Annotated in this window: 204 protein-coding genes, 4 tRNA genes, 1 other RNA gene, 4 pseudogenes and 1 riboswitch (2 of these 214 only partly in view); of the genes and pseudogenes, 106 read left to right on the top strand and 107 right to left on the bottom strand. The window is 73.4% G+C overall.

Translation table 11 applies throughout. From position 1 onward, the window contains the following. Both OG335_RS26530 and npdG read right to left on the bottom strand, forming a co-directional pair. A protein-coding gene (locus OG335_RS26530) for a hypothetical protein (RefSeq protein ID WP_405013628.1) crosses the window boundary here: on the bottom strand, positions 1-15 show its beginning. 177 nt of this gene lie to the left of the window's left edge; the window shows 15 of its 192 coding nt (coding positions 1-15); it begins with the start codon at positions 13-15; its stop codon lies off the left edge, out of view. An 86-nt stretch (positions 16-101) separates the two neighbouring features. Continuing rightward, positions 102-812 carry an NADPH-dependent F420 reductase gene (gene npdG / locus OG335_RS26525; protein ID WP_405013627.1) on the bottom strand — a complete coding sequence of 237 codons (711 nt, stop codon included), beginning with the start codon at positions 810-812 and terminating at the stop codon, positions 102-104. A gap of 47 nt (positions 813-859) precedes the next feature. Between npdG and OG335_RS26520 the strand changes: the two genes are divergently transcribed. Both OG335_RS26520 and OG335_RS26515 read left to right on the top strand, forming a co-directional pair. After that, positions 860-1,447, top strand: a complete 588-nt coding sequence (locus OG335_RS26520; RefSeq protein ID WP_405013626.1) for a hypothetical protein — start codon at positions 860-862, stop codon at positions 1,445-1,447. Positions 1,448-1,511: 64 nt separating this feature from the next. Beyond that, positions 1,512-2,864: an MFS transporter gene (locus OG335_RS26515; protein WP_405013625.1), complete on the top strand. Its 1,353-nt coding sequence runs from the start codon at positions 1,512-1,514 to the stop codon at positions 2,862-2,864. 62 nt (positions 2,865-2,926) lie between these two features. Here OG335_RS26515 and OG335_RS26510 read toward each other — a convergent pair whose 3' ends face one another. Then, positions 2,927-3,163, bottom strand: coding sequence for a hypothetical protein (locus tag OG335_RS26510; RefSeq protein WP_405013624.1), 237 nt, complete (start codon positions 3,161-3,163; stop codon positions 2,927-2,929). Between the two features lie 104 nt (positions 3,164-3,267). Between OG335_RS26510 and map the strand changes: the two genes are divergently transcribed. Further along, positions 3,268-4,113 (top strand): type I methionyl aminopeptidase, encoded by an 846-nt coding sequence (map, locus tag OG335_RS26505; RefSeq protein WP_405013623.1) that lies wholly within the window; start codon positions 3,268-3,270, stop codon positions 4,111-4,113. Between the two features lie 43 nt (positions 4,114-4,156). Here map and OG335_RS26500 read toward each other — a convergent pair whose 3' ends face one another. Next, positions 4,157-4,855 (bottom strand): bifunctional DNA primase/polymerase, encoded by a 699-nt coding sequence (locus OG335_RS26500; protein WP_405013622.1) that lies wholly within the window; start codon positions 4,853-4,855, stop codon positions 4,157-4,159. Positions 4,856-5,250: 395 nt separating this feature from the next. Between OG335_RS26500 and OG335_RS26495 the strand changes: the two genes are divergently transcribed. Beyond that, a complete protein-coding gene (locus OG335_RS26495; RefSeq protein ID WP_405013621.1) occupies positions 5,251-5,463 on the top strand; it encodes a hypothetical protein in 213 nt (70 codons plus the stop codon). An 87-nt stretch (positions 5,464-5,550) separates the two neighbouring features. Here the strand turns inward: OG335_RS26495 and OG335_RS26490 are convergent, their stop codons facing one another. After that, positions 5,551-6,189 carry a PadR family transcriptional regulator gene (locus OG335_RS26490; protein WP_405013620.1) on the bottom strand — a complete coding sequence of 213 codons (639 nt, stop codon included), beginning with the start codon at positions 6,187-6,189 and terminating at the stop codon, positions 5,551-5,553. Positions 6,190-6,450: 261 nt separating this feature from the next. On the opposite strand from OG335_RS26490, the gene OG335_RS26485 reads away from it, so the two are divergent. Both OG335_RS26485 and OG335_RS26480 read left to right on the top strand, forming a co-directional pair. Further along, positions 6,451-6,849 carry an ACT domain-containing protein gene (locus tag OG335_RS26485; RefSeq protein ID WP_405013619.1) on the top strand — a complete coding sequence of 133 codons (399 nt, stop codon included), beginning with the start codon at positions 6,451-6,453 and terminating at the stop codon, positions 6,847-6,849. Positions 6,850-7,042: 193 nt separating this feature from the next. Continuing rightward, positions 7,043-8,074 carry a serine hydrolase domain-containing protein gene (locus OG335_RS26480; protein ID WP_405013618.1) on the top strand — a complete coding sequence of 344 codons (1,032 nt, stop codon included), beginning with the start codon at positions 7,043-7,045 and terminating at the stop codon, positions 8,072-8,074. Positions 8,075-8,126: 52 nt separating this feature from the next. On the opposite strand, the gene OG335_RS26475 is transcribed toward OG335_RS26480, so the two are convergent. Then, entirely contained in the window at positions 8,127-9,068 is a 942-nt protein-coding gene (locus OG335_RS26475) for an esterase/lipase family protein (RefSeq protein WP_405013617.1), read from the bottom strand. 115 nt (positions 9,069-9,183) lie between these two features. Between OG335_RS26475 and OG335_RS26470 the strand changes: the two genes are divergently transcribed. Then, the gene (locus OG335_RS26470) at positions 9,184-10,449 is read left to right on the top strand and encodes a PucR family transcriptional regulator (RefSeq protein WP_405013616.1); all 1,266 of its coding nucleotides are present in this window, start codon (positions 9,184-9,186) and stop codon (positions 10,447-10,449) included. A gap of 43 nt (positions 10,450-10,492) precedes the next feature. Here the strand turns inward: OG335_RS26470 and OG335_RS26465 are convergent, their stop codons facing one another. From OG335_RS26465 to OG335_RS26455, 3 genes are all read right to left on the bottom strand, one after another. Continuing rightward, a complete protein-coding gene (locus OG335_RS26465; RefSeq protein WP_405013615.1) occupies positions 10,493-11,446 on the bottom strand; it encodes a rhomboid family intramembrane serine protease in 954 nt (317 codons plus the stop codon). A gap of 166 nt (positions 11,447-11,612) precedes the next feature. Continuing rightward, a complete protein-coding gene (locus OG335_RS26460) occupies positions 11,613-13,535 on the bottom strand; it encodes an AMP-dependent synthetase/ligase (protein WP_405013614.1) in 1,923 nt (640 codons plus the stop codon). 29 nt (positions 13,536-13,564) lie between these two features. Next, complete coding sequence (locus OG335_RS26455) at positions 13,565-14,920, bottom strand: acetyl-CoA C-acetyltransferase (RefSeq protein ID WP_405013613.1); 1,356 nt, start codon at positions 14,918-14,920, stop codon at positions 13,565-13,567. Between the two features lie 91 nt (positions 14,921-15,011). Between OG335_RS26455 and OG335_RS26450 the strand changes: the two genes are divergently transcribed. Together OG335_RS26450 and OG335_RS26445 are read left to right on the top strand one after the other, a co-directional pair. Continuing rightward, complete coding sequence (locus OG335_RS26450) at positions 15,012-16,388, top strand: 3-oxoacyl-ACP reductase (protein ID WP_405013612.1); 1,377 nt, start codon at positions 15,012-15,014, stop codon at positions 16,386-16,388. 53 nt (positions 16,389-16,441) lie between these two features. After that, positions 16,442-17,332, top strand: a complete 891-nt coding sequence (locus OG335_RS26445; protein ID WP_405013611.1) for a MaoC family dehydratase — start codon at positions 16,442-16,444, stop codon at positions 17,330-17,332. Here OG335_RS26445 and OG335_RS26440 read toward each other — a convergent pair. Then, entirely contained in the window at positions 17,319-18,005 is a 687-nt protein-coding gene (locus OG335_RS26440; protein WP_405013610.1) for a TetR/AcrR family transcriptional regulator, read from the bottom strand. The two genes, OG335_RS26445 and OG335_RS26440, sit on opposite strands and share 14 nt — an antisense overlap. A gap of 71 nt (positions 18,006-18,076) precedes the next feature. On the opposite strand from OG335_RS26440, the gene OG335_RS26435 reads away from it, so the two are divergent. Then, the gene (locus tag OG335_RS26435; RefSeq protein WP_405013609.1) at positions 18,077-18,553 is read left to right on the top strand and encodes an SCP2 sterol-binding domain-containing protein; all 477 of its coding nucleotides are present in this window, start codon (positions 18,077-18,079) and stop codon (positions 18,551-18,553) included. A 51-nt stretch (positions 18,554-18,604) separates the two neighbouring features. Further along, a complete protein-coding gene (locus OG335_RS26430; RefSeq protein ID WP_405013608.1) occupies positions 18,605-19,816 on the top strand; it encodes an acyl-CoA dehydrogenase family protein in 1,212 nt (403 codons plus the stop codon). A 28-nt stretch (positions 19,817-19,844) separates the two neighbouring features. Here OG335_RS26430 and OG335_RS26425 read toward each other — a convergent pair whose 3' ends face one another. Next, on the bottom strand, positions 19,845-20,699 hold the full coding sequence (locus tag OG335_RS26425; RefSeq protein ID WP_405013607.1) for an HD domain-containing protein: 855 nt from the start codon (positions 20,697-20,699) through the stop codon (positions 19,845-19,847). Positions 20,700-20,770: 71 nt separating this feature from the next. Between OG335_RS26425 and OG335_RS26420 the strand changes: the two genes are divergently transcribed. Continuing rightward, positions 20,771-21,820 (top strand): GlxA family transcriptional regulator, encoded by a 1,050-nt coding sequence (locus OG335_RS26420; RefSeq protein WP_405013606.1) that lies wholly within the window; start codon positions 20,771-20,773, stop codon positions 21,818-21,820. Positions 21,821-22,136: 316 nt separating this feature from the next. Then, on the top strand, positions 22,137-23,495 hold the full coding sequence (locus OG335_RS26415) for a cation:proton antiporter (protein WP_405013605.1): 1,359 nt from the start codon (positions 22,137-22,139) through the stop codon (positions 23,493-23,495). Positions 23,496-23,648: 153 nt separating this feature from the next. Here OG335_RS26415 and glgA read toward each other — a convergent pair whose 3' ends face one another. Together glgA and OG335_RS26405 are read right to left on the bottom strand one after the other, a co-directional pair. Continuing rightward, positions 23,649-24,839 (bottom strand): glycogen synthase, encoded by a 1,191-nt coding sequence (gene glgA / locus OG335_RS26410; RefSeq protein ID WP_405013604.1) that lies wholly within the window; start codon positions 24,837-24,839, stop codon positions 23,649-23,651. A gap of 73 nt (positions 24,840-24,912) precedes the next feature. Continuing rightward, a complete protein-coding gene (locus tag OG335_RS26405; protein WP_405013603.1) occupies positions 24,913-25,089 on the bottom strand; it encodes a hypothetical protein in 177 nt (58 codons plus the stop codon). Between the two features lie 278 nt (positions 25,090-25,367). Here OG335_RS26405 and OG335_RS26400 point away from each other — a divergent pair, with 278 nt between their 5' ends. After that, the gene (locus OG335_RS26400; RefSeq protein ID WP_405013602.1) at positions 25,368-26,711 is read left to right on the top strand and encodes a helix-turn-helix domain-containing protein; all 1,344 of its coding nucleotides are present in this window, start codon (positions 25,368-25,370) and stop codon (positions 26,709-26,711) included. Between the two features lie 173 nt (positions 26,712-26,884). On the opposite strand, the gene glgB is transcribed toward OG335_RS26400, so the two are convergent. The 12 genes from glgB to OG335_RS26340 all read right to left on the bottom strand — a co-directional run bounded on the left by glgB (position 26,885) and on the right by OG335_RS26340 (position 41,488). Beyond that, the gene (glgB, locus tag OG335_RS26395; protein WP_405015530.1) at positions 26,885-29,140 is read right to left on the bottom strand and encodes a 1,4-alpha-glucan branching protein GlgB; all 2,256 of its coding nucleotides are present in this window, start codon (positions 29,138-29,140) and stop codon (positions 26,885-26,887) included. 75 nt (positions 29,141-29,215) lie between these two features. Further along, positions 29,216-30,685 (bottom strand): maltokinase N-terminal cap-like domain-containing protein, encoded by a 1,470-nt coding sequence (locus tag OG335_RS26390; protein WP_405013601.1) that lies wholly within the window; start codon positions 30,683-30,685, stop codon positions 29,216-29,218. Continuing rightward, positions 30,682-32,745, bottom strand: coding sequence for an alpha-1,4-glucan--maltose-1-phosphate maltosyltransferase (locus OG335_RS26385; RefSeq protein WP_405013600.1), 2,064 nt, complete (start codon positions 32,743-32,745; stop codon positions 30,682-30,684). The genes OG335_RS26390 and OG335_RS26385 overlap by 4 nt, the downstream gene beginning before the upstream one ends. An 80-nt stretch (positions 32,746-32,825) precedes the next feature. Further along, positions 32,826-33,410: a DJ-1/PfpI family protein gene (locus OG335_RS26380; RefSeq protein WP_405013599.1), complete on the bottom strand. Its 585-nt coding sequence runs from the start codon at positions 33,408-33,410 to the stop codon at positions 32,826-32,828. Positions 33,411-33,432: 22 nt separating this feature from the next. Further along, complete coding sequence (locus tag OG335_RS26375; RefSeq protein ID WP_405013598.1) at positions 33,433-35,106, bottom strand: thiamine pyrophosphate-binding protein; 1,674 nt, start codon at positions 35,104-35,106, stop codon at positions 33,433-33,435. An 86-nt stretch (positions 35,107-35,192) separates the two neighbouring features. Then, a complete protein-coding gene (locus OG335_RS26370) occupies positions 35,193-36,029 on the bottom strand; it encodes a type 1 glutamine amidotransferase domain-containing protein (RefSeq protein ID WP_405013597.1) in 837 nt (278 codons plus the stop codon). A gap of 81 nt (positions 36,030-36,110) precedes the next feature. Continuing rightward, complete coding sequence (locus OG335_RS26365; RefSeq protein ID WP_405013596.1) at positions 36,111-36,803, bottom strand: EthD family reductase; 693 nt, start codon at positions 36,801-36,803, stop codon at positions 36,111-36,113. Between the two features lie 58 nt (positions 36,804-36,861). Next, the gene (locus OG335_RS26360) at positions 36,862-37,170 is read right to left on the bottom strand and encodes a muconolactone Delta-isomerase (RefSeq protein ID WP_405013595.1); all 309 of its coding nucleotides are present in this window, start codon (positions 37,168-37,170) and stop codon (positions 36,862-36,864) included. A gap of 68 nt (positions 37,171-37,238) precedes the next feature. Next, positions 37,239-38,696 (bottom strand): ankyrin repeat domain-containing protein, encoded by a 1,458-nt coding sequence (locus OG335_RS26355; RefSeq protein WP_405013594.1) that lies wholly within the window; start codon positions 38,694-38,696, stop codon positions 37,239-37,241. A 45-nt stretch (positions 38,697-38,741) separates the two neighbouring features. Continuing rightward, positions 38,742-39,416, bottom strand: a complete 675-nt coding sequence (locus OG335_RS26350; RefSeq protein WP_405013593.1) for an NAD(P)H-binding protein — start codon at positions 39,414-39,416, stop codon at positions 38,742-38,744. A gap of 85 nt (positions 39,417-39,501) precedes the next feature. After that, positions 39,502-39,864, bottom strand: coding sequence for a nuclear transport factor 2 family protein (locus tag OG335_RS26345; protein WP_405013592.1), 363 nt, complete (start codon positions 39,862-39,864; stop codon positions 39,502-39,504). Between the two features lie 151 nt (positions 39,865-40,015). After that, positions 40,016-41,488: an MFS transporter gene (locus tag OG335_RS26340; protein ID WP_405013591.1), complete on the bottom strand. Its 1,473-nt coding sequence runs from the start codon at positions 41,486-41,488 to the stop codon at positions 40,016-40,018. 228 nt (positions 41,489-41,716) lie between these two features. Here OG335_RS26340 and OG335_RS26335 point away from each other — a divergent pair, with 228 nt between their 5' ends. The 5 genes from OG335_RS26335 (at position 41,717) to OG335_RS26315 (ending at position 45,396) form a co-directional block, all read left to right on the top strand. After that, the gene (locus tag OG335_RS26335; RefSeq protein WP_405013590.1) at positions 41,717-42,157 is read left to right on the top strand and encodes a VOC family protein; all 441 of its coding nucleotides are present in this window, start codon (positions 41,717-41,719) and stop codon (positions 42,155-42,157) included. 37 nt (positions 42,158-42,194) lie between these two features. After that, positions 42,195-42,878, top strand: coding sequence for an SDR family NAD(P)-dependent oxidoreductase (locus tag OG335_RS26330; RefSeq protein WP_405013589.1), 684 nt, complete (start codon positions 42,195-42,197; stop codon positions 42,876-42,878). Beyond that, a complete protein-coding gene (locus tag OG335_RS26325; RefSeq protein WP_405013588.1) occupies positions 42,872-43,579 on the top strand; it encodes a TMEM175 family protein in 708 nt (235 codons plus the stop codon). Before OG335_RS26330 ends, OG335_RS26325 begins: the two co-directional genes overlap by 7 nt. A gap of 164 nt (positions 43,580-43,743) precedes the next feature. Further along, the gene (locus OG335_RS26320; RefSeq protein WP_405013587.1) at positions 43,744-44,697 is read left to right on the top strand and encodes an NADP-dependent oxidoreductase; all 954 of its coding nucleotides are present in this window, start codon (positions 43,744-43,746) and stop codon (positions 44,695-44,697) included. A 63-nt stretch (positions 44,698-44,760) separates the two neighbouring features. Then, positions 44,761-45,396 carry a nuclear transport factor 2 family protein gene (locus tag OG335_RS26315; protein WP_405013586.1) on the top strand — a complete coding sequence of 212 codons (636 nt, stop codon included), beginning with the start codon at positions 44,761-44,763 and terminating at the stop codon, positions 45,394-45,396. A gap of 208 nt (positions 45,397-45,604) precedes the next feature. On the opposite strand, the gene OG335_RS26310 is transcribed toward OG335_RS26315, so the two are convergent. From OG335_RS26310 to OG335_RS26260, 11 genes and pseudogenes are all read right to left on the bottom strand, one after another. Then, positions 45,605-47,248, bottom strand: a complete 1,644-nt coding sequence (locus OG335_RS26310) for an alpha-amylase family glycosyl hydrolase (protein ID WP_405013585.1) — start codon at positions 47,246-47,248, stop codon at positions 45,605-45,607. A 123-nt stretch (positions 47,249-47,371) separates the two neighbouring features. Further along, the gene (gnd, locus tag OG335_RS26305; protein WP_405013584.1) at positions 47,372-48,247 is read right to left on the bottom strand and encodes a phosphogluconate dehydrogenase (NAD(+)-dependent, decarboxylating); all 876 of its coding nucleotides are present in this window, start codon (positions 48,245-48,247) and stop codon (positions 47,372-47,374) included. Continuing rightward, positions 48,133-49,282, bottom strand: a pseudogene (opcA, locus tag OG335_RS26300) (glucose-6-phosphate dehydrogenase assembly protein OpcA). Before opcA ends, gnd begins: the two are co-directional and overlap by 115 nt. Then, positions 49,279-50,814, bottom strand: coding sequence for a glucose-6-phosphate dehydrogenase (gene zwf / locus OG335_RS26295; RefSeq protein ID WP_405013583.1), 1,536 nt, complete (start codon positions 50,812-50,814; stop codon positions 49,279-49,281). Before zwf ends, opcA begins: the two are co-directional and overlap by 4 nt. Beyond that, complete coding sequence (gene tal / locus OG335_RS26290; RefSeq protein WP_405013582.1) at positions 50,804-51,976, bottom strand: transaldolase; 1,173 nt, start codon at positions 51,974-51,976, stop codon at positions 50,804-50,806. Before tal ends, zwf begins: the two co-directional genes overlap by 11 nt. Positions 51,977-52,011: 35 nt before the next feature. Beyond that, positions 52,012-54,120 carry a transketolase gene (gene tkt, locus OG335_RS26285; RefSeq protein WP_405013581.1) on the bottom strand — a complete coding sequence of 703 codons (2,109 nt, stop codon included), beginning with the start codon at positions 54,118-54,120 and terminating at the stop codon, positions 52,012-52,014. Further along, complete coding sequence (locus tag OG335_RS26280) at positions 54,117-55,193, bottom strand: hypothetical protein (RefSeq protein ID WP_405013580.1); 1,077 nt, start codon at positions 55,191-55,193, stop codon at positions 54,117-54,119. Before OG335_RS26280 ends, tkt begins: the two co-directional genes overlap by 4 nt. A gap of 110 nt (positions 55,194-55,303) precedes the next feature. After that, positions 55,304-57,463: an AGE family epimerase/isomerase gene (locus tag OG335_RS26275; RefSeq protein ID WP_405013579.1), complete on the bottom strand. Its 2,160-nt coding sequence runs from the start codon at positions 57,461-57,463 to the stop codon at positions 55,304-55,306. After that, a complete protein-coding gene (gene glgX / locus OG335_RS26270; protein WP_405013578.1) occupies positions 57,460-59,610 on the bottom strand; it encodes a glycogen debranching protein GlgX in 2,151 nt (716 codons plus the stop codon). Before glgX ends, OG335_RS26275 begins: the two co-directional genes overlap by 4 nt. Positions 59,611-59,734: 124 nt before the next feature. After that, complete coding sequence (locus OG335_RS26265) at positions 59,735-60,427, bottom strand: SDR family oxidoreductase (protein WP_405013577.1); 693 nt, start codon at positions 60,425-60,427, stop codon at positions 59,735-59,737. Between the two features lie 83 nt (positions 60,428-60,510). After that, positions 60,511-61,845, bottom strand: a complete 1,335-nt coding sequence (locus OG335_RS26260; protein ID WP_405013576.1) for a sugar phosphate nucleotidyltransferase — start codon at positions 61,843-61,845, stop codon at positions 60,511-60,513. A 378-nt stretch (positions 61,846-62,223) separates the two neighbouring features. Between OG335_RS26260 and OG335_RS26255 the strand changes: the two genes are divergently transcribed. The 4 genes from OG335_RS26255 (at position 62,224) to OG335_RS26240 (ending at position 65,546) form a co-directional block, all read left to right on the top strand. Further along, complete coding sequence (locus tag OG335_RS26255; RefSeq protein WP_405013575.1) at positions 62,224-62,676, top strand: hypothetical protein; 453 nt, start codon at positions 62,224-62,226, stop codon at positions 62,674-62,676. Between the two features lie 485 nt (positions 62,677-63,161). Further along, on the top strand, positions 63,162-63,773 hold the full coding sequence (locus tag OG335_RS26250) for an excisionase family DNA-binding protein (RefSeq protein WP_405013574.1): 612 nt from the start codon (positions 63,162-63,164) through the stop codon (positions 63,771-63,773). Further along, positions 63,770-64,339, top strand: a complete 570-nt coding sequence (locus OG335_RS26245; protein WP_405013573.1) for a Fic/DOC family protein — start codon at positions 63,770-63,772, stop codon at positions 64,337-64,339. The genes OG335_RS26250 and OG335_RS26245 overlap by 4 nt, the downstream gene beginning before the upstream one ends. Before the next feature lie 562 nt (positions 64,340-64,901). Next, positions 64,902-65,546 (top strand): hypothetical protein, encoded by a 645-nt coding sequence (locus OG335_RS26240; RefSeq protein WP_405013572.1) that lies wholly within the window; start codon positions 64,902-64,904, stop codon positions 65,544-65,546. Here the strand turns inward: OG335_RS26240 and OG335_RS26235 are convergent. The 6 genes from OG335_RS26235 to OG335_RS26210 form a co-directional block, all read right to left on the bottom strand. Next, positions 65,464-66,294 carry an IS5 family transposase gene (locus OG335_RS26235; protein WP_405013571.1) on the bottom strand — a complete coding sequence of 277 codons (831 nt, stop codon included), beginning with the start codon at positions 66,292-66,294 and terminating at the stop codon, positions 65,464-65,466. The genes OG335_RS26240 and OG335_RS26235 overlap by 83 nt on opposite strands. 270 nt (positions 66,295-66,564) lie before the next feature. Beyond that, a complete protein-coding gene (locus tag OG335_RS26230; protein ID WP_405013570.1) occupies positions 66,565-67,818 on the bottom strand; it encodes a tyrosine-type recombinase/integrase in 1,254 nt (417 codons plus the stop codon). A gap of 173 nt (positions 67,819-67,991) precedes the next feature. Continuing rightward, entirely contained in the window at positions 67,992-68,270 is a 279-nt protein-coding gene (locus OG335_RS26225; protein ID WP_405013569.1) for a helix-turn-helix domain-containing protein, read from the bottom strand. Between the two features lie 321 nt (positions 68,271-68,591). Continuing rightward, on the bottom strand, positions 68,592-70,055 hold the full coding sequence (gene tuf / locus OG335_RS26220) for an elongation factor Tu (RefSeq protein WP_405013568.1): 1,464 nt from the start codon (positions 70,053-70,055) through the stop codon (positions 68,592-68,594). A gap of 864 nt (positions 70,056-70,919) precedes the next feature. Then, entirely contained in the window at positions 70,920-72,086 is a 1,167-nt protein-coding gene (locus tag OG335_RS26215) for a caspase family protein (RefSeq protein ID WP_405013567.1), read from the bottom strand. Continuing rightward, on the bottom strand, positions 72,083-73,306 hold the full coding sequence (locus OG335_RS26210) for a hypothetical protein (RefSeq protein WP_405013566.1): 1,224 nt from the start codon (positions 73,304-73,306) through the stop codon (positions 72,083-72,085). Before OG335_RS26210 ends, OG335_RS26215 begins: the two co-directional genes overlap by 4 nt. 529 nt (positions 73,307-73,835) lie before the next feature. Between OG335_RS26210 and OG335_RS26205 the strand changes: the two genes are divergently transcribed. Beyond that, positions 73,836-74,762 (top strand): DUF5655 domain-containing protein, encoded by a 927-nt coding sequence (locus OG335_RS26205; protein ID WP_405013565.1) that lies wholly within the window; start codon positions 73,836-73,838, stop codon positions 74,760-74,762. A gap of 91 nt (positions 74,763-74,853) precedes the next feature. On the opposite strand, the gene OG335_RS26200 is transcribed toward OG335_RS26205, so the two are convergent. After that, on the bottom strand, positions 74,854-75,600 hold the full coding sequence (locus OG335_RS26200; RefSeq protein WP_405013564.1) for a DNA-methyltransferase: 747 nt from the start codon (positions 75,598-75,600) through the stop codon (positions 74,854-74,856). 584 nt (positions 75,601-76,184) lie between these two features. Here OG335_RS26200 and OG335_RS26195 point away from each other — a divergent pair. The 16 genes and pseudogenes from OG335_RS26195 (at position 76,185) to OG335_RS26120 (ending at position 91,593) form a co-directional block, all read left to right on the top strand. Then, on the top strand, positions 76,185-77,324 hold the full coding sequence (locus OG335_RS26195; protein WP_405013563.1) for a C40 family peptidase: 1,140 nt from the start codon (positions 76,185-76,187) through the stop codon (positions 77,322-77,324). 95 nt (positions 77,325-77,419) lie between these two features. After that, complete coding sequence (locus OG335_RS26190; RefSeq protein WP_153463742.1) at positions 77,420-77,728, top strand: DUF6112 family protein; 309 nt, start codon at positions 77,420-77,422, stop codon at positions 77,726-77,728. Then, the gene (locus OG335_RS26185; protein ID WP_405013562.1) at positions 77,728-78,435 is read left to right on the top strand and encodes a hypothetical protein; all 708 of its coding nucleotides are present in this window, start codon (positions 77,728-77,730) and stop codon (positions 78,433-78,435) included. The genes OG335_RS26190 and OG335_RS26185 overlap by 1 nt, the downstream gene beginning before the upstream one ends. A gap of 27 nt (positions 78,436-78,462) precedes the next feature. Then, entirely contained in the window at positions 78,463-79,896 is a 1,434-nt protein-coding gene (locus tag OG335_RS26180) for an ATP-binding protein (protein ID WP_405013561.1), read from the top strand. A 141-nt stretch (positions 79,897-80,037) separates the two neighbouring features. Continuing rightward, positions 80,038-81,495, top strand: coding sequence for an SCO6880 family protein (locus OG335_RS26175; protein ID WP_405013560.1), 1,458 nt, complete (start codon positions 80,038-80,040; stop codon positions 81,493-81,495). 35 nt (positions 81,496-81,530) lie between these two features. Next, the gene (locus OG335_RS26170) at positions 81,531-81,983 is read left to right on the top strand and encodes a DUF6238 family protein (protein ID WP_405013559.1); all 453 of its coding nucleotides are present in this window, start codon (positions 81,531-81,533) and stop codon (positions 81,981-81,983) included. A gap of 33 nt (positions 81,984-82,016) precedes the next feature. Then, positions 82,017-83,516 (top strand): ATP-binding protein, encoded by a 1,500-nt coding sequence (locus OG335_RS26165; protein WP_405013558.1) that lies wholly within the window; start codon positions 82,017-82,019, stop codon positions 83,514-83,516. A gap of 159 nt (positions 83,517-83,675) precedes the next feature. Continuing rightward, on the top strand, positions 83,676-84,452 hold the full coding sequence (locus OG335_RS26160; protein ID WP_405013557.1) for a hypothetical protein: 777 nt from the start codon (positions 83,676-83,678) through the stop codon (positions 84,450-84,452). Between the two features lie 27 nt (positions 84,453-84,479). Then, entirely contained in the window at positions 84,480-84,977 is a 498-nt protein-coding gene (locus OG335_RS26155; RefSeq protein WP_405013556.1) for a hypothetical protein, read from the top strand. A 25-nt stretch (positions 84,978-85,002) separates the two neighbouring features. Then, complete coding sequence (locus tag OG335_RS26150; RefSeq protein WP_405013555.1) at positions 85,003-85,437, top strand: hypothetical protein; 435 nt, start codon at positions 85,003-85,005, stop codon at positions 85,435-85,437. Between the two features lie 102 nt (positions 85,438-85,539). Beyond that, positions 85,540-87,327 (top strand): type IV secretory system conjugative DNA transfer family protein, encoded by a 1,788-nt coding sequence (locus tag OG335_RS26145; RefSeq protein ID WP_405013554.1) that lies wholly within the window; start codon positions 85,540-85,542, stop codon positions 87,325-87,327. Continuing rightward, the gene (locus tag OG335_RS26140; RefSeq protein ID WP_405013553.1) at positions 87,324-88,247 is read left to right on the top strand and encodes a hypothetical protein; all 924 of its coding nucleotides are present in this window, start codon (positions 87,324-87,326) and stop codon (positions 88,245-88,247) included. Before OG335_RS26145 ends, OG335_RS26140 begins: the two co-directional genes overlap by 4 nt. A 36-nt stretch (positions 88,248-88,283) precedes the next feature. Next, positions 88,284-88,502, top strand: coding sequence for a hypothetical protein (locus tag OG335_RS26135; RefSeq protein ID WP_405013552.1), 219 nt, complete (start codon positions 88,284-88,286; stop codon positions 88,500-88,502). Continuing rightward, a pseudogene (locus OG335_RS26130) lies at positions 88,499-88,579 on the top strand (hypothetical protein); the annotation flags it as partial. The gene OG335_RS26135 and the pseudogene OG335_RS26130, both read left to right, overlap by 4 nt. 115 nt (positions 88,580-88,694) lie before the next feature. Next, a complete protein-coding gene (locus OG335_RS26125; protein WP_405013551.1) occupies positions 88,695-89,324 on the top strand; it encodes a DnaB-like helicase N-terminal domain-containing protein in 630 nt (209 codons plus the stop codon). A gap of 1,039 nt (positions 89,325-90,363) precedes the next feature. Beyond that, on the top strand, positions 90,364-91,593 hold the full coding sequence (locus tag OG335_RS26120; protein ID WP_405013550.1) for a hypothetical protein: 1,230 nt from the start codon (positions 90,364-90,366) through the stop codon (positions 91,591-91,593). Positions 91,594-91,863: 270 nt separating this feature from the next. Here OG335_RS26120 and OG335_RS26115 read toward each other — a convergent pair whose 3' ends face one another. Next, positions 91,864-92,139 (bottom strand): hypothetical protein, encoded by a 276-nt coding sequence (locus tag OG335_RS26115; RefSeq protein WP_405013549.1) that lies wholly within the window; start codon positions 92,137-92,139, stop codon positions 91,864-91,866. Between the two features lie 587 nt (positions 92,140-92,726). Here OG335_RS26115 and OG335_RS26110 point away from each other — a divergent pair. Next, a complete protein-coding gene (locus OG335_RS26110; RefSeq protein ID WP_405013548.1) occupies positions 92,727-93,518 on the top strand; it encodes an IS5 family transposase in 792 nt (263 codons plus the stop codon). Here OG335_RS26110 and OG335_RS26105 read toward each other — a convergent pair. Continuing rightward, positions 93,475-94,020 carry a hypothetical protein gene (locus tag OG335_RS26105; RefSeq protein ID WP_405013547.1) on the bottom strand — a complete coding sequence of 182 codons (546 nt, stop codon included), beginning with the start codon at positions 94,018-94,020 and terminating at the stop codon, positions 93,475-93,477. The genes OG335_RS26110 and OG335_RS26105 overlap by 44 nt on opposite strands. Before the next feature lie 88 nt (positions 94,021-94,108). Next, complete coding sequence (locus OG335_RS26100; RefSeq protein WP_405013546.1) at positions 94,109-94,333, bottom strand: multiprotein-bridging factor 1 family protein; 225 nt, start codon at positions 94,331-94,333, stop codon at positions 94,109-94,111. A 373-nt stretch (positions 94,334-94,706) separates the two neighbouring features. On the opposite strand from OG335_RS26100, the gene OG335_RS26095 reads away from it, so the two are divergent. From OG335_RS26095 to OG335_RS26040, 12 genes are all read left to right on the top strand, one after another. Beyond that, positions 94,707-95,618, top strand: a complete 912-nt coding sequence (locus OG335_RS26095; RefSeq protein WP_405013545.1) for an SAM-dependent methyltransferase — start codon at positions 94,707-94,709, stop codon at positions 95,616-95,618. Positions 95,619-96,046: 428 nt separating this feature from the next. Next, positions 96,047-97,120, top strand: coding sequence for a hypothetical protein (locus OG335_RS26090; RefSeq protein WP_405013544.1), 1,074 nt, complete (start codon positions 96,047-96,049; stop codon positions 97,118-97,120). Positions 97,121-97,191: 71 nt separating this feature from the next. Further along, entirely contained in the window at positions 97,192-98,694 is a 1,503-nt protein-coding gene (locus OG335_RS26085) for an amino acid permease (protein ID WP_405013543.1), read from the top strand. Then, positions 98,694-100,091 carry a glutamine synthetase family protein gene (locus OG335_RS26080; RefSeq protein ID WP_405013542.1) on the top strand — a complete coding sequence of 466 codons (1,398 nt, stop codon included), beginning with the start codon at positions 98,694-98,696 and terminating at the stop codon, positions 100,089-100,091. The genes OG335_RS26085 and OG335_RS26080 overlap by 1 nt, the downstream gene beginning before the upstream one ends. 530 nt (positions 100,092-100,621) lie before the next feature. Next, positions 100,622-101,062, top strand: coding sequence for an NUDIX domain-containing protein (locus tag OG335_RS26075; protein WP_405013541.1), 441 nt, complete (start codon positions 100,622-100,624; stop codon positions 101,060-101,062). A 26-nt stretch (positions 101,063-101,088) separates the two neighbouring features. Continuing rightward, the gene (locus OG335_RS26070) at positions 101,089-101,634 is read left to right on the top strand and encodes an AAA family ATPase (RefSeq protein ID WP_405015529.1); all 546 of its coding nucleotides are present in this window, start codon (positions 101,089-101,091) and stop codon (positions 101,632-101,634) included. Positions 101,635-101,691: 57 nt separating this feature from the next. Continuing rightward, on the top strand, positions 101,692-102,180 hold the full coding sequence (locus tag OG335_RS26065; RefSeq protein WP_405013540.1) for an NUDIX domain-containing protein: 489 nt from the start codon (positions 101,692-101,694) through the stop codon (positions 102,178-102,180). Positions 102,181-102,583: 403 nt separating this feature from the next. Further along, complete coding sequence (locus tag OG335_RS26060; protein ID WP_405013539.1) at positions 102,584-103,063, top strand: NUDIX domain-containing protein; 480 nt, start codon at positions 102,584-102,586, stop codon at positions 103,061-103,063. Between the two features lie 2 nt (positions 103,064-103,065). Beyond that, positions 103,066-103,605, top strand: a complete 540-nt coding sequence (locus tag OG335_RS26055) for an NUDIX domain-containing protein (protein WP_405013538.1) — start codon at positions 103,066-103,068, stop codon at positions 103,603-103,605. Between the two features lie 2 nt (positions 103,606-103,607). Next, positions 103,608-104,102, top strand: a complete 495-nt coding sequence (locus tag OG335_RS26050; RefSeq protein ID WP_405013537.1) for an NUDIX domain-containing protein — start codon at positions 103,608-103,610, stop codon at positions 104,100-104,102. A gap of 34 nt (positions 104,103-104,136) precedes the next feature. Then, the gene (locus tag OG335_RS26045) at positions 104,137-106,059 is read left to right on the top strand and encodes an ABC transporter ATP-binding protein (protein ID WP_405013536.1); all 1,923 of its coding nucleotides are present in this window, start codon (positions 104,137-104,139) and stop codon (positions 106,057-106,059) included. 243 nt (positions 106,060-106,302) lie between these two features. Next, positions 106,303-106,944, top strand: a complete 642-nt coding sequence (locus OG335_RS26040) for a hypothetical protein (protein ID WP_405013535.1) — start codon at positions 106,303-106,305, stop codon at positions 106,942-106,944. 54 nt (positions 106,945-106,998) lie between these two features. On the opposite strand, the gene OG335_RS26035 is transcribed toward OG335_RS26040, so the two are convergent. The 4 genes from OG335_RS26035 to OG335_RS26020 form a co-directional block, all read right to left on the bottom strand. Next, on the bottom strand, positions 106,999-107,295 hold the full coding sequence (locus tag OG335_RS26035; protein ID WP_405013534.1) for a hypothetical protein: 297 nt from the start codon (positions 107,293-107,295) through the stop codon (positions 106,999-107,001). A 452-nt stretch (positions 107,296-107,747) separates the two neighbouring features. Continuing rightward, positions 107,748-108,150, bottom strand: an RNA gene (gene rnpB / locus OG335_RS26030) — RNase P RNA component class A. Between the two features lie 13 nt (positions 108,151-108,163). Further along, positions 108,164-109,690, bottom strand: a complete 1,527-nt coding sequence (locus OG335_RS26025) for an MFS transporter (protein WP_405013533.1) — start codon at positions 109,688-109,690, stop codon at positions 108,164-108,166. Between the two features lie 9 nt (positions 109,691-109,699). After that, positions 109,700-111,148, bottom strand: a complete 1,449-nt coding sequence (locus tag OG335_RS26020) for an RNB domain-containing ribonuclease (RefSeq protein WP_405013532.1) — start codon at positions 111,146-111,148, stop codon at positions 109,700-109,702. Between the two features lie 80 nt (positions 111,149-111,228). Here OG335_RS26020 and OG335_RS26015 point away from each other — a divergent pair, with 80 nt between their 5' ends. Next, the gene (locus OG335_RS26015; RefSeq protein ID WP_405013531.1) at positions 111,229-111,681 is read left to right on the top strand and encodes a DUF3995 domain-containing protein; all 453 of its coding nucleotides are present in this window, start codon (positions 111,229-111,231) and stop codon (positions 111,679-111,681) included. A 72-nt stretch (positions 111,682-111,753) separates the two neighbouring features. Continuing rightward, complete coding sequence (yaaA, locus tag OG335_RS26010; RefSeq protein WP_405013530.1) at positions 111,754-112,551, top strand: peroxide stress protein YaaA; 798 nt, start codon at positions 111,754-111,756, stop codon at positions 112,549-112,551. 15 nt (positions 112,552-112,566) lie between these two features. Here the strand turns inward: yaaA and OG335_RS26005 are convergent, their stop codons facing one another. The 3 genes from OG335_RS26005 to OG335_RS25995 are packed head-to-tail and all read right to left on the bottom strand — an operon-like array spanning position 112,567 to position 115,335. Continuing rightward, positions 112,567-113,718: a bifunctional RNase H/acid phosphatase gene (locus OG335_RS26005; protein WP_405013529.1), complete on the bottom strand. Its 1,152-nt coding sequence runs from the start codon at positions 113,716-113,718 to the stop codon at positions 112,567-112,569. A gap of 3 nt (positions 113,719-113,721) precedes the next feature. Beyond that, positions 113,722-114,465 (bottom strand): zinc ribbon domain-containing protein, encoded by a 744-nt coding sequence (locus tag OG335_RS26000; protein ID WP_405013528.1) that lies wholly within the window; start codon positions 114,463-114,465, stop codon positions 113,722-113,724. A gap of 33 nt (positions 114,466-114,498) precedes the next feature. Continuing rightward, positions 114,499-115,335 (bottom strand): Nif3-like dinuclear metal center hexameric protein, encoded by an 837-nt coding sequence (locus OG335_RS25995; protein WP_405013527.1) that lies wholly within the window; start codon positions 115,333-115,335, stop codon positions 114,499-114,501. A 431-nt stretch (positions 115,336-115,766) separates the two neighbouring features. Here OG335_RS25995 and OG335_RS25990 point away from each other — a divergent pair, with 431 nt between their 5' ends. The 3 genes from OG335_RS25990 to OG335_RS25980 all read left to right on the top strand — a co-directional run bounded on the left by OG335_RS25990 (position 115,767) and on the right by OG335_RS25980 (position 119,013). Beyond that, positions 115,767-116,675, top strand: a complete 909-nt coding sequence (locus tag OG335_RS25990) for a hypothetical protein (RefSeq protein WP_405013526.1) — start codon at positions 115,767-115,769, stop codon at positions 116,673-116,675. Between the two features lie 48 nt (positions 116,676-116,723). Then, on the top strand, positions 116,724-118,706 hold the full coding sequence (locus OG335_RS25985; protein ID WP_405013525.1) for an alpha/beta hydrolase family protein: 1,983 nt from the start codon (positions 116,724-116,726) through the stop codon (positions 118,704-118,706). A gap of 151 nt (positions 118,707-118,857) precedes the next feature. Further along, positions 118,858-119,013, top strand: a complete 156-nt coding sequence (locus tag OG335_RS25980) for a hypothetical protein (RefSeq protein ID WP_405013524.1) — start codon at positions 118,858-118,860, stop codon at positions 119,011-119,013. A 53-nt stretch (positions 119,014-119,066) separates the two neighbouring features. Here the strand turns inward: OG335_RS25980 and OG335_RS25975 are convergent, their stop codons facing one another. Then, positions 119,067-120,152 (bottom strand): alcohol dehydrogenase catalytic domain-containing protein, encoded by a 1,086-nt coding sequence (locus OG335_RS25975; RefSeq protein WP_405013523.1) that lies wholly within the window; start codon positions 120,150-120,152, stop codon positions 119,067-119,069. 225 nt (positions 120,153-120,377) lie between these two features. Here OG335_RS25975 and OG335_RS25970 point away from each other — a divergent pair, with 225 nt between their 5' ends. The 4 genes from OG335_RS25970 to OG335_RS25955 all read left to right on the top strand — a co-directional run bounded on the left by OG335_RS25970 (position 120,378) and on the right by OG335_RS25955 (position 124,590). After that, positions 120,378-121,049: a class I SAM-dependent methyltransferase gene (locus OG335_RS25970; protein ID WP_405013522.1), complete on the top strand. Its 672-nt coding sequence runs from the start codon at positions 120,378-120,380 to the stop codon at positions 121,047-121,049. Positions 121,050-121,245: 196 nt separating this feature from the next. Further along, positions 121,246-122,535, top strand: a complete 1,290-nt coding sequence (locus OG335_RS25965; protein WP_405013521.1) for a hypothetical protein — start codon at positions 121,246-121,248, stop codon at positions 122,533-122,535. A gap of 7 nt (positions 122,536-122,542) precedes the next feature. Beyond that, on the top strand, positions 122,543-123,499 hold the full coding sequence (locus OG335_RS25960) for an N-acetylmuramoyl-L-alanine amidase (protein WP_405013520.1): 957 nt from the start codon (positions 122,543-122,545) through the stop codon (positions 123,497-123,499). 248 nt (positions 123,500-123,747) lie between these two features. Next, positions 123,748-124,590 carry a hypothetical protein gene (locus OG335_RS25955; protein ID WP_405013519.1) on the top strand — a complete coding sequence of 281 codons (843 nt, stop codon included), beginning with the start codon at positions 123,748-123,750 and terminating at the stop codon, positions 124,588-124,590. Positions 124,591-124,690: 100 nt separating this feature from the next. Here OG335_RS25955 and OG335_RS25950 read toward each other — a convergent pair whose 3' ends face one another. The 3 genes from OG335_RS25950 to OG335_RS25940 are packed head-to-tail and all read right to left on the bottom strand — an operon-like array spanning position 124,691 to position 127,846. Then, complete coding sequence (locus tag OG335_RS25950; protein ID WP_405013518.1) at positions 124,691-125,749, bottom strand: prenyltransferase; 1,059 nt, start codon at positions 125,747-125,749, stop codon at positions 124,691-124,693. Beyond that, on the bottom strand, positions 125,746-126,480 hold the full coding sequence (locus OG335_RS25945; RefSeq protein ID WP_405013517.1) for a class I SAM-dependent methyltransferase: 735 nt from the start codon (positions 126,478-126,480) through the stop codon (positions 125,746-125,748). The genes OG335_RS25950 and OG335_RS25945 overlap by 4 nt, the downstream gene beginning before the upstream one ends. Positions 126,481-126,529: 49 nt before the next feature. After that, positions 126,530-127,846: a glycosyltransferase family 4 protein gene (locus OG335_RS25940; protein ID WP_405013516.1), complete on the bottom strand. Its 1,317-nt coding sequence runs from the start codon at positions 127,844-127,846 to the stop codon at positions 126,530-126,532. A gap of 324 nt (positions 127,847-128,170) precedes the next feature. Here OG335_RS25940 and OG335_RS25935 point away from each other — a divergent pair, with 324 nt between their 5' ends. The 6 genes from OG335_RS25935 (at position 128,171) to OG335_RS25910 (ending at position 134,621) form a co-directional block, all read left to right on the top strand. Then, the gene (locus OG335_RS25935; RefSeq protein WP_405013515.1) at positions 128,171-128,650 is read left to right on the top strand and encodes a TetR family transcriptional regulator; all 480 of its coding nucleotides are present in this window, start codon (positions 128,171-128,173) and stop codon (positions 128,648-128,650) included. A 147-nt stretch (positions 128,651-128,797) separates the two neighbouring features. Continuing rightward, a riboswitch (cobalamin riboswitch) is annotated at positions 128,798-128,871 on the top strand. A gap of 105 nt (positions 128,872-128,976) precedes the next feature. Next, a complete protein-coding gene (locus tag OG335_RS25930) occupies positions 128,977-130,332 on the top strand; it encodes a prenyltransferase/squalene oxidase repeat-containing protein (protein ID WP_405013514.1) in 1,356 nt (451 codons plus the stop codon). Further along, positions 130,329-130,961, top strand: coding sequence for an SCO2322 family protein (locus tag OG335_RS25925; protein ID WP_405013513.1), 633 nt, complete (start codon positions 130,329-130,331; stop codon positions 130,959-130,961). The genes OG335_RS25930 and OG335_RS25925 overlap by 4 nt, the downstream gene beginning before the upstream one ends. Before the next feature lie 53 nt (positions 130,962-131,014). Continuing rightward, the gene (locus tag OG335_RS25920; protein ID WP_405013512.1) at positions 131,015-132,121 is read left to right on the top strand and encodes an energy-coupling factor transporter transmembrane protein EcfT; all 1,107 of its coding nucleotides are present in this window, start codon (positions 131,015-131,017) and stop codon (positions 132,119-132,121) included. Continuing rightward, positions 132,118-133,770, top strand: a complete 1,653-nt coding sequence (locus OG335_RS25915) for an ABC transporter ATP-binding protein (protein ID WP_405013511.1) — start codon at positions 132,118-132,120, stop codon at positions 133,768-133,770. Before OG335_RS25920 ends, OG335_RS25915 begins: the two co-directional genes overlap by 4 nt. Further along, a complete protein-coding gene (locus OG335_RS25910) occupies positions 133,767-134,621 on the top strand; it encodes an ECF transporter S component (RefSeq protein WP_405013510.1) in 855 nt (284 codons plus the stop codon). The genes OG335_RS25915 and OG335_RS25910 overlap by 4 nt, the downstream gene beginning before the upstream one ends. 48 nt (positions 134,622-134,669) lie before the next feature. On the opposite strand, the gene OG335_RS25905 is transcribed toward OG335_RS25910, so the two are convergent. Then, complete coding sequence (locus OG335_RS25905) at positions 134,670-135,002, bottom strand: antibiotic biosynthesis monooxygenase family protein (protein ID WP_405013509.1); 333 nt, start codon at positions 135,000-135,002, stop codon at positions 134,670-134,672. A gap of 34 nt (positions 135,003-135,036) precedes the next feature. Beyond that, on the bottom strand, positions 135,037-135,999 hold the full coding sequence (locus OG335_RS25900; RefSeq protein WP_405013508.1) for a TetR/AcrR family transcriptional regulator C-terminal domain-containing protein: 963 nt from the start codon (positions 135,997-135,999) through the stop codon (positions 135,037-135,039). 190 nt (positions 136,000-136,189) lie between these two features. On the opposite strand from OG335_RS25900, the gene OG335_RS25895 reads away from it, so the two are divergent. The 3 genes from OG335_RS25895 (at position 136,190) to OG335_RS25885 (ending at position 139,591) form a co-directional block, all read left to right on the top strand. Then, entirely contained in the window at positions 136,190-137,392 is a 1,203-nt protein-coding gene (locus OG335_RS25895; protein WP_405013507.1) for an FAD-dependent monooxygenase, read from the top strand. A 140-nt stretch (positions 137,393-137,532) separates the two neighbouring features. Continuing rightward, positions 137,533-138,441, top strand: a complete 909-nt coding sequence (locus OG335_RS25890) for a GNAT family N-acetyltransferase (protein ID WP_405013506.1) — start codon at positions 137,533-137,535, stop codon at positions 138,439-138,441. 244 nt (positions 138,442-138,685) lie between these two features. Then, the gene (locus OG335_RS25885; RefSeq protein ID WP_405013505.1) at positions 138,686-139,591 is read left to right on the top strand and encodes a hypothetical protein; all 906 of its coding nucleotides are present in this window, start codon (positions 138,686-138,688) and stop codon (positions 139,589-139,591) included. Positions 139,592-139,638: 47 nt separating this feature from the next. Here the strand turns inward: OG335_RS25885 and OG335_RS25880 are convergent, their stop codons facing one another. Together OG335_RS25880 and OG335_RS25875 are read right to left on the bottom strand one after the other, a co-directional pair. Further along, positions 139,639-140,361, bottom strand: coding sequence for an ABC transporter permease (locus OG335_RS25880; protein ID WP_405015528.1), 723 nt, complete (start codon positions 140,359-140,361; stop codon positions 139,639-139,641). 63 nt (positions 140,362-140,424) lie between these two features. Beyond that, positions 140,425-142,065 carry a dolichyl-phosphate-mannose--protein mannosyltransferase gene (locus OG335_RS25875; RefSeq protein WP_405013504.1) on the bottom strand — a complete coding sequence of 547 codons (1,641 nt, stop codon included), beginning with the start codon at positions 142,063-142,065 and terminating at the stop codon, positions 140,425-140,427. Positions 142,066-142,258: 193 nt separating this feature from the next. On the opposite strand from OG335_RS25875, the gene OG335_RS25870 reads away from it, so the two are divergent. After that, positions 142,259-143,323 carry a MerR family transcriptional regulator gene (locus tag OG335_RS25870; RefSeq protein WP_405013503.1) on the top strand — a complete coding sequence of 355 codons (1,065 nt, stop codon included), beginning with the start codon at positions 142,259-142,261 and terminating at the stop codon, positions 143,321-143,323. 9 nt (positions 143,324-143,332) lie between these two features. On the opposite strand, the gene OG335_RS25865 is transcribed toward OG335_RS25870, so the two are convergent. Next, the gene (locus OG335_RS25865; RefSeq protein WP_405013502.1) at positions 143,333-144,718 is read right to left on the bottom strand and encodes an FAD-binding oxidoreductase; all 1,386 of its coding nucleotides are present in this window, start codon (positions 144,716-144,718) and stop codon (positions 143,333-143,335) included. 89 nt (positions 144,719-144,807) lie between these two features. Further along, on the bottom strand, positions 144,808-146,112 hold the full coding sequence (locus tag OG335_RS25860; protein WP_405013501.1) for an MFS transporter: 1,305 nt from the start codon (positions 146,110-146,112) through the stop codon (positions 144,808-144,810). A gap of 140 nt (positions 146,113-146,252) precedes the next feature. Here OG335_RS25860 and OG335_RS25855 point away from each other — a divergent pair, with 140 nt between their 5' ends. Continuing rightward, the gene (locus OG335_RS25855; RefSeq protein WP_405013500.1) at positions 146,253-146,813 is read left to right on the top strand and encodes a MarR family winged helix-turn-helix transcriptional regulator; all 561 of its coding nucleotides are present in this window, start codon (positions 146,253-146,255) and stop codon (positions 146,811-146,813) included. 95 nt (positions 146,814-146,908) lie between these two features. On the opposite strand, the gene OG335_RS25850 is transcribed toward OG335_RS25855, so the two are convergent. The 3 genes from OG335_RS25850 to OG335_RS25840 form a co-directional block, all read right to left on the bottom strand. Further along, entirely contained in the window at positions 146,909-148,705 is a 1,797-nt protein-coding gene (locus tag OG335_RS25850; protein WP_405013499.1) for a glycosyl hydrolase family 18 protein, read from the bottom strand. A 276-nt stretch (positions 148,706-148,981) separates the two neighbouring features. Beyond that, complete coding sequence (locus tag OG335_RS25845) at positions 148,982-149,497, bottom strand: hypothetical protein (RefSeq protein ID WP_405013498.1); 516 nt, start codon at positions 149,495-149,497, stop codon at positions 148,982-148,984. Positions 149,498-149,782: 285 nt separating this feature from the next. Beyond that, a complete protein-coding gene (locus OG335_RS25840; protein WP_405013497.1) occupies positions 149,783-150,346 on the bottom strand; it encodes a DoxX family protein in 564 nt (187 codons plus the stop codon). Between the two features lie 103 nt (positions 150,347-150,449). On the opposite strand from OG335_RS25840, the gene OG335_RS25835 reads away from it, so the two are divergent. Both OG335_RS25835 and OG335_RS25830 read left to right on the top strand, forming a co-directional pair. After that, positions 150,450-150,761 carry a barstar family protein gene (locus OG335_RS25835; RefSeq protein WP_405013496.1) on the top strand — a complete coding sequence of 104 codons (312 nt, stop codon included), beginning with the start codon at positions 150,450-150,452 and terminating at the stop codon, positions 150,759-150,761. Between the two features lie 149 nt (positions 150,762-150,910). Then, positions 150,911-151,597: a DUF4232 domain-containing protein gene (locus tag OG335_RS25830; RefSeq protein WP_405013495.1), complete on the top strand. Its 687-nt coding sequence runs from the start codon at positions 150,911-150,913 to the stop codon at positions 151,595-151,597. A 73-nt stretch (positions 151,598-151,670) separates the two neighbouring features. On the opposite strand, the gene OG335_RS25825 is transcribed toward OG335_RS25830, so the two are convergent. Together OG335_RS25825 and OG335_RS25820 are read right to left on the bottom strand one after the other, a co-directional pair. Continuing rightward, complete coding sequence (locus OG335_RS25825; protein ID WP_405013494.1) at positions 151,671-152,933, bottom strand: alanine racemase; 1,263 nt, start codon at positions 152,931-152,933, stop codon at positions 151,671-151,673. A gap of 67 nt (positions 152,934-153,000) precedes the next feature. Continuing rightward, a complete protein-coding gene (locus tag OG335_RS25820) occupies positions 153,001-153,435 on the bottom strand; it encodes an Lrp/AsnC family transcriptional regulator (RefSeq protein ID WP_405013493.1) in 435 nt (144 codons plus the stop codon). A gap of 180 nt (positions 153,436-153,615) precedes the next feature. Here OG335_RS25820 and OG335_RS25815 point away from each other — a divergent pair, with 180 nt between their 5' ends. Together OG335_RS25815 and kynU are read left to right on the top strand one after the other, a co-directional pair. Further along, positions 153,616-154,446: a tryptophan 2,3-dioxygenase gene (locus OG335_RS25815; RefSeq protein ID WP_405013492.1), complete on the top strand. Its 831-nt coding sequence runs from the start codon at positions 153,616-153,618 to the stop codon at positions 154,444-154,446. Continuing rightward, a complete protein-coding gene (gene kynU / locus OG335_RS25810; RefSeq protein ID WP_405013491.1) occupies positions 154,443-155,669 on the top strand; it encodes a kynureninase in 1,227 nt (408 codons plus the stop codon). The genes OG335_RS25815 and kynU overlap by 4 nt, the downstream gene beginning before the upstream one ends. Positions 155,670-155,734: 65 nt before the next feature. Here the strand turns inward: kynU and OG335_RS25805 are convergent, their stop codons facing one another. Genes OG335_RS25805 through OG335_RS25790 form a run of 4 tightly spaced genes read right to left on the bottom strand, consistent with a single transcriptional unit; the run spans position 155,735 to position 162,044 of the window. Then, the gene (locus tag OG335_RS25805) at positions 155,735-158,809 is read right to left on the bottom strand and encodes a TIR-like protein FxsC (protein WP_405013490.1); all 3,075 of its coding nucleotides are present in this window, start codon (positions 158,807-158,809) and stop codon (positions 155,735-155,737) included. Further along, positions 158,799-159,806: an AAA family ATPase gene (locus OG335_RS25800; RefSeq protein WP_405013489.1), complete on the bottom strand. Its 1,008-nt coding sequence runs from the start codon at positions 159,804-159,806 to the stop codon at positions 158,799-158,801. The genes OG335_RS25805 and OG335_RS25800 overlap by 11 nt, the downstream gene beginning before the upstream one ends. Before the next feature lie 18 nt (positions 159,807-159,824). Beyond that, positions 159,825-161,681, bottom strand: a complete 1,857-nt coding sequence (locus tag OG335_RS25795; RefSeq protein WP_405015527.1) for a trypsin-like peptidase domain-containing protein — start codon at positions 161,679-161,681, stop codon at positions 159,825-159,827. A gap of 12 nt (positions 161,682-161,693) precedes the next feature. Continuing rightward, the gene (locus OG335_RS25790; protein WP_405013488.1) at positions 161,694-162,044 is read right to left on the bottom strand and encodes a CU044_2847 family protein; all 351 of its coding nucleotides are present in this window, start codon (positions 162,042-162,044) and stop codon (positions 161,694-161,696) included. A gap of 368 nt (positions 162,045-162,412) precedes the next feature. On the opposite strand from OG335_RS25790, the gene OG335_RS25785 reads away from it, so the two are divergent. Continuing rightward, entirely contained in the window at positions 162,413-162,916 is a 504-nt protein-coding gene (locus tag OG335_RS25785; protein WP_405013487.1) for a DUF2269 family protein, read from the top strand. On the opposite strand, the gene OG335_RS25780 is transcribed toward OG335_RS25785, so the two are convergent. From OG335_RS25780 to OG335_RS25750, 7 genes are all read right to left on the bottom strand, one after another. Next, positions 162,885-163,136, bottom strand: a complete 252-nt coding sequence (locus OG335_RS25780) for a DUF2277 domain-containing protein (protein WP_405013486.1) — start codon at positions 163,134-163,136, stop codon at positions 162,885-162,887. The two genes, OG335_RS25785 and OG335_RS25780, sit on opposite strands and share 32 nt — an antisense overlap. A gap of 122 nt (positions 163,137-163,258) precedes the next feature. Beyond that, the gene (locus tag OG335_RS25775) at positions 163,259-164,122 is read right to left on the bottom strand and encodes a DMT family transporter (RefSeq protein ID WP_405013485.1); all 864 of its coding nucleotides are present in this window, start codon (positions 164,120-164,122) and stop codon (positions 163,259-163,261) included. A gap of 77 nt (positions 164,123-164,199) precedes the next feature. Then, positions 164,200-165,087 (bottom strand): amidohydrolase family protein, encoded by an 888-nt coding sequence (locus OG335_RS25770; protein WP_405013484.1) that lies wholly within the window; start codon positions 165,085-165,087, stop codon positions 164,200-164,202. Further along, the gene (locus OG335_RS25765) at positions 165,084-166,712 is read right to left on the bottom strand and encodes an acyl-CoA dehydrogenase family protein (protein ID WP_405013483.1); all 1,629 of its coding nucleotides are present in this window, start codon (positions 166,710-166,712) and stop codon (positions 165,084-165,086) included. Before OG335_RS25765 ends, OG335_RS25770 begins: the two co-directional genes overlap by 4 nt. Further along, positions 166,696-167,340 (bottom strand): TetR/AcrR family transcriptional regulator, encoded by a 645-nt coding sequence (locus OG335_RS25760; RefSeq protein WP_405013482.1) that lies wholly within the window; start codon positions 167,338-167,340, stop codon positions 166,696-166,698. The genes OG335_RS25765 and OG335_RS25760 overlap by 17 nt, the downstream gene beginning before the upstream one ends. A 203-nt stretch (positions 167,341-167,543) precedes the next feature. Next, the gene (locus OG335_RS25755; protein ID WP_405013481.1) at positions 167,544-169,904 is read right to left on the bottom strand and encodes a LamG-like jellyroll fold domain-containing protein; all 2,361 of its coding nucleotides are present in this window, start codon (positions 169,902-169,904) and stop codon (positions 167,544-167,546) included. A 562-nt stretch (positions 169,905-170,466) separates the two neighbouring features. After that, positions 170,467-171,084 (bottom strand): TetR family transcriptional regulator, encoded by a 618-nt coding sequence (locus OG335_RS25750; protein WP_405013480.1) that lies wholly within the window; start codon positions 171,082-171,084, stop codon positions 170,467-170,469. A 147-nt stretch (positions 171,085-171,231) separates the two neighbouring features. On the opposite strand from OG335_RS25750, the gene OG335_RS25745 reads away from it, so the two are divergent. Further along, the gene (locus OG335_RS25745; RefSeq protein ID WP_405013479.1) at positions 171,232-171,387 is read left to right on the top strand and encodes a hypothetical protein; all 156 of its coding nucleotides are present in this window, start codon (positions 171,232-171,234) and stop codon (positions 171,385-171,387) included. A 155-nt stretch (positions 171,388-171,542) separates the two neighbouring features. Continuing rightward, positions 171,543-171,809 (top strand): DUF4190 domain-containing protein, encoded by a 267-nt coding sequence (locus OG335_RS25740; protein ID WP_405013478.1) that lies wholly within the window; start codon positions 171,543-171,545, stop codon positions 171,807-171,809. Positions 171,810-172,008: 199 nt separating this feature from the next. Here the strand turns inward: OG335_RS25740 and gcl are convergent, their stop codons facing one another. Continuing rightward, positions 172,009-173,790, bottom strand: coding sequence for a glyoxylate carboligase (gcl, locus tag OG335_RS25735; protein WP_405013477.1), 1,782 nt, complete (start codon positions 173,788-173,790; stop codon positions 172,009-172,011). Between the two features lie 175 nt (positions 173,791-173,965). Here gcl and OG335_RS25730 point away from each other — a divergent pair, with 175 nt between their 5' ends. After that, complete coding sequence (locus OG335_RS25730) at positions 173,966-174,805, top strand: PP2C family protein-serine/threonine phosphatase (protein WP_405013476.1); 840 nt, start codon at positions 173,966-173,968, stop codon at positions 174,803-174,805. Positions 174,806-174,931: 126 nt separating this feature from the next. After that, positions 174,932-175,627 carry a type 1 glutamine amidotransferase domain-containing protein gene (locus tag OG335_RS25725; protein ID WP_405013475.1) on the top strand — a complete coding sequence of 232 codons (696 nt, stop codon included), beginning with the start codon at positions 174,932-174,934 and terminating at the stop codon, positions 175,625-175,627. A 148-nt stretch (positions 175,628-175,775) separates the two neighbouring features. On the opposite strand, the gene OG335_RS25720 is transcribed toward OG335_RS25725, so the two are convergent. After that, the gene (locus OG335_RS25720) at positions 175,776-177,095 is read right to left on the bottom strand and encodes an aldehyde dehydrogenase family protein (RefSeq protein ID WP_405013474.1); all 1,320 of its coding nucleotides are present in this window, start codon (positions 177,093-177,095) and stop codon (positions 175,776-175,778) included. A gap of 78 nt (positions 177,096-177,173) precedes the next feature. On the opposite strand from OG335_RS25720, the gene OG335_RS25715 reads away from it, so the two are divergent. Further along, on the top strand, positions 177,174-177,599 hold the full coding sequence (locus OG335_RS25715) for a MarR family winged helix-turn-helix transcriptional regulator (RefSeq protein WP_405013473.1): 426 nt from the start codon (positions 177,174-177,176) through the stop codon (positions 177,597-177,599). A 75-nt stretch (positions 177,600-177,674) separates the two neighbouring features. Here OG335_RS25715 and OG335_RS25710 read toward each other — a convergent pair whose 3' ends face one another. The 3 genes from OG335_RS25710 to OG335_RS25700 form a co-directional block, all read right to left on the bottom strand. After that, positions 177,675-178,202, bottom strand: a complete 528-nt coding sequence (locus tag OG335_RS25710; protein WP_405013472.1) for a hypothetical protein — start codon at positions 178,200-178,202, stop codon at positions 177,675-177,677. 85 nt (positions 178,203-178,287) lie between these two features. After that, positions 178,288-179,073, bottom strand: a complete 786-nt coding sequence (locus OG335_RS25705) for an N-acetylmuramoyl-L-alanine amidase (RefSeq protein ID WP_405013471.1) — start codon at positions 179,071-179,073, stop codon at positions 178,288-178,290. A 515-nt stretch (positions 179,074-179,588) separates the two neighbouring features. Beyond that, positions 179,589-179,660 (bottom strand) — tRNA-Val (locus OG335_RS25700). A gap of 131 nt (positions 179,661-179,791) precedes the next feature. On the opposite strand from OG335_RS25700, the gene OG335_RS25695 reads away from it, so the two are divergent. The 3 genes from OG335_RS25695 (at position 179,792) to OG335_RS25685 (ending at position 181,929) form a co-directional block, all read left to right on the top strand. Further along, a complete protein-coding gene (locus tag OG335_RS25695; RefSeq protein ID WP_405013470.1) occupies positions 179,792-181,087 on the top strand; it encodes a hypothetical protein in 1,296 nt (431 codons plus the stop codon). 76 nt (positions 181,088-181,163) lie between these two features. After that, positions 181,164-181,682, top strand: coding sequence for a DUF4442 domain-containing protein (locus OG335_RS25690; protein ID WP_405013469.1), 519 nt, complete (start codon positions 181,164-181,166; stop codon positions 181,680-181,682). 25 nt (positions 181,683-181,707) lie between these two features. Continuing rightward, positions 181,708-181,929, top strand: a complete 222-nt coding sequence (locus OG335_RS25685) for a zinc ribbon domain-containing protein (RefSeq protein ID WP_405013468.1) — start codon at positions 181,708-181,710, stop codon at positions 181,927-181,929. Positions 181,930-181,959: 30 nt separating this feature from the next. Here OG335_RS25685 and OG335_RS25680 read toward each other — a convergent pair whose 3' ends face one another. From OG335_RS25680 to OG335_RS25670, 3 genes and pseudogenes are all read right to left on the bottom strand, one after another. Continuing rightward, positions 181,960-182,811, bottom strand: a complete 852-nt coding sequence (locus OG335_RS25680) for an HAD family hydrolase (protein ID WP_405013467.1) — start codon at positions 182,809-182,811, stop codon at positions 181,960-181,962. Next, positions 182,811-185,329 (bottom strand): annotated as a pseudogene (locus tag OG335_RS25675) (phosphoribosyltransferase). Before OG335_RS25675 ends, OG335_RS25680 begins: the two are co-directional and overlap by 1 nt. A gap of 144 nt (positions 185,330-185,473) precedes the next feature. Continuing rightward, entirely contained in the window at positions 185,474-186,640 is a 1,167-nt protein-coding gene (locus tag OG335_RS25670; RefSeq protein WP_405013466.1) for an HpcH/HpaI aldolase/citrate lyase family protein, read from the bottom strand. A gap of 319 nt (positions 186,641-186,959) precedes the next feature. Here OG335_RS25670 and OG335_RS25665 point away from each other — a divergent pair, with 319 nt between their 5' ends. Continuing rightward, positions 186,960-187,964 (top strand): TerD family protein, encoded by a 1,005-nt coding sequence (locus OG335_RS25665; protein ID WP_405013465.1) that lies wholly within the window; start codon positions 186,960-186,962, stop codon positions 187,962-187,964. Between the two features lie 55 nt (positions 187,965-188,019). Here the strand turns inward: OG335_RS25665 and OG335_RS25660 are convergent, their stop codons facing one another. Further along, positions 188,020-188,760: a Tellurium resistance gene (locus OG335_RS25660; RefSeq protein ID WP_405013464.1), complete on the bottom strand. Its 741-nt coding sequence runs from the start codon at positions 188,758-188,760 to the stop codon at positions 188,020-188,022. 316 nt (positions 188,761-189,076) lie between these two features. Here OG335_RS25660 and OG335_RS25655 point away from each other — a divergent pair, with 316 nt between their 5' ends. Then, a complete protein-coding gene (locus OG335_RS25655; protein ID WP_405013463.1) occupies positions 189,077-190,144 on the top strand; it encodes a DUF2637 domain-containing protein in 1,068 nt (355 codons plus the stop codon). A gap of 67 nt (positions 190,145-190,211) precedes the next feature. Here the strand turns inward: OG335_RS25655 and OG335_RS25650 are convergent, their stop codons facing one another. From OG335_RS25650 to OG335_RS25630, 5 genes are all read right to left on the bottom strand, one after another. Next, the gene (locus OG335_RS25650) at positions 190,212-191,291 is read right to left on the bottom strand and encodes a DUF475 domain-containing protein (protein ID WP_405013462.1); all 1,080 of its coding nucleotides are present in this window, start codon (positions 191,289-191,291) and stop codon (positions 190,212-190,214) included. A 40-nt stretch (positions 191,292-191,331) separates the two neighbouring features. Next, positions 191,332-191,907, bottom strand: coding sequence for a TerD family protein (locus tag OG335_RS25645; protein WP_405013461.1), 576 nt, complete (start codon positions 191,905-191,907; stop codon positions 191,332-191,334). Positions 191,908-192,150: 243 nt separating this feature from the next. After that, entirely contained in the window at positions 192,151-192,726 is a 576-nt protein-coding gene (locus OG335_RS25640) for a TerD family protein (RefSeq protein WP_405013460.1), read from the bottom strand. A gap of 130 nt (positions 192,727-192,856) precedes the next feature. Further along, positions 192,857-193,315, bottom strand: coding sequence for a peroxiredoxin (locus tag OG335_RS25635; RefSeq protein ID WP_405013459.1), 459 nt, complete (start codon positions 193,313-193,315; stop codon positions 192,857-192,859). Between the two features lie 235 nt (positions 193,316-193,550). Further along, positions 193,551-193,988, bottom strand: coding sequence for a DUF3052 domain-containing protein (locus OG335_RS25630; protein WP_405013458.1), 438 nt, complete (start codon positions 193,986-193,988; stop codon positions 193,551-193,553). A gap of 522 nt (positions 193,989-194,510) precedes the next feature. On the opposite strand from OG335_RS25630, the gene aceE reads away from it, so the two are divergent. After that, the gene (aceE, locus tag OG335_RS25625) at positions 194,511-197,261 is read left to right on the top strand and encodes a pyruvate dehydrogenase (acetyl-transferring), homodimeric type (protein WP_405013457.1); all 2,751 of its coding nucleotides are present in this window, start codon (positions 194,511-194,513) and stop codon (positions 197,259-197,261) included. 77 nt (positions 197,262-197,338) lie between these two features. Here the strand turns inward: aceE and OG335_RS25620 are convergent, their stop codons facing one another. Both OG335_RS25620 and OG335_RS25615 read right to left on the bottom strand, forming a co-directional pair. Continuing rightward, complete coding sequence (locus OG335_RS25620) at positions 197,339-199,039, bottom strand: serine/threonine-protein kinase (RefSeq protein ID WP_405013456.1); 1,701 nt, start codon at positions 199,037-199,039, stop codon at positions 197,339-197,341. A gap of 256 nt (positions 199,040-199,295) precedes the next feature. Further along, positions 199,296-200,909: an MFS transporter gene (locus tag OG335_RS25615; protein ID WP_405013455.1), complete on the bottom strand. Its 1,614-nt coding sequence runs from the start codon at positions 200,907-200,909 to the stop codon at positions 199,296-199,298. Positions 200,910-201,116: 207 nt separating this feature from the next. Between OG335_RS25615 and OG335_RS25610 the strand changes: the two genes are divergently transcribed. The 3 genes from OG335_RS25610 to OG335_RS25600 all read left to right on the top strand — a co-directional run bounded on the left by OG335_RS25610 (position 201,117) and on the right by OG335_RS25600 (position 203,530). Next, the gene (locus tag OG335_RS25610; RefSeq protein ID WP_405013454.1) at positions 201,117-201,809 is read left to right on the top strand and encodes a TetR/AcrR family transcriptional regulator; all 693 of its coding nucleotides are present in this window, start codon (positions 201,117-201,119) and stop codon (positions 201,807-201,809) included. 36 nt (positions 201,810-201,845) lie between these two features. Beyond that, positions 201,846-202,196: an MmcQ/YjbR family DNA-binding protein gene (locus OG335_RS25605; protein ID WP_405013453.1), complete on the top strand. Its 351-nt coding sequence runs from the start codon at positions 201,846-201,848 to the stop codon at positions 202,194-202,196. 152 nt (positions 202,197-202,348) lie between these two features. Further along, positions 202,349-203,530, top strand: coding sequence for an alpha/beta hydrolase (locus tag OG335_RS25600; RefSeq protein WP_405013452.1), 1,182 nt, complete (start codon positions 202,349-202,351; stop codon positions 203,528-203,530). 10 nt (positions 203,531-203,540) lie between these two features. On the opposite strand, the gene OG335_RS25595 is transcribed toward OG335_RS25600, so the two are convergent. Continuing rightward, positions 203,541-204,545, bottom strand: a complete 1,005-nt coding sequence (locus OG335_RS25595; RefSeq protein WP_405013451.1) for an aldo/keto reductase — start codon at positions 204,543-204,545, stop codon at positions 203,541-203,543. A gap of 107 nt (positions 204,546-204,652) precedes the next feature. Continuing rightward, positions 204,653-205,045, bottom strand: a pseudogene (locus OG335_RS25590) (MerR family transcriptional regulator); the annotation flags it as partial. Positions 205,046-205,201: 156 nt separating this feature from the next. On the opposite strand from OG335_RS25590, the gene OG335_RS25585 reads away from it, so the two are divergent. Continuing rightward, a complete protein-coding gene (locus OG335_RS25585; RefSeq protein ID WP_405013450.1) occupies positions 205,202-206,035 on the top strand; it encodes a serine hydrolase domain-containing protein in 834 nt (277 codons plus the stop codon). Between the two features lie 21 nt (positions 206,036-206,056). On the opposite strand, the gene OG335_RS25580 is transcribed toward OG335_RS25585, so the two are convergent. Then, positions 206,057-206,833 (bottom strand): pirin family protein, encoded by a 777-nt coding sequence (locus tag OG335_RS25580; RefSeq protein ID WP_405013449.1) that lies wholly within the window; start codon positions 206,831-206,833, stop codon positions 206,057-206,059. Positions 206,834-207,072: 239 nt separating this feature from the next. On the opposite strand from OG335_RS25580, the gene OG335_RS25575 reads away from it, so the two are divergent. The 6 genes from OG335_RS25575 (at position 207,073) to OG335_RS25550 (ending at position 212,708) form a co-directional block, all read left to right on the top strand. Beyond that, a complete protein-coding gene (locus tag OG335_RS25575) occupies positions 207,073-208,269 on the top strand; it encodes a PucR family transcriptional regulator (RefSeq protein ID WP_405015526.1) in 1,197 nt (398 codons plus the stop codon). Positions 208,270-208,359: 90 nt separating this feature from the next. Continuing rightward, the gene (locus tag OG335_RS25570; protein ID WP_405013448.1) at positions 208,360-209,301 is read left to right on the top strand and encodes an ACP S-malonyltransferase; all 942 of its coding nucleotides are present in this window, start codon (positions 208,360-208,362) and stop codon (positions 209,299-209,301) included. Then, complete coding sequence (locus OG335_RS25565; RefSeq protein WP_405013447.1) at positions 209,298-210,329, top strand: beta-ketoacyl-ACP synthase III; 1,032 nt, start codon at positions 209,298-209,300, stop codon at positions 210,327-210,329. Before OG335_RS25570 ends, OG335_RS25565 begins: the two co-directional genes overlap by 4 nt. A 74-nt stretch (positions 210,330-210,403) precedes the next feature. Then, entirely contained in the window at positions 210,404-210,646 is a 243-nt protein-coding gene (locus OG335_RS25560; protein ID WP_405013446.1) for an acyl carrier protein, read from the top strand. Positions 210,647-210,763: 117 nt separating this feature from the next. After that, entirely contained in the window at positions 210,764-212,032 is a 1,269-nt protein-coding gene (fabF, locus tag OG335_RS25555) for a beta-ketoacyl-ACP synthase II (RefSeq protein ID WP_405013445.1), read from the top strand. Positions 212,033-212,141: 109 nt separating this feature from the next. Beyond that, positions 212,142-212,708 (top strand): exonuclease domain-containing protein, encoded by a 567-nt coding sequence (locus OG335_RS25550; protein ID WP_405013444.1) that lies wholly within the window; start codon positions 212,142-212,144, stop codon positions 212,706-212,708. Positions 212,709-212,714: 6 nt separating this feature from the next. On the opposite strand, the gene OG335_RS25545 is transcribed toward OG335_RS25550, so the two are convergent. Next, complete coding sequence (locus OG335_RS25545; RefSeq protein WP_405013443.1) at positions 212,715-213,209, bottom strand: DUF3145 domain-containing protein; 495 nt, start codon at positions 213,207-213,209, stop codon at positions 212,715-212,717. Positions 213,210-213,551: 342 nt separating this feature from the next. Next, positions 213,552-214,571, bottom strand: coding sequence for an NADP-dependent oxidoreductase (locus tag OG335_RS25540; protein WP_405013442.1), 1,020 nt, complete (start codon positions 214,569-214,571; stop codon positions 213,552-213,554). Positions 214,572-214,686: 115 nt separating this feature from the next. On the opposite strand from OG335_RS25540, the gene OG335_RS25535 reads away from it, so the two are divergent. Together OG335_RS25535 and OG335_RS25530 are read left to right on the top strand one after the other, a co-directional pair. Next, a complete protein-coding gene (locus tag OG335_RS25535) occupies positions 214,687-215,136 on the top strand; it encodes a MarR family winged helix-turn-helix transcriptional regulator (RefSeq protein WP_405013441.1) in 450 nt (149 codons plus the stop codon). Positions 215,137-215,305: 169 nt separating this feature from the next. Further along, entirely contained in the window at positions 215,306-216,802 is a 1,497-nt protein-coding gene (locus OG335_RS25530) for an LCP family protein (protein WP_405013440.1), read from the top strand. On the opposite strand, the gene OG335_RS25525 is transcribed toward OG335_RS25530, so the two are convergent. From OG335_RS25525 to OG335_RS25515, 3 genes are all read right to left on the bottom strand, one after another. Then, the gene (locus tag OG335_RS25525; protein ID WP_405013439.1) at positions 216,789-217,697 is read right to left on the bottom strand and encodes a 1-aminocyclopropane-1-carboxylate deaminase/D-cysteine desulfhydrase; all 909 of its coding nucleotides are present in this window, start codon (positions 217,695-217,697) and stop codon (positions 216,789-216,791) included. The two genes, OG335_RS25530 and OG335_RS25525, sit on opposite strands and share 14 nt — an antisense overlap. Before the next feature lie 22 nt (positions 217,698-217,719). Then, entirely contained in the window at positions 217,720-218,421 is a 702-nt protein-coding gene (locus OG335_RS25520) for a class F sortase (protein ID WP_405013438.1), read from the bottom strand. 139 nt (positions 218,422-218,560) lie between these two features. After that, positions 218,561-219,043 carry a hypothetical protein gene (locus tag OG335_RS25515; RefSeq protein WP_405013437.1) on the bottom strand — a complete coding sequence of 161 codons (483 nt, stop codon included), beginning with the start codon at positions 219,041-219,043 and terminating at the stop codon, positions 218,561-218,563. 301 nt (positions 219,044-219,344) lie between these two features. Between OG335_RS25515 and OG335_RS25510 the strand changes: the two genes are divergently transcribed. Then, positions 219,345-220,136, top strand: a complete 792-nt coding sequence (locus tag OG335_RS25510) for a polysaccharide deacetylase family protein (protein ID WP_405013436.1) — start codon at positions 219,345-219,347, stop codon at positions 220,134-220,136. A 97-nt stretch (positions 220,137-220,233) separates the two neighbouring features. Beyond that, a complete protein-coding gene (locus OG335_RS25505) occupies positions 220,234-221,559 on the top strand; it encodes a diaminopimelate decarboxylase (RefSeq protein ID WP_405013435.1) in 1,326 nt (441 codons plus the stop codon). A gap of 289 nt (positions 221,560-221,848) precedes the next feature. On the opposite strand, the gene OG335_RS25500 is transcribed toward OG335_RS25505, so the two are convergent. Next, positions 221,849-221,922 (bottom strand) — tRNA-Ile (locus tag OG335_RS25500). Positions 221,923-222,190: 268 nt separating this feature from the next. Here OG335_RS25500 and OG335_RS25495 point away from each other — a divergent pair. After that, positions 222,191-222,931, top strand: a complete 741-nt coding sequence (locus tag OG335_RS25495; protein WP_405013434.1) for a trypsin-like serine peptidase — start codon at positions 222,191-222,193, stop codon at positions 222,929-222,931. Between the two features lie 93 nt (positions 222,932-223,024). Here OG335_RS25495 and OG335_RS25490 read toward each other — a convergent pair. Together OG335_RS25490 and OG335_RS25485 are read right to left on the bottom strand one after the other, a co-directional pair. Beyond that, positions 223,025-223,097: transfer RNA gene (locus OG335_RS25490), tRNA-Asn, on the bottom strand. A 37-nt stretch (positions 223,098-223,134) separates the two neighbouring features. Next, positions 223,135-223,207: transfer RNA gene (locus OG335_RS25485), tRNA-Asn, on the bottom strand. A 288-nt stretch (positions 223,208-223,495) separates the two neighbouring features. Here OG335_RS25485 and OG335_RS25480 point away from each other — a divergent pair. Beyond that, the gene (locus OG335_RS25480; protein WP_405013433.1) at positions 223,496-223,789 is read left to right on the top strand and encodes a hypothetical protein; all 294 of its coding nucleotides are present in this window, start codon (positions 223,496-223,498) and stop codon (positions 223,787-223,789) included. A gap of 81 nt (positions 223,790-223,870) precedes the next feature. Beyond that, the gene (locus tag OG335_RS25475; protein ID WP_405013432.1) at positions 223,871-225,307 is read left to right on the top strand and encodes an FGGY family carbohydrate kinase; all 1,437 of its coding nucleotides are present in this window, start codon (positions 223,871-223,873) and stop codon (positions 225,305-225,307) included. A gap of 5 nt (positions 225,308-225,312) precedes the next feature. On the opposite strand, the gene OG335_RS25470 is transcribed toward OG335_RS25475, so the two are convergent. Beyond that, positions 225,313-225,703, bottom strand: partial view of an RNA polymerase sigma factor gene (locus OG335_RS25470; protein WP_405015525.1) — the 3' portion only. 818 nt of this gene lie beyond the right edge of the window; 391 of the gene's 1,209 nt are visible here — the last part of the coding sequence; the start codon falls outside the window, past its right edge — the gene reads right to left on this strand; the stop codon is at positions 225,313-225,315.

Genomic DNA, 225,703 nt, shown 5'->3' with positions numbered 1-225,703 from the left:
GGCGTTGCGGGGCATGGTGGAACTCCTAGGGCCGGCTGCGGTCGCCACCCATTGTCACCGACCGGCCCCCGTGCCCGGGTACGGGGGCCGGTCGCGGGCCGTCAGACGTCGGTGACGCGGAGCCCGGCGTGCGCCTTGTAGCGGCGGTTGACCGAGATCAGGTTGGCGACCAGCGACTCCACCTGGTGGGCGTTGCGGAGCCGTCCGGCGAAGATGCCGCGCATGCCGGGGATCCGCCCGGCGAGGGCCTGCACGGCGTCGGTGGCGGCCCGGTCGTCGCCGAGCACCATCACGTCGGTGTCGATCTCCTCGACCGCCGTGTCCTGCAGCAGCACCGCCGACAGGTGGTGGAAGGCCGCGGTGACGCGGGAGTCGGGCAGCAGGGCGGCGGCCTGCTGGGCGGCGCTGCCCTCCTCGGGCTTCAGGGCGTACGCCCCCTGCTTGTCGAAGCCCAGCGGGTTCACGCAGTCCACGACGATCTTGCCGGCGAGCTCCTCGCGCAGGGCGGCGAGGGTGTCGGCGTGGCCCTCCCAGGGCACCGCGACGATCACGATGTCGCTCTCCCGGGCGCAGGCCGCGTTGTCGGCGCCGCGCACGCCGAGGCCCAGCTGCTCCGCCGCGGCCTCCGCGCGCTCGGCGGTGCGGGAGCCGATCACCACCTGCTGGCCGGCCCTGGCCAGCCGGTAGGCCAGGCCGCGGCCCTGGTCGCCGGTGCCGCCGAGCACGCCGACGACGAGCGCGGACACGTCGAGCGGGGCGGGGGGCGCGGTGGCCGCAGTGGCGGCCGGATTCACCGATTCGGGTTGCGTCATGCCGAAGATCCTCCCAAAGGCGGGGCCGCTGCTCCATTCTGTCCCGCATGGACGCGGTGAGACTTTCCGCACTGAGCGCGTCACTGGCCGGCACCGGCCTGCTGGACGTCACCCGGGCCTTCGGCGGCGCACTGCGCCGCTCGGTCACCCGGCGCTCCGCCACGGGCCTGCTGCTCGTCGGCACCGAGGCGTACGAGCCCTGGCACCTGGCCGCCCACCTGGACGAGGAGTCGATCGCCTGCGGGGTGGGCGCGCTCGCCCCGCTGCTGGTCAGGCACCGGGTGCCGCCCGGTGCGCCCGCCCACCTCGCGTCCGGGCTGCACCGGCTGCACGAGGCCCGGCGCGGCGAGACGGTGCTGGTGGTGGCGCCCGACTCGGCCGGCGAGGGCCTCCTGGAACGGGTGCACGACGCCCGGCGCGGCGGGGCGACGGTGCTCGCGCTCGACTCCGGCGACCCGGAGCTCGGCTCGCTCGCGCACGAGCGGCTGGCGGTGCCGGTGGCGGGCGAGGGCCCGTTCGACCTGGTGCAACACCTGGTCGGCGCGGCGGCCACGGCACCGCCGTCCGGGGGGATGCGCAGCCGGCTGGCCCGGCTCGCGGGGCAGCTCACGGCACCCCCGGTGCTGCACTGGTGAGCGGTGGGGCCGCGCCGTAAATTCGCTTGCCCGGCCCCGGCCGGGCGACCGATGATGGCCCGTCGTGACCTCCGAACCACCGCAAACCCGGTCGGACCAACCGCCCGGCCTTCTCCGCGGCCTGCTGCCCGACACCACCCCCTGGCGGGCCTCCCGCGAGTTCCGCCTGCTGTGGGCGTCGGGGTGCGTGAGCAGCCTGGGCAGCTTCCTGACGTACGTGGCCGTGCCGCTGCAGGTGAAGGACCTCACCGGCTCCTCGTTCGCGGTCGGCCTGGTCGGGGCGTTCGAACTGGTGCCGCTGATCGTCTTCGGGCTGTGGGGCGGCGCCCTCGCCGACGCGCTCGACCGCCGCCGGCTGGTGCTGTTCTCCGAGGGCGCGCTCGGGCTGCTCACCGGCCTGCTGCTGATCAACGCCCTGCTGCCGCACCCGGTGCTGTGGCCGGTCTACGCGGTGGCCGCGCTGGTCGCCGCCGTCGACGGCCTGCAGCGGCCCGCCCTGGACTCGCTGACCCCGCGGATCGTGCCGCACGAGCAGCTGACCGCCGCGTTCGCCCTGAACTCCCTCTACCGCAACGTCGGCTCGGTGGCCGGCCCGGCCCTGGCCGGGGTGATCGTGGCGCTCGCCGGGGTGCAGACCGCGTACGCCCTGGACGTCGTGAGCTTCGCGGCCTCGCTGCTGCTGCTCGCCCGGATCCGGGCGGTGCCGCCGCCGACCGGCGCGGAACGGCCGTCGGTGCGCGCGATCGCCACCGGCCTGCGCTACGCCTGGAGCCGCAAGGACCTGCTCGGCACCTACGCGATCGACGTCTGCGCGATGCTGTTCGCCTTCCCGGTGGCGGTGTTCCCCTTCCTCGCGGCGGACCTGCACGCCGGGTGGGCGCTCGGCCTGCTGTACGGCGCGCCCGCGGCCGGTGCGCTGCTCGTCTCCGCCACCGGCGGCTGGACCTCCCGCATCCACCGGCACGGCCGGATGCTGGTCGCCGCGGCCCTCGGCTGGGGCGCCGCGGTGACCGTCGCCGGCCTGGTGGGCGACATCTGGCTCGTCCTGGCGTGCCTGGCGGCGGCCGGCGCCGCCGACCAGATCAGCGGGACCGCCCGGGCCACCCTGTGGAACCAGTCGATCCCGGACGAGCTGCGCGGCCGCCTGGCCGGCGTCGAGTTGCTCAGCTACTCGGTGGGCCCGCAGCTGGGTCAGGTGCGGGCCGGCGGCACGGCCGCCCTGATCGGGGTGCGCGGCTCGGTGTGGGCGGGCGGCGCGGCCTGCGTGCTCGGGGTGGCGGCGCTGGCCGTGGCCCTGCCCGCCCTGCTCGCCTACGACGCCCGGACGGACCCGCACACCGCGGCCGTCCGGGAGGCCGCGGAGCGCGCCGCGCGGCTCCGGGCCGCCGACGGCGCGGGTCAGCCGGCGGCCGCCTGACGCCGGGTCGGTCGCCTGACGCCGGGTCGGCGGGGCCGACCAGGGCCGACGGGTCGACCGGGTCAGCCCCGGCCGCCCTCCGCGGGCGGGTTGCCGTCCTGCCAGCGCGGGTCGTTCTGCCACTCGCGGTTGCGCTCGGCGGCGGTGTCCAGTGCGGCGGCGGCCTCGCCCGGTGTGGCGTACGGGCCCAGACGGTCCTTGGCCGGACACTCGGGGCCCTCCTCGACCTTGGCGTGCTTGATGCAGTAGAACCACTCGCCGGGCTTGCCGGTGGGCTTGCGCCCGAATCCCAGTGCCATGGGGTGCTCCCGTCGTTCGTCGGTCGTCCTGGAAAGATCCTTTCCCGACACCCGGACCGTACACACGACCGGACGGCCGGGCGGCGGCGACTAGAATCGCGGCCATGGCTCTCGTACCCGGCACGCAGTCCCCCACCCGCAAGGTCCCCGCGCACATCGCGCGTCCGGAGTACGTGGGCCGGCCCGCGCCGACGCCGTACACCGGCCCCGAGGTGCAGACCGCGGAGACCGTGGAGAAGATGCGGATCGCCGGGCGGATCGCCGCGCAGGCGATGGAGGAGGCGGCGAAGCTGATCGCCCCGGGCGTCACCACCGACGAGCTCGACGCCGTCGCGCACGCCTACATGTGCGACCACGGCGCGTACCCGTCGGACCTCGGCTACCGGGGCTTCCCCAAGTCGATCTGCACCTCCGTCAACGAGGTGATCTGCCACGGCATCCCGGACTCGACGGTCCTTCAGGACGGCGACATCGTCAACATCGACGCCACCGCGTACATCCACGGCGTGCACGGCGACCTCAACGCCACCTACCTGTGCGGCGACGTCGACGAGGAGTCGAAGCTGCTGGTGGAGCGCACCCGTGAGGCGCTCGCCCGGTCGATCAAGGCGGTCAAGCCGGGCCGCCGGGTCAACGTCATCGGCCGGGTCATCGAGTCGTACGCCAAGCGGTTCGGCTACGGCGTCGTCCGCGACTTCACCGGCCACGGCATCAACACGTCGTTCCACTCCGGGCTGATCATCCCGCACTACGACAACGAGCACGCCACCGAGGTCATCAAGCCCGGCATGACGTTCACCATCGAGCCGATGCTGACCCTGGGCGGCTACGACTACGACATCTGGGAGGACGGCTGGACGGTCGTCACCAAGGACCGGAAGCGGACCGCCCAGTTCGAGCACACCCTCGTCGTCACCGCGGACGGCGCGGAGATCCTCACGCTGCCGTGACCGCACCCCGCCCCGCCCTCGGGCGGGGCGGGGCACGCGGGTCCTAGCCGATCAGCCACTGCTCCTCGGCGACCGCGCCGACCTCGGTGCAGGCGTCGGTGAGCACGTCCAGCACGCGCAGCGGGTCGGGCAGCGGGTGCTCGGGGCCGCGCAGCCAGCACACCTCGGAGCCGTCCGGCAGCGCGGCCGGGGGCAGCAGCGTGTACGAGCCGCGGCAGTGCCAGCGCAGGCCGGGGTGTTCGGACATGGTGTCCGGGGTGGAGTCGAGGGCGCTCGTCCACCACTCGTCCTCGTCGACGGGCGTGCCGCGGGTGGCGGTGAAGAAGAGGTAGCGGTCCTCGCCGACCGCGGCGACCGGGCCGGTCACGCCGAGCCCGTCGAGCCGCTCCAGGGCGAGGCGTCCGGCCGCGGCCGGCACGTCCAGCACGTCGTGCGCGCGGCCGGTCGCCGTGACGAAGTTCGCCTGCGGGTCGCGCGCGAGCCAGCGTTCGAGCTGCTCCGCGTCGGTGGTGGCCTGGGTCTGCCAGGCGAAGGAGACGGGGTGCCGGGCCGGCGCCGGACAGCCGACCCGGTCGCAGGAGCACCGGTGGCCCGCGGGATGCGCCGCGGGCGCGAGCGGGAATCCGGCGCGCACGGCGCCCAGCAGCAGATCCAGCCTCGCAGCCGCTCCCCCACCCGTGACCGTGCGGTCCTGCCGCGGCTCACGCCGCCACCAGGTGGTCCACCTGCTGCTGGCTTCCATCGGGCCCCTTCCGCTCTGCCGTGACCTGACGTGCCTGGTGCGGCACGCCGATCGGCCTGACATCCGACGCAACACCCGGCGCCGCCCGCTGCTTCCCGGTGCGCCGTCCGTCACGTCCGCCGTGGGCCGGAACCGGGATCGCCGGCCGACCGACGCCCCGGGCACAGCACGGAGTTCGCGGCCGGCGACTCGCGGCCGGACGCACCGGCGTGCGCCGTGACCGGCCCGGACGGACCCGCGGACCCGGGTCGACCCGAGGGCGTACAGAGCAGGATAAGGGTGCGGACGACCCCGGAATGACCGGGGCCGGTGCCACGCCGGTCACAACGGCTCCACACCGCCTCTGCCGGATGCGCACGCCCGGCCGCGGCCGGCCGCCGCGTACGCTGGTGGGCGTGAAGAGCGCGGAGACCGAATTCCTCGGCGGCCCCCTGGACGGCAGGGTGCTGCCCGTCATGCTGGGGGTCTTCCACAGCGTGCCCAAGGTGTACCGCGTGCCGGTGCCCGGCTACCACGACACTCCCCCGGTGACCCTGGTCTACCGTCGCACCAAGGTGCCCGGCAGCAGGGGCTGGCGCTGGTGCTACGCGTACGACGAGCAGGCGTGACGCGGCCCCGCCGACCCTGATCGGGGTCGGCGGGGCCCGCTCCCGCCGCGGGGCCCGCTCCTGCCGGGAGCCGCCCGACGGGGACCGTCAGACCTGCTCGTCGGCGAGGATCAGGTAGAGCTTGCGCTTCGCCTCGTTGAGGACGGCGAGGCCCTTGGCGCGCTGCTCGGCGGTGCCGGTCGTCACGACCTGCCGGATCGCGTGGTCGACCGCGGCCATCGCCGCGCCCGCCTCCTGGACGGCCTCCCAGTCGACGCCGCGACCGGCGTCCTCCCACGGGGACTCCGCACCCGCGTCGGCCTCGGCGCGACCGGCGTCCGTCAGCTCGAACAGCTTCTTGCCCGAGGACTCCTGAGCCACGATCAGCCCCTCCTCCTCCAGCATCTGGAGGTTCGGGTAGACCGAGCCCGGGCTGGGCCGCCAGGCACCGCCCGTCCGCTCACCGATCTCGGTGATCATCTCGTAGCCGTGCATCGGCCGCTCCTTGAGCAGCGCGAGCAGCGAGGCACGGACGTCACCGCGCCGCGCCCGGCCGCCGCGGCGACCGCCGCCCGGCCCCCAGCCGCCGCCCGGTCCGCGGCCGCCGTGGCCGGGGAACCCCGGTCCGCCGAAGCCGCGCCCGAACGGGCCCGGACCGCCGGGGCCCGGCGGCACTCCCGGCAGGCCGGGCGGCCCGAAGGCGAAACGCCCCTCGAAGCCGTCCCCGGGCATCCCGCCGCCGGACATCCCGCCACCGGGCCGACGCTCTCCCCTGAATCGCATTCCCTGGCGCATCTGCGCACCACCTCTCGTCTGTGACACCTCTTTCCGAAGCATCTCGATATCTCGACGATATATCGGTGACTGTCGCTCGTCAACGCCTTCCGACTGCCGCACGGCCGACCGCGCCCCGCGGGCCACGGACCCGGCCACGGCCACGCGGCGCCGGGCGCCCGGCGCCGCGCGCTGATCCGCCGCGAACGGTCGGACACGCCCTACGGTGGACGCATGGCCGCCGAACGAGACCTCAGCGCACTGCTCGGCGGGCTGCGGCCCGTGCTCAACCCGGGCCGGTACGTGTACTGCACGCTGCCCACCCGGGTACCGCCCGGGCTGCGCCCGGTGGTGACCGTCGCGGAGGCCGAGGGCGTCACCGTGGTGGTGCAGCAGCCGGAGGCGGACGAGCTCGGGCTGCGCTACGAGTACGTCGCGGCCTGGATCACGCTGCGGATCCACTCGGCGCTGGAGGCCGTCGGCCTCACCGCGGCCGTGGCGACCGAACTCGCCGACCACGGCATCAGCTGCAACGTCGCCGCGGGCTTCCACCACGACCACCTGTTCGTGCCGGCCGGCGACGCCGAACGGGCCGTCCGGGTGCTGGAGGAACTGTCGGCCCGGCAGGGCTGAGCGGCACGCCCCCGCCGGCCGGTCCGACCGCCGGTCCGACCGCCGACCCGTCCCTTCGGGGGCGGGCCGAGGCGCTCCGGACCGGTCCGGCGGCCCGGAGGCGCTCTGGCCGCGCGACCCGGGCGCGGGCGACAATCCGGGAGTACCGCACCGTTCGACCGGCTCCACTCCACCGGTTTACGGAGGGACGCACGTGACCACCACCACGCCCTGGGCCCCCGCGGCAGCCGCCGCACTGGCCGACGCCCTCGACCACGCCGTACGGGAGCGCGGGGTGCCCGGCGGGGTGCTCGTGCTCGGCGACACCCGCGCCGGGCCCGCCGCGGACCGGTCGGTCGCCGCCCGCGGCGCCGTCGCCCCCGAGTGCGGGCCCGCCGCGCCGGACGAGCACACCCGGTACGACCTCGCCTCGCTCACCAAGATCACCGCCACCTGGGCGCTGACCGGCCGGGCGATCGCCGCGGGGCTGCTCGACCTCGACACCCCGCTCGGCGAGCGGTTCCCGGAGCTGCCCGTCCCCGGCGCCCTGCTCACCGTGCGCGGCCTGCTGTCGCACAGTGCGGGCCTCCAGCCGGAGACCCGGCTCGACCGGTACCTCCACCTCGACCGGCCGCTCGCCGAACTCCTCTGCGCGGAGCGGCTCGTCGCCACCCCGGGCAGTGAACACCGCTACATCAACCGGGGGTTCGTGCTGCTCGGGCTCCTGCTGGAGGCCGCGCACAGGCAGCCGCTGGACCGTCTCGCGGACGAGATGTGGCGCGAAACCGGCATGTACGAGACGGAGTTCGGCCCGGTGCAGCGCTCACCCACGGTGGCCCCGACCGAGCAGCGGCTGCGCGGAGCGCCCCGCACCTGGGGCATTCCGCACGACCCGAACGCCGCCCTGCTGAACGGTGTCGCCGGCCACGCCGGGGTCTTCTCCACCGCGGCCGACCTCGCCGTCTTCGCCGAGCACCTGCTGACCGGCGACGACCCCTGGCTCGCGGCCAGCCTGCACCCGCAGATCGCCTCCGACCCGGGCCGCAGCCGCGGCCTGGCCTGGCTCGTCACCGACACCGGCGTCGCCTACCACCACGGCTACACGGGCACCAGCCTCTTCCTCTCCCCGGCCACCGGGCGGTACGTCGTGCTGCTCACCAACGCGGTCTACCACGGCTTCAGCAGCAGCCGGCTCACCCCGCTGCGCGACCTCGCGCTCGCCGAGCTCGCCGGCCCCCGGACGTGACCGTGCGGGGCACCCGGTGCGCCGGGTGCCCCGCACGGTCGTGCCCGCGCCGTCAGCCGCAGCCCACCCAGGTGGCGTGGGCCGGGTCGAGGGCGTTCACGACGTGGTGCAGCGCGGTCGGATCGACCGCGATCAGCACGTGTTCGGCCAGGTCGACCAGGCAGCTGTCCTGCACGGTGATGTTGTCGACCCCCTGACCGGCGAGGCGCTGCGTGCGGTACGGCGTCACCACCTCGTCGAGCACGGTGGAGATGACGGTGTAGCGCACCCCGGGCACGGTGTCCGGCACCGAGGCCAGCTTCCGGTTGAACGCCGAGTCGACCACCTGGTCCCGGCAGGCCGGGCAGGCGTCGTAGATCAGGTCGGCGACGCCGGGCAGGTACGGGGCGAGGTTGGCGATGCCGGAGAGCGTGGTGCCGTGGTTGGACGGCGCGAGGCCGATCAGCTTGTCCACCTTGGCGGCGCCGCCGAGGAACTTCACGTAGTAGTTCGGGAGCATGCCGCCCTGCGAGTGGCCGACGATGTCGACCTTCGCCGCGCCGGTGTACGTCCGCACCAGGTCGACGAAGCGGCCGAGTTGTGCGGCCGACTCCGCGGCCGGGCCGAGTCCTCCGATCGGCAGCAGCAGGCCGCTGCCGGAGGAGGTGATGCCGGGCACCGTGCCGTAGTCGAGGGCGAAGACGCAGTAGCCCAGGCTCTTCAGCAGCGGGGAGAGCACCAGCCAGTTCTCGTACCGGTTGGCGAAGGTGCCGTGCACCAGGACGACCGGGTTGGGGTGCGCGGCGCCCGGCCGGCAGTTCCAGTCGTTGGCGCCGGGCGGGGAGGCCACGGTGTCACCGTCGGGTGGGGCCGAGGCGGTGGCCGTGCTCGCCGCCGCGAGGGCGGTGGGGGTTCCGCCGGTCAGTACGGCGGCTGCCAGCAGCGCCGCGCCGAGGGCGCCGACGAGCTTGCGTCGCAGGGGTTTTGCGGCAGAGCGGAGAAGTGGGGTTCTCAACTGTTGCCTCCACACCAGAAGTTTGTTACCAACAGGTAACCGGGAGTGCCTCCATGATGGGGCCGCCGCCACGGACCGACCCTTGGGCGTATCCCAGACCTGGACGGTGTTTTCTGTGAGCAGTCACAACGCCCCTGCGCTGCAGGTGGACTGGCAGGTGCCGCTGATCGGCGGGCTCCCCGCCGACCGGCACCTGCTGGACGGCCTGCCCGAACTCGTCGGCACCGTCCTCGCCCAGCTCCTCGAACGGCTGCCCACCTACCGGCAGTTGCCGCGCGAACAGCTCACCGGCGAGCTCACCCGCACCATCGGGCACCGGATCCGCGCGCTCGCCCACGCCGTCCGCACCGGCGACGTCCCCGCCGCCGAGGAGTTCACGGCCGTCCGCGAGCACGCCGCCCGCCGCGCCGAGGAGGGGCTGCCGCTGGAGGCCGTCCTCCTCGCCCACCACCTCGGCCTGGAGGTCTGCTGGGAACGCATGACCCGGAACGCAGGCCCCGGCGACACCGCGGCGCTGCTCGTGCTGCACCGGCTGCTGCTGGACCAGCTCCGGCAGGTCACCGCGGCCGCCGGCGCCGGGTACTTCGAGGAGCGGCGGACCATGGTCGACGAACGGAACGCCGCCCGGCACGCGCTGCTCACCGCCCTGCTCGACGGCGCCCCCGCCGAGGAGGCCGCCGCCCGGGCCGGAGTACGGCTCCCGCCCGCCTACGCCGTCCTCGGGCTCGCCGTCGCCGACCACCCCGACGAACGTGCCGACGGCGTCGACCGCACGGTGGCGGGCCGGCGCAAGCTGCGCCGGCTGCGCGCCGAACTCGACCACCACACCCGGCAGTCGTCACTCACCGTGCTCTCCGCCGGCGGCGGGCTCGTCCTCGTGCCGCTCGACTGCCGTCCCGACGACGTGCCCGCCGACCGGTGGCGGCACCTGGCCGACCTCCTCGCCCGCACCGCCCGGGCCACCGGCGCGCCCGTGCTCGCCGGCGCCGCCGCCTGCGAGCCGTACGCGGTGGCCGCCGCGGCCACGCTCGCGTACGAGGTGCTGGAGGTCGCGCAGGCCTTCGGCCGCCCGCCCGGGCTGTACCGGCTCGACGACGTGCTGCTGGAGTACCAGCTCACCAGACCGAGCCACGCCCGGCCCCGGCTCGCCTCACTGATCGAACCCCTGCAGGACGCGGGCGACCTGCTCACCACCCTGCGCACCCACCTGGCAGGCGGCCTGAACCGCCGCCACACCGCGAGCGCACTCCATCTGCACCCGAACACGGTCGACTACCGGCTGCGCCGGATCGCCGCCCTCACCGGACTCGACCCGGCCCGCCCCGCCGACCTGCTCCGCATCACCGCGGCGATCGCCGCGCACGACGCCGAACACGCCTGAACTCCGCGACCTCCGAGCGGACCCGGCGCCCGGCGGCGGCGGGTCAGCTCCAGGGTGTGTTCATCAGGATGTCCGAGGTCTTCAGGGCGACGCCGGCCACCAGGACGGCCGCCACCGCCAGCGTGCCCGCCGCCTGGATCCCGCCCCGGAGGCGGGCCGGGCGGGCCGGCGCGAAGGCGAGCACGGCACCCACCGCCGCCCCGGCGAGGAGGCCGCCGAGATGGCCCTGCCAGGAGGTGAAGCTCGCCGAGACCACCAGCCAGAGCAGCGAACCGCCCAGCAGACGACCGCTGTCGAGCGGATCGTGGCGGATCCGGCGCGCCATGACCACGTAGCCGGCGACCAGCCCGAAGACCGCCCCGGAAGCACCGATCGCCGGCAACTCCGGGGCCAGCACGTACTGGAACACCGACCCGCCGAGCGCGGAGACGAGGTACAGGCCCAGGAAGCGCAGTCGGCCGAGCCAGCCCTCCAGGAAGCGGCCGAGCAGCCACAGCCCGTACATGTTCACCAGGATGTGGGCGACCCCGAACACGCCCTCCGTCGGCGGGAGGTGGAGGAACGCCGAGGTGATCAGCCGGTACCACTCGCCGTGCGCGATGCCGACGGCGTGGTAGCCCGTCGGGAGGTACGGCGTCTCCACCGTGTAGAAGCCGCCGTCCGGGCCCACCACGCCCTGCCCCAGCGCGGAGAAGCGGTCGACGATCCCGGGGCGGGCCGTCTCGGCCAGGTAGAGCAGGACGTCGAGCACGATCAGCGCCCACGTCAGGACGGGACGCGTCACCGTGCGCCCGCCGAACCGGGTGACGGTCGGCCGGACCGCCCGGGCCGCGCCCTTCACGCACTCCACGCACTGGTAGCCGACGGACGCCTCGTGACGGCAGTCCGGGCAGGCGTACCGGTCGCACCGGCCGCACCGGATGTACGACTCGCGGTCGGTGTGCCGGAAGCAGACGGCGGCCGGCGGGGCCGTCTCGACGGTCGGCGTGCTGTCCATGGGCGGGCGTCTCCGGGGGCGGGCGGCGGGGCGCCGCGGGGTGCGGCGGGCCCACAACCTAGCGGAGCCCCCGGGGCCGGTGATCACCGGGCCGGGGCCGTGACCCGCGAGCCGGCAACGGCCGCGCGGGGTCACGCCCGTGGGCCCGCCCGTGGGCCCGGCCCGCTCAGCCGTACAGCCGGTCGACGTCCGCCGCGTACGCGAGCGCCACCGCCTGCCGCTTGACCTTCAACGACGGTGTGAGCAGGCCGCGTTCCTCGGTGAAGTCGCCCTCGACGATCCGCACCCGGCGGATCGACTCGGCCCTCGACACCGAGGAGTTGACCGCCCGGACGGCCGCCGCGACCTCCGCCGCCACGGCGTGGTGCACCGGCAGCGCACTGCCGACCGCCACGGCGCCGCCGCCCGCGGACCCCGCCTCCCGTGTGCCGCGCGGCAGATGGGCGAGGTACTCCCCGACGGCCTCGGGGTCCAGGGTCACCAGGGCGGCGACGTACGCGCGGCCGTCGCCGAGCACCAGGCACTGGCTGACCAGCGGGTGCGCGCGCAGCCGGTCCTCCAGCGGGGCCGGCGCGACGTTCTTGCCGCCGCTGGTCACGAGGATCTCCTTCTTGCGGCCCGTGACGGTGAGGTAGCCGTCGGCGTCGAGGCTGCCGAGGTCGCCGGTGGCGAACCAGCCGTCCGTCACCGCGGGCCGCTCCGCACCGGTGTACCCGTCGAAGAGCTGCATGCCGCTCAGCAGCACCTCGCCGTCGTCGGCGATCCGCACGGCCGATCCCGGCACCGGCGGTCCGACCGTGCCGGGCTTCGGCCGCAGCGGCGGGTTGACCGTCGACGGGCCGGAGGTCTCGGTGAGGCCGTAGCCCTCGTAGACCAGCACCCCGGCTCCGGCGAAGAAGAGCAGCAGTTCCGGCGCGAGCGAGGAGCCACCGCTGATCGCGTACCGGACCCGGCCGCCCATCGCCTGCCGCACCCTGCGGTAGACCAGCGCGTCGTACAGCCGGTGCTGCAGCCGCAGGCCGAGCGGGGGGCGCGGGCCCTCGCCCGCCAGGGCGGCGAGTTCGGCCCGGGCGTGGCGCACCGCGACGTCCGCGGCCCGGTCGTAGACCCGGGCGGCGTGCCGGGCCTGCGCCTCCGTCCGGCCCAGGTGGTGGATCTTCTCGAAGAGGTAGGGCACGCCGACGAGGAAGGTCGCGCCGAACGAGGCGAGGTCGGGCCGGAGTTCGGCCGGCTTGAGGGACGGGCTGTGGCCGATGCGGATCCGCGCGTGCACGCAGGCCACCTGGATCATCCGGCCGAGCACGTGCGAGAGCGGCAGGAACAGCAGCGTCGACGGCGGCTCGTCCGACACCGCCTCGAAGACCGGCTGCAGCAGCGCCTGGCAGTTCGCGGCCTCGTCGAGCAGGTTGCCGTGGGTGAGCCGGCAGCCCTTGGGCCGGCCGGTGGTGCCCGAGGTGTAGATCAGGGTGGCCTCGCTCCGCGGGGTCAGCGCGGCGCGCCGCGCCGCGACCGCCTCGTCGGCCACCGCGGCGCCGCGGGCGGCGAGTTCGCCGACGGCGTCCTCGTCGATCCGCCACAGCGGGATGCCGCCGCCGATGCGGCGCAGCCCGGCCGCCAGGACCTCCGCGCAGTCGGCGTCCTCGGCGACGACCGCGGCGGCGCCCGAGTCGCGGACGATCCACTCGGCCTGCTCGGCGGAGGACGTGGGGTAGACCGGCACGACGGCGGCCCCGGCGGCCCAGGCGGCGAAGTCGAGCAGCGTCCACTCGTAGCGGGTGCGGCACATGAGGACGATCCGGTCGCCCGGGCCGATGCCCGAGGCGACCAGGCCCTTCGCCACGGCGGCGACCTCGGCGGCGAAGACGGCGGCGGTGAGGTCGTCCCGTCGGCCGTCCGCGGTGCGCCGGGTGACCACGACCGCGTCGGGTGCCTCGGCGGCGTTGCGGAAGGGGAGGTCGGCGAGGCTGCCGGTCGTGGCGGGCGGCACGAGGTACGGGGTGCGGGCCTCGACGACCCGGGAGCCGCTGCGGCGCACCTCGACGGGTGCCAGGTCGTGCAGGTGGGCCGCGCGGGCGATCGGAAGGGGCATGGGCCGGTTCTCCCTGGGGGTCGGGGGGCTCAGCGTTCGAGGAGGGCGGTGATGCCCTGGCCTCCGGCGGCGCAGACGGAGATCAGGCCGCGGACGGGTCCGCCGGTCCTGCCGGGTGCGCCGGTCCTACCGGTCCGAGAGGCCGTCGGGGGGCTGTCGGGGGTGGTGGCGAGCTCGTGGAGGAGTGCGGCGAGGGTGGCGGTGATGCGGCCGCCGGTGGCGGCGAAGGGGTGGCCTGCCGCGAGGGAGGAGCCGTTGACGTTCAGCCGGTCGCGGTCGACGGTGCCGAGCGGGCCGGGGAGTCCGAGCCGGGTGGTGCAGAACTCCGGGTCCTCCCAGGCCTTCAGGGTGGCCAGCACCTGGGAGGCGAAGGCCTCGTGGATCTCGAAGCGGTCGATGTCGGCGAGGTGCAGGCCGTTGCGGGCGAGCAGCCGGGGCACCGCGAAGACGGGGGCCGTGAGCAGGCCGTCCTCGCCGCCGGTGAAGTCGACGGCGGCGACCTCGGTGTCGGCCAGGTAGGCGAGGGGTTCGATGCCGCGGGCGGCGGCCCACTCCTCGCTCGCGAGGAGGACGAGGGCGGCGCCGTCGCTGAGGGGGGTGGAGTTGCCGGCGGTCATGGTGGCGTCCGGGGTGTCGGTGCCGAAGACCGGGGTGAGGCGGGCGAGGCGTTCGGGGGTGGAGTCCGGGCGGAGGTTCTGGTCGCGGGCGAGGCCGCGGTACGGCGTGACGAGGCAGTCGAAGAAGCCGCGTTCGTAGGCGGCGTGCAGGCGCTGGTGACTGGTGGCGGTGAGAGCGTCCTGTTCGGCGCGGCCGATGTCCCACTGCCGGGCGGTGCGGGCGGCGTGCTCGCCCATGGAGAGGCCGGTGCGGGGTTCGGCGTTGACGGGGATGTCGGGCACGACCTGGCGCGGGCGCAGGCCGCGCAGCAGGTTGGCGGCCTTCCGGGCGGCGGTGGGGGCGTGCCGGGCGCGCAGCAGGACGCGGCGCAGGTCGTCGTTGAGGCCGATCGGGGCGTCGCTGACGGTGTCGACGCCGCCGGCGACGGCGCACTCGGTCTGCCCGAGGGCGATCCGCTGGGCGGCGAGGGCGACGGCCTCCAGGCCGGTGCCGCAGGCCTGTTGGAGGTCGTAGGCGGGGGTGCGGCGGTCGAGGCGGCTGCCGAGCACGGTCTCGCGGGCGAGGTTGTGGTCGCGGGCGTGCTTGAGGACGGCGCCGGCGGCGAACTCGCCGAGCAGGACGCCGTCGAGATGGTGCCGGTCGACGAGTCCGTCGAGGGCGGCCGCGAGCATCTCCTGATTGGAGGCTCTGGCGTAGGGGCCGCCGGCGCGGGCGAAGGGGATGCGGTTGCCGCCGAGGATCGCGACGCGGCGGACGGTTCGGGCCATCGCTGACTCCAGGGGCCTGAGGGGTGGCGCTCGACAGTCGCCAGGGTATTTACTCTTCAGTAAACTTACTAGGTAGTAAGGAGAGGTTTTCATGCCGGACCTTCTCAGCCGGGCGGTCTCCGGCCGGGCCGCGCGGGCGGTCCTGCGCCGCGCGGGCGTCCCCACCCCCGCGACGCTGCCGCGCCACCGGCCGGACGGGCCCGCCGTCCCCGGGCCCGTCCTGCTCGGCGGCACCCGGCAGGGCCGCCTCGTACCCGCCGTGGCCGCCGTCCTGGCCGCCGCCGGCACCGAGACCGCCGACGGCGCCGTGCCGGAGGCGGCCGCCCGCCGCCGCCCGGCCGCCCTGGTCCTCGACGCCACCGGCCTGACCGGCACCGCGGACCTCGCCGAGGTGTACGCCTTCGCCCACCCCCTCGTCCGCGAACTGGCGCCCGGCGGACGGGTCGTGGTGCTCGGTGACGTCCCCGCCGAGGCCGCGGCGGGGACCGGCGGCGTCGGCGCGGCGGTCGCCGCGCAGGCCCTGGAGGGCTTCACCCGCTCGCTCGGCAAGGAGCTGCGCGGCGGCGCCACCTGCCAGCTGCTCCGGGTCGCCGCCGGCGGCGAGGTCGCCCTCGCGTCACCGCTGCGCTTCCTGCTCTCCCCGCGCTCCGCGTACGTCTCCGGGCAGGTCGTCCGGGTCGCACCGGCCGCCGTCACCGCGCCCGCCGACTGGGCCTCGCCCCTGCACGGCGGCGTGGCCGCCGTCACCGGGGCCGCCCGGGGCATCGGCGCGGCCGTCGCCGCCGTGCTGGCCCGGGACGGCGCGCACGTCGTCTGCCTCGACCTGCCCTCCCGGCAGGCCGCGCTGGAGCGCACCGCGGAGCGCGTCGGCGGCACCGCGGTGACCGCCGACATCACCGCCCCGGAGGCCCCCGCGGAGATCTGCGGGCGGCTGCGGACCGCGTTCGGCGGCGTCGACGTCTTCGTGCACAACGCGGGTGTCACCCGCGACCGCACGCTGGCCCGGATGACCCGGCAGGAGTGGGACACCGTGCTCGACGTCAACCTCGGCGCCGTGCAGCGGATCACCGACGCGCTGCTCGACGCCGGCCCCGGCGGCGCACCGGTGCTGCGCGACGGCGGCGCCCTGGTCTGCACCTCCTCCATCGGCGGCATCGCGGGCAACCGCGGACAGACCAACTACGGTGCCGCGAAGGCCGGTCTGATCGGCCTGGTGCAGGCGCTCGCGCCGGTGGCGGCCGCGCGCGGCGTCCGGGTCAACGCGGTGGCCCCCGGGTTCATCGAGACGGAGATGACCGCCCGGATGCCCCTGATGGTGCGCGAGGCCGGACGCCGGATGAACAGCCTCGGCCAGGGCGGCCTGCCGGTCGACGTCGCCGAGGCCGTGGCCTGGCTCGCCGCGCCCGCCACGGCCGGGGTGACCGGCCAGACCCTGCGGGTCTGCGGGCAGTCCCTGCTCGGCGCCTGACCCCCGCCCGCACCGACCGCCGCCCCGCGGCCCGACCGTCCCGGAGGGGAACCATGCCGGACCTGCACTTCGACCGCCCTCCGGGCGTGCTGCCCGCCTACCTGAGGGCCGCGGCCCGCGGCCGTACGGGCGCTCCCGGCCGCCCGCTGCCCGGCCGCCGCGCCGTCCTGCCGGAGGTGTCTGCCGATCCGGCGCGGCTGGCCCGGTACGCCGAGGTCTGCGGCACGCGGCCGGACGGCTTCCTGCCGCCCGCCTACCCGCACCTGCTGGCCTTCCCCGCGGCGCTCGCGCTGATGACCGCGGCGGACTTCCCGCTGCCGCTGCTCGGTCTGGTGCACACGGCCAACTCCCTCACCCTGCACCGCCCGATCGGCGCCGGGGAGCGGCTCGCCCTGGAGGTGCGCACCGACCGGCTGCGCCCCCACCCGCGCGGCACCGCCTTCGACGTCGCCGCGGTGGCCCGTACCGCCGGCGGCGGCGAGGAGGTGTGGGCGTCCCGCTCCACCTACCTGCACCGGCACGGCGACGGGAGGGCCGCACCGGGAGCGCCGGGAGCGCCGGGCGGCTCCCCCGGGCCCGCCGTCCCCGGGCCCGCCGCCCTCCCGGACGGGTCCGGGCCGTGGCAGGTGCCGGCCGCCACCGGGCGGCGGTACGCGGCGGTGAGCGGCGACCGCAACCCGATCCACCTCCACCCGTGGGCGGCCCGGCCGTTCGGCTTCCGGCGGGCCGTCGCGCACGGCATGTGGACGAAGGCCCGGGTGCTCGCCGCCCTCGGCCCCGGCCTGCCGGGCTCCGCGGAGGTCGTGGTGGCGTTCCGTACGCCGCTGCTGCTGCCCGGGACGGTGCGGCTGGCCGTCGGCGGGTGCGGGGGGCGGAGGGAGTTCGCGCTGACCTCCGCGGACGGCACCCGCACCCACCTGGCCGGGAGCGTCACGCCCCGGTGAGGCCGCCGTCGTCGGCACCGCGCACCGCGAAGCCCTCGCCCTTGGCGCGGCGCTCCAGGCCGACCCACATGAGGTTCATCAGCCGCCGGGCGGTGGCCTCGGGGCGCTCCCCCGGCACCGTCAGTGCCCAGTCGGCGAGGGCGTCGGCGGCGCCGACCAGGGCGTGGGCGATGGCGGACGCCTCGCGGCGCAGCGCGGCGTAGCCGGGGCCGGCCCCGCGGCCGTCGGCCTCCAGCGACTGCCGGACGAGCTCGGTCACGGTGTCGACGATCTCGCCGCGGGCGCGGGCGAGCTGCTCCGCGACCGGGCCGCTCAGCGAACGCGCCTGCTGGTAGAGGACGATCCAGCTGGCCCGGTGGTCGGCGACGAACGAGAAGAACGCCGTCAGGCCCTCGGCCAGCCGCTCGCCCGGCTGCTCCGCGGGCGCCTGCGCGGCGGCGCCGATGGTGTCGATCAGCCGGTCCGCCTCGCGGGCGATGCAGGCGCCGAAGGTCTCCTCCTTGGAGCCCAGGTAGAGGTAGAGCAGGGGTTTCGACACCTGGGCGCGTTCGGCGATCTCGTCCATGGAGGTCGCGTGGAAGCCACGCGAGGAGAAGACCTGCACCGCGGCGTCGAGCATCTGCTGCTCGCGCACCTTGCGGGGCAGGCGCTTGCGACTGGGTTCCGGTTCCACCTTGCGAGGATATCTGACCCGCCCGTAACCTTACTCTCAAGTAAACTTACTCAATAGTAAGAAGGCGGCCCGTGACGCTCCCCACCTCGCTCACCCAGCAGGACGTCGACACCCTCGACTTCACCGCGATCTCCCCGCAGGAGTTCGCCCTCCTCGTCCGCAACACCCCCCGCCGGGCGCTCGCCGACATCGCCGGGGGCCCGTCCCGCGGACGCCTCCTGGACGAGGTCTTCAGCCGCATGGAGAGCCGCTTCAAGCCCGACACCGCCGGCCGCCTCGAAGCCCTCGTCCGGTGGCGGATCACCGACCCCGGGCAGCCCGACGCCGTCTACGAGACCGCCATCGCCGACGGCGCCTGCACCCTCACCACCGGCGAGGGCACCCGCGAACCCCGGCTCGGACTCACCCTCGCCACCGCCGAGTTCCTCCGGCTGGCCTCCGGCAACGCCTCCGGCGTCACCCTCTTCATGACCCGCAGGCTCAAGGTCGACGGCGACCTCGGCCTGGCCGCCGGCCTCACCCGCTACTTCGACATCCCCAAGGCCTGAACCCGGCCGCCGCCCGCCTCCCGCCCGCCCCCACCCCGCCCGGAGAGCAGCATGAGCTTCAGCCTCGACCTGACCGACGACCAGACCGAACTCCGCTCCTGGGTCGCGGGGTTCGCCAGGGACGTGATCCGCCCGGCCGCCGCCGAGTGGGACGAGCGCGAGGAGACCCCCTGGCCGATCATCAAGGAGGCCGCCCGGATCGGCCTCTACGGCTTCGAGTCCCTCGCCGAGATGTGGGCCGACCCGACCGGCCTCTCCCTCGCCGTCGCCAACGAGGAACTCTTCTGGGGCGACGCCGGCATCGGCATGTCCGTCTTCGGCACCACCCTCGCCGTCGCCGGGATCTTCGCCGGCGGCACCCCCGACCAGGTCGTCGAGTGGATCCCCCAGTGCTACGGCGACGAGAACGACCCCCGGCTCGCGGCGTTCTGCGTCTCCGAGCCCGGCGCCGGCTCCGACGTCGCCTCGCTGCGCACGAGGGCCCGCTACGACGAGGCCGCCGGCGAGTGGGTGATCAGCGGCCAGAAGGCGTGGATCACCAACGGCGGCATCGCGAACGTGCACGTGGTCGTCGCCTCGGTCGACCCCGGGCTCGGCTCCCGCGGACAGGCGGCGTTCATCGTGCCGCCGGGCGCCCGGGGCCTGGCCGGCGGACCCAAGATCAGGAAGCTCGGCCTGCGCGCCTCGCACACCGCCGACGTCTTCCTCGACGAGGTCCGGGTGCCCGCCGACTTCGTGCTCGGCGGCAAGGCGAAGCTCGACGAACGCCTCGCCCGCGTCCGCGAGGGCCGCGCCGGCAAGGCCCAGGCGGCGATGGCCACGTTCGAGCTGAGCCGCCCCACCGTCGGCGCGCAGGCCCTCGGCATCGCCCGCGCCGCCTACGAGTACGCGCTCGAGTACGCCGGGCAGCGACGGCAGTTCGGCCGCCCCGTCCTGCAGAACCAGGCGATCGCCTTCGCCCTCGCCGACCTGCGCACCGAGATCGACTGCGCCCGCCTGCTGATCTGGCGGGCCGCCTGGATGGGCCGCAACGACCGGCCGTTCACCGCGGGCGAGGGCTCGATGTCGAAGCTCAAGGCGGGCGAGGTGGCCGTCGCGGCCACCGAGAAGGCCGTGCAGATCCTCGGCGGCGCCGGCTACAGCCGCGAGCACCCGGTGGAGCGCTGGTACCGCGACTCGAAGATCTACACCATCTTCGAGGGCACCAGCGAGATCCAGCGCCTCGTGATATCCCGCGCGATCTCCGGCCTGCCGATCTCCTGACGCCGCACCGACAGGGCTGCGGCGCGGCTCAGTTGCCCCAGCGGGCCGCCTCGGTCTGCACCTCCAGCGCCGTCCGGTGGGGCGGCTCGGAGCGCTCGCGCAGCAGCTCGCCGGCGATGGAGTAGCGCGGCGCCTTGCCCGGCCGGCGCTGCGCCTGCCCCACGATCGCGTCGACCAGCGAGGTCGCCATGGACAGCCGCGGGTAGGCGGCGTGGAGCGCGGCCCCGGTGGCGTCCGGGATGAAATCGGCGCCGTGGCCGAAGTCGAGGCCCACGCCGAGCCGGACGAACGCGCACAGGGTGCCGCTGCGCTCGGCGATGCCGGGCGAGGAGTGCAGGGCGATCGCCTGCCACACCGCGTCGACCTGCGGCGCTGCGAAACCCTGCCCGGTGAGGAACTCCGCGGCGGCGTCGGCGCCGTCCACCTCGAAGCGCTGCTCCCCGTCGCCGCGCACGGTCAGACCGATGTCGTGCAGCGCGCAGGCCAGGAAGAGCAGTTCGGGGTCGTAGTCGCGGCCCGCCTCGGCGCCCCGGTGGTCGGCCAGCAGGCGGGCGAAGACCGCGCTGCGGATGCTGTGGTGCGCGACGGCCGGCGTCTCCTCGCGGAGCACGAGGTCGAGCGCGGCCCGGGCGGCCGGGGTCGCGGGCAGCGCGGGCAGGCCGGCCGCGGTGGTCGCGGAGGTGCCGGAGGTGCCGGAGGTGCCGGAGGTGCCGGTGCGGGTGCCGGAGGTGCCGGAGGTGCCGGAGGTGCCGGAGGTGCCGGTGCGGGTGCCGGAGGTGCCGGAGGTGCCGGTGCGGGTGCCGGAGGTGCCGGAGGTGCCGGAGGTGCCGGAGGTGCCGGTGCGGGTGCCGGCGGTCGCGGAGGTGTCGGTGTCGGTGTTCATGGACTCCATGCTCGTCCGCACCCGGCCGGGTCTACAGTGGCGGCAATGCCACCGTGCGAGAGGATCCAGCCATGATCGCGCACGGCCCCTCCGGACCCCCGCACCAGGTGGCCGTGCTCGTGCTGGACGGCTTCCTGCCGCTGGACCTCGGCATCCCGGCCCAGGTCTTCGCCCGACGGGCCGGCCTGCCCTACCGCCTGACGCTGTGCGCGCCCGTACCGGGCCAGGTCCCGTCCGCCTCCGGGTTCGCCGTCACCGTCGAATCCGGCCTGGACGCCCTCGACCGGGCCGACACCGTCGTCGTGCCCGGCTTCGTCGACCCGCTGCGCCCGTTCGGGCCCGCCGTCGTCGAGGCGCTTCGCGCCGCCCACGCCCGGGGCGCCCGCATGGTGTCGATCTGCACCGGCGCCTTCGCGCTGGCCGCCGCGGGCGTGCTCGACGGCCTGAGCGCCACGACCCACTGGCAGTACGCCCGCGAACTCGCCGCCCACCCCGGCGTCACCGTGGTGCCCGAGGTGCTCTACGTCGACGAGGGCAGCGTGCTGACCTCCGCCGGCGTCGCCGCCGGCATCGACCTGTGCCTGCACCTCGTACGCCGCGACCTCGGCGCCCGCACGGCCAACTCGCTCGCCCGCGGTCTCGTCGCCGCACCCCACCGCGAGGGCGGGCAGGCGCAGTTCGTGCGGCAGCCGCTGCCGGTGGGGCCCGGTGACAGTTCGCTGGCCGGCACCCGGGCCTGGGCGCTGGAGCACCTGTGCGAGCCGCTGACCGTCGCCGGCCTCGCGGCGCACGCCCACATGTCGACCCGCACCTTCGCCCGGCGGTTCACCGCCGAGACCGGTGTCACCCCGCTCGCCTGGCTGCTGACGGCCCGCCTGGACCACGCCCGCGAGCTCCTCGAACACAGCGACCTCGGCATCGACCGGATCGCCGAGCGCAGCGGCCTCGGGAGCCCGTCCAACCTGCGCCTGCACTTCCGCCGCGCACTGGGCACCTCCCCCGGTGCGTACCGCAGGGCCTTCGGCGCACCGCCCGCCGACCGTCCCGCCCCGGACGGCCCGGCCCGGGACCGTGCCGCATCCGGCGCCACCGGCGCAGGCCGGCCGGACCGCACCGGCTGAACGCCCGGCCGGAGACGGCCACGCGCACGGCGTCGGGGCCCGGCCGCCCGTCGGGCGGTTCCGGCCCCGGCGGCGTCGGTTCACCTGTCGGAGAGTCAGAGTCCCGTCGCTGCGGGCGATGTCACGGGGCGCCGGACGGGCTCCGGGCTGCGGCTGTCATCGAAATCGCCAATCGACTGTGCGACTTTCAATCTGTCAATACGATTGTCAATTATTGCCGTTTGACTGACCCACTCATGACAAGGAGCCCCCTCGTGCCCCTCCCCGTCCCACTCCGCTCCGGCCCCCACCGACCCCCCGGGGAGGCGGGTGCACCGTGACGCTGTCACTCGACACGACCACCCGCCTGCTCGTCGGGCTCGGACTCGTCCTCGCACTGAGCCGGGGCGCCGGCCGGGTGGCCGGCCGGCTCGGCCAGCCCCCCGTCCTCGCGGAGATCGCCGTCGGCATCGCCCTGGGCCCCTCGCTCCTGGGCCGGCTCGCCCCGGCACTGCACGCGCAGCTCTTCGGGCCCGGTACGGCAGCCGTGTTCGACGGGCTCGCCCAGATCGCCGTCGCCCTCTACGCCTTCGAGATCGGCTCGCACCTCACGGAGACTCCCACCGGGGAGCGGAGGGGCCGCTCGCCCGTCCTGCTCGCCCTCGTCTCGCTGACGGTGCCGGCCGCCGCCGGGCTGGCGCTCGCGCCCCGGCTCCACGGCCGGGAGGAGACGGCCGGCCCGGCCGCGTTCACCGTGTTCCTGGTCTGCGCACTCGGCGTGACGGCCGTCCCGGTGCTCGCCCGCATCCTTCAGGACAGGGCGATGGAGCACACCCCGGTGGGGCGCCTGAGCCTGGCCGCCGCGGCGCTCGGGGACGGTGCCTGCTGGTGCCTGTTCGCCGTGGCCCTGTGGCTGTCGGGCGGCATCGACACCGTCCGCCTGGCCCTCGGCCTCGCCGGTGTGGCCGCCGCGGCGGCCGTCGCCCGGTGGCGGTCCGGCCACCGTGACCGTCCCGTACGGCCGCGCCGCGAGCGGTCGACCGTCGAGACGCTCGGCGCGGTCTGCCTGGCCGCTGCGGTGTCGTCCGCCCTCGGGCTGCACGCGCTCTTCGGCGGACTGGTGCTCGGCCTCGCGTGGCCGGCCGCGCCCGCGCGCGACGCCGCCCCCGGCCGGGCGGGCGGCGGCTCCGGCGCCGGCACCGCGGCACTGTCCGGGGCCCTGCTGCCCTGCTTCTTCCTGGGCGCCGGCCAGCAGGTCGACCTGGGGCCGAGGCTGGCGACCGGCGGCTTCCTCGGCCTGGTCCTGCTGCTGCTCGTGGTCTCGCTGGCCGCGAAGGCCCTGGCCTGCGCCGTGACCGGCCGCTGGTACGGGCTGGGGATGCGCGACTCCGTACGGCTGGGCGTGCTGATGAACACGAAGGGGCTCACCGAGATCGTGGTGCTCACCGCGGGCCACCGGGCCGGGCTCGTCGGGCAGACGCTGTTCGAGGCCCTGCTGGTGGTCGCCCTGGTCTCGACGATGGCCGCCGGGCCGGTGCTCGCGGTCCTCGACGCACGGGACGCACGGGACGCGCGTCGCACCCACGACGACCGGCGGCCCGGTCCGTACCGGCAACCGCAACCGCAGCCGCAGCCGCAGCCCCGGAACGGCGAGGCCGCCGCCGCGGAACCCGCGACGGCGGCAGGCGCCGGGTGACGCCCCCTCCGGCCCGCGGATCCCGGCGGGTGCGCCGGCCGGGATCCGCGGGCCGGGAAGGGCCGTGGGGCGGTCCGGTGGTGCTGGGCAGGTCGGGGGTGTCACCGCCCAGCACCGTCGGACCGCCCCACGGCCTCCGGCCGCGCCGCGGTGTCAGACCACCGCCGACCGGCCCCGGTAGACCTCCAGGGTGCGCCGGGCCGCGAGGTCCCAGGAGAAGTCCTGCACGGCACGCTCCCGGCCGGCCAGACCGTACTTCTCGGCGAGGTCCGGGTCGTCGAGCAGCAGGTTGACCGCCATCGCGAGCTCCAGCGCCAGCTGCTCCGGGTCGGCCGGCTCGCCCGTGCCGTCCGGCCGCTGCTCGTACGGGACGAGCAGGCCGGTACGGCCGTGTTCGACGACCTCCGGGATCCCGCCGACGGCGGTGGCCACCACCGCGGTGCCGCAGGCCATCGCCTCCAGGTTGACGATGCCCATCGGCTCGTACATCGACGGGCAGACGAAGGCCGTCGCATGCGTCAGGAGCTGGCGCAGCAGGGCCGGTTCGACCATGGCGTCGATCCGGTGGACGCCTTGCCGGGTCTTGCCGAGTTCGTCCACCAGCCCGGCGACCTCGGCCGCGATCTCCGGGGTGTCTGGCTGTCCGCAGCAGAGCACCAGCTGCGCGTGCGGCCGCAGTTGGAAGGCGGCCCGCAGGAGGTGCGGGAGTCCCTTCTGCCGGGTGACGCGTCCGACGAAGAGCACGATCGGGCGATCGGGGTCGATGCCGAGTTCCTCCAGGGCCCGCGTGCCGTGGTCGGGGCGGTACACGTCGGTGTCGATCCCGTTGTGGATCACGTGGATCCGGTCGGGCGAGACCTCCGGGTAGGCCGTGAGGATGTCGGCGCGCATCGCGGCGGAGACCGCGATCAGGGCGTCGGCGGACAGTGCGGGCGTCCGCTCCATCCAGTTGGAGAGGGCGTAGCCGCCGCCCAGTTGCTCGGCCTTCCAGGGCCTCAGCGGTTCGAGGCTGTGCATCGTCATGACATGGGGGATTCCGTGCAGCCGTGCGGCGAGGTCCCCCGCCATGTTGGTGTACCAGGTGTGGCTGTGGACCAGGTCGCTGCCGGCGCAGTCCGCCGCGATCCGCAGCCCGGCGCCGAGGAACCGCAGGGCGGTGTTGGCGTCTTCCAGGTCGTGCGGGGTGTCGTAGGCGGATGTGCCGGGTTCGGACCTGTCCTGGCCGAAGCACCGTACGCGGACGTCGGCGTGGCGTCGGAGGGCGCGGGTGAGCTCCGCGGCGTGGACGCCCGCTCCCCCGTAGACCTCGGGCGGGTACTCCCTGGTCAGGAGGTCGACTCGCATCTGGATCCCTTCCTCGGGGCGCGGCCGGCGGAACCGCCGGCCGTTCACGGCGCGGTTCGTCCGGGCCGGCTCGTCAGCAGCAGCCGCCCTGGCCGGGGAGGTTGGTGGAGGTCGGGGAGGCGCTGGCGGCGGCCGGGACCGGTCCGGTGACCGTCCCGCCGGCCGCGGCGGAGGCCCCGACCGGGGCGAGGAGGAAGACCAGACCGGCGGAGGTGAGCGTGGCGGCAGCAATGGCGGTGAGCTTGCGCACGGGTGTGCTCCTTGGGTTCCGTGGGGACGGGGTGGTGTTTGACACGATGAGTCAAACGCACTTAACAAGGCTTGTCAATCAGAGTCATTCGAGGGGATGCTGGCTACAGAGTGAATGCAGTGAGTGCCTGCGGGTATGCGACTCTCTGGGGGAGAATCCCAAGAGGTCAGAGCCTGGTCGGCCTACTTGGCCAGCGCCCGCGACTGATGTAAAAAAGATAGTAAAGTGCACACGACTGAGGATCGGCCCGACGCCGGACTCCCCTCAACCGGAGAACCATGGAGCGATCACAGAGCGAGACCAGCGGGATCGGACAGCGGCTCCGCAAACTGCGGCTGGAGAAGGGACTCAACCAACAGGACCTCGCCTCCGCCGACATCTCCGTCAGCTACGTCTCGCTGATCGAGACCGGGAAGCGGGCTCCCTCCGAGGCCGTGCTGAAATTCCTGGCGGAACGGGTCGGGTGCTCGGTCGAGTACCTGCGCACCGGCCGCGACGACGCGCGGGTCAAGGAGCTCGAACTCAAGATCGCCTTCGGTGACATGGCCCTGCGCAACGGCGCCAACGGGGAGGCGCTGCAGTCCTACAGCGAAGCCCTGGCGTCCGCGCCGTTCCTGGGCGAGGCGATGATCCGACGGGCACGGACCGGGCAGGCCATGGCCTTCGAGAAGCTGGGTCGGCTCGAAGCCGCGATCCAGCTGCTCACCTCGCTCTTCGAGGACCCCGGCACCGTCGTCGGCTCCGCCGAGTGGGCCCAGCTCGCGGTGGCCCTGTGCCGGTGCCACCGCGAGTCGGCGAACCACCTGCTGAGCGTCGAGATCGGCGAGAAGGCCATGCGCGAACTCGACACCCTCGGCATGGAGGTGACCGACGACCACATGCAGCTCGGCGCCACCCTGATCGACTGCTACCGCGTCAGGGGCGACCTCGCGCAGGCGCACGTCGTGGCCTCGCGCCTGATGCCGCTGGCCGAGGAGACCGGCTCCCGGGTCGCCCGCGGATCGGTCTACTGGAACGCCGCCCTGGTGGCCAAGTCGCAGGGCCGCACCAGCGAGGCCCTCGCCCTGACCGAGCGTGCGCTGATCATGATGGCGGAGACGGACAACGTCCGTCACCAGTCCCTGCTCAAGACCGTCTACGGCACGCTCATGCTGGAGTCGGTCAACCCCGACCTGGAGCGCGCCCGGACGCTCCTGGCCGAGGCGCAGCAGGGCCTGCTGGAGGTCGGCACCTCCTCGGAACAGGCGTTCTGCGAGACGAGCCTGGCCCAGGTGTCGGTGCGCGACGGGCAGTTCGAGGCGGCGGTGGCGCACGCCAGCCGCGCCCTCGGGCTGTTCCGCAACGAGCCGCGCTGGGAGTCCGCCAAGGCCCGTACGGTGCTCGCCCAGGCGCAGTTCCGGTCCGGCGACCGCGCGACGGGCGAGGCCACCCTGAACGCCGTCGAACGCCAGCTGACGCAGATCCCGGTCACCCGCAGTACGGCCGAGGTCTGGCGGTACATCGGTGACGTGTGGAAGGAGAACGGGCACCCCTCGGAGGCGATGGAGGCCTACCAGCGGGCGCTCACCGAGGTCGGGCTGCGCGGCCTGCCGGCCGGCAGCACGGCCGTCACCCGCAGCTGACCCCGGCAACCGCGAACGGCGGGTGCCAGCCCCTTCGAGGGGCCGGCACCCGCCGTTCGCGGTTGCCGCCGTCGGTGCGGTCCGTGGTCCGTGTGGTCCGCCGCCGGTGCGGCGTCAGCCGTTCGCGCCGCACCCGCCGTACCTGCCGGGGACGCGGCGCGTACGCCGTGCGGTCAGGCCGTGCCCGGCTCCTCCGGGACGAGCCAGACGGTGGCCAGCGGCGGCAGGACGAGCTCGGCGCTGGCGTCCTGGCCGTTCCACGGCACGGGCTCGGTGCGGACGGTACCCGTGCCGCCCGCGCCGCTGCCGCCGTACGCCTCGGCGTCGGTGTCGAGCAGGATCCGCCAGGCCCCCGCGCGGGGCAGGCCCAGGCGGTAGCCGGGCCGGGGCATCGGGGAGAAGTTGCTGACGCTCACCAGTGGCCGGCCGGCGGCGTCGAGCCGGGTGAAGGCGAGCACGTTGTCGTCGGCGGCGTCGGCCTGCAGCCAGCGGAAGCCGTCGGGGGTGGTGTCCTGCTCCCAGAGGGCGGGGGTGGCGCGGTAGGTGTGGTTGAGGTCGGCGACCAGCTGCCGCACGCCGCGGTGCCCGGGGGCTGCGGGCCAGCCGTCGGCGAGCACCCACCACTGCGGCCCGCTCTCGTGGTCCCACTCGGTTCCCTGGGCGAACTCCTGCCCCATGAAGAGGAGTTGCTTGCCGGGGTGGGCCCAGACGTAGCCGAGGTAGGCGCGGTGGTTGGCGCGCTGCTGCCACCAGTCGCCGGGCATCTTGGAGACGAGCGACCGCTTGCCGTGCACGACCTCGTCGTGCGAGATCGGCAGGACGTAGTTCTCGGAGTACGCGTAGACCATCGAGAACGTCATGTCGTGGTGGTGGTAACGGCGGTGCACCGTCTCGCGCGCCATGTACGCCAGGGAGTCGTGCATCCAGCCCATGTTCCACTTCAGGCCGAAGCCGAGGCCCCCGGTGTCGGTGGGGCGGGTGACGCCGGGCCAGGCGGTGGACTCCTCGGCGATCGTGATCACGCCGGGGCAGCGCCGGTAGACCGTCGCGTTCATCTCCTGGAGGAACCGCACGGCGTCGTCGTTCTCGTTCCCGCCCTGCGCGTTGGGCGTCCAGGCCCCGGGAGGCCGGGAGTAGTCGAGGTAGAGCATGGAGGCGACGGCGTCGACGCGCAGGCCGTCGACGTGGAACTCCTCGCACCAGTAGACGGCGTTGGCGACGAGGAAGTTGCGGACCTCGGTGCGGCCGTAGTCGAACTCCAGGGTGCCCCAGTCGGGGTGTTCGGCGCGCAGCGGGTCGGCGGGCTCGTAGAGGGGTTCGCCGTCGAAGCGGGCGAGGGCGAAGTCGTCCTTGGGGAAGTGGGCGGGGACCCAGTCGACGATGACGCCGATGCCTGCGGTGTGGAGGGTGTCGACGAGGTGCCGGAAGTCGTCGGGGGTGCCGAGGCGGGCGGTGGGGGCGTAGAAGCCGCTGACCTGGTAGCCCCAGGAGCCGCCGAAGGGGTGTTCCATGACGGGCATGAACTCGACGTGGGTGAAGCCGAGGCCGTCGAGATAGCCGGGCAGCACGTCGGCGATCTCGCGGTAGGTGGTCAGGTCGGGGCGCCAGGAGGCGAGGTGGAGTTCGTAGACGGACATCGGGGCGCGGTGGTGGACGGTGCGGGCCCGCTCGGCCATCCACGCGCTGTCGTTCCAGGTGAAGTCCGAGGTGTGGACGACGGAGGCGGTGCCGGGCGGGCACTGCGCGGCGCGGGCGAGCGGGTCGGCCTTCTGCCGCACCCCGCCGTCCCGGCCGCGGATCTCGTACTTGTAGAGCGCGCCCTCCGCCAGGCCCGGCACGAACAGCTCCCACACGCCCGAGGAACCCAGGGAGCGCATCGGGTGCCCGGTGCCGTCCCAGTGGTTGAAGTCGCCGGCCAGCCGCACCCCCACCGCGTTCGGCGCCCACACCGCGAACGCCGTCCCCGCCACCCCGTCGACCGTGCGGACATGACTGCCCAGCGCCCGCCACAACTGCTCGTGCCGGCCCTCCGCGATCAGGTGCAGATCCAGCTCACCCAGCGTCGGCCCCATCCGGTACCCGTCGTCCTCGACCCGCTCGACTCCGTCGTACGTCACGACGAGCCGGCGGTCGGGCACGGCGGGGCCCGGCAGGACGCCGGTGTACAGGCCGTCGCCCGCCGAGTCGAGTTCCACCCAGGAGTCGGCGGTGCGCACCACGACCCGCTCCGCCGTCGGCCGGAGCACCCGCACCACCACGCCGTCGGCCACCTGGTGCACGCCCAGCACGGCGTGCGGATCGTGGTGCGTGCCGGAGAGCAGGCGCTCCGTCTCCTCCGGGTCCGGGGCGGCCCGCGGGACGCGCAACGGCGGGATGCTGACGCGGCGCGCGGCGGTGGGTGCGGTCCGGCTCGGGGTCACGGGGATCAGGTCCTCTACTCTCGCTTCGGCGGGACGAACGGCGGGACGAACGGCGGAACGAACGGGTGGGCCGGCGGCGACCGGTCAGCGGCCGAAGACCAGCCGCTGCACGGCGGCCATCGGGATCGGCAGCCAGGCCGGGCGGTGCTCGGCCTCGTAGACGGCCTCGTACACCGCCTTGTCGGCCTCGAAGGCCCGCAACGCCACCGGATGGCAGTTCGGGTCGGCGCCGCCGGCGGCCGCGTAGCCCGCGGTGAACGCCCGGCGGTTGCGGATCGCCCAGGCGTACGCCCGGCGGTCGAGGCGCAGCCGGGCCGCGTCCGGGAGCGGCCCGCCCTCCCGCAGCACCTGGTCCAGCGCCTGGTGGGCCGCGTAGTCGAAGGAGCGCAGCATGCCGGCGACGTCGCGGAGCACCGGCTGCGGCAGGCCGCGTTCGGCGACCGGCGCGGCGGGCTCGCCCTCGAAGTCGATGACCTTCCAGCCGTCGTCGGTCGACAGCACCTGGCCGAGGTGGAGGTCGCCGTGGAGCCGCTGGCCGGTGCCCGGCCGCCCCTGCAGGGCGACCTTGGCGTAGTCGTCGTAGAGGCTGCCGATCCGGCCGGCGTACGGCTCCATCTCGGGCACCCGGCGGACGGCCCGGGCGAGGCGGCGGTCCATGTCGCCGGTGAGGCGGAGGACCGCGTGGGTGTCCAGGGTCGTCCGGGGGAAGGCCTCGCCGAGGGCGGCGTGCAGGCGGGCCACCGTCTCGCCGAGCGCGTGGGCGTCGGCGGTGAACCCGCCGATCGCGGGCACCGGGCAGGATTCGGTGAGGCAGGAGACGGCCTGTCGCACCGCCAGCTCCCAGCCGGTGCCGTCGGAGGGCACGAACTCCGCCAGGACACCGAGGACGGTGGCGGTCGCCGGGTCGCCGCCGGTGTGGAGCCAGCCCGCGAGCCGTGCGGTGCTGGGGCAGCCGACCGAGGTCAGGCCGCGCAGCGCCTCGGTCTCCGGGTGCGGGCCGGGCTGCGGGGCGCGGAAGAACTTGAGGATCAGGTGGTCGCCGTAGACGACGGAGGTGTTGCTCTGCTCGACGCCGAGGACGCGCGGGGCGAGTCCGCCCGGCAGGGGCACCGCTCCGGTCGGGGTGAAGGTCATCGTGGACGGTCCGGTGCCGACGGCGGCGTCGGCCAGCAGCCGGGCCATCAGTTCGGGGTCGTCGGTGGCCTCGTAGAGCCACCAGCCGTCCCAGCGGCCGTCGACGGCGCGGCCGATCACCGCGTGCCGGAGCTCCTCGGGCACGGTGCGGCGCAGGCCCAGCAGGAGCTGGTACCGGTGGGTGGCGCCGGAGCCGTGCCGGGCGTCGAGGAGCGCGTGCACGAGTACCGCGGTGTCGCCCTCCGCCACGGAGGCGGTCACCGGTACGAGGTCCTCCAGGCAGCCGCTCTCGTGGGTGAACCAGCGGCGGGTGACGAGCCAGGGCAGCAGGGCGGTGAGCATCGGGCGCAGCAGGACGTCGCCGCGGAGTGCGCCGCTGCGTCCGCCGTCGAGGCAGGATTCGCAGATCGCCGTGGTCATCGGTCCTGCTCCTGCCGGACGGTGAGGAGGTGGGCGGGGCCGGTGGCGGGGTCGAGGCGGACGTAGTTGTGGCGGGTCCAGTGGTAGGTGGCGCCGGTGAGTTCGTCGTGGACCTGGAGGGGGAGGTCGGTGTCGAGGGTGACGGTGGCTTCCTGGGCGTGGTGGGGGTCGAGGTTGACGACGGTGATGACGTGGTCCTCGATGCCGTCCTCGGTGGCGGCGCGCTTGGAGTAGGCGATGACGTGGTCGTTGTCGGTGGGGTGGAAGCGCAGGTCGCGCAGTTGCTGGAGGGCGGGGTGGCGGCGGCGGAGCCGGTTGAGCGCGGTGAGCAGGGGGGCGAGGGTGTCCTGGCGGGTCCAGTCGCGGGGGCGGAGCTCGAACTTCTCGGAGCGGGCGTACTCCTCGGAGCCGGGGTGGGTGGCCTGGTTCTCGTAGTGCTCGTAGCCGGCGTAGATGCCGTAGGAGGGGGAGAGGGTGGCGGCGAGGACGGCGCGGGCGGCGAACGCGGCGGGGCCGCCGTCCTGGAGGTAGCCGTGGAGGATGTCGGGGGTGTTGGCGAAGAAGTTGGGGCGCATCCAGGCGGCGGTGTCGCCGGCGAGGTCGGTGAGGTATTCGGTGAGTTCCTGCTTGGTGGTGCGCCAGGTGAAGTAGGTGTACGACTGGTGGAAGCCGATCTTTCCGAGGGTGTGCATCATCGCGGGGCGGGTGAAGGCCTCGGCGAGGAAGATCACGTCGGGGTCGGTGCGGGCGATGTCGGCGAGGACCTTCTCCCAGAACACCACGGGCTTGGTGTGGGGATTGTCGACGCGGAAGATCCGCACGCCGTGGGCCATCCAGAAGCGCAGGATGCGGAGGGTCTCCTTGACCAGGCCGTCGAAGTCCTGGTCGAAGTTGATCGGGTGGATGTCCTGGTACTTCTTGGGGGGGTTCTCGGCGTAGGCGATGGTGCCGTCGGGGCGGTGGGTGAACCATTCGGGGTGCTTGTTGACCCAGGGGTGGTCGGGGGAGCACTGGAGGGCGAAGTCGAGGGCGATCTCCAGGCCCAGGGCGCCGGCCTCGGTGACGAAGTGGTCGAAGTCCTCGATGGTGCCCAGGTCGGGGTGGACGGTGTCGTGGCCGCCCTCGGGCGAGCCGATCGCCCAGGGGGAGCCGACGTCGTGGGGGCCGGCGGTGAGGGTGTTGTCGGGGCCCTTGCGCCAGGCGCGTCCGATCGGGTGGACGGGGGGGAGGTAGACGACGTCGAAGCCCATCGCGGCGACCGCCGGCAGCCGTTCCGCGGCGGTGCGCAGGGTGCCGGAGACCGGCGGCTGTACCCCGGACGGGTCGACGACCGCGCCCTCCGACCGCGGGAAGAACTCGTACCAGGCCCCGTACAGCGCCCGCTTGCGGTCCACCTGCAACGGCATCGGCCGCGACGCACTCACCGACTCCCGCAACGGATAGCGGCTCAGGACGGCCGCGATCTCGGGGCGGTGGGCGGCGGCGAGGCGGTCGCCGCCGGGGGTGCCGGGCCGGCGCAGGTCGGCGGCCGCGGTGAGCAGTGCGGTGCGGCCGGCGCCGCGGGGGACGCCCGCGGCGGCCTGCTCCAGCAGCTGCGCGCCCTCCTCCAGGGTGACGTCGACGTCCTGGCCGGCCGGCACCTTGATCCCGGCGCGGCGGAGCCAGGTGGTGACGGGGTCGCCCCAGCTCTCGACGGTGTACGTCCAGCGGCCGGGGGTCGGCGCGGCGACGTGGGCGCCCCACCGGTCGGTGCCGGGGGCGAGCTCGCGCATCGGCGTCCAGGGCCCCTTGCGGCCGCGCGGGCCGCGCAGCACCACGTTGGCGCCGACCGCGCCGTGGCCCTCGCGGAAGACGGTGGCGGTCACCGCGAACCGCTCGCCCTCGACGGCCTTGGCCGGGCGGCGGCCGCCGTCGACGGACGGCTGCACGTCGAGCACCGGTATCCGTCCGACGGCGTCGGGGCCCGGCCCGGGTCTCTCCTGACGGCTCGTCACCCGGCGGCCGAGACTGTTCACGGGAGCACTCCTCCGGGTGATCCGGACGGCGGTGGTGCTGCTCATGGCCCGGTTCTCCTCTCGTGGTCGATGGTGGCGGGCCGCCCCCGCTCCCGGGCGGGAGCGGGGGCGGAAAGGGGTGGCGATCAGGCGTTCCGGGGTGCGCGCAGGGCGAGTTGGTCGATGATGGTGCGGGCGAAGAGGTGGCAGTGGTTGCCGGTGCGGGCGGTGACGAGGTCGTCGTCGACGACGACGTCCTCGTCGATGTAGACGCCGCCCATGTTGCGGAGGTCGCCGAGCAGGTTGTTGTGGACGACCGCCCGGCGGCCGCGGACGACCGACGGGATCGGCGCGGCGAGCCACATGCCGTGGCAGATGATGCCCTTGATGATGGCCGGGTCGGCGAACGCCCGGCGCAGGAACAGCGCGGCCGGCGGGAGCTTGTCGACGTCGTCGGTGTAGCGCAGCCGGTCGGCGACGATGCCGGAGGGCACGATGACCGCGCCGTACTCCTTGAGGTCGTACTCCCCCATGTCCTCGAACGACTCGTCGACCTCGAACGGCATCCGGTACTCGTGCCCTCGGAAGACGATCCGGTCGTTGCCCCACAGCCGGGTGAGGAAGTGCACCTCGCCGCCCTCCTCGGCGAAGCGGCGCTGGTAGTAGAGGATCTCGGGTTCGTAGAAGTCGCTCTCCATGAGGACCGCTATCTTCTGTCCCTCGATGCGCACGGTGGTCTCCTCCTCCCTGCGGTCAGCTGTCGCGTCCGATGACGAGGTCGATGAGGAACGGGCCCGGGTGGGCGAGCGCCTCGCTGATGGCGGGTGCCACCTGGTCGGCCTTCTCGACGCGGACCGCGCGCACCCCGAGCGACTCGGAGAGGGCGGCGAAGTCGATGGCGGGCCGGGACAGGTCGAAGATGTCGGGGAAGTCGTGGTGCTCGATGTCCTGGCTGCGCCAGTACTGCTCGATGTTGTCGTCGAGCAGCTTGTAGCGGCCGTTGTTGCAGATCACGAACTTGGCGGCGATGTTGTAGCGGGCCGCGGTCCACAGGCCCTGCACGGTGTACATGCTGCCGCCGTCGCCGGTCAGGCCGACGACGGTGGCCTCGGGGTGGGCCAGCTTGGCGCCGATCGCGCCGGGGATGCCGACGCCGAGCGAGCCGCCGCGGGTCTGGTGCCAGTGGCCGGGCCGGTTCGGCGGGTTGTGGCGGAAGATGCCGGGCGAGGAGGTGAGCGCCTCGTCGAAGAGGATGGCGTCCTCGGGCAGCTGCCGGGCCAGTTCGTGGCCGAAGACCGCGGCGGAGAGCGGCAGGGAGTCGGCGTCCGCCAGGTCGTGGACGACGGCCTGGGCGCGGGCGGCGGCCTTCTCGCCGGCCCAGCGGTCGATCCGGCGGGCGGCGTCGGCGCGGTCGCCGGGAGTGAGGCGGCGTTCGAGGGCGCCGGCGAGGAGACCGAGGGAGCGCCGCGGGTCGGCGACGAGACCGAGGTCGACGGGGAAGTTCTTGGCGATCGCCGCGGTGTCGAGGTCGATGTGCACGACGGGGGTGCCGGGGGCGAACACGCCGTCGAGGGCGGGGTACACCTCGGGCAGCGCGTAGGTGCCGCAGATGAGGACGGCGTCGGCGGCGGCGGTCACACGGCTGCTGGTCGCGCCGAACATGTGGCCCAGCTGGCCGCGGTAGCAGGGGTGGTCGGCGGGCAGGTTGACCTCGGCCCAGTCGGCGCCCCACACCTCGGCGCCCCACACCTCGGCCAGTTCGGCGAGTGCGTCCTGGGCGCCGGAGAAGTGGATGCCGTCACCGGCGACGATCAGCGGCCTGCGGGCGCCGGCGAGGAGCTCGGCGGCCCGCTCGACCGCGTCCGGGTCGGGGCTGCTCGCCGTGTCGGGGAAGGAGGTCGGCACGACGGCCTCGCTGGTCTCCGCGTCCATCACGTCGGCGGGCAGCACCACCATGACCGGCCCGTACGGCGGCGTGGCGGCGACCTTGAGGGCGCGGCGCAGCACGCGCAGCGTCGACTCGGGGTGGACGACGCGGGTCGCCCACTTGGTGACCGGTTCGGCCATGGCCACGAGGTCGGCCGCCATCTGGGCGTCCATGCCGTCGTAGGCGAGGCCGGACTCGCCGACCACGACGACCAGCGGTGCGTGGCCGCGCATGGCCTGGTAGAGCATGCCGATGCCGTTGCCGAGGCCGACACCGGAGTGCAGCTGGAGCACGGCCGGCCGGCGGGTCGCGCGGGCGTAGCCGTCGGCGATGCCGACGACGACGGCCTCCTGGAGCGACAGCACGTACTCGATCTCGGGGAAGCCGCGCAGCTCGTCCAGGAAGCCCTGCTCGACGGTGCCGGGGTTGCCGAACATGTGGGTGATTCCGTCGGCTCTGAACTGTTCGAGCATCGCCACCCGGGCGGGCCTGCTGGCCATGGCGTCCTTACCTCTCGGTCGTGGGGTCGGGGCGTGGGGTCGGGGCGCGGCCCGGGTACGGGGACCCGGGCCGCGGACTGCACGGGTCAGGCCTTGAAGCCCCACTGGCGGAGACCCTGCTCCAGCACCTCGACGACCTTCTGGCCGGTCAGGTAGGAGTCGGGCGTGGAACGGCCGGTGATGAACGGGTAGTCGACGATCACCGAGGTCTCCTTGCCGAAGTTGCCGTGGAAGGCGCCCTCGGGGGCGGTGGCGTCGCGCAGGATGTACTCCAGCGGGTACGGCGGCGGGCCGATCACGAAGTCGGTCCCCATGAAGCCGGTGCCGTCCTTGTAGTCGTACTCGATGCAGTGGCCCGTGACGTGCTTGTTGCGCAGGATGCTGACCCGGTGCTCCTGCTCGCGGGCGAAGGCCAGCGCGGCGACGCCGTAGCACTCGGCGGCGATCGGCAGGTCGAGGTTGTAGAACGCGAGGATCAGGTCGTGCACCCGCCAGTTGTTGGCGAGGTCGACGATCGGGCCGCTGCCGCCGACGATGAGGAGCGCGTCGTAGCGGTCCGCGATCTGCGTCTGCACGTGCTCGCGGCGGTGGTTGTAGCCCTCCCAGGCGCGCAGGAAGTCGTTGCGGCTGCGGTAGGGCCGGTCGGGCAGCCAGGTGGAGAGGTCGAGCGGGCTGTCGAGGCGGTCCGAGGTGTCGAACGCGCGGACCTTCTCGGCCATCTCGGTGCTCGTCACCGAGCGGCCCAGCGGCGGGTCGATGTACTCGGGGTCGTAGCTCGGCGGCAGGGCCACCGCGCGCTTGCCGGTCGGGGTCGCGAAGGTGACCTCGTAGCCGGCCTTGTCGAAGGTCTCCAGCGGGCCGACGAGTTCCTCGCCCCAGTAGCCGTACTCGGACAGGACGATGAGGATGCGCTTCTTCGCCATCGGGGATGGCCTCCATCGGTAGAAGGGGTGCGGCGGGCCGGTGCGGGGCACCGCCGCGGTGATCGCCGGTGCGACCTGGCGTCAGGCGGCCTCGGTGCCGATGACCCAGTGCTCGCGGACCGCCATGCGGTGCAGGTAGCGGGGCTCGACGAACTGCTTGAGGTCTTCCTCGGCGCGGGCGAACTCCGGGGAGTCGACGGCGGCCTGCAGGGCCGCCTCGTCCTCGAACCAGAGCTGGTAGGCGGCGTCGAGGATGGTCTCGCCGACGGCGTACGCGCCGTCGCGGACGTGCCCCTGCTGGTAGCGGACCAGGCCGGGGATGTCGAGGGCGAGCTTGGCGTGGGCGCCGAGGCTGCGGCTGCGGAACTCCTCGACGGTGGTGCCGTTGGCGCGCTTGGCCAGCAGCACGAGCTTCACCGGGTGCGGGTGGAGCGGGCCGGGGCCGGCGAGCAGCGTGTGGGCGTCGGTGTCGAGCACGACGGTGCGCCAGAACGCGGCCCAGTTCGGCTCGTCGAGGCGGGCGCCCTGGAGGAACTCGGGCGACTGCAGCGAGGCGAGCTGCTCCTCGTCGTTGTTGAGCCAGATCTCGGCTATGCCGCTCCACAGCGGGTCGGCGGGCTCGGGGCCGAGCGGGATCCGGGTGTCGACGCAGTACCGCCGGATCTCCTTGATCTTGGCGGCGTAGTTCGGCGCGTGGACGTCGAGCCAGTAGCGCTGGAACTCTTCCTCGGTCATCCCCGGCCGGGGGTGAGCGAAGATCAGCTGGTGGATCACGGGGGGCTCCTTTGCGGGGTGTGGCCGGCCCCGGGGGTGCCCGGCGCCTGCGGCGGGGTCAGACCTGGTAGCGCTTCTTGACGTCCTCGGCGAAGCCGAGGTAGTCGCGCAGCGGCCAGACCTCCTCGAACTCCAGGTACTCGCGCATCGGCAGCCGGCCGAGGGCGGTGCGGTCGAGCTCCTCCGCGTCGGGCGAGTCGATGATCGCGATGACGCGCTTCTGTGCGGCGACCTTCCAGATGCCGACGCAGAAGCCGGAGTCCATCGTCTCCTTGGCGTGCTCGGCCTCCTCCTGCTCGACCTCCCAGAGCTCGTCGAGCGAGATGCGGCCCTCGTGGTTCCAGCGCATCTGAACGTAGAACAGCATGTGGTCTCCTCCGGTGGAGTGGGTGCGGTGGGCGGGCGGCCGGACGACCGCCCGCCGGACCGGACGGCTCAGGCCGCCGGCGCCGCCTCGGCCCGCAGCAGGGCGGTCAGCGGGTGGTCGCCGCCGAACACCTCGGCGGCCAGGTCGTACGGGGTCTTGCCGTCGTGGCCGCGCAGGTCGGTGCGGGCGCCGGCCTGGACGAGGATCCGCGCGCACTCCTCGTAGCCGTGCCAGAGCGCGTCGTGCAGCGGCGTGTAGCCGTTGGTGGCGCCCTGGAAGTCGAGGTCGACGCCGCCGTGGGCGACCAGGTCGGCGGTGATGCCGGCGTGGCCGTTGTAGACGGCCTTGTGCAGCGGGACGGCGCCGAAGCACGGCTCGACCGCGTTGACGTCGGCACCGGCGGCCAGCAGCAGCCGGGCGATCTCGTCGTGGCCGTCGCGGGTGGCGACGTGCAGCGGGGTGTGGCCGTCGTTGAAGCCGTTGAGGCGCGGGGCGCGGGCGTCGACCTCCGCACCGGCGGCCAGCAGGGCGCGGACCTCGCCGGCGTCGTCGGCGACGACGGCGGCCATGAGCCGCTGCTCGGCGACGTCCTCCGCGTCGTGCTTGCGGCGCTCGTCGAGCAGCTGCTCGGCCTGCAGCAGCAGGTCCTTGCCGCGGGTGTTGACGTTGAGCTCGTAGGCGAAGTGCTCGCGCAGCGAGAACCCGTAGTGGGTGTGCAGCTCCAGGCCGGCGCCCTGGTCGAGCAGGTACGCCACCAGGTCGGGGAACTTGAACCACAGCGCGTCCATGAGCGCGGTGTGGCCGGTGGTGGGCGCCACCGCGTCGACGAACGCACCCGCCTCGACGAGGGCCCGGGCGACCGGCACGCTGCCGCTCTGGCAGGCCTTGTGCAGGGCGGTCGCACCGGCGCGGGCGTCGGCGGTCCGCGGGTCGGCGCCGGCGTCGAGCAGCACCCGGACGACCGCCTCGTCGCCGCGGCCGGCGGCGATCATCAGCGGGGTCAGGCCGGTCGCGGGGTCGGTCAGGTTGACGTCGGCCCGCTCGACCTCGACGAGCCGGCGGACGGCCCCGGCGTCGCCGCTCCCGGCGGCGGCGACGAGCCGCGGCTGCCGGTCGGCGGTGAACGCCGCGATCTCGGTGTTGGGGTCGAAGTAGACCTTCCAGCGGACGATCTTGCCGGAGTCGTCGACGACGAAGCGGTGCGCGTCCTCGATCCGGAACTCCTGGCGGGTGCGGGTGTGCGCGGCCCGGGTGTACACCACGGCGAAGGCGGTGTCGCCCTCCGCGCGGAGGTCCCGGACCTCGTAGTCGAGCACCTCGGTGGTGTCGGCGCGGACGCCGAAGGCCGCGGCGACGGCGGTCGGGCCGAGGTGCCGGCCGAGGTACGGGACGACCTGGTTCCACTCGTCCGCGGGGAGTTCGAAGTCGATGTCCTCGGAGAAGGTGGCGAGGACGGTGTCCATGTCCCCCCGGCCGAGGGCGGCGAACCACCCGGCGACGACCTCGTGGGTGCGATTGCTGTCCATCGGGCACAGCTCCAATCAGACGGGTCGGTGAAGGTCCGGGCCTGGTCAGCGCGCGGTCGACAGGTCCGGTGCGAGGCCCTGGAAGAGCTCGGCCCAGCCGGTCCGCGCGGCGCCGGGCGCGTTGTACATCTCGAAGGTCACGGCCAGGGCGGACGGGCTGTACAGGGCCTGCACGCAGGCGTCCGCGACGTCCTGACGGCTGATCTGGCCGTCGCCGAGGTCGCCCTGCTCCAGCCGGACGGCCCCGCCGCGCGGGCCGCCGGTGAGCCAGCTGGGCCGGACGACCGTGTAGGGCAGGCCGGAGGCGCGGATCGCGTCCTCGCCGGCCAGACGCCAGTCGAGCATGCGGCCCTGGGCGTTGATGGGGTGGCCCTTGCGGGTCACGTAGATCTGGCTGACCAGCACGATGTGGGGCTTCTCCCCGCCGGCGGTGGCGGCGTCCAGGACGTTGCGCACGCCCTGGTACATCGTCGCCTCGGGGCTGTCCGGACCGCGGTCGGCGGTGCCCGGCTCGACGCTGATCACCACGGCGGAGCACCCGGCGAGGGGCGCGGCCAGCGAGGCGCGGTCCCGGATGTCCGCCCGGAAGGACTCCGCGGCGCCGGCGGCGCGGGCCCGACGGCTCACGACCCGTACCCGCTCGCCCTGTTCGAGCAGACCCGCCACCACCAGGCGGCCGACCCGGCCGGCTCCGCCGACCACCGCTACCGGATTCTCCACAGCCTTCTCCTCCGAGGTGTCGCCGGGCCCCGGGCTCCGGCGGTGCTGTTGCGACGACAGGCGCGGCCGTGCCGCGCCGGGGATTTCAGACGAACCGGCCCGTGACGGCGGCGATCTCTCCGCCACGGACGAGGTAGGTGTAGGTGATGTCCTCGACGAGCCCCTGCGGGGTGCGGAAGTCGTAGCGGACGGTCAGGGCGGCCCCGCCGTCGGCCGGACGGACGGGCCCGGCCTCGATCTCGCGGTACCGGCCCGCGGGCCGGACGACCCAGCGGACGAAGAACGCGCGGAGCACCTCGTCGCGCCCCGTGTGGACGGCCCCCGCCATGTCGATCCGCACCTGCGGCGCGAGGGCCGCGCGCAGGGCGGGCACGTCGCCCCGGTTGGCCGCGGCGATGAATCCGCGGACCGCCCGGAGGGCCTCCGGGGCCTCCGTCGGCTCTGCCATGTCCCCTCCGGACTCCCCCGAGGCGGGACCGCTTGCCTCGGACACAACTCAACCATCGGTGTCATTTTTTGTCAATTACTTAGTCAAGTACGCCCTCCGGGGGCCGCCCGCCACGGCGTGGGGACCGGGGCGGGCGGGCACCGGAAGGGGGTCACTGCCGGGCGGCGACCGGGTCGGCCGCGGGCACCGCCGGCGCGGCCGGGGAAGCCGCGGCGGCCCCCTTCGGCTGCCGGAGGCCCTGGAAGCCGATCAGCAGGCCGGTCAGCGACATCAGGCCGGCGACCAGGAAGGCCCAGCGGTAGCCCGAGACGCCGTCGCCGCTGCCACCGGTGGCGGTCAGCACTGCGGCCAGCACGGCCACGCCGACGCCCGCACCGACCTGGTAGGAGGCGGTGATGAGACCCGCGGCGACACCCTGGCGCTCGTCGGCCACGCCGCTGACACCGGCGATGTTGACGGTCGGGTAGACGAGACCGTTGCCGATGCCGTGCAGGATGATGCCCGGGAGCATCACGGCGGCGTAGCCGCTGTTCGTCCCGACGCCCAGGTAGAGCAGCACGCCCACGCCCTGGATCAGCATGCCGACCGTGACGACCGCCCGGACGCCCCAGCGGCCGACCAGCGGACCGGCCGCGAACTTCGCGACGGCGACGATGACCACGCCGAGCGGCAGGAAGGCGAAGGCCGTCTTCAGGGCGCCCCAGTGCAGGGCCTCCTGGAGGTAGAGCGTGGCGACGAACTGCCAGCCGATGGTGGAGCCCGCCCAGACCACGCTGATCAGGTTGGCGCTGCTCAGCGACCGCGAGTGGAAGATCGACAGCGGCACCAGCGGCGAGCGGTGGCGCGACTCCACGGCGACGAAGGCCGCCAGCAGCACCACGGCACCGACCAGGACGGCGATGGTGCCGGGCGAGCCCCAGCCCCAGGCCGGACCCTGGACGAGCCCGTACACGAGGGCCATGACGCCCAGCGTCACGGTCAGCGCGCCCGCGAAGTCGAAGCCCTGGCGCGGGCCGGCGGCCCGCGGCGCGTCCGCCTTGATCAGCGGGCTGGCGGCCAGGACGGCGATCGCGATGACACCCGGCGCGAAGAACACCAGGCGCCAGTCGATCTCGGTCAGGACGCCGGAGAGCACCAGGCCGAAGCTGTAGCCGCCGGCCCCGGTCATGGCGAACACGCCGAGCGCGCGGTTGCGCTCGGCGCCCTCGCGGAAGGTGGTGGTGATCAGCGACATCGCCGCCGGGGCGGTGAAGCCGGCCGCGACGCCCTTCAGCACGCGGGTGGCCACCAGCAGGCCGCCGTCGGTGAGCACGCCGCCGAGGAGGCTGGCGGCGATGAACAGCACGGTCGCGGCGATGAAGGTGCGGCGGCGGCCCCACACGTCGGCGACCCGGCCGCCGAGCAGCAGGAACCCGCCGTAGCCCACGGTGTAGCCCGACACGAGCCACTGGAGCGAGCCGTCGGAGAGGCCGAGGCCGGTCTTGATGCTGGGCAGCGAGACGCCCAGCAGCGAGATGTCGAGTGCGTCGAGGAACACGGCGCCGCACAGGATCAGCAGCGACAGCTGCTTCCTGCGGGCCGTCAGTTCCCCCGCACCGGTCGGTGCACGGTCGATGGTCGTCATGGCGAGTCTGACTCCTCTGGTCTCTGGTGCGGAACGGGCGACATGCCGTCCGGAAGCGCTGCACTCAACGGCACGGATGTCGGCAGAGGGTGCAGTCACCAGAAAACTGCCTGGGTCAATTATTGTCAATCGCACAGTCAATCGCCTAGGCTCATCGGCACTGTCGGCGGCACTGCGAGCAACTGTCGCGTGCTGCCGTGACGCACTCACCCGCATCACGGAGGACGTATGGCCACCGTCGTGGCGAAGCAGGTCGCCGACCACCTCGCAGGGCTCTCCACCTGCCTGGTCGTCGCCGACATCGACCGGGCGATCGCCTGGTACGGCGACACCCTCGGGCTCGAACTCGTGAACCGCCTCGACATGCCGGAGCGCGGCGAACGCGTCGCGTTCCTCGGCCACGGCGCGCTCCGGCTCGAACTCGCCGAGCGCGCCGGCTCCGCCGCCCTGCGGCGCGCCGACCCGCCCGAGCACGGCTTCGTGCAGGGCCCCAGCCACCTGGCCTGGTACGTCGACGACCTGGACGCCGTCCTGGCGGCGCTCGAACCACTCGGCGTGCCCGTCACGATCGGCCCGGTCGACGTCGCCCCGCTCGGCATCCGGGTCGCCTTCGTCCGCGACCCGGAGGGCCACCTCATCGAGTTCGTCCAGGCCGGCAGCCACCCCTGACCGGCCGCCACCCCCTCTCACGATCGGAGGAACACCGGTGCCGCACACCGCTCTCGTCACCGGCGGAAACCGGGGCATCGGGCTGGCGATCTGCCGCCGGCTCGGCCGCTCCGGCCTCGACGTCGTCCTCGGCGCCCGCGACACCGAACGCGGCCGCCGGGCGGCCGCCTCCCTCGGCCCCGCGGCCGTCCGGGTGGAGCAGCTCGACGTCGCCGACCCGGACAGCGTCGAAGCCTGCGCGAAGCGGCTCGCCGCCGAAGGCGTCCAGGTCGACGTCCTCGTCAACAACGCCGGGATCTACCCGACCACACCGTTCTTCGACCTGTCCGAGGAGACCATGGCGGACTCCCTCCAGGTCAACCTGCTCGGCGCGTACCGCACCTCCCGCGCCTTCGTGCCCGGCATGGTGGACCGCGGCTACGGACGGGTCGTCAACATCTCCTCCACCGGCGGCCGGATGTCCGGCGGCGGCCCCGGCCCCGCCGCGTACGGCATCGCCAAGGCCGCCCTCAACGCCCTGACCCTGGTGGTCGCGCACTCCGTGCCGTTCCACGTCAAGGTCAACGCCGTGTGCCCCGGCTGGGTCCGCACCGACATGGGCGGCAGCGGCGCACCGCTCACACCCGACCAGGGCGCCGACACCGCCGTCTGGCTCGCCACCCTGCCCGACGACGGCCCCACCGCCGGGTTCTTCCAGGACCGGAGGCCGATCACGTGGTGACCGCGACCGAGGAGACCCGCGCACCCGAGGCGGAGGCGGACGACGCCATCGGGATGCCGGAGATGTCCACCGCCCGCCTGGAGGCCTTCAGCGACGGCGTGTTCGCGATCGCCATCACGCTGCTGATCCTGGAGATCCACGCCCCCTCCGAACAGGCCATGCACGCCGGCCTCGGCTCGGCCCTGCTCCACCTGTGGCCGTCCTACCTGGCCTACTCGATCACCTTCCTGCTGATCGGGATGATCTGGCTCAACCACCACCTGATGTTCCACTACATCATCAGGACCAACCGCACCCTGATGATCCTCAACCTCATGCTGCTGCTGTCCGTGTCGTTCCTGCCGTTCCCCACCGCGGTCCTCGCCGACGCGGTCAACGCGGGAGCCGGCGAGAAGACCGCGGCAGCCTTCTACGGCATCGTGCTGATCCTCGGCGGCGTCTTCTTCAACGCCATCTGGATCTACGCCTCGAAGGACCACCGGCACCTGGGCGCGCACATCTCGCCCGGCCAGGCCCGGCGCATCCGCGCCCGCTTCGGCGTGGGGCCGTTCCTCTACCTGACCGCGGTCCTGCTCTCCTCGGTCAGCGCCAAGATCAGCATCGGCTTCTACGTCGTCCTGCTGCTGTCGTACTTCATCGACGTCAGCCCCAAGTCCGGCCGCACGGAAGCCTCCGAGCCCGCCGGGGCCGAAGCGGGCTGACGGGGCCGAGGCCACCGCGCCACGCACCGCCCGCCGTTCCGCGCCGCCCACCGCCACGCCCCCGCACCCGCACCGCACGCACCGCACCGGATCCCCGGCCGTACGGCCGCGCGCGCACGCCGCGGCCACCACGAACAAGGCCACCACGAACAAGGAGTACCGACATGTCCGAAACCATGCGCGCGATCCGCCAGCACAGCTTCGGAGGCCCGGAGGTGCTGCAGATCGAGGAGGTGCCCCGCCCGGAGCCGCTCTGGACGGAGGTCCTCGTCCGGGTGCACGCGGCGGGCGTCAACCCCGTCGACTGCAAGACCCGGTCCGGCGGCGGCATCTCCCCCACCCAGGGCCCGCTGCCCATCACCATCGGCTGGGACGTCTCCGGCGTGGTCGAGGCCATCGGTTCGGGCGTCACCCGGTTCACCCCCGGTGACGAGGTCTACGGCATGGTCAACTTCCCGCGCATCGGCGCCGGGTACGCGGAGTACATCACCGTCGACTCCCGCCAGCTCACGTTCAAGCCGGACCGCCTCACCCACGAGGAGGCCGCCGGCGTGCCGCTGGTCGCCCTCACCGCCTGGCAGAGCCTGGTGAGCGTCGGCCGCACCGGCCCCGGCACCCGCGTGCTCGTGCACGGCGCCGCCGGCGGCCTCGGCCACCTCGCCGTGCAGATCGCCCGCGCCCGCGGCGCCTGGGTCTGCGGCACCGTCGGCCCGCACCAGGTCGACCTGGTGAAGGGCCTCGGCATCGACGAGGCCTACGACTACACCGCGGTCCGCTTCGAGGACCTCGCCCACGACATCGACGTGGTCGTCGACACCGTCGCCGGCGACAACGGCCTGCGGTCGCTGAAGACCATGCGCGCGGGCGGCGTCCTCGTGTCGCTGCCCGTGCCGCCGGACGACGAGACCGTCGCCGAGGCCGCCCGCCTCGGGCTGCGCGCCGTCTCCCTGACGGTCGAGACCGACCGCTCCGACCTGGAGCACATCACCGCCCTGATCGAGGCCGGTGCGCTGCGTCCCATCATCGGCACCGTGCTGCCGCTGGAGCGCGCCGACAAGGCCCACGAGCTGATCGAGACCGGCCAGGCCCAGGGCAAGGTCGTCCTCAAGGTCCGCTGACCCGCACCGGACCCTGCTCCCCGCTCCCCCTCGGAGCACCGCTCCCACCAGGAATGAGGATCCATGCCCATCATCCGGGTCAGTCTCATCGAAGGCTTCGCCAGCATGGCGGAGAAGGCCCAGATCACCACCGAGATGACCGACGCGCTCGTCACGGTCATGGGCGAGGTGGCCAGGCCGTTCGTCTACGTCACCGTCGACGACATGAAGCCGGGGGCCACCTCCGTCGGCGGCAACCTGCTGACGGAGGAGATGATGCGCGGCGGCATCGTCAGCTCCGAGCAGGAGCTGGCCGTGAAGCTCACCCCCAGGCGGGTCCGCGCCGCCTACGAGGCGCTCGACGGGGGCGACCGCGCCGAGATCGCCCAGTACTGGGCCGAGGACCTCACCTGGTCCGTCCCCGGCGACAACCCGCTGACCGGCCAGTACAAGGGCCTCGACGCGTTCCTGGAGTACGTGAGGACCCGCAGCGAGCTGTCGGGCGGCACGTTCCGCTCCGAGGCCGAGCAGATCATGATCGACGGGCACCTCTCCGTCTACCTCTGCCGCAACTCCGCCCTGCGGGCCGGCGATGACTGCTCCTGCGCGCTCGTGGTCGACGCCATCCAGCTCCTGCACTGGGAGGACGGCAAGGTCGTCTCCGGCCAGGAGGCGTTCTTCGGCGACGGCGCCACCGGCAGCAACACCTTCTGGCGCTGACGCTCCGCCTGCTCCCCCACCCGCGCGGGTGCGGCCTCCGTCCGGGCCGCACCCGCGTCGCCGTACGCGGCCCCCGCACCGCCGTACGGCGTCCGCGCCGCCGCCCCGGCCCCGCACCCCGGCGCCGTCCGGGCCGGCGGCCGCACCACGTGAGGGGCCGGGAACCCCGTCGGGTTCCCGGCCCCTCACGCGCGGCCGCGCAGAGCGGTCAGAGCGACAGCCACACCGCCGTGTCACCCGGCAGCAGGGGCCCGTCGAGCGGACCGGACGCCAGCAGCACCGCCGCGTGCTCCGGCAGCGGCACGGGATCCGCACCGGTGTTGACCACGACCGCGGTCCGGCGGCCCCGGCGGAAGGCCAGCACCTCCTCGGCGGCCGGCAGCCACACCAGGTCGCCCTCCCCCAGGTCGTCGCACCCGCGACGGACGGCCAGCGCGGTGCGGTACAGCGTCAGCACGGAGGCCGGATCGGCGAGTTGCGCCGCGGCGCTGCGGTCCTTCCACGCCGCGGGCTGGGGCAGCCACGGCTCCCCGGCGGCGCCGTCCGGCGAGAAGCCGAACGGCGCGGTGTGCCCCGACCACGGCAGCGGCACCCGGCAGCCGTCACGGACCGGGCCGCACCCGCCGGACCAGAACCGGTTCGGGTCCTGGAGCACGTCCGCCGGCAGGTCCTCGACCTCCTCCAGGCCGAGTTCCTCTCCCTGGTAGACGTACGCGCCGCCCGGCAGGCCCAGGGTCAGCAGCGCGGCGGCCCGGGCCCGGCGGGTGCCGAGCTCCGGGTCGGAGGGCGTGCCGTACAGCCGCTTCGCGTCGTCGAGCGAGGTCTCCGCGCGGCCGTACCGGGTGACGTGGCGGATCACGTCGTGGTTGGAGAGCACCCAGGTGGGCGGGGCGTCGACCGGGGCGAGCACCCGCAGGGTCTGCTCGACGACCTCCCGCAGCCGGGGCGCCTCCCACGGGCAGTCCAGCAGGCCGAAGTTGAAGGCGGTGTGCAGGAGCCCGGGCGCCAGGTAGCGGGCCAGCCGGTCCGGCGAGGAGACCCAGGCCTCCGCGACGAACGTCCGCTCCCCCGGGTACGAGTCGGCGATGCGGCGCCACTCCCGGTAGATCTCCAGGGTGGCGTCGCGGTCGAAGTACGGGTGGTGCTCGTCGGCGGCCGCGCCGAGCAGGCCGGTCGCGCCGACCTCGATGTCCGGGTAGGCCGGGTCCTTGGTGAGGCCGTGCGCCACGTCGATCCGGAAGCCGTCCACGCCGCGGTCCAGCCAGAACCGCAGCACCGACGCGAACTCCTCCCGCACCTCGGACACGTCCCAGTTGAGGTCGGGCTGGGCGGCGGCGAAGAGGTGCAGGTACCACTCGCCGTCCGCGACCCTCGTCCAGGCCGGCCCGCCGAAGACGCTCGGCCAGTTGTTCGGGGGCAGTTCGCCGGCCGCGCCGCGGCCCGGCCGGAAGTGGTACCGGCCGCGGGCCGCCGACCCCGGACCCGCGGCGAGCGCCTCGCGGAACCACGGGTGCTGGTCGGAGGTGTGGTTGGGCACCAGGTCGACGAGCACCCGCAGACCGTGCGCGTGCGCCTCGGCGAGGAAGGCGTCGGCCTCGTCGAGCGTGCCGAAGACCGGGTCGATCGCCCGGTAGTCGGCCACGTCGTAGCCCGCGTCGACCTGCGGCGACACGTACCACGGGGTGATCCACAGGGCGTCCACGCCCAGGTCGGCCAGATGGCCGAGGCGGGCGCGCAGCCCGGCGAGGTCGCCCGTCCCGTCGCCGCTGCCGTCGGCGAAACTGCGGATGTAGACCTGGTAGATGACGGCGTCGCGCCACCATGCGGGCGGCTGCGGGGTGTTGCTGTCCATGCGTGCTCCGCTTCCGTTTCGGGGAGGACGCCGGGCTGCCGCTCCTCCGGGCAGCCCGGCGGTGGGCGATCGGGGTGGCGATCGGGTGGTGCCGTACGGGGGGCTGCGCCCGCCTTCTGTGGGTTACTTCGACTCGACCGCGTGGCCGCCGAACTGGTTGCGCAGTGCGGCGATCATCTTCATCTGGGGGGAGTCGTCCTGGCGGGAGGCGAAGCGGGCGAAGAGGGAGGCGGTGATGGCGGGGAGGGGGACGGCGTGGTCGATGGCGGCTTCGACGGTCCAGCGGCCTTCGCCGGAGTCGGCGGCCCAGCCCTTGAGCTTTGCGAGGTGTTCGTCGTCGTCGAGGGCGCGGACGGCGAGGTCGAGGAGCCAGGAGCGGATGACGGTGCCTTCCTGCCAGGAGCGGAAGACCTCGCGGACGTCGGTGACCTCGGGGGCGGCTTCGAGGAGTTCCCAGCCTTCGGCGAAGGCCTGCATCATGGCGTACTCGATGCCGTTGTGGACCATCTTGGCGAAGTGGCCGGCGCCGACCTTGCCGGCGTGGACGGCGCCGGAGTCGCCTTCGGGCTTGAGGGCGTCGAAGACGGGCTGGACGGTGGCGACGTGGGCGGCGTCGCCGCCGTACATGAGGGCGTAGCCGTTCTCCAGGCCCCAGACGCCGCCGGAGACGCCGCAGTCGACGAAGCCGATGCCCTGGGCGGCGAGGGTTTCGGCGTGCTTGACGTCGTCGGTCCAGCGGGAGTTGCCGCCGTCGACGACGACGTCGCCGGGGGCGAGGAGGTCGGCGAGTTCGTCGACGGTGTCCTGGGTCGGGCCTCCGGCGGGGACCATCACCCAGACGACGCGGGGGCTCTGGAGCTTGCCGACGAGCTCCTGGAGGCTGTTCACGTCCGCGAGGTCGGGGTTGCGGTCGTAGCCGATGACGGTGTGGCCGGCGCGGCGGATGCGCTCGCGCATGTTGCCGCCCATCTTGCCGAGACCGATGAGGCCGAGCTCCATGGTGTGGCTCCTTTGCGGTCGGTGGGTGCGGCACGGGTCGTGGCCCCCGCCGCGGGTGCGGCGGGGGCCGCCGGCTGCCGACGGGCCGGCACCGGCTCAGACGGACTGCCGGTCGAGGGTCGTGCGGAGGGTCGCGCCGTAGGCGTCGTCCGGGTCGAGGCGGCGGAGCTCCTCGGCGAGCAGGTCGGCGGTCTCCCGGCGCCTGAGGGCGGCCGTACGGTCGGGCGCGCCGGGCATCGACAGGGTCGCGGTACGGCCGTCGGGCCGGGCGAGGACGATGTCGCCGTCCTCGGTGCCGAGGCGGACGGCGGTGATGCCGGGGCCGGCGGTGACGACGCGTTCCACGGGGACGTCGAGGCGGTGGTGCAGCCACAGGCCGAGCAGTTCGACGCTCGGGCTGTCGGGTTCGCCCTCGACGCTGGCGCGGGTGACCTTGGCGGGGCGCTGGTCCAGGGCGGCGGCCAGCATGGAGCGCCAGCCGGTGATCCTGGTCCAGGCGAGGTCGGTGTCGCCGGGGGTGTAGGTCGCGGCCCGCCGGGCGAGCTGGCCGACCGGGGACTCCGCGGTCACCGCGTCGGTGATGCGGCGCTGCGCGAGCGCGCCCAGCGGGTCGTCCGCGACGTCCTGCGGGGCGGCCTCGGGCCACCAGACGACCACCGGGGCGTCCGGCAGCAGGAACGGCAGCACCGCCGACTCGACGTGCCGCACCAGCGCACCGTGGACGCGGAGCACGATCGTCTCGCCCGAACCGTCCTCCTGCCCGACGCGGATCTCGGCGTCCAGCCGCGCCCGCAGTTCGGCCTCCGCCGCGGCCGGCCGGGCCCGCTCGGTGCGCCGGATCACCACGAGGGTGCGGGAGGGGTGTTCGCGGGAGGCGTCGTTGGCGGCCTTGAGGGCGTCGTAGGCGCTGCCCTCGTCGGTGACGATGACGAGGGTGAGGACCATCCCGGCGGCGCCCGCGCCGGCGGCGCGGCGGGCCTCCATGAGGGCGCCGTTGATCTTGCTGGACGTGGTGTCCGTGAGGTCGATCTTCATGGCCGGCGCCAGCTCCTGCCGTCTCGTGCGAGCATCTCGTCGGCCTCCGCGGGGCCCCAGGTGCCCGAGGGGTACTGCGCGGGCTTGCCGTGGGTGTCCCAGTACTTCTCGACCGGGTCGAGGATCTGCCAGGACAGCTCGACCTCCTGGTGGCGCGGGAAGAGGTTCGCGTCGCCGAGGAGCACGTCGAGGATGAGGCGCTCGTAGGCCTCGGGGCTGGACTCGGTGAAGGACTCGCCGTAGGCGAAGTCCATCGTGACGTCCCGGACCTCCAGGGCGGTGCCGGGCACCTTGGAGCCGAAGCGGACGGTGACGCCCTCGTCCGGCTGGACCCGGATGACCAGGGCGTTCTGGCCGAGTTCCTCGGTGGCGTAGGAGTCGAAGGGCAGGTAGGGGGCGCGCTGGAAGACCACGGCGATCTCGGTGACGCGCCGGCCCAGGCGCTTGCCGGTGCGCAGGTAGAACGGCACTCCGGCCCAGCGGCGGTTGTTGATCTCCAGCTTGATCGCGGCGTAGGTGTCGGTCGTGGAGGAGGGGTTGATGCCGTCCTCGTCGAGGTAGCCGACGACCTCCTCGCCGCCCTGCCAGCCGCCCGCGTACTGGCCGCGCACGGTGTGCGCGCCGAGGTCGGCGGGGAGGCGGACGGCGGAGAGGACCTTGAGCTTCTCGGCGACCAGGGCCTTGGGGTGGAAGGAGGCCGGTTCCTCGATGGCGGTCAGGGCCATCAGCTGCAGGAGGTGGTTCTGGATGACGTCGCGGGCCGAGCCGATGCCGTCGTAGTAGCCGGCGCGGCCGCCGATGCCGATGTCCTCGGCCATGGTGATCTGCACGTGGTCGACGTAGGAGCGGTTCCAGATCGGTTCGAACATCTGGTTGGCGAACCGCAGGGCCAGGATGTTCTGGACGGTCTCCTTGCCCAGGTAGTGGTCGATCCGGAAGACCTCGTCGCGGGGGAAGACCTCGTGGACGATCCGGTTCAGCTCCTGCGCGCTCTCCAGGTCGTGGCCGAACGGCTTCTCGATCACCGCGCGCCGCCACGATCCCTTGGGAGGGTCGGTGAGGCCGTGCTTCTTGAGCTGCTGGACGACGGTGGGGAAGAACTTGGGCGGTACCGACAGGTAGAAGGCGAAGTTGCCGCCGGTGCCCTGGGCCCGGTCGAGTTCCTCGATGGTCTTGCGGAGGGTGTCGAAGGCCTCGTCGTCGCCGAAGTCGCCCTGGACGAAGCGCATGCCCTTGGCGAGCTGCTGCCAGACCTCCTCGCGGAAGGGGGTGCGGGCGTGTTCCTCGACCGCTTTCCGCACCACCTGCGCGAAGTCCTCGTCCTCCCATTCGCGGCGGGCGAAGCCGACGAGCGAGAAGCCCGGCGGCAGGAGGCCGCGGTTGGCGAGGTCGTAGATGGCGGGCATCAGTTTCTTGCGCGAGAGGTCACCGGTCACGCCGAAGATCACCAGGCCGGACGGCCCGGCGATCCTCGGCAGCCGGCGGTCGGCCGGATCGCGCAGCGGGTTCACGGGGTCCGCGTCAGCCGGCATCGGACGCTCCCGACGGGGCGGAGGAGAGAGCCGCCGAGACGGTCTCCAGGAGTTCCTTCCAGGAGATCTCGAACTTCTCGACGCCCTCGTCCTCCAGGACCTGGACGACGTCGTCGTAGTCGACGCCGGCGGCGGCGACGGCGTCCATGACGGCCTGCGCGTCGGCGTAGTTGACGGTGACGGTGTCGCCGGTGACGGTGCCGTGGTCGTCGGTGGCGTCGAGGGTGGCCTCGGGCATGGTGTTGACGGTGCCGGGGGCGACGAGCTCGGTCACGTACAGGGTGTCGGGGAGGTTCGGGTCCTTGACGCCGGTCGACGCCCAGAGCGGGCGCTGGGCGTTGGCGCCGGCGGACTCCAGCGCCTTCCAGCGCTCCGAGCCACCGCGACTCCCGTCGGCGGAGCCACTGTGCTTCCCGTCGGCGGAGCCGAACACCTCCTCGTACGCCTGGTAGGCGAGGCGGGCGTTGGCGATCGCGGCCTTCGACCGCAGGTGCCCGGCGCCGGCCTTCTCCAGGCGCTTGTCGATCTCGGTGTCCACGCGGGAGACGAAGAAGGAGGCGACGGACTCGATCCGGGAGAGGTCGTGGCCGGCGGCCTTCGCCTTCTCCAGGCCGGTGAGGTAGGCGTCGATGACGGCGCGGTAGCGGTCCAGGGAGAAGATCAGCGTGACGTTGACGCTGATGCCCCTGGCGACGACCTCGGTGATGGCGGGCAGGCCGGCCCTGGTGGCGGGGATCTTGATGAGGACGTTGGGGCGGTCGACGAGCCACCACAGCTGCTTGGCCTCGGCGATCGTGGCGGCGGTCTCGTGGGCGAGGCGGGGGTCGACCTCGATCGAGACGCGGCCGTCGCGGCCGTTGGAGGCGTCGTAGACGGAGCGCAGGACGTCGGCGGCGTCGCGGACGTCGGAGGTGGTGATCATGCGGACGGCCTCGTCCACGGTGACCTTGCGGACGGCGAGGTCGTCGAGCTGGCCGTCGTAGGCGGTGCTGCCGCCGCCGATGGCCTTCTGGAAGATGGTCGGGTTGGTGGTGACACCGACGACGTGCTTCTCCTGGACGAGTTCGGCCAGGTTGCCGCTGTCGAGCCGGTCGCGGCTGAGGTCGTCCAGCCAGATCGCCACGCCTTCGTCGCTGAGGCGCTTGAGTTGATCGGTCGTCATCGAGCCTTCCGCCTTCGGTGGTCGGGGTGTTGGGGTCAGTGGGCGTCGCCGGTGCCGGGCTGCTGCCCGGCGAGCGCGTCGCGGGCCGCCGCCGTCACGTGCTGGGCGGTGAAGCCGAACCGGGTGAAGAGCTCTCCGGCTTCGGCACAGGCGCCGAAGTGGTCGAGGCTGATGATCCGGCCGGCGTCGCCGACCAGTTCGCGCCAGCCCTGGGCGATGCCGGCCTCGACGGAGACCCGGGCCCGGACGTTCGGCGGCAGCACGCTGTCGCGGTACGCCTGGTCCTGCTCGTTGAACCACTCGATCGAGGGCATCGACACCACGCGGGTCGGGATGCCGTCGGCCTCCAGGGCCGTACGCGCCTGGACGGCGAGCTGCACCTCGGAACCGGTACCGATCAGGATCACCTTCGGCGAGGAACCCGACGCCTCGGCGAGCACGTAGCCGCCCCTGGCCGCGCCCTCCGCGGAGTGGAACTCCTCCCGGTCCCACGTCGGCACGCCCTGACGGGTCAGCGCCAGACCCACCGGCCCGGGGTGACTGGTGTGCCGCTCCACGATCGTCCGCCACACCACCGCGGTCTCGTTCGCGTCACCCGGACGCACCACCGACAGACCCGGGATCGCCCGCAGCGCCGCCAGGTGCTCCACCGGCTGGTGCGTGGGGCCGTCCTCGCCCAGACCGATCGAGTCGTGCGTCCACACGTAGGTGACGGGCAGCTTCATCAGGGCGGCCAGACGCACCGCGGGGCGCATGTAGTCGGAGAACACCAGGAAGGTGCCGCCGTAGATGCGGGTGCCGCCGTGCAGGGCGATACCGTTCATGATCGAACCCATGGCGTGCTCGCGGATCCCGAAGTGGATCGTCCGCCCGTACGGCGACGCCGACTTCAGCGGATTGCCCTCGGGAAGGAACGAGGACTCCTCGTCGATCGTGGTGAGGTTCGACTCCGCGAGGTCGGCGGAGCCGCCCCACAGCTCGGGGATGAGCCCACCGATCGCCTTCAGCGTGTCACCCGAGGCCTTGCGGGTCGCCACGTCCTTGCCCGCCGGGAAGACCGGCAGAGCCTTCTCCCAGCCGTCGGGGAGCTCCCCGATCCGGATCCGGTCGAACTCCGCCGCGCGCTCCGGGTTCGCCGCACGCCAGGCGTGGAAGCCCTGCTCCCACACACCGCGGGCGGCCTTGCCGCGCTGCACGACCTCACGGGCGTGCTCGACGACCTGCTCGGACACCTCGAAGGACTTCTCCGGCGAGAAACCCAGGACCTTCTTCGTCGCCGCGATCTCCGCGTCGCCCAGCGCCGAGCCGTGCGCCTTCGCGGTGTCCTGCGCGTTCGGCGCCGGCCAGGCGATGATGGTCCGCATCGCGATGATCGACGGACGCGCGGTCTCGGCCTTCGCCGCGGCGAGCGCGGTGGCCAGCGCGTGCACGTCCACGTCGCCGTCCGCCTTGGGCGTGATCCGCTGCACGTGCCAGCCGTACGCCTCGTACCGGGCCAGGACGTCCTCGGAGAACGCCGTCTCCGTGTCACCCTCGATCGAGATGTGGTTGTCGTCGTACAGCGCGACGAGGTTGCCCAGCTTCTGGTGCCCGGCCAGCGAGGACGCCTCCGCGGAGACACCCTCCTCCAGGTCGCCGTCCGAGACGATCGCCCAGATCGTGTGGTCGAACGGCGAGGTGCCCGCCGCCGCCTCCGGATCGAACAGGCCGCGCTCGTAGCGGGCGGCCATCGCCATGCCCACCGCGTTCGCGATGCCCTGACCCAGCGGACCCGTCGTCGTCTCGACACCCGCGGTGTGCCCGTGCTCCGGATGCCCCGGCGTACGGCTGCCCGCGACCCGGAACGCCTTCAGGTCGTCCAGCGACAGACCGTAACCCGACAGGTAGAGCTGCGTGTACAGCGTCAGAGAGGTGTGTCCGGGGGACAGCACGAAGCGGTCGCGTCCCACCCAGGCGGGGTCCGTCGGGTCATGACGCAGGAAACGCTGGAAGATCACGTACGCAGCGGGGGCCAGCGACATCGCCGTGCCGGGATGACCGTTGCCCACCTTCTGCACAGCGTCCATCGCCAGGACCCGGGCCGTGTCGACGGTCCGCTGGTCCAGGTCGGTCCATTCGAAAGCGTTCGTCGGCGTGCTGTTCATCGTGCGGCGCTCTCCTCTGCGGACCGGGTCGGGCCCGGCCGTCCGGTGGTGGGGGCCCGCCGCTCCGGTGCGGGTGCGGTCCTCAGCCTCTGCAGGAGGCGGCCGGCCCGTGCGGCGGTGACCCGCGTGACGTGGTGGTGCCACCAGCCGTGGGCCGGTCCGGCGTGGTGGCCGGGGCGGTAGTCCTCGTGGAGCCGTTCGCAGCCGTGGCCGGTGCGGTGGCGGAGTGCGGCGAGGGTGACCATGTCCGGCAGGCGGCCGGCCGGCAGGTTGGTGACCCAGTAGGAGCGGGGCCCCGGGCTGCCGAGGGGCCACTCCAGGAGCAGGTGCCGCAGGCCGGAGGCCCAGGAGCCGCGCCGGTGTCCGCGGTGGCCCGGCCGGGCCGCGCAGAGCGGGGCCACGAGGAACCGGGTGTGTCCGGGGCGGGCGTCGGGGCCGTCCTGCCAGGGCAGGACGGCCCGTTCGGTGTGGCCGCCGAGGCTGACCGAGACGTCCGCCGCCGGGCGGTGGTGGGTGCCGGGGTGGTGTGCGGCCCCGCGGCCGTGGCACCCGGCGGGGCGGTCGGGCCGGGGCCCGACGGGCAGCGGGGTGGTGGCGTCCGCCCGGAGGAGGTAGCCGAGGCCGCGTTCCTCCAGGCCGCCGAGGAGCGGTTCGATCCGCTGCCCGCTCCGCCCGTCGCCGAGGACGGGCGCGACCGGCAGTCCCCATCCGTCGAGCACCTCGTCGACGGATTCGAGCGCGTAGCGCCAGGCCGGGCGGTGGTGCGTGCGGTCCGCCGGGTGGGCCGGGCCGTGCGGTCCCGGGCCCGGGTCCCCGCCGGGCAGGAGGAGCCGCCAGTTCACGGGGAGGGTGTCCTGCGGGTGCACCAGGGCGGTGGCGAGGGCGAGCCGGCGGCTGCCGGGCCGTCCGGCGCCGCCGCCGGGGAGGGGCACCTCGTCGAGGGACCAGGCCGTGGGCGGCGCCACCGTGCACAGTTCGGCGGCGAGCAGCCGACGGGCGTCGTCGGCTGGGTCGCCGGCGTCCCGCCCGGGCCGCCGCCTGCCGGCGGGCGGTTCGCCGGGGTGGGGAAGCATGGGCGCGCTCGTTCCTTCGGGGGCCGGGACGGACCGGGTGCGGCCCGTCCCGGCCGGGGTGCGGCCCTCCCGCGGGCGGGGGCTTCGCGGGAGGGCCGCCGGTCGGTCGGTCAGTGGCCGCCGCAGGACTCCTCGGAGGCGAGGACGAAGGCGTCCGTCGCCACGAGGGCCTGGGCGATCTCGGGCTTGGCGCAGCCGACGATGACGAACTCGACGTCCAGGCCGATCTTGGTGCGCTGGAAGAGCAGTTCGTTGATGGCGGGCCGGGTGATCTGCGTGACGTTGCAGAGGTGGAACTCCACCCGGGTCGGCTCGGCCGACAGCACCTCGTTGAGGGAGCGGCGGAACTTGTCCAGTTCGTCGCGGTCGATCACGCCGTCGCAGTAGACGTGCGCGGTCTTGCCGTCGAAGTCGCTGGAGACCTTCAACCGCATGTCGCTGGGCTCGAGTTCGACACGGACGCGCAGCGGTCCGTCGCTCTCCGGCAGGCGCACGGTGAGCGCCTTCGCGTCGAACTCGGTGTACGGCCGGTCGTCGATCCAGACCTGGGCGATCTCGACGGTGCCGGCGGGCAGCAGGTCGGGGGCCACCCGCAGCAGGCCGTCGGGGAACGCGCCGGGCTGGGGCCGGAAGTGCAGGGTGATCGGCGAGGAGGTGAGCAGGAGGCCGGTGTAGGTGGCCGCCAGGTAGCAGAGCTCCAGCGCGTGGTAGCCGGCCATCGAGTGGCTGCCCTTGAGGCGTTCGGTGCCCAGCAGGTACGGGACGCCGTTGGCCAGCACGTTGAAGTAGACGCCGCCGTCGTCGTAGTCGAGGAAGAAGGCGTTGTAGAACGACGCGGCCTCGCGGGCCAGCCGCTTGTGCTCGGGGTCGTTGGAGACGCCGGCGAGGATGAGGTAGGCGAGGATCGACTGCTCCTGCTGCCACCAGGCCTTGCGGTCGTGCCAGACCAGGCGGTGGGCGCCGCTGGCCGGGTCGGGCTGCCGCTCGACCACGTCGTACCAGCCGCCGCGCTGCTGGTCGCTGCCGACGGGCGGCATGGTCTCGGCGATGCGCTCGGCGAGGGCCGCGTACTCCGGCTTGTCGCGGAGGGCTCGGATGCGGGTGAGGTTCCAGGCGATCTTGAGGTTGTGGCCGACCACGGCGCGGTCCTGCTGCCAGCCCCAGGTGCGGTCGGGGCTCCAGTCCTCGTGGAACCGCTCCTGGACGAACGGGCTGTTCGGCTCGTCCGGGAAGTAGCGGGTGATGGTGTCGGCGGTCTCCTCCAGCAGGGCGGCGAAGTCCTCCCGGCCGGTGGCGAGGTAGGCGTTGATGAGGTAAGCGGGGGCGTGGTCGCCGACCGAGTTCCAGTTCTTCCGGGAGCGGTTGCGCGCCAGCGCGTCGGCCCGGGGGTCCATGGTGATCGGGTCGAGGTGGGAGAAGAACCCGCCGCGCTCGTCGTCCTTGAAGTGGCGGTGGAACAGTTCGACCGTGCGGTCGATGTCGGAGAGGATCCGCGGGTCGCCGGTGATGCGGTAGGTCTGGGTGGGGCCGGCGAGGGCGTAGATCTGCTCGTACATCGGGATCGCGTCGAAGTCGTCGCCGAACTCCGAGGCGAAGACCTTGCGCTGGCCGATGCTGGTGATGTCGATGCCGTGGTACCAGTAGACGATGCCTTCGAGGTCGTCGGAGACCCGCATGTGCTCGCGCAGGTACTCGGTGCCGGCCTCGGCGGCCTGCAGGAAGCGCTCCTCGCCGGTGAGCATGAAGGCGGTGGCGAGGCCGTAGACCAGGCGGGAGATGGTGTCGGTCTCCTGCCGGATGTCCTGGCCGGCGAACTCCGGTGTGTGGGTGCCGCTGAGGGTCAGCTTGGTGCGGAAGTTGCGCCAGTCGTACACGCCGTCGGGGAAGTGCCCGCGGAGGTAGAAGTCGGCTATCTCCGCGGCCTGCTGGACCCACCAGCCGGGCTTCTCGAAGACGTACGCGCCGCGCCGCTCCTCGGGGAAGGTGATCTGCCGGGCCTCGATGCGCTCGCCGCCCTCCCACTGGTGGAAGAGGCCGTGCACGAAGACGTAGCGGCCCTCGGCGAGCATGTCGCGGGTGGCTCCGCTGGTGTCCCGGCGGTCGTCGCCGAGGTTGCGGACGATCTCCGAGCCGAGGAAGCCGTCCATGTGGATGGTGAACTCGCGCCCGTCCGACGTCCGCAGGCCGAAGCGGTCGTTGACCGGTTCGTAGGCGGTGATGTAGCCGGCGACGGTGTCGGAGTAGGTGCGTCGGGCGGTGGGTGCGCTCATCGAGAGATGCCTCCGTCGTGGGGCAGCGCCGTCAGGACGACGACGCTGCGGCCGTGGGCATGGAACGTGTGACCGTGGACGGGGTGCTCGGCGCCGGGGCGCAGGATGTCCTCGCCCTCGCCGAGCGCGGTGTTGAGGATCCGGTGCCAGCGGTGGCCCGCGATGTGCGGCAGGTCGAAGTCCAGGCCCAGGTGGTACATGTTGAGGATCACGTGCAGGTCGGGTGCGCCGTCGAAGCCGGCGAGCGTGAAGGAGAGGACGCGGGCGTCGGTGTCCTCCCAGCCGGGCTGCTCCAGCTTGGTACCGTGCCAGGTGACGTCCGGCAGGTTCCGTTCGTTGCGGCGGCCGGAGAAGAAGCGCGTGTCGCGCAGCGCGGGGTGGCGCTTGCGGAGAGCGATCATCTCGCGGAAGAAGGACCGGACCTCGGTCTCCTTGTCGGCCTGCTCCCAGTTGAGCCACGAGGTCTCGTTGGACTGGCAGTAGGCGTTGTTGTTGCCGTGCTGGGTGTTGCGGAACTCGTCGCCCGCCAGCATCATCGGCACACCGCGGCTGATCAGCAGGATGGCGGCGAGGTTCTTGATCTGACGGATCCTCAGCCGTTCGACGTCCTCGGCGTCGGTGGGGCCTTCGACGCCGCAGTTCCAGCTGAAGTTCTCGTGGGTGCCGTCGGCGCCCGCCTCGCCGTTGGCGTGGTTGTGCTTGTGGTTGTAGCTCACGAGGTCGTTCAGCGTGAACCCGTCGTGGCAGGTGATGAAGTTGATGCTGTTGGTGGGCAGTTCGCCGTCCTTGGCGAAGAGGTCCCGGGAGCCGCCGATCCGGGTGGCGACGGTGCCGACGAGGCCGGCGTCGCCGCGGACGAAGCGCCGCACGTCGTCGCGGTACGGGCCGTTCCACTGCGACCAGCGCTTCCCGGGGAACCGGCCGACCTGGTAGAGGCCGCCGCCGTCCCACGGCTCGGCGATGATCTTGGATTCGGAGAGCACCCCGGAGAGCTCGATCCCCCACAGCACCGGCGGGACGTCCATCTCGTAGCCCTCGGAGCCGCGGGAGAGTTCGGAGGCCAGGTCGAAGCGGAAGCCGTCGACGTGGTGCTCCGTCACCCAGTACTCCAGGCACTCGATGATGAACTTCGCCACCGCGGGGTGGTTGGCGTTGATCGCGTTGCCGCAGCCGGTGAAGTCCATGTAGTGCCGGCGGTCCTGCGGCCAGAGGTGGTAGTAGACCTCGTTGGCCTGGCCGCGGAAGCTGATCGTCGGGCCGTGCTCGTTGCCCTCGCTGGTGTGGTTGAAGACCACGTCGAGGATGACCTCGATGCCGGCCTTGTGCAGGGCCTTCACCATGTCGCGGAACTCGGTGATGTGCGTGCACTGGCACGCGTCCGAGCAGTACGCGGTGTGCGGGGCGAAGAAGCCGAACGGGTCGTAGCCCCAGTAGTTGTGCAGGGGCGCTCCGCTGGGGCCGGTCCGCAGCAACTGCCGCTCGTCGAAGTCGAAGACCGGGAGCAGCTCGACGGCGGTGACGCCGAGCTCCTTCAGGTAGGGGATCTTCTCGATGACGCCGGAGAAGGTTCCCGGGTGGGTCACGTCGGCGGTCGGCGAGGAGGTGAGGCCGCCCACGTGCACCTCGTAGATGACGGTCTCCGCCAGGGGGGTGCGCAGCGGCTCGTCGCCCTCCCAGTCGTAGGAGTTGAGGTCGACGACCATGCTGCGCATGGAGTAGGCGCAGTTGTCCTCCTGCCCGATGGCGCGGACCCTGTCCCAGAGCGTGTTGACGTTCGCCCGGGCGTAGGGGTCGAGCAGCACCTTGCGGGGGTTGAACCGGGTGCCGGACTCCTTGGTGTGGTGGGGGCCGTCGACGCGGTAGGCGTAGACCTGGCCGGGGCCCACCCCGGCGACGTGGCAGTGCCAGAAGTGGTAGCTGCGGTGGCTCTGCTTGTCGAGGCGGACGACGTGGCTGGGCGCCAGGTCGTCGCAGTGGTCGAACAGCAGCAGCTCGACCCGGGTGGCGTGTTCGGAGAAGAGGGAGAAGTTCACCCCGGTGGCGTCGGGGGTCGCGCCGAGCGGCTGGGACCGTCCGGGCGTGACCAGCGGGCCGGCGTCCGCGGCCCGGAGGTGCGGGCCCTTCTCCGCTGTGCGGGCTTCAGTCATGTCTGGATCATTTCTGTGCTCGTGCTGCGGCCAGGGGAGAGTGCGAGGGGGAGAGGGCGGGCCTCTCGGCGGCGGTCCGGTCGTTCCGGGTCGCCGCCGTGGGGTCCGGGGGGTGCGGCCGGGGTCAGGCCACCAGCGCCCGGTCATGTTCGAGGCTTCCGAACGCCGACTCCCAGGACGCCGAGGCCGGTCCCGGTTCGTTGAAGATCTCGAAGGTGACGCCGCGCGCCTCGGGGCAGCGGAGGGCGTGGACGCACGCGTCGGCGACGTCCGGCCGGGAGACCTGACCGAAGCCGCGGTCGCCCTGCTCCAGCCGTACGCGGTGTCCGGCCGATCTGTCGTCGAGCAGCCAGCCGGGACGGACGACCGTGTAGGGCAGTCCGGACTCGCGGAGCAGGTCCTCGCCGGCTCTTCTCCAGTCGAGCAGCCGGCCGTACGCGTTGAGCGGGTGGCCCTGGTGCGTCACGTGGAGCTGGCTGATCAGCACGACGTGCGGGCGCTCGCCACCGGCGGTGGCGGCTTCCAGCGTGTTCGCGACGCCGAGGAACATCGTGGCCTCGGGCCGGTCGGGCCCTTCGTCGTCGGTGCCGGGTTCGACGCAGAACACCACCGTCGACGCGCCGGCGAGCGGCCGGCCGAGCGAGGCCGGGTCACGGACGTCGCCGGGCGCGTACGTCGCGCCGGGCGGGAGGTTGCGGCGGGCGTGCTGGGCGCTGCGGCCGACGGCGCGCACCCGCTCGCCCTGCTCCAGGAGCCGCCGCACGATCAGCCGTCCGGTGCGGCCGGCGCCGCCTACCACCACTGCCAGGTTCTCCATCGGGTTCCTCCTCGGTGCCTCGACGTGCTGGGGGGGGTGTTGCGTGGTTGGTGGTGCGGGGCCGTCCGGACGGGTTGAGGCCGTCAGACCCACTGCAGGATGTCGTCGGAACAGGTCAGGGCGGTGCCGGAGGGCAGGTTGGCGATCGGTGGCACCCGCAGCCTGGGGTAGACGCTGACGCCGGAGAGCCGGGTGCCCGCCCACAGGTGCGCGCCGTCGCCGACGGCCGAGAAGCCGTCGAGGCGCACCGGCCGTCTTCGGTCGGAGTGGATCTCCACCATGGGGCCGATGTAGGAGTCGCTGATCTCGGCGTACGGGCCGACCACGGAGGAGTCGCCGAGGGACGCGCCGGTGAGCCGGGCGCCCTCGTGGAGCTCGGCGCCGTCGCCGATGTCGGCGTACTCGAGCCGGACGCCGCTGCCGACCGACACGTGCCGGCCGATCCGGACGCCGTCCCCGATGACCACGCTGCCGTCGGCGATCTTGGCGGCGAGGGTGGTGCCGGTGCGGTCGTCCCGGGTCTGCAGGCTCGACTCGTGGATCCAGTAGCGCGGCTCGTCGCTGAACGGGTCGGCCATGAGCTCGTTCATCTGCGGGTAGTCCCCGGAGAGGACGCCCTTGAGGGTGACCAGGTAGTCCTCGACGTTGCCGAGGTCGCCCAGCCGCGAGATGTGATGGGACGCCACGGGCAGGCCGTGGCCGACGAGGTAGGGCAGCAGGTCCTTGCCCCAGTCGAGCCGCTGGTGGGCCAGGCGCATCAGCTGCGGGTCGCGGGCGGCCTGCCGGAGGCGGCCGCAGTCGACGAGGTACATGCCGGCGTTGGTGGGGACGAGCCCGCAGCCGCCGTCCAGCACGTCGGGGAAGAGCGCGTCGAGCTCGTCGCGGCCGGGCTTCTCGACGAAACCGGTGACCAGGTCCTCCTCGTCGGTGCGCATGACGCCGTACTTGCCGGCGACCTCGGCGGGCGTGCGGGCCACCGCCGCGACGGTGACCACGGCGTCGTGGCTCGTGTGGGTGGCCTCCAGCTCGGCGAGCGAGAAGTCGAAGATGGAGTCGACCGGCAGCACGAGGGCCCGCCCGGTGAGGTTCCACTGCTCCAGGTTGTGGAGGGTGGCGGACCCGGAGCCGACGTTGTAGCGGTCGAAGCTGGACCGCGAGTAGCGGACCTCGATGCCGTAGCGCTCGCCGTGGCCGAGCAGCAGCTTGATCTGGCTGCGGTTCTCCAGCCCCTGCGCCACGACGTAGAACTTCCTGATGCCCTGTCGTCGGCAGGCGTCGACCACCCACTCGACGAGTCGGCGGCCGGCGAACGGGATCAGCGCTTTGCTCCTGATGTAGTCGGCGGACTCCAGGGTGATGGGCTTCGCCCGCTCACCGCGTCCTCCGGCCAGGATGATCCCGACCGTCTCTCCGTCCACGTCCACCGTCCTGACCCCCATACGTCGACGCTCTACCACCCAAGATACAACACGCCATGTCAAATCTTGTCAACCATTGAGTCAAGTCGGTCGCCGCCGACGCCCCTCCCTCACGGCGGGAAGGGGTCGACCGTGATGGCATGGGCGGGTCACGGGAAATGGCAGACGGCATTCCGGTCCCGGAAATCAGCCCGATCCACGGCCCGGTCCCGGGAAATATCGAGCGCCCGCGGAACGGGGGGGACAAACCGAACGTATAGGGCCGGACACCCGGAGCGACTTCTCCTGGTGCTGGCGGTACGGCATGATTGGGAACCTCGCCGATCAATGACCGGGTGACAGACGCGGCGTTGCGGAGAAATGGGGATGCAGGGGGACATGGCAACGAGGGTCCGGCGCGCTGCCTTCTTCGATCTCCAGAACACCTCCGGCCCGCAGGCCGACATCGCCCGCGGGGCGATGGCGAGACACCGGGCGGCCGGTGACATCCTCGTCCTGGTCCTCCCCTTTCGCGGCGAACCTGCCGCCACCACGCTTTTCGGCCACGAGGCCGATCTGGTGCTCCACGTGGAGCAGAGCCGCCCGTTAACGGCGGGGGCGTCGGCCACCGTGGACGCCGCGGCCAAATCCGAAGTCATTGTCGAAGCCATGACACGATTGCACCTGGACGCCGTCACCTGTTTCGGCTATGGAGACCATTGCGGCGGCAAGGGCCTGCTCTGCGTGGTCGGGAATCCCCGGGTCGTCGGATATGACGCGGAACTCCTGGAACTGGCCCGCCTCAAGGGATGGCCGATGCTCGACGAACCCGCACTCGACGGAATTGCCTGAGCCACCCGGACGCGGCCGCCCCCGGCCCGGAGCACCGGGAGGGGCGGCGGACGAGTCGGCCTGTACCCCTGCTTTGGGTCAACCCCGGCGACGGTCACCCCGACCACCCCGACCAGGCACTTTGCAGCGAGGCGGAGGGGACCGTCCGGCCGCTGGAACTTCTCGGTGACATTCGGCCGAGAGGCTTCCGGCCTGACGGAGGCGTACATCCACCCGAAGGACGTGGAGCCCTCGCGCATCGCCGGCCCTACTCGGATTCACTCCGACCACAGGTCTCGGAAGCGGCAGGATGTCACGGCGGCCGGGCGCACCCCCCGAGGGCAAGCGCGGCCGCGCGCTTCCTGCGCGCCTCCACCGGACCCTCCTCGTCCGACTGAGGGGGAAGGTGCGGACTGCTCCCTCCGGCGTCCGAAGGGGGACGGCTCACCACTCCACAGAGTTGCACATATTGCACATGGTTCACTTGTTTCATATGGTTGCGGGTGATGGCAGCCACTCAGAGCTGGGGACGCACCATGCCCGTGACCCACCAGGAACAGAAACCGGCCAAGCAGAAGAAGCAGCTGCGCAAGCGCACCGTCGAGGAGGCCGTGCCATGTCTGCGTGACGCCCTCACCAGCAGTGCCGAGACGTTCCACATCACCGTCGCCGAAGCGGGCAAGGTCACCATGGAGGTGCCGCGCGAAGCCTTGGCGATCCTCATGGAGACCATGGCGCTCATTACCTCCGGCCGTGCGGTCAAGGTAGTCGCCATGAGTGCGGAGCTGTCCACCATCCAGGCGGCGAAGACCCTCGGCGTCTCCCGGCCGCACCTGGTCAAGCTGCTCGACAAGGGCCTGATCGAGTTCCGCATGGTCGGCACCCACCGCCGCGTGGACGTCGCATCCCTGGAGGACTACCGGCGACGCGAACAGAACGAGCAGGCCCGACGTCGCCGAGCGGCGGTCGCCTCCGCCATCGGCTCCACCGAGGCCGAGGGGCTGCGCGTCAGCGCAGACACCACCGCCGACCTCGACGCCTACACACACGGAGAACTCGACTCCGCAACCTTGCGCGCCCGCACCCTCGCCCGCTACACCCGCAAGGCTGCTGAGTGACCGACCCCTACAGCGAGCCCAACGGCGTCCTCCGAAACAGTCTCGGCATCACCGACGCAACCGAGCTCTCCGAGGCCGAAGCGGACATCGCCGCCGTGGAACTCGTCATCCTGGACGCCGAGCCGCTGCCTGGCAGCTACGACCTGGCACACCTGCAAGCGTTCCACCGACAGATCTTCGGCAGCGTGTACCCGTGGGCCGGAGAGCTGCGCACCGTCGAGATCTCCAAGGGCACATCGTTCTGCCCGTCGATCCACATCGCCTCCTTCGCGGAGGACGTGTTCCGTAAGCTCGCCGACCACGACCACCTACAAGGTTTGGACCGCCCGGAGTTCATCCGAGCCCTGGCCGACCTGTACGGCGACGTGAACGCCATCCACCCCTTCCGGGAAGGCAACGGCCGCACCCAGCGCGCCTTCCTCGCCCAACTCGCCCGCAAAGCCGGATACGACATCTCCTGGCAGGACATGAACCAGGAGGAGAACATCGCCGCATCGGTGGCCAGCTTCAACGCGAACAACGACCTGCTGGAGAAGATGCTCGACGCCTTGGTGCGCCCTGCCTGACTGGCGTCCGCAGGCGGGGCAGTCTCGGGCTCGGACCGTCAGGGCGACGCGGTCCGAGTACAAGCATCCGGTCGCTGATGGAACACAAGCCGTACCCTGCCTTCGCCCCATGGGCCCTGCCCCGCTCCGCGTCAGACCTGCTCGACCATCCCAAATCAAGATCATCCCCAGGGATTCTTCAGGGATTCTCCGCCCCGTCCGAGGGATATCCGAGGGACTCCTCACCGCCTGACACGGTAAGCCCCTGAAAGCACGGAAAGGGCCTTCGACGCAGGTCGGAGGCCCTTCCCCGGGCAAAGCCCCAGCTGGGGGCGGACGAGTCGGCCTGTACGCCGGGTTCAGGCCCTTCCAGTGTCGATCATGTCTTGACCTGCGTGTTTGCATGATCTTTTCGGCTCTTTGCGCCCCCGGGGACTTCTCGGGGACTTTCAGAGCGTGGTGGTGAACCATGCTGTAGCTCGATGAGCTGCGGTTTTCCGGTTGGTTGGGTGTGGTGGTGGCCGGGGCGGGGCAGGCAGCGGACGGTTGGTTCTGTCTGTCCGGGAGGTGCATGGTGCCGTCGGTGATCGCTTTGCTGGAGTGCCGTGAAGCGCGGGCGCGCGAAGAGCTCGAGTCCTGGCTGGAGGCGATGCGGGAGGCCGAGGAGCACGCTGTCGCGGCCCGGCAGCGTGTGGACCGTGCGCGCATCGCCCGTGAAGAGGTGTTGCGCGCGCTGGCCGAGGAGGGGGAAGGCGCCACCCGGCGCGCGGAGAGCGGGCTGGGAGCGGCATCCGCGCAGAGCGGGGAGGACGACCTGCCGTCAGGATCGGTAGCGGGGCCGGTCGGGACGGTGACGGCGGTGCCGGTGACCGTGCCGCAGGCGGTGCCCGCCGGGGCGGGTGGGGGTACTGACCGTGATCCGCGGCCGCCGGCCTGGCGGGCCGGTCTGGGCGAGGAGGTGCTGTCGGGGGTCTACCGGCAGGTCTTCGCCGTGGCTGCGGCAGCGTCGGGGCAGGTGACCGTGCAGGAGCTGACGCGGGCGCTGGGCCGGGACGCGACACGGATGAACGAGGTGGAGAAGGTGCGGCACCGGGCCTATGCGCTGGAGGCGCGGGGCTGGCTGCTGCGTGAGCGCGGCGGAGTGTTCAGGGCTGTGGCGGGTCCAGCCGGTGGGCCCGCCGCTCCGGCCAGTGCAGCCGCTGCCGCGCCAGCCGCCGGGTCAGCGTGACCAGGCCGGCCCACCACACCATCTGCTCGTGGTGATCGGAGCGCCGCTCATGGTCCCGGTTCAGCCGGCGGGCCCGTGACAGCCACCCCAGGGTGCGCTCCACAATCCACCGGCGCGCGAGCACCACGAACCCCCTCTGCCCGTCGCTCCGCCGCACGACCTCGACCTTCACCCCGTGCCGGGCGAAGGCCTGCGCGAGGGCCTGGCCCTGGTAGGCGCTGTCGGCCCATACCAGCTTCAACAGCCGGCCCGGCGCGGCCATGAACCGCGCCAGCAACTCCGGGGCGGCCATCGAGTCGTGCACGTTGGCGGGCGTGACGGTGACTTCCAGCAGCAGGCCGAGTGTGTCGGTCAGGATGTGGCGCTTGCGGCCGTCGCGTGATTTCGCGCCGTCGTAGCCGCGGCTGTCGCCGGTGACGGTGTCCGCGCCGTCCACCGACTGCGCATCGATGATCGCGGCGCTCGGCTCGGCGGGCCGTCCCTGCCGCTGTCGTTCGATGCGACGCAGCCGCTGGTACAGCTCGCGTACGTAGCCGTGCCGGCACCACCGCCGGAAGAAGTCGTATACCGCCCGCCACCAGGGGAAATCGGCGGGGACAGCGCGCCATTTCGCCCCGTTGTCGACGACGTACCGGACCGCGTCGACCATTTCCCGGTGGCAGAACGCCTCCGGGCGCCCACCGCGGCCCTCCAGCCAGGCCGGGACCGGCATCGACGCACGGATCCGGGCCCACTCCGCGTCGGTCATATCGGTGGGATAGCGCTCAGCACGCCGCCCGGCAGCGATCGCCCCGTACAGGTGTACGTAGCAGTCACACGGAAGAGGGGCCGGAATAGACCACGTGGCATCGGAAGTGGTCAACTGGATACGCAGCGGGTCTCCTTGGACGACTTTGGTCTCGACAACCACGTCTCTACCGAGGGACCCGCTCTTTCATGCCTACCTCGGCACCAGCACCTGCGTGCGAGGCATCACCCACCCGGGTAGCCGAACGCCAGTCGCTTCACCACCACGCTCTCAGTCGACGGCGGCGAACCATGCCTCGATGGCGGAGAGTCCGCGAGCTCCAGCCTGGGGCATGAAGTGAGTGTAGGTGCGCAGGGTGAAGGCCGGGTCGGAGTGTCCGAGCCAGTTCGCCAGGGAGACGATCGACTCACCCGCCTCGAGCATTACCGAGGCGTACGTATGCCTCAGCACATGGAAGCCGTGTTCCCGGCTCGGCTCCCAGACCCGGGTTGCCTTCTCCCCGGGGTTCGGCTTCGCGAGGGGCAGGATCACCCCTGCCTCGGCGAGCGCCGGCTTCCAGGTCTTCGTGTTCCAGGTGGTGCGGTTGATCGCCCCGTGTCGCGTCGTGGTGACCAGCAGCGGGACGGTCACCGTGCGACGCTTCTCCCGGGGGAGGTCCGGCTCCTCCGGGTCCAGCCACGGCAGGGTCACGAGGACGGGCTTCAGCCGCTCTTGATGCATCTGCAACCGCATGGCAAGAGCAGCTGTCAGCGGCACGTCGCGCTCCTTGCCGCCCTTCGGCGGGCCGAAGTACAGCTGTGAGCGGTGCCGCAGGATCTGCCGTTCGATGTGCACCGAGTCGCCCCGGACGTCCTCCGGACTGAACGCGAACGCCTCACCCTGACGCAGACCACAGCCGACACCGAGGTCGAGCGCGACCTGGTAGCGCTCGGAGAGCCCCCGACGCACAGCATCCACACGCGGCTGGTCCCATGATCGCGCCTTCCGCTCCGGCTTCTTCGGCGGCTTGATACTGCTGTTGCCCTTGCAGGGGTTACGAAAGAGTCGCTTGTCCTCCACCGCTGCCTGCATGATCGCCTTGAGATAGATCCAGGCGATGTGTGCCGTGCCGGCTCCGACCGTGCGCTGCACATCGGCGGACCACTTTCGGAGTTCGGCGGCGCCGATGTCCCGCAGCTCGGTCTCGCCGAGGTGCGGCAGCAGGTGTCCCCAGATCCGGTAGCGCATGCTCTCCAACGTCTGCGCCGGGTGGACCTGTGACGGCCACCAGTGCTTCTCGACGTACTCGCGGAAGGTGATCTCACCGTCGCGAACGTCTACGAACTCGCCTCGACGCGAGTCGGTTTGAGCTTCGGCGAGCCATGCCTTGGCATCCGCGACCGTGTCGAATGAGCGGTCCTGGACGCCTGGGATCCCCTTCACCCGGTAGCGGGTGCGCTTCCCCCAGAGTTCGGTGCGCTCACGCTTGCCCGTCTCCTTGTTGGGCCGCTTCTTCAGCCACCTGTCTTCTATGTACCCCGCCACTCGAGACCTCCTCTGTTCCGCTTTGCTGACGTGCCCAGCGCACCTCCGTGTCGCGCGCACCACACAGACGACTTCCGCGTGCACGAAATTCCGCATGCAGACGACTTCTTCAACCACTTGTTCCTACGGGCCCGAGCGCTTCCCCAGCCGACCTCCCCCGGAGGCCGTCATCATCAAGCTGCTCGGCGCGGAGAGCGCGACTGCGACGGCTTGTTCAGCGGGTTGAGAGCCGGGTTCGAACGCGAATCGGCTTCTTGCTGCTCTGCCAGCCATGCGTCGAGCAGGTCTCGGCGGTACATGACCCGACCCCCCGGGCCCATGCGGAAGCTGGGCGGGCCCTGCCTCCGATGACGCCAGATGTAGAGGGTGTTCACCGAGATGCCGAGATACGTCGCCGCGTTCTGCACGTTCAGGAACGCTGTCTCGACGGCGGGCTGGGCCTGATTGCGCATCACGAGTCTCCTGGCGAGGGTGCCGCCACAACGGCGGGGGGGTGGCCTCCCGCCGACCGTGTGGGCGTACCTGAAGAACCCTGCCGGCGGACGACCAGGATCCGGACGATCGCCGGTTTGGTCAGGCCGCCATCCAGTGATACGAGTCGCCGTCCCGGGGCACCCGGGAAGTTCGAGCCCAGGTGTCGACAAGGGGTGAATCGAGGGCCACGGACGGCGGGTGGCACGAGGTGGCCCTGCTCCAAGCGCCCCGGACGACGAACGCCGGCTAGTCGCTCGGCCCGCTCGCGTATGCGGCCTGGACGGGGTGAGCCACGACCATCATTTGATGATCTTGGTGATCTGACCTGCGCCGACGGTGCGGCCACCCTCACGGATGGCGAACTTCAGGCCTTCCTCCATGGCGATCGGCTGGATCAGCGCGACGGTCATGGCGGTGTTGTCGCCCGGCATGACCATCTCGGTGCCCTCAGGGAAGGTCACGACGCCGGTCACGTCAGTGGTACGGAAGTAGAACTGCGGACGGTAGTTGTTGAAGATGGGGGTGTGCCGGCCGCCCTCGTCCTTCGACAGGATGTAAGCCTGGGCCTCGAAGTCGGTGTGCGGCGTGACCGAACCCGGCTTGATGATGACCTGACCGCGCTCGACGTCCTCGCGCTTGATGCCGCGCAGGAGCAGACCGACGTTCTCGCCCGCCTGGCCCTCGTCGAGCAGCTTGCGGAACATCTCGATGCCGGTGACCGTAGTGGTGGTCTTGGTCTCCTTGATGCCGATGATGTCGACAGTCTCGTTGACCTTGAGGGCGCCGCGTTCGATACGACCGGTGACGACGGTGCCACGACCGGTGATCGTGAAGACGTCCTCGATCGGCATCAGGAACGGCTGATCCTCGGCGCGAGTCGGGGTGGGGACGCTGTCGTCGACGGCGTGCATGAGGCCGAGGAGCTTCTCGCCCCACTCCTTGTCGCCCTCGAGCGCCTTGAGCGCCGAGACGCGCACGACCGGCAGGTCGTCGCCCGGGAACTCGTACTCGGAGAGGAGCTCACGGACCTCGAGCTCGACGAGCTCCAGGATCTCCTCGTCGTCCACCATGTCGGCCTTGTTCAGGGCGACGACGATGTAGGGAACGCCGACCTGGCGGGCCAGGAGGACGTGCTCCTTGGTCTGCGGCATCGGGCCGTCGGTGGCGGCGACGACGAGGATGGCGCCGTCCATCTGGGCAGCACCGGTGATCATGTTCTTGATGTAGTCAGCGTGACCCGGGCAGTCGACGTGGGCGTAGTGACGCGCCTCGGTCTGGTACTCGACGTGCGCGATCGAGATGGTGATACCGCGCTGCCGCTCCTCCGGCGCCTTGTCGATCTGGTCGAACGGCGTGAAGGGGTTGATGTCCGGGTACGCGTCGTGCAGCACCTTGGTGATCGCCGCGGTCAGCGTGGTCTTACCGTGGTCGATGTGACCAATGGTGCCGATGTTGACGTGGGGCTTCGTCCGCTCGAACCTGGGCCTGGCTCCACTGGTCGGCTCGGGTGACGGGCGGGTTCTTTGACCGCCCGGTGTGGCAGGAGTGAGCAACGTCCGCATGGGCTCGGCGTGGGCCGGAGAAGTGCCCGCTGCGCTGGTCGGAAATCGCTCCGGGTTGTTCGGGTCAGTGCCCCAGAAGGTGCTCAGCAGGGACCCGCTGGTCGCGTTGAGGTAGAGGGCGAGGAAGTGCCGTTTGGAGACAATGGCGTTGTCCTCGTCCGACAGTAGTTGCAGTCCGTCGCTGAGCATGCGAAGTCCCATGGTCAGTGAGGGAAGTCCATGATGTACGGCGGACAGCAGTGCTGCGCGGACTGCGGACGGTTCCGGGCGCTGTTGAAGCAGTGCCCACGCGAGGATGGTCTGGGCATCTGGCGATGACGGGAGAGCGGCAACAAGCGCCTCGGAGCGGTCGAGTGCCTGCCCGTCTCCCATACGAAGCAGGTAGTAACCAAGGGCAATGTCGAGGAGCGGCTGCTCGGACTCTCCGGGCCGGCCGCCTGCTGTCCGGAGCGCCTCGGCCGCGACCGTTCTGGCAGCGGGCAGGTCGCCGTTGTGAAGGAACGACAACAGCGTGTGCCCAAGACCCAACGGAAGAGTGAGGTCTCCCGGATCCGGCCCGAGCTGCAGCCAGGTGCCCTCCGGGACGACCACGCAATAGGGCGCCCGGTCAGGGCCTCCCACCTGAAGTATCTGCGCAGCCGGCGGCAGGATTCTCGCGAGGCCCGGGTCCCTTGTGAAGACGTCAACTGTCGGACGGAACACCTCCGAGGACTGTTCCCACCGCCACGCTGCGACCCAGTCGCCGGAGCCTGCAATCTGGGCGGCGGGGCGGGGCATCGGCAGGTCCTCCTGGCAGGTGGACGTCAAGAGGACGGGAGGGCACCCGTCGTCTGCCAGGAAGCACGCCGACAGCCGACTTCCGGACGCCAGCCGCCCACGCGCATGGTAGGTCCCCGACGCGGGCAGCACCACCTCTGTCGTCTGATTGACGCGCACCACGGCCAGTGCGACGAGGCGCAGCTCGGAGTCGACGACCTCGACCCCGCCGACCACCGTTCCCGACGGAACGCCGGCATGACGATACTCAAGCCCGATTGTGAGCGGCCTCGTTGCATCCACGGCTAGCTAGACCGTTCTCACCGGGTAGTCCCATTCGAAGTACGGCGTGTCGAAATTATCGGAGAATTGATCCGAAATGTACGGGCTATCCGCCGGGAAGGTCATTCTGACGACATGGACGCCCGCCTGGGTCCGGTCCAGCCAGTCGGACGGCTGAGGTGGGCGTACTTTCGGGGGGCGGATGGTGGAGTGGGACAGATCCCAGTGCGCGCTCGAGAGTGCCTCTCTGGGGAGGCAGCCGAGGCGGAAGGGGATTTCCGGGGGGCCGTCAAGGGTGCGCAGGACACTCGACCCTGTTTGCTCACCGTCGGGCGTGAAAGCGGGGACGAGATCTCCATTTCTTGCATTCCATGCCAGTACGTCGCGGAACTTAGGCACCATATAGTCGGTCAGTAGCTGCCAGCCCGCCGTGTTCTTGTGCGCGCCCAGTCCGTCGAGGGTTTGGATCAGAAATCGGGTGAACGGTGTGGGTTGGTTCGGTTGAGCGTGGACTTTCTGTCCCGGTGCCGCCGAGAAAATGATGGGGGCATCCCTTGTCAGACCCAGGTTGCTCCTCAGGTCGAAGCCGAGCAGGGCTCGGCTACTGCTCTCCGCGTATTTCTCCAGGTCGGCCGGGAGGTTGCGGCAGGAGTCCACAAAGAAGCATTGGGTGCGCGCTTGACATCTTCGCATTTCGAGGAACGTCCTGCGGAAGTTCACCACTGATTTGAACAGTGCGGCTGGGTCTTTCCCAAGATCTTCCATCAAGATCTCCTGTTGCTGGCCTCCGCGCTCCCAGCCATGTCCGCAAAAGAAGAAGATAGCAATGTTCTCGGAATGTGTATTGCAGTGGTCGAACCAGCGCCGACAGGCAGCTTCGGCCGAATCGAAGGTTGCGGGATCGATCATCTGCGGACCGTTGGCCGTTTGAAGGCTTACGGGGTGTTCGGAGGAAATGAGGACCTCGAGCGTGCCCAGCGGCGGGTCCGAGGAATGCCGAGTCGAATCCAGCAGCCATTGGGCGAATGCTGCGGCCGACAGAGGCGCGGACGTCAAGGGCTCGACGCCTCGCAGCAAGCGCCTCACAGTGCCGTCGCCGCCCAGAGGATTGACACAGTACGGATACGATCCCACACCGATAACAAATGCGTGCACGTGCGGGTCGGATCCGTTGCCGACGGAGATGTGAGTCACGCCGGAGCCTCCTTGACCCTCTTGACCAGGCGCGAATGAAAGTTCGGCTGGCGGAAGTAAGCGGAATGGGCCCATGCCGCATTTGTCGGGTAATCGTAGTCCTCTGCGCCCTCGAAGATCGGAGACGCGCGATAGGCGAGCACGTCGCTGCGGTCCACCACATTGATCCACCGGCCGACGTTGGGAAGCCTCGGCACCTTCTGATTTTCTTCCGTGGGCAGCTCGGCGGCGCGAACAGATTCAAAGAGCCACAATTCCGCGAAAAGTCCAACCTGGGATCCGACCGTGACCAGAAGGTCGACATTCAAGTCTTTCCGAAAGTTACTGAGAATGTCGTATACGATATTCCCACCCATGCTGTGGGCCACGACGACGAGCGGCTCCCCGGGGCGAGTCTCGGAAATTCCTTCGCAAATCCCGCCGGCGACAACCTCGACGATCCCCTTTGGATCGTTCAGATATGTGAAGACATCCCCTAGGAGCAGCGATATCGGCTTCCCGGCAAGGCGTCGAGCACCGTTCGCCGTGCGTGTTACAGGTACACCGACCAGGGCATGCTTGATCCGATCCGTCGCCCCGGAAAGGATTGCAGAGGCGCGATCCAGGGCGGCCCTGACGCTCAGGGACTCCACAGAAGCCTCGGTCCGGCCCCGCCGGGAGTTCCGCAGGAGGAGGTCCATAAAATCGTCGTCATCAACGGAATTAGCGAGCCACGGGTACCTCTGCTCCTCACACAGGCCCGGGGCAAGAAATTCCTGCTCCGTGCAGTATTCCTCGAGGAGCTCGGCAAGGTCTGCCAGCTCGCCTACCTCGCCGGCATCGAGAGCATGAAGATCGACTGACGCGAACAGCAGGTCAATGGCGTCGCGCATACTGGCCCTGGCTGTGCTCATGACCACTTGCGAGGGCTCTATCGGGTCGCTCCCCGACTTGGCGGCTGTGGCGGCAAGATCCGAGAGGTCGCCCGCCGAAACATCCATTGATTCACCCGCCCCGATGGGAAGGCAGGCGTGATTCCAATGTAGATCTGCCCCGTGACTAAAGCCCCACGGTGGACTGATGATCGGAATTTTTTCGGCGGCGGGGCCGTGGAACGCAGACAGTAGATATTTCTTGAATAACTTGTCGCGAAGATTTGCCTCGTCGCCGAGGTCACTTTCTTTGCGATTTCCAATCCCGTGAACAAACACCATTGCCATGATTTGCGCCTCGGTTCGCATCAGGCGGCGGGTGTACTGAAATCAAGTCTAGATCTACCTTCCACCCTCAGCGACCTTGGGGCGACCGCTGGCAACTGCGGAGATCTGTCGTTCATGAGATCGGTCAGCAGTCCGTAATCGGCATGGCGACGGCAGGGCAAGGGACTGGCGCGGAAGGTGGTCGAGCAGCATCACCTGCGTCTCGCAAACTTGCTAGGAAGTAAGGGTCGATCGTATTGCGGCATCGATCCGTGGCGTTTTTGCTCAGATTTTGCACGTCTGCAGGGCGGTGACAGACGGTGATTCCTGCAGGGCATGCCGGTCCTCGGGCGGGAGCAGGGCGAGGGCGCTGGCGGGCGAGCCTTTCCGAACAGGCGAGGCCTGAGGTTGCCGCCGATTCGAGGCCGATGAGAAGACCACGACCGGCTCCAGCCTGCGAGGCGAGCGATCGGCAGCGACAGCAGCAGGGCGGGCCGATACTCCTACCGAGGGAATATCCCGTCCAGCTCGTTGATTCGTCTCCCCGTACTGGCGCGATGACGGGGGACAAGTGACCGACCTCAAGGTGTTCCGGCTCGGCCTGGATGGCCAGGACGTTGAGCTGCGGGGCTCGACGATGTCGCTTGAGGTCGAGCTGCAACGGAGAGTCGAGTCCAGCATGGAAGCGATGCTGGGCATCCGCTTCGTGGCATCGGAGTACCCGACGGGGCCGTGGCATCGGGGTCGGATCGACTCCCTCGGGCTCGACGAGAACGGCACTCCGGTAGTGATCGAGTACAAAAAGGGCAGCGACCACGGGGTGGTGACGCAGGCGGTCTCGTACCTGTCCTGGCTCAAGAGCAGCCGCCACGAGTTCAAGGCTCTCGTGCAGGAGAAGCTGGGCGCCGAGGCGGCGGAGAGCATCGACTGGCGGAACCCGCGGGTGGTCTGCATCGCCGCCGACTTCTTCCGGCACGACCGGACCGCGATCTACCTCATGGGTCAGCGCATCGACCTGGTGCGGTACCGGATCTTCGACGACGGGCTGCTCAGCCTGCTCCTGGTGGAGTCGGCCCCGGGCGTCGCCGTGGCCGCCGGGCCACGGGCGGCGGTCGAGCGCGCTGGCGATGCCCTGGAGGCGGCGCCGAGCTCGGCGGAGGCGATCGTGGCTGAGCCGCCGGCACCGCTGCGGGCGCTCTATGAGGAGTTGTGCGGGGCTCTGACCAAGTCGGGCGATGTCGAGGTGGAGGCGAAGCTCCATTACGTCGCGTTCCGGCGGATGAGGAACCTGGCGTGTGCGCTGTTCCGCCCGGCCAGCCAAACGATCGTGGTCTATCTGCGGGTGGACCCGGAGAGCGTCGCGCTGGAGGAGGGCTTCACGCGCGATGTGCGGGGGATCGGGCATCTGGGGACTGGTGACCTGGAGGTGCGGATCAGATCGGTGGCCGACTTGGAGCGGGCGGCGCCGCTGATCCAGCGGGCGTTCGACGCGGCCTGACCAACGGCGAAGGGCGACTGCTGCATCGGCAACTCGATGCGGCAGCCGCCCTTTCGCGTCTGCTCTCTGCCGGCCCCGGCTGCCCCGGTTCTCACGCCTCGGGCCCGGCCAGGACGAAGTCGTCCTGGGTTAGTTCGGCTCGCAGCCGCTGTTCGGCGACGTCGGCATAGTGGCTGGAGAGTTCGACGCCGACGAACTTCCTGCCCTCCTTGAGGGCGGCGACGCCGGTCGAGCCGGAGCCGGTGAACGGGTCGAGGACGGTGCCGCCTTCGGGGCAGATCTGGACGAGCTGCTGCATGATCTCCACGGGCTTCTGGGTGATGTGGACCCGGTCCTTGCGGGGCTGCGAGGCGATGAAGTGTCCGGGGAGGTAGATCTCCCTGTTCTTGTTGAGGCTGCCCTTGACGCCCCAGGTGATGAACTCGGCGGACTGCTTGAAGCCGCCCTTGCGCGGGCGGCTGGCGGGCTTGATCCACGGGATCGTGCCGCACCAGGTCCAGCCGGCCATCTGGAGGGCGTCCGACGTGGTGGGCTCCTGCCTCCAGTCGGAGAAGACCATCGCGACGGAGTGCTCCTTCGAGGCTCGATATCCCTCGGTCAGCAGGGCGGTCAGCCAGGCGCGGTAGGAGCGCTGGTCGCGGTTCTCGCCGGGGAAGGTCTGCAGGTCGTGCGCGGAGCCGCTGGTCACGTACTTGGCGCGGGCGTCGCGGGCGGTGCGCTCGGAACTGGTACGTCCGCCGGAGTTGTACGGCGGGTCGGTGATCAAGGCGTCGACGCTCTCGTCGGCCAGGGTCTTCAGCACGGTGAGGGCGTCGCCTCGGTGCAGGGTGTAGCTCATGCGCGGGGCCTCTTTCAGGGCGTGACGGGACTGGGCCCACTCCGAGCAACGCCGATGCGGCAGCCGCTCGGAGTGGGGATGCGCCGGAGGTTAGCCGCGATGTCCGGCCGCACCTAATGAGGCAACCGGCCGGTTCCGGGGCCTGTTTCGGGGTCGTTTGGTGCGGCCGGAATCCGCGTCTAATGTCTGGCCTGTCACCGGGACGGAGCCCAACTCCACCCCCGCTGACCTGTGCCGATTCATGTTGCGCCGTCCAATTGCGGTGCACTGTCGGCGCATTCGAACCCCGACTCCGCGATCCGAGGAGAACCTCCGTGCACCGCCTGAGATTACGAGCGCGGCTGGCTGCCGCGCACGACCCGAGACCGGCGTCCGGGAGCTACCAACTCCCCTGACCCGGGCCCGCCTTCATGAGGCGGATTCACAACGGCGCGGTGCCGGCGGCTTTGCACGAGAAGTCGGCACCGCGCTTCCTACGACTCGCGAGGAGCCGCTGCGATGCAGCATGCGCTGATACACCCGCCGCCGTTCCCGACCCTTCGTCCGGTCAAGGCCGTTCACGCCGTTGACTGTTGGTGGCGGCGATGAAGAAGACTGCCGGGGCCGTTGTCGGCCTCGCCGCCGCCGGCCCGCTGATGCTGGCTGTTCCGGTACTCGTCGCGGCAGCCGGATCCGCCGCCGCAGCCACGTCCTGCTCCAACGGCGGTACACAGGCTGTGGATACATCGGCGGTGGCCGCTCAGGTGAAGGCGATTCTGGACGGCGGCGACAAGAGCACCGTTGCGGTGCCGGGGCTGGACAACCCGGCCGAGCAGGTGCCCAACGCCAAGACGATCCAGGCCACCGGCGTCGCGATGCACATCCCGGTCCGGGGGCAGATCGTGGCGCTGGCGACCTCTCTACAGGAGAGCGGCCTGCGAAACCTCACCTACGGGGACCGCGACAGTCTGGGCCTGTTCCAGCAGCGGCCCTCCCAGGGCTGGGGCACCGCGGAGCAGATCCTGGATCCGGTGCACGCGAACACCGAGTTCTACTCGGCACTCCAGCAGGTCTCGGGCTGGGAGTCGATGACCGTCACCCAGGCCGCTCAGGCGGTGCAGCGGTCGGGCTATCCGGACGCCTACGCCAAGTGGGAACCGCTGGCCACCGCGCTGCAGAAGGCGATCGAGCCGCTGCTCGCCAAGACCGGCGCCACGCCGAGTCCCAGCCCTGCCGCCGGAGGCAGCCCCCCTCCGGCACCGACCGGCGGCTGCACGGGCGGTGGGGACGGCTCCGGCTTCGGGACCATCCCTCCGGGCACTCTGCCGGCCGGGTACACGATCCCGGCCGATGCCCCGCCCCAGGTGCAGACCGCGATCCGTTGGGCGTTGGGGCAGCTCGGCACGCCGTACCAGTGGGGCGGCAGTTGTACCGACCCGCACGGGCCGGACCCGATGGGTCGGTGCGACTGCTCTGCGCTGATGCAGGCGTCCTACCGCGCTGCAGGGGTCACGCTCGGGCGGACGACCTACGAACAGGTCACCGGGGGCCAGCCTGTCTCCCTCGATTCCCTCAAGCCGGGTGACCTGCTGTTCACCGAGGGGTCGGCCCAAGCCCCGGATCACGTGGGCATGTTCATCGGCTCGGGCCTTGTGGTTCAGGCCCCGCACACCGGCGACGTGGTCAAGATCTCGACCCTCGCCGACTGGAAGCCGCAGGTTCTCGCGGCCCGCCGAGTCGTCTGACCGGCGCTTTCTCCCCTCCCCCCTTCCCGCTCCGCCGCACCGCCTCCTTCCCCGATCCGGGCTGGCGCGTGCACTGAATCGAACTGGAGTTCGTAATGTTTCTCGCCGACAAGGCCATCCAGCTCGCCTACGACCCGGGCATCCAGCCGAACGAGGGCGGTCTGCCCGGCCTCGCGGTCCTCAAGCAGGTGATGGGCTCGATCAACTTGTTCGGGATCATCGCCGTGGTCGGCGCGCTCGCCGTGAGCGCCGGTGTGTGGGCGTGGGGCCACCACTCGGGCGGTCACCAGGCCGAGGCCAACGGCAAGAAGGGCGTCTTGGTCTCCGCCGGCGCGGCGCTGCTGCTCGGCGCCGCAAATGGCGTGGTCGCGTTCTTCTCGACGCTCGGCGGTCAGGTCCACTGATGCGCGAGCGTTCCTTTGCCGCTGACCGCAGTGGCAACCCCGGCGGCGCATCTCGCGTGCGCCGCCGGGCTCTGCTCGGCACGGCCGTCCTGGCCGTGCTCGTCGCCCTCGCCGGCCTGTTCGCCTACCTCACCCGCGACGGCAGGGCGCCCGCCAAGGGCCCTTCTGCCCCGCAGAGTTCGGCCCCCTCTCCTTCTGCCCTGCCTTCCGCGACCGCGGCTTCGGCCGCACCCGGTGGTCGCGCTGCCCTGCCCGCTCCGCCCGCCACGCAGGATCCGATCGCCTTCGGCAAGGCGGCGGCCTCGGCGCTGTGGTCGTACGACACCCGCTCCGACGCCCAGCCCGAGCTGCTGGCCGCGCTGCACACGTGGATGTCGCCGGAAGCCAAGTACGCGGACACCGCCTCCGTGGATGCCCTGGTGCCCTCGCCCGTGCTCTGGGGCCGGATGGCCGACAACGGCCAGTTCGCGACCGCGAGCGTGGACCAGGCGCACTTCCCGGCCTCCTTCACCCAGGCTCTGCAGGGCGACCCGGGGGCGATCAAGCAGGCGTACGTCTACGCCGTCACCGTCTCCGGGCAGCAGTCGATCGGCTGGAACGGCTCGCCCGCCGGCGGCGCCGAGGCCCGCTCGACGACTCTCGCGGTGCAGTGCCGCCCGTCCCAGAACTGCACGCTCGCCGGCGTCTTCCCCTCCGTCTCCCCCTGACCACCGCCCCCGAAAGGAGGTGCCCCCATGGGTGTCTGCGACCTTCCCCTGATGAGCCAGGTCTGCGACGCGGCCAACTTCGTCTCCGATCCCGGCAAGTCGATCACCGACGGCATCGGCGCGTGGATCGCCAAGTCCGCCGGTGAGCTCGCCGCGAGTGCGGCCGACCTGGCCGCCAAGGCCGTCAACGCGACCACCAGCATCGACCTCAACGCTCCCTGGTTCCGTGACAACTACGCGCTGCTGCTGCCCATCGGACTGTCGATCATCGTCGGCACGTTCTGCATCCAGCTGATGTTCGCCGCCTGGCGCCGGGACGAACGCGCCCTCGCCCAGGCCGCGATCGGCACCATGACCGGCGTCCTGTTCTCCTTCTGCGCGATCTCCTTCACCAGCGTGGCTATCACCGTCGTGGATGCGTTGAGCGACGGCCTGTTCCAAGCCGCCAACACCTCCGTGGAAGACGCGATCCGCCGTGTCGTCAAGGTGAACGAACTCGGCGCGATGTACGGACTCGGCTGGGGCGTACCGTCGATGGTGGCCCTGGGATGCGCGATCGGCGCCTTCCTCTACTGGTGCACGATGGTGGCCCGCAAGGTCGGCGTCCTGATCCTGGTCGCCCTCGCGGTCTTCGCCGGCAGCGGCGGCGGCTGGGAGGTCGCCAAGCGCTGGCGCCGTGGCTGGATCGAGGCCACCGCCACCCTGGTCGTGTCGAAGCTGCTGATGACCGTGGTGTTCCTGATCGGCGTCTCCGCGATGGGCAAGAGCGATGCCAAGGACGGCATGTCGGCCCTCTCGGACGCGATGGCCGGCATCGTCGTGATGGTCCTCGTCCTCCTCTGCCCGTACGCCACCTACAAGTTCGTTCACTGGGCGACGGACAACGGCGGGCACGACGACCTGCACCGCACCGGCGTCGCCGGGGTGGCGGTCGCCGCAGGAGCGGCCAAGACCGCGGCGAGCATGGCGATGCAGGTGGGCACCGGAACGCCCGCACCTCAGGGCCCCGCCAAGGTTCCGGGCATGGGCCAGGACGGTGTCGCCTCCGGGATCGACCCCTCCGGGCGGTTCAGCAAGGAAGGCATCGACGCCGGACCGCCGAGCACGCCGAGCACCTTCCGCTTCGGCGAGAACCCGAGCGCTGGCGGTGACCGAGGTCGCGCCCTCATCCAGCGTCCGGGAATCCCCGCACTCATCACCCGGGCACCCGCAGCTGGTGACGGCGGCGGCTCGGAGTCGGGTGATTCCACGGCATCAGGGGGCGCTGCCGGCCAGAGCACCGCACCGTCGGCCCAGGGCTCACCGGTCAGCCGACCGTCGGGCACCACCGGTCACGTTCCAGGCTCCTCGGGCTCCGCGCCGAGCAGCCCCCCGGCTCCGCCAACTGGTGGACCCTCCCCGCAGGGATCACCTTCCCCGCAGCGCTGGGTCTTCCCCCAGCAGCCACCTGCCGGGTCCTGACCGCTCACCTCCTCGGGGCGGGCTGCTGACCGCCAGGCCACAGCCCGCCCCTCCTCCCCCGAACAGGAGTTCCGCCATGGCTTCCAGAAGAGCGCCGCGACCGCCGCCTCCATCCGCCCGCTCGCACCCCCTGGATCCCTGATGTCTGACACCTCCCTGGCCACCGTGAAGTTCCCGCACCGCTCCAAGCGCGGCATCCTGCTGGGTCTGACCGCCGCCCAGCTGATCGTCGCCTCCCTCACCGGCCTTCTCCTGCTCGCCATCGTCCTCACCCGTGGCGTGGTCGGCGCGCTCGAGCTCATCCCGTTGTGGGCCGCCGTCGCGCTGTTCGTCCTCGTTCGCCACCGTGGTCGCTCGCTCGCCGACTGGGCGCCGATTGTCACCCGCTACGCGCTGCGGCGAATGCGCGGACAGCTGGTCTGGCTCGCCCGGCCCTCCCGGCGGCCGGTGCGCGAGGGTCTGCTGCACTTGCCCGGCACCGCCGCGAGCCTTCGGGTGGTGACCGCCCCCGACCGCCGGTACGGCGCGGTCCACGACCCGCGCGCCGGGACGCTGACCGCGGTCGTCAAGGTCAGCAGCCGCGCCTACGCGCTGCTCGACCCCGCCACGCAGAACACCAACGTCGGCGTGTGGGGACGGGCCCTGGCGGCGCTGGCCCGTACCGGGCACATCGCCCGCATCCAGGTGATCGAGCGCACGATGCCGGCCTCGGGCGATGCGCTTCGGCGGTACTGGGAGAAGACCGGCAACCCGGATGCGCCGGTCGCCGGTGAGATCTACAGCGAGCTGGTCAAGAACGCCGGCCCGGCCGCTGCCCCGCACGAGGCGTACGTGGCCATCTCTCTGGACTTCAAGGCAGCGCGGCGGCTGATCAACCAGGCCGGCGGTGGCCTCGCTGGGGGCTTCTCGGTCCTGGCCCAGCTGACCGCCACCTTTGACCAGGCCGCCCGCACCGCAGGGCTCAACCCGGTCGGCTGGCTGTCCGCCACCGAGATCGCCGCCGTGGTGCGCACCGCGTACGACCCCAAGGCTCTGACCGGGCTGGAGCGCTGGTCGGCCTCTGGCCGCCCGGAGGCCGACCCCGCTGCCGCCGGCCCCGTGGTCGTGGTCGAGCGCGCCGGGCACATCGCCACCGACTCCGCCGTGCACTCCACCTACTGGGTGGAGAACTGGCCCCGCACGGAGACCAGCCCTGGGTTCCTGCACCAGCTGCTGTTCAGCGGCGGGGTCCAGCGCACCCTGTCCCTGGCATATGAGCCCAAGGGTCTGGACGCGGCGATGCGCGACGTGCAGCGCAAGAAGGCCAGCATCATCGCGGACTCGGCCGAGCGCGCCCGCCGCGGCCAGGTCGACAGCGAGGCCGACTCGGTCGAGTACCAGGACGTCAAGCAGCGCGAGCGCCAGCTCATCGCCGGCCACGCCGACGTCGCCCTGACCGGCCTGCTGACGGTGAGCGCCGACACCGAGGACGAACTGCGCTCGGCCTGCGCCGTCGTAGAGACCGCCGCCGTCGCCGCCCAGCTCGACCTGCGCCCGCTCACCTGGCAGCAGGCCGAGGCGTTCACCGCCGCTGCCCTGCCCCTCGCGCTCGCCGCCTGAACCACCACCCTCATCTCCCTGGAAAGAGCACCGCCATGCCCCGCACCACCACTCCCCTCGCGGAGGACTTCCTTCCCTTCGCGACCGCGGCGGTCGACTTCCACCGCACGCTCAACATCCCCGCCGGCCCCCTGGTCACCTCACGCACCGAGCTGGACAGCCTGCACGCCCACCTCGTCTCCCTCCACGCCCTGCTCGACGCCCACGCCGGCCGCACCGGAGCACTCGTGCCGATCGAGGGCGAGCAGCTGCGGGCCGCCCGCACCCGGATCTGGCAGGCGGCCGACCACGTGCACGCCGCCTACCACTGCGCTCCCCGGCCCGGCAGCGGCGAGGTGCCCGACCGCGAGGCGTCCCAGGCCGGGCTGCCCGAAGGCGCGCCCGAGCTGACGATCTGCCAGCGCCACCAGCGCACCGCGCACCGCGTTCGGCGCCAGACCACCCCGGCCGACCTGCACGCCCCCTTCACCGGCCTCGTCCGCCGCTGACCCTCTCCCCCCGCCCCATCGGAGCCCACCGCCATGCCCAAGACCCGCGCCAGCGCCAGCCCCCTGTTCGTCCCCCGCAAGTCCTCCCGCGCCGAACTTCGCTCCGCCCGCCGCGACTTCGACCGGGCGCGCCGCCAGGCCCGTCTCGCCGAGGCTCCGCCGGAACGCGAGGAGGAGGGGCTCGATCCGGAGCTCCGGGCGACCTACCCGCCAGCAGGTCGACCGGGTCCGGCCTCCGCCCGGGGCGGGAAGGTGCGCCTGCCCGCCCACCGCATGACCACCGCTGTGGCGAGCGGCGCCTATCCCTTCCTCGCGGAGGGTGGCCTGGGCTCGGAGGGGATCTTCATCGGCCGGGACGTCCACTCGGAAGGCTCGTTCTGCTACGACCCGTTCAGCCTCTACAACAGCGGCAAGGTCGAGTGCTTCACGAACCCGAACGCCGTGCTGGCCGGGATCATCGGCATGGGCAAGTCCGCTCTCGCCAAGTCGATAGCGACCCGTGCCATCGCCCACAACTACCGCGTGTACGTGCCGTCCGACCCGAAGGGCGAGTGGACGGCGGTCGCCCAGGCCCTCGGCGGGCAGACCATCGCGCTCGGTCCTGGCCTGAAGGGCAGGCTCAACCCGCTCGACGCCCCCGCACGGCCGGACGGCGTGAGCGAGCAGGACTGGGCGGGCGAGGTCCGCAAGCGCCGCCTCATGCTGCTGGCCGGCCTCGCCCGCACGGTGCTGGGGCGCGACCTGCTGCCGATGGAGCACACCGCCCTCGACCTCTCGCTGGACCTGGTCGTCGCCGACGCCCAAGCGCGCGGCACGGTACCGCTGCTCGGCGAAATCGCGCACACCCTCGGCTCGCCCGAGCGCCTCGATGCCGCGCTCGGCGAGCAGGGCGGGCGGATGGGCCCAGCCGCCGAGGACCTCGCCCACGCGCTACGGCGTCTGGTACACGGCGACCTGTCCGGGATGTTCGACGCCCCGAGCACGTTCACCTTCGACCCAAGCGTCCCGATGCTGACGATCGATCTCTCGCGTTTGGGCGGCAGCGGCGACGACACCGCGCTCGTTCTCGCGATGACCTGCGCCAGCGCCTGGATGGAGTCCGCTCTCGCCGACCCGCATGGCGGCCGGAGGTGGGTGATCTACGACGAGGCGTGGCGGGTGATGCGCCATGTCGGCCTGCTGGAGCGGATGCAGAGCCAGTGGAAGCTGTCGCGCGGGCTGGGAATCGCCAACCTGATGGTGATCCACCGGCTGTCCGATCTGCTGTCCGCCGGCGACGCGGGCTCGCGCGGCCGGGTCCTAGCCGAGGGCCTGCTCGCCGACTGCAGCACGCGCATCATCTACCGCCAGGAGAGCGACCAGCTCGCCACCGCCGCCTCCCTGCTGGGACTGACCGGCGTCGAGACCCAGGCGGTGGCCGCACTCACCCGAGGACGCGGCCTGTGGAAGGTCGCCGGGCGGAGCTTCATCACCCAGCACATCCTCCACCCGGCCGAGAAGTCGCTCTTCGACACCGACGCCCGAATGGCCTGAAAAGCCGATGAGTTCGCGAATCCCGAGGCTCTGCGGCGCCAACGTCCCGGACCGGATGACCCATCCCAGCCCCCCGAGGTCCCCTGTTGAACCGCACCGGCAGATCCCGCCCCAGTCCCGCGCTCTACCCCAATCCCCCGCCCCTCGAATGGACCTGCCATGCGCGACCCTGAGCTCGACCACGCCCGCTTCCAACCGGATATCGCCATCGGCCGCGACCCCGAACTGGGGATCTGCGCTGCCAATCCGCGCCAACTCGCTGGCGCTGACTGGACGCTGGAACGCCTCGGATTCGAGCGTGTCCCCGGTAGCAAGGTCATGTACGCCCTGACCGACCAGCACCGCGACGGCCAGGTCCGCGCTACCACCGCTGTGGACATGCTCCGAACTGCCGGCTACACCGTGCGGGCCGATGACGGCTTCGACCCGGAGCCGGCCTCCACCCGCTGGCTGGTGAACGGGCGCTCCGAGCCGGACGTCGCGTTCGCCGAGCACTCGATGCTCGGCGTCATCGCTGCCACCGCCGACACCGTCAACGCTGTTGAGCGCGGCGGAGCGATCCTCGAAGCGCACGGCTGGAGCTTCTGCCACGAGCTGGACGTCTACACCCTGCCCGCCGCCACCGAGCGCGGTGAGGCGTTCGGCAAGCTCGCCCGCGCCACGGCGGCGATGCAGCGGGCGGGTGACCTTCAGGTAGCCGTCCAGCCGCAGCTCGCTGAGGCCGCCACTCGCCGCCAGCTGGCGCCGGAAGCAGCGCTGCGGCGCGAGAGCGGCCAGGGCTTCACCACCCACCGATTCCCGCTCAACGCTGCGGCCCTCGCAGCGAGTCCGGCCCGAAACGGGGTGCCGGGCAGGGCGCCGATCGCCGAGCCCATTACCCCCGCACCCCCCGCGCGTCCCGTGGACCCGCGCATTGCCTTCGCCCGCAAGCACTGACCCCAACTCCCCCAAGGAACAGTCCCCATGGCCGTGAAGAAGATCTGGAAGATCACCCACTCCTGCGGGCACGAGACCGAGCGCGACCTTTCCAGTCGCCCGGCCGACCGGCGCGCCGGCTACGCCGAGTGGCTCGCCAAGCAGGAGTGCACCGACTGCTGGCGCGCCTCAAAGGAGGGCGACGAGCAGGACAAGGCCGCCTGGCTGGCGGCTAAGCGTGCCGAGGAACAGGCCGAATCGGACGCCTGGTCCGAGCAGTACCGCATGCCGCCGCTGGAGGGCACCGACCGCGCCGTCGCCTGGGGCGTGCGGTGCCGGCACCAGATCCTGTCCGCCGCCTACACCGCACTCGTACTCGAGGGCGAGATGACCGAGGCCGAGTGGGAGGGGATCGAGGACCCTGCCCGCACCATCACCCGCGCCGGCTGGTGGATCGACCAGCGCGCCTCCGAGCCCGCAGACCTGACCGAGCTGCTGGAGGCAGCGACGGAGCAGGACCGGCCCGTGGAGAACCCCCACTTCTGACCGAAACCATCTCAAGGAGCATCCGATGGGAAACCTCGCAGACGACCGCGGCACCGATGTCGAGATCTACCGCAGTGCCGACGGCCAGATCCGGGCCGACGCCCGCACCGACGCCCCAGGGCTCATCGACCGCACCCTTCGCCCGTTCGGCTTCACCGCCCCACTCGACGCCGGCAACCCCGCCTCCTACGGCCTCCAGCCGAATCAGCCCCGCGCCGACCAACCTCTCGCCGCGTCCGGTGCAGCCGGCCTTCTGAACGACTCCCTGCACCAGGTCGCCATCGAGCAGCAGTTGGTCGTCGGCTACATCTGCAGCGACACCATCGTCCGGCCCGACGGGCAGCGGCTCGCCGCCGCACGGCAGACCTCCCCGGCCGCCGCACAGTCCAACGCCACTTCCCAACCGCCCACCGCCGCTGCCGCACCGGCCCTCACGGCGCCCCAGCAGCGCAAGCGCTGAAACGTTCCCTCTCCCTCGACCAGCAAAGGAGCTGGCCCGTGATCCGCAGCAGAGCCGAGCGCGCCCCGCCCCTCCGCCCGCTCGCCAACCCCTGGAACTCCCATGCCCGCTCCGCGCACCAGCGCGCCGTCAACCACCACCGGCACCGACGCGCTCCTCTACCTCCTCTTCGGCCTCCTCGGCGCCGCCCTCGCCTTCGGCTCCTTCGCCTGGCTGACCGGCAACCTCACCAACTCCCTCGTCGGCATCGGTCCCTGGACTGCGTTCAAGCCGGTCGACGCCCTCCTGCACCCGCACGTCCTGTGGCCGCACCTCGCGCCGACCACCCTGCAGATCGGGGCGAGGATCATCCCGGGCCTGCTCACTGCCCTCCTCGCCGGAATCGCGCTCGGCGTGGTGCTGCGATGGCGCGGCGGAGCGCGGAACGGGCTTGCCAGCAAGGCCGATCTCGCTCCACTGCTGGACAAGGAGATCACCGCCAAGGCGAAGAGCCTGCGGCCGAGCCTGTCCGGCCGGAAGCCCAAGGAGATCGCGCCGGCCGACCGGGGCATCCTCGTCGGCACCCTCTCGCCCGGCCGGGCGGAAGTCCGCGGCTCCTGGGAGGACGTGTTCGTCGCGATCATGGCCCCGCGCAGTGGCAAGACGTCCGGCCTGGCGATCCCCGCCATCCTCTCCGCCCCCGGGCCCGTGCTGCTGACCAGTAACAAGGCGGCCAACGACGCGTTCACCGCAACGGTCGGCCCGCGCGCGAAGGTCGGCACCATCTGGACGCTCGACCCGCAGCAGATCGCGCACCACCCGCGCGAGATGTGGTGGGACATCCTGGCCGACGCCCGCGATCTCGCCGGCGCCAAGCGCCTGGCCGGGCACTTCGCCGCGGCCAGCGTGGACGAGTCCAACGGCAGCGACTTCTGGAGCACCGCCGCGAGCAACACCCTCGGCGCGCTCTTCCTGGCCGCAGCCGCCTTCCGGCGACCGATCACCGACGTCCTCGCCTGGCTTGCCTCCCCGGCGGACCGCACCCCGGTGGACCTGCTGACCGACGCGGGCCACCACGCGGTCGCCGCCCAGCTCCAGGGCACGGTGTCCGGCGCGACGGAAACCCGTGACGGCATCTACGAGACCGCGCGGCAGTACGCGAGCTGCCTGCTGGATCCGGAGATCGCCGCCTGGGTCACCCCCACGCCTGGCCTGCCCGAGTTCAAGCCCGCCGACTTCGCGACCTCCCGCGACACCCTGTACCTGCTCAGCAAGGACGGCGGCGGCAACGCCGGGGCGATCATCGCGGCTGCGGCCGACGCGGTGATGCGCGCGGCGGTCATCGTCGCCGAGCGCTCCGGCGGTCGGCTCGACCCGCCCGCGCTGTGCGTCCTGGACGAGGCCGCCAACGTCTGCCGGATCAGCGATCTCCCGGACCTGTACTCGCACCTGGGCAGCCGGGGCGTGATCCCGATGACGATCCTGCAGTCCTACCGGCAGGGACAGAAGTGCTGGGGCGTGGCCGGCATGGACTCGCTGTGGAGTGCCGCCACCGTCAAGATCATCGGCAGTGGCATCGACGACAGCGACTTCGCGGACAAGCTGTCGCGCCTGATCGGCGACCACGACGTGCAGACCACCTCCGTCTCCACCAGCGACGGCGGCAAGTCCACGTCCGTGTCGATGCGCACCGAGCGGATTCTGCCCCCGGACGCCATCCGCGCCCTCCCCAAGGGCCAGGCGCTCCTGTTCGCGACCGGCCTGCGGGCCGCGATGCTCGAGCTTCGGCCCTGGTTCAAGGAGCCTTCCGCGAAGGAGATCGGCCCGGCTTCGGTCCTGGCCACGCGGGCGATCACCGAGCGGGCCATCGCCAAGACCGCCGGCCGCGACGACTTCGGGCTCGCGTCGTGAGCGCCCCGCGGCTGCGCTCGCTGTCGCTAGGCGCGGGGGTCCAGTCGACCTGTCTTCTGCTCCTGGCCGCCGAGGGCCATCTCCCCGGCCTGGACGTGGCGATCTTCGCCGACACGGGCTGGGAGCCCCGCTCCGTCTACGCCCACCTTGACCGGATCGAGTGGGAGATCGCGAAGCCCGCCGGCATCCCGATCCTGCGGGTGTCCTCCGGCAACATCCGCGACGACGCCCTCGACCCCTCCAAGCGGTTCGCTTCGATGCCGCTGCACATCCTCAACCCCCAAGGCACCGAAGGGCTTTCACGTAGGCAGTGCACGGGCCAGTACAAGATCCGGCCGATCAAGGAGCAGGTCCGCCGGCTGCTCGGCCACCCGCACCCGCAGCGCGTTCCCGCCGGGGTCTTCGTCGAGCAGTGGATCGGCATCAGCACGGACGAGGTCCACCGGGCCAAGGACGCCGACGTCGCCTACATGAGGAACCGCTTCCCGCTGATCGAGCTGGGTTTCTCCCGCTCGGACTGCGTGCGGTTGCTGCGCTCGCGGGGCTTTGGTTCGACCCCGAAGAGTGCGTGTCTTGGTTGTCCGTACCACGGCAACTCCCAGTGGCGGCAGCTGCGCGACGGCTCGCCCGAGGAGTGGCAGGACGTCGTGGAGTTCGACGCGGCGATCCGCAAGGGCAACGCGCGGGCGACCGCGCAGGGCACCCCGCTGCTCGGCCAGGCGTATCTGCACCGCTCCCGCCGCCCGCTCGACCAGGCGCCGATCGACCGGGTCACCGCCCACGAGTGGTCCGGGCGCCAGGGCGACATCTTCGACGCCATCGCGGACGCCGAGCTGGAGGCCGGCGACCCGGACGGCTGCTCGCCCTGGGCCTGCCGCTCCGGCTCCCCGGTGGCTGACGGATTCGACCTCATCGCCTGAACTCCCCTCCCCTACACCACTTTTCCGGAGTACCCGATGTCCTCGAAGAACCCCACATCGCCCGTTCCCCGCTCGGAGCGCCTGGCCGGATCGCCGGTCGTCCGTCGGGGCGGCCAGTGGTGGCTGGTCACCGGCAGCGGAGCGATCCTGTCCACCGACCCGGTCTTCACCGGCGAGCTGGACCGCTTCGCCGCCGCGATGGCCGCCGCCGACCAGGCCGTCGCCGAGCTGCGCGCCGCCCGGAGCGAGCGGTGAAGCCGCTGCTGCGGGCTGAGCAGTCGGTGCTCGGCGCCGTCCTGCTCGACCCCGGTCAACTCGCCTCGCTGGCCTGGCTCGAACCGGGCCACTTCTACCGGCCCGCCCACCGGGCGCTGTTCGACGCGATGCGAGCTGCACCGCGCCGGCCAGCCCGTACTGGACGCCAAGGGCAACGTCCCGCTGGAGTGGGTGACCGACACCGTGGCCAAGGCGGGCCGCAACATCCGTGGCCTGAGCCCGAGTTACGCGCACACGCTGATCGCGGCCTGCCCCCGCCCCGGGCACGCCGCGATGTACGGACGGATGGTGCTGGAGGGCGCGATCCACCGCACGGTGACCGAGCACGCCGTACGCCTGCACAAGGCCGCCCGCGCCGACGCCCTCCAGGGAGAGGTCGACGGCGCGCTCCACCAGGCCGACGTCCTGGCCGGCGTGCTCGCCGACCTCGCCCGCCGCTGGGGAACGGAGCCCCGCCCCGTCGCACCCGCCGGTTCGCGGATGGCCGAGGCCGTACCCGTTCCAGCTGCCACAGAGCAGGCGCTCCAGGACGAGCAGTTCCTGCTCTCCATACTGGTGAACCAGCCTGCGGCGATGAGCGAGGTCGTCGGCTGGCTGCGGCCCGGCGACTTCGCCGAGTCCGGCCACGGCCAGCTCTACCGCTGCCTGGGCGCTGCACCATCGCGGCGAACCGGTCGACCAGCTCACCGTGCTCTGGGAGGCCCAACGGCGCGGCCTGCTGGCGGAGGGCACGCTCACCGACGAGCAGGTGCACGGCATCTGCGAGGGTCTCGGCGTCGGCTCGGCCGAGTTCCTCGGTGAGCAGATCATGCGTTCCTCGCTGACGCGAACGGCCGCCGCCTCCGCCAGCGCGATCAGGGTCCTGGTCGAGGACGAGGCGCTGGCGCCCGGTCGGGTCATCGGTCACGCCCTGCATGCCCTGGGCCCGCTCGACGAGGTCAGGTCCCGCTGGCGGACCGCGGCCGACGATCCCCCTGCCGCTCCCGTGCCGACTGCGGCAGATCCTGCGCCCTCGGTGCGAATCGACGCGGCCCTGGCCCGAAGCCGGCTGCAGCGCCCAGTCCACCCGGGCTCCGCCACGCCATCAGCGCGTGCACGGCCGACCAGCCGCTCCCCCTCCCGCAGCCAGTCCTGACCAGCAATAGGCACCGCCCCTATGCCCTCTCAGATCGGTGTCATTTCCTCAGGCTGTCCAGCAGGCTGCAACGCGGCCCGGGGCGTGACGAACCTGCATCGGTAACCATCCGTTCCACCCACTCACCCACCTTCACTGCCCGCTCGATACGGCTGACGATGTCCTTCAATGTCAAGGTTCACCTCCCCAGTAGCTCTCGCTGGAGTGCGACGATCTTCACCCTCGCCGAGGTGGACCGACTGATGAGGAGATGGGAGCGGATCGGAGAAGCGGTAGCAGGCCGGTGCTTCCGGTAGTCTTACGGGCTGATCGTTCGAGTTGAGCAACCGATCGCGTTGATGACCGCCGGTCTGCCGACCGGCGCGGTCCAGCCGTCGCCAGCATCGTCAACTATATGGCGAGTTGACACTTCGGCTGATCAGTGCAGACCCCCCACCGACTGAGACTGTGCCAGGCGGTCTGAGACCCTACAGTTCCTGTTGACGTGCAGCGCAGGTTGCGCGGACACGCCGTTGCACTTTGCGTGATCTCGGCCGTGTCGCCGCGGTCACGATAAGTAGGTTGCACGCGAACGTTCCAAGCGTCGTCGCCGCCAAGCGCCTGCGGGACTACGGACGGGTTGATCAGCCCATAATTGGAGTCAGTGCCGAGCGACCCGGCGCATCGTACCCGCCCCGGGTGCACTCACCGCGATCGGAGAACATCGTGAAGAACAGCGCGTGGTGGCGAGTGGTCGACAACGAGAGTGGTACCCAGTCCATCGTCAGCACGCCCTCCGAGGCGGTCGCGTTCGTCAACAGCCGGTTCGACACCGATGACAACGACGAGCCGTTCAGCATCACCAAGGTCGGCCCTCTCCTTCCGAAGCCGCTCGGGGTCATCACCGCATGGGCGGCCAAGAAGGACGACGAGCGAACCGACGGGCGTACTGCGCCGATCATCATCAGGCCGGTTGTGACGGATAACGCCATCGAGTGCGCTGATGTCGTGCTCTGGGGCGACGTGTATGTCTCGTGGGACCACGACATGTACACCCTCGAGGGGCCGGACGGCTCCGAGTACAGCGAGGCTGACAGCGCAGCCGAGTTGAGCGAGATCCTCGACGAGTACGCCGGCGACTACGAGTACGTGCCTGAAGGGTCTGACAGTCACACACGGCCGAACCCGCGAGAGTTGATCCGCTACGGCGCCCAGGAGTGTGCCGACCGGTGCGGGCACCTTGACGACGACGCGCTGCTGTGGCTCGCCGCCACCCGGATCACGCTCGCCCTGTGGCGCAACACACCCGTCGAGAACTGGCATGCCGGGAAGAGTCCGCTGCACGACGGCACGATGATGCGGATCAACGCGGCAACCACCCGGATCGTGCGCTCGATGCTGTCGTTCGACCATGTCGACTGGATCGCTGTCGGTCTCGCGATCGTCAACCCGTCTCGGGTTCTACCGACCGGGCAGTCCGTGCTCGAGCTCGGGCTGGCCTGCCACAACCCTGATGACCCGGCGCACGAGGTTGATCCGCGAGAAGAGCTCGCGGAGATGGCACAGGGCGCGATCGATTGGGGTCGAACGTACCGCCTTCGCGAGAATGAGTTCGGCCTGCGAACCCTGATCGAATTCTTCTGCGCCTTCGACAACGGCTGGTTCGGAGCACCGAGTTGGGGGCGCATCGTTGATCGGTTCCTTACGGCTGTCGACGACCGGGAGAATGCGCACTGGCGCATGCACCGGGACGAGCCTTGGTTCGACGAGTGGTTCACCAACCGCCCGGCCGACATTGCGGACACCACGGAATTTCGTCGGCTGCTCCATGCCGGACCCGACCTGCTGTCCGAGGAGGCCGCTGAATGGTGCGTGGAAGGTGCCATCGGCTACGTCTGCCAGGACGACCACGCGAACGGCTGCCCACGATGCGGTATCCCGCTGGCAACGGAGTGAGCTGCCCCGAGTTTCATGGAGTCCGTGATCGTGTGTTCAGGCGGACAGCAGGACGGCTTCCTGATGTTCCCCCGCTGACCTGGACAGCTTGATACTGGGACGGATGGTCCCGGAGGAAGCAGCCCAGGTAGTGAGCAAGCAGAGCAACAGGAGCAAGTGAGTGTCGCCCACTGCAATCGACAGCACGTTTGTGGTTATCACCGCGTCAGGGTAACCAGCGCGCGCCCAGGCGTCAGCTGGAATCAGAGGATGGACCAGTGCGCCTCTGGTTCAGATCTGCTGAGGTCTGATCTCGATCCGTCGGCCTTCCTTTATGTACTCGGCGTACTGAGTCAGCTCCGGGTCCGTCAGGTTGCCGCCGAGCCTCTGCCAGCCTGCTTGGAGAGCGGCCTTGACCTCATCCAGCGGCTTGCCCGCATGCGATGAAACGAGGCCGTCCAGCAGCCCCTGGTAGTCCGCGGCGAGTTTGCAGATGCCGTCGTTGGCCGCTTGCTTCACAGCGCGCTCAAGTGCACCGGCATCGAAATTGAACTTGAAGTCTGACACTGTGGACTCCGTTCACTGGAATGGTGATGTGCCGCTCCGAGTAACGGTAACCCCAGGGGCTGACATTCACGGCCGATGCGTCGGCGGCAGGGAGCACGGGCCGGACTTTCCCGGTCGGTTTCCTCCGCGTGAGCGGAGCGGCACGGGCAGACCCGGGTCCTCGTCGGGGCCACCAGCGCCGCGACGACCGCTTTCCTCCTGCTGCCCTGCGTCAACCCGACCCACCACCCGGCGCTGGCCGCTCTCGCTGTCGCCACCGCCGGCCTGAGCACGCCGCCGCTGGAGGCTTCCCTGATGATTGAGCGTGTTCAAGCGTCAGTGGCTGTTGTCGTTCCGATCTTGAGGGGTGCCGGTCGAACGGGAGTCTCGATCGGGTGAGTGCGGCGGTCGCCGCGCATGAAAGCAGGGCCTCTTGGTAGCTCGAAGGGTGTCTACGCCAAAGAGCGGTCCAGGAGGCCCTGTTGTCGCAGTTCTACGCCATCGCGGGAGCGGGGTCCACTTCGGTCACTCTCGCGTGTGACTGCCTGGCACACCGGTTCGGGAACGCCGCCGACCACGGGGTGCGTGCGCGCCGCTACCCGACGGACATGTCGGATGCGGAGTGGGCGGTGGTGCGGCCGCTGCTGCCGGTGCCGGGCTGGTTGCGGGGCCGGGGCGGGCAACCGGAGGCGTATTGCCACCGCGCGATACTGGACGCGATCCGCTACCTGGTCGACAACGGAACGAAGTGGCGGGCCATGCCGACCGACTTCCCGCCGTGGGACCGGGTCTACGCCTTCTTCCGCCGCTGGCGCGACCACGGTCTGGTCCGCGAGTTCCACGACCGGCTCCGCCGCAAGGTCCGCGAGCAGGCCGGGCGGGACCCGGAGCCGAGCGCGGGCGTGATCGACTCCCAGTCGGTCAAGGCGGACGCCGTCGTCGGTGCCGACAGCCGCGGCTTCGACGGCGGCAAGCTGATCAACGGCCGCAAGCGGCACGCCGTGGTCGACACCCTCGGCCTGCTGCTGGGGGTGATGGTCACCGCCGCCGACATCGGCGACCGCGCCGCCGCGCAGGTTCTGCTCGCCCAGGTCGCCGCCGCGCACCACCGGCTGGCGCTGGTCTGGGCCGACGGCGGCTACACCGGCAGCCTCGTCGAGTACGGCCTGGCCGTTCTCGCCCTGGTCCTCGCCATCGTCAAGCGCAGTGACGACATGCGCGGCTTCGTCGTGCTGCCCAAACGCTGGATCGTGGAGCGGTTCTTCGCCCACCTGATGCGAAGCCGCCGCCTCGTGCGGGACTTCGAACGGTCCACCGGCAGCGCGGAGGCGATGGTCTACTGGTCGGCGACGATGCTCATGACCCGGCGCCTGGCCCGGCCACGGCCTTCGCGAGCGTGAACCGGCCCGGCGCCGGCTCGGCCAGCCACCCGCGCGCCACCAGCCGCTTCGCCTTCGACCGCAACGCCTCGATCTTCGCGGGCACCGGGTCCAGACCGAAGCAGCCGGCCATCTCCTGGCACGTCAGCGGGCCCTGGCCGAGCCGGCCCCGGTCCGCGAGCACCTGCACGATGCGCTGGTAGTCCGCCGACAGTGCCGACCGGGCCAGCCCCGCACGCCACACCGGCACCACCGACTTCGGCTTCGCCGCCTCCGAAGACGCAGGCAGCGCGGGCGGTTCACCGCGATCCGACGGCTCCTCGGCGGCGTCCGGGCCGGCGGTGTCTCCTTCGCCCGGGGACAGCACCTCGCCGACGCGGGAGCGGGCGATGATCCACTCGTTCCACTCCCGCTCGGCCACGACCAGCTCGGCCTGGATACGGTCCACCTCCTCCCGCAGCGCGTCCACACGACGGCGAGCGGTCAGCTCACGCTGTTCCAGCAGCCCCACGACCGACGGCATCCCCGACCTCCACCAGAGCGACGACACGACACGTGTCACCACTCCCCGAGACCGCCGGCCCCATTCCTGAACAGCAGAAACGCAGCCCTCAAGCCCGGAAAGACAACAGCCACTGATCGCAGGCCGCAATGAACTCCTGCGATGGGAACCGCTCGCTCGCCTCGACCCGGCGGACCAGATCGGCACTGCTATGGACCGCGGTGCCCAACTTGGCCTGACTCCACCCTCTGGCGGTCCGCAGTTCGCGCAGCGTTGCCCCGAGTCTGGCCAGCGCCGAGCCAGCCGGGACAAGCTCTCGTGCCTTGGCGGCCATCACACCCCCGCTGCTTTCCTACTCACCCACGACCCGAGGCGACGACGAGTCGTCACATTCTGTTCCACTCACTGCCATTTGTGTAGGCGATCTGGCGTCAGCTGGTCATGTGGACGGACGACACGTTCCCGCAGCTCGGATGCGGACACCCATCATGTCCGCATCCAGCTACTCGTACACCGGTAATCGGCCAGCCAATCTGGAATCGCTACCCGTCCGGCGCTGGCGTACGAAGACGTTCCGAATGTGCCCCGACCGGGCCCGCGTGCCCGAACTCCCGACCGCCCGCTCGATACGGCGTCCCCCTCCGTATCGAGCGGGCACCACCTAGCACTGCGCGATGCGCGCTTGAACCTTGACCGACTGAGGAGACATGACCAGGACCCAGGACCACCGCCCGGAGTCGGACAGCGCGCCGCTCGGTGTCGGCACCTTTCCGACCGAGCTGATCTCTACAGCCGTCGGCGGCGATCTCGTGTCCTACTCCTCTGGTGCGCCGTCCGGTGATCTGCAGACCGACCGGCCGCACCCGGCCCGACTGTACGACTACTACCTCAACGGCAAGGACAACTTCGCGGCCGATCGGGTAGCGGCTGAGGCGCTGCTGAAGGTGGCACCCATGCTGCCGACCACGGCTCGCGAGAACCGGCGCTTCCTGGAGCGCGCGGTCCGGTACCTCGCACGGCTGGGGATCCGCCAGTTCCTGGACATTGGCACCGGGATCCCCACCAGCCCCAACACCCACGAGATTGCCCAGGCCGAGGCCCCGGCCTCCCGTGTCGTCTACGTCGACAACGACCCGATGGTGCTGGCCCACGCACGCGCCCTGCTCACCAGCCAGCCGAAGGGGCGAACCGCGTTTCTCAAGGCCGATCTCCGCAACCCACAGCAGATTCTCGCTGGTGCCTGCGCCGTACTGGACTTTGAACGGCCCATCGCTCTGATGCTGATCGCGGTCCTGCACTTCATCGAGGATTCGGACGATCCGCGCGCCCTGGTCACGGAGCTAGTGGAGGCCCTGCCGCGCGGCAGTTGCGTGATGCTGTCCCACGTCACCGGCGACTTCGACCCTGGCGCTTGGGAGAACGTCGTGGCCCTCTACCGCAAGGCTGGCATCCCAGCCCAGACCCGGTCCCGATCCGAGATCGAGGCCATCACCGCCGGCCTGCAGATCACGCCGCCGGGGCTGCAAGTGGTCTCCCGGTGGCGGCCGGACGGCCCGATCGACCCGGCGCTGACCGACGCCGAGGTCTCCTGTTATGGCGTCCTCGGCCGCAAGTCCTGATCGGAGGGCTACCCAGCTGGCCGACCGGCAGTTCATCCTCCATTCCTGCCACCTCAGCAAGGATCTGATGGCATCTCAGGTAGAAAGCGCAGCCGTGGGCGGCATGGTCGCTTGCTCGCTGGTCGCGCTCCTTGTGGCGACCTACTCACAGTGGGTCGCGACGGTGGCACGCCGCAGGGTCTCCGAACTAGAGAAGGCGTTGGCCGCGGCGACCGCGCTGCCGCCCGCAGCCAGCGCCGAGTTGGCTGAGTACCTGGTGGCGCTGGCAGCCGGAGCGGAGCCGGGCTCGCTTCAGCACCTGGCGCTGCAGTCGGCTACGGCCCTGGCTGCGGAGCGCAGGCGGGTAGACGAGTTGGTCACGGATCTTGTGTCAGCCGTGATGGCAGCCGCCCGTGGTGAGGTGCCGGCGTGGAGTGCCGAGTGCGGGAGTGGGCGAACCGCTGACGGTCGTGCCGCCTGCGGTGTCCAAGCCGGCCCGCAGAGGCGTCCGGCGGCTGGAGGTGGGCGAGATGCGCGCCGGTGAGGCAGCAGGTACCGCGCGGGTGGTATTCCATCCCGCTGGTCTCGACGAGGAGCTGCGGCCGGTCGTGGAGGACGTGCAGGCCGGGCGGTGGATGGCCATGCGGGATCTGCTGGCTCAGAGCGGGTCGGCGGTTGGGCTGCGCACGGCGCGAACGCAGGTGCTGGCTGCGGTGGCGGCGGGTTCGGATGTGGTCGCGACGTGGTGCCGAGAAGAGCCGCAGAGCCTCGACGCCGTGGTGATGCGGGCGCGGGTGGCAGTGGAGCGTGCGCTGCGGGCCAGCCGTCAGCACGGCGCGTGGGCCGGCGTGCTGGCTGCCGAGGCGCGCGAGGTGTGCTGGTCTGCGGCGCGGGCGTCGCCCGCGGACTCGGTGCCGTGGGTGTGCCTGATCGCTCTCGCCCAGCTAGACCAGCCTCTCGCGGTTCGTGAGCACCGGGCCGGGCCCCCGTACGGCAGTTTCCTTCCACCGGGCCCGTGGGGGCTGCTGGCCGAGGCGTACCAGCGTGACCCGGTCGGCCGGGAGGCGCATGTGCGGATGCTGCAGTTCTGGCTTTCGCGGCCTCGGCCGTTGGAGGCCGTCTGGCACTTCGTCCAGTGGGCGGAGAGTTGGGCGCCGGTCGGATCGCCGCTGCTGGTGCTGCCGCTCCACGCGCACGTTGAGCACTACCGGCTGCTGCAGGCCGCCCGCCGACTGCGCACGGGGCACAAGGGCCAGTGGCGGCTGGACGAGTCGGTTGTCCGGCGCACTGATCGGGCCTGGTCGCACTGGTTCGAGGCCGAGGCGTTGGAACCTCGGTCAGCGGTCGATCTGAATGTTCTGGCGCATGCGCTGTGGGCCGGTGGCCGTCGGGCAGAGGCGGCGCGGGTATTCGAGGCAATCGGCCCGTACGCGGGTCGCATGCCGTGGGCGCACGTCGCCGCTGATCCGGGGCGCGCGGAGCTGGAGTTCGTGCAGGCGCGCGCGCAGTGTCGCAAGGCGTGAGCGCCGAAGCCGGTCGGTGTAGAGCGCCGGTGGGCTGTTTCCATTTCTCTTTCGATTGTGGAGGTCGTTCGATGTCGCACGCGCACAGCTCTGCTGTTCCTCGTGACGAGCAGTTACTGCGTCAGCTGGGTTACGAGCCTCAACTGGTTCGCCGGATGGGTCCGTTCGGAAATTTTGCCGTGTCCTTCTCGGTGATCAGCGTGCTGTCCGGGTGCATGACGCTGTACGGGTTCGGGCTGGTGACCGGCGGCCCAGCGGTGATGATGTGGGGCTGGGTCGGCGTCGGGGCGATGGTGATGCTGGTCGGCGCGGCGCTCGCGGAGGTCACCTCGGCTTATCCGACCAGCGGCGCGCTGTACTTCATGGCGGACCGCCTGGGCGGGCGCGGCTGGGGCTGGTACACGGGCTGGCTGAACCTGCTCGGTCTGCTGGGAGGGATCGCGGGGATCGACTACGGCGCGGCCACGTTCACCGGGGCCCTGCTGAACATGCAGTTCGGCTTCACCCCGACACCGGGCTCCCTGATGGTGATCTACACGGTGATCCTGCTGATGCACGCGGTGCTGAACCTGGCCGGGGTGCGGCTGGTCAGCGTCCTGAACAGCATCTCGGTGTGGTGGCATGTCGGCGGAGTGCTGGTGATCGTCGGCGCGCTGGTCCTGGTGCCGAGCCACCACCAGTCGGTGGGCTTCGTCTTCGGGCACTGGTCCAACGGGACCGGCTGGTCGAGCCCGCTGTACGTCGTGATGATCGGCCTGCTGCTGGCGCAGTACACCTTCTCCGGCTACGACGCTTCCGCGCACCTGTCGGAGGAGACGACCCGGGCAGCGCTGTCAGCGCCGCGTGGGATCGTGCGCTCGATCTGGACCTCGTGGATCGCCGGCTTCGTGCTGCTCTTCGGTCTCACCTTCGCGATCAAGGACTACGCGGGAACGGTAGGGACCTCAACTGGTGTGCCTCCGGCGCAGATCTTCCTCGACGCCCTCGGGACGGGCGGGGCGAAGGTGCTGCTGCTCGTGGTGATCGTCGCCCAGCTGTTCTGCGGCAACGCGGAGACGGCGGCTGCCTCGCGCATGGTGTTCGCGTTCTCCCGTGACGGCGCGCTGCCGGGCAGCGGCTGGTGGCGGCGCACGTCCCCGCGGACCGGAACGCCCGTGGCGGCGGTGTGGCTGTCGGTCGTGGTGGCGTTCCTGCTGGCGCTGCCGGCGCTGTGGTCGGTCACCGCGTACAACGCGGTGGTCGCGATCAACGTACTGGGCATCACCCCGGCGTACGCGCTGCCGATCTTCCTGCGGCTGCGCGCCGGGCGCCGCTTCACGCCCGGCCCGTGGAATCTGGGCCGCTGGAGCCGCCCGATCGGGGTCGTAGCGGTGGCGTGGGTAGCCCTGGTGACCGTGCTGTTCTGCCTGCCGCAGTCCAGCCCCATCACCTCCGACACATTCAACTACGCGCCGATCGCCCTGGCGTGCGCGCTGGTGCTGGCCACCGTGTGGCGATGGATCGCCGGGCGCTCCTACGCCCCGCCCGCTGTCAGCAGCGCCCGGATGGCCGAGCTGGCCGAGGAGGTCGTGTGATGACCCGCCAGGACACGGTCCCTCGCGCCACGCCGCGCGGCCGGCTCGCGCTGGAGGACCTGCGCACCGCGGTCGCCGACGGCCGAGTCCAGACGGTGCTGCTCGCGGTGGTCGACGCCCAGGGCCGCGCCAAGGGCAAGGCGTACGACGCACAGTTCTTCCTGGACCGGCTCGTCGACGGCGACGGGGCAGGCGAGATGTGCGCGTACGTCTTCGCCACTGACATCGAGATGACGCCGCTGACGGGCTTCGAGCTGACCGGCTGGCAGGCCGGCTACGGGGACGTGCGCCTGGCCCCGGACCTGGGCTCGGTGCGGCTGCTGCCGTGGCTGCCGCGCACCGCGATGGTCTTCGCCGACGCGATCGGCGCGGACGAACAGCCGGTGCCCATCGCCCCGACCGCGATACTGCGACGCCAGATCGAGGCGCTGGCCAGCCGGGGCCTGACGGTAAAGGCTGGTCTGGAGACGGAGTTCGTGCTCTACCAGGGCACCCTCGCCCAGGCCGCCGCCACCGCCTTCCGAGGCCTTCGCCCGGTTACGGCCGACAACCGCGACTACGCGCTCGACCACCCGCGCGAGCTGGTGCGCTACACCGCCAAGCTCACCGCGGCCCTGGCCGGGGCCGGGCACCCGGTGGAGGCGGTCAAGACCGAAGGCGCCCCAGGACAGGTCGAGGTGACGTTCCCATACGGGGAGCCGGTGGCCGCGTGCGAGCAGCATGTGCTGCTCAAGCACGCCGCTCGGGCGGTCGGTGAACGCATGCGCCTGCTGCCGACATTCATGGCCGCGCCCGCCGACCGCGTCGCCTCAGGCCTGCACCTGCACGTCTCCCTCTGGCAGGGCGAGGAGGCGGTGCTCGCCGACCGCGAGCGGCCCGGCGAGCTGTCCGAGCTGGGCCGGCAGGTGGTGGCGGGGCTGCTGGAGGGCCTGCCCGAGCTGTCACCCCTGTACGCGCCGAACGTCAACTCCTACAAGCGCTACCGTCCTCACTCCTTCGCGCCCACCTGGTTCACGTGGGGTTGGGACAACCGCTCCTGCGCGGTGCGGGTAGTGGGCCATGGCAGCGGGCTTCACCTGGAGATCCGGCTGCCAGGGGCGGACGCCAACCCCTACCTCGCGCTGGCCGCCGTGCTGGCCGCGGCCCGGCGCGGAATCGAGGGCGGCCTCAAGCCTCCTGCGGCGACCACCGGTGACGGCTACCGCGACCACGCCGATGCTGCGGTGCCGACCACCCTGCGCGAGGCTCTGCGCCTGTTCGAGGCGAGCACCCTGGCCGGCGACCTGCTCGGGCCGGAGGTGGTCGCCCACTACGCGAGCCTGGCCCAGGCCGAACTGCGGGTCCACGACGCACGGGTGACCGATGTCGAGCTGGCCTGCGGCTTCGCCCAGACCTGACCCACCGGACGGGCCCCGGGAACGACCTGCGCCGATGCCCGGGGCGCCGCCCTCCACCCGGACCACCCTCACCCGCTCCTCACTCCCTTCGCCGAACGGAACGGAGGCAGCGAGGCAACCCGACCTGCTCCCGCCGAATCGGCGGCCTCCACACTTGCCGACGCGCCGGAGCATCCGCGCCGCCTTCGGCGTGACCGCCATCGTGTTGAACTCTGCCGCGACCGGCCCGACGAGGGTCGGAAGCACACCCCGTGGCCCTGGGCGCGGCCGGATTGTCAGTGGCTCGTGGCACACTGCCCCGTTCAATCAACCGCCTTATCAGTACGACGAGTTGGCGGTATTCACTGGATCGTGTGGTATCCGCCGCGACACGCCGAGGCAGCCTCGCTGGGCTGCCTATGGTGGGGCATCTACCGACGCACTCACGTACGACGAACGATCACCAGTCTGATCGCGGCTTTGTCATGGCCTGACATGTGCGGGCCGCCGTCGCAGCCCTGCGCGTCGCTGTTTCGAAAGGAAGGAGTCCGATGGCCCACACGCTGGTTGTAGGAGTGCACCTGGTCCTGGTCGAGGAGGGCCGGGTGCTGCTCGGGCGGCGCGCCAACACCCCCTTCGCCGACGGCAGCTGGCACGTTCCCGCAGGTCACCTCGAAGCGGGAGAGTCCGTCCTGGCCGGCATGGCCCGCGAGGCCAAGGAGGAACTCGGCATCACCATCCGCGAGGAGGACCTCGGCATGGTGCACACCCTTCACCACCTCGACGCCGACGACGGTGCAGGGCGCCTCCAGCTCTTCTTCTCACCGCGCTCATACACCGGGAAGATCACCAACCGCGAGCCGAACAAGTGCACTGCTCTTCGGTGGTGGCCGCTGGACGAGCTTCCGGAACCGATCGTCGGCTACACCGCCGACGCGCTCTCGCAGATCACCGCCGGGCACCTGCTGTCCGTCGTTGGCTGGCCGGCATGAGCACCGCGAGCCCTCCGGCTGCCCGGATGCCCGTGGGAAGCGAGGAGACCAGGCTCGTTGTCCTCCGAGGAAACTCGGCGTCCGGAAAGTCGTCAGTGGCGGCGGGGATCCGGGACCGCTTCGGCCGGGGACTGGCCCTGGTCGGGCAGGACAATCTGCGTCGGATCGTGCTGCGCGAGCGCGACCGGCCCGGCGGCGCGAACATCGGCCTGATCGACACGGTGGCCCGCTACGCGCTGGAAGCCGGCTACCACGTCGTCATCGAGGGCATCCTGTACGCCGACCACTACGGCGGCATGCTCGCGAACCTGGTGAACGACAACCGCGGCGTCTCCTGCTGCTACTACCTCGACATCCCGATCGACGAGACGCTCACCCGGCACGCCTCGAAGGCCGATCCCGCATACCAGGCAGCTGTCACCGAGCGCGAGCTGCGCGACTGGTACCGCGAGCACGACGTCCTGCCCGGCGGCATCGAGACCGTCATCGGCAGCGACAGCACCCTCCATGACACGGTCGATCGCATCATGCGAGAGACCGCCCTCTCGGAGTTTCCCCCGCGCGACGCCTGAGGCCGCCGTCGCATCGCGCCCAAGGACCGCCACCCCACCCACGACAAGGAGCACCTGATGCACGAGACGAGCAGGCTGTCAGTCTGCGTCATCGCCCACGATCTGAAAACCGACCAGATCGCCACTGTCCACTACGCCCAGCGCAGTTGGACCCCGGGCCCCGCGTGGACGATCCCCGGTGGGAAAGTCGACCCCGGCGAGGCGATCCCCGACGCCGCCGCCCGGGAGCTGCGCGAGGAGAGCGGACTCATCGTCCGGCCGTCCGACCTGCGCCTGGTACACACGATCCAGGCCAAGGAAGGCTGGGACGGGCTCGGCGGGTTCGTGCTCTTCGTCTTCGCCACCAGTGAGTTCACGGGCGAGCTGACCAACGTCGAGCCGCACAAGCACCTGGACGTGCGCTGGCACCCCGCAGCCGCCGTCCTGCCCAGCCCGATGTTCCCGACCTCCAAGGCCGCAGTAGAGGCGTATCTGGTCGGCGAGCCCGCGTTCTCCACCCATGGATTCGACCCGGCCTCCGGACAGCGGGAGCTCGTCGGGACATGACCGGCACGGCGGCACCGGTGGCTTCCCCTTGCCGTCGCGCCCGAGCGCCGTGCGGCAAGGGGCGGGGCGACTTCACCGGTCGCCACCACCGGTTTCCCCCGGCCCACCCAACACCGGCCGGTCCGCCATCCGCGCCGAACCGCGACGGCGCTGGCACCGCCTTGCCGCGTTCTACCGCCCCGACGGGAGAACTCCTGGCCGCCTACGGGGAGAACCTCAGACCGTTGACACCACCATCGAGTGACTCCCGGCCCGACGCGCCGACGGCCACGCACGCCCCTGCCAGGATCATCGCTCCGGGCCAGCCCGGCGTCACGCCGAAGTGACCACCCCCTCTTCGCCGTTCAAGGAGGTTGCAGCCCGACCGACTCACCCGACCCACCAACCCGCAGAGGAACAACCCATGTCCGAACGTGCCCGGTTCGCCGCCGCAGCAGCCGCCTACATCGCCCAACCCGACGGCCGTGTCCTCCTCGTCCACCACGCCAGAGCGGACCGATGGGTCCTGCCCGGAGGAAAAGCGGAGCACAACGAACCCCCGCTGACGACCTGCCGGCGCGAGGCCGAGGAGGAAATCGGCGTACCCGTCCGAGTCGGCCAGCTCCTGACCTTCAACTGGTTGACGCCCGCCGCAGCCCTGTGGCCGGAGGCCGCCCACATCGACTACGCCTACCCCTGCCACATGCTCACCTTCCACGCCACCATCGACCCGGCCGACGTGGAACGCATCAAGCTGCCCGCCCGAGAACTCCTGGCCTACCGTTGGTGGGACGTTGACGAGGCCGCCGCATCCGGCGTGATGGAGCAGTACAACGCCCGGAACCTGCTCGCCGCGACCCAAGTCCACCGTGGCGAACGCCCCGCCGCGTACCTGGAAGCATGACCATGGCCGACTCAACGAAGGCAGCCGGGTGGCTCCCACCCGAGGAGTACGTCCGGACCATCGCCAACGCCACGATGTACGGGTGCCTGTACTTCACCGACACCCGGGGCCGACCGCTCGGGCTGCGGTCCACCATCGACCCGGACCCGTGGCAGTGGCCCGGCGGGAACACCGACAAGGGCGAGACCCCGTGGGAGACGGCGGTACGGGAATGCAAGGAGGAGACCGGGATCGCGTTCAGGGGTGAGTGCCGACTGATCGGCATGAACTTCGCGCCGGCCGGCGGTGGCTGGCCTCTGTGCAGGGTCGGCTTCGTCTTCGACGGCGGCACCCTCACTGACGCCCAGCTCGACGCGATCGTGCTGGACCCGGCCGAGCACACCGAGTGGCGCGTCCTCACCATCGACCAGTGGCGGACGGTCATGGACCCGCTCACCTTCGACCGCCTGGCGGACACCGACGCTTCCCGCCGGACAAGCACCACCATGTACGCGGAGCACGAACCCGTCCAGTGTGTACGACCGAAGAGCCTGGAGCCTTGATCATGACGCTCGCGGACCTCTCGGAGGACGACTGGCTGGCCGGCATGGTCCGCGCCTACGTCGGAGCAAGCGTCATGGTGACTGATCCGGCTGGCCGGGTTCTGCTCCTCAAACCGCCGTACCGCGACACCTGGGGCTGGCCCGGCGGAATGATCGACCACGGCGAGACCCCGGCCGCGTGCGCCGCGCGTGAACTCCGTGAGGAGACCGGCCTCGTGCTGGAGGTCCACCCGCTGGTCATCGAGTGGCGCGACCCGATCCCCGCACAGAACGGCCACGCCCACCCGGCGGTGCACTTCATGTTCGATGCGGGCACCATCCCCGCCGACATTCCGATCCGGCCACAGCCGGACGAGGTGGCGGACTACGGGTTCTTCCACCCAGACCAGGCCGCCGCCCTCCTCCACAAGCACGGCGTGCAGCGCCTCATCCGTGGTCTCCAGGCCCGTACGGAGGGTGCCACCCTCCTGCTCCACACCCCCGGCTATCTCGGATAGCGCCCCTCACGCCCCCCCGGACTGGACGGTGACCGTGACCGACACCACCACCCCCGACACCCCGACCGACACCACACCGAGCGAGGAGCTGAAGTTCCAGCACCCCGGCGGCGATGTCCCCGAGATCGCCGAGTCCATGACCGCCCGGAACATGGCCCGTCGGCTACCCAGCCTGATGCGCCGCACCCTTGGTCTCGCCTGGCGAGTGGACCGCGGCGCCATCACCGCCCTGCTGATCTGCCAGGCCATCTCCGGACTGCTGGGCGCCTTCGGACTGCTGGCCACCACCGGAACGATCAAGGCCCTGATCGCCTCCGGCCACATCATCGACCGCCTCCACCAGGCGATTCCTTCCATCGCCGTCATCGCCGGGGCGGCCGGCCTCCGGTCCCTGCTCGGGATCACCGTCACCGCCCTCTCCTCCCGGATCTCCCCGAAGATCGCGCGCGAGGCCGAGCTGATGATGCTCGACGCGGCCACTGCCGCCGAGCTGACCGCCTACGACCGCCCCGGCTACAACGACCGGTTCAGCGCGGCCGATCGCGGGGTGGAGGTCTCCCGCGATCTCATCGGTGAAACCCAGAACATGATCGCCTCCGGCGCCTCCCTCATCGCTGCCGCCGGGGTCCTGGCCGTCCTCCACCCCGTGCTGCTGCCGCTCCTGGTACTCGCGGCCCTCCCGCAGGGCATCGCCTCGGTGCGTTCCGCTCGGATCGGCTACCTCACGATGGTGAAAACCCACCAGGACCGGCGCGTGCTGAGCCTGCTGCGCTGGTACCTGGTCGACAAGGAACCCGCCGACCAGATCCGCTCAAGCACCATGGCGCCGTTCCTGCTGGAGAAGTACCGAACGGTCGGCGACCGCGTCACCGCCGCCACCAACAACGCCGCCTGGCGAAGCGCCAAGGTGTACGTGCTCGGAGCCATCGCGACCGGCGTGGCGACCGCACTGGTGTGGGGCGCCGTGGTCCTGCTGCTCGCCACCGGCCACATGTCGCTGGCGTCGGCGGGCACCGCGTTCTTCGCGCTCGGAGCCGCCGGCTCGGGGCTGCGCGGCATCGTCGGTTACGGCGCCGACCTATACCGCACCGGGCTCTACCTGGACGACTGGTCGACATTCCTGGACGAGGCCGGCGGCCACCGGATCGACCGCGGCGACCAGGTCCCCGGCAGCCCGCTGTCCGTCCGGGCAGAGAACCTCACCTACACCTACCCCTCCTCCGACACCCCGTCCCTGGAGAAGGTCACCCTGGAAGTCCGGCGCGGTGAGGTGCTCGCCCTGGTCGGCGAGAACGGCAGCGGCAAGACCACCCTGTCCAAGATCCTCGCCGGGCTCTACCTCCCCACCGAGGGCGCGGTCACCTGGGACGGCACCGACACCCGCGACCTGGACCCGGCGGCCCTATGGAAGGAAACAGCGGTCGTGCCTCAGAGTTACGCGCGCTTCCCCCTGTCCGCCCGCGAGAACATCACCCTCGGCCAACCGCACAGCGGCGACCAGGCCGTCCGCGCCGCCGCCCTCGCCTCCGGGGCCGTCGATGTCCTGGACGACCTGCGCGCCGGCCTGGACACCCTCCTCGCACGGGAGATGTGGGGCGGACAGGAACTCTCCGGCGGCCAGTGGCAGAGGATCGCCATCGCTCGGGCCTTCTACCGGCGTGCGGGCCTGCTTGTCCTGGACGAGCCGACCTCCGCGCTCGATCCCCGTGCCGAGCACCAGATCTTCTCCGGCTTGCGCGCTCTCGCCCGTGACCGCGCCGTGGTACTGGTCAGCCACCGCCTCGCCAACGTCGCCATGGCCGACCGCATCGTGGTCCTCGACCACGGCCGCATCATCCAGCAGGGCACCTTCACCGAACTCGTCGCCGACACGGCCGGCCTCTTCCACGAGCTGTGGCAGCTGCAGAACGACCGCGGGATTCCCAACCAGCGCGGTCTAGGAAACGCAGTTTCGTGAGCACTGTCGACGGATCATGACCACTGGCCGAGCAATAGCGGTCGATCATGAGCTGGCCCCTCCCCTGCGACGGGCGGTTCTGGTGGGACGACGACGGGGGTGTGGAGCGAGCAGCCGTACCGTCCCGTAGGGTGCGGCACTTGCATGCTTGAACACAAATGGCTCAACGTCGGCAGCCTTCCGCAGGCCTGAAAGTTGACTGGGGTATGACGTCCTCATGTCGTAAGCCCCAGGAGGCTATTGATGGCCGAGAGCTCCGCTACCGATTGGATTGTCGCCGTAAGTACGGCCCTTGCGCTCATCGTGAGCATCGTGGTGGCCGTCTACGCCTACGGGCAATACAGACTTGCAAAGAAAGTCCGCAGAGAGCAGAGCGAGCCGCACATCATTGTCGATATCGTGCCGCGAAGCGAACACTCACAGATGCTGTGGGTCGTCATCGAGAACATCGGGAAAACAGTTGCCAGAGACGTGAGAGTCGATGTGCACCCGCCCTTGAGGGGCACTCTCGGATGCGAGCACGACCTTGCACTGTCGGAGGCCCTGGCGCACCCCATCCCCTCCTTGCCGCCTGGCAAGAGAATCGCGTTTAACTTGGGAATCTCACACAAGCTCCTTGATGAGAATTCAAAACTACCAGTCCGCTACACATTCACAGTCACCGGAGATAGCAGAATTTTCGGCGAGCTGGATCCGGAGATCAATGTGGTGGATCTTAGTGCCTTGCGCCAGGTAGCCATGAATCGCGAGACGACAGTTGGCCAGTTGACAGAGATTGCTGAGCATCTCAAAGAGATTCTCGTAAGTAACCAGGCCGCACAGGGCGCACTAACCACGATTGCCGGACACTTGAACCAGGCCGCAGAGCAGGAGACGGACGAGTGACCGCAGCGAGTGGCCCAGTGGATACTGTCGCAGAGCCCGCCTGACAGGGGACGGTCAGGCCAGCCATTCCTCATAGAGCACGCCGCCGGGAATCAGATCGGCCTGCCGGAGAATTGCCGTGACTTCCCGTACTCCGTGGATGTAGCCCTCGATGAAAGGCTCATCGCCTGGGACACGAGGCCCATCTGGGATTCTCTCCGCCCAGCCTGTCAGGAACTTCGCGACGGCCAGCTGGCTCCGGTACCACTCGGCCCTGTCATCCCTCAGTGCAGAAGCCGATCTCTCCTCATCCCAGCCCGCGAGCTCGGCCTTGTCGAAGTCCAGCAGCAGCTGCTCGTCGGTGAAACGCACAGGGGCTCCCGCGGGGGCAATCGATCGTCATCGGACGTAGCAAGCCTCAGCCACCGGCACGCACCCCGCCACCCGAACCCGCCGAGAGTCGGGCACCGTTGACCTGGCATGGACGACGACAGCGACCTTCGCCTCTACACGCCGCCCAGGTCGCGGAACTCTGGGGCGTCTCGAAGAGCTGGCTGCAGAAGGCCGCCGCGCGAATGGTGACGCCATAGAGTCGATCAGCACACGTGATGCCTGTTGGGCAGCCACTCCGGACGGTGCCGCATCAGGCCTGTTCAGCCGCTCTCAAACAAGATCATCTCCGGGGACTTTTCGGGGACTTTCACGCTTGTCCGGGGGACTTTCCGGGGACTTTTCGCCGCCTAAACAGGTAAGGGGCTGAAAGATCGGAAAGGGCCTCCGACGCAGGTCAGAGGCCCTTCCGGGGGCAAAGCCCCTGGTACGGCGGATGGAGTCGGCCTGTACGCCGGGTTCTGTCTCCCGGGGTGCTTGCGCGGCCCGGGGAGGCGGCCATCCATCTAGGGCTGCCGTTGCCGACAGCCTCGTGCGGTCTACCCGCGGACTCGGGCGAGCAGCCCTCGAACATCCGCGCACGGTGCCCCGGAGGGCACCGATCCTGACCTTGCTCCGAGTGGGGTTTACCGAGCCGGCCGGGTCACCCCGGTCGCTGGTGGTCTCTTACACCACCGTTTCACCCTTACCTGCGGCCGGAGCCGCAGGCGGTCTGTTTTCTGTGGCACTGTCCCGCGGGTCACCCCGGGTGGGCGTTACCCACCACCCTGCTCTGTGGAGCCCGGACGTTCCTCGGCGGGCCTGTTGAGGACCCGTCGCGACCGCCCGGCCGGCTCGTCCGCCGTAGTGGTCATCGTAGCCGCTCGGCGGCACCGCCCGGCACACCCTCCCGGGCCGGGTCGAGGCGGGCGGCGACCTCGGCCGCCCCGGCCACGGCCCGGGCGGTCGTGGTGACGAACCCGAGGACGAGGATCGCGAGGCCCAGCCCGGTGAGGATCCACCAGCCGGTGCGGCTGGCCCCGGCGAAGCCCGTGGCCATCGGCCCGACGACGGCCTCCACCACCACCGTGCCGAGGACGGCGACGCCGAGCGACTGCCCGACCTGACGGCTGGTCGAGGCGACGGCCGCGGCGACGCCCGCCTGCGCGCGCGGCATGCCGGAGACCGCGGAGTTGGTGATGGGCGCGTTGACGAGGCCGAAGCCGAGGCCGAAGAGGGCGTACGCGGAGATCAACAGCCAGGGCGGGGAGTCGGCGGCGAGACGGGTGAGCAGGAGGCCGCTCGCGGCGAGGGCCGAACCCGCGCAGACCAGCGGCAGCCGCGGCCCGCGGCGGCCGACGATCCGTCCGGAGACGGGGGCGGCGACGAGCATCGTCACGGCCATCGGGAGGGTCCACAGGCCGGCCTCGACGGCGCTGTAACCGCGGACGTTCTGCAGGTAGAGCGCGTTGAGGAAGAGGAACCCGCCGAGTGCGGCGAACGCGCAGACCGCGGTGACGGTGGCGCCGGTGAACGGCACGCTGGCGAAGAAGCGCGGGTCGATGAGCGGTTCGCGCACGCGCAGCTCCCACAGCGGCAGCGCGACCAGGGCGGCGAGGGCGACGGCGGCCAGGGTGAGGATGAGCGGGGAGGTCCAGCCGTTGCCGGGGCCCTCGATGATCGCGGCGGTGCCGCAGCCGAGCAGGAGCACCATGAGCAGCTGGCCGACGGGGTCGAGGCGGCGCGGTCGGGGCGAGCGCGACTCGGGGACGTACCGCACGGTGAGCGCGAAGGCGGCGAGGCCGATCGGCACGTTGATGAGGAAGATGGCGGGCCAGCCCGCCGTGTCGACGAGGAAGCCGCCGAGCAGCGGGCCGAGCGCCATGGAGAGGCCGACGACGCCGCCCCAGACGCCGATGGCCTGGGCGCGCTCGCGGGGGTCGGTGAAGGTGTTGGTGATGATCGACATCGCCACCGGGTTGAGCATGGAGCCGCCGACCGCCTGCACCGCACGGAAGGCGATCAGCCAGCCGAGGCCGGGGGCGACGCTGCACAGCAGCGAGCCGAGCACGAAGACCAGCAGGCCGGTGAGGAAGACCCGGCGGCGTCCGATCCGGTCGGCGACCGAGCCGGAGAGCATGAGGAGGGCGGCGAGGACGAGCGTGTAGGCGTCGATGATCCACTGCAGGCCGGAGGCGGGGGCGTGCAGGTCCTGCTGGATGGCGGGCAGCGCGGTGTTCACGACGGTGGCGTCGAGGCCGACGATGAAGAGGCTGAGGCAGCAGATCGCGAGCACCAGCAGGCGGCGCCGGCGGTCGGGCCGGGAGGCGTCGTCGGCCGTCCGGCGGTCCTCGGGTCCGGCGCCGGACCGCGGGGGCAGGGAGGGGCTGAGGGTCATGTCGGCGGCTCACACGGGTTCGAAGCGGACGGTGCGGGTGGCGGGGTCGGCGGTGGTGAGCCGCACCCGGATGCGCTCGCCGAGCGGCAGGCGGACGCCGTCGCCGTCGCAGCGGGCGACGACCGCGGGTTCGGCGAGCTGCACGGTGCCGTGCCCGGGGCGTTTCTCGTCGACGTCGATGACCACGGCGTCGAAGGCTTCGCCCTCACGGCCGCGCAGCACCTCGGCCTCGACCAGGTCGACGCACGACCGCTCGACCTCGTGGGCCAGCCGTTCACCGCGCGCCATGACGGCCGGCACCGCGAGGAGGTCCTCGCGCACCCAGGCCGGCACCTCGGCGCCGCCCGCCACCGCCAGGCAGATCTCCTGGGCGTACCGGTCGGCGAGGCGCCGCAGCGGGGCCGTGCAGTGCGCGTACGGGGCGGCGAGGGCCGCATGGCCGGGATCGGCGGGCGGCGGGGTGCCCTGGACGGTGTCGAACGCGTGGTAGCCGGCGCCGCGCAGCAGCCCGGTGCACTCGTCGAGGAAGGCGGCGTTGCGGGTGACGGCCGGGTCGAGGGAGCGGATGAGTTCGGCGTACGGCGTGCCCGCGGGCCAGTCGACGCCGAGCGCGCGGGCGACGCGGCGCAGCCGGGCATGGGCGGCCTCGGGTGCCGCGGGCAGGGTGCGGAGCAGGCCGATGCCGGCGTCGAGCATGAGCTCGGCGGCGGCCATGCCGGTGAGGAGGGAGATCTGGGCGTTCCAGCCCTCCGTGGGGCGGGGTGCGCGGTAGGCGAGGCGGTAGCCGCCGTCGACGGGTTCGACCTCCTGCTCGGGCACGGGCAGGCTGATGCCACCGCGGGCGGCCTCCTGCTGTTCGCGGAGGCGGCCGATCTCGGCGAGGAGCACGAGCTGCGCGTCGGCGGTGCCGGCGTCGAGGGCGCCCTGGGCGGCGGCGTAGTCGAGGCGGCGGCGCGAGCGGACGCGGGCCCGCCGGACGTCGGCGAGCAGCACGGCGCCGTCGGCGTCGAGGTCGATCTGCCAGAGGACGGCGGGGCGCTCCTCGCCGGGCAGCAGGCTGGCGGCGTCCTCGGAGAGCCGGGCCGGGTGCAGGGGCACCCGGGTGTCGGGGAAGTAGAGCGTCTGCACGCGGCGGTGGGCCTCGGCGGCGACGGCGCCGCCCGGGGCGACGAAGGCGGCGACGTCGGCGATCGCGTAGTGGACGCGGTAGCCGCCGTCGCGGCGGGCCAGGTGCATCGCCTGGTCGAGGTCGAGGGAGTCCGGCGGGTCGAGGGTGAAGAGGTCGAGGTCGGTGGCGTCCTGGTCGGGCAGCCGGGGGACGGCTGCGGCGCGCTCGGCCTCGGCCAGGACGTCGGCGGGCCAGTCGGTGCGGATCTCCAGGCGGCTGCGGAGGTCGGCGAGCTCGGTGGTGATCCGGGCGGTGTCGGCGGTACGGACGCACAGGTTTCGGCGCGGCATGGTCGCAGCGTACGGGGCAGGACGTCCGGGGGCCCGCCGGGCGGTCCCGTACGGTGGCGGGAACGGGAGGGGTGCTGACGATGCGTACGGTGACGGGTCCGGTGCGGGTGGCGGGGGCGGTGACGGCGGGGGCGCTGGCGGTGGTCGGCGGCCTGCACGGGGTGTGGGCGCGCGGGTCGTGGCCGCTCGCGGACCGGGCGGAGCTCGCGGACGCGGTGGTCGGGGTGGCGCCGGAGGAGGCGCCGACGGCGGCGATGTGCGGGGCGGTGGCCGGGCTGCTGGGGGCGGCCGCGTACCTGGTGGGGGCGCGGTCCGGGGTGCTGCCGGCGGTCGGGCCGGAGCGGTTGCGCCGGGCGGGTGCCGGCACGGTCGCCGGGGTGCTGCTGGCCCGCGGGGTGCTGGGGCCGGTGGTGTTCGGTGGCGGGCTGGTGCCGCGGACCGAGCGGTTCCGGCGGCTGGAACTGCGCTGCTACGCGCCGCTGTGTGTGGCGCTCGGCACAGGGGCGGCGGTGGTGGCCCGCGGGGGCCGCTGACGGTGCGTCACGACGTGGGCGCGCCAGTACAGTGGCGGGGTCGTCTGCTGCAGAGTGTCGAGGAGTGCCGCCGTGCTGGTCCTGTTGCCGCCCTCGGAGGGGAAGGCGCCGTCCGTCGCGGGCACCCCGGTGGCGCTGGGGACGCTGTCGCTGCCGGGCCTGACCGCGGCCCGCCGGACGGTGCTGGACGCGCTGGTCGGCCTGTGCCGGGGTGACGGGGAGCGGGCCGCCGAGGTGCTCGGGCTGTCGAAGGGCCTGCGCGGCGAGGTCGACCGCAACGCGGACCTGCCGGAGGCGGGCGCGCTGCCGGCCGGCGAGGTGTACACCGGGGTGCTGTTCGACAACCTGGGCCTGGCCAAGCTCGACGCGGAGGCGTACGCGCGGGCGGAGCGCTCGCTGCTGGTGTTCTCCGGGCTGTGGGGGGCGGTGCGGATCGGCGACCGCATCCCGCCGTACCGCTGCTCGATGGGGGTGAAGCTGCCCGGGCCGGGGGCGCTCGGCGCGTACTGGCGGGCGGCGACGGACGCGGTGCTCCCCGAGGTGGCCGAGGGGCTGGTGCTGGACCTGCGCAGTGCGGCGTACGCGGCGGCGTGGAAGCCGGCCGGCGAGGTGGCGGCGCGCACGGCCACGGTGCGGGTGCTGCACGAGCGCGTCGTGGACGGCGTGGTGAGGCGATCGGTGGTGAGCCACTTCAACAAGGCGACGAAGGGCCGGCTGGTCCGCGACCTGCTGAACGCGGGCGCCGAACCGGCCGGGCCGGGCGAGCTGGTCGACGCGCTGGCCGCGCTGGGCCACCGGGTGGAGGTGGCGGCGCGGGGCACGGCCCGGCGGCCGTGGCAGCTGGACGTGGTGGTGGCGGAGGTCCACTGACCCGGCGGCGCCGGGTCAGCGCAGGTGCGAGGTGTCGTTGAGGAGCCGCAGCGAGGCGTTGCCGTCGCTGTAGTACTGCACGGCGCAGACCGACGCCGCGGACAGCTCCATGCGGTAGACCGCGTCCGGCGGGGCGCCGAGCGCGAGGCGCACCAGCGTCTTGATCGGGCTGACGTGCGAGACGACCAGCACCGTCCGGCCCGCGTACCGGGCGATGATCCGGTCGCGGGCGACGGCGGTGCGCTGCGCGAGGGTGGCGAGGCTCTCGGTGCTGCCGGTCGGCCGGGCCTTCGCGGAGGCGAGCCACGCGTCGAGGTCCTCCGGGTACCGCTCCTTCGCCTCGGCGAAGGTGAGGCCCTCCCAGGCGCCGAAGTCGAGCTCGCGCAGCCCGTCCTCGATCCGCACCTCCAGGCCGAGCCGGCGGGCGGTGGCCTCGGCGGTCTCCCGGGTGCGCCGCATGGGCGAGCTGACGACGGCCTGCACGGTGCCGCGGGCGACGAGCGCCTCGGCGGCGCGTTCGGCCTGCCAGCGGCCGCGCTCGGAGAGCTCGGGGTCGCTGCCGCTGCTGCCGGAGAACCTCTTCTGCGGGGTGAGGGCCGTCTCGCCGTGCCGCAGCAGCACGAACGTGGTCGGTGAGCCGAGGTCGGCGGGCGCGGCCCAGCCGGCCCGCGGGGCGGCGGGCGCGGGCAGCGCCTCCTCGGCGGGCTGCGCGGCGGCCGCGGCCGGCCGGGCCTTCGGCTCCCAGGCGCGGCCGGCCCGGCCCGCGTCCATGGCCTCGTTGGCGAGCCGGTCGGCGTCCTTGTTCCGCTCGCGCGGGATCCAGGTGTACGTGACCCGGCTGCGCGGGAAGACGACGCGGGCCTCGGCGGCCAGCGGCTGCATGTCGGGGTGCTTGATCTTCCAGCGGCCGGACATCTGCTCGACGACGAGCTTGGAGTCCATCCGGACGTCGACGGAGGCGTCCGGGTCGAGGCCGTGGGCGGCGCGCAGGCCCGCGATGAGTCCGCGGTACTCGGCGACGTTGTTGGTGGCGTGCCCGATGAACTCGGCCGCCTCCGCGATGATCTGTCCGGTGTCGGCGTCCCGGACGACGGCGCCGTAGCCGGCCGGCCCCGGGTTGCCCCGGGACCCGCCGTCCGCCTCGACGACGAACCTGCGCCCGGCCACGGGTCAGGCGCCCGACTCGGCGGTGCGCACCAGGATCCGGCCGCAGTTGTCGCAGCGGACGACGGCGTCGCGGGGCTCGGCCTTGATGGCGTTCAGGTCGGAGACGGCGAACTCGACACGGCAGCCCTCGCAGCGGCGCTGCTGCAGGCGGGCCGCGCCCACGCCGCCCTGCTGCTGGCGCAGCCGGACGTAGAGCTTCAGCAGGTCGGCGGGGATGACCACGGCGACGGCCTCGCGGTCGCGCTGCACCTTGGCGGCGTCGGTGTCGATCTCCGCGTACGCGGCGTCGCGGCGCGCCTCGGCCTCCTGGAGCACGACCGTGGAGTGCTCCAGACGGGCCGTCAGCTCGGTGACCCGGCTCTCCGACGACTCCAGGCGCTCCATGACCTCCAGGACGACGTCCTCCAGGTCGGCCTGGCGCTTGGCGAGCGAGCCGGTCTCGTGCTGCAGGTTCTCCAGGTCGCGCGGGGAGGTGACGGCACCGGAGTCCATCCGCTGCTGGTTGCGGGCGGCCCGGGCGCGGACCTGCTCGACGTCCTGCTCGGCCTTGGTCTGCTCGCGGGTGGTGTCCGAGAGCTGGGTCTGCGCGGCGATGACGAGGTCCTTGAGCGCCGCGTGGTCGGCGGCGGCCTTGTCGATCTCGGCGAGCTCGGGCAGGGTGCGGCGCCGGTGGGCCAGCTGGTCCAGGCGGGAGTCGATGGCCTGCAGGTCGAGCAGGCGGATCTGGTCGGCGGGCGCGGCGTTCAAGCGGGGAGCTCCTGTGGGGAAATCGATCGGCGGTCAGGCGGTGTACGGCATGGGGGCGTGCCCCGTCCACGGGTCGGTGACGAGCGTGGAGACGCGGGTCTCCAGCTGCCATCCGCGGGTGCCGGCGGCCTCGGTCAGGGCCCGGGCGGCGAGGTCCAGCCAGGGCCACTCGGTGGCCCAGTGCGCGGCGTCGACCAGCGCGGGCGGCGCGGCCTCGGAGGCCTCGGAGGCCGGGTGGTGGCGCAGGTCGGCGGTGACGTACGCGTCGACGCCGGCGTCCCGGGCCGCCGCGAGGAAGGAGTCGCCGGAGCCGCCGCAGACCGCGACCCGGGAGACGAGGGCCGCCGGGTCGCCGGCGATGCGCACCCCGGCGGCGGTGGCGGGCAGGCCGGCGGCGACCTGCGCCGCGAAGGCGGTGAGCGTCATCGGCTCGTCGAGGACGCCGATCCGGCCGCTGCCGCGGCGGCCCGCGGGGTCGGTCGGGTCGGCGACGAGCGGGCCGGTGACCTTCAGGCCGACCGCCTCGGCGAGGGCGTCGGAGACGCCCGGGTCGGCGTGGTCGGCGTTGGTGTGCGCGACGTGCAGGGCGATCCCGGCCCGGACGAGCGTGTGCACCACCCGGCCCTTGGCGGTGGTCGCCGCGACGCTCGTGGTGCCGCGCAGGTAGAGGGGGTGGTGGGTGACCACCAGGTCGGCGCCCCAGGCGACGGCCTCGTCGACGACGGCCTGCGTCGGGTCGACGGCGAACAGCACGCGCCGGACCTCGGCCGCCGGGTCTCCGCACACCAGACCGACGGCGTCCCAGGACTCCGCCCACTGCGGCGGGTAGAGCTCGTCGAGCACGGCAACGGCGTCGGAGAGATTCGGCACCTGTCGAGACTACCGCGCCCGGCGGGCGCCCCGGTCCGCACCGGCCCGCACAGCTGCGCGTCAACCCGCGGGCCGGGCCGCCGCGACGGCCGCCCGCCGGCCCGCCGGGGAGCGCGGTCCCGGCGGTCGCGCGGCGGCCCTGCTCACATCCCGGGGGCCGCGCACGGCCGGAACGCGATGTGGATCACCCGTACGAGTGAAGTGACCCCGTCCGCGTTGAGTCACCTCCAGCCCCGCAAGTAACTTCAGCTCCGCGAACGAGAGTTGCCCTGACCTGGGGGGCCGGGGGAAACCGGGCCACGGCCCGGCCGGGCGCCGGGGCCTGCGGGTGCCCCGGCCACCGGGGGCACTCGCGTCCGTCCGGGACGACCGGTCCGTCGGTGGCCGAGCAGTGGGCACCGACGGTGCCGACACGAAGGGGTGTGAAGCGGATGGGGGCGGGCACACCGCTGCGTTCGGCCTCCGTGGCGGGGCCGGTCGACGAAGGACCGGGGGCCGACGGCACGGCCCCCGGGGCCGGACGGGCCGACGGTGCGCGGGGGCGGGGAGGCGAGGACGGCCCGGCGGCCGGCCCCGACGGCCCCCGGCGCACCGCCCGGCCGCCCGCACCCGCCCGCCGCGGTCCGCGCACGACGGGCCGGACCGCACCCGGGCCGGGCCGCGACGGCAGGGACGACCTGCACCACGCACGGCCGGCCGGCCCCTTCGAGGGGAGGGGGCCGGCCGGGGAGCACGACCGGGCGGCCGCCCGGCTCGCCCGCCTGGGCCTCACCGCCCCACCCGGCCCCGACCCCGTCGCGGGCCTCCCGCTGGACCGCTGGGTCCGCACCCGGCTCGGCCGGCACGGCGACCCGGGCGTGCCCTGGGCCGAGGCCCGGCCGCTCGCCCGCGCCCTCGTCGACCTGCTCGACCGGGTGCACGGCGCCGGGCTCGCCCTGCGCGACCTGCACCCCGGCCGGGTGGTCGTCCGCCCCGACGGACGACCGCTGCTCCTGCACCCCGAGCCGTACCCGGCGCCGCCGGCCGGCACCACCACCCTGCGCCGCACCGCCTACGCCGACGACCGGCACGCCCTCGGCGGCCTCCTCTTCCTGCTCGCCACCGGCCACCGGCCCCACCTCGCCGAGGAGTTCCCCCAGGCCCGGCCGGAGGCACCGGACCCGCGGCCCCCCGCCGAACGGCTCCGCCGCTGGCTCGCCCTGGCCGCCCTCGACGGCCGGACGGCCCGCCGCCTGGCCCCGTCCGTCCTCGGCCTGCGTGCCGACGCCCCCGCCGACCGCTGGACGCTCCCCCGCGTCCGGGCCGCACTGGACGGCCCCGACGCGGCGTCCGGAGGCTGACCCGCCGAACCGCCCTCGCCCCCGCACGGACCAGGAGCCGCCGCACCGATGAGCACCGTCACCCGGAGTACCGACCGGGCGCTGCGCCGGTTCGGCTTCACGTTCGCCGCCGACGGCTCGCACGCCGCCTGCCTCGCCGCGGGCCCGGACGGCGGGTGGTACGCCGAGAGCTGGCGGCTCCCCGCCGACGGCGGCCCCGCCGAGGCCACCTCCCTGCCGCTGCCCGGCGGACGCACCGAGAGCCTGCACACGCAGCTCGTCGCCCTGCCCGACGGCCGGGTGCTGGCCTGCCGGCACGACGGCGAGCAGCACGGCCTCGCCCTGCTCTCGACCGCGCCCGGCGACGGACGCGAACAGCACCTCGCCCGGCTCCGGCTGCCCGGCCTGCGGCTGCTGCCGCAACCCGGCGGCGGCGCCGTCGCCCTCGGCAGCGACAGCCGGCCGGTCACCACCGTGTGGCGGGTCACCACCGACGGCACGCCGCCCGCGCCGGTCGCCGAACTCCCCGGGCTCCACGGCGGCGGCGTGTGGCTCGACCGCACCGGCCGCCTGCTCGCCCTCGACCGGGTGGCCGACGGCGTCGTCCGCACCGTCGTCCTCGACCTGGAGAGCGGCGCGGTCACCCCGCTGCTGGAGATCGCCGAACGCAGCAACGACCGGCTGGTGCTCTTCGACCCCGACACCGGCCTCGGCGTCGTCCGCAGCGACGCGCCGGGCACCGACCGGCTGGGCTGGGCCACCCTCGGCAGCGGCGACCCGGTGCGCTTCCCCGACTGCCTGCACGCGGGCGGACTGCTGCCGCGGCCCGTCGCCCTCGCCGCAGGCGATCCGGCCGGACCGCGCGTCGTGCTCCAGCTCGACCACGGGGCGGGCTCCGCGCTCGCCCTCTGGCAGCCCGCCACCGCACGGCTGCAGCGGCTGGCGGTGCCGCCCGGACTCCTCGGCGGCGTCGGGCACTGGGCGGCGGGCGGCCTGCGCATCCCCTACTCCGCGCCCGACCACCCCGCCGCCCTCGCCACCCTGGACGTCGACGCCCTCGCCGCGGCAGGTGCCGCGCCCGCCACCGGAGCCGTACCGCTGCCGCTGCAGCTCGCCCCGCTCACCGCCGGCGCCGCCCCCGGGCCCGCCGCCGGACCGGCCACGGGCGCCGTGCCGGGCTGGCGGCTCGACGGCTCCGCCGTGCCGGCCGGCGGCGGCCCCTGGCAGGGCGCCCGGCTGCTGCACCTCGGCGGCGCGGCGGGCCCGGTCGAGGCCGTCGTGTACGGCGGCGACGCGTGGCTGACCGCCCCTCACCTGGTGCTCGCCCTGCACGGCGGCCCCGCCGACGCCTGGCAGCTGGAGTTCGACCCGGCCCTGCAGCGGATCGCCCGCCAGGGCGCGGCCGTCGTCGCGCCGAACCAGCGCGGGTCGACCGGCTACGGCGCCGCGCACGCCGCCGCCGTCCACGGTGCCTGGGGCGGACCCGACCTGGAGGACGTCCTGCACCTGCTCGAAGGGCTGGCCGGCCGGCGGGCCGCGCTGGGCCTGGAGCCGCCCGCGGTGTTCGGCACCAGCTACGGCGCGTTCCTCGCCCTGCTCGCCACGGCGCACGCCCCGGCCGGGCACCTCGCCCGGTGCGCCGCGGTGGCGCCGTTCCTCTCCGGCGCCCGCCTCCTCGCCGAGGCCGGCGCGCCCGTCCGGGCGATGACCGCGCGGCTCGGCGGCGACACGCCGGTGCACGACGCGCGCGGCCCCCGGGACGTCCTGCGGCTCGCCGGCCGGCTCACCGCACCGCTGCTCGTCGTGCACGGCGACCGCGACGAGGTGGTGCCGGTCGGGCAGTCCCGCGAGCTCCGCCACGAGCTGCTGCGCCTCGGCCGGCAGGAGGGCACGGACTTCCGGTACGTCGAGGCGGCGGGCGGCGGCCACGAGCTGCTCGCCGAGCCGGGCTCCGCCGTCCTGCACGAGCTGCTGGCCGCGTTCCTGTGCGCCGGCGGGCCCGCCTGGCCGCGGCCGGTCGCGGGAACGGAGTCCGCCGTGCACGGTGGGTGACCGGCCCGGTAGGCTCCTCGGCGAATTCGGCCGCCCGGGCAGGCGCGTCCGGGGCCGACCGGCCCGGCCACCGGCGCCCCCGGCCCGGCCGACGCCGCACCCGCAGCACCGCACCGCACCGCATCGCACCGCACGGAGACCACGAGACCCGATGTCCGAAACCCTCACCGACACCACCGAGCACGACCGCACCGCGCACGGTGCCGACGAGGCCGCGGCGGCGGACGCCGTCCACGGCCGCCACCGCGGTTCGACCGCGCCCGACGACCGGCCCGACGCCGACCCGCACGGGCGGCACCGCCGCTGACCGGCCGACCGGTCCGGACGCCGGACGCCCTCGGCCCGGCGTCCGGCGGGTTCTCAGTCCAGCGTCACGACGGCGCGCAGCGCCTCGCCGCTGCGCATCAGCGCGACCGCCTCGTTCACGTCCGCGAGCGGCACCCGGTGGGTGACCAGTCCCGCGAGGTCGAGGCGGCCCGCGCGCCACAGCTCGACGACCCGGGCCGCGGTCCGGGCGACGTCACCGCCGCCGTAGAGCGAGGGCAGCACGCGCTTCTCGCCGAAGAACAGCTCGCCCAGGCTGAAGGAGACCAGGTCGTCGCGGGCCCCGGCGCCGACCACCACCACGGCGCCGCCGCGCCGGGCCGCGTCGTACGCCGCCCGCACGGTCTCCGAGCGGCCCACCGCCTCCACCACGTAGTCGTAGCCGCCGAGGGCGAGGCCCTTCGCGGCGGCCCTCAGCTGCTGCGGTTCGACGGCGTCGGTCGCGCCCAGCGCCAGCGCCCGCTCACGCCGCGACGCCACCGGGTCGACGACGGTGATCCGGGCCGCGCCGCTCACCCGGGCGGCCTGCACCGCGGCGACGCCCACCCCTCCCGCGCCGATCACGGCCACCGACGACCCGGGCTCGACGCGGGCGGTGTTGACCACCGCGCCGAAGCCCGTCGTCACCCCGCAGCCGACCAGGGCGGCCAGCTCGAACGGCAGGTCGTCGGGCACACGGAGCAGGGCGTCGGCCGCGACGACCGCCTCCTCGGCGAAGCTCCCGGTGCTGTAGAAGCCGTACGCGGCCGTGCCGCCGCCCGGACCGAACCGGAAGGCGGGCACCCCGAGCCGCTTCAGGCTCGCGACGCACAGGTGGGTCTCGCCGAGCAGGCAGTGCGGGCAGGCGCCGCAGGGCGGCATCCAGCAGAGCACCACCCGGTCGCCGGGGGCGAGGCCGGTCACGCCCGGGCCCGTCTCGACGACCTCGCCCGCCCCCTCGTGGCCGGGCACGAACGGCGCCGGCTGCGGCAGCACCCCGCTCATCGCGGACAGGTCGGAGTGGCAGAGCCCGGCCGCGCGCAGCCGGACCCGCACCGTGCCGGGGCCGACGGCGACCGTCTCCACGTCGTCGCGGACCTCCAGCCGGTCCTGTCCGGTCTCGTGCAGGATCGCTGCGCGCATGGGTGCTCCCGTCCCTGTGGTGGCGTGGCCGTTGCCGGCGCCCCGAGCGTACGGGCGGGCGCCGCGCCGGTCGTGGTGGCGTGCGCCACTCCCCCGCCGCCGCGTCACCTCCCGGCCGCCCGCCGACCGCCGCGCCCGCGCTGCCGGGCCGGGGGCCGGACCGGCGCGCTACCGTCCGGTAGGGTCCGGTCCACCGTTCCGTCCGGCGCAGCAGGGAGCAGCAGCATGACCGACCTCCACCACGCGGCCCCCGTGTCCGCCGCGGCCCGCCCGGAGCCCGCGGTGCTGGCGGCCTTCGAGGCGGCGACCGGCTTCATGCCGGTGGACGAGGGCCTCGCGCTGTACGCGGCCGCCGTCGACGCGGCCACCCGCACCGGGCTGCCGCTGCTGGAGATCGGCACGTACTGCGGCCGCTCCGCGATCCTGCTCGCGGACGCCGCGCGGCGGTCCGGCACGGTGGCGCTCACCGTGGACCACCACCGCGGCTCGGAGGAGCAGCAGCCGGGCTGGGAGTACCACGACCCCGGCCTGGTCGACCCCGAGGTCGGCCGGATGGACACCCTGCCGGTCTTCCGGCGGACGCTCTTCCACGCCGGCCTGGAGGATCACGTGGTGGCGCTGGTGGGCCGCTCGCCGCAGATCGCGGCGGTGTGGGCCGGCCGGCTGGCGCTCGTGTTCGTCGACGGCGGCCACACCGACGAGCACGCCACCGGCGACTACGAGGGCTGGGTGCCGCACCTCGCGCCGGAGGGCCTGCTGGTCGTGCACGACGTGTTCCCGGACCCGGCGGACGGCGGCCAGGCCCCGTACCGGGTCTACCTGCGGGCCCTCGCCGAGGGCTTCGAGGAGGTCTCGGTGACGGGCTCGCTGCGGGTGCTGCGGCGCACCGCCGGCTGACCGCTCCCCCGTGCCGGGCCGGCCGGTGGCCGCCGGGCACGATCGCGCGCCCCCGACCGTCCTCACGACACGGCGGCACCACCCGGGTGCCGTGCCGCGCCGGGGCAACGGTCTGTACGGTGTCCGACAGCAGTCGAACGGCTGGGCACGGCGCGGGTGGGCAGGACGCGACAACGCAGCGGGGCGAGGGCAGGGAATGACGGATCAGGACAACACGCCGCCGGCGGTCTGGGACCCGGCCGCGCGCGGCGGTGCGGGCGGCTGGGTGCGGCGGCGTCCGGGCCCGCCCGAGGGCGGGCCGCCGGGGCAGCCGCCCCGGCCCGGACCTCCCGGGCACGACGCCCAGGAGACCGCCGTGCTGCCCTCCGTGCCGTCCGGCCCGGCGGGCGGCGGGGGCGCGTTCCCCGGCGCCCGGCCGTACGTGAGTGCCGGGCCGCCGCCCGCCGCGGGCTTCCCGTCGCCGCCTCCGCAGGCGCCGCAGGCCTTCCCGTCGCCGCCGCCGGGGTTCCCGCCGCCGCACGGCGCGCCGCCCGCCCCGCAGGGCTTCCCGTCGGCCGCGCCGCAGCAGCCCGGCCGGCCGTTCGACGGCCCGTTCGGGCAGGCGCAGCAGCACCCGCAGCAGCAGCCCGCGCAGCAGCCGCCGTTCGGGCAGGCCCCGCAGCCGCCGTTCGACGGGCCCGCCCCGGGCGGCGCCGCGCCGTACGGGCCGCCCGGCGCGGCGTACGCCGGTTACGACCCGGTCGCGGCGCCGCCGTACGGCACGCAGCCGGGCTACGAGGACCTGGACGCCGAGGAACCGCCGCGGCGGCGCAGCCCGCTGCTGATCGCCGCGGGCGTGCTGCTCGTGCTGGTGCTCGGCGGGGGCGTCGTGTGGGCGGTGCAGGGTTCCGGCCCGGACGGGAAGGGCTCCGCCTCGCCCACCGCGGCCTCCGCGGCGTCCTCCAGGGCCCCGCAGGCCGCCCCGAGCGCCCCGGCCGCGTCGTCGCCCGCCGGGAGCGCCTCGGCGAGCACGGGTGCGGGGGCCGGCGCCGAGGCGCAGGCCAAGGCGCTCGACGCCCTGCTGGCCCGTGGCGAGGACGCCAAGGCGCCGATCGGCAGTGCGGTCGCGAAGGTGTCCAGCTGCCCTGCGAAGGCCGAGATCGAGAGCGCCGCACAGGTGTTCGACGATGGCGCCGCGCAGCGCGACAAGCTGGTCGCCGACCTCGCGGCGCTGGGCCTCGCCGACCTGCCGGGCGGGGCCGAGGCCGCGCGGACGCTGAAATCGGCCTGGCAGGTGTCCGGTGACATCGACCGGGCGTACGCGGCCTGGGCGCGCACCGTCGCGAGCCAGGGCTGCACGGGCAGCACCGCCCCCAACTCCGCCGACCGCAAACGAGCCAACGACCTCAACCCGCAGGCCACCCGGTCCAAGAAGGACTTCGTGGCGCAGTGGAACGCCATCGCGACGACCTACGGTCTGACCGAGCGCACCTGGGACAGGATCTGAACCACCCGTGACCGGCACCGCCCCCCACCCCGAATTCCCCGGGCGCCCCCGCCGCGCCCGCCGTCTCGGCACCGCCGTGCTCCTCTGCACCGTGCCCGCGCTCTGTGCGGGCGGCTGGTTCGGCTGGCACGCGCTGGCCGACGGCTCCGCCGCGGCGGCGTCGCCCTCCCCCGCCGGGGCCGCCGCGCCGCCGGACACCTCGCAGGCGGCCGCCGCACCGCCCGACGGGTCCGCGAGCCCGGAGGCCGCGTCGCCCTCCGCGGCGCCGCCGTCCCCGGCGGGCCGGGGTCCGCTGGCCGGCCGCACGGTGCTGCTGGACCCCGGGCACAACCCGGGCAACGCCCGGCACACCCACGACATCGGCCGGCAGGTGGACATCGGCAACGCCCGCAAGGAGTGCGACACCACCGGCACGTCGACCGACGCCGGCTACGGCGAGGCCGCGTACACCCTCGACGTCGTGCACCGCGCGCGGGAGATCCTGCAGCAGCGCGGGGCGAAGGTGGTGCTGACGCAGGACGCGGACCGGCCGTTCGGGCCGTGCATCGACGAGCGGGCCCGGATCGGCAACGAGGCGAAGGCCGACGCCGCCGTCTCCGTGCACGCGGACGGTGCTCCGGCGGCCCGGCACGGCTTCCACGTGATCATGCCCGGCAAGGTGACCGCCGGGCCGGCCGACACCTCCGGCATCGTCGAGGACTCGCACCGGCTGGGCGTGCTGCTGCGCGACCGCTTCCAGCAGGCCACCGGCCAGGCGTACTCCGACTACATCGGCAAGCAGGCCCTCGACACCCGCACCGACCTGGGCGGCCTCAACCTCTCCCGGGTGCCGAAGGTGTTCATCGAGTGCGGCAACATGCGCAACACGGCCGACGCGCAGCAGATGACGGATCCGCAGTGGCGCCAGAAGGCGGCGGAGGGCATCGCCGAGGCCCTCACCGCCTACCTGACGGCCGGCTCCTGACGGCGGGTTCCGTACGGACGGGGCGCTCGCGCGCTGACCTGGAGTCACGGCGATTTCGCAACGAATTCGGCGGTTTCCCCGGGGCGCTGTGCACGGTGTACGGCCCGGGGCCTAGGCTCTTGGCCGTCCGGTGTCACACCGGACGGCCCGAAAACCCCATCCACGCAGTCCACGACACACCAACGAGGGGAACGTTAGTGAATCTGCGCGCTCTCACGCGGGGAGACGCCGCCGTCGCAGGTGCGGCCGTGCTGCTCTTCATCGCATCCTTCCTGCCCTACCTGTCCGCGGAGTTCTGCATCGCGAACCGCTGCTCCTCGGACACCCAGAACGCCTGGAAGGCCGCGCTCTTCCCGATCCTTCCGTCGGCGTTCCTGCTCGGCATCATCGCGGCCGCGCTGATCCTGCTGCACCGCCTGCAGGGCCAGGCCTCGGCCACCCGCCAGGTGCTCGGCCTGCGCCTCGACCAGTGGGGCACCGCCCTGTCGGTCGCCACGGTGTGGACGGCGCTGTGGGCGCTCGGCGGCGCCGGCGACAACGTCGACCACGGCTTCGGCGCGTGGCTGGGCCTGCTGGCCGCGCTGGTGCTGGCCGGTGCGGCCGCGGCGGGGCCGCTGGTGCCCGCGCTGCAGGCGCCGCTGCTGGTCGACAAGCCGGCCGCCCCGGCCGCGCAGGGCTACCCGGGATTCCCGCAGGGTGCGGGCCAGCCGTTGCAGACCGGCCAGCCCGGTCAGCCCGGTCACTACGGCTACCCGCAGGGCGGCCAGCCCGGTGTGCCGCAGGCGCAGGGCCCGGCGTTCGGCGCCGACCCGCAGGCCGGCGGCTACGGCTACCCGGCCGCCGCGCAGGCCCAGCCGCAGCCGCAGCCGGTGCAGGAGGCGCCCGCCGCGCCGTTCCAGCCGTTCTGGTTCGCCGTGCCGGCCGTCCGGCAGCTGGTGAACAAGGACAACCCGGCGGCCCCGCCGGTCGGCGAGCTGGTGCCGGGCACCTGGTACCTGGCGGTCGAGCAGCGCGGCGGCGCCCTGGTGGCGCAGCTGCAGGACGGCTCGCACGGCCTGCTGGGCGACACCTCCGGCATCCAGCGGGGCTGACGCCCGCCCGTCGTGACGAAGGGGCGGTTCCCGGTCTCGTACCGGGAACCGCCCCTTCGTCATGACGCCGTGACCGCCGTGACCGCCGTGACCGCCGTGCTCAGCAGCAGTCGTTGACGACCAGGCCGGCCGGCAGGTCGTCACCGCCGAAGACCGCGACGGTGGCGTAGTCGCCGCCGAGCGCGGCGACGGCGAGCAGCAGGGCGCCGGCCGTCCAGGTGGTGCGCTCCTCGGGCCAGACGGCGTCGTCCTCGAAGACGTAGCCGGTCCAGTAGGAGCCGTCGGTGTGCCGCAGGTGCTGGATCCAGCGGAGGATGTCGACCGCGCGGTCGGACTGCCCCGCCGCCCAGAGGGCGAGGGCGAGTTCGGCGCTCTCGCCGCCGGTGACCCAGGGGCGGTCGCTGACGCAGCGGACGCCGAGACCGGGCACGACGAAGCGGTCCCAGTCGCGGGTGATCCGGCGCTCGGCGGCCTCGCCGCGCAGGGCGGTGCCGAGGATCGGGTAGTACCAGTCCATCGAGTAGCGGTCCTTGTCGAGGAACCGCTCGGGGTGGTGGGCGATGGCGTGCCGCAGCCGGCCGGCGGCGAGCTCCCAGTCGGGCTGGGGCTCCTCCAGGTGCTCGGCGATGGCGAGGCCGCAGCGCAGCGCGTGCAGGATGCTGGACGAGCCGGTGAGCAGCGCCTCCTGGGGGGCGGTGCCGTCCTCGTCCTGGCGCCAGGCGATGGGCCCGTCGGGCAGTCGCAGGCCGACGGTGAAGTCGAGCCCGCGGCGGACGGTCGGCCAGATCCATTCGAGGAAGGCGTCGTCGCCGGTGGCGAGGTGGTGGTGCCAGGCCCCGACGGCGGCGTACGCGCAGAAGTTGGTCTCCTTCGACGGGTTGGTCACCTCGCCGTCGGTGTAGGCGGCGTACCAGGAGCCGTCGGGGTTCTGGTGGTCGACGAGCCAGCGGTAGGCGGCCTCCGCCTCGGTGTGCCGGCCGGCGGTGTCGAGGGCCATCGCGGCCTCGGTGTGGTCCCAGGGGTCGAGGTGCCCTCCGCGGAACCACGGGATGCCGCCGTCGGGCCGCTGGTCGGCGAGGATCGAGCGGACGGTCGCGGCGGCCTGCTCGGCGTCGAGGACGCCGTCGAGGAGCAGCACGTCCGGGACGGCCGCCGTCACGCGCCGGCCCGGTGCGGCTTGGAGGCGTACACCACGAAGCTCTTGCCGATGACCGGGTTGAGGGCCTTCTCGGCGGCCTTGGTGAGGGTGCTGATCACCGGGGTGCCGACGATGTCCCAGACCAGCAGCCGGTGGTAGGCCTTGACCGGCAGTGCCTTGTCGTTGTTGACGCCGACCGCGCACTTGATCCACCAGTACGGGGAGTGCAGCGCGTGCGCGTGGTGGGTGCCGTACGGCTCCAGGCCCGCGCCGCGGACCTTCTCGACGAGTTCGTCGCCGCGGTAGATGCGGATGTGGCCGCCCTCGACCTCGTGGTACTCGTCGGAGAGCGCCCAGCAGATCTTCTCGGGCAGGTAGCGCGGCACGGTGACGGCGAGCAGGCCGCCGGGCCTGAGCACCCGCACCATCTCGGCGAGCACGCCCTTGTCGTCGGGGATGTGCTCCATCACCTCGGAGATGATGATGCGGTCGAAGGTGTCGTCGTCGAAGGGCAGGTTGAGCGCGTCGCCCTCCACGGCGGTGGCGGTGGCGCCCGTCGGGGCCTCGCCGGCCTCCTCCATCGCCGCGAACCACCGGCGGACCTCGGCGATCTCGTCGCCGTTCTGGTCCAGGGCGACGACGTTCGCACCGCGCCGGTAGGCCTCGAAGGCGTGCCGGCCCCCGCCGCAGCCCAGGTCGAGCACCCGGTCGCCGGGAGCGATCGGGAAGCGGGAGAAATCGACGGTCAGCACTGCGGGGCTCCCATTCGTTGCTGCTGTACTGAAGAGGGTCGGCGGGACGTCAGGCGACGTAGCGCCAGCCGCGGCCGGCGCGGGCACGCTGCCCGGCGCCGGTGGCGACGGCTGCGCGGTAGCGCTCGGCGGTGAGTTCGGCGGCGCGCTGCCAGGTGAAGTGGGTCAGCACCCGCTCGCGGCCCGCGGCGCCGAGCCGGGCCTGCAGCTCCGGGTCGCCGAGGAGGCGGAGGAGCGCCGCGGCGAGGGCGCCCGCGTCGCCGGGCGGCACGGCCAGACAGGTCTCGCCGTCGGGGCCGGCGACCTCGGGGATGGCGCCGCCCGTGGTGGCGACGAGCGGGGTGCCGGTGGCCATCGCCTCGGCCGCGGGCAGCGAGAAGCCCTCGTACAGCGAGGGCACGCAGGCGACCTCGGCGGAGCGGTACAGGTCGACGAGTTCGCCGTCGCTCAGGCCGGTGCGGAAGTCGATGTGCGCCTCCAGGCCGAACCGGCGGACCGCGTCGGCGACCGGCCCCTCGCCCTTCTGCGGCTTGCCGACGACGACGAGGTGCGCCTCGCGCTCGGTGCGGACCTTGGCGAGGGCCTCGACGAGGTGGACGAGGCCCTTGAGGGGCACGTCGGCGGAGGAGGTGGTGACGATGCGGCCGGGCACGACGGGCACCGCGGCGTCCGGCGACCACAGGCGGGTGTCGGCGCCGATCGGCACGACGGAGACGGCGCCGGGCGCGGCGCCCAGGTGCTCGACGATCTCGCCGCGCGAGCTGGCGGAGACGGTGATGACGTGCTCCAGGCGCCGGGTGACGCGCTTCTGCATGCGGGTGAAGGCGTACCAGCGGCGCAGCGAGAGGCGGCGCAGCGCGGTGGGTGCGGCCTCCAGTTCCAGCCGGCGGTCGACGGTGACCGGGTGGTGGATGGTGGTGACCAGGGGGAAGCCGTGGCGCTCCAGGCCGAGCAGGCCGTAGCCGAGGGTCTGGTTGTCGTGCACGACGTCGTAGCGCCCCTTGTGCCGGGCGAGGTACTGCCGGGCGCGGAGCGAGAAGGTGAGCGGCTCGGGGAAGCCGCCGGTGCGCATGGTGGCGAACTCCAGCACGTCGACGGCGCCGCGGTACTCGGCGAGGCCGGGGGTGCGGAAGGGGTCGTCGCTGCGGTAGAGGTCGAGGCTGGGCAGTTCGACCAGGCGGACGGAGCCGGGCCCGTCGACCTCGTCGAGGACGGGGAAGGGCTGGGCGCCGACGACGTCGACGTGGTGGCCGAGCCGGGCGAGCTCGCGGGAGAGGTGGCGGACGTAGACGCCCTGGCCCCCGCAGAACGGGTCGCCGCGGTAGGAGAGCAGGGCGATCCGCAGCGGTCGCGGCAGCGCGGTCATGCTGGCCCCTTATCCCTACTCAACCCAGCCCCGGCGGCCGCAGCGGTTAAAGTAGATCACGTTTCATGGTGGTGTGGTCATCGTCGTCGGGCATGTGAACAACGAGAGACCTCGAAGATACCGGCCCGTAGCTTCCGGGTTTGGGCCGGGGAAGGTGATTCACACCACGCCGCACCGTTCCGTACCGCCGACGCCCCGGGGGCTCCGCTGACCGCGTCCACGCATGCCGACCGCCCGCTCACGCCGCGCCAGGCCGAGCGGCGGCGCGGGCTGCTGCGCGCCGCGACGGCGCTGGCGTCCCGGGGCGGCTACGAGGCCGTCCAGATGCGCGACGTCGCCGAGGGGGCGCACGTCGCGCTCGGCACGCTCTACCGCTACTTCCCGTCCAAGGTGCACCTGCTGGTCGCGGTGATGGAGGAGCAGCTGGGCGGGCTGAACGAGCAGGTCAGGCGGCGCCCGCCGACCGCCGGCGATCCGGCCGGGCGGGTCGCGGAGACGCTGACGCTGGCCTTCCACGCGCTGCAGCGCGATCCGCTGCTGGCGGAGGCGATGGTGCGGGCGCTGTCGTTCGCGGACCGCTCGGTGGGGCGCGAGGTGGACGCGGTGGCCGGGCTCACCTCGGAGATCGTGCTGGCCGCCGCGCGGCTGCCGGAGCCGCCGACGCCGGGCCAGCAGGCGGCCCTGCGGGTGATCGGCCACACCTGGCACGCCACCCTGCTGAGCTGGCTCTCGGGCCGCAGCTCGCTGGCGGAGGTACGCGGCGACCTGCACACGGCCGCACGGCTGCTGACCGCGGACGGCTGAGCACCGGGCGGGGCGCGCACCGGACGGCCGGGCCGCCGGGTCCTCCCGCGCGGGCCGGAAGTGGAACCTGTTCCACCGGGTGGGCGCTGGGCCGCCGCGCCCGCCGGTTAGAGTCTTCGCGCACGACAACTCCATCCGCCCCTCCCGGGGGAAGCCGGTGCGACTCCGGCGCTGACCCGCAACCGTGAGCCCGCCCACCCGGCGGGCGAGCCGGACTGCCCGGGGCCTGGGGCGAGCGGCCGGCCGGGCCTGGTGCCCGGTTCCGTCGAGGTCTACGGGCAGCCCGCCGGGCTGCTGCACCGCTCACCGAAAGGCGCACCCTCACCATGCTCACCGCTGCCCGCCTGGGCGCCACCGCCCTGGCCGGCCTGCTGCTGGCCGCCACCGCCGCCTCGCCCGCGTCGGCCGACACCCCGGCCCCCTCGCCCGCCGCGCCGCCCGCCGCGCTGTACGGCAAGGGCGACCCCACCTACGACGGCGTGTGGCGGCAGTCGCTCGCCCTGACCGCGCTCGCCTCCGCCAAGGCCACCCCGGCGGACTCCGCCATCGCCTGGCTCACCGCCCAGCAGTGCGCGGACGGCGGCTGGCCGTCGTACCGCGCCGCGGACGCCGCCTGCGACCCGAAGACCGAGGACAGCAACGCCACGGCCGTCGCCGTGCAGGCCCTCACCGCCCTCGGCGGGCACCAGGACGCCGTCGCGAAGGGCGTGGCCTGGCTCAGGGCCACCCAGAACGCCGACGGCACCTGGGCCTACAACCCCGGCAGCCCGGGCGACGCCAACTCCACCGGCCTCGCCGTCAGCGCCCTCACCGCCGCGCACGTCGACCCCGCGGGCGTCGCCAGGGCCGGGAGGAGCGCCTGGGACGGCCTCGCCGGCCTGCAGCTCGGCTGCGCCGCGCCCGCCGCCGACCGCGGCGCGTTCGCCTACCAGCCCGCGCCCGACGACACCCTCGCCGCCAACAACCTGGCGACCTCGCAGGCCGCCCTCGCCGCGGCCGGCGGCGCCCTGCCGGTCACCACCACCGACCGGACCGACGCCGCACCCGCCGCACCCGCCTGCCCGGCGGGCGGCACCGCGACGGCCGTGCCGCACGCGGACTCCGCCGAGGCCGCCTCCGCCCACCTCGTCGCCCGGCTCGCCGCCGACGGCCAGCACCTGATGCTGACCACCCCCGGCGCCGACCCCGCACCCGACTACAACGCCACCTCCTGGGCGGTGCTCTCGCTCGTGCGGGCCGGTCACCCGCACCAGGCCGCGCCCGCCGCGGACTGGCTGGCCGGCAACGGCTACGCGTGGGCCGCCAAGGGCAAGGACGGCACGGACGCCTCCGCCACCGCGACCCTGCTGCTCGTCGCGCAGGCCGCGAACCTCGACCCGTACAACTTCGGCGGCACCAACCTCGTGCAGCTGCTGATGGACGCGGGCCCGGCCGTGAAGGCCGTGCCGTCCGCCGCCGCCTCCGCGGCCTCCGCCAACCCGAACGGCACCGAGGCCCCCGGCTCCGGCATCACCGACGGCGAGGACAACGGCGGCTTCTCCCCGATCTGGCTGGTCGGCGTCGGCCTGCTGGTCGGCATCGGCGGCGGGCTGCTGATCAGCCTCAACCGCCGCCGCCAGGCCGCCGCGGCCGCACAGGCGCAGGCCCCGGCCCCGGCCCCGAAGGACGACGAGCAGCCGTGACCCCCGCGCTGCGCCGGACGGCGGCGGCCCTGCTCGCCGCCGTCCTGGCCGCCCTCGTGACCGCCGCCCCCGCCCACGCCGCGGACTACCGCTACTGGTCGTTCTGGAAGGGCACCGGCGGCACCTGGGCGTACCAGCAGCAGGGCCCCGCGCTGTACGTGCCGCCGGACGGCTCCGTCGACGGCTGGCGGTTCGCCCTCAGCCCGGACGGCGGCCGGGACGCCGCCCGCCCCACCGGCACCCCCGACTTCGCCTCCGCGTGCGGCGGCACCCCGGCCCGCCCCGGCCGCAAGCGGGTCGCCGTCGTGCTCGACCCCGGCACCTCCGCCGACGCCCCGCCCGGCGCGGGCACCCCGCCCGCCGCCCGCACGGTGTGCGCCGCCGTACCCGCCGCCGCGACCTCAGCCGAGGTGCTGGCCGCCGTCGCCCCGCCGCTGCGCTACGACGGCGCGGGCATGCTCTGCGCCATCGACGGCTACCCGCGGGCCGGCTGCGGCGAGCCGGTGGCCGCGGCCCCGGCGTCCGGCGGCGGCGGTGACGGCGGGCCCGCGCTCGGCCCGGTGCTCGGCGGCGCGCTGGTCGCCGTCCTCGCCGGCGGCGCCTACCTGCAGTACCGCCGACGCCGCTGACCGCCCCGGCCACGCCGACCGCCCAGGCCCCGACCTCCCGTCAGAGACCGCCCATGCCCCGCACCCGTACCGCGACGCGACCCGCCGTCGGCCCGCGCCACCTGCACCCCGGCGCGTGGTGGCTGTGGGCCCTCGGCCTGGCCGCCGCCGCCTCGCGCACCACCAATCCGCTCCTGCTGCTGCTGATCGCCGCCGTCGCCGGGTACGTCGTCGCGGCCCGGCGCGGCGACGAGCCGTGGGCCCGCTCGTACGGCGTGTTCCTGCGGCTCGGCCTGGTCGTCCTGGGCATCCGGCTGGTCTTCACGGTGCTGCTGGGCTCGCCCGTGCAGGGCACCCACGTGCTGGTCACCCTGCCGCAACTGCCGCTGCCCGCCTGGGCGCAGGGTGTACGGATCGGCGGCGCGACCACCCTGGAGGGCCTGCTCTTCGCGCTGTACGAAGGACTGAAGCTCGCGGTGCTGCTGGTCTGCGTCGGCGCGGCCAACGCCCTCGCGAGCCCGACCCGGCTGCTGCGCTCCCTGCCCGGCGCGCTGTACGAGGCCGGGCTCGCCGCGGTGGTGGCGATGACCTTCGCGCCGAACCTCGTCGCCGACGTCCGGCGGCTGCGGGCCGCCCGACGGCTCCGCGGCCGGGACGACCGCGGGGTCGCGGCCGTCCTGAGCGTCGGGCTGCCCGTGCTGGAGGGCGCCCTGGAGCGCTCGGTGGCCCTCGCGGCGGCCATGGACACCCGCGGCTTCGGCCGCACCGCCGACGTGCCCCGGCGCGTCGCGCGGGCCACGGCCGCCCTCACCCTGCTGGGCCTGCTCGGCGTATGCGCGGCGCTGTACGGCCTGCTCGGCGCGGCCGGCGGCGCCTGGGCGCTGCCGGTGCTGCTGCTCGGGCTCGGCTCGGCCGGCGCCGGGCTGCTGCTCGGCGGCCGCCGGACGGTCCGCACCCGCTACCGGCCCGACCCGTGGGCGCTGCGCGAGTGGCTGGTGGCGGGTTCCGGCATCGCCGTCGCCGCGCTGACCGTCTGGTGCGCCGGACGGTACCCCGGGGCGTTCGCGCCGTCCGTGGTGCCGCCCGCCGCCCCCCGGCTCCCGCTGCCCGCGGCCGCCGCCGTCCTGCTCGGCCTGCTACCCGCCGTCGCCGCCCCCACCCCGCCCCGGAGGGCCTCGTGATCACGTTCGAGCAGGTGTCCGTCCGGTACGCCGACGCCGCCGGGCCCGCCCTCGCGGGCGTCGACCTGACCGTGCCGGAGGGCGAACTCTGCCTGCTGGTCGGCCCGTCCGGCTCCGGCAAGTCCACCCTGCTCGGCACCGTCAGCGGACTCGTGCCGCACTTCACCGGCGGCACCCTGCACGGCCGGGTGACCGTCGGCGGCCGCGACACCCGCACCCACCGCCCGCGCGACCTCGCCGACCTGGTCGGCACCGTCGGCCAGGACCCGGCCGCGCACTTCGTCACCGACACCGTCGAGGACGAACTCGCCTACGGCATGGAGTCGCTGGGCCTCGCCCCGGCCGTCATGCGGCGCCGCGTCGAGGAGACCCTCGACCTCCTCGGCCTCGCCGACCTGCGCGACCGCGCCCTGGCCTCGCTCTCCGGCGGCCAGCAGCAGCGGGTCGCCATCGGCTCGGTGCTGACCGTGCACCCGCGGGTGCTCGTCCTCGACGAACCCACCTCGGCCCTCGACCCGGGTGCGGCCGAGGAGGTGCTCGCGGTGCTGCAGCGGCTCGTCCACGACCTCGGCACCACCGTGCTCATGGCCGAGCACCGCCTGGAGCGCGTCGTCCAGTACGCCGACGCGGTGCTGCTGCTGCCGGGCCCCGGGCAGCCCGCGCAGCTCGGCGGCCCCGCCGAGGTCATGGCGCACTCGCCGGTCGCACCGCCCGTGGTCGCCCTCGGCCGGGCGGCCGGCTGGTCACCGCTGCCGCTCTCCGTCCGGGACGCCCGCCGCCGGGCCGCCCCGCTGCGCGACCGCCTCGCCGGCCACCTGCCGCAGAGCCCCGCCGCGCCCGACACACCCGCCGCGCCCGATTCCCCCGGTGCCGGGGCGGCCGAGCCCCTGCTCACCGCCGAACGCCTCGTCGTCCGCCGCGGGCCGGTGCCCGCTCTGCGCGGCGCCGACCTCGTGCTGCGGGCCGGCACCGTCACCGCGCTCATGGGCCGCAACGGCGCCGGCAAGTCCACCCTGCTGGGCAGCCTCGTCGGACTGCACGCACCCACGGGCGGCCGGGTCCGCGTCGGCGGGCTCACCCCGCACAAGGCCCGGCCGAGGGAGCTGATCCGGCGGATCGGCCTGGTGCCGCAGGAACCCCGCGACCTGCTCTGCACCGAGAGCGTCGGCGCGGAGTGCGCCGCCGCCGACCGCGACGCCGCCGCACCCGGCACCTGCCGCGCCCTCGTCGCCGGCCTGATGCCCGGCCTGGACGACGACCGGCACCCGCGCGACCTCTCCGAGGGCCAGCGGCTCACCCTGGCCCTCGCCGTCGTGCTGACCGCCGCTCCCCCGGTGATCCTGCTCGACGAGCCCACCCGCGGCCTCGACTACACCGCCAAGGCCCGCCTCGTCACCGTGCTGCGCGGGCTGGCCGCCGCCGGGCACGCCGTGCTGCTCGCCACCCACGACGTCGAACTCGCCGCCGAGCTCGCCGACCGCACCGTCGTCCTCGCCGACGGCGAGGTCGTCGCCGACGGGCCGACCGCCGAGGTGGTGACGGCCGCCCCCGCGCTCGCCCCGCAGACCGCGAAGATCCTCGCCCCGCAGCCCTGGCTGACGGTCCACCAGGTCGTCCGGGCCCTCGCCGCGGCGGAGGACCCCGCGTGAACGGCACCGGCCGCGCCCGGCCCGCCCCGCTCGGCCGCCGGTCCGGCCCGGCGCTCGGCCTGCTGTCGGCCGTCGGCGTCGCCGCGTTCGGCTGGCCGCTGCTGGCCGCCCCGGGCTCCGACCTGGTCGGCCACTCCGCGGACGCGCCCTGGCTGTTCGCCCTGCTGCTGCCGCTGCTGCTGGCCGTGGTGGTCGCCCAGATCGCCGAGGGCCGGGAGGCGGGCGGCGGCGCACCGGGGCTCGACGCCAAGGCCGTCGGCCTGCTCGGCGTGCTCGCCGCGGCGGGCGCCGCGCTGCGGCCGCTCGGCGCGGGCACGGCCGGGCTGGAGCCGATGTTCTTCCTGATGGTGCTGGCCGGCCGGGCGCTCGGGCCGGGCTTCGGTTTCGTGCTGGGGGCGGTGTCGATGTTCGCGTCGGCGCTGCTCACCGGCGGCGTCGGGCCGTGGCTGCCGTTCCAGATGCTCGCCATGGGCTGGGTCTGCCTGGGTGCCGGGCTGCTCCCGGGGGCCGCCCGGCTGCGCGGCCGGGCCGAGCGGCTGCTGCTCGCCGGGTACGGCGCGCTCGCCGCGGTCGGCTACGGCACGGTGATGAACCTGCAGGGCTGGCCGTACATCGCCGGGCAGGCGAGCTCGATCGCGTTCGTGCCGGGCGACCCGCTCTCCGCGAACCTGCCGCGGTTCGCGCTGTACTGCCTGACGACCTCACTCGGCTGGGACCTCCCCCGGGCGGTGCTCACCGCCGTGCTCTGCCTGACGGTCGGCGGCCCGGTGCTGCGGGCCCTGCGGCGCACCACGCGGCGGGCGGCGTTCGGCGCGGCAGGCACGTTCTCCCCGCCGCCCGGGGACGACTGACGGGGCACGGCCGCCGGCCGTGCCCCGTCCGGGGAAGCGCAGGCCGGGTCAGGCCTTGGGGCCGGCCGACTGCACCACCTCGAACGACCACAGGGTGGAGTCCGCGGCGGCCGGGCGCTTGGGCGCCTCGCCCTCCGCGGCGGGCGGGCCCTGGCGGTGGGCCGCCTGCATCGGGCCCGCCATCCAGGCCTGGAAGGCCTCCTCGGAGGCCCAGCGGGTGTAGACGAGGTACTGTTCGGTGCCCTCCACCGGGCGGAGGAGCTCGAACCACTCGAAGCCGTCCGAGTTCTCCACCGCCCCGGCGCGCGCGGCGAACCGCTGCTCCAGGGTCTCCCGCATCTCGGCCGGCACGGTCAGCACGTTGATCTTCACGACAGACATGCCCCCACCCTAGGTCCTGTCCGGCCGCCCGCGGTCAGGGGCGCTCGCCGAGCAGCACGGCGAAGCCGTCGAGGAGGCGTTGCAGGCCGAACTCGAAGACCTCGTCGAGGTCGAAGTCGTACCCGCCCCTGGCGAGGCGCTCCAGCAGCGGGAAGCCGCCGCCGGCGAGGACGGCGAGCAGGGCCGGCTCCTGGCTGTTCATCCACTCCTCGCTGTCCAGGCCGGTGACGGCCTGGGCCTCGGCCTCCATCTCGATGTTGACGGCCGTGCCGCGGACGTAGCCGAAGAGGGTGAGGTGCACGGTGAAGACGGTCTGCCCGTCGAGTCCGCGGCCCTCCAGTGCGGCGAGCACCCACTCGGTGAAGGGCAGGGCGTTCGGTACGGGCTGCGGCCGGGTCACCGAGACGGCGGGGGCCAGCCACGGGTGGCGGCGGAACATCGCCCACAGCATGCGGGCGGCGAGGGTGAGGCGTTCGCGCCAGCCCTCCGGGGGGACGGCGGGGAAGGTCCACCGCGCGAACGCGGCGTCCATCATGCGCATCAGCAGGTCGTCCTTGTCGGCCACGTGCCGGTAGAGCGACATGGTGGCCGCGCCGAGGTCGGCGGCGACCCGGCGCATGGAGACGGCGGCGAGCCCCTCGGTGTCGGCGACGGTGAGGGCGGCGCCGACGATGCGTTCGAGGGTGAGCGGCTGCTCGGACGGGTTCCTGCGGGGGGCGGGGTCCGAAGCGGGAACAGGGACGGGAACGGGGGCGGGACGCGCGGCAGGAGCGGGGTCGTCCGCGACGACGGTGCCCACCCCGGGCACGGCCCGCACCAGGCCGTCGCGGCGCAGTTCGGCGAGCACCTTGGTGGCGGTCGCCATCGCGACGCCCCACCGGCGGGTGATCTCGCGGGTGGAGGGCACGCGGTCGCCCGGGGCGAGGGCTCCGGTGGCGATCCGGTGCCGCAGCTCGGCGGCGATGCGGGCGGAGCGCGGTGCGTCCTGCGGTTCCACGGACTCTCCTCTGCACTAGTGCGCCTCTGGGCCGGTCCAGGGTAGCCGCCGCCCTGCGGCGTTCCGTCCGGGCCCGGCGGGCGGGGGTGGTGCACGGCGCGACAGCACTAGTGCACTGCCGTCAATTCGCCTGCAATGAAAGCAGATTACGGCTTGCATAGTGCACTGCGTACACCGTACATTCGGCGGCATGAAGAACACCGACATCCTCGTCTCCGGCGCCGGCGTCGCCGGCCCCGCCCTGGCGTACTGGCTACGCCGGGCCGGCTTCCGCGTCACCGTCGTCGAGCGCGCCCCCGCTCCCCGCCCTGGCGGCCAGACCGTCGACCTGCGCGGCGCGGGCCGCGACGTGATCACCCGCATGGGTCTGATGGAGCAGGCCCGCGCGCTGAGCGTCGAGCAGCGCGGCATCGAGACGGTCGACGCCGCCGGCCGGGTCACCTCCCGGATGTCCGCGGACGCCTTCGGCGGCGAAGGCATCGTCTCCGAGATCGAGATCCTCCGCGGCGACCTCGCCGGCCTGCTGTACGAGGCCACCCTGCCCGGCACCGAGTACCTCTTCGACGACACCGTGACCGCGCTCCACCAGGACGCCGACGGCGTCGACGTGGAGTTCGAACGGGCCGCGCCGCGCCGGTTCGGCCTGGTCGTCGGCGCCGACGGCCTGCACTCCGTCGTCCGCGGTCTCGCGTTCGGCCCGGAGGCGGAGTGCGTCCGCCCGCTGGACCTCTGCACCGCGTGGTTCACCGCCCCCGAGGAGACCCCGCTCGACGGCTGGTTCCGGATGTTCAACGCCCCCGGCGGGCTGGTCGCCTCCGTGCGGCCCGGCCGACTGCCCGGCGAGACCAAGGCCGGCCTCAGCTTCCGCACCACCGGCCCGGTCTCCTACGACCGGCGCGACACCGCCGCCCAGCAGGACCTCCTCGACCGGCGGTTCGCCGGCGTCGGCTGGCAGGTGCCGTCACTGCTGCGGGCCATGCGCGAGGCGTCCGACTTCTCCTTCGACACCGTCGGCCAGGTGCACCTGGACGGCTGGTCGCGCGGCCGGGTGGCCCTGCTGGGCGACGCCGGGTACTGCGCGACGCCGCTCTCCGGCCTCGGCACCAGCCTCGGTCTGGTCGGCGCGTACCTGCTGGCCGGCGAACTCGCCGCGGCCGGCGGCGACCACCGGGCCGCGTTCGCCGGCTACGACCGCCTCATGCGCCCGTACGTCCGCAAGGCGCAGCAGCTGCCGCCTGGCGGCGCCGCGGGCTTCGCGCCGAACTCCGCGCTCGGCATCCGGCTGCGGGCCGCCTCGATGCGGTCGATGAACCGCTGGCCGATGCGCCCGCTGCTCGCCGCGCAGTTCGCCAAGGCCGGCGACATCGCGCTGCCCGGCTACGGCGTCGCCTGACCGGAGCGGCCCCGGCCCCCGGCCCCTCTCCCCCAGCCCACGGCTCACGGCCCACGGCCCCGGTGGTGGCCCCCGCAGCAAGGCGCGGCCGACGGAAAACCCGTGGACGGCGCCGGACACCGGCCGCCTAGGGTGCCCTGATGACCACCATCACTCCGCTCGCCGACCACTCCGCCTGGCTGCCCGGCCGCCTGCGCCGACTCGCCGACGACCACCGCGCCGCGGGCCTCCACGCGTCCGCCGTCGACGCCCTCGCCGCCGAGCACCGGGCCGCCACCGCGGACTGGACGGTCGCCGCGATCGGCGACCCGGCCCGGCCCGCCGGATACGTCGCCGTCTGCGTCGCCGACCGCGACGGCACGCCCGTCGGCCGGATCGGCGACCTGTGGACGGAGCCCGGCCACGAGGCGCTGCGCCCGGCGGCGCTGCGCTGGGCCGAGCGCTGGTGCGCCGAACGCGGCGGCCGCCACGTGCAGGTACGGCTGACCGCACCCGACCCGCTCTTCGACGGGTACGCGGTGCGCGGGCAGAACAGGGTCAAGCAGCTCACCGCCCCGGCCGCGGCCGGCGGCGCGGTGACGGCCCGTCCGATGACCCCGGAGGAGTACCCGGTGTGGCGGGCCGGCGAGGAGGAGGCGTACGTCGCGGACATCGTCCGGGCGGGTTCGCACACGGCCGAGGAGGCCCGGCGGAAGTCCGACGCCGACTTCCTGCGGCTGCTGCCGGAGGGCATGGCGACACCCGGGCACGCCTTCCTGGTGCTGGAGGCGGACGGCGGGCCGGTCGGCACGGGCTGGCTGCTCCACGGCTTCCTCCCGGGCGTCACCTTCGGCTACGCGCTGGACGTCCACCCCCGGCACCGAGGCAAGGGCTACGGGCGGGCCGCGATGGCCGTCGGCGAGGAGGCCGTGCTCGCGGCGGGCGACCGGGCGCTGATGTTCAACGTGTTCGGCGGCAACGAGGTGGCGATGAACCTGTACACGAGCACCGGGTACGCCGTGCTGGAGGAGAGCCGGTCACGCGACGTCGGCGCCGGACCGGGCGCGTAGCCGGGCCGTGCCGGGCATGCGCCGACCCGTCACCCGGCGTTCACCACGCCCGTTTCACCACCAATCGGGACAAGCCGGTCCTCCGTCACGGGACCTCCCTGTCGTCTCCGTGCAAGCTCCTGCATAATCGGGCGCGTTCGTCACACCGATCGAGGAGGACCGGCCGATGCCGGGAGAGCACTGCCCGCTGTGCGGAGCGGTCCGGACAGCTGCCGGCTGTGCCTGCGGCTCCTCGCACCCCGATGTGACCGAGACCGCCGTCCTGCCCCACATGGAGGGCCCACCCCTCGTCAGACCGTACGTCCCGGCGGCCTCCGGGTACGCCGGGACACCGGCCGGGCCGGGGCCGGACCCGTTCGGCACGGCACTGATGCCCCCGGTGCCGGGCTCCTACCCGCGGCCGCCCGCGCGGCCGCCGGTTCCACCCGCCGCACCCGCCGCAGCCGCCGGCCCGACCGGCCCCGACCTCGGTGTGTTCGCCTTCCAGGGGGTGCAGCCGCAGCGCCCCGGCGGCCGTGCCGAGCGCCGCGAGCAGGCCCAGCTGACGGCGGGTCGGCGCCGCACGGCCGTCGTCGCGGCCGGCATCGGGATCGCGATCGTCGGTGCGGGCCTGGCCTTCGTCCTGGTCCCGTCCTCGGAGCCGTCCGAGGTCGACCAGGCGCTGCCGGTGCCGTCCGGCAGCATCGACGCCCCGGCACCGACCGGGCCGGCGGAGACCGCCCCGGCCGCCACCGGTTCGCCGTCGGCGAGCCGCCGGGCGAGCGCGACGGCGACCCGCAGCACGTCGGCCTCCGCCTCGGCGAGCCGCGTTCCGGCGTCGGTCCTGAGCCCGTCGGCGCCCGCCGTGGCGCCCTCCGGCCCGCCCTCCGCCTCCTCCTCGGCCCCGGCGACCACGGCCCCGCGGACGCTGAAGCCGGGTGACACCGGAGCCGACGTCAAGGCCATGCAGCAGATGCTCTACAGCGTCGACTGCGGCCGCAACCACCTGAACTCGTGGTTCGTCAGCGGCAGCTTCGACACCTGGACACAGTGGGTGCTGGGCCAGTTCCAGAACGACCACCGCATCAAGGGCGACGAGCGCAACGGCACGCTGTACGGCCCGAAGACCCAGGCCGAGCTGCAGAAGGCCGCGTCCGACCCGGACTGCTGACGGCCCGCCGCCGGGTCCGCCCGCGCCCGCCCCGCATCACCCCCGCGTCACTCCCGCGGTACGGCGGCCAGTCGGCCCCGCCCCACGAGCTCCAGCACCGCCACCACGGCGACGGACTCCACGGCCAGCAGCGCGACCAGCACGAACAGCTGCACCGCGCCCGCCTGCACCGGCCCGGCCCCGCCGAGCAGCATCCCGACGAACGCCCCGGGCAGCGTCACCAGGCCCACCGTGCGGGTCTGGTCGAGGGGCGGCACGAGCGCGGTGGCGGCAGCCGTCCGGCAGATCTCCAGCCGCGCGTCACGGGCCTCGAAGCCGAGCGCGAGGGCGGCCTCGACCTCCCCGCGGCGCGTGGTCAGCTCGTCGAGGGCCCGCCGCCCGGCCAGCGAGGTCGCCGTCATCGCCCCGCCGATGAGGATCCCCGCGACCGGGATCAGCACGATCCCGCGGTGCGGCAGCAGCCCGGTGGCGAGCAGCAGCGCGAGCACCGGCAGCACCCCGGCCCCGATGGGCAGCGCCGCCCAGGGCCAGCCCGGCCCGGTCGTGGTCCGCCGCCCGGCGGTACGCACCGCGACCCCGAACATGACCAGCACGAACAGCGCCGACGTCCACGGCGAGCCGGCCAGCCAGGCGATCACCAGCGACACCCCGGCGAGCTGCGCCGCGGCCCGCAGCCCGGCCCGCAGCACCGCGCGGCCGTGTCCGAGCCGTCCCCGGCCGGCGACCAGGACCGCCACGGCGAGCAGCACAGCCGTGACGGCGCCGAGCATCCAGCCGACCGGCAGCAACTGGGCGGTGGCCGCCGCCTGCGGTCCGGCTGCGCCGGCCACCGGTCAGATCCAGCTGGTGAACCACATCCGGTCCTGCCAGTCCGACATCGGGATCACCTCCGCCGTGTAGAGCGGGAGGAAGAACGCGAAGCAGCCGACGACGGCGAAGACGATCAGCCCCGCCGTGCCCGCGCCCCAGGCGCGGCGCTTCGCCGTGCAGCCCGGCGGGCCCACGAGCGCCCCGAGCATCTGGGCCAGCGCCAGGCAGAGGAACGGCACGAGCACCACCATGTAGAAGGAGAAGATCGTGCGCTCCTGGTAGCCGAACCACGGCAGGTACACCCCGGCGACCCCGGCCAGCAGCGCCCCGGAGCGCCAGTCGCGGCGGAAGAACCAGCGCCACAGCGCGTACGCCAGCGCGAAGCAGGCCGCCCACCAGAGCAGCGGCGTGCCGAGCGCGAGGATCTGCGAGGCGCAGCCGCCGGGGGCCGTGCAGCCGCCCTGGCCCTGCGGGAGCTGCTGCCAGTACATGGAGACCGGGCGGCCCTGGACGAGCCAGCTCCACGGGTTGGACTGGTAGGTGTGGCCGGAGGTCAGCCCGGTGTTGAAGTCGTACATCTGCGCGTGGAAGTGCCACCAGCTGCGGAGCACGGAGGGCACCCAGGTCATCGGCACCTGCGGCAGCGGGATGTCGACGACGGGGGTGCGCGGCAGGGAGATGCCGGACCGGTGGTCGGCCCAGTGGCGGTCGTAGCCGCCGCCGGTGGCGAACCAGCCCGCCCAGGAGGCGGTGTACACGAGCACGGCGGCACCGACGGTGGAGAGCAGGCCGGGCAGCAGGTCGCGGCGGAGCAGTGTGCGGGTCGGCCGGAGGGCGCCGGCGCCGCGGCGGCCGGCGCGGTCCCAGAGCAGGGTGAGCACGGTGAGCACGAGCAGGATCTGCAGGCCGTTCCACTTCACGGCGGCGGCGCAGCCGAGCAGGGCGCCCGCGGCGATCCGCCAGGGGCGCAGGCCGAGCCGCACCTCGTCCGCGGCCCGGCCGCCCTCGGCGCGGGCGGCCGCCAGGAGGCGCCGGGTGTGGTCGCGGTCGACGAGCAGGCAGCCGAAGGCGCCGAGCACGAAGAACATGACGACGCCGTCGAGCAGGCCGACCCGGCTCATCACGAAGTGCAGGCCGTCGACGGACATCAGCAGGGCGGCCGTGCAGCCGAGCAGGGTCGAGGAGAAGAGGCGGCGGCCGATCCGCGCGAGCATCAGCACCGAGAGCGTGCCGAGCAGGGCGACCATGATCCGCCAGCCGAACGGGTGCAGGCCGAACGCCCACTCGCCGAGGGCGATCACCCACTTGCCGAGCGGCGGGTGCGCGATGAACGCCGGCTCGCTGCTCAGCGGGATGCGCTGCGGCGAGGAGAGGATCTGGTTGTTGGAGATCTCCGGCCAGACGCCCTCGTAGCCCTGGTGCAGCAGCGACCAGGCGTCCTTGGGGTAGTACGTCTCGTCGAAGACGAAGGCGTTCGGCCGGTCGAGGTCCCAGAAGCGCAGCAGCCCGGCGAAGAGGGCGACGGCGATCGGGCCGAGCCAGCCCGCGTGGCGGGCGATCAGGGGCAGCGGGCCGCGCGGGGCGGCCGCGTGGTGCGCGGGCGGCCGGCCGCCGTCCGGCGCCGCGGTGCCGGTGGCCGCCGGGTGCACGACCGGGTGCGCCATCGTCCGCCCCTCCTCGCTCCGTCTGCGGCGGGCCGCCGCGGTCGCGGGCCGACGGGCGCCGGCCCGGCTGACGCTTTGTCGCGTTTGTCGGGGAGATCCTAGCCCGGGCTCCCGGCGGGCCGGTCTATCGTGGCGGCGGTTTGACCCTCGACCTGGTCGAGGGCGCAGAGTCCTCGGCGTGGAGAGCGGCGGTATGCACAGCATCGGAGAGACGGCCCGGGCCAGCGGACTCAGCGTCAGTGCGCTGCGGTTCTACGACGGCGCGGGCGTGTTCGGCCCGGCCCGGGTCGACCCGCAGACGGGCTACCGCTGGTACGCGCCGGAGCAGCTGGCCGACGCCCGGCTGATCGCCCGGCTGCGCCGGGTCGGCCTGCCCCTCGCGGACCTCGCGCGGGTGCTGGACGGCGGTCCCGAGCAGGCGCGGGCGGCGCTCGACGCCCATCTGCGCCGGCTGGAGGACGGCCTGGCGGATGCGCGACGCGAGCTCTCCACGGTCCGTACGCTGCTGGAGCTGAGGGAGCACCCGATGAGCACGACCCGACTGACCCTGCCCGCCGCCGCGCTGGCGGCCGCCCTGGACGCCGTGCGGTTCGCCGTCTGCCCGGACGGCGCGCTGCCCGAGGTGGCGGGCGTCCTCTTCGAGACCCTGGACGGCGGCGTGCTGCGGCTGGTCGCCACCGACCGGTACCGGCTGGCCGTCTCGGAGGCGGTGGGCGCGGCGGAGGGGCCCGCGGTGGGTGCGGTCGCGCCGACCGCGTTCGTGGACGCGGTGCGCGCCCTGCTCGCCGGGGCCGGTGATGACACGGAGGCGGTGCTCACGGTGGAGGGCACGCGCCTGGCCGTCGAGGCGGGGGGCCGGAGTGCGGTGGCGGAGCGCGGCGACCGGGACTTCCCCGACTACCGGCCGATGCTGCGCGCCGATCCGGTGCACCGGATCGGGCTGGCGGCCGGGGAGCTGCGGGCCGGGCTGGCGGCGGTGCCGGCGCGGACGCTGCGGCGCGGGCAGGACGGCGCGGACTACCCGGTGTCGGTGCTGTCGGTCGCCGAGGACGGTGCGTTCGCCGTGGTGGACGCCGGGGACGAGGGTCCGGCGGGCGCGCTGCGGGTGCAGGTGAACCGCGACTTCCTGCTGGAGGCGGTCGAGGCGGGGGCGTCGGGCCAGCTGGTGCTGGAGCTCGGCGGGCCGATCGCGCCGCTGGCGATCCGCTTCCCCGGGCGGGAGGGCACCTTCTCGCTGCTGATGCCGACCGCGCCCTGACCCCGCGGGTCAGACCGCCGGCCGGATGTTGTGGTTGCGGCGGAAGACGTTGCCGGGGTCGTACTCGGCCTTGACGGCGGCGAGCCGGGCGAGGTTCCCGGCCCCGACGCCGGCGACGTCGCGCTCGGCGCCCTCGTCGCCGATGAAGTTGAGGTAGACCGCGCCGATCGACCAGGGCTTCATGTCCGCGCAGACGGCGTGCGTCCAGGCCCGGCCGCGCGTGTCGTCGGCCGGGTCCTCCCAGACGCCGAAGGGGTGCACGGCCCAGGGGGCGTCCCGCCAGGGCACGGGGTAGGCGTGGTCGCCGGCGGCGATCGCACCGCCGAGCGCGAAGACCGCGTGCTGGGTGCCGGAGGGCGCGATCATGTCGCCGGCGCGGGCGCAGAACCGTCCGACGGCCTCGTCGGGGAGGGCGGACAGGTACTCCGCCGACCAGTAGTTCCGGTAGCCGGGCGGGTCGTCGAGCATGCACTGCAGGTCGGCGTACGGGATCTCGGTGATCACCTCGGCGGCGTGGCCGAGCCCGAGGAGCGGTTCGAAGAACCGGCGGGCGTCCGCCATCGGGCCGGTCCAGGTGACCAGGACGCCGACGGCCTGCTGCCCGACCAGGGCGGGCGGCACGAACTCCTCCGGCGGGGCGGTGAGGTAGATGAAGGCGCCGCCGGCGTCGTCGGGCGCGTCGTCCATGAGGTCGCGGTAGCGGGTCAGCACCTCGGGGCCCTTGTCGGCGTCCCAGAGCAGCAGGGCCATGGAGAAGTCCGGCAGCGGGTGCAGGCCGAAGGTGAACTCGGTGGCGACCCCGAAGTTGCCGCCGCCGCCGTGGAGAGCCCAGAAGAGTTCGGGGTTCTCCCGGGCGTCGGCGTGCACGCTCCGCCCGTCCGCGGTGACGAGGTCGACGGCGAGCAGGTTGTCGCACATCAGGCCGAAGCGGCGCTCCAGCCAGCCGGAGCCGCCGCCGAGGGTGATGCCGCCGATGCCGGTGGTGGAGACCCGGCCGCCGGTGGTGGCCAGGCCGTGGGCCTGGGCCGCGCGGTCCAGGTCTCCCATGAGGGCGCCGCCGCCGACCCGGGCGACCCGGGCGGCGGCGTCGACCTCGACGGTGTTCATCCGCCGGAGGTCGATCACGAGGCCGTCGTCGACGAGGGACTGCCCGCTGACGGAGTGCCCGCCGCCGCGGACGGCGGTCTCCAGCCCGCGGCTGCGGCCGAAGGCGAGCGCCGCGGCGACGTCGGCGGGTCCGTCGCACTGGGCGACGACGGCCGGCCGGCGGTCGATCATCGCGTTGTGGACGGTGCGCGCCTCGTCGTACCCGGGGTCGTCCGGCAGCAGCAGCCGGCCTGCGAATCCGTCGGCGAGTTCCTCGGGCCGGAGCCCTTCGAGCGGGACGGAAGCCATGACGGGCCCTCCTTGCAGGCCGGGGTGAGGGGTCCCCTTCCTCCGAGGCTAGGCCGTCCGGGTGAGGCCCGCACCCGGCGGTCCGGCCGTCAGGCCGCGGTGCCCAGTGCGGGCACGGCGGTGCGGACCGGCTCCGCGACGTGCGGGGCGTTGTCCTGCGCGGGCGTCAGGTGGCCGCGCAGCCGGACGGCGAGCAGCACGATCAGCACCGTGCAGGCGGCCATCGCCAGCAGGTAGAGCGGCCAGGTGCCGGCGCCGACGAGCAGCACGCCGACGGCCGGACCGACCGCGATGGCGACCTGCTTCACCAGGGCGTGCGCGGCGTTGTAGGTGCCGAGCAGCCTGGCCGGGGCGAGGTCGGCGACGATCGGGCCGAGGGTCGGGGCGAGCAGCGACTCGCCGACGCCGAAGAGCGCGTAGACGGCGACGATCGCGACGGTCGCGGCGAGCGCGTCGGAGCGCACCAGGCCCGCGACCAGGGCGGCGGTCCACGCGCCGAGCCAGACCACGCCGGCGGCGGCCATCGCGGTGGTGCGGCGGCGGCGCTCGGTGAGCCGGACGACGATCATCTGCAGCAGCACGATGGTCAGCGCGTTGGCGCCGATCGCGAGGCCGAGCACGGACGGGTCGGTGCCGACCGTGTCGGTGGCGAACGCGGCGACACCGGACTCGAACTGGCCGTAGCAGGTGAAGAAGATCAGGCCGACGAGCAGGCAGAGCCGCACCATGGCCTTGTCCGCGGCGACCGCGCGCAGGCCGCTCGGTCCGCCCGGGGCGGCCACCAGGGTCGGCGCGGCCTTCGGGATGCGGGCCGTGCCGGTGACGAGGGCCAGGCCGAGCAGGGTGAGCGCCTCGATGGTGAAGAGCCGGGTGAGGCTGGCCGGGTCGGCGGGGTCGACGATCTGGCCGCCGACCAGGGCACCGATGCCCATGCCCAGGTTGACCAGGGTGAACTGCAGGGCGAAGGCCCGCGAGCGGCCGGCCCGGCCGGTGGAGCGGACGATCATCGTGGCGAGCGCCGGCTGGCAGGTGGTGATGCCCGCACCGAAGAGGAACGACGCGAGCAGCAGGGTCGGCGTGGTGGCGGCCTGCCCGAAGGCGTACGCGCCGGCGGCGGCCAGTGCGGCCCCGGCGAGGAGCAGCGGGCGCGGGCCGTAACGGTCGATGCCGCGGCCGCTGAAGGGCAGCACCGCGAGCGCGGCGAGCGCGAAGACGGTGAACACCATCCCCGCCGCGAGCGGTCCGAGCCCCCGCACCTGGTCCACGTACACGAACATGTACGGCATCGTGAATCCGCTGCCGAACGCGCTCAGCGCGTTGCCCGCCTGGACGCGGCGCAGCGGCCCGCCCGCCCTGTCGGTCCGCCGCGTCCGCTGCTTCACCGTGCCGGTCACCGTGCACACCCCTTTGCCACCGAGGAAGGTTGAAGCCCTCCTGCTTTAACTCCGCAAGATTTCAGAGCTAAACTCTACGAGTCCGAATACTCAGGCGTCAAAGGCTTAAGACCTGCAGGCTCCGTGGGAGGATGGCCCGCATGAGCACACGCAAGGCCGGGCAGCCGGCCGCCACCGAGCTCGACATCGCCGAGCAGGTGGCCCTCTACCAGCGGGAATTCCCCACCGTGGACCCACAGGTGGAGACGATCGTGTCCACGCTGTCCCGCCTGGTGCGGCGCATGAACGTGGCCTACAGCCGGCAGCTGGCTGTGCTGGGAATCACCTCCGCCGAGTGGGAGGTGCTCAAGGCGCTGGTCTTCTCGGGCAGCCCCTACCGGCTCGGCCCCGGCGAACTCGCCAAGCGGCTCGGCCTCACCCCGGCGGCGATGACCCACCGCATCGACCGGATGGTCGCCGACGGCCTGGTCACCCGCGACCGCGACGAGGCGAACCGGGTCCGCGTGATCATCGAACTCACCGGGACCGGCCGCGGCAAGTGGCTCGAACTCATGCGGATGGCCGCCGTCTTCGAGGCCGACCTCCTCCAGGACGTGACCGGCACCGACCGCGCCCTGCTCTCCGGCATGCTCGGCCGCATGCTGCGCCGCATCGAGGAGAGCCAGCCCGACGCCCTCGGCCGCACCGAGGACCTCGGCTGACCGCACACCGCCGCGTAACGGGCACCGCCCCGGACGGAGGATCCGTCCGGGGCGGTGCCGTACAGCGGTGGTGCGGTGGTGCGGCGGTGCGGGTGTCAGCAGGCGCCGTTGTCGGTCCAGACGCCCCACTGGCCGCTGAGCGACGGGTCCTCGCCCTGGGTCCACCACTTGTTGGTGTACTTGTGGCCCTTCCAGGAGACGACGGTGCCGGCGGTCGCGTAGACCGTGGCGGCGTTCCAGCCCGGGGCGGTGCAGGTGCCACCGGTCGGGCTGGCCGAGGTCGACGGGGAGGAGGACGGGGAGCTCGACGGCGAGGAGGACGGCGACGCCGAGGAGCTCGGCGAGGAGGAGGCCGTCGCGCTCGGCGAGGAGGTCGGGGCCGGGCAGGTCGAGGCCGAGCCGTTGGTGGCCGTCACCATCTTGTCGAAGAGCGAGGTCTGGGTGCCCAGGTCGTAGAGCGAGAAGGCGAAGGAGCCGCCGAGGCCGTTGCAGTGCGCGTAGTCCAGCTTGGCCTGGATCGACTGGGCGTTCTCACCGCTCCAGAAGGTGGTGCCGTCGTAGAAGTACGCGGCCTTCGCGGCGTCGTCCCAGTAGGTGTTGGACGCGTTGGTGACGAAGGAGCTGAGCTCCTTGTACATCTGGATGCCCGCCACGTTGCCGGACATCGCGGCGCCCGGCGCCGGTGCGCTGGCCGACTGGAAGAGGCCGTGGCTGTTGCCCGCGGTCACGCCGGTCCAGCCGCGGTAGTAGAACGGCACACCCATGTTGATCTTCTTGGCCGGGAAGCCGCCCGCGATCCCGTACTGCGGGTCGCCGACCGTCCACGCCTTGATGGCGTTGTCGATCGAGTACTTGCCGGTGCCGCCCGGGACGGGGGTCATCGGGTCGTTGGGGTTGGTGTAGATCGGGGCCTGGTGGTTGGTCGGGCCCTGGGCGTCCCAGCCGCCGTGCATGTCGTACGTCATGACGTCGAGGAACGTCAGGTACTGGCCGAGCTTGTCGGTCTCCAGGTTCTTGATCTTGTCCTGGCCGGCGCCGACCGCCGCGGAGAGCGCGTAGGACTTGCCGTCGGCCGCACCCTGGGCGTTCAGCTGGGAGCGGAGCTCCGCGAACAGCGCGGTGTTGTTCTGCTTGTCGGCGGCGGAGGAGTGGTTGCCGGTGTGGCCGCCGCCGCCCGGGTACTCCCAGTCGATGTCGAAGCCGTCGAAGACGCCCGCGCCGCTGCCGGTGCCGCCGAAGCCGCCCTGCACGGGCAGGTTGCCCTTGATGAACATGTCGACGCAGGAGGAGACGAACTTCTTGCGGGAGGCGTCGGTGGCCGCCACGTCGGAGAAGTACTTCGAGTAGGTCCAGCCGCCGATCGACAGCAGCACCTTGAGGTTCGGGTTCTTGGCCTTGAGCTTCTTGATCTGGTTGAAGTTGCCGACCAGCGGCTGGTTCCAGGTGTCGGCCACGCCGTCCACGCTGGTCGCCGCGTCGAAGGTCTTCTGGTAGTCGGCGTACGCGTCGCCCGCGCCGTCACCGGCGCTGCCGTTGTTCTCGTCCTGCGAGGCCGCCTTGGTGGCCTGGAAACAGGTGAGGTTGGTCGGGTCGATGTTGGCGAAGTCGTAGATCAGGTAGTCCAGCTTGGAGGCCACGCCGGTGTCCTGGACGGTCTTCAGGTAGTACGCGTTGCTGTAGATCGACCACTGGTCGAAGTACGCGACCTTGATGCCGCCCGACGTGGCGGGCGCGCCGGTCGAGTTGGTCGCGGCGGCCTGGGCGGAGCCGCCCGAGGTCAGCGCGAGCGCGCCGCCGAGCAGCAGGGAGGCGGCGGTGCCGATCGCGAGGGCGCCGAGCCCCCGGGAGCGGCGGCGGTGGGGCCGGGGCGATTGCGGGAGGGAACGAAGCATGGCTGCGTGACTCCTGGTCGTGGGGGAGGTCCCGCCGCGCCCCGGGGGCGACCGTGCAGGTGGGACCGCACGGTCAGGGGCATGACAGGGGAATCGAACGTTGGCCTGCACAAAGGTCAGCTGCCGGGGCGCGCCGAACCGGCGCCGACGGCCCGAACCGTCGGCACCGGCCCAGGGGCTCCCTGCACCTGGCCACAAAAATGGACTAGACCAAACTCCCCGTCAAGAGCGGCTCCCCGCACTTGAGGTGCCCTTAAGGTTGCGATCGGCTGCCGCTCAGTAGCGCAACGCCCGTGCGACGGACACCTTCACGTCACCGGAGAGCGTCCGGTTGCTGCGCGCCGTGGCCTGCGCCGACGCCCCGGCCGCCACCTCCGGCACGTTCACCACGACCGTGTCGAGGCGGTTGCCGCTCGCGTCCTCGAAGTCGATCTGCAGGGTGTAGCGGTAGCCCTGCGAGGCGTGGTTGGTGACCGTGATCGGCACGTCCGTACGGCCGTCGGACCCGGTCACCGGCTCACCCAGCTCGACGTCCTCGTCGGCGTCCAGGCCGCCCTTCACGGAGGCCACCGCCGAGGAGGCCGCCGCCTCCGCCGAGGCCACCGCGGACGCCGCGGAGGAGGCCAGACCGCCCGCGGCGGAGGCCAGTTCGGACGCCTTCGACTGCACCGCGGCGGCGGCCGACGACGCCACCGACGACGGACTGCCGTCCGAGGAGCACCCCGCGAGCGCGGCACCCCCCAGCACCACGGCGGTTCCCAGCAGGGCGGTGGAACGGATCCGGCGGTTCATGGCTGCTCCCGGTGGACGACGGCACTCGCGCACCACCCTCCGCACCGCCCCCCGCCGGGGCCAGCAGGGCCGGGCGAACGGGTGATCCCGCCGCCCGGCCCCGTCGGCGTCCGCGCAGGTCGGCCGGCAGCCCGCTCGGCAGCGCGGCGGGCTCCCCGGAACGCCGGGCAGCGCCGGGCAGCGCCGGGGTGTGCCGGGGCGCGCCGGGACTCCGCGGCGGACGGCGCCGGGCGGGCCTCCCCCGGCGGCGGCGTGACGGCCCCCTCGCGAGGCCGGGGCACCCCGTCAGGACAGCCCTGAACCCTCCTGCATGGCCGCCTGCTCGACCGCCCTGATCTCCCGCCGCCGAACGGTCTCCTGACGCCGCGCCACCACGACGGCCGCACCGGCCGCGCTCGCGCCGAACGCCGCCAGCCCCACCCACGGCCGGTCCAGGGTGTGCCCGAGCGCGTGGTCGAGGGAGTAGCGGCCGGCGCCCGCCAGGCCCAGCGCGAGGCCGCAGGTGCCGAGCAGCGCCGGGTACTCGAACCCGCCGCCCTGCGCGAAGAAGCCGGCCGGGGCGTGCACCGCGATCGCGCCGGCCATCGTGCCGGCCACGACCGACCCGGCGGCGGGCGTCGCCAGGCCCAGGGCCAGCAGCGCACCGCCGCCGGCCTCCCCCAGGCCGGACGCGACGGCACTGGCCCGGGCGGGCTCGTACCCCATGTGGTCCATGGCCTGGGCGGTGCCCTCCAGCCCGCCGCCCCCGAACCATCCGAAGAGCTTCTGGGCGCCGTGCGCGAACAGCACGCCTCCCACGGCGGCGCGCAGGACGAACAGGCCGAGGTCCTTGCGGTGCAGACTGGTCATGATGAGCCCCTGGGTCGGTGGCGACAGGTCCCCTCCATCGCAGCCCACGGGCCGGACCCGCTCGACCCGGGAGCGCCATCCGGGCGAACCGCAGAGGAGCCCCATGGCCCTGCCCGCACCCCCCGTCTTCCACCTCGACGGCACGGAGGTCACCGGCGAGACGGCCTTCTACGCCGCCCTCGGCGCGGCCCTGCACGCCCCGGACGGCTACTACGGCAGCAACCTGGACGCGCTCGCCGACTGCCTGCGGGGCGGCTTCGGTCCGGAGCCGCCGTTCGTCCTCGTCTGGCACGCCTCCGCGCTGGCCGCCGGACGTCTGGACCGCCGGCTGCTCGTCGCCGGGCGGGAGGGCAGCTACTTCGAGGCCGTGCTGGACGTGCTGCGCGAGGGCGGCGTGACGGTACGGCTGCGCTGAACACCCGTCCGCGGCAACGCCGGTAGGGCCCCGGCGCGCCGGGGCCGACGGGTCGTTACCCAGCCGGGACACTCGACCGGAACCGGCGCACCCGCGCCGCACGTGATCACGCGTGACAGTCCGGACCGGCCGATCAGCAGGAGCCCGCCATGAAGCAGCACCCGACCACCGCAGCCCGGGCGGCGGCGGCCGCCGCAGCCGTCCTCGCACTCGCCCTGGGCGCCGTCGGCTGCAACGGCGACGGCACCGACCCGGCCGCCGGCACCGCGCCCGCACAGGCCACCGCGGCCGGCACGGCCGGCACCGCGCCCGAGAGCCCGGCGGGCTCGGTGCAGGCCACCGCGAAGGCGGCGACCACCGGCGGCACGGGCACCGGCCCCGCGCCGGCCGCGGCCACCACCCGGTGCCACACCGCCGACCTGAAGGCCGACGTGCAGGTGCAGGAGGGCGGCGGCCGGGCCCTGGTGATGCTGACCAACACGAGCGGCCGCACCTGCACCGTCAAGGGCTACCTCGGCTACGGCGGGCTGGCCGCCGACAACTCCCGGGTGGACGTGGCCACCAGCCGGGTCGCGAAGCCCGGCCCTCCGGTCACCGTCACCCTGAAGTCCGGCACCACCGCCTTCTCCGGCCTCTCCTGGAGCACCTGCGACAAGGCCGACCCGACGTGCGCCGTGCTGGCGGGCGTCGTGGTCACCCCGCCGGACGAGACCACCCAGCTCACCGCCGTCCTGCTGGGCACGGACGGCAAGCCGGCGATCCAGCTGCCGGTCTCCGCGGCGGGCTTCGTCGTGGGCACGCTCCAGCCGTCCAACCAGGGCGTGCTGCTCGGCTGACCGGCCGGGGGCCGGAAGCCGGGCAGGGCCGGAAGCGGGGGGCGGAAACCGGGGGGCCGGAAGCGGGGCGGGGTCAGAAGAACGTCCGCACCAGGTCGACCACGCGGGGGTGTTCGGCGTCCGCGTCGTCCAGCACCGGGATCAGGTTCCAGCGGTCGAAGGCCGTGCACGGGTGCGAGACGCCGAGCCGGACGACGTCGCCGACCTGCACGTCGGCGCCGCGCAGGAAGCCGTGCTGGTCGTTGAGCGCCGTGACCTCCGCGCCGGCCAGCGGCTTGCCGCCCCGCACCAGCTGCGGGGTCGGCAGCCCGAGGTCGGTCGGCAGGTCGCGCTTGCCCGCGTCCAGCAGCGCCAGGCCCGGCTCCGGCGTGGAGAGCACCCGGGACCAGCCGTGCAGCGCCGGGCGCAGCTCCTGCCCGGCCCCCCGGCCGAACGGCGAGATGCCGCGGTAGAAGCCGTCGTCGTGCGCGAGGTAGGCGCCGGCCCGCACGACCACCCGGGTACGGGCGTCGGCCAGCGGGGCGAGCTCCTCCGCGACCGTGTCGAAGAACGCGCTGCCGCCGGCGGTCACCCACACCTCGTCGGCCGCGTCGAACAGGCCGTCGCCCGCCAGCTGCCGGTGGAGGTCGGCCAGGCGGCGCAGGTAGGCGGTGACGGCCGCCAGCGAGGCCGGTGAGGCGTCGGGGCCGAGCGGCCCCTCGTAGCCGCTCACCCCGGCGAGGCGCAGGCCGGGAGCCGCGTGCACCGCCCGCGCCACCTCCACCGCCTCCGGCAGCGTGCGGCAGCCCGTCCGGCCGCCGGGGGCGCCGAGCTCGACGCAGACGCCGACGGGGGCCGGAGCGCCGCGCAGGGCCTCGGACATCAGGGCGACGGTACGGGTGGAGTCGGCCCAGCAGGCGAAGCGGAACTCCGGGTCGGCTGCGAGCTCGGCGGCGATCCAGCGCAGGCCGGCCGGGTCGAGGAGGGTGTTCGCGAGGTGGATGCGGCGTACGCCGAAGGCCCGGCCGACCCGCAGCTGCGGCAGGTTCGCGAGGGTGACGGCGACCGCGCCGGCGTCCAGGTGGCGCTGCCACAGGGCGGGGGCCATCGAGGTCTTGCCGTGCGGTGCCAGGCCGACCCCGGCCTGGGCGCACCAGGCGGCCATGGTGCGGAGGTTGTGGTCGAGCGCGGCGTCGTCCAGGGTGAGCAGCGGGGTGCCGAGCGTGTCCAGGGCGGGGCGGTCGGCGAGGAACTCGGCGACGGTGCTGCCCCACGCCTCGGCCGGGACGGCCTTGAACCGGAAGTCGAGCCGCTCCCCGGCGAGTTCGGCCACCCTGGCCCGGTCGATCAGCTCCATCGGTCCCTGCCGCCCTTCGTGCGCGTGCCGCGCGCGGCCGCGCGGGCTCCCGGGCAGCCTATGCCTCTCAGGGGGCGACCACGGCCCGCCACGGGACGGGACTGGAGAGGATCATCGAACTGGCGGGCTGCCCGTACGCGGCGAGGCGGTCGATGAGCTGCTCGAAGGCGACCATGCCGGACACCCCGACGAGCAGGGTGCAGCAGGCGCCGCCGGTGATCCGGTGCAGTTGGAAGACCTCCGGCCAGCGGGCCACCCCGGGGTCGCGGAGCACGCAGTGCGGGCCGTAGCACTGCATGGTGACGAGGGCCGTCACGGCGAGGCCGGCCCGGGCCGGGTCGACGTGGGCGTGGTAGCCGGTGATCACCCCGTCCGCCTCCAGCCGGCGGACGCGTTCGGCGACGGCCGGAGCGGAGAGGCGCACCCGGCGCGACAGCTCGTTGTACGACAGCCGGGCGTCGGCCTGGAGCTCGGCGATCAGCATCCGGTCGACGGCATCCATGGTGACTCCCCGGTTCGGGTTTGCGATCGTGAAGCGATCCTGGGTGAAGACCTTGCGTTCGCAAGGCCGGGCGGCGTCATTGCCGCCCGTCGCCCCTTCAGGATCGTACGGGCGGCACCGCACAATGGTGGCCCCCCACGAGAAAGGGGGAGACAACGGTACACACCAGGAGGAAACGCCATGGGTGGCGACGCCGCGGATCGGCCGAACCTCGCGTTCGGCGCGCACGACGAGCCGGGAACGGGCACCCCGTACTCGCGCTACGTGCGGCTCGACGAGCTGCACAGCCTGCAGCAGCCGCGCAGCAAGGTGCACGCGGAGTACTCCTTCATCGTCACCACCCAGGTCATGGAACTGCTGTTCGACCTGCTGCACCGCGACTGGCAGCTCGCCCAGGGCGCCCTCCGCGAGAACGACCTGCCGGGCGCGCTCGCCGCCCTGCGCCGCGCCACGCACACCCAGGATGTGCTGATCTCCTCCTGGGACCTGCTCGCCACCATGACCCCCGGCGAGTTCACCGCCTTCCGCGAGGTGCTCGGCGAGGCGTCCGGCTTCCAGTCGGCGGCCTTCCTCAAGCTGGAGTTCCTGCTCGGCAACAAGGCCCCCTCGCTGCTGCGCATGTACGAGGACAGCCCCGCCGTGCACGGCGAACTCACCGCCGCCCTGCACGCCCCCAGCCTGTACGACGACGCCCTCGCCCTGCTCGACCGGCGCGGCGTGGCCGTGCCGCACGCCTCCGGACCCGAGCGGCACCGCCACGACCCGGAGGTCGAGGCGGCCTGGCGGCGCGTCTACACCGACCCGGACCTCGCCGGGCTCACCCCGCTCGGCGAGGTCCTGCTCGACACCGCCGAGCGCGTCACCCGATGGCGCCAGCGGCACTACTCCTCCGTCAAGCGCACCATGGGCGCCAAGCCCGGCACCGGCGGCTCCAGCGGCCTGGACTGGCTGAAGATCTCCGCCGACCAGGACGTCTTCCCCGAGCTGTGGACCGTGAGGAACGGCCTGTGACCCCCACCCGCGCCGCGTGCGCCGCCCTCGACGCCGCCGACCCGAACGCCGCCCTCCGCGACGAGTTCACCCTCCCCGAGGGCGTGCTCTACCTCGACGGCAACTCGCTGGGCGCCCTCCCCCGGCACACCGCCGCCCGGGTCGCCGCCGTGGTCGAGCGGGAGTGGGGCCGGGGCCTCATCCGCAGCTGGAACGACGCCGGCTGGTACGCGATGCCGCGCGGCCTCGGCAACCGGATCGCCCCGCTGGTCGGCGCCGGCCCCGACCAGGTCGTCGTCTGCGACTCCACCTCGGTCAACCTCTTCAAGGTGCTCGGTGCCGCCCTGCGCCTGCGCCCCGGACGCCGCACCGTGCTCGCCGAGCACGCGTCGTTCCCGACCGACCTGTACATCACCGAGGGCGTCGCCGGCCTCTTCGACGGCGCGCGCACCGTGCTCCTGCCCACCGCCGCCGACCTCGACCGGCACCTCGGCGACGACACCGCCGTGGTGGTGCTCTCGCACGCCGACTACCGCACCGGCGAGCTCCTCGACATGGCCGCCGTCACCGCACAGGTGCACGCCGCGGGCGCACTCGTCGTCTGGGACCTCTGCCACACCGCCGGCGCCCTGCCCGTCGAACTCGACCGCTGCGAGGTCGACTTCGCGGTCGGCTGCGGCTACAAGTACCTCAACGGCGGGCCCGGTGCGCCGGCATTCCTCTACGTCGCCGAACGCCACCAGGCCGACGCCCGGCAGCCGCTGAGCGGCTGGTTCGGCCACGCCCGGCCGTTCGCCTTCGAGCCCGGCTTCGCGCCCGCCGAGGGCGTCGGCCGCTTCCTCACCGGCACCCCGCCGATGCTCGGCATGGCCGCGCTCGACGCCAGCCTCGACGTCTGGGAGAAGGCCGACCTCGCCGCCCTCCGCGCCACGTCGCTGGAGCTCACCGACCTCTTCCTCGCCCTCGTCGAACCGCTCGGCCTGGAGACCGTCACCCCGCGCGAGCACGCCCGGCGCGGCAGCCACGTCTCGCTGCGGCACCCCGACGGGTACGCGGTGATGCAGGCCCTCATCGCCCGCGGCGTGATCGGCGACTTCCGCGCACCGGACCTCATGCGTTTCGGCTTCACCCCGCTCTACCTCCGCCGCACCGACGTCTTCGACGCGGTGGCGCACCTCACCGAGGTGCTGGAGAGCGGCGAGTGGCAGGAGGAGCGCTTCGCCCGGCGGGGCGCGGTGACCTGACGGCAGTGTGACCTGACGGCACGGCGACCTCCGCCCGGCAGGCCGCGGCCCGGCGGCCGGGCGGCTCAGCCGCCCGGCCGCGGCGGCGCGGTGAAGGCGTTCTCCAGGGAGTCCCAGGAGAGCGGCCGGCCCGGCGGGATACGCGTCTCGTGCGCCACCTGCACGATCCTCGTCGCCAGCCGGTGCACGGCCATCTCGTACTCCGCCCGGTACCGCGGGGTGCGCGCCAGCGCGAGCAGTCCCTCCGCCTGGTACTCCGGGCCGAGGCTGCGGTGGTTGAACCGGAGCCGGCGGGCCGCCGCCGGCTGGTCGGCGGCGGGCACCGGCATCCAGATCACCGGCACCACGCCGCTCGCCTGTACCGCCGACCGGTCCGCCGCCCGGGCGGCGCGCCGCCCGAAGCCGTACCACTCGCGGCCGCAGCGCTCGCTGGCGAAGTAGCGGGCCGAGTACAGCGGGACGAACACCCGGCAGGTGGCGAGCGCCTCGGTGATCTGCCACCGCGACCAGCTGTCGAGCTCCGGACTGCGGTCGAGGAATCCGGGCGGCACGGCGGCCGGCAGGTCGGTCAGCTGCAGCACCTCCTCGCAGAGGTCCTGGTAGAGGCGGTCGACGGCGCGGTCGCCGGGGCCGCCGGGGTGGCTCAGGAAGAAGTACGGTCTGGGCGGCTCCTGGCCGGACGGCTCCTTGCGGCCCGTGCCGGAGTGCGAGGGCGCGGCGGACTCCACCGCGCCGCCCTGCCGCTGGGCGTTGCGGGCGAGCACCATCGGGCGGCCGTCCCGGGGCGGCCAGATCCGGGTGTGCGGCGGCGTGGGCGGGGCGCCGTCCAGGGCGAGGTCGAGCAACTGGTGCATCGTCAGCTGCGCGCTGCCCTCGGGATCGCCCGCCCGGATCGCGGCCGCCAGCCGTCCGGCCACCGAACGGTCCACCGGGTGGCGGAGGTTGACCACCTGGAAGCTCTCCGGGTCGACCGCCACCGGCCCGCCGTCGACCTGCTCCGGCGGGCCCGCGGGGTGGGCGCCGTCGAGGATCAGCAGCCGACGCGCGGCCCGGCCCGCGGCGACGGTCTCCACCACCGCCCGCCAGTCCAGGCCCGGCCGGTGCACCCCGCCCCAGCGGCCCGCCCCGACCGCCACCCCGAGCGCGTCGCCCGACCCGAGCGGGCCGCCGACGTGCACCACCAGGGTGTCCTCCGCCTCCAGCACCGCCCGCTGCAGCGCCCGGCGGAAGCCGTCCGGATCGTCCTCGCCCAGCCAGATGTGGCGGCGGTCCAGGCCCACCAGGGCCGGGTCGACGAGCGCCTCGGCGAGCGCGGCCAGGTCGCGCAGCGCGGTGTACTCCTGCTCCTCCAGCACCTCGCCGGGCGCCCCGCGCGAGGTGGTGAGCAGCAGCACCGCACGGGAGCGCTCCGGGTCGGGCAGGGCCGCGGGACGAGCCGCGGGCACCGGCCCGGGGCCGCCGGGGTGCGCGGCGGGGCGTGCGGCGTCCGGCCCGGGCTCCGCCGCGGTGGGGGCGTCCGGTCCGCCCGGTCCGCCCGGACCGTCAGGAGTGGCGGGGGCGGCGGGCCCGGCCGGGGTGAGCACCGGAATGCCGGTGACCCCCAACAGCCGGGCGGCCTCCGGACTGACCAGCGCGAACGGGTGCGACTCCAGCATCGTCACCGAGCCGTCCCCGGCGGTCTCCACCCACGCCGGGAAGGTCCCCGCACCGGCCCGCGCCGGGTCACCGAGCCGGCCCCCGACCCGGACGAGCACCTCCAGCGCATGGTGCGCCGTCGACCGCGGCAGGGTGTGCAGCAGCAGCTCCCGCACGCCGGGCCGGAACGCGAAGTAGCCCGGCCGGCCCGGCTGTTCGCGCAGGAGTCCGCTCACCACGACCTCCGCCAGGTACTGCGGCTGCGGGCGGGCCAGCCCGACCTGCTGCAGCAGCCGCATCACCGGCAGGGCGGGCGTCGTCAGCGCCGTCATCCCGGCCAGGGTGAACGCCTCCCGGGAGGCCGTCGCACGGAACCGCACGACCAGCTCCTCCGCCGTCAGCTCCTCCGGCACCGGCCCGGCACCGGCTGCCCCCGCCGCCCCGCCGGCACCGGCACCGGCCGGCGGACCGCCGAGCAGCAGCGCCGAGCCCACCACCTGCCCCCGGGTCGGGGTCGCCACCAGGCGCGCCCAGTTGGCCAGCCAGTCGGCGCCCGGTTCGAGGACGGGCACGGCGGGCGCGCCCCGGCCGTCCGGGAGGTCGGTGAACGGCGTGAAGCCGTACGCGGCGTCCGGGGCGCCCGCCTCGGTGGCGGTGAACACGCCCGGCACGGCCGGCACCGCGGCCAGCGGCCACAGCCGTTCGGGCAGCGGCTGCACGATCGCCACCGGCAGCCGGCGGGCCAGCCGGTGGAGACTCCGGTGCCAGCGGTCGCCGGCCGGGCCCGGCCGCCACTGCGGCCCCATGCAGTCGCTGAGCACCAGCACCGCCGAGCGGCCCTCGGTGCCTCGGCGGTGGGTGAGCCGGCCGTCGGCGAGCAGCCGGGCCGAGGTGATCTGGCGGAACGCCCCGGTCTGCTGGAAGAGCGTGCGCGCCTCACGGGCGAGCGGCCGCCACAGGCCCATCGTGGGGCCGCAGTCGAGCACCAGGTGCAGGTCGAGCCAGCGCTCGGTGCTCGGACGCAGCACGGGCAGCCAGCGCACCGCGCCGGGGCGCCGGAGGGCCTCGGCGAGCCGGTCTGCGGTGGCCTGTTCGTCGAGCAGGCGGCGGCGGTCGTCGGGCACCTGCCGTTTCAGCGGCCGCAGGGCGCGCTGCAGCGGCAGCGGGCGGGCGAGCATCGGCGCGGCCGGGGTCGCCGCGGCGGCGGCGCGCACGGGGCGGCCGCGGTCGGTCGCGGGCAGGTGGAGGGCGGTGCGCCGCCCGTCGGTGCCGGGGCCGGGGCCGCGGTCGGGGCGGTGGCGCGGCCGCTGCCCGCCGGGCGGGCCGGCGGCCGGTCCGGCGGCGGGGCGGGTGGTGCGGGCGGCGCCGTCCGTTCCTGCTCCGCCCTCGGTCCCGCGCGCGGCCAGCCACAGGAGTTCGGCGAGTTCGACGGGGGCGCGCCCGGCGAGGCCGAGGTCGGCGAGCAGGTCGGTGAGGCGGTCGAGGGCCGCCGGGTCAGAAGACATCGTCCTCCTGGCCGCGGCTCAGGTAGGGCATCACCTGCGCGGCGAGCGCGGCGCGGTCCGCGGCGTCGCCGAGTTCCGGGCGGGAGGTGAGGTAGATGGCGTTCAGCAGCTGGTCGGTGGCGAGTTCGCCCTCCGCGCGGCGGGCGAGGAAGACGTCGAGGATCTCGGTGACGAGCCGCCGGTCGGACTCCGGCAGGTGGGAGTGGACGATCGACTCCAGCTCGGCGCCCTCGGGCCGGCGCAGTTCCAGCACCACGCAGCGGCGCAGGAACGCCGCGGGGAACTCGCGTTCGGCGTTGGAGGTCAGCACGGTGAAGGGGAACGCGCGGCAGCGCACCCGTCCGCCGCGCACCGCGGCGCGGGTGGTGCCGTCGGCGGTGAGCACGTTCGCCTCCGGCTGCCGGGGTGCGGCCCGGACGAGTTCGTCGATCTCGTACTGCCCCTCCTCCAGGACGTGCAGCAGGTCGTTGGGCAGGTCGAGGTCGCCCTTGTCGATCTCGTCGATGAGCAGCACCCGGGGGCGGCCGTACGGCAGCAGGGCGGTGCCGAGCGGGCCGAGCCGCAGGTGCTCGTCGAGCGCGGCGTCCGGGGCGTGCGGGCCGGACCGGTCGACGGCGTACAGCCGCGAGAGCGGGTCGTACTGGTAGAGCCCGTCGCGCAGGGTGGTGCGGCTGGTGATGTTCCAGCGCAGCACCGGGCCGAGGCCGAGTTCGCGGGCGACCGCGTAGGGGAGGCTGGACTTGCCGCCGCCGGGCGGGCCGGTGACCAGCAGCGGCCGTCTGAGGTAGAGCGCGGCGTTGACGAGTTCGACGGTCTCCGGGGTGGGCCGGAACGTCGCGGCGCGGTGCCGGGCCGGGTCGGGCACGGGGTCGGCGGGGCCGTCCGGCGGGGCCAGCAGCGGGCCGCCGTCGAAGTCGCGCCAGGGCGGCGGGGCGGGCAGCTCGGCGATGCCGTCGTGCGGCTCGGTGACGCCCTGGTAGATGCGCTTCAGCGGCATTGCTCTCCCTGCTCCTGCTCACTCGTCGGGGCCGGCGGATGCCCGGGTCCCGTCGGGGCCCGCGGCGCCGGGCGGTGGTGCGGTCGGAACGCCTCGGTACGGTCGGTGGGGTCCCGGGAGGACCGCCGGGTCCTCCCAGAGCAGCACCAGGCCGGCTGCCCAGTGCCCTGCGGGGTCGGCCGCCTCTTCCGCCTCGTGCCGCAACTCCTTGATCCGGCGCGGGAGATCGGCGGGTGCGACAACGGCCAGCTCCTCCGCCAGTCTGGCAAGGAATCGCTCGTTGCGGCAGGTCCGGCCGTGCTGATGGTCGGCGGTGCAGGGCTGTTGCCGCCAGAGCACGGCGGGCGCGCCGGCGGTGAGTGCCGCAGCCAGCAGCGGTTCGTAGGGGGCGCCCCGGGGCGGGCCGGGGAAGGCGGGCACCTCGGTCCGTTCGGCGGGCCGCAGGCGGTGGTAGAGCCTTTTGGGGTCGGCCGGTTCGGTGCAGCGCAGCAGGTGCAGGCGGGTGCCGTCGAGGTTGCGCAGGGCGGCCCACTTGTGGTCGAGCTGGCGCCGGGCGGCCGGGTCGGCGCGGCGCTGGGCGTCGACGACGACGACGGCGTGGTCGGCGCCCAGCGGGCCGAAGTCGGTGCGCCGCCGGGCCCAGGTGTGCACCGGTTCGGTGAGCCAGCGGCGGGGCAGCGAGAAGACGACGAGCTCGGCGCCGTCCGGTTCCAGCAGGCCGAGTTCGTGGTCGATCCGGTCGCGGACGACCCGCTGGAGGCGTATCCGGGGCACGGTGCGGGTGTCGGACGGGCCGATCCGGCCGTCGCGGACGGCGGAGACGGAGACGTGGAACATCGCCGGTCCGGCGCCGCTCGGCGCGATCTCGACCAGGATCGGCCGCCAGCGCTCGCGCCTGCGGCGGGCGGGCCCCGCGGCGGCCCCGGGGTCGGCCCGGTGCTCGTCGAGCCACGCGTGGAGGCCGCGGCGCAGCGCGGGGTCGGAGCTGGCGTCGGCGACGTGGTGCGCGAAGTGCACGACGGGGTGCGGGCCCTGGGGTGGTCCGCCGACCTCGGCGAGCAGGTACCAGCCGGCGTCCCAGAGGGTGACCGGGCGGCTCGGCGGGTCGGGGCATCCGAGCGGGCCGACGGCCGTCCGGTAGAGGTCGAGCGGGTCGGCGGGCGGCGGCGCGGCGGCGAGCAGGAGGCGCAGCGCGCGGACGGCGGGGGCGGGCAGGGCGGCACCGGTGAGTCGGTCGGAGAGCTGCGGCACGTACCGGGCGGCGGCCTCGGCGGGCAGCATCTGGCCGAGCCGGACGGCGGGGCGGGTGCGGTCGTCGGTGCCGCGCGGCATGCCGACGGTGTCGAGGGCGGCCGTCACCAGGCCGGCCACCTCGCCGGTCTCGGCGATCACGACCGGGCCGCCGCTGAACCCCGGGGAGAGCGGCATGCCGGAGCCCTCGTGCTCCAGTTGCACGAGCTCGCCGGCGATCCGGAACCCGCCGCGGGTGAGGCGGATCTCGCTGCTGAGCCCGGTGTCGTGCCCGGCCGGGAAGCCGTACGCGACGAGGGCGGGCGCGGGAGGTCCGGCCCAGCGGTGCAGCGGCGCGAACGGGGCGGGTGCGGCGACCTGCGCGGGCACCGGGTCGTGGAGTTCGAGGACGGCGACGTCGCCCGCCCCGCCGGGGAGCCGGGGCCACGGTCCGCGGAGCGTGACGGCGGCGGTGATCGGCGGCAGGTCGGGGTGGGCGACGAGCCTGACCTCGGCGCGGTCGGCGCCGTGCACGACGTGGGCGCAGGTGAGCACCTCTCGGTCGGAGATGAGGATGCCGGCGCCGGTCAGCGGCCCGGCGGGCCCGGCGGTGTCGATCCGGGCGAGCCAGCGGACGTCCTGCATCGGCACGTCCGGTCAGTGCCCCGCCTGTTCCACGGGTCGGCCGGGTGACCAGGAGAGTTTCACGGTGAGGTGGGCGTCGGCCGTGGTGCGGGCGATGAGCGCGCCCGCCTCGGCGGAGAGCTTGACGCCGAACTCGATCTCCACGGCATCGGGCCGGAGGCTGCCGTCGCGGAGGACGGCGAGCGCCGCCTCGGCGGCGGAGCGGACCCCGGCCAGCGCGTGCTCGAACGTCCCGGACGCGCGGACGACGGCGTCGCCGCCCCGCCCGACCGGTTGCATGCCGTACGCCGCCGACGCCTGGGCCGCGCTCTCGACCCGGACCACCGCGCCGTCGGCCGTCAGGAACTCCACGTACTCCGACATGGGCACTCCCCACCGTGTCAAGCCGTACTGTCAGCCGAATTCCCTGGCGATCGTCGCACAGCGCGGGCTCCTGCGCAGCGGTTCCGACGGGGTTGGCATCAGTAATCCTGAAGGAACATGACAATATGTCAGGTGCTGCGGCGTCCCGGTCGCGGCCGGAATCCGACGGTCCGCCCGACCTGCGCCCCGGGCACTCCGAGTGTGGCGGCCACCCGTCGGGAAGGGGACGCCCGGAGGGGCCGCACGGCCGGCCGGAACCGGCACCCGGGCCCCGGACCGGCCGCCCGCGTAAGGGGTGTTAGCGTCGGCGTGGCCGCGCGGGAGCACCGCGTGCCGCCCCCTCCCCCGCCGCGAAGGACGACCTCCCCATGGCCAAGTTCCTGCTGAGCCTGCACGTGCTGGCCTCGGTGCTGTGCATCGGCCCGGTCGCGGTCGCCGTCAGCATGTTCCCGCGGCGCGCGGCGGCGGCCCTCGCGGGCGGCGGCGACCTGCCCGCGGCGGGCGCCTCGGTGCGGATGCTGCACCGCATCACCCAGGTCTACGCGCTGGCCGGGATCGCCGTGCCCCTGCTGGGCGTCGGCGTCGCGCAGGCGATGGGCGTGCTCGGGCAGTCCTGGCTGATCGCCTCGATCGTGCTGACCGCCCTGTCGGCCGCGGCCCTGCTGCTCCTCGTGGTGCCCGCGCAGCAGTCCGTGATCGACACCCTGGACGCCGAGGCGGGCACGCCCGCCCCGCACTCGCGCGGCGACGACCGCGAGCGCGCCACCCGCGGCCTGAAGCTGCTGCCCATGACGGCGGGCGTCTTCAACCTGCTGTGGGCGGTGGTCGTGGTGCTGATGGTCATCCGGCCGGGGTCGACGACGGGGGCGTGACCGCCACCCGCCCCGTCCCGCGGATCTCCAGGTTCTCCAGCAGCTCCCGGGTCGCCGCAGCCACCGCGGCCACGGCCCGGTCGAACGCCTCCTGGTTGTGGGCCGCGGGCGCACGGAAGCCCGACACCTTGCGGACGTACTGCAGGGCCGCGGCGTGGATGTCGTCGGTGGTGACCTCCGGCATCTCCGGCGGCCTGAGGGTCTTGATCGATCGGCACATGCCTCCAGTCTGCCCCGCCCGGCCCCCCGCGCGAACGTCCTCCGCCCGACCGGGCCGGGCGGCCCGCCGGGGCGCGGCAGGTCGGTCGGGGCGGCGGGGCGGTCGGTCCGGTCGGGGCGCGGTCAGTCCGTCGGGCTCATCAGGGTCCGCGTGAGCGGTGTCCGGGCGAGCGCCACCGCCCCGGCCGCCACCAGCGCGACACCCAGCAGGGCGGGCACCAGCCACACCCCGCCGCGCAGCCGCTCCTCGTACAGCAGCACCCCGAGCGTCAGACTGACCGCGGCGTCCCCCAGGGTGAGGGCCGGCTGCGAGGCCACCAGCGGGCCGGACTGCAGTGCGTTCTCCAGCAGGTAGAGCGAGCCCACCCCGGCCACCGCGAAGGCGTACGTCTGCCAGGCGGTGAGGAAGGCGCCCACGCCGTGCGCGTCGAGCAGGTGGGTCGACGACTTGATCAGGGCCGCCGTCACCGCGTTGCCGATCGCCGCGGCCCCGGCCAGGCAGCCGGCGCGCACCCCGCCCGGCGGGCGGCGCAGGGCGACGGCGCAGAGCACGGCGATCGCCGCACCGCAGCCCGCCAGGGCGGGGATCCACCGCTCCATCGGCACGTGCGTCGTGCCGGCCGACGGCGAGGACGCGCCGAGGGCCAGGCCCAGCCCGGCGACCAGGCAGCCCACCGCCGCCCAGCTGCGGGCCGGCAGGTTGCGGCGCGCCATGGCGGAGGCGATGAGCAGCGCGAACGGCAGCTCCAGCACGAACACGGGCTGCACCACCGACAGCGCGCCCCGCGCGAGGGCCACCGCCTGCAGCAGGGCCGCCGCCGTCACCGCGACGATGCCCGCGACCCAGACCGGCCGCCGCGCCAGGTCGAGCAGCAGCCGGAGGCGGAAGCCGTCGAAGCCGGGCACCGTCGCGGCGGCACGGTGCTGCAGCACCGTGGCCAGCGCGTTGCTGAGTGCACCGCACAGGGCCGCCAGGACGGCAAGCACGGAGGTCGACCATCCCTTCGCCGGGGACGGCCAGTCTCGCCCGACCCCGGTGCCGGGCCGGCCGCACCGCGCCGCGGTCAGGCCTCCGGCAGCCCGAACAGCCGCGCGGCGTTGCCCCGGCAGACCGCCCGCAGCCACCCGGGGCCGAGCCCGAGCCCCGCGAGGGCGTGCAGGGCGGCGGCGTAGGGGTACGGGATGTTGGGGTAGTCGGTGCCGAGGAGGATGCGGTCCTGCAGGTCGAGCAGCCGGGGCCGCAGCCCGGGCGGAAAGGGTGCCCGCTCCTCGGTGAAGGCCGTGAACGCCATCGTGGTGTCCAGGTGGACGGACGGGTGGCGCCCGGCGAGGTCGAGGAACTCGGCGTACTCGGGCAGGCCCATGTGCGCCACCACCAGGTGCAGCCGGGGGTGGCGGGCGAGCACCCCGCCGATCGGGCCGGGGCCGGTGTGCTTGCCGGGCACGGGGCCGGAGCCGCAGTGCGTCACGACGGGCGTGCCGCTCTCCGCGAGCAGCCCCCAGACGTCGTCCAGCAGGGGGTCGCCCGGGTCGTACGCGCCGACCTGCAGGTGCGCCTTGAAGACCCGGGCGCCGCGGCCGAGCGCCTCGCCGACGTACGCGGCGGCGCCGGGCTCGGGGAAGAAGGTCGCGGTGTGCAGGCAGCCGGGGGTGCGGGCGGCGAAGTCGGCGGCCCAGGCGTTGAGCCAGGCGGCCATGCCGGGCTTGTGCGGGTAGAGCATGGCGGTGAACGCCTCGACGCCGAACTCCCGCAGTGTGGCTACGCGTTGTTCCTCCGCGTGCCGGTAGGTGATCGGCCAGGGCCGGCCGGTGAGCGGGCCTGCCGCGTCGAAGTAGTCCCACACCTTGGCGAGTACGCGCTCCGGCATGAAATGGGTGTGCACGTCGATCAGGCCCGGAAGGCCCAACTCCTGCCAGAACGAGCGGACTTCGACAGCCTCGGCGGGGCTCACCGCCGTACGGCCCGGTCGAGCACCGCCGCGGTGTCGACCCCGGCGGGCAGGGTGCCGAACGCCCCGCCGTGGTCGCCGCCGAGCCGGGAGGCGCAGAACGCGTCGGCCACCGCCGGGTCGCCGTACCGCACGAGCAGCGAGCCCTGCAGGGCCAGGGCCATCTGCTCGACCAGCCGACGGGTGCGGTACTCCAGGTCGGTGAGGTCACCGAGCTGCTTGCGCAGGGCGGCGGTCGCGGCGTCGAGGCGGCGGTCGGCGCCGGCTGCGGCGTCGAGTTCGGTGAGGAGCGCGGCGACCGTCGCGGGGTGGCGGGCCATGGCGCGCAGCGCGTCCAGGGCGGCGACGTTGCCCGAGCCCTCCCAGATGGAGACCAGGGGCGCCTCCCGGTAGAGCCGGGGCATGCCGGACTCCTCGACGTAGCCGTTGCCGCCGAGGCACTCCATGGCCTCGGCTGCGTGCGCCGGCCCCCGCTTGCACACCCAGTACTTGGAGACGGCCAGGCCGAGCCGCCGCAGCAGGATCTCGTGTTCGTCACCGGCGAGGGCCCGGTCGGTCGCCTCCGCGAGGCGCATCGCGACGGTGGTGGCGGCCTCCGACTCGACGACGAGGTCGGCGAGCACGTTCCGCATCAGCGGCTGGTCGACCAGCGCCGCGCCGAACGCCCGCCGGTGGGTGGCGTGGTGGAGCGCCCGCACAGTGCCGTACCGCATGGCCGAGGCCGCGCCGAGGGTGCAGTCGAGGCGCGTCATGTTGACCATCTCGATGATGGTCGGCACGCCCCGCCCCTCCTCGCCGACCAGCCAGCCCGTCGCACCGTCGTACTCGATCTCGGCGGACGCGTTGGACTTGTTGCCGAGCTTGTCCTTGAGCCGCTGGATCAGGAGCCGGTTGCGGGTGCCGTCCGGCAGCACCCGGGGCAGCAGGAAGCAGCTGAGGCCGCCGGGGGCCTGCGCGAGGGTGAGGAAGACGTCCGACATCGGCGCGGAGGTGAACCACTTGTGGCCGGTGAGGCGATAGGTGCCGTCCGGCTGCGGCGCGGCGGCGGTGGTGTTGGCGCGGACGTCCGAACCGCCCTGCTTCTCCGTCATCGACATGCCGGCGATCAGGCCGCGCTTGCCGCCCGGGGTGCGCAGCCCGAAGTCGTACTCCCGTGCGGCGAGCAGGGGTTCGTACTGTTCGGCGAGGGCGGGCGTGGCCCGCAGGGCGGGTACGGAGGCGTACGTCATGGAGACCGGGCAGGTGTGGCCGGCCTCGACCTGGCCCCAGACGTAGAACTTCGCGGCGCGGGCGGTGTGCGCGCCGGGCCGGCCGTCCCGCCAGGGGGCGGCGTGCAGGCCGTGACGGACGGCGGTGCCCATCAGCTCGTGCCAGGCCGGGTGGAACTCGACCTCGTCGATGCGGTGGCCGTACCGGTCGTGGGTGCGCAGCACCGGCGGGTGCTCGTTGGCGAGCCGGCCCCAGGTGTCGGCCTGCTCGGAGCCTGCGAGGCGGCCGAGGTCGTGGAGTTCGTCCTCGGCCCAGCCGGCGCCCGCCCGGTGCAGGGCGGCGATCAGGCCCGGGTCGGCGGCGACGTCGTGGCCGTACGGGTCGGGGACCTGGTTGGTGACCTCATGCGTCGGCGGCATGCCGGGCTCCTCGGGCGGTGGGTGAGGGGTGGGTGGGCGCACCGACGGCGCGCAGGGCGAAGGCGGTGAGGGCGGGGATGAGGTCGTCCGGCCGTTCGCCCGCGGCGAGCGGTCCGACGAGGGCCTCGCCGATCGCGCCGACGAGCGCGGCGCCGGCCAGCCGGGGGTCCTGCGGCGGGAGGCGGCCGTCGGCGACGGCGTCGGCGATCTGCACGGCGATGACGTCGCGGAACGCCCGCCGGAAGACGAGGCGTTCGGCGTCGACGTCGGGGTCGGCTGGCTCGGCGAGCAGCGCGTAGGCGAGGCGCGGCGCCTTGAGGGCGCGGGCGGCGAAGGTCTCGACGACGGCGGCGATCCGGCGCTGCGGGGTGTCCTCGCGGGCGACGGCCTCGGTGACGGCGGCGACCTCGCGGCCGACGACGGACCGGAACAGCTGCACGGAGAGGTCGGCCTTGCCGGAGAAGTGGCGGTACATGGAGCCGGTGGCGATCCCGGCGCGTTCCGCGACCGCGGCCATCGAGCAACCCGCGTAGCCGCGTTCGGCGAGCAGCGCCACCGCCGCCTGGAGCACGGCGGCGCGCTGGGCGTCGAGCCGGGCCTGGACGGCGGGGGTGCGTCGGTATGCCATACGAAGAATTGAACCACCGGTTCACTTCTTGGGGAAGGGCACGGCGCGGGCGCTGTCGTCCGCCTCGGTCACCCGCTCCTTCCTCGGTCGGCCTGCGCCACATCCACGCTCGGCCCAGTCGCGCCGACGGGCGCGGCCGGGCGCCGCTCCGGGGGGAGCGGCGCCCGGCCTGCGAGGGGAGTGGCGAGGTCGGCGGACCGGGCCTACAGCCAGTTGGTGATGTCCTCGGTCCCGAAGGGGGAGGACAGGACGTTGATCTGCGAGTCGCCCAGGACACCCTGGAACACCCAGACGTCGTCGATGTCGCCCGCGAGGTGCTCGCCCCAGCCGTCGGCGGTCTTCGTACGGCCGAACTGGAGCCCTCCGGTCGCGTCGAACGGCCGGACGGACTGCGCCTGCGACTTCTTGCGCAGGCACGCCTCGTCCGCGCACCGCGCGTCGAGGTAACCACCGACGTAGAGGCTGAGGCGGCGGGCGGAGGCGTCGTACACCAGGACGAGGTGGGACCAGTTGTCCCACACGGGGTTGGCCCCGTGCGAGACGACCGTGGTGGCGGCCCCCGGTGCGTCGGAGGCGGCGACGACCGCCTGCCACTCGCCCAGGTGCTGCCCGGTGTCCGGGTCGTCCCCGAGGTGGTGCCAGCGCAGCGTCACCGCACCGGTGGTGGCGCCGACCGCGGACAGGACGGTCATGTCGTGGTCGGTGTCGGGTGAGACGTTCGCCCAGGCGGCGACGGTGAAGCTTCCGTCGGTGTGCAGCGGCGTCCCCGTGCTCCGGGCGAAGCCGTCGGTGCCGTCCAGGTGCAGCGCGCCCGATTCGTTCAGGACGTTGCCGTCGGGGTTGACCACCGCAGCACCGCCCAGGACCGCCGGGGAGTGCGCGGGCGCCTCGTCCGGCGACCCGGCCGGGCTGCCGGCCGCCGTGTCGAGCCGCCAGCGGCCGATCGCATGCGACGGCAGGGCCGCCAGCTTCACCGCCTCGGGGCCGGTCACGACCCGGTCGTAGACCTGGACGTCGTCGATGTCGCCGTCGAAGAAGTCGCCGTAGGCGCCGTCGTGACCGGTCGCGCCGACCACGAGCGGACCGGCGGCCGTCCAGCCCGGCAGCGCGTCACCATCGGTCTCCGCCACGGGATAGCCGTTGACGAAGAGCCGGAGCTTCCCGGTGACGGCGTCGCGAACGCCGAGCAGGTGCGTCCAGGTGTCGTCGGCGCCCGTGAAGCAGGGCACTCCGTCGAGGGTGCTGTCCGGGGTGCAGTCGCCCTGCGCGGCCTGTACGACGGCCGCTCCGGGGGTGTCCGCCGAGGAGTGACCGAAGACCCAGCGCCGCGTGGAGGCGGAGTACGACAGGGCGAACGCGTCGCCGTGCTCGCCGCTCTGCGACGCCACGGTGTGCAGGCCGGTGTCGCCGGGGGCAGGTGCCGGAGCCTTCACCCAGGCGGAGACCGAGAAGCTCGCGGCGGTGTCCACCGGCGGCCGGGAGGTCTGCGCACGGCCCGTGGCGCCGTCGAACCGCGCCGCGGCACCGGACACGCCCAGGCCCGGAACGCCCGGCTGGACGCCGCCCGCCGCCGTGAGACCGTCCGCCTCGGGCGCGCCTGCGACGGTGTCGGTGCCCGCCGCCTCGTCCAGGTGCCAGACCGCCTTCGCCGGAGTGCCGGTCGCAGGCAGGTCACCGGCAGCGACCCCGGCGATCTCGCCCGGCGACAGGGCACGGTCCCAGAGCACGGCCTCGTCGACGGAACCGTCCCAGCCCGCGGACGGCTGGCCGCCGTACACCGCCCGGCCGAGCTGGACGCCGCCGTGCCCGTCCGGGAGCGGCCCCGGCACGGACGTGGTGCCGGCGGCGACGCCGTCGACGTCCAGGCGGAGCGTGCCGGCCTGCCGGTCGTAGGTGCCGCTCAGGTGGGTCCAGCGGTCGGTGGCCGCGGGGAGGTCGGAGGCGGCGACCACCCGGGTGGAATCCTGCTCGGCGGCATCCGCCTGGACGTCGAAGCGCCAGTGGCCGTCCGCGCCGATGCCGAGGGTGAAGGCGGACGAGGTGCGGCCGTTCTGGCTCACCGCGACACGCTCGGCCGCCGAGCTGCCCGCGGGCCTCACCCAGGCGGAGACGGTGAAGCTCCGGGAGGTGTCCAGGAGCGCCCCGGCGGTCGCGGCGTATCCGCTCGCCGCGCCACCGGCGAAGGAGAGGGCCGCGCCGACGTGCCCGGCGGCACCGGCGGTCGCCCCCGGACCGAGGGTCGCCACCGCGTCCGCACCGACCCCTGCCGCCGGCCCGGCGGCGGCGTCCATCGACCAGCCCCCGCGTCTGCCCTGCCCCTCCAGGACCCCGAAGTGGTGGGTCGTCGAGGGCGAGGCGGTGCCGGAGGCGTCCACGGCCCGCACGGACAGATAGTGCGGACCGGATGTCTCGGGCAGGAAGTCGACCGTCCGCGGGGCACCCGCCACCGTGGCGGTCTCGTGCTGCGCTCCGGAGTCGTAGCTCCACTGGTACCGCACGACGTCGGCGGCCTCCGAGTCGAGGACGAACGCCCCGTGCCGGCCGACACCGTCCGTCCAGGTCATGGACGCTCCGGGATCGTCCGACACGGGGTAGGAGGCAGAGGTGACCCGGGGGCTGTCCGGCGGGCCACCGGTGTCGGCCACCGCCGCGCCGCTACCCGCGATCAGTCCGGTGGCGAGGGACGTCGCGAGCAGTCCGCGCGCCGCGAGCCTTCTCCGTCCGGACGATTCGCTGATGAGATCTGGCATCTGACATCCGTTCACGTCGACTGTTCGGCTACGCAGTTTTGGGCGGGGGGCGGTGTCCCGTCAACGTGTTTCCAGTAGCCGGACGGCCGGTGCGGGCCACCGGCGGCCCGTCTGCAGCGGGGCGCCCCACATGTCCGGATGCAGCCGATGCGAGCAGGCGCCCGCTTCCGCGCCGAAGGAGTCGGGGGCGGGGTGCCGATCTCCCCGCAGGTGGGGTCGGAGAAGACCGGCGGACCACTGCTCTCGCGGATGCAGCCGTCAGCGGACCGGGACTGCCGGACGGTGGACACCGGGTCGGGGCCGGCGCCGAGGGGGCAGCGGGCGGCCTCGGGTGCCCCGGCCCGGCACCACGCCGCGGGGCCCGGGCGGCCGGGGCTCAGTCGCGCCAGTGGGCGCGGCCGACGGCGATGAGGCGCAGCTGGGTGCGCGCCATGGCGGCGATGCGGGGTTCGCCGTCGGGCGAGGCTTCCAGGAGCGCCGCCGCGGTGGCCACCAGGTGTTCGACGTAGAGGCGGGAGAGCATCCGGAGGTCGTCCGGAGACCAGCCGCCGGAGGCGGGCTGCGCGGCGAGTCCGGCGGCCACCTCGGCGGTGAAGCGGTCGAGTTCGGCGGCGATCGCCTCCCGTACCGCCCGCACCCCGCCGTGGCGTTCGCGGGAGAGGAAGCGCACGTGCGCGCGGTGGGCGCGGACGTGGTCGGCGATCACGTCGACCGTGCGGTCGATGCGCGCCTCGGGGCCGCCCTGTTCGGCGAGGACGGAGCGGACGAGGCCGTGCAGGCTGGCGAGCGACTCCTCGACGAGGACGACGGCGAGTTCGGAGAGGTCGGCGAAGTGCCGGTAGAAGGCGGCCGGGGAGAGCCCGGCCTCGCGGGTCACCTCCCGGACGCCCAGGCCGCTGAGGTTCTGGTGCTCCAGCAGCCCGAGGGCGGCGTCGAGGAGGGCGCGGCGGCTCTGCTGCTTCTGGGCCTGGCGGATCCCGGGAGTGTGACTCACATCATTCAGTAAACAACTGTTTGCCGACTTTGGCGAGCGCCCGGCAGCGCTACGATGAGGAAGTCGGCGAACAGTCGTACACCGAAATCGGTGGACGGCCGACGGACCACTCCCGCCCCACCTCGTCCGACCGGAAAGGACGCCACCGTGAGCCTCCTGATCATCCTCGTCGCGATGGGCCTGCTCGCCGGGGCCGCCATCCACACCACGCTCCCCGTGTTTCTCGCCACGGCCGCCGCCATCGGCCTGTGGCTGCTGGCCTTCGGCGCCCGCGAGCGGCTGGCCCGCGCCCGCCACCGCTGACCGCAGGCACCGCCCACCGGCCCCGGCGCCACCGCCCGGACCACGCGCCCGACCCGTACACCCGAGCCAAGAGCCGGGGTCCGGACCCGGGTCCGGGCCCGGACCGGGAGCACCCGACCCCGAACCGGCACCACGACCTCCCACGGAGTGACGCCATGCAGCACTACGCCGAATCCCGCGCCACCACCGCCGAGGGCGACCAGATGGCCGTCGGCGCCTTCCTCCTCGGCCTGCCGGGGCTGCTGATCTTCAACCTGGTGCTCGGCCCCGTCGCGATCGTCCTGGGCACGCTCGCCCTGGTGCGCGGCACGGCCCGCCGGGGCCGCGCCCTGCTCGGCATCGCGCTCGGCGTCGCCGACCTCGCCGTGCTCGCGGCCGTGACGGTGGCCGGGCACGGCACGATCTGGCGGCTCGGCGCCTGACCCGCGGTCACGGGTCGGGCGCCTCCGGCGTCCGCGCGACCGCGCGACCGTCAGCCGGTCGGCGCCGCCCACGTCCGGTCGGCGGCCCCGGTGCACGTCCAGATCCGCGCCCCGGGCCTGCGGAACGGCGGAACGGCGGCCGGCCGGAGGGCTCACCCCCTCCGGGCGGCCGCCGTCCGCCGACGCGGTCCTGCCGTGGTCAGACGGCGAGGGTGCGGATCGAGGTCGGCGCGTGGCCGGGCTCGGTGGCGAGGTCCTCGAACTCGACGACCTTGTCGATGTCCGCGCCGGCCATGGCGATGTTGGTGACCCGCTCCAGGATCGCCTCGACGACGACCGGCACGCGGTGTTCGGCGGCGAGCTTCTTCGCCTCCTCGAAGGCGGGCAGCAACTGGTCCGGTTCGGTGACCCGGATGGCCCGGCAGCCCAGCCCCTCGGCGACCTTGACGTGGTCGACGCCGTAGACGCCGAGTTCCGGCGAGTTCTGGTTCTCGAACTCCAGCTTGACCTGGAAGTCGATGTCGAAGTTGCGCTGCGCCTGCCGGATCAGGCCCAGGTAGGCGTTGTTGACCAGCACGTGGACGTACGGGATGCGGTGCTGGGCGCCGACCGCGAGCTCCTCGATCATGAACTGGAAGTCGTAGTCGCCGGAGAGCGCGACGACCGGGGTCTCCGGGTCGGCGGTGGCGGCGCCGAGCGCGGCCGGGATCGTCCAGCCGAGCGGCCCGGCCTGGCCGCAGTTGATCCAGTGCCGCGGCTTGTAGACGTGCAGCATCTGCGCGCCGGCGATCTGCGAGAGCCCGATGGTGGTGACGTAGCGGGTCTCGGGGCCGAAGGCCTTGTTCATCTCCTCGTAGACGCGCTGCGGCTTCATCGGCACGTCGTCGAAGTGGGTGCGGCGCAGCAGGGTGGCCTTGCGCTCCTGCGCGGAGCCGGCCCAGGCGGTGCGGTCACGCAGGGCGCCTGCCGCATCCAACTCCCGTGCGGCGTCGACGAAGAGCTGCAGGGCGGCCTTGGCGTCGGAGGCGATGCCGTAGTCGGGGGCGAAGATCCGGCCGATCTGGGTGGGCTCGATGTCGACGTGCACGAAGGTGCGGCCTGCGGTGTAGACGTCGAGGCTGCCGGTGTGGCGGTTGGCCCACCGGTTGCCGATGCCCAGCACGAAGTCGGACTCCAGGAACGTCGCGTTGCCGTAGCGGTGCGAGGTCTGCAGGCCCACCATGCCGGCGTTGAGCGGGTGGTCGTCGGGGATGACGCCCCAGCCCATCAGGGTGGGAACGACGGGCACGCCGGTGAGTTCGGCGAACTCGACGAGCAGGTCGGCGGCGTCGGCGTTGAAGATGCCGCCGCCCGCGACGATCAGCGGCCGCTCGGAACCCTGCAGCAGGGCGATCGCCCTGTCGATCTGCGCCCGCGTGGCCGACGGCTTGTAGACCGGCAGCGGCTCGTACGTCTCCGGGTCGAAGTCGATCTCGGTGAGCTGGACGTCGATCGGCAGGTCGACCAGCACCGGGCCCGGACGGCCGGAACGCATCAGGTGGAAGGCCTGCTGGAGGACGCCGGGCACCTGGCCGGCCTCCAGCACGGTGGTCGCCGCCTTGGTGACGGGCCGGGCGATCGACGCGATGTCGACGGCCTGGAAGTCCTCCTTGTGGAGGCGGGCGACGGGCGCCTGGCCGGTGATGCAGAGGATCGGGATCGAGTCGGCGATCGCCGAGTACAGGCCGGTGATCATGTCGGTCCCGGCGGGACCCGACGTCCCGATGCAGACCCCGATGTTGCCGGGCCTGGCCCGGGTGTAGCCCTCGGCCATGTGGGACGCGCCCTCGACGTGCCGGGCGAGCGTGTGGTGCACGCCGCCGGCGGCCCTGAGGGCGGCGTAGAACGGGTTGATCGCCGCACCGGGCACGCCGAACGCGTTGGTCACGCCCTCGCGCTTGAGGATCTCCACGGCCGCGCGGGCGGCTGTCATACGAGGCATCGGCTTACTCCTGCCCGAGCGGAAATTCCGCCATACGGAAAAATACTTCTGGAATGCGAAATCAACGTAAGCCGAGGTCCGCGGGGCCGTCAAGGGTCGTTTCAACAGAACGTTGCAGGACCGGGCGCAGCGGCGGCCCCGGCCACGACAATGGGAGGAGGAGAGGAGAGACCGCATGCCGCACATCACCGTCAGCGCACTCAGCCACGAGGGCCTGGTCCGCGAGCACAACGAGGACAGCCTGGCCATCGGCCCGTGGACGATCTGCGCCACCGTCACCGAGAGCCCGCAGTCGCTGCTCTTCCCGCTCGGCTCCCCCTGCGTCGTCGCGGTCGCCGACGGGCTCGGCGGCCACCCTGCCGGCGAGGTCGCGTCCTCGCTCACCGTGCGCAGGCTCGCCGCCGCAGGCCCGGCCCTCCGCTCCGCCCGGGCCGTCCGGGACGAACTCGCCGCCTGCAACCGCGCCCTGTACGACGCCGCGGCGGCCGACGCCGCCCTCACCGGCATGGGAACGACGATCGCCGGGCTGGTGATCGGCGCCGAGGAGGTCCTGGTCTTCAACATCGGCGACAGCCAGGTCTTCGAGATCCTCCCCGCCGACGGCCCGGGCGGCGGCGGAACGGCGGACGGCACCCGGGAGGCCGATGACGCCGGGGTTCCCGCGGGCGCCGGGGAAGCCGGCGGCATCCCGCGGCTGCACCAGCTCAGCACCGACGACAGCCCGCCCCCGCCACCCGGCCGCCGCACCACCAACATCGTCACCAGCACCCTCGGCGGCACCGTCGCCCCGCGGGAGGTCACCCCGCACCTTCGGTCACTCCCGGTCATCGTCGGCGCCCGCTACCTGGTCTGCAGCGACGGCCTCACCGATCCCGTCCCCCCGGAGGAGCTGGCGGCCGTCCTGGCCGCACACGACGACGACGACGTCCGCGCCGCGTTCGAGCTCTGGCGGGCCGCCATCGACGCCGGCGGGCCGGACAACATCACCCTCGCCCTGGTGCGGATCGGCGACTGAGCCCCCGGCCCGGCGGCGGACCCATCGGATTCCCGATGTCCGACATGCCCCGGCCTATTGGCCCGGGCCCACCCGACCGTCCTACCGTCGGACGTGACGAGACCGCCCACCGAGGGAGAACACCCGATGGCGAAGATCCTGTTCGTGATGACCGGCACCGACCACTGGACCCTGGCCGACGGCACCAGCCACCCCACCGGCTACTGGGCGGAGGAGTTCCTCGCCCCGTACCGCGCCTTCACCGGGGCCGGGCACGAGGTCGTCGTCGCCACGCCCGGCGGGGTGCGGCCCACCGTGGACGCCGCCAGCCTCTCGGCGCAGGCCAACGGCGGCGAGGAGGGCGCGGCCGAGGTGGCCGCCGCCCTCGAAGGAGCCGCACCGCTGCAGCGGCCGCTCGTGCTCGCCGAGGTCGACCCGACCGCCTACGCGGCCGTGTTCTACCCGGGCGGCCACGGGCCGATGGAGGACCTCGCCGTCGACCCCGACTCCGGCCGGCTGCTCACCTCCGCGCTCGACGCGGGCCTGCCGCTCGGCGTGGTCTGCCACGCCTCCGCGGCCCTCCTGGCCGCCGAACGCGCCGACGGCACACCGACGTTCGCCGGCTACCGGGTCACCGGCTTCAGCAACGAGGAGGAGCGCATCGCCGGCCTCGCCGACCGTGCGCGCTGGCTGCTGGAGGACCGGCTCACCGCGCTCGGCACGCACTACAGCGCCGGCGAGCCCTGGGCGCCGTACGTCGTCTCCGACCGCTCGCTGCACACCGGCCAGAACCCGGCGTCCTCCGGCCCGCTGGCCGAGGAACTGCTGAAGGCGATCGGCTGACCGTCCCGGCACACTGCCGGGCGCATGCCCCCGCGCATTGCTTGGGCGCGGTACTTGGGCACAGCGCTTGGGCACATTGCTTTGGATGCTCAAGCAAACGGGCGGGCGCCGACACCGGCGCCCGCCCGTGGTGCACCCGCGGTGCCGCTCAGCCGAGCGGCACCTCCAGCACCGCCTTGCGGTGGCTGAAGGCCTCGATCGAGTACCGCCCGTGGTAGCTGCCCGTGCCGCTCTCCCCCACCCCACCGAACGGCAGGTCGGAGACGGTCAGGTGGGCCAGCGGCAGGCCCAGGCCGAGCCCGCCGGACGAGGTCTCCGCGGCCACCCGGTCACGAGTCTCCGCGGAGCCGCTGAAGACGTACAGCGCGAGCGGCTTGTCGCGGTCGTTGACGAAGTCGATCGCCGCGTCGAGGTCCGGCACCTCGACGATCGGCAGGATCGGCCCGAAGATCTCCTCCCGCATCACCGGGGAGTCCGGCGCCACGTCGGCCAGCACGGTCGGCGCGATGTAGCGGCCCGCCCGGTCGTGGGCGCCGCCGACGACCGTCCGGCCGGAGCCGAGCAGCGCGGTGAGCCGGTCGAAGTGCCGCTCGTCGACGATCCGGCTGTACGCGGGCGACACCGCCGGGTCGGCGCCGTACCGCGCCTCGACCGCGGCTGCCAGCAGCGGCTCCAGCGCCCGCGCCGTGCCGGGGTCGGTGAGCACGTAGTCGGGGGCGACGCAGGTCTGCCCGGCGTTCAGGAACTTGCCCGCGACCAGGCGCTCCGCGACGACCGCCAGGTCGGCGTCCGCGTCGACGAACGCGGGTGACTTGCCGCCGAGTTCGAGGGTCACCGGGGTCAGGTGCTCGGCGGCCGCACGCGCCACCACCCGGCCGACCGTGCCGTTGCCGGTGTAGAAGACGTGGTCGAAACGCTCGGCGAGCAGCGCGGTGGTCTCCGGCACACCGCCCTCGACCACGGCCACCACGTCCGGGGCGAAGTAGGCCGGGATCAGCCGGGCCAGCACCGCCGACGTCGCCGGAGCGAGCTCGCTCGGCTTGGCCACCACCGTGTTGCCGGCCGCGAGCGCCCCCGCGACCGGGGCGAGGAGCAGCTGCACGGGGTAGTTCCACGGCGCGATCACGAGCACCACGCCCAGCGGGTCGTACTGGGTGCGCGCCCGCGCCCCCGCGAGGCGGGCCGGGACGGGTGCCGGCTCGGGGCGCAGCCACGCGTCGAGGTGCGCCAGCGTGTGGTCGATCTCCCGGACGACGAAGTCGATCTCGGTGCGCATCGACTCCTGCGCGCTCTTGCCGAGGTCGGCGGCGAGCGCGTCGGTGAGGGCGCCGGCGTTCTCGGTGAGCAGCGCGCGCAGGCGGCCCAGCTGCTCGGTACGCCGGGCGAGCGGGCGGGTGCCGCCGGAGCGGACGGTGGCGCGGAGGCGCGCGACGAGGTCGGCAGGCCGGGCGGCGGGGCGGTCGTTCATGGGGTGTCCTCGCACGGAATGGTTGATATGCTCAACTACCTACCCGGCCAGGAAACGCCCGATACTTGAGGATGTCAAATGAACCCGGAGGCGTCGGACCTCGTCGAACCACTCGCCCGGGCCGTCCGCGGCTACTACGACAGCCTCGCCGCCGCCGCGGCCGCCCACGGCCTGAGCACCACCCAGGCCCGCGCCCTGATCGCCCTCGACACCCCGCTCACCATGAGCGCCCTCGCCGAGCACCTCGTCTGCGACGCCTCCAACGCCACCGGCCTGGTCGCCCGCATGGAGACCCGCCGCCTCGTCGTCCGCACCCCCTCCGCACAGGACCGCCGCAGCCGCACGGTCACCGCCACCGAGGCGGGCCACCAGTTGGCCCACCGGCTGCGTGCCGAGATGCACCGCGTCCACGCCGCCCTCGCCGCGCTCACCCCGACCGAGCGCGGCGCGCTGCTCCCCCTACTCGACCGTCTGGGCGACCTGCTCGCCGACCCGCGGAGCTGACCCTCGGCCCTACCGGGTTCACCCCGCCCTACCAGGTGAACCCCGGCTCTACGGGCCGAATCCCGCCGCGCCGGCTCACCGGCCGGACGGGCCGCCCACCACGCCGGCCGTCTCGCGCTGCGCGAAGAACGCCTCCACCACCGCATCCGTCCGCGGCAGCCCGGCCAGCGGCTCGCCGACGATCCGCCCGGCCAACTCGACCGCGGCGGCGGTCACGTCGCCGCGCAGCTCCACCTCGGCGATCACCCGGTCGGCCGCGAGCCGCACCCGGGCCTCGGCCACCATCGCGTCGCGTCGGCGCTGCCCCTCGGCGCGCGCCGAGGCCAGCAGCGCGGCCCCCTCCTCGACCGCGGCCTGATGGACGGCGGCCGCCTCGTGCCTGGCCGCGTTCAGCCCCGCCCGACGCTCGGCGTCGATCCGCATCGCCTCGCCCCTGGCCTCCTCCGCCCGCTCCAGCCGCCCTTCGGTGGCGTCGAACCGGGCGGCGAGGGTGCGTTCGATCCTCGGCAGCACCAGCCGGCCGAGTATCCCGAACACGGTGAAGAAGCAGAGGAGTCCGAGGGCGAGTTCGGTGACGTTCGGCTTGAGCGGTCCCAGATCCATACCGTGACCCTTACCAGGCGGCTCCGTTCCCAAACGAACAACCGGACGGAACGTCACAAGCGTTGTCGAGCGCCACAGTTGGCGCTCACCGGGAGACAGGCCTGCTCCGGGTCGTCGCCCAGGTCCGCGCCCCCACCACGCCGTCGACGGCACCGACCGGGTACCCCGCGGCGTTGCACTCCGCCTGGAACGCCCGGCACACCGCCTCGGACGCGTCGCCGTACCGGCCGTCCACGGTGAGCCGCCAGCCGCGCCACGCCATGTACGCCTGCCACATCCGCGCCCGGTCCGACTGCGTGAAGTTCCGCAGCGGATGCCCGTCGTAGTCCGCCCACGGCGGCGCCGCCCGTCCCGCCGGCACGTCGGCCGGAGCCGGTCCGTCCGGGCGGGGCGCCCCCGCGTGCACCCACCGGTAGAGGGCGTCGCCCGGGCACTCGGTGCTGTAGCCGTCGCGGTGGCCGAGGAGTTCGGCGCCCGCGCCGTTGGCCCGCAGGTGGTCGACGGCGTCGCGCAGCCCGGTCAGCAGACCCGAGCCCGCCGTCTCGCCGGTGCCGACGATCGCGCACACCGCGTAGTGCGCCCGGTTGAGCTCCTGGTTGCCGTTGGCCCCGGACTGCTTGCGCAGCCCACGCCCCTCGAACACGTAACCGTGCCCGCAGGCCAGGAAGTTGTAGGCGATGTCCACCCAGTCGTTGACCTTGTCGGCGAGGTGCTCGGCCCGGATCGACCAAACCTTCGCCGCACACTGCCCGTGGTCCGGCGTGCTGTAGGGCCCGCCGATCCAGTGCACCTTCACCCCCCGCGCGGTCGGGAGGTCGACGGCCGGGGTCGTCGCGGGGGCGCCCCACTGGGTGCGCGTGACGAGCTGCATCGGTGCTCCTTGCTGGTGGTACCGGGGTGTCGGAACCCCTCTGTGCGAACGACGGCCCGGCACGGCACCCGCCGGGCCCGAGGCGTCGCGAGGACCCGCCCGGCCCCGGAGTGCCCTCCGGCGCCGACCGGTGGAGAAGACGGCCGGAAGTCGTACGGTCACGGCGCCGCCCGCCCCCGCCGGCCTCCCGCGGCCGCAGCCCGACACCCCCTGGTTGGTACCCACACCGACCGGAGTCCAACACTCCACGTGAGCACGTGATCACCCGTGGTGTTCGAGGCGGGTCGCGCGGCAGCCCCACCGACCGTGCGGCGGGCCCCGGTTCCGGCGGCCCGTCCCGGACCCGCGGCGCTCGCACTGCGCGGGTCGCGCCCGGCCGAACTCGCAGCGGGCCCACGGCACGTGCCGGAACAGGCCGCTGTGCCGACGCCGTTGATGTCGGGCGTGGATGACAGAAGCCCCGGGCGGGGAGCTTCGCGCTCCCCGCCCGGGGCTTCTGTGCTGGTCAGCCGGTGTGGGCGCAGACGGTTTCGAACCGCCGACATCCGCCTTGTAAGGGCGGCGCTCTACCGCTGAGCTATGCGCCCGTGCCACCGCGCACGGGGGTGCCCCGGCTGCGCGACGAAGGCCTAGCGTACCTGGTCCGGGGGTCGGCCCGCCGCCATCGGCGGGGGTGGGCCGGGTGAGGGGTGCCGGACGGGCGGGACGATCGGGAAGAATGGGCGTGGATCAGGCGTACGAGCTGAGCGGGGAGTGCGTGGTGAGGGTGGCCGGCGGTGGCGGCGGGCGGGGCGGCTGGTGGCGTCGGGGCGAGGGTGCACGCGCGGAGGCGGTGACGGCACGGGACGCGGCGCAGCAGGCGTTCTACGAGCTGGACTCGGCGCAGCGGGACGCACAGCTGGCGCTGGAGACGGTGCGGGCGGCGGAGAGCGGGGCCGCGGTGGAGCGGGCGGGCTCGGAGTTCGGTGCGTTGTCGGCGCGGATCGACCAGGTGACGGTGGGCTACCTGTCGGCGCTGGACGCGTACGACCTGGAGGATCCGGAGCTGGAGGCGGCGGACGCGGGCCGGGCCCGGGGCCGGCTGGACGTGGCCAAGCGGGATCTGGAGGCGCAGCGGGGCGAGCTGGACGCGTTCGTGCGGCGCCTGCAGCCGCTGGTGCAGCGGGCGGAGTCGCAGCTGGTGCGGGTGGTGCCGGCGGTGGAGCGGGCGAAGCAGGCGCTGCTGGGGGCGACGACGGCGTTGGAGGAGGTGCGGTCCGCGGGGCTGAAGGCGGACGACCTGGCAGCTCGGCTGGCGGAGCTGGCGCCGGAGCTGACCCGGCTGAACGAGGGGGTGGCGCGGCACGGGGTGCCGGCGACGCTGCACCGGGCGGACGACGTGGCGCGGCGGGCGGAGGCGCTGCGCGACCAGGCCGTGCACCTGCCGCAGCGGGCGAAGGACATCGACCGGCGGGTGGCGAGTCTGCGGACGCGCGTGCAGGCGCTGGAGACCCGGGCGGGCACGGTGGAGCCGGCGCTGAGCGAGCTGCGGCGGCGGTTCACGCTGCCGTGCTGGCAGGACCTCCAGCCGGTGCCGGTGCAGACCGCGGAGGCGGTGGCGCAGGCGAGCGCGAAGCTGGCGGAGGCGGCGCGGGCGCGGGACGGGCAGCGCTGGGCGGACGCCACCGGCGCGATCGGCACGGTGCGCGCCCTGCTGGAGACGGCGGAGGGTGCGGTGACCGCGGTCAACGAGCGGCTGCGGCAGCTGAACGAGGTGTCGCACGATCCGCACAAGGAGATCGAGCGGGCGCGTTTCGCGCTGCGGGACGCGCAGCGGCTCGCGATGTCGGGCCGCCAGACGCCGGATCCCCGGCACGCCGCTCCGCTGGACGGCGCCGTGGCGCGGCTGGACCGCGCGGTGGCGCAGTTGGAGGAGGCGGGCCGGCATCCGGATTACTGGCACTTCCTGACGGAGCTGGCGGGGGTGCGGGAGACCGCGGCCCAGGTGGTGGCGATGATCCGGGGAACGCACTGACGGGTTGCCGGGGCGTGGCCCGGATCTGTGACCCAGACCTCATTACCCATCGGTAACTTGCTGCTAGAGTCGCGCCATGGCACGTAAGCGCGCACTCTCCGCCAGGACCTTCCGGCGCGGGATCAACCTCTGGCCGCCCTTCCTCTTCGCCGGCATCAAGGTGCTGGCCGTCGACGACGGCTTCCGCACCGCGAAGGTGCGGCTGCGTCTGGGCCGGCTGAACCGCAACTGGGTGGGCACGCACTTCGGCGGTTCGATCTTCGCCATGACCGACCCGTTCTGGATGCTCCTGGTCATGCAGAACCTCGGACCCGACTACTACGTCTGGGACAGCGCCGCCGAGATCGACTTCGTCTCCCCCGGACGCGGCGACATCGTCGCCGAGTTCGTGCTCACCGACGACCGGCTCGCCGAGATCCGCGCGCTCACGGCCGACGGCGGCAAGGCCCTCGTCTGGTTCGACACCGAGGTGCTGGCCGAGGACGGCTCGGTGGTCGCCCGGGTCCGCAAGCAGGTGTACGTGCGCCCGAAGCCGCCGGCCGCACCCGGCGCGCAGGCCCCGCAGCCGGCCGGCGCGGCCGGTACTGCCGTCTGAGCGACCGCCTCGGTACCCTGCCGGTATGCCTCGTTACGACTTCCGCTGCCGCTCCTGCGGAGCCACCTTCGAACTCCGCCGCGCCATGGCCCAGGCCAACGACCCCGCGGTCTGCCCGGACGGTCACACCGACACCGTGAAGCTGCTCTCCGCGGTCGCCGTCACCGGCGGCTCCGGCGCCGCAGCGGCCGCGCCCGCACCGGGCGGTGGGGGCGGCGGCTGCTGCGGCGGCGGCTGCTGCGGCTGACCCGCGGCACCCGGGCGGCCGGGCGCGGGCTCAGGCCCGGACGGCCGCCCCGGCCCGCACGCGCTCCAGCATCCGGCGGACGATCTCCTCGCCCGCCGCGACACCGATCTGGGTGAGCGCGGTGACGCCGGGGGCGGCCCAGCCGCTGTCGGCGAGTTCGCCGTGGCCGGGGCGCCAGCCGTGGTCGGCGGCGAGCAGCAGCTCGGCGTCGAGCAGGGAGTCGCCGGCGGTGAGCACGGTGGCGGCGCCGACGCGCCGCTCCACCTCCGCCAGGGCCTCGCTCTTGGTGAGCGGGGCCGGCACGGCGTAGACCTTGCGGCCCTGCAGGGAGATCGTCCAGCCGCGCTCGGCGCACCAGGCGGTCAGCTCGTCGAGCCAGCCCTCGGGCAGGTCGGCGCGCTCGACGACGAGGTAGGCGAAGAGGTCCTCCGCGACGCGCCGCTTGTGCGTCCACTCCGGGTCGGCGCAGATCGCCAGGTGTTCGACGACCTCGGCGAGCGGTGCGCTCGCGGCGTCCAGGCGGCGGCGCACCTCGGCGTGCCAGTCCTCGTCGACGACGCCGTCGACGAGGATGTGGCCGCCGTTGGCGCAGATCGCGTACGACGGGATCCACCCGGGCGTCGGGCCGGGCAGGTTGACCCGCTCGTACTGGGCGCGGGTACGGGTGGTGGCGGGCACGAACACGGCCAGCCGGGTCAGTTCGGCGAGCAGGCCGGCGGCTTCCTCCGTCATGAAGGAGAGCGCCCGACCGTCGTTGACCTCCACCGAGAGCAGCCGTGGGGCGAGCCGGTCCGGCACGTCCAGGGCCAGGGCCCGGTTGGAGTAGATGAGGGTGCGGTCGAGGTCGCTCGCGACCAGGAACCTCGGCGACTGACTGGACATCAACTTTCCTTCGTGAGTGCTTCGCCGCTCTCGGCGGTCTGGACCGCCGTGCCGTCGGCGCCGGTCGCCCCGCGGGTGTAGCGGGGGTGGATGAGCCCGACGCAGGAGTACGGCAGCTCGTCCACCTCCTCCACCGGGACGCCGCGCTGCTCGGCGAGCAGCCGGACGTGGTCGAGATCGGCGCCGGCACCGCGGCGGGCCAGCACCCGCCAGGGCACCCGGCGGAGCATGACCCGGGTGGTCTCGCCCACCCCGGGCTTCACCAGGTTGACGTTGTCGATGCCGTACTCGGTGCTGATCCGCTCGACGGCGGCCCAGCCCTCCCAGGTGGGGGTGCGGTCCTCGTCCGCGCCGAGGGCGGCGGACGCGGCGACCGCCGCGGCCCGGACGGCCGGGAAGTACGCGGCGACTGCGGTGAGGAAGTCGTTGGAGACGTCCGCGCCGCCGAGCTCGCGGTAGAACTTGGCGCCGTGGAAGTCGTCCGGGCCGATCAGGTCGGCGCGCAGCACGGTGCGCGAGATCAGGCCGGAGACCGTCGAGTTGAGGCAGGCGGACGGGATGAGGAAGTCGTCGCGGGTGCCGTAGGTGCGCACGCAGCGACCGGGGTCGGCGAGCACGGCGAGGTCGGGGTCGAAACCGGTGCCGGCGAGCGCCTCGGTGAGCTCGCGGGCGATGGCGCCCTTGCCCGTCCAGCCGTCCACGAAGACGACCGAGCCGGCGTCGTGGTGGGCCGCGAGGTGCCGCAGCGCCACGGTGTCGATGCCGCGGCCGCGCACGATGGAGACGGTGTAGTGCGGGGTGTCCAGGCCGTGCGCGAAGGCGAGCCAGCGGCGGATCAGCACACCGACCGGGGTGCCGGCCCGGGCCAGCGAGGCGAGCACCAGGCCGCGGCCGCGCTCGCGCAGCAGCGTCTCGGCGACCGTGCCGACCGCCAGCGCCATCCGCTCCGCGGACTCGGCGAGCGCCTGCCGGAACAGCGCCTGGTACTCGGGGCTGGGCTGGTACTCGACGGGCAGCGACTCGGCGTAGTGCGCGCCGCCGGACTGCACGGCCTCCTCGCGCTCCTCGGTCGGCGCCTCCAGCGCCACCCCGGAGAGGTCCTTGAGCAGCCAGATCACGTCCTCGGCCGGGTACGAGGAGAACGCGGGCCCGTACAGCGGGGCGGGCAGGGTGGTGGTCATGGTCGCCTTACGTGGGGGTGCGCAGTTGATGGTGGGGGGTGGAGGCGTCAGCGCGGTGGCCGCGGCCGGTACGCCGGGAGAACGGCGAGCACCACCTGGTCGGTGACGGCCCGCAGCTGCCGCAGCAGGGCGGTCGGGCCCTCGGCGAGCGCGGGGGTGTCGCCGGGGGTGTCGACGACGAGGACGACGGCGTCGAAGCGGCGGTCCGGGTCCGCGCCGGGGGCGACGTTGTAGGCGTAGCGCTCCGTGGAGCGGTCGGCGGGGTCGTCGTGCGCGGGGAAGGCCAGCCGGGTGCGGATGGCGTAGCCGGGGTCGTCCACCGCGAGGACCGGGGAGCGGGTGGTGGTGGAGAAGCGCACGCGGTCGTCGCCCAGGCGGTCGGCGAGGGCGCCGGCGAGCCGCAGCGGGGCGTACATGAGCTCCTCGAAGCCGAGGACGAGGATCCGGTGCCGGTCGGCGAGCAGGTCGGCGAGCGGGGCGACGAGGCCGGGCAGGGCGGTGTCGAGCTGCTGGCGGTGCGCGGGGGTGAAGCCGTGCCGACCGCCGTCGGGCAGGTCGGCGGGCCAGTCGAGCGCGGCGCGGTGCACCGGGGCGAGCGGTCCGCGGGGGGCGGCCGGCTCGGGCTGGGCCTCGATGAGCGCCTGGGCGCGCGGCAGCACGTCCGCGGGCAGGTCGACGCCGCCGGAGGCGGTGGCGACGAGGTCGACCCGGGCGCCGAGCCCGGCGGCGGCCTCGGCGAGGCGTTCGCGGTCGGCGGGGGTGCGCAGGTCGACGAGGGAGACGACGACGTAGTGGTCGCGGGGGTGCGCGGCGTGCAGGGCGCGCACGGTGTTCAGCACGGTGTTGCCGGTGGAGAACTCGTCGTCGACGAGCACGAGCGGCCCGTCGCCGGCGAGCAGTGCCGGGTCCTCGGGCAGCAGCAGGTGCGAGGTGGCGTGCGAGTGCTCCTCCTCGAAGCCGCCGACCGGCTCCAGCCCGTCGACCGGACGCCGGGTCGAGTGCAGGTACGGCGCGTCGAGGCCGTCCGCGACGCTGTGGCCGAGCGCGGTGGCGGTCTCCGCGTAGCCGAGCACGACCGCGCGGCGGGCGGCGTCGGGGCCGAGCAGGTCGCGCACCCGGCGGCCGAGGGCGAGGCCGGCGCCGTGCACCACCTCGGGGCGCTGCGGCACGTGCTTGCCGAGCACGTGGGAGACGAGCAGGTGGGCGCGGCGCGGGTTGCGGCGCAGGGCGAGGCCGATGAGCCCCGGCAGCTCGGGCGAGCCGGTGAGCCCGATGCCGAGCCGGTCGGTGACCCACTGGCCGGACCACGGCGCCGGGGCGGCGTGCTGTGCTGTCAAGGCTCCCGCTTTCGGTGGTGCAGACGTTCGGTGCCGCGGACGACGGTGTTCGGTTCTCCGTACGAGAGTACTGAGGACCTCGCCGGGCGCGGCGACCCGCACCGCAGGTGGCGTGCGGTGCGGGGCGCCGGGGGTGCGGTGCGGTCAGCCGCCGAGGCAGGCGCCGAGCAGTTCGGCGAAGCTGACGTCCTCCTGGGCCACGCCGAAGACCTCGGCGCGCAGCAGCACGCGTTCGGCCCAGGCCCGGTGCGGCTTGGCCTCGTTCATCTTGTTGGTGTACGCCGAGCGCAGCACGCCGCCGCCGTCGCGGCTGAGGATGTCCTGCGCGTCGGAGTACTCCTCGTGCGTCACCACGGACAGTGCGTGCACGGCGGGGACGTGGCTGGGGTGGATGCAGGTCTTGCCCAGCAGGCCGTTGGCGCGGTCGAGTTCGATCTCGCGGATCAGGCCGTCGAGGTCGTGCTCGATGATGCGCTGCCGGACGCCGTCGGCCGGCGGGTGCGCCTCGGCGAACGGGGTGCGGCGTAGCTGCGGCTTGAACATCCGCTCCTGCACCGGGAAGTACTCCCAGACCGGGCCGGTGACGGTGTGCCCGGTGCCGTCGGCGCGGCCCAGCACGTTGACCACGTCGCCGATGACCCCGGCGACCAGCGCCACGTCGTAGGCCGTCAGGTCGGGCGAGCGGCGCAGTCCGTACGCGGAGCACAGGTCGGTGACGCCGAGCCGGACGGCGAGGATGCGCTCGCGGTACTTGTCCAGCAGGCGGGAGATCGCGAAGAGCTGCTCGCGGCGGGTCTCCAGGTGGGCGAGCTCGGGGGATTCGAGCACCGGCATGGCGAACAGCCGCTGCCCGGACGACTCCTCGGCGGCGGTGAGCGCCTCCAGGAAGGCGCCGCCGCTCTCGTCGGTGAACTTCGGGACGACGTAGCCGGCGAGCAGCCGGACGGCCGGGCCGAGGCGGCGGGTGAGGTCGGTGATCTGCTCGGCGGCGCGGACGCGGACGAACAGCAGCGGCAGACCCGCCCCGCCGTCCGCGTGGAGGGCGCCGAGCTGGGCGACGAGGTTGGCCTCGGCGGCCGGCACCTCGTGGTCGGCTATCGCGTCCTCCAGGCACAGCACCATGGAGACCACGCCGCGGGCCGTCTGCTTGCGGATGTCCGCCGCGAGGGTCTCCCGGGTGGCGGGACTGTAGAGGGTGGCGCCGAGCGCGGTCGACAGGACGGCCGGATCGCTCTGCAGGTCGAAGGCGACGGGCTGCCTCAGGAAGAGCCGGTCGCGGACGTCGTCGGCAAGGTGCCCGAAGTGGCGCAAACTGGTCTCCCTGGAATTCGTCGGTTCGGCCCGCTCTCACGCTGGGGGCCGGCTGAGGTCCCGGAAGGAGGGACGTACGGCGGGGCCCGGTGGTTTCGCGGGTGGGGCGGCGCGGTGGCCCTCGCGCCCGCGAAGGGCGGTGTGCCGAGGTGAGTGGTGTACCGGGAGCCGTTTCTCGCCAATCGTACGTTCCGGCGGCACTTTGCACAGACCTGAAACATCGAATTCTCGGAAGGTTACCCGTGCCGACACACAGACCCCGCGGTCGCGGCGCGACCCGCATTGTCCGTTCGGGCCGGCGGCGGGCAGGATGTGCGGCATGACGCACGTGATGGCGAAGGGCGCCAACATCCCGCTGACGGCCACCGCCGTCCGCGCCGTGCTGCGCTGGTCGGCCACGCCCGGCGCACCCGACGTGGACGTGTCCGCCCTGCTGGTCGGCGCGGACGGCCGGGTCCGTTCGGATGCCGACTTCGTCTTCTACAACCAGCCGCGGCACCCCTCCGGCACCGTCCGGCACCTGCCCAAGCAGCAGGCGGCGGGCGGCGGGGAGGTGTCCGACGCGGTCGAGATCGACCTCGCCCGGCTCCCGCAGGACGTCCACCGGGTGGTGCTGGCCGGTTCGTCGGAGGGCGGCTCGTTCGCGTCGGTGCCGCGGCTGCGGGTGCTGGTCCTCGACGCGGCGGCGGGCGAAGGTGCCGTTCCGGTCGCCGAGTTCCCGGTGACCGACAGTGACGACGTGACCGCGCTGGTCGCCGGGGAGTTCTACCGGCGCGGCGGGACCTGGAAGTTCCGGGCGATCGGCCAGGGCTACGCGAGCGGCCTCAGCGGGCTCGCCACCGACTTCGGGATCGCCGTCGAGGACGGCGACGGGATCACGGACGCCCTGCCGCCGCAGCCCGCGGACACCCCGGCGGACGCCCCGCCGGCCGTGGCCGAGGAGGAGCCCGACACGTACACGCTCGCACCGGCCACGCCCGCCGCACCGGTCGTGCCGCCCCCGCCGCCGACCGCCCCGCCGACGGCGGGAGTGCCGGTGCCGCCGCACGCCCCGGCCGGGTACGGGTACCCGCAGCAGCCGGCCGCGGCCCAGGCCGGCGGGTACGGCTACCCGCCGCCGGCCGCCACCGGCTACGGCCACCCCCAGCAGCCCGGCGCGGGCTACGGCTACCCGCCGCCGGCCGCCGGGTACGGCTACCCGCAGCAGCAGCCCCAGCCGGTGCACGCCTCGCAGCAGCAGCCCCAGCAGCAGCCGCCGCACCAGCCCGTCGGCGCGCCGGACTTCGCGCTGCCCCCGCAGGGGCCGCAGTTCCAGCCCCGCTGACCCGTGCCGCCGCCGCGGGACCGGCCGAAGGGGCCGGGCGGCTGCGGGGCCGAGCTCAGGCGGCGGGGCCGGACGGCCGCTTGTAGCCGCGCTGCCACTGCATGCCGAAGCCGTAGAGGCGGTCCAGGTCGGCCTGGAAGCCGTGCACGTAGCGCACCTCGCGGCGCACGGTGAGTTTGCCGTCCCCGGAGTTCTCGATGAGCACCACCGCGCAGGAGCGGGCGGCGGGCGCCCGCTCGTCCAGCTTGATCTCGATGCGCGGGCCGCTCTGCGGCACGATCGTGACGGTGGCGTGGGCGTGGCCGAACGCCGGGGTGTCGTCGTAGATGTAGACGAAGATGAGCAGCCGCCGGAACTGGTCCTTCTTCTCCAGGTTGATGTACATCGTCTCGCCGGAGGGGGCGCCGTAGACGTCGTCGCCGCTCAGCTTCACGTACGGCGGCCGGTTGAGGTCTCCGAAGTAGCCGCCGAGGGGCTGCACGACGCCCCGGGAGCCGTCGGCGAGCTCGTAGAGGCAGGCGAGGTCGAGGTCGACGCTGAGCGGCGCCAGGTCCTGCGACTCGGGGGCCATCGGGCGGAGGTTGCGCAGGTCGAAGAGGTTGCGCAGGCCTCCCCCGCCGGACGGCCGGCCGGCCGCGCGGGTCGTCCAGTGCAGGTTGACGTACAGGTATCCGGTGGTGGCCGCCGCCCCGGTGATCGCGTGCTGCGGCTGCGACTTGGTCAGGGTGACCTTGAACTGCCCCCCCGAGTCGACGTTGCCGCGTTCGCCCTTCAGGAACTCCCAGACCGAGACCATGCCGTCCGTCCTCCCCCTCGCCCGGCCGCCGGCCGGTGATCGCCCGCGGCGCTCGTCGTCCCCCGTATCGTCGCATCAGAGCCATACCCCGACGGCGGCGATGAGCCACCGTCATGCCCGGCGTCGCGTGCCAGGGTCGGCTCCCGTACGATGCCGCTCCGCCGGACGCGATATCGTCGGTGCCGCACAGGGGTCCCCGTCGTCCCGCGCGGTGGTGTCCACGACGCTGCGTCAGCCCCCCGCCCCGCCCGGGCCGCCTCCTGTGACCCGACCGCGCTTCATCCCCTGCCCTGCGGAATTCGAGGCCCAACCCACGATGAACCTCTCCTCCATACAGCTGGTATGGGCCGTCATCGGCGGCGCCGCCCTGTTGTTCACGGCCATCCTCGTGGCCGTGCTCCGGGTGAAGAACCACAAGACCGACGACGGTGCCGACTCCTGGGAGCGCACCGAGGAGCGCCGTCGCCGCAAGGAGACCGTCTACGCCGGCGCGTCGTACGTCCTGCTGTTCTGCTGCGCCGGTGTCGCCGCGGCCCTGTCCTTCCACGGCCTGGTGGGCTTCGGCCAGCAGAACCTGAACCTGTCGAACGGCTGGGAGTACCTCGTCCCGTTCGGTCTCGACGGTGCGGCGATGTTCTGCTCCGTCCTCGCGGTGCGCGAGGCCAGCCACGGCGACGCGGCGCTCGGTTCGCGCCTGCTGGTCTGGCTGTTCGCCTTCGCCTCGGCCTGGTTCAACTGGGTCCACGCGCCGCGTGGCGGCGTGCACGACGGCGCCCCGCAGTTCTTCGCCGGCATGTCGATCTCGGCGGCCGTGCTGTTCGACCGCGCCCTCAAGCAGACCCGGCGGGCGGCGCTGCGCGAGCAGGGCCTGATCCCGCGTCCGCTGCCGCAGATCCGCATCGTCCGCTGGCTGCGCGCGCCGCGCGAGACGTACGCGGCGTGGTCGCTGATGCTGCTGGAGAACGTGCGCAGCCTGGACGAGGCGGTCGACGAGGTCCGCGAGGAGCGTCAGGCCAAGATCGACGCGAAGGCGCGGGCCCGTACGGCCGACCGGCGCGAGCGGGCCGAGCTGAAGGCGATCTCCCGTTCGCAGGGCGGCGTGCTCTCCCGGTCCCGCCACGGCCGTCAGGTGCCCGCGCTGACGGCCGCCGGCTCGTCCGACGCCTCCTCTTCGGAGCCTGCGCTAGCCGATGAGGACCCGATGGCGAACGTCGGCCCGTCCGCCCTGGAGCCCGCGGCGCTGACCGCCGGCCGGCGCCCCCGCGCCGCCGTCGGCAGCTCCTCGTCGAGCATCGACCTCTCGGTGGACGACGACACCCTGGCGATGCCGAAGCTGGACTCGCTGGAGCGCAAGCTCCGGGCGATCGAGAAGCAGCTCGGCTGACACCCCGCAGCACGGCGAAGGGCCCCGCACCTGGTGCGGGGCCCTTCGCCGTGCTGCGGGTGCGGGGTCAGGCGGAGGAGGTCTCCAGCGTCTGCTCGCGCTTGTTGCGGACCATCGAGGAGGCCAGCGCGGCGCCGATGAAGCCGACGCCGATGAGGCCGGTGACGATCTCCGGGATGTGGTACTCGATCGACACCAGCAGGATCAGCGCGAGCGCGCCGATCGCGTAGTGCGCACCGTGCTCCAGGTAGACGTAGTCGTCCAGGGTGCCCTTGCGGACCAGGTAGACGGTCAGGGAGCGGATGTACATCGCGCCGATGCCGAGACCCAGGGTGATCATGAAGATGTCCTGGGAGATGGCGAACGCGCCGACGACGCCGTCGAAGGAGAACGACGCGTCGAGGACCTCCAGGTAGAGGAACAGGAAGAACGCGGCCTTGCCGCCCACCTGCACGAGCGACTTGCCGCTCTTCTCGGCGGCCTCCTCGGCCTCCTCCTGGTCCTCCAGGCCCGACTCGAAGACGCTGGAGAGGCCGTTGACGGCCAGGTACGTCGCGAGGCCCATCAGACCGGCGAGCAGCACGGTCTCGGCGTTCTCGGCGGCGAAGAAGCGGGAGGCGAGGGCGAGGGTGACCAGCGCGATGACGGAGGAGAGGGCGTCCAGCTTGCCGATCTTCTCCAGCGGCTTCTCCAGCCAGCGCAGCCAGTTGAAGTCCTTCTCCTCGAAGATGAAGTCGAGGAAGATCATCAGGAGGAAGATGCCACCGAACGCGGCGATCGCCGGGTTGGCCGCCTCCAGGTACTGGGCGTAGGTGTGGCCCTCGTACGTCTTGCTGGAGTCGAGCGCCAGCTCGATCACGGTGCCCGGGCTGAGGTGGGCGGTCAGGCCGACGACCAGCAGCGGGAAGACGAGCCGCATGCCGAAGACGGCGATGAGGACGCCGACCGTCAGGAAGAGCTTCTGCCAGAAGGCGTTCATCCGCTTCAGGACGGTGGCGTTGACGACCGCGTTGTCGAACGACAGGGAGATCTCGAGGATGGAGAGGATCAGCACGACGCCGAAGCCCTCGGCCCCCCAGATCAGGAAGGCGGCGATCAGGCCGGCGATCGTGATGGCGAAGGACCATCCGAATGTGCGGAGGAACACGGGGTCAGTTACCTTTCGAATTCATGTTCAGGAGCGGGCTTTACTGTACGTTTACTCCGAAATCCAGGGCAATGCCCCGCAGGCCGGACGCGTAACCCTGGCCCACCGCACGGAACTTCCACTCGCCCTGGTACCGGTACAGCTCGCCGAAGATCATCGCGGTCTCGGTGGAGGCGTCCTCGGTGAGGTCGTAGCGGGCGATCTCCTGCCCGTCGGTCAGGTTGACGACGCGGATGTAGGCGTTCGACACCTGGCCGAAGTTCTGCGAGCGGGCGTCGGCATCGTAGATCGACACCGCGAAGACGACCTTGTCGACCTGCACGGGCACGAGGTCGAGGTTGACCTGGACGACCTCGTCGTCGCCGTCACCGTCGCCGGTCAGGTTGTCGCCCTGGTGCTCGACCGAACCCTCCGGGCTGCGCAGGTTGTTGTAGAACACGAAGTACTCGTCGCCGAGCACCCGCCCGCTGCCGCACAGCAGGGCGCTGGCGTCCAGGTCGAAGGGCGCGCCGGTGGTCGAACGGGCGTCCCAGCCCAGTCCGATCTGCACCTGCGTCAGGTTGGGCGCCGCCTTGGTCAGCGAGACGTTGCCGCCCTTGGCCAGCGTGACACTCATGAACATTCCTCCCAGTCCCCCGTCCCCGGGGCTCCCTCGGCGCCGCGCCGGCGCGGCCGTGCGGCCGGCACGACGGGGCGTACCCCAGATCTACGCCCCCGCACCGCCGCGCGATCCTGTGCGCCGGCCTGAACTTCCTGAACTCCCCCGCCGGCCCCCGGCCGGACAGGCAGCAGCCGGGGCCGGCACGGGCGTGTGCGCCCGTGCCGGCCCCGGCCACGATCGTGCGACTGCTCCCGCAGGTCAGACGTTGACGCCGAAGTCCTGCGCGATGCCGCGCAGGCCGGAGGCGTAGCCCTGGCCGATGGCGCGGAACTTCCACTCCGCGCCGTTGCGGTAGAGCTCGCCGAAGACCATGGCGGTCTCGGTGGAGGCGTCCTCGGAGAGGTCGTAGCGCGCGATCTCGGCGCCGCCGGCCTGGTTCACGACGCGGATGAACGCGTTGCGGACCTGGCCGAAGTTCTGCTGGCGGTTCTCGGCGTCGTAGATCGACACCGGGAAGACGATCTTGGCCACCTCGGCCGGAACGCCCGCCAGGTTGACCTTGACCTGCTCGTCGTCGCCCTCGCCCTCACCGGTGAGGTTGTCGCCGGTGTGCTCGACGGAGCCGTCCTGGCTGGTGAGGTTGTTGAAGAAGACGAAGTCGGCGTCGGAGCGCACCTTGCCCTGCTCGGTGCAGAGCAGCGCGCTGGCGTCCAGGTCGAAATCGGTACCGGTGGTGCTGCGGACGTCCCAGCCGAGGCCGACGATGACGGCCGTCAGGCCCGGAGCCTCCTTGGTCAGGGAGACGTTGCCGCCCTTGCTCAGGCTGACACCCACTAGTCCTCCAAAGGTGCGGGAGGCACATGCCGGTGCCCCCGGTGGTGCGGGCCGGACCCCGTCGGGGAGCCCGTCCTGCCAACGGCCCGATCGTAGTGCCGGGTTCCCGCCCACGGGTCGAACACCCGGCTCACAGCGCGCCGAGCGCCGCCAGGTACTCCTGCTCGTCCCGGGCGTCCGGCAGGCCGTTCACGACGGACCAGCGCACCGCGCCGGCCTTGTCGATCACGAAGGTGCCGCGCACCGCGCAGCCCTTCTCCTCGGCGAAGACGCCGTACGCGCGGGAGACCTCGCCGTGCGGCCAGAAGTCCGAGAGCAGCGGGTAGTCCAGCCCCTCCTGGTCGGCGAAGACACGCAGGGTGAAGGGCGAGTCGTTGGAGACCGCGAGCACCTGGACGTCGTCGTTCTGGAGACGCGGCAGCTCCTTCTGGATCGCGCAGACCTCGCCGGTGCAGACACCGGTGAACGCGAACGGGTAGAACACCAGGACGACGTTCTTCTCGCCGCGGAAGTCGGAGAGCCTCACGAGCTCGCCGTGCTGGTTCTTGAGCTCGAAGTCCGGGGCCTGGTTGCCGACCTCGATCGCCATGGTGGGACCTTCCTCGTCGTGGGGCCGCGCCGCGGGGAGCGGTCACGGGCAGGGGCATCCTCGCATCCGCCCGGGCGGCTTCCGCCGTTCGGGTGAGCGCCGGGGGAGGCCCCGGCCCATGGTTGCGCCCTCGGTGAACATCCGCACCGGCCGGGACCACGAGAGGCGGCGCCAGGCGGAAGGGCCCCGCTGGAGGAAGCTCCAGCAGGGCCCTTGCGCAGGTCGTCGCGGCGGCTCAGCGCTTCCCGGGGCGCGCGGCCTTCGGGGTGGCCAGACGGGTTCCGGCCCAGTCCTTGGCGATGGCGACCGAGCTGGTCTGCGAGAGACCGGCGGTCTTGGCGGCATCGGCGATCTCGTGCGCCTCGACGTGGCCGTCACGGCCGGTCTTCGGCGTCAGGAGCCAGATCAGGCCGCCTTCGGCGAGGTACTCCAGCGCGTCGACGAGGCTGTCGGTGAGATCCCCGTCCTCTTCGCGATGCCACAGCAGGACGGCGTCGGCGACGTCGTCGTATTCCTCGTCGACGAGATCGGTGCCGGTGACCTCCTCGATGCCGTCGCGGAGCTCCTGGTCGCTGTCTTCGTCGTAGCCGAGCTCCTGGACGATCTGTCCGGCCTCGAAGCCCAGACGAAGCGCCGGGTTGGACTTGTCCGCGGGGTCCGCGGTCGCGCTCACGGGAATAACCTCCAGTATTCGGCTCGGCATCCATGCCGAGGCTGTGGGCGTAGTCCACACGTGCGCGGCGGTTCGCGCAAGTACCCGACACCCGATCCCACCCAAAGGTTGACGTGTCGGAGGGGAACACGCCGGGTGATGTGAGGGGAATCACACCCGTTTGCCCTTTTCTGCCCCGACCGGTGGTGCTTCGCGCGCTCCGCCGGGCGTGGACGGAGCCGTACGCCTGCCCGAGATGCGAACGGCATTCGGGGGCACCCCCCATCCGGGCGTAAAGTCTCCTGTTGGCCCTCACCCCGACCGCCCGTTTCCGGGCGGGAGGGATCCAGGTCGGACCACCTCTTCGTAACACCACCCCGGGGCTGAGCAGAACGGGCGACGACGCCCGCCGCGCATCCCCTGACCGGCCCGCCCACCAGGCGGAACGGTTACCGATCGGTAGAGATGACGGATCTCCGAGTCGCGGTACACGATGGAGGCGGCGCGACACACCTCAGTTTCGACCGACAGTGAAGGAACAGCGTGGCTTCCGGATCCGATCGCAACCCGATCATCATTGGCGGCCTTCCGAGTCAGGTCCCGGACTTCGATCCCGAGGAGACCGCGGAATGGCTGGAGTCGCTCGATGCGGCCATCGACGAGCGGGGGCGTGAGCGCGCCCGTTACCTGATGCTCCGCCTCATCGAGCGCGCCCGTGAGAAGCGTGTCGCCGTGCCCGAGATGCGCAGCACGGACTACGTCAACACCATCGCGACCAAGGACGAGCCGTTCTTCCCCGGCAACGAGGAGATCGAGCGCAAGATCCTCAACGCGACCCGGTGGAACGCGGCCGTCATGGTCTCCCGGGCCCAGCGCCCCGGTATCGGCGTCGGCGGCCACATCGCCACCTTCGCCTCCTCCGCGTCCCTGTACGACGTTGGCTTCAACTACTTCTTCCGCGGCAAGGACGCCGAGGGCGAGTCCGGTGACCAGATCTTCTTCCAGGGTCACGCCTCCCCCGGCATCTACGCCCGCGCCTTCCTCCTGGACCGACTCACCGAGCAGCAGCTCGACGCGTTCCGCCAGGAGAAGTCGAAGGCCCCCTACGGCCTCTCCAGCTACCCGCACCCGCGGCTGATGCCGGACTTCTGGGAGTTCCCGACCGTCTCGATGGGCCTCGGCCCGCTCGGTGCGATCTACCAGGCCCGGATGAACCGTTACCTGGAGCACCGCGGGATCAAGGACACCTCGGACAGCCACGTCTACGCCTTCCTCGGCGACGGCGAGATGGACGAGCCCGAGTCGCTGGGCCAGCTCTCGCTGGCCGCCCGCGAGGGCCTCGACAACCTGACCTTCGTGGTGAACTGCAACCTGCAGCGCCTCGACGGCCCGGTCCGCGGCAACGGCAAGATCATCCAGGAGCTGGAGTCGCAGTTCCGCGGCGCCGGCTGGAACGTGATCAAGCTCGTCTGGGACCGCTCCTGGGACCCGCTGCTCGCGCAGGACCGCGACGGCGTCCTGGTGAACAAGCTGAACACCACGGTCGACGGCCAGTTCCAGACGTACGCCACCGAGACCGGCGCGTACATCCGCGACCACTTCTTCGGCGGCGACCTGCGCCTGCGGGCGATGGTCGAGGGCATGTCCGACCACGAGATCCAGCACCTGGGCCGCGGCGGTCACGACCACCGCAAGGTCTACGCGGCGTTCAAGGCGGCCCGCGAGCACCAGGGCCAGCCGACGGTCATCCTCGCGCAGACGGTCAAGGGCTGGACCCTCGGCCCGAACTTCGAGGGCCGCAACGCGACCCACCAGATGAAGAAGCTGACGGTCGAGGACCTCAAGCGCTTCCGTGACCGGCTGCACCTGCCGATCACCGACAAGCAGCTGGACGAGGGCTACGCGCCCTACTACCACCCGGGTCGCGACTCGGAGGAGATCCAGTACATGCACGACCGCCGGCAGGAGCTCGGCGGCTACATGCCCACCCGCAAGGTGCGCCCGCGCAAGCTGGAGCTGCCGGGCGACGACGCGTACAAGGCGGTCAAGAAGGGCTCGGGCAACCAGACCATCGCCACCACCATGGCGTTCGTCCGGGTGCTCAAGGACCTGATGCGCGACAAGGGCATCGGCAACCGCTTCGTGCCGATCGCGCCCGACGAGTACCGCACCTTCGGCATGGACTCGCTCTTCCCGTCCGCCAAGATCTACAACCCGCTCGGCCAGACCTACGAGGCGGTCGACCGCGAGCTGCTCCTGGCGTACAAGGAGTCCAAGACCGGCCAGATGCTGCACGACGGCATCTCCGAGGCGGGCTGCACCGCCTCGCTGATCGCCGCCGGTTCGTCGTACGCGACGCACGGCGAGCCGCTGATCCCGGTCTACGTCTTCTACTCGATGTTCGGGTTCCAGCGCACCGGCGACCAGTTCTGGCAGATGGCCGACCAGCTGGCCCGCGGCTTCGTGATCGGCGCCACCGCCGGCCGCACCACCCTGACCGGTGAGGGCCTGCAGCACGCCGACGGCCACTCGCACCTGCTCGCCTCGACCAACCCGGGCGTCGTCGCGTACGACCCCGCGTACGGCTACGAGATCGCGCACATCGTGCAGGACGGTCTGCGCCGGATGTACGGCTCCAGCACCGAGCACCCGACCGGTGAGGACGTCTTCTACTACCTCACGGTCTACAACGAGCCGATCCGCATGCCCGCGGAGCCGGAGGGCGTGGACGTCGAGGGCATCCTCAAGGGCGTCCACAAGCTCCGCGCGGGCGACGCGGGCAGCATCCCGGCGCAGATCCTCGCCTCCGGCGTGGCCGTGCCGTGGGCGCTGGAGGCCCAGCGCATCCTCGCCGAGGAGTGGAACGTCAAGGCCGACGTCTGGTCGGCGACGTCCTGGAACGAGCTGCGCCGCGACGCCGTCGAGGCGGAGCAGTTCAACCTGCTCCACCCGGAGGAGCCGCAGCGCGTCCCGTACGTGACGCAGAAGCTCCAGGGCGCCGAGGGCCCGTTCGTCGCCGTGTCCGACTGGATGCGTGCGGTGCCGGACCAGATCTCGCGCTGGGTGCCGGGCACGTGGCAGTCGCTGGGTGCGGACGGCTTCGGCTTCGCCGACACCCGTGGTGCGGCCCGCCGCTTCTTCCACATCGACGCTCAGTCGGTCGTCCTCGGCGTGCTCACCGAGCTCGCCAAGGAGGGCAAGATCGACCGCAGCGCGCTGAAGGACGCGATCGACCGCTACCGTCTGCTCGACGTGACCGCGGCCGACCCGGGTGCCGCCGGCGGCGACGCCTGACGACCCGCTGAAGCACCCCTGCACACGGCCGAGGGCCGGACCCGTCCTGGACGGGTCCGGCCCTCGGCCGTTCGGCGTCAGCCCGCCGTGAAGGTCGCGAGGACCGTCTCGAACAGCTGCCGGGCGATCGGCCAGTCGTCCTCGGGCACCGACACGTGCACGGCGTACTCGGTGCCGTCCGGCGCCACGAACGCCTGGTCGGCGGCGTGCCACGGGCCGCCCTCCGGGGCACCGGAGGTGAACTCCCACAGCGCGCCGTCCCGGCCCCGGTAGACGTTCGGCCCCAGGGCGAGCCGGGTGTACCCGGGCTCGGCCGCCGCGTCCTGCTCCAGTGCCAGGAGGTGCTGCTCGGACGACTGCACCACGCCGGGGGCGACCGCGAAGCGCAGCACGTGCACGCCGCCGTCCGGCGAGTAGTCGACCCACCGGCCAGCCTGGCTGCGCGTCCAGCCCTCGGGGACGGCGGCCCGGAAGCCCGCGGGGTCGTCCGCCCAGCGGAAGCCCGCGGGAGCGGCCGCGAGCGCGGGGGCGGAGGTGGCGGACGTGGCGGACGCGGCGGACGCGGACGGCGTGCGGGTCGGCACCGCCGGGCCGCCGGGCGCGGGGGTGGGCGTCCGCGTGGCGAGCGGCCCGGTGGAGGGCGTCCCTGCGGTGTCCGGGCCGCCGGTCCACACGGCGAACGCCAGCCCGCCGGCGAGCGCCGCGGCCACCGCGGCCACCACGGCCACCACGGCCGCCACGGCGATCGGCCGGCCCCGGCGGCGGCACGGAGCGGCGGCCACCGGGCGGGCCGCAGGCGCGGCGGCGGGTGCGGCGGCAGGTGCGGCGGCGGGTGCCGAAGCGGAGCCGGCCGCGGGTGCGGGTGCGGGCGGCGGCGGATCGGCGACCACTGGTGCCGGGCAGGCCTGCGGGTGCCGGGTACGGGCCCGGGTGGCACCGGGCGGGAGACCGGCGGCCTCCGCCAGCAGCGCGCGCACCTCGTCGGCGGTGGCCCGTTCGGCCGGGTCCGCTCGGAGCAGCGCCTCGATCACCACCGCGAGCGGCCCGGCCTGCCGGGTCCCGGGCGCCGGGTCGGCGGGCGTGCTCCGCACGGCGTCCGGGCCGCCGGTGCCGGGGGACGGCGGCGGCCCGCCCTCGACCGCCGCGTACAGCGTCGCGCCGAGCGACCAGAGGTCGGCCTCGGGGCCGGGGCTGCGGCCGGCGACGCATTCGGGGGCCCGGTGGCGGGTGCCGGTGCCGGGCCCGTCCGGGGCCGGCGGCAGGGCGATGCCGAAGTCGGTGAGGACGGCCCTGCCGCCGCGTTCGAGCAGCACGTCGGCGGGCTTCACGTCGCGGTGCAGCACACCGTGCCGGTGGGCCTCCTCCAGGGCTGCCAGTACCTGCACGCCGATCAGGGCGACCTCCTGCGGGGGCAGGGCGCCCTCGTCGGCGAGCACCTCGGCGAGCGAGGGGCCGTCGATCAGCTCCATGACGATCCAGGGGCGGCCGTCCTCCTCCACCACGTCGTAGAGGGTGATCACGCCGGGGTGGTTGAGCACCGCCGCCGCCCGGGCGTCCTGCGCCATCCGCTCGCGGAGGGCCGGGAGGTCGTCCTCCGGCACGTCGGCGGCGCCCAGCTCCTTCACGGCGACGTGGCGGCCGAGCCGGGCGTCCCGGGCGACCCGGACGGTGCCGGTGCCGCCCCGTCCGAGGCGGCGGCCGAGCAGGAAGCGTCCGGCGAGCAGGTGCCCGTCGCCGGGTCCGGCGGGGCGGTCGGGGTGCTCGTCCGCAGCGTTCATGGCCCGTCCCTGTGTGCCCGGTTCCGCGGTCCCGTCGTGGCCTTCCGGGCGACGGCCCCGTCCGGATCCCAGTCTCACGCCCGTCCCGTCACCCGGCGAGCCGGAGCGGCGGCGGAGGGTCGCCGGAGCGGGCGGGCCGGGGCGGCCCGGGCGGTCCGGCGGGCCCGGCACGACAGCACCGCACCCGGCCGGGAACGTGCTCCGGGCCGGGTGCGGTGGTGGTGCCGCGGCGGGTTGTTGCCGCGGTGCGGGGACGTCAGATGTGGACGGCCGGACCGGCGTCGTTGGCCCCGCGCTTGGTGAACAGGCCGAGGCCGGCGGCGACGAGGGCCACCACGGCGGCGACGACGAACGCGAGCGACATGCCGCTGACGAACGAGGAGTGGACGGCGCCCGCCATCGCGTCGACGACGTTCTGCGGGGTGCCGGGCTGCGCCGGCGGGGCGATGCCGAGCTGGGCGGCCTGGTTCAGGCCCTCGGCCCGGGCGCCCTCGACCGGCGGCAGGCCGGCCTTCGCCCAGGTGCCGGGCAGTACGTCGGTGACCTTGGCGGCCATGATCGCGCCGAGCACGGCGGTGCCGAGGCTGCCGCCCACCTGCATGGCGGCCTGCTGGAGGCCGCCGGCCACGCCGGAGAGCTCCATCGGGGCGTTGCCGACGATGACCTCGGTGGCGCCGACCATCACCGGGCTCAGGCCGAGGCCCATCAGCACGAACCAGAGCGACATGACGCCGTTGCCGGAGGTGGTGCTGAGGGTCGACATGCCGATCATGGCCGCGGTGGTGAAGAGCATGCCCGCGACGATCGGGATGCGCGGGCCGAGCTTGCCGATGGCCGCGCCGGCCACCGGGGCGCCGACGATCATCATGCCGGTCATCGGGAGCAGGTGGACGCCGGCGTCGACGGGTGCCATGCCGTGCACGTTCTGCAGGTAGAAGGTGACGAAGAAGATCCCGCCGAAGAAGGCGAAGGCCATCAGCACCATGAGCAGCGTGCCGGCGGACAGCGGCACCGAGCGGAAGAGGCCGAGCGGGATCAGCGGCTCCTTCGCCTTCGTCTGCCAGAAGGCGAAGAGGGTCATCGCCACGACGGCGCCGCCGAGGAACAGCAGCGTCGCCGGGTCGCCCCAGCCCCAGACGGGGGCCTTGATGATGCCCCAGACCAGCATGAACATCGCGCCGGAGAGCAACACGATGCCGGGGACGTCGAAGGACTTCGCGGCGTTCTCGCTGCGCACGTCCCGGAGGATCCACAGGCCGAGCGCGAGGGCGATCAGGCCGACCGGGATGTTGATGAAGAACACCGACTGCCAGCTGACGTGCTCGACCAGGAGGCCGCCGACGATCGGGCCGGCGGCGGTGGAGGCGCCGATGACCCCGCCCCAGATGCCGATCGCCATGTTGAGCCTGTCGGCCGGGAAGGCGCCGCGCAGCAGGCCGAGCGCGGCCGGCTGGAGGAGGGCCCCGAAGAGGCCCTGGAGCACCCGGAACACGATGACGGTCTGGATGCTGCCCGCGAAGCCGATGGCGGCGGAGGTGGCGGCGAAGCCGGCCGCGCCGACGAGGAAGGTCGTCTTGTGGCCGAAGCGGTCGCCGATCTTGCCCGCGGTGATGAGGAAGACGGCGAGCGCCAGCAGGTAGCCGCTGGTGACCCACTGGATGTCGGCGGGCGAGGCGCCGAGGTCGGCCTGGATCACCGGGTTGGCGATGGCCACGACGGTGCCGTCGAGGGCGACCATCATGACGCCGACGGCGACGGTGAGGAGGGTCAGCCACGGGTGCCCCTTGAGGCCCCCGGCACCGCCCGGCGGTGTGCTGCCGGACGCGGGCGGGGTGTCCGCCCTGCCGGTCCTGACGACGGACGAACTCATGGCTGCTGACCTCCGTGGGCGAGGGACGAGGGGATGGCGCCCGGGACCCACCCGTCCCCACGAGCTGTCCGGTCCACGGGCGCCACACATCGCGGAACATTATGTCAGCTACTGACATTCGGCAATTCATGACGTACGCCGCGGACTGTCATATGACAGAACCGCTATCGTGGTGTCCGTCCCGCTCTGTGACGAAAGGCGCCCTGCATGGCCCCGCCGCCCACCACCGTCCGCACCGAACAGCCGGCCGCGGCCGACTGCCGGGTCCTCGGGCTGCGCGAGCGGAAGAAGCAGCGCACCCGGGACGCCCTGGTCGCGGCGGCGCACGCGCTCTTCCTCGGCCAGGGCTTCGCCCGCACCACGGTCGACGAGATCGCCGCCCGGGTGGACGTCTCCCAGCGCACCTTCTTCCGCTACTTCGGGAGCAAGGAGGAGGTCGCCCTCGCCGTCCTCGCCGACGCCGAGGACCACTTCGTCGACTGCCTGCGCCGGCGCCCCCCGGAGGAGACCCCGCTGGAGGCCATGCGCGCGGCGATCACCGAGACGTGGGACGGGCTCGGCCGGGATGCCGGCACCGGCCCGCACGGCGTCCAGGCCGCGCTGGAGCTGATCGACCTGATCGAGAGCACCCCCGTGCTGCTCGCCGCGCACCTGCGCCGCACCATCGAGCAGGAAGGCGTGGTGACGGCCGTCCTCGCCGACCGCGAGGGCCTCGATCCGCGCACCGACCTGCGCCCCCGGGTGCTGGCCGCGGCGTTCGGCGCGGTCGTCCGGGTGTCGCACCTCTCCTGGACCTCGGACACCGCGGCCCACGCGGCCGGGCCGTCCGGCATGATCGCCACCATCGAGCGCCACTGCGACCAGCTCGGCCCCGCGCTCGCCGGCTCCTGGCGCGGCTGACCCCCGCCGTCGGCGGGTCGGCCTAGGCTGGCGCCCATGGTGACGTTCGACCAGTTCCTGGAGATGGGCCTCGCCCTGCCCTCGGCCACCGAGCGCCTCACCTGGGAGACCGAGGTGACCCTGAGGGTCGGCGAGAAGATCTTCGCGATGGCCTCCCCCGACTCCGGCAGGGCCTGCGTGAAGGCCACCCGGGAGGAGCAGGCGGCCCTGCTCGCCGCCGCCCCCGGGACGTACGCGGCGGCCCCCTACGTCGGCCGGTACGGCTGGGTGCTGGTCGACCTCGGCCGGGTGGGAACCGAGGAGCTCCGCGAACTCGTCATCGAGGCGTGGCGCAGCACCGCGCCCAAGCGGACGGTCCGGAAGTTCGACGGCGATCGGGCAACCTGACGCCACACCAGGTCCCTCGTGTGTGTGACCCATCCCACGGTTTAGACTCTGCTCACCCCGGCCGGGGCGCCTCTACCCTGGCTGGCACAGCAGTCGTACCCGTCGGGCCCCGCCCGCTGTCACCGGTCACCGGCCCCGAGGGAGAGTCGCCCATGCAGCGCAGGCGGGTCAAGCGCATGCTGATAGGCGCGTTCGCCGCCTCCGCGGTCCTGCTCGACGCCGGCGCCGCCGCCGCACAGGCCGCCGCGTCCAACGAGCAGGTCGCCATCACCTCGCCGCCCGCGGGCGCCGCCGCCTGGGTCGAGGACGAGTCCGTGGGCCGCGCCCTGCCCGACCCGGCCACCGCCGACGCGCCGTCGGTCGCGGCCTTCTTCGCCACCCTGGCCGACGCGGAGCAGCGGCACCTCGCCGAGACGTACCCCCTGGTCGTCGGCAACCTCGACGGCGTACCCCCCGCCCTGCGCTACCGCGCCAACCGGATCGCCGTCGCCGCCGAGCGCGACCGCGCCCGCGAGCGCGCCGCCGACACCGGGCTGAACGCCGCCGAGCGGGCCGCGGCCGCCGTCCGCGCCACCGACACCGGCCGTCTGCTGAGGGCCGGCCGGCAGATCCTCGCGTTCGACCCGCGCGGCCGCGGCCTGGTCAGCGAGGTGTACGGCGACCTCGCGGCCGCCGACCGGGTCGCCGTCCTCGTGCCCGGCTCGGACGCCGACCTCGCGCACTTCGACCAGACCGGCGACCCGCTGCGCTCCGTCACCGGCATGGCACGGGCGCTCCTCGCCGAGGAGCGGCGGCAGCGGCCCGGCAGCCGCACCGCCGTGGTCGCGTGGACGGGGTACGTCACCCCGTCCGGGTTCGGTCCGGACGCCGTGACGGCCCGGCTCGCCGAGGCCGCGGCCCCCCGCCTGCTGCGCCTGCTGGCCGGCCTGAAGGTCACCGGGCACGCCACGGTCCCGCCCACGCTGCTCTGCCACTCGTACGGGTCGGTGGTGTGCGGCACGGCCGCGCCCGGCATCCGGGAGAACGGCACCACCGACGTCGTCGTGTTCGGCAGCCCGGGCATGGGCGTGGACGCCGCGGCCGAGCTCGGCCCCGGGGTCCGGGTGTGGGCGGCCCGCAACCCGACCGACTGGATCGGCAACGTGCCGTACCTGGAGTTCGGCGGGCTCGGGCACGGCACCGACCCGACGACGCGGGAGTTCGGCGCCGTCGAGCTGTCCTCGCAGGGCTCGGTCGGCCACACCGGCTACTTCGCCGAGGGCACGGGCAGCCTGCACAACTTCGGCGCCGTCGCCCTCGGCGACTACCAGGACGTCGCCCTGCAGCAGCCCTGAGCCCGGCGGGTCACTCGCGGGCGGCCGCGGTGGACGACATGTCGGCGTAGCGGGTGCCGGTCACCTGCTCGGCGATCGGCTCCAGCGCGGCGAGCTCGGCCGGGGTGAGCACCAGCTCGGCCGCGGCGGTGTTCTCGGCGAGCCGGGTGCGCTTCCGGGTGCCGGGGATCGGCACCACGGTCAGGCCGTGCACGCCCGCCCGGTGGTGCACCCAGGCCAGCGCGACCTGGGCGGCGGTGACGCCGCGGTCGGCGGCGATCGTGCGGACGGGCTCCAGCAGTGCGGCGTTGCCCGCCGCGTTCGGGCCGGAGAACTGCGGGTGGTGGCGGCGGAAGTCGCCCTCGGAGAGCTCCTCGGCGGCCGCGAACGCGCCGGTGAGGAAGCCGCGGCCGAGCGGCGAGTACGGCACGAGGGCGACACCGAGCTCGGCGGCGGCCGGCACCGCGCTGCGCTCGACGTCACGGGAGAAGAGCGACCACTCGGACTGCAGGGCCGCGATCGGGTGCACGGCGTGCGCCTCGCGGAGCTCGGCGCCGGTCACCTCGGAGAGTCCGAGGTGGCGCACCTTGCCGGCCCGGACGAGGTCTGCCATCGCCCCGACCGAGTCGGCGAGCGGCACCTGCGGGTCGCGCCGGTGCATGTAGTAGAGGTCGATGACGTCGACGCCGAGCCGCTCCAGGGAGGCGTCGACGGCGGCGCGGATGTACGCCGGGTCGTTGCGGACGGCGCGGTACGACGGGTCGTCGGCGCGGCGCTCGATGGCGAACTTCGTGGCCAGCACGACGCGGTCGCGGTGCTTGCGGACGAACGGCCCGATCAGCTCCTCGTTGTGGCCGCTGCCGTAGATGTCGGCGGTGTCGAAGAGGGTGACGCCCAGGTCGAGGGCGGCGTCGAGGGTGGCGAGCGCCTCGGCGGTGTCGGTCGGGCCGTAGAACTCGCTCATGCCCATGCAGCCGAGGCCCTGGATGCCGACGGCGGGACCGCCGGTGCCGAGCGGTGCGGTGGGGATGCTCATGCGCTCTTCTGCTTCCTGTCGGTCACGGTCGTGTCGGGCTGCGTCCCGATCCGCGCGGTCGTGCCGGGCACGGTCGTCACGGACGCGGCGGCAGCCGGGATTCCGCCCGGGCCGGCCGCGGCCGCGCGGGACGCGTAGATGTCGATCTTGTGGTCGAGGACGGCCAGGGTGGCGTGCAGATCGGCGATCCGCAGCCGCACCTCCTCGCGCTGGGCGACGAGGATGTCCCGCCGTTCGAGCTCCGTGTGGTCGCCCTCCCGGGCCAGCTCCACGTACCGGAGCATGTCCGCCACCGGCATGCCGGTGAGCCGCAGCCGCCCGAGGAACGCCAGCCGGGCCAGGTCCGCGTCGGTGTAGCGGCGCTGCCCCGAGTGCGAACGGTCCACCGGGTCGAGCAGGCCGATCCGCTCGTACCAGCGCAGGGTGTGCGCGGTCAGACCGGTCGAGGCCGAGACCTCGCCGATCGTCCGCCACGGCGCGTGGTCCAGGACCTCCCGCAGGTCGGTCCCGCAGGCGAGCGGGTCGTCGATGATCGGCGCGGACGGTGTCACGGTGGCCCCCCTTGGTCGGCGACGGCTACGACGCTAGCGAGTTCGAGTGCACTCCAAGCAAGCCTGCCACGCACCGCCCCGGGCCGGACGGCTATCGTCGGGCGCATGGAGAGCTTGCGGATGATCGAGGACTGGCCGGTGCCGAACGCGGCGGCCGCGGTGGTGCGTGGCGCGGACGGCGCCGTGGTGGGGTCGCACGGGCTCCAGGAGCACCTGTTCCCGCTGGCGTCCGTGACCAAGCTGCTGTCCGCGTACGCCGTGCTGGTCGCGGTCGAGGAGGGCGTCTTCGAGCTCGACGACCCGGCGGGCCCGGAGGGCTCGACCGTCCGCCACCTGCTGGCGCACACCTCCGGACTCGCCTTCGACGAGCACCGGGCGATGGCCGGGCCCGGCACCCGGCGGCTCTACTCCAACGCCGGTTTCGACGTGCTCGCCGACACCCTCGCGCAGGCCTCCGGCATCCCGTTCGCGCAGTACGCGGCGGAGGCCGTCTTCGCGCCGCTCGGCATGAAGTGCACCCTGCTCAACACCGCGCACCGGGCCCCGGCGGGCGCGGGCGGCCTCTCCACCGTCGCCGACCTGGCGCTCTTCGCCGCCGAACTCCAGGCGCCGACCCTGCTGGACGCCTCCACGGTGCACCGGGCGACCCGCGAGGTGGCCTTCCCCGGCCTGGGCGGCGTGCTGCCCGGCTTCGGCCACCGCCGCCCGAACGACTGGGGCCTCGGCTTCGAGATCCGCGACGGCAAGGACCCCCACTGGACGGGCACCACCAGCTCGCCGGAGACCTTCGGGCACTTCGGCCAGTCCGGCACCTTCCTGTGGGTCGACCCGGCCGCCGGCGTCGCCTGCGTCGCCCTGACGGACCGTGACTTCGGCCCGTGGGCGGCCGAGGTGTGGCCGCGGTTCACCGACGCCGTCCTCGCGGAGCTGCGCGGCTGACCGCGCACCGGAGCCGGCCGGTCAGCCGAAGCGCAGCGGGGAGTGCATCTCCCAGAGCAGCAGCTCGGCGCCGTCCGGCCCGGCCGTCGGGTCGGCGAACGCCTCGCCGGTGATCCGCACCGCGTCGCCCGGCTCCAGCGAGCGCCCGCCGCCCTGCGGGCCGGGCACCGTGCGGTAGCCGAGCGAGCCGGCGGTGAGGTGCGCGTAGCGGTACGGCGCCTCGGGCAGTGCGGGCAGCGGCTCCCACGGGCCGGCGGTGACGAGGTGCAGTGCCGCGTCCGAGCGGCGCAGCCGCAGCGCGTCCGACCCGGCGTCACGGTCCATGCCGGAGGCGAGGAGTGTCGGGCCGTCGGCCGTGGGGGTGACCCGCCGCAGGCCGTACGCGGGCGGGGTGCCGAAGACGTCGGGCTGCAGCCACATCTGCACGAACCGCACGGGCCCGGTGGCCCCGCCGAGGTTGCGTTCGGTGTGGGTGACGCCCGAACCGGCGCTGAGGTGCTGCACCATGCCGGGTCGGACCACCCCCGCGTGCCCGTCGCCGTCGCGGTGCGCGAGAGCGCCCTCCAGCACCCAGGTGAGGATCTCGGTGTCGCGGTGCCGGTGCCCGTCGAAGCCGGCACCGGGTGCGAGCGTCTCCTCGTTGCAGGCGAGCAGTGCACCGAAGTGGGTGTTCTTCGGGTCGTAGTGCCCGGAGAAGGAGAAGGCGTGGCGGGTCTCGATGCCGTCGGCGGGCGTCGAGCGGTAGCGCTCGGGGGCCCGGCGGAGGTCGGCGCGGCCGCGGTCTCGGGTCTCGGTCACGCGGTTCACGGTAGCCGGTCCGGGCCGCCGCGCCGGGCACGACCGGCGGGGGCTGTGCACGAGCACGCCGTACGGTGAGGCAGTCTTGTCCTGTGCCAGCCCCTTCAGCGAAACCCGACAGCGCCCCCGCCGACCCGAAGGCGACCGACCAGGCTGCCGAGAAGGCGGCCGACAGGAAGGCCCCCTCCCGCAGGGCGGCCCCGGCCGCCGAGGCGCCGCGTCCGGCCAGGGGCGGCAGGCTGACCGCGCAGGAGCGGAAGCTGGCCGCCGAACGGGCCGAGCTGCGCGCCGCGACGCTGAAGCGGCTGGAGAAGTCCTCGGGCAAGCTGGCCACCGCGGCGATCTCCAGGATGGACGACCAGCTGTCGTGGTACCGGCGGATGCCGCCCGAGCACCGCTCGTGGATCGGCCTGGTCGCGCAGGCCGGCATCGCCGCGTTCACCGAGTGGTACCGCCATCCGGAGGCGCCGCAGGCGATCTCGACCGACGTGTTCGGCACCGCCCCGCGCGAGCTGACCCGGGCGATCACGCTGCGCCAGACCGTCGAGCTGATCCGCACCACCATCGAGGTGATGGAGGAGGCCATCGAGGAGGTGGCCGCGCCCGGCGACGAGGACGGCATGCGCGAGTCGGTGCTCGTGTACGCCCGCGAGATCGCCTTCGCCACGGCCCAGGTGTACGCGCAGGCCGCGGAGGCCCGCGGCGCGTGGGACGCCCGGCTGGAGGCGCTCGTCGTCAACTCGCTGCTCTCCGGCGACGCCGACGAGGGGGTGCTCTCCCGGGCCGCCGCCCTGGGCTGGGGGCAGCCCAGCCAGGTGCGGGTGGTGATGGGCAGCGCCCCCGACGGCGACAGCGAGGCCGTGGTGGAGGCGATCCGGCGGGCCGCCCGCTACGCCAAGCTGCAGGTGCTCACCGGGGTGCTGGGCCGACGGCTGGTCGTGGTGGTGGGCGGCGACAAGGAGCCGGTGCACACCGCGAAGGCGCTGATCGGGCAGTTCGCGCCGGGCCCGGTGGTGGTCGGCCCGACCGTGTCGGACCTGCTGTCCGCGACGCGGTCCGCGCAGGCCGCCGCGGCCGGCCTGAAGGCGTGCGCCGCGTGGCCGGACGCGCCGAGGCCGGTGCTCGCCGACGACCTCCTGCCCGAGCGGGCGCTCGCCGGCGACCAGGCGGCGCGGCGGCAGTTGGTGGAGGAGATCTACACACCGCTCGACGAGGCCGGGTCGGCACTCCTGGAGACGCTGAGTGTCTATCTGGAGCAGGCGTCGTCCCTGGAGGGGGCGGCCCGGATGCTCTTCGTCCACCCGAACACCGTGCGCTACCGGCTGCGTCGTGTGACTGACGTCACGGGCTATGCTCCGTCCGACGTACGTTCGGCCTTCACCCTGCGCATCGCCCTTGCGCTGGGCCGTCTCGGCGTGGTCCCGGCCCAGAGCTGACCTCGCTGTAGGGACTGCACAATCCGGCGTGCTTTTCTTCGTTGTCGTCGCCTACCCGTTCGCGGGTGCCTGGCGAGAGAGGGTTGAACCGTGCTCGTAATCGTCGCCCCTGGACAGGGTGCCCAGACCCCCGGCTTCCTCGGCCCCTGGCTCGAACTGGACGGCACCGCCGACCGGCTGCGGCAGTGGTCGGAGGTGGCCGGTCTCGACCTCGTCCGCTACGGCACCGAGGCCACCGAGGAGGAGATCAAGGACACCGCGGTGGCGCAGCCGCTGCTGGTGGCCGCGGGTCTCGTCACCGCCGGTGCGCTCTTCGCCGGCTCCGACCTCCGCGCGCTCACCGGCGCGGTCGCCGGCCACAGCGTCGGCGAGATCACGGCGGCCGCCCTGGCCGGCGTGCTGACCGCCGACGACGCGCTGGCGTTCGTCCGCGAGCGCAGCCTCGGGATGGCCGAGGCCGCCGCCGTCACCGCCACCGGCATGGTCGCCGTGCTCGGCGGCGACCCGGAGGCGGTCGCCGCCAAGCTCGCCGAGCACGGGGTGACCGCGGCCAACAACAACGGCGGCGGTCAGCTCGTCGCGGCCGGCACGCTGGAGCAGCTCGACGCGCTGAAGGCGGATCCGCCGGCCGGCGCGCGGCTCATCCCGCTGAAGGTCGCCGGCGCGTTCCACACCGAGCACATGGCTCCCGGTGTGGCGCGGCTGGAGAAGCTGGCGCCGGGCCTGACGGTCGCCGACCCGGCGGTCGCCTACGTGTCCAACAAGGACGGCGAGGTCGTGGGCTCGGGCGCCGAGGTGCTGGCCCGCCTGGTCGCGCAGGTGTCCAACCCGGTCCGCTGGGACCTCTGCATGGAGACGCTCCAGCAGCTCGGTGCGACCGCGGTGATCGAGCTGTCCCCCGCGGGCACGCTCACCAACCTGGTCAAGCGCAACATCAAGGGCGTGGCGACGCTGGCCCTCAAGACCCCTGCCGATCTCGACAAGGCCCGCGGCCTGGTCGCGGAACACGGCGCCGAGGAGACGAACGCATGACCGCGCCCCAGATCAAGCCCGCCACCGGCGCCGCGTTCTCGCGGATCCTCGGGGTCGGCGGCTACCGTCCGGTCCGGGTGATCCCGAACGCCGAGGTGCTCGACTGGATCGAGTCCTCGGACGAGTGGATCCGCAGCCGCAGCGGCATCTCCGAGCGCCGCTGGGCCGGCCCGGAGGAGAGCGTCGCCGAGATGTCGGTGCAGGCCGCCGGCAAGGCGATCGCGCAGGCCGGCATCACGGCCGGACAGATCGGCGGCGTGATCGTCGCGACCGTCTCGCACCTCAAGCAGACGCCCGCGGTCGCCACCGAGATCGCGGACCGCCTCGGCTGCGGCACCGCCCCGGCGTTCGACATCTCCGCGGCCTGTGCCGGCTTCGGCTACGGCCTGGGCCTCGCGGACGGCATGGTGCGCGGCGGCAGCGCCGAGTACGTGCTGGTGATCGGCGTGGAGCGGCTCTCCGACCTGACGGACACCTCGGACCGCTCGACCGCGTTCATCTTCGGCGACGGCGCCGGTGCGGCGATCGTCGGCCCGTCGGACACCCCCGGTATCGGCAAGGTGATATGGGGGTCGGACGGCTCCCAGCGCGACGTCATCTCGCAGACCCAGGCCTGGGACACCGCGTTCGCCAAGGAGGACGCCGTCAACGGCGTCGGCGACGAGGCGAAGTGGCCCGCCCTCCGCATGGAGGGTCAGACCGTCTTCCGCTGGGCGGTCTGGGAGATGGCGAAGGTCGCGCAGCAGGCCCTCGACGCCGCCGGCATCACCGCCGAGCAGCTCGGCGCCTTCATCCCGCACCAGGCGAACATGCGCATCACGGATGCCATGATCAAGGCCCTGAAGCTCCCCGAGTCGGTGCCGGTCGCCCGCGACATCGCCGAGACCGGCAACACCTCCGCCGCGTCGATCCCGCTCGCCATGGAACGCATGCTGGAGAGCGGCGAGGCCAGGAGCGGCGATCTGGCGCTCATCATCGGCTTCGGGGCGGGTCTCGTGTACGCCGCCGCAGTCGTTACTCTCCCCTAGGCTTCACAGCCTTCCCCGTACCCGCGCCGGTCCGTCGGACCGTGCGCTCTCACCACTGAAGAGGAGCAGCCGCTATGGCTACCAAGGACGAGGTTCTGGAAGGTCTCGCCGAGATCGTCAACGAGATCGCCGGCATCCCGGCCGAGGACGTCGAGCTCGACAAGTCCTTCACCGACGACCTGGACGTCGACTCGCTCTCCATGGTCGAGGTCGTCGTGGCCGCCGAGGAGCGCTTCGACGTGAAGATCCCCGACGACGAGGTCAAGAACCTCAAGACCGTCGGCGACGCGGTGAACTACATCCTCGCCAACGCCTGACCCCGCGTCGGCCGGTGCTGCCGGCCGACGCGGCCGGCCGGGACGGGGAGACCCGTTCCGGCCGGCCACCCCCCGGCCCTCCGCCACCCCCTGCACACGTGAGAGAAGAAGAAACCAGTGACCGCTGAAAACCGCACCGTGGTCGTCACGGGTATCGGCGCCTTCACGCCGCTGGGCGGCGACGCCGCCTCGTTCTGGGAGGGCCTGCTGGAGGGCCGTTCCGGCGTGGCCGCGCTGACCGAGGAGTGGGCCGCGGACCTTCCCGTCCGGATCGCCGCGCGCACCGCGGTCGAGCCGGGCGAGGTGCTGCCCCGCCCGCTGGCCCGCAAGCTCGACCGTTCGGCGCAGTTCGCGCTGATCGCCGCCCGCGAGGCCTGGGCCGACGCGGGCTACGAGACCCCCGCCACCGACGAGTCGTCGAAGCTGGCCCCCGAGCGCCTGGGCGCCGTGGTCGCTTCCGGCATCGGCGGCGTCACCACCCTGCTCGACCAGTACGACGTGCTGAAGGAGAAGGGCGTCCGCAAGGTCTCCCCGCACACCGTGCCGATGCTGATGCCGAACTCCCCCGCGGCCAACGTGGGCCTGGAGGTCGGCGCGCGGGCCGGCGTGCACACCCCCGTCTCCGCCTGCGCCTCCGGCGCCGAGGCGATCGGCTACGCGATCGAGATGATCCGCACCGGCCGCGCCGACGTCGTGATCGCGGGTGGCACCGAGGCGGCGATCCACCCGCTGCCGATCGTCGCCTTCGCCAACATGATGGCGATGTCGAAGAACAACGACGAGCCGCAGCGCGCCTCGCGCCCGTACGACAAGGGCCGCGACGGCTTCGTGCTCGGCGAGGGCGCGGGCATCGTGGTGCTGGAGTCGGCCGAGCACGCGGCCGCCCGCGGCGCCCGGGTGTACTGCGAGGCCGTGGGCCAGGGCCTGTCCTCGGACGCCCACCACATCGCGCAGCCGGAGCCGACGGGCGCGGGCGTCGCCCGTGCGATCGCCGACCTGTTCGCGCGCAACGACCTGGACAAGTCCGAGATCGTGCACGTCAACGCGCACGCCACCTCGACCCCGCAGGGCGACACCGCCGAGGTCAAGGCGCTGCAGAAGGAGCTCGGCGAGCACCTCGGCCATGTCGCGATCTCCGCGACGAAGTCGATGACCGGTCACCTGCTGGGCGGCGCCGGCGGCATCGAGACGGTCGCGACCGTCCTCGCGCTGCACCACCGCGTCGCGCCGCCGACCGTCAACGTCGACGACCTGGACGACGAGATCACCGCCGACATCGTCCGCGGGGAGCCGCGCGCGCTGCCCGCCGAGGGCCGGATCGCCGCGCTGAACAACTCGTTCGGCTTCGGCGGCCACAACGTCGTCCTGGCGTTCCGCTCGGTCTGACGTCCCGACGCCTCCGGAGGGGGCCGGTGCCCGCGGGCGCCGGCCCCCTCCGGCGTGCTCGGCGGAAACCCGGATGACCGGCGGCCGGCCGGTCCCTACGCTCGGCGGCATGGAACGCACGGGGGATCTGCTGAACGTCGTCGATGTCGAGGCGACCTGTTGGGAGGGCGCGCCGCCGCCCGGGGCGGTCTCCGAGATCATCGAGATCGGGCTGACCGTGGTCGACCTGGCCACGGGGAGGCGGGTCGGCCGGCACCGGGTGCTGGTGCGGCCGGCGCGCTCCGCGGTGAGCGCGTTCTGCACGGAGCTGACGGGTCTGACCCAGGCCGAGGTCGACACCGGCCTCGGGTTCGCCGAGGCCTGCCGGCTGCTGGCCGCCGAGCACCGGGCGGGCGAGCGGCCGTGGGCGAGCTGGGGCGACTACGACCGGCACCAGTTCACCCGGCAGTGCGGGGCCACGCGCACCGCGTACCCCTTCGGCCGGCGGCACACCAACGCGAAGGCGGTCTTCACCGAGGCGTACGGGCTGCGCAGGCGGCCGGGCATGGCGCAGGCGCTGCAGGTCGCCGGGCTGCCGCTGGAGGGCCGCCACCACCGCGGCGAGGACGACGCCTGGAACATCGCCGCCCTGGTGCTGGCGCTGGACGCCCGGGGCGCGTGGCCCCGGGCGGAGTGACGCCGGTCAGACCACCTGGTGCAGCCAGCGCACCGGGGCGCCGTCGCCGGCGTACCGGAAGGGCTCCAGTTCGTCGTCCCAGGGCTTGCCGAGGAGGCGGGCGATCTCGGACTCCAGGTCGCCGCCCTCGGTCTTGACCCGCAGCAGCACGGCGCGGAGCCTGTCCTCGGGGATGAGGATGTCGCCGTGGAGGCCGGTGACGGCGTGGAAGATGCCGAGGCTCGGGGTGGAGCTGTAGCGCTCGCCCTCCGCGGTGGCGCAGGGGTCGCTCGTGACCTCGAAGCGGATCAGCTGCCAGCCGCGCAGCGCCGAGGCGAGCTGCGAGGCGGCACCGGGCTCGCCCTGCCAGGAGAGCTCGGCGCGCCAGTGGCCGGGCGCGGCGGGCTGGCGGATCCAGTCGAGGCTGACCCGCACGCCGAGCACCCCCGCGACGGCCCATTCGACGTGCGGGCACAGCGCGCGGGGCGCGGAGTGGATGTACAGCACACCACGTGTCGTCACCGGGACCTCCAGGCTGTGGACGAGGGTCGCCTTCCCCAGCTGCCTCGTGCCGTGGCCGGCAGGTTCGGAGTACTACCGTGAAGCTCAACTTACTCGACATTAGGTAATCAAATTGAGCAAAACGGACAAGCTTTCACCTCATGCTAGTCGAATCCCGCACGAGGTCCACCCCTCCGCAGGCGCTCTCCCCCGAACGGACCTATGCTGCCCGGCCGCGCCCGACCGGGCAGCCCGGCACGCCCGGTGACGCCCCGTCGGACGGCCCGCACGACCGCCGCGCTCCCCCCGTACGCGAACCGCCCCCACGGCGCGGGCCGTGGGGGCGGACGACGTGACGTGCCGTCAGAGCGAGACGACCATCTTGCCGGTGTTGTCGCCGCGGAGCAGGCCGAGGAAGGCCTCCGCGGTGTTCTCGACGCCCTTCACCACGGTCTGGTCGTAGCGCAGGCTGCCGTCCCGGAGCCAGCCGGCGACCTCGGCGGTGAACTGCGGCTGCAGCGCGGCGTGGTCGCCCACGAGCATGCCCTGCAGGCGCAGGCGCTTGCCGATGGCGAGCGCGAGGTTGCGCGGGCCGGCCGGCGCGCCGGTGTCGTTGTACTGGGCGATGGCGCCGCAGAGCACGGCCCGGCCGTGCAGCCGGAGCGCGCCGATCGCGGCCTCCAGGTGGTCGCCGCCGACGTTGTCGAAGTAGAGGTCGATGCCGTCGGGTGCGGCGGCGGCGAGCTGGGCGGCGACCGGGCCGTCCTTGTAGTTGAAGGCGGCGTCGAAGCCGTAGTCGTCGACCAGGGTGGCGACCTTCGCGGCGGAGCCGGCCGAGCCGATCACGCGGGCGGCGCCCTTGAGCCGGGCGATCTGGCCGACGAGCGAGCCGACGGCCCCGGCGGCGCCGGAGACGAAGACGGTGTCGCCCGCGCGGAAGGAGCCGACCTCCAGCAGGCCGGCGTATGCGGTGAGGCCCGGCATGCCGAGCACCCCGAGGTAGTACGGGAGCGGGGCGAGGTCCGCGTCGACGCGGACGGCGCGGGCGGCCGGCAGGGTCGCGTACTCGCGCCAGCCGAGCCCGTGCAGCACGGCGTCGCCGACGGCGAAGTCCTCCGCCCCGGAGGCGACGACGGTGCCGACGGCGCCGCCGTCCATCGCCTCGCCGAGGGCGAACGGCGGGACGTACGACTTGACGTCGTTCATCCGGCCGCGCATGTACGGGTCGACCGAGAGGTGGGCGTTGCGGACCAGGATCTCGCCGGGGCCGGGCCGGCGCACCGGCGCCTCGACGAGGGCGAAGTCGGTGGGCACCGGCCAGCCGTCGGGGCGGGCCGCCAGGTGCCACTCGCGGCCGGTGGTCGGGATGTCCTGCTCTGCCATGACGCGGTCTCCGTATCGTCGGTCGTGTCGCTGGTCGACATGAAAGGTTGAGCTACTGAAGCAATCGTGAACATGAATAGTTCACATTGTCAAATGTTCAGGTACCATGGGCCGTATGGAGACGCAGCCGCCGCCCATCGACCCGATCACGCTGGAGGTCACCGACCTCATGGCCAACCTGGTCGGGCTCTTCCACCGCGAGTACGAGGAGGCGGCCGCCGCCCGGTCGCTCACCGGGGCCCAGGCCAAGGTGCTCGCCCTGCTGCGGCGCGGCCCGATGCCGATGCGCCACATCGCCCAGACCCTCAGCTGCGAGCCGTCCAACGTCACCGGCATCGTCGACCGCCTGGAGACCCGGGGGTTCGTCACCCGCGAGGCCGACCCGCAGGACCGCCGGGTGAAGCTCGTGGCCGCCACCGTCGCGGGGTCCGCCGCCTCCGCCGAACTCCGCGAGTCCCTCAACTTCGCCCGCGAGCCGCTGGCCGCCCTCGCCCCCGAGGAGCGCATGCAGCTGCGCGACCTGCTCCGCCGCATGCTGGACGGCGCGGCGACCCCGGCGGGCTGAGCCCCGGGGTGCGCGGCATGATCCGGTTCGGGCCGGGAAGACCCGTCCGGGACCGGATCCGCGTGTAACCGAACGGCCCGCCAGGCCGTCTCACGTAGTGGAGGCACAGAGTGGTGCCGGCCACTCCCCCTGCCTGGCCCCCAGCGGCCGTACAGAGAGCTGCAGAGTGATGACCGAGAGAAGCCGGCCCGCGCCGGCCACCCGCCGAGCGGGCCGCCTGGCGCGCATCGCGGGGGCCACCGCGGCCGTCCTGGTCCTGGCCACCGCCGGCGCCGGCGCGTGGTTCTACCACCGGCTGGACCAGAACATCAGCACCTTCTCGGCGGACGGGGTGGCCACCAGCCGCCCGCCCGTCGCGCCCGTCCCGTCCGGTGCGCCCGGCGGCGGCCGCCCGGTCAACGTCCTGCTGCTCGGCTCCGACACCCGCTCGGACGGCAACGGCTCGCTGGGCGGCGGCGACGCGGGCGTCGGCCACTCCGACACCGCGATCCTGCTGCACGTCTACGCCGACCACAAGCACGCGGTGGGTGTCTCGATACCCCGCGACACCCTGGTCACCGTGCCGGCCTGCAAGCTCCCGAACGGCTCCTGGACGAACCCGCGCACCAACCAGATGTTCAACTCGGCCTTCACCGTCGGCCAGTACCCGCAGGGCAACCCGGCCTGCACCCAGAACACCGTCGAGGCCCTCACCGGCCTGCGGATCGACCACACCGTCGTCGTCGACTTCAAGGGCTTCGCCGCCATGACCGACGCGGTGCACGGCGTCGACGTCTGCGTGCCGGCCGACGTCGACTCGTACGGCATACACCTGGAGAAGGGCCGCCGGACCCTCAGCGGCAGGCAGGCCCTCGACTACGTCCGGGCCCGGCACGGCTTCGGCGACGGCTCCGACATCGGCCGGATGAAGCGCCAGCAGGCCTTTCTCTCCTCCCTCATCGACAAGGTCCGGTCGAGGGGATTCGACCTCACCACCCTGCTCCCGCTGGCCGACGCCGCGACCCGGTCGCTGACCGTCGACCAGGAGCTCGGCAGCGCCATGAAGCTCGCCACCTTCGCGCAGTCGCTGCAGGACATCGAGCTCGCCGACATCACCTTCGTCACCGTCCCGTGGGAGTACGCCGGGGCCCGGGTCGCGCTCGTGCACCCGGACGTCGACACCCTCTGGGAGATCCTGCGCCAGGACCGCACCCTCGACGGCAGCCCCACCGCCTCCCCCACGGCCTCGCCCACCGGCTCCCCCACGGCCTCGCCCTCCGCCGCGCCCGGCGCGACGGGCACCCCCGCGCCGAACGCCACCGCCGTGCACGTCACCGTGCACAACGCCTCCGGCGCCGCGGGCAGCGCGGGCCGGGCCGCCACCGCGCTCGCCTCGCACGGCTACCGGGACCTCACCGTCGGCGCCGACACCAAGGGGCGGTCCACCAGCGTCGTCGGCTACTCCGCCGGCCACCGCGCCGCCGCCGAGCAGCTCGCCGTGCTCTACCCCGGCGCCGTCGTGAAGGCCGACGCCTCCGCCGACGGCCTGGTGCTGACACTGGGCCAGGACCACGCCTCCGGGGACACCGCGGGCCCGGTGACCCTGCCGACCACCCTGCCCAGCGGGATCACCGACAACGCCCGCCCGGCCGACAGCGACCTCTGCTCGAACCTCAGCTTCGGCTGACCGCGACGGCGTCCGGCAGCCCGGTGACGACCAGCGTCACCCGGGTGCCGGCGGCCAGCGCGCCCTGCGCCGCGAGGCCGTACACCGCGTGCAGGGCCTTGGCGACGTACCGGCGCTCGACGCCCACTCCGTGCCGCTGCTCGAAGCCGGCCGCGAACTCCTCCAGCGCGGCCGGCACCCGGCCGTACCTGCCGCCGTGGTGGCCGTGGTCGATCCGCCAGTTCGCGAAGGTGCGCCCGTACGCCGCCCGGTGCAGCGCGTCGACCTCGCCCTCCAGGTAGCCCTCGCCGCGCAGCACCGCGACGCCGAGCGCCCGGGCGCCGGGCGGCAGCCCGGCCGCGATCCCCGCGAGGGTGCCGCCGGTGCCGACCGCGCAGCACACCACGTCGCGCGGGCCGAGGCCGGGCAGCTCGCCCGGCAGCGCGGCGGTGCCGTGCACCGCGAGCGCGTTCGACCCGCCCTCGGGCAGCACCAGGCAGTTCCCCCACCGCTCGGCGTACGGCCCGCCGCCCGTCCCGACGAGGTGCCGGTACGCGCCGCGGCCCACGAACTCCAGCGCCATGCCGTCCGCCTCCGCGGCCGCCAGCGAGGGGTTCCGTGGCCGGTCCGCGAGCTCCTCGCCGCGGACGATCCCGAAGGAGGCCAGGCCGAGGGCGCGGGCCGCAGCGGCGGTGGCGCGCAGATGGGTGGAGTACGCGCCGCCGAACGTGGCGACCGCGGTGCGGCCCTCGGCGAGGGCGTGCGCCAGGTTGGGGGTGAGCTTGCGCCACTTGTTGCCGGGCACGGCCGGGTGCAGCAGGTCGTCGCGCTTGAGCCGCAGCTCGACGCCCGCGCGGGCGAGCACGGGGTCGGCGACCGCCGTGAGCGGGGTCGGCAGGGCGGCGGGCAGCAGCATCACGCCAGCATAGGGGCGCCGGTCAGGCCGGGCGCGAGGACGTCAGGTGGGCGAAGACCACGACGTTGTCGCTGTAGTCGTGGGTCTTGCGGTCGTACTCCCCGGCGCAGGTGATCAGGCGCAGCTGCGCGTCGGAGGTGTCGCCGTAGACCGCCCGGTCGGGGAAGGCGTTCTTGGCGAACGTCTGCACGGAGTCGACGGAGAAGACGGCGACCGTGCCGTCCTCGCGGGTGATCTCGACGCTGCTGCCCGGCAGCAGCACGTGCAGCATGAGGAAGACCGCGGGGCCCGTGGTGGTGTCGACGTGGCCGGCGACCACGGCGGGGCCGCGCTCGCCGGGGGTGGGTCCGTCCTTCCACCAGCCGACGAGGTTGCGGTCGTTCGTCGGCGGGGCGGCGAGCGTGCCGTCGGGGGTGAGGCCGAGTTCGGTGAACGGCGCCTCGACGAACAGCTGCGGGACGCGCAGCCGGACGGGCCGTGAGCGCGGCAGGGCGGGGGCGGGCCGGCCGGCCGGCGAGGGCAGCACCACCGGCGGCGGGGAGGCGCTCGCGACGGCGGCGCCGCCGGCCGCGGAGCGCGGGGCGGCGGGGGTCGTCTCCACCGACTGGTAGATGACGAGCAGCCCGACCGCCGCCAGTCCCATCGCCCAGCGCAGGGCGCTGCGGCTTCCGTCCGCTGCGGGCAGGTCCGTGCGGGCCTGCGGGTCGGGTGTCTGCCTGCTCATCGGACGTCGGCCTCTCCTGGGTGGTGCGGGGACGTCGCGTCCGGCCGCGCCCGGCTTCCGGGACGGGCGCGACCGGACGCGGCCGGGGGACGGCGGGGAGCGGTCGGGCGGACCGGTCCCCGCCGTGGGGGGTGGACGGTCAGATCTGGGCGCCGGTGGGGCGACGGCGGCGCAGCGCGACCGCGCCGACGCCGAGACCGCCGGCGAGCAGGGCGGCGCCGGTGGCGAGACCGCCGCCGGAGACCGCGAGCGCGCCGCCGCCGGTGTGGACGCCGCCGTGCGGGGCCTTCTCCGCCCAGGCGTCGTCGGCCTTGGCCTCGCTGTGCTCCTTCGCCGTGCCGCTCTTGGTGTCGGACTTCTCGTCGGCAGCGGCGGGCTTCTCGGCCGCGGGCTTCTCGGCGGCGGGCTTCTCGGCGGCGGGCTTCTCGGCGGCGGGCTTGCCCGCTGCCTCCTTGCCGGAATCGGAGCCGCCGGCGGGGGCCTTCTCGGCCGGCGCCTCCTGCCACACCCTCTGGTCGTCCGCCTTCGGGGCGGCCGGCGGGTCGGCGTAGGCGGCCGGGATGGCGATGGCCAGGGCGGCGGAGGCGGCCGCTCCGGCGAGGAGGATGCGCTTGGACAGCATGGGGTGATCCTTCCGGCGCCTCCGTGCGAGTGCCGGCCCGTGCCGGCGCAGGGGATCGCGGATGCGCCTCCCTCACCGTGGTTCACACGCCGTCAGGTCGCCACCGCACCGGTCGTGTGACCGGGGTGGCCGGACGGGGCGTCAGCCCGTGGAGCGCCCGGCGGGCGGCGGAGTGTCGCGGGCCGTGCGGGCGGGGGGCGGGCGGCGCCCGAATGGGCCGTTGGGGTGTAGCTGGGCGGTGCTGCCGCTCCTGCCGGACGGCCCCGGGCATCCATCGATCATGTTGTCACATCATCAGCTCATGACCCGTCGCCTGCTCCTGGCCGTCGCCGGGCTGGGCCTGCTCTCCACCACCGGCTGCGAGTTCCCCGCCGTCGACGGCGGGGACGGCGTCGCTCCCTCCGACGCGCCCGGCTCCCCGGCTCCCTCCTCGGCCCCGGCCACCCCCGCCGCCGGCGCCTCCGGCCCGGCACCGACCCCGCCGCCCCCGCAGCCCCGCAGCCTCAGCAACCCGCTGTTCTCGCTCGCCGCCGACGACCGCCTGGTGGCCCTCACCCTGGACGACGGCCCCGACCCCGTCCACACCCCGCTCGTCCTGGACATCCTGCACAAGCACAACATCCGCGCCACGTTCTTCCTGATCGGCGAGAACGCCGCCCGGCAGCCCGCGCTCGTCCGGGAGATCGCGCGGCAGGGCCACCACATCGCCAACCACACCTGGACCCACCCCGACCTCAGGTCGGTCACCGAGACGCAGATCCGCGACGAGCTGCGGCGCACCTCGGACCTGCTGGGCGGGACCACCGGCCGCACCCCGACGTGGTTCCGCGCACCCGGCGGCGACTGGTCCGACGTCTCGCTGCAGGTCTGCGCCGACCTCGGCATGCGGCCGATGGGCTGGTCGGTCGACCCGCAGGACTGGTCCCGGCCCGGCACCTCGCTCATCACCACCCGGGTGCTGGCCGCCATCGGCCCGGGCTCGATCGTGCTCAACCACGACGGCGGCGGCGACCGCTCGCAGACCATCGCGGCCCTCCAGACCTACCTGCCCGTCCTGCTCGACGAGGGGTACCGGTTCACCGCCCCGCAGTGACCGTCCCCCGGCGGCCGCGTCCTGACGGACAGCCCGGTGGGGCGGCGCCGGAGCTCCCGGATCGTGCCACCGGGACGACCCAGCGGAGCGTGACACCATGACCGGTCCCCGGCCGACCGCCTTCCCCGGCCCCGCGCGGCGCGAGCTCGTCCTCCGGGCGGCCGTCCGCCAAGGGCTCCTCGATCCCGAGGAGTCACCGCTCGCGGGGTTCGTCGACCTCGACGCCGTCGCGGCGACCGTCGACGCACTGCACCGCGCGTTCGAGGGCCCGGCCGGCGTGCTGCACACCTTCGCGGCGAAGGCCAACAGTCTGGTCCCGGTGCTGAGGCGGCTGCGCGACCTCGGGATGGGCTGCGAGGTGGCCGGCCCCGGCGAGCTCGCCCAGGCCCTCTCCGCCGGCTTCGCCCCGGAGCGGATCGTCTTCGACTCCCCGGCGAAGACCCGCCGCGAGCTGCGGCAGGCGCTGGACCTCGGGGTCGCGATCAACGTCGACAACTGGCAGGAACTGGCCCGGATCGACGAGATCCTGGCGGACCGGACGGCCCCGGAGAGCCGGTCCACCATCGGTGTCCGGATCAATCCGCAGATCGGCGGCGGCTCCGTCGACGCGATGAGCACCGCCACCACGACCTCCAAGTTCGGCATCGCCCTGGCCGACGAGGGCAACGCCGAGCGGCTGGTCGCGGCCTTCCGCGACCGGCCCTGGCTCACCTGGCTGCACTGCCACGTCGGCTCCCAGGGCTGTTCCCCGGACCTGATGGCGGAGGGGGTGGCGGCGACCCTCGGCCTCGCCCGGAGGATCGACGGCGAGCTCGGCCACCGCCGGGTGGTGGGCCTGGACATCGGCGGGGGCCTGCCGGTCGACTTCGGCAGCGACCGGGCGGACCCGGGCTACGCCGCGTACGTGGAACGCCTGCGGACCCACGCACCGGGCCTGCTCTCCGGCGAGTTCCGGGTGGTGACCGAGTTCGGCCGCTCGGTGCTGGCCAAGGCCGGCTTCACGGCCGCGTACGTCGAGTACACCAAGAGCTCGGGCGGACGGGCGATCGCCCTCACCTTCGCGGGCGTGCAGGTGGCCACCCGGACGGTCTTCGCACCGGACGCCTGGCCGCTGCGGATCAGCGCCCACGACGCCACCGGGGCCGAGAAGCACGGCGAACCGGTCGAGCAGGACGTCGCCGGGCCGGCCTGCTTCGCCGGCGACCTCGTCGCGCGGGCCCGCCCGCTGCCGCTGCTGGAGCCCGGCGACATCGTCGCGCTGCTGGACACCGGCGCGTACTACACGTCGACCCCGTTCGGGTACAACAGCCTGCTCGAACCGGCCGTGCACGGGGCCACCGTGAGCGCCGACGGCACCGTGCGGTTCAGCCCGCTGCGCCGGGCGCAGACCGTCGAGGACCTCCTGGACCGGACCGGCGGGTGACCCCGGGGGCCTCGCCCCACCGCCACCGGGCCCGCGGTGCCCGCCGGGGCGGGCGGCGGCGTCGCGACGGGGCCGGTGCGGCGCTGGCCGGCCGTGGTGTGACGCGGTGTCCGCCGGGACGGCCCCGAGGGTCGGCCGTGTGCGCCGTCGCGTGCCGTGTCCCCCGGCGGGTGAATCCCGGCGTTGCGTGCGGCACCCGGGCTGCGGCCTGGTCTACAGTTCCAAGGGCAGCGGGCCGCCTTGACTGTTCGGGCGCCCTTCTGGGCTGACGTCCTGTCGGCTTCGGAGGTAGGGCGGGTGGGACTCGAACCCACGACCAAGGGATTATGAGTCCCCTGCTCTAACCGGCTGAGCTACCGCCCCCCGATCCGGCCTGCCGCGTCGGCGCGAAGGCCCCCGCAGCAGCAGACGGCCCCTCAGGGCCGTCACCGGCAGCATAGCCGGTCGATCAACCGGAATGCGCGCCGGGTACGCATCCGGGTACGCCCGCGCACGCCTCCGCCGCCGACCGGTCACGCCCCCCGCCCGCAGATCTGGCGGAGCCGCCGACCGTGCCGGAAGATCGTGCGGCGGGGGCCCGCACGGCGGGCGGCCGGTCACCCGAGGGAAGCGAGACAGGCGGATGGCACGCATGCGGCGCACCGGCGCCCTGGCGGCGCTGCTGGCAGCCGTCCAGCTGACGGCCGCCGCCTGCGACTGGCCCGGCAGCGCCCCCGACACCCCCAGCTCGCACCCCGCCCCCCGGGACGCCGCCAGTGACCGGATCGGCGCCCTCTTCCTCGGCAGCGTCGACGGCCCCCGGATGTGCACGGCCAGCGTCGTCAGCAGCCCGCAGCGCAACCTGCTCGTCACGGCGGCGCACTGCGTGGAGACCCTCGACCGCGGCCGCGAGGACGGCCTGGTCTTCGCCCCGGGCTTCCGCCACGGCCGTACCCCGTACGGCAGTTGGCCGCTCACCGAGGTCACCGTGGACGAGCGCTGGACGGACTCCGAGGACCCCGAGTACGACGTCGCCTTCCTCACCGTGGCGCCGGTCGACGGCGAGGAGATCGAGGACGTCGTCGGCGGCAACCGGCTCGGCACCCGCCAGGGCTTCGGCCTGCCGGTCTCCGTCACCGGCTACCCCAACGACAGCGAGGAGCCGATCACCTGCGCCACCCGGACGGACGCGCAGAGCCCCACCCAGGAGAGCTTCCGGTGCACCGGCTACAGCGTCGGCACCAGCGGCAGCCCCTGGCTGACCCACGACGGCACGGTCGTCGGCGTGATCGGCGGGTACGAGGCGGGCGGGTACGAGGACGCCGTGTCGTACAGCGTGACCTTCGACGGGCGGGTGGCCGAGCTCTACCGCCGGGCGACCGGGCAGACCTGACCGGCGGCGCCCCGGCCCCGGGCAACACGAAAGCCCCCCGGGCCCGCCGGAGGGCTTTCGCTCTGCGCCTATCGCCCACGACTCGGGGCGAAGCTCCCCCAATTGGACTCGAACCAATAACCTGCCGATTAACAGTCGGCTGCTCTGCCAATTGAGCTATGGGGGACCGCATACAGACGGGCGGCCACCAGGGCCGTCCCGAGCTCCCCCAATTGGACTCGAACCAATAACCTGCCGATTAACAGTCGGCTGCTCTGCCAATTGAGCTATGGGGGATCGAGCTTCCGCCCCGGCCTCCGGTGCTCCCGGTCCGCGGCGCTCGCTGCGGGTCATACATTAGCGCACTCCGGGGGGTGGTCCGCCAATCGCTTTGTCCGGCCCCCGGGCCCCGGGGCCTCCGGCCCGCCCGGCGCGCCCCGCGCGCGGCGCCCGCGCAGGCCGGGGATGCTGGTGCCACGGCCGCGCCCGGCCTCCCGGCGCGCCGCCGCCCGGGCGGTTCGCCGCCCGGTCCGACGGGTAGACGCCCACGCGGCAGTGACCGCGCGGAAGGACGGAGAGCAGAGCATGTGGAAGCTGACATTGGTCGTGGGGGTGGGCATCGGCTACGTCCTCGGGTCGAGGGCCGGCCGCCAGCGGTACGAGCAGATCGCCCGCACGGCACAGAAGATCTCGCAGAACCCCAAGGTGCAGGACGCCGCCGGCAAGGCGAAGCAGCAGGCCGGTGCGGTGGCCGGCAAGGCCGCCGGAGCGGTCGCGGACAAGGTCGGCGACCGCCTCCCGAACTCCGTCACCGACCGGGTGTCCTACTTCCAGCGGCACCAGGTGGAGGACGACAGCTGGGGCACCGTACGCCCGTGACCGCAGGGGATCCCGTACCGACTGGGCAACACTTGACGCGGCTGGTCACGCCGGGGCCGTCGGCTGAGGCATGATCTCGCCATGGCCATCGTCGCGGGCATCGACAGCTCCACCACACGCACCCGGATCGTCGCGTGCGACGCCGAGACCGGCGCCGTCCTGCGGGACGGCAAGGCACCGCACCCGGGGCCCGAGGCGGCCGACGCCCGCAGCACCGAGGCGGACCCGCAGACCTGGCTGCACTCGCTCGGCGAGGCGGCCACCGGCGGCCTGCTGGAGGGCGTGACCGCGATCGGCGTCTCCGCCCAGCAGCACGGCCTGGTCGGGCTGGACGCGGGCGGCGTGCTGGTGCGTCCCGCACTGCTCTGGAACGACCCGCGCTCGGCCGGTGCCGCCGCCTCGCTCATCGACGCGCTCGGCGGCCCGGCCCGGTGGGCCGAGGCGATCGGTTCGGTGCCCACGCCCGCCTACACCATCGCCAAGCTGCGCTGGCTCGCCGAGTTCGAGCCCGTCTCCGCGAAGCGGATCGCCGAGGTGCTGCTGCCGCACGACTGGCTCGTCTGGCAGCTGCTCGGACACCCCCGGCGGCGCACCACCGACCGCGGCGACGCCTCCGGCACCGGCTACTGGTCGCCGGTCACCGGCGAGTACCGGCAGGACCTCGTCGAGCTCGCCCTCGGCCACGAGCTGCGCGTGCCGGACATCCTGGGCCCGGCCGAACCCGCCGGGCACACCCCCGAGGGGCTGCTGATCTCCGCCGGCACCGGCGACAACATGGCCGCGGCCCTCGGGCTCGGCCTCCGCCCGGGCGACGCCGTCGTCTCGCTCGGCGGCAACGGCACCATCTTCGCCGTGCACGAGCAGGCCGTCGTCGACGCGACCGGCGTGATCTCCTCGTTCGCCGACGCCACCGGCCGCCACCTGCCGATGGCCGGCACGCTGAACGCCGCGCAGGTGCTGCGCTCCGCCGCCGCGATGCTCGGCTGCGACCTCGAACAGCTCAGCGACCTCGCCCTGCAGTCCTCCCCCGGCGCGTACGGCCTCGTGCTGCTGCCCTACCTGGACGGTGAGCGCACCCCCCGGCTGCCGCACGCCGCCGGCACCCTCACGGGCCTGCGGGCCGAGTCGATGGGCCCCCAGCACCTCGCCCGCGCCGCCGTCGAGGGCATGCTGTGCAACATCGCCGAGGCACTGGACGTGCTGCGCGGGCACGGGGTCGCCGTGAACCGGGTCTTCCTGCTCGGCGCCGCCGGACGGCTGGCCGCCGTCCGCGACAGCGCGCCCCGGCTCTTCGGGGTGCCCGTGGTGATACCGCCGCCCGGCGCGCACGCCGCCCGCGGCGCCGCCCGGCAGGCCGCCTGGGCGCTGGCCGGCACCCCGGAGCCCCCCGTGTGGGAGCTGCCCGACGCGGTGACCCTCGACCCGGAGGGCGAGCAGAACCTCGCGATCGGCAACGCCGTCCGGCAGCAGTACAAGGCCGTGCGCGAGCAGTTCCACCCGGAGACCGCGGAGAGCTGACCCCGTCAGTCCAGGTAGGCGCGGAGCTGGTCCGCGTAGGCGTGGGAGCGGAGCTTGCCGAGGGCCTTGGCCTCGATCTGGCGGATCCGCTCCCGCGTCACGCCGAACAGCAGGCCGATCTCCTCCAGGGTCCGCGGGCGGCCGTCGTCCAGGCCGTACCGCAGCCGGGCGACCTGCCGTTCGCGCTCCCCGAGGGTGGCGAGCACCGCGTCGAGGTGCTCGCGGAGCAGCAGCAGCGCGGCGCTCTCCGCGGGGGAGGCGGCGTCGGCGTCCTCGATGAGGTCGCCGAGCGCCACGTCGTCCTCCTCGCCGACCGGGGTGTGCAGCGAGACCGGTTCCTGCGCCAGCCGCAGCACCTCGCGCACCCGCTCCTCGGTGAGCTGGAGCGCCTGCCCC

This window comes from Kitasatospora sp. NBC_01539, from assembly GCF_045040525.1.
Lineage (GTDB): Bacteria > Actinomycetota > Actinomycetes > Streptomycetales > Streptomycetaceae > Kitasatospora.
Note: the sequence above shows the minus strand (reverse complement) of the source record. Positions and strands in the feature narration are given on the sequence as shown.

Bases quoted from the DNA above. Each gene is read 5' to 3' on its own strand.
- npdG (WP_405013627.1), bottom strand. From the start codon at position 812: ATGACGCAACCCGAATCGGTGAATCCGGCCGCCACTGCGGCCACCGCG.
- OG335_RS26520 (WP_405013626.1), top strand. From the start codon at position 860: ATGGACGCGGTGAGACTTTCCGCACTGAGCGCGTCACTGGCCGGCACC.
- OG335_RS26510 (WP_405013624.1), bottom strand. From the start codon at position 3,163: ATGGCACTGGGATTCGGGCGCAAGCCCACCGGCAAGCCCGGCGAGTGG.
- map (WP_405013623.1), top strand. From the start codon at position 3,268: ATGGCTCTCGTACCCGGCACGCAGTCCCCCACCCGCAAGGTCCCCGCG.
- OG335_RS26500 (WP_405013622.1), bottom strand. From the start codon at position 4,855: ATGGAAGCCAGCAGCAGGTGGACCACCTGGTGGCGGCGTGAGCCGCGG.
- OG335_RS26490 (WP_405013620.1), bottom strand. From the start codon at position 6,189: ATGTCCGGCGGCGGGATGCCCGGGGACGGCTTCGAGGGGCGTTTCGCC.
- OG335_RS26485 (WP_405013619.1), top strand. From the start codon at position 6,451: ATGGCCGCCGAACGAGACCTCAGCGCACTGCTCGGCGGGCTGCGGCCC.
- OG335_RS26465 (WP_405013615.1), bottom strand. From the start codon at position 11,446: ATGGACAGCACGCCGACCGTCGAGACGGCCCCGCCGGCCGCCGTCTGC.
- OG335_RS26460 (WP_405013614.1), bottom strand. From the start codon at position 13,535: ATGCCCCTTCCGATCGCCCGCGCGGCCCACCTGCACGACCTGGCACCC.
- OG335_RS26455 (WP_405013613.1), bottom strand. From the start codon at position 14,920: ATGGCCCGAACCGTCCGCCGCGTCGCGATCCTCGGCGGCAACCGCATC.
- OG335_RS26450 (WP_405013612.1), top strand. From the start codon at position 15,012: ATGCCGGACCTTCTCAGCCGGGCGGTCTCCGGCCGGGCCGCGCGGGCG.
- OG335_RS26445 (WP_405013611.1), top strand. From the start codon at position 16,442: ATGCCGGACCTGCACTTCGACCGCCCTCCGGGCGTGCTGCCCGCCTAC.
- OG335_RS26430 (WP_405013608.1), top strand. From the start codon at position 18,605: ATGAGCTTCAGCCTCGACCTGACCGACGACCAGACCGAACTCCGCTCC.
- OG335_RS26425 (WP_405013607.1), bottom strand. From the start codon at position 20,699: ATGAACACCGACACCGACACCTCCGCGACCGCCGGCACCCGCACCGGC.
- OG335_RS26420 (WP_405013606.1), top strand. From the start codon at position 20,771: ATGATCGCGCACGGCCCCTCCGGACCCCCGCACCAGGTGGCCGTGCTC.
- glgA (WP_405013604.1), bottom strand. From the start codon at position 24,839: ATGCGAGTCGACCTCCTGACCAGGGAGTACCCGCCCGAGGTCTACGGG.
- OG335_RS26400 (WP_405013602.1), top strand. From the start codon at position 25,368: ATGGAGCGATCACAGAGCGAGACCAGCGGGATCGGACAGCGGCTCCGC.
- OG335_RS26390 (WP_405013601.1), bottom strand. From the start codon at position 30,685: ATGACCACGGCGATCTGCGAATCCTGCCTCGACGGCGGACGCAGCGGC.
- OG335_RS26385 (WP_405013600.1), bottom strand. From the start codon at position 32,745: ATGAGCAGCACCACCGCCGTCCGGATCACCCGGAGGAGTGCTCCCGTG.
- OG335_RS26375 (WP_405013598.1), bottom strand. From the start codon at position 35,106: ATGGCCAGCAGGCCCGCCCGGGTGGCGATGCTCGAACAGTTCAGAGCC.
- OG335_RS26370 (WP_405013597.1), bottom strand. From the start codon at position 36,029: ATGGCGAAGAAGCGCATCCTCATCGTCCTGTCCGAGTACGGCTACTGG.
- OG335_RS26360 (WP_405013595.1), bottom strand. From the start codon at position 37,170: ATGCTGTTCTACGTTCAGATGCGCTGGAACCACGAGGGCCGCATCTCG.
- OG335_RS26355 (WP_405013594.1), bottom strand. From the start codon at position 38,696: ATGGACAGCAATCGCACCCACGAGGTCGTCGCCGGGTGGTTCGCCGCC.
- OG335_RS26345 (WP_405013592.1), bottom strand. From the start codon at position 39,864: ATGGCAGAGCCGACGGAGGCCCCGGAGGCCCTCCGGGCGGTCCGCGGA.
- OG335_RS26340 (WP_405013591.1), bottom strand. From the start codon at position 41,488: ATGACGACCATCGACCGTGCACCGACCGGTGCGGGGGAACTGACGGCC.
- OG335_RS26335 (WP_405013590.1), top strand. From the start codon at position 41,717: ATGGCCACCGTCGTGGCGAAGCAGGTCGCCGACCACCTCGCAGGGCTC.
- OG335_RS26320 (WP_405013587.1), top strand. From the start codon at position 43,744: ATGTCCGAAACCATGCGCGCGATCCGCCAGCACAGCTTCGGAGGCCCG.
- OG335_RS26315 (WP_405013586.1), top strand. From the start codon at position 44,761: ATGCCCATCATCCGGGTCAGTCTCATCGAAGGCTTCGCCAGCATGGCG.
- OG335_RS26310 (WP_405013585.1), bottom strand. From the start codon at position 47,248: ATGGACAGCAACACCCCGCAGCCGCCCGCATGGTGGCGCGACGCCGTC.
- gnd (WP_405013584.1), bottom strand. From the start codon at position 48,247: ATGGAGCTCGGCCTCATCGGTCTCGGCAAGATGGGCGGCAACATGCGC.
- zwf (WP_405013583.1), bottom strand. From the start codon at position 50,814: ATGCCGGCTGACGCGGACCCCGTGAACCCGCTGCGCGATCCGGCCGAC.
- tal (WP_405013582.1), bottom strand. From the start codon at position 51,976: ATGACGACCGATCAACTCAAGCGCCTCAGCGACGAAGGCGTGGCGATC.
- tkt (WP_405013581.1), bottom strand. From the start codon at position 54,120: ATGAACAGCACGCCGACGAACGCTTTCGAATGGACCGACCTGGACCAG.
- OG335_RS26280 (WP_405013580.1), bottom strand. From the start codon at position 55,193: ATGCTTCCCCACCCCGGCGAACCGCCCGCCGGCAGGCGGCGGCCCGGG.
- OG335_RS26275 (WP_405013579.1), bottom strand. From the start codon at position 57,463: ATGAGCGCACCCACCGCCCGACGCACCTACTCCGACACCGTCGCCGGC.
- glgX (WP_405013578.1), bottom strand. From the start codon at position 59,610: ATGACTGAAGCCCGCACAGCGGAGAAGGGCCCGCACCTCCGGGCCGCG.
- OG335_RS26265 (WP_405013577.1), bottom strand. From the start codon at position 60,427: ATGGAGAACCTGGCAGTGGTGGTAGGCGGCGCCGGCCGCACCGGACGG.
- OG335_RS26255 (WP_405013575.1), top strand. From the start codon at position 62,224: ATGGCAACGAGGGTCCGGCGCGCTGCCTTCTTCGATCTCCAGAACACC.
- OG335_RS26250 (WP_405013574.1), top strand. From the start codon at position 63,162: ATGGCAGCCACTCAGAGCTGGGGACGCACCATGCCCGTGACCCACCAG.
- OG335_RS26235 (WP_405013571.1), bottom strand. From the start codon at position 66,294: ATGACCGACGCGGAGTGGGCCCGGATCCGTGCGTCGATGCCGGTCCCG.
- OG335_RS26225 (WP_405013569.1), bottom strand. From the start codon at position 68,270: ATGCGCAATCAGGCCCAGCCCGCCGTCGAGACAGCGTTCCTGAACGTG.
- tuf (WP_405013568.1), bottom strand. From the start codon at position 70,055: ATGGGACTTCGCATGCTCAGCGACGGACTGCAACTACTGTCGGACGAG.
- OG335_RS26210 (WP_405013566.1), bottom strand. From the start codon at position 73,306: ATGCGAACCGAGGCGCAAATCATGGCAATGGTGTTTGTTCACGGGATT.
- OG335_RS26200 (WP_405013564.1), bottom strand. From the start codon at position 75,600: ATGAGCTACACCCTGCACCGAGGCGACGCCCTCACCGTGCTGAAGACC.
- OG335_RS26195 (WP_405013563.1), top strand. From the start codon at position 76,185: ATGAAGAAGACTGCCGGGGCCGTTGTCGGCCTCGCCGCCGCCGGCCCG.
- OG335_RS26190 (WP_153463742.1), top strand. From the start codon at position 77,420: ATGTTTCTCGCCGACAAGGCCATCCAGCTCGCCTACGACCCGGGCATC.
- OG335_RS26185 (WP_405013562.1), top strand. From the start codon at position 77,728: ATGCGCGAGCGTTCCTTTGCCGCTGACCGCAGTGGCAACCCCGGCGGC.
- OG335_RS26180 (WP_405013561.1), top strand. From the start codon at position 78,463: ATGGGTGTCTGCGACCTTCCCCTGATGAGCCAGGTCTGCGACGCGGCC.
- OG335_RS26175 (WP_405013560.1), top strand. From the start codon at position 80,038: ATGTCTGACACCTCCCTGGCCACCGTGAAGTTCCCGCACCGCTCCAAG.
- OG335_RS26170 (WP_405013559.1), top strand. From the start codon at position 81,531: ATGCCCCGCACCACCACTCCCCTCGCGGAGGACTTCCTTCCCTTCGCG.
- OG335_RS26165 (WP_405013558.1), top strand. From the start codon at position 82,017: ATGCCCAAGACCCGCGCCAGCGCCAGCCCCCTGTTCGTCCCCCGCAAG.
- OG335_RS26160 (WP_405013557.1), top strand. From the start codon at position 83,676: ATGCGCGACCCTGAGCTCGACCACGCCCGCTTCCAACCGGATATCGCC.
- OG335_RS26155 (WP_405013556.1), top strand. From the start codon at position 84,480: ATGGCCGTGAAGAAGATCTGGAAGATCACCCACTCCTGCGGGCACGAG.
- OG335_RS26150 (WP_405013555.1), top strand. From the start codon at position 85,003: ATGGGAAACCTCGCAGACGACCGCGGCACCGATGTCGAGATCTACCGC.
- OG335_RS26145 (WP_405013554.1), top strand. From the start codon at position 85,540: ATGCCCGCTCCGCGCACCAGCGCGCCGTCAACCACCACCGGCACCGAC.
- OG335_RS26135 (WP_405013552.1), top strand. From the start codon at position 88,284: ATGTCCTCGAAGAACCCCACATCGCCCGTTCCCCGCTCGGAGCGCCTG.
- OG335_RS26110 (WP_405013548.1), top strand. From the start codon at position 92,727: ATGTCGGATGCGGAGTGGGCGGTGGTGCGGCCGCTGCTGCCGGTGCCG.
- OG335_RS26105 (WP_405013547.1), bottom strand. From the start codon at position 94,020: ATGCCGTCGGTCGTGGGGCTGCTGGAACAGCGTGAGCTGACCGCTCGC.
- OG335_RS26100 (WP_405013546.1), bottom strand. From the start codon at position 94,333: ATGGCCGCCAAGGCACGAGAGCTTGTCCCGGCTGGCTCGGCGCTGGCC.
- OG335_RS26095 (WP_405013545.1), top strand. From the start codon at position 94,707: ATGACCAGGACCCAGGACCACCGCCCGGAGTCGGACAGCGCGCCGCTC.
- OG335_RS26085 (WP_405013543.1), top strand. From the start codon at position 97,192: ATGTCGCACGCGCACAGCTCTGCTGTTCCTCGTGACGAGCAGTTACTG.
- OG335_RS26080 (WP_405013542.1), top strand. From the start codon at position 98,694: ATGACCCGCCAGGACACGGTCCCTCGCGCCACGCCGCGCGGCCGGCTC.
- OG335_RS26075 (WP_405013541.1), top strand. From the start codon at position 100,622: ATGGCCCACACGCTGGTTGTAGGAGTGCACCTGGTCCTGGTCGAGGAG.
- OG335_RS26070 (WP_405015529.1), top strand. From the start codon at position 101,089: ATGCCCGTGGGAAGCGAGGAGACCAGGCTCGTTGTCCTCCGAGGAAAC.
- OG335_RS26065 (WP_405013540.1), top strand. From the start codon at position 101,692: ATGCACGAGACGAGCAGGCTGTCAGTCTGCGTCATCGCCCACGATCTG.
- OG335_RS26060 (WP_405013539.1), top strand. From the start codon at position 102,584: ATGTCCGAACGTGCCCGGTTCGCCGCCGCAGCAGCCGCCTACATCGCC.
- OG335_RS26055 (WP_405013538.1), top strand. From the start codon at position 103,066: ATGGCCGACTCAACGAAGGCAGCCGGGTGGCTCCCACCCGAGGAGTAC.
- OG335_RS26050 (WP_405013537.1), top strand. From the start codon at position 103,608: ATGACGCTCGCGGACCTCTCGGAGGACGACTGGCTGGCCGGCATGGTC.
- OG335_RS26040 (WP_405013535.1), top strand. From the start codon at position 106,303: ATGGCCGAGAGCTCCGCTACCGATTGGATTGTCGCCGTAAGTACGGCC.
- OG335_RS26025 (WP_405013533.1), bottom strand. From the start codon at position 109,690: ATGACCCTCAGCCCCTCCCTGCCCCCGCGGTCCGGCGCCGGACCCGAG.
- OG335_RS26020 (WP_405013532.1), bottom strand. From the start codon at position 111,148: ATGCCGCGCCGAAACCTGTGCGTCCGTACCGCCGACACCGCCCGGATC.
- OG335_RS26015 (WP_405013531.1), top strand. From the start codon at position 111,229: ATGCGTACGGTGACGGGTCCGGTGCGGGTGGCGGGGGCGGTGACGGCG.
- OG335_RS25990 (WP_405013526.1), top strand. From the start codon at position 115,767: ATGGGGGCGGGCACACCGCTGCGTTCGGCCTCCGTGGCGGGGCCGGTC.
- OG335_RS25985 (WP_405013525.1), top strand. From the start codon at position 116,724: ATGAGCACCGTCACCCGGAGTACCGACCGGGCGCTGCGCCGGTTCGGC.
- OG335_RS25980 (WP_405013524.1), top strand. From the start codon at position 118,858: ATGTCCGAAACCCTCACCGACACCACCGAGCACGACCGCACCGCGCAC.
- OG335_RS25975 (WP_405013523.1), bottom strand. From the start codon at position 120,152: ATGCGCGCAGCGATCCTGCACGAGACCGGACAGGACCGGCTGGAGGTC.
- OG335_RS25970 (WP_405013522.1), top strand. From the start codon at position 120,378: ATGACCGACCTCCACCACGCGGCCCCCGTGTCCGCCGCGGCCCGCCCG.
- OG335_RS25965 (WP_405013521.1), top strand. From the start codon at position 121,246: ATGACGGATCAGGACAACACGCCGCCGGCGGTCTGGGACCCGGCCGCG.
- OG335_RS25940 (WP_405013516.1), bottom strand. From the start codon at position 127,846: ATGACCGCGCTGCCGCGACCGCTGCGGATCGCCCTGCTCTCCTACCGC.
- OG335_RS25935 (WP_405013515.1), top strand. From the start codon at position 128,171: ATGCGCGACGTCGCCGAGGGGGCGCACGTCGCGCTCGGCACGCTCTAC.
- OG335_RS25930 (WP_405013514.1), top strand. From the start codon at position 128,977: ATGCTCACCGCTGCCCGCCTGGGCGCCACCGCCCTGGCCGGCCTGCTG.
- OG335_RS25920 (WP_405013512.1), top strand. From the start codon at position 131,015: ATGCCCCGCACCCGTACCGCGACGCGACCCGCCGTCGGCCCGCGCCAC.
- OG335_RS25905 (WP_405013509.1), bottom strand. From the start codon at position 135,002: ATGTCTGTCGTGAAGATCAACGTGCTGACCGTGCCGGCCGAGATGCGG.
- OG335_RS25895 (WP_405013507.1), top strand. From the start codon at position 136,190: ATGAAGAACACCGACATCCTCGTCTCCGGCGCCGGCGTCGCCGGCCCC.
- OG335_RS25890 (WP_405013506.1), top strand. From the start codon at position 137,533: ATGACCACCATCACTCCGCTCGCCGACCACTCCGCCTGGCTGCCCGGC.
- OG335_RS25880 (WP_405015528.1), bottom strand. From the start codon at position 140,361: ATGCTCGGCGCCGTCACGGCTGTGCTGCTCGCCGTGGCGGTCCTGGTC.
- OG335_RS25875 (WP_405013504.1), bottom strand. From the start codon at position 142,065: ATGGCGCACCCGGTCGTGCACCCGGCGGCCACCGGCACCGCGGCGCCG.
- OG335_RS25870 (WP_405013503.1), top strand. From the start codon at position 142,259: ATGCACAGCATCGGAGAGACGGCCCGGGCCAGCGGACTCAGCGTCAGT.
- OG335_RS25865 (WP_405013502.1), bottom strand. From the start codon at position 144,718: ATGGCTTCCGTCCCGCTCGAAGGGCTCCGGCCCGAGGAACTCGCCGAC.
- OG335_RS25855 (WP_405013500.1), top strand. From the start codon at position 146,253: ATGAGCACACGCAAGGCCGGGCAGCCGGCCGCCACCGAGCTCGACATC.
- OG335_RS25850 (WP_405013499.1), bottom strand. From the start codon at position 148,705: ATGCTTCGTTCCCTCCCGCAATCGCCCCGGCCCCACCGCCGCCGCTCC.
- OG335_RS25845 (WP_405013498.1), bottom strand. From the start codon at position 149,497: ATGAACCGCCGGATCCGTTCCACCGCCCTGCTGGGAACCGCCGTGGTG.
- OG335_RS25840 (WP_405013497.1), bottom strand. From the start codon at position 150,346: ATGACCAGTCTGCACCGCAAGGACCTCGGCCTGTTCGTCCTGCGCGCC.
- OG335_RS25835 (WP_405013496.1), top strand. From the start codon at position 150,450: ATGGCCCTGCCCGCACCCCCCGTCTTCCACCTCGACGGCACGGAGGTC.
- OG335_RS25830 (WP_405013495.1), top strand. From the start codon at position 150,911: ATGAAGCAGCACCCGACCACCGCAGCCCGGGCGGCGGCGGCCGCCGCA.
- OG335_RS25825 (WP_405013494.1), bottom strand. From the start codon at position 152,933: ATGGAGCTGATCGACCGGGCCAGGGTGGCCGAACTCGCCGGGGAGCGG.
- OG335_RS25820 (WP_405013493.1), bottom strand. From the start codon at position 153,435: ATGGATGCCGTCGACCGGATGCTGATCGCCGAGCTCCAGGCCGACGCC.
- OG335_RS25815 (WP_405013492.1), top strand. From the start codon at position 153,616: ATGGGTGGCGACGCCGCGGATCGGCCGAACCTCGCGTTCGGCGCGCAC.
- OG335_RS25805 (WP_405013490.1), bottom strand. From the start codon at position 158,809: ATGTCTTCTGACCCGGCGGCCCTCGACCGCCTCACCGACCTGCTCGCC.
- OG335_RS25800 (WP_405013489.1), bottom strand. From the start codon at position 159,806: ATGCCGCTGAAGCGCATCTACCAGGGCGTCACCGAGCCGCACGACGGC.
- OG335_RS25795 (WP_405015527.1), bottom strand. From the start codon at position 161,681: ATGCAGGACGTCCGCTGGCTCGCCCGGATCGACACCGCCGGGCCCGCC.
- OG335_RS25790 (WP_405013488.1), bottom strand. From the start codon at position 162,044: ATGTCGGAGTACGTGGAGTTCCTGACGGCCGACGGCGCGGTGGTCCGG.
- OG335_RS25785 (WP_405013487.1), top strand. From the start codon at position 162,413: ATGGCCAAGTTCCTGCTGAGCCTGCACGTGCTGGCCTCGGTGCTGTGC.
- OG335_RS25780 (WP_405013486.1), bottom strand. From the start codon at position 163,136: ATGTGCCGATCGATCAAGACCCTCAGGCCGCCGGAGATGCCGGAGGTC.
- OG335_RS25765 (WP_405013483.1), bottom strand. From the start codon at position 166,712: ATGCCGCCGACGCATGAGGTCACCAACCAGGTCCCCGACCCGTACGGC.
- OG335_RS25760 (WP_405013482.1), bottom strand. From the start codon at position 167,340: ATGGCATACCGACGCACCCCCGCCGTCCAGGCCCGGCTCGACGCCCAG.
- OG335_RS25755 (WP_405013481.1), bottom strand. From the start codon at position 169,904: ATGACCTGGACGGACGGTGTCGGCCGGCACGGGGCGTTCGTCCTCGAC.
- OG335_RS25740 (WP_405013478.1), top strand. From the start codon at position 171,543: ATGCAGCACTACGCCGAATCCCGCGCCACCACCGCCGAGGGCGACCAG.
- gcl (WP_405013477.1), bottom strand. From the start codon at position 173,790: ATGCCTCGTATGACAGCCGCCCGCGCGGCCGTGGAGATCCTCAAGCGC.
- OG335_RS25730 (WP_405013476.1), top strand. From the start codon at position 173,966: ATGCCGCACATCACCGTCAGCGCACTCAGCCACGAGGGCCTGGTCCGC.
- OG335_RS25725 (WP_405013475.1), top strand. From the start codon at position 174,932: ATGGCGAAGATCCTGTTCGTGATGACCGGCACCGACCACTGGACCCTG.
- OG335_RS25720 (WP_405013474.1), bottom strand. From the start codon at position 177,095: ATGAACGACCGCCCCGCCGCCCGGCCTGCCGACCTCGTCGCGCGCCTC.
- OG335_RS25715 (WP_405013473.1), top strand. From the start codon at position 177,174: ATGAACCCGGAGGCGTCGGACCTCGTCGAACCACTCGCCCGGGCCGTC.
- OG335_RS25710 (WP_405013472.1), bottom strand. From the start codon at position 178,202: ATGGATCTGGGACCGCTCAAGCCGAACGTCACCGAACTCGCCCTCGGA.
- OG335_RS25705 (WP_405013471.1), bottom strand. From the start codon at position 179,073: ATGCAGCTCGTCACGCGCACCCAGTGGGGCGCCCCCGCGACGACCCCG.
- OG335_RS25695 (WP_405013470.1), top strand. From the start codon at position 179,792: ATGGGCGTGGATCAGGCGTACGAGCTGAGCGGGGAGTGCGTGGTGAGG.
- OG335_RS25690 (WP_405013469.1), top strand. From the start codon at position 181,164: ATGGCACGTAAGCGCGCACTCTCCGCCAGGACCTTCCGGCGCGGGATC.
- OG335_RS25685 (WP_405013468.1), top strand. From the start codon at position 181,708: ATGCCTCGTTACGACTTCCGCTGCCGCTCCTGCGGAGCCACCTTCGAA.
- OG335_RS25680 (WP_405013467.1), bottom strand. From the start codon at position 182,811: ATGTCCAGTCAGTCGCCGAGGTTCCTGGTCGCGAGCGACCTCGACCGC.
- OG335_RS25665 (WP_405013465.1), top strand. From the start codon at position 186,960: ATGACGCACGTGATGGCGAAGGGCGCCAACATCCCGCTGACGGCCACC.
- OG335_RS25660 (WP_405013464.1), bottom strand. From the start codon at position 188,760: ATGGTCTCGGTCTGGGAGTTCCTGAAGGGCGAACGCGGCAACGTCGAC.
- OG335_RS25655 (WP_405013463.1), top strand. From the start codon at position 189,077: ATGAACCTCTCCTCCATACAGCTGGTATGGGCCGTCATCGGCGGCGCC.
- OG335_RS25645 (WP_405013461.1), bottom strand. From the start codon at position 191,907: ATGAGTGTCACGCTGGCCAAGGGCGGCAACGTCTCGCTGACCAAGGCG.
- OG335_RS25635 (WP_405013459.1), bottom strand. From the start codon at position 193,315: ATGGCGATCGAGGTCGGCAACCAGGCCCCGGACTTCGAGCTCAAGAAC.
- OG335_RS25620 (WP_405013456.1), bottom strand. From the start codon at position 199,039: ATGAACGCTGCGGACGAGCACCCCGACCGCCCCGCCGGACCCGGCGAC.
- OG335_RS25615 (WP_405013455.1), bottom strand. From the start codon at position 200,909: ATGAGTTCGTCCGTCGTCAGGACCGGCAGGGCGGACACCCCGCCCGCG.
- OG335_RS25610 (WP_405013454.1), top strand. From the start codon at position 201,117: ATGGCCCCGCCGCCCACCACCGTCCGCACCGAACAGCCGGCCGCGGCC.
- OG335_RS25605 (WP_405013453.1), top strand. From the start codon at position 201,846: ATGGTGACGTTCGACCAGTTCCTGGAGATGGGCCTCGCCCTGCCCTCG.
- OG335_RS25600 (WP_405013452.1), top strand. From the start codon at position 202,349: ATGCAGCGCAGGCGGGTCAAGCGCATGCTGATAGGCGCGTTCGCCGCC.
- OG335_RS25595 (WP_405013451.1), bottom strand. From the start codon at position 204,545: ATGAGCATCCCCACCGCACCGCTCGGCACCGGCGGTCCCGCCGTCGGC.
- OG335_RS25585 (WP_405013450.1), top strand. From the start codon at position 205,202: ATGGAGAGCTTGCGGATGATCGAGGACTGGCCGGTGCCGAACGCGGCG.
- OG335_RS25565 (WP_405013447.1), top strand. From the start codon at position 209,298: ATGACCGCGCCCCAGATCAAGCCCGCCACCGGCGCCGCGTTCTCGCGG.
- OG335_RS25560 (WP_405013446.1), top strand. From the start codon at position 210,404: ATGGCTACCAAGGACGAGGTTCTGGAAGGTCTCGCCGAGATCGTCAAC.
- OG335_RS25550 (WP_405013444.1), top strand. From the start codon at position 212,142: ATGGAACGCACGGGGGATCTGCTGAACGTCGTCGATGTCGAGGCGACC.
- OG335_RS25540 (WP_405013442.1), bottom strand. From the start codon at position 214,571: ATGGCAGAGCAGGACATCCCGACCACCGGCCGCGAGTGGCACCTGGCG.
- OG335_RS25535 (WP_405013441.1), top strand. From the start codon at position 214,687: ATGGAGACGCAGCCGCCGCCCATCGACCCGATCACGCTGGAGGTCACC.
- OG335_RS25530 (WP_405013440.1), top strand. From the start codon at position 215,306: ATGACCGAGAGAAGCCGGCCCGCGCCGGCCACCCGCCGAGCGGGCCGC.
- OG335_RS25525 (WP_405013439.1), bottom strand. From the start codon at position 217,697: ATGCTGCTGCCCGCCGCCCTGCCGACCCCGCTCACGGCGGTCGCCGAC.
- OG335_RS25520 (WP_405013438.1), bottom strand. From the start codon at position 218,421: ATGAGCAGGCAGACACCCGACCCGCAGGCCCGCACGGACCTGCCCGCA.
- OG335_RS25515 (WP_405013437.1), bottom strand. From the start codon at position 219,043: ATGCTGTCCAAGCGCATCCTCCTCGCCGGAGCGGCCGCCTCCGCCGCC.
- OG335_RS25510 (WP_405013436.1), top strand. From the start codon at position 219,345: ATGACCCGTCGCCTGCTCCTGGCCGTCGCCGGGCTGGGCCTGCTCTCC.
- OG335_RS25505 (WP_405013435.1), top strand. From the start codon at position 220,234: ATGACCGGTCCCCGGCCGACCGCCTTCCCCGGCCCCGCGCGGCGCGAG.
- OG335_RS25495 (WP_405013434.1), top strand. From the start codon at position 222,191: ATGCGGCGCACCGGCGCCCTGGCGGCGCTGCTGGCAGCCGTCCAGCTG.
- OG335_RS25480 (WP_405013433.1), top strand. From the start codon at position 223,496: ATGTGGAAGCTGACATTGGTCGTGGGGGTGGGCATCGGCTACGTCCTC.
- OG335_RS25475 (WP_405013432.1), top strand. From the start codon at position 223,871: ATGGCCATCGTCGCGGGCATCGACAGCTCCACCACACGCACCCGGATC.